General features: G+C 29.4%; 211 protein-coding genes, 4 tRNA genes, 1 pseudogene and 1 riboswitch (1 of these 217 only partly in view). Of the genes and pseudogenes, 128 read left to right on the forward strand and 88 right to left on the reverse strand.

The genetic code is table 11. The annotated features are described in order from the left end of the window. The 3 genes in view from DS884_RS09595 to DS884_RS09605 are tightly spaced (each overlapping or abutting the next) and all read right to left on the reverse strand, a layout consistent with a single transcriptional unit that may run on beyond the window. Nucleotides 1-705 carry the 5' portion of an ABC transporter substrate-binding protein gene (locus DS884_RS09595; protein WP_113786608.1) on the reverse strand. Its footprint begins 81 nt before the window's first position, so only the first 705 of its 786 coding nucleotides appear in the window; it begins with the start codon at nucleotides 703-705; the stop codon falls past the left edge of the window. Further along, nucleotides 689-1,789, reverse strand: coding sequence for a sensor histidine kinase (locus DS884_RS09600; protein WP_113786609.1), 1,101 nt, complete (start codon nucleotides 1,787-1,789; stop codon nucleotides 689-691). The genes DS884_RS09595 and DS884_RS09600 overlap by 17 nt, the downstream gene beginning before the upstream one ends. Continuing rightward, nucleotides 1,786-2,568 carry a LytR/AlgR family response regulator transcription factor gene (locus tag DS884_RS09605; RefSeq protein WP_233487143.1) on the reverse strand — a complete coding sequence of 261 codons (783 nt, stop codon included), beginning with the start codon at nucleotides 2,566-2,568 and terminating at the stop codon, nucleotides 1,786-1,788. Before DS884_RS09605 ends, DS884_RS09600 begins: the two co-directional genes overlap by 4 nt. Before the next feature lie 415 nt (nucleotides 2,569-2,983). On the opposite strand from DS884_RS09605, the gene DS884_RS09610 reads away from it, so the two are divergent. Both DS884_RS09610 and DS884_RS09615 read left to right on the forward strand, forming a co-directional pair. After that, entirely contained in the window at nucleotides 2,984-6,121 is a 3,138-nt protein-coding gene (locus DS884_RS09610) for a SusC/RagA family TonB-linked outer membrane protein (RefSeq protein WP_113786610.1), read from the forward strand. Between the two features lie 10 nt (nucleotides 6,122-6,131). Continuing rightward, entirely contained in the window at nucleotides 6,132-7,556 is a 1,425-nt protein-coding gene (locus tag DS884_RS09615) for a RagB/SusD family nutrient uptake outer membrane protein (protein WP_093868952.1), read from the forward strand. Between the two features lie 173 nt (nucleotides 7,557-7,729). Here DS884_RS09615 and pyrF read toward each other — a convergent pair whose 3' ends face one another. Beyond that, the gene (pyrF, locus tag DS884_RS09620) at nucleotides 7,730-8,557 is read right to left on the reverse strand and encodes an orotidine-5'-phosphate decarboxylase (protein ID WP_113786611.1); all 828 of its coding nucleotides are present in this window, start codon (nucleotides 8,555-8,557) and stop codon (nucleotides 7,730-7,732) included. Nucleotides 8,558-8,620: 63 nt separating this feature from the next. Between pyrF and DS884_RS09625 the strand changes: the two genes are divergently transcribed. From DS884_RS09625 to DS884_RS09655, 7 genes are read left to right on the forward strand one after another with little or no spacing between them, the layout of a single operon-like run. Further along, complete coding sequence (locus DS884_RS09625) at nucleotides 8,621-9,697, forward strand: ABC transporter permease (RefSeq protein ID WP_093868950.1); 1,077 nt, start codon at nucleotides 8,621-8,623, stop codon at nucleotides 9,695-9,697. Nucleotide 9,698: 1 nt separating this feature from the next. Continuing rightward, nucleotides 9,699-10,181 (forward strand): TlpA family protein disulfide reductase, encoded by a 483-nt coding sequence (locus DS884_RS09630; RefSeq protein ID WP_113786612.1) that lies wholly within the window; start codon nucleotides 9,699-9,701, stop codon nucleotides 10,179-10,181. Next, complete coding sequence (locus tag DS884_RS09635; protein ID WP_093868948.1) at nucleotides 10,178-10,663, forward strand: TlpA family protein disulfide reductase; 486 nt, start codon at nucleotides 10,178-10,180, stop codon at nucleotides 10,661-10,663. The genes DS884_RS09630 and DS884_RS09635 overlap by 4 nt, the downstream gene beginning before the upstream one ends. 59 nt (nucleotides 10,664-10,722) lie before the next feature. Then, complete coding sequence (gene tpiA / locus DS884_RS09640; protein ID WP_113786613.1) at nucleotides 10,723-11,481, forward strand: triose-phosphate isomerase; 759 nt, start codon at nucleotides 10,723-10,725, stop codon at nucleotides 11,479-11,481. Continuing rightward, nucleotides 11,481-12,314 (forward strand): 50S ribosomal protein L11 methyltransferase, encoded by an 834-nt coding sequence (gene prmA, locus DS884_RS09645; protein ID WP_093868946.1) that lies wholly within the window; start codon nucleotides 11,481-11,483, stop codon nucleotides 12,312-12,314. Before tpiA ends, prmA begins: the two co-directional genes overlap by 1 nt. A gap of 6 nt (nucleotides 12,315-12,320) precedes the next feature. Then, complete coding sequence (locus DS884_RS09650; RefSeq protein WP_093868945.1) at nucleotides 12,321-12,596, forward strand: ATP-dependent Clp protease adaptor ClpS; 276 nt, start codon at nucleotides 12,321-12,323, stop codon at nucleotides 12,594-12,596. A 1-nt stretch (nucleotide 12,597) separates the two neighbouring features. Next, a complete protein-coding gene (locus tag DS884_RS09655) occupies nucleotides 12,598-12,882 on the forward strand; it encodes a hypothetical protein (protein ID WP_113786614.1) in 285 nt (94 codons plus the stop codon). 349 nt (nucleotides 12,883-13,231) lie between these two features. Here DS884_RS09655 and DS884_RS09660 read toward each other — a convergent pair whose 3' ends face one another. From DS884_RS09660 to DS884_RS09680, 5 genes are all read right to left on the reverse strand, one after another. Further along, nucleotides 13,232-14,626 (reverse strand): TolC family protein, encoded by a 1,395-nt coding sequence (locus DS884_RS09660; RefSeq protein ID WP_113786615.1) that lies wholly within the window; start codon nucleotides 14,624-14,626, stop codon nucleotides 13,232-13,234. Beyond that, nucleotides 14,626-15,984, reverse strand: a complete 1,359-nt coding sequence (locus DS884_RS09665) for an HlyD family secretion protein (protein ID WP_113786616.1) — start codon at nucleotides 15,982-15,984, stop codon at nucleotides 14,626-14,628. Before DS884_RS09665 ends, DS884_RS09660 begins: the two co-directional genes overlap by 1 nt. Nucleotides 15,985-15,987: 3 nt before the next feature. Next, the gene (locus DS884_RS09670) at nucleotides 15,988-17,655 is read right to left on the reverse strand and encodes a peptidase domain-containing ABC transporter (RefSeq protein ID WP_093868941.1); all 1,668 of its coding nucleotides are present in this window, start codon (nucleotides 17,653-17,655) and stop codon (nucleotides 15,988-15,990) included. Next, a complete protein-coding gene (locus tag DS884_RS09675; RefSeq protein WP_113786617.1) occupies nucleotides 17,648-18,325 on the reverse strand; it encodes a TetR/AcrR family transcriptional regulator in 678 nt (225 codons plus the stop codon). Before DS884_RS09675 ends, DS884_RS09670 begins: the two co-directional genes overlap by 8 nt. A gap of 109 nt (nucleotides 18,326-18,434) precedes the next feature. Further along, entirely contained in the window at nucleotides 18,435-18,860 is a 426-nt protein-coding gene (locus DS884_RS09680) for a DUF6265 family protein (protein WP_113786618.1), read from the reverse strand. Nucleotides 18,861-18,939: 79 nt separating this feature from the next. On the opposite strand from DS884_RS09680, the gene prfA reads away from it, so the two are divergent. Continuing rightward, nucleotides 18,940-20,016, forward strand: a complete 1,077-nt coding sequence (gene prfA / locus DS884_RS09685) for a peptide chain release factor 1 (RefSeq protein ID WP_093868938.1) — start codon at nucleotides 18,940-18,942, stop codon at nucleotides 20,014-20,016. Nucleotides 20,017-20,350: 334 nt separating this feature from the next. Next, complete coding sequence (gene rpsU, locus DS884_RS09690) at nucleotides 20,351-20,539, forward strand: 30S ribosomal protein S21 (RefSeq protein ID WP_093868937.1); 189 nt, start codon at nucleotides 20,351-20,353, stop codon at nucleotides 20,537-20,539. Between the two features lie 72 nt (nucleotides 20,540-20,611). On the opposite strand, the gene DS884_RS09695 is transcribed toward rpsU, so the two are convergent. Further along, entirely contained in the window at nucleotides 20,612-21,382 is a 771-nt protein-coding gene (locus DS884_RS09695) for a zinc ribbon domain-containing protein (RefSeq protein ID WP_093868936.1), read from the reverse strand. 2 nt (nucleotides 21,383-21,384) lie between these two features. Beyond that, on the reverse strand, nucleotides 21,385-22,479 hold the full coding sequence (locus DS884_RS09700) for a Nif3-like dinuclear metal center hexameric protein (protein WP_113786619.1): 1,095 nt from the start codon (nucleotides 22,477-22,479) through the stop codon (nucleotides 21,385-21,387). 62 nt (nucleotides 22,480-22,541) lie between these two features. On the opposite strand from DS884_RS09700, the gene lpxK reads away from it, so the two are divergent. Together lpxK and DS884_RS09710 are read left to right on the forward strand one after the other, a co-directional pair. Then, entirely contained in the window at nucleotides 22,542-23,576 is a 1,035-nt protein-coding gene (lpxK, locus tag DS884_RS09705; RefSeq protein ID WP_113786620.1) for a tetraacyldisaccharide 4'-kinase, read from the forward strand. Between the two features lie 46 nt (nucleotides 23,577-23,622). Beyond that, entirely contained in the window at nucleotides 23,623-24,114 is a 492-nt protein-coding gene (locus tag DS884_RS09710; RefSeq protein WP_093868933.1) for a thioredoxin family protein, read from the forward strand. A 24-nt stretch (nucleotides 24,115-24,138) separates the two neighbouring features. On the opposite strand, the gene DS884_RS09715 is transcribed toward DS884_RS09710, so the two are convergent. The 5 genes from DS884_RS09715 to DS884_RS09735 are packed head-to-tail and all read right to left on the reverse strand — an operon-like array spanning nucleotide 24,139 to nucleotide 28,646. Further along, nucleotides 24,139-25,206 carry a mannose-1-phosphate guanylyltransferase gene (locus tag DS884_RS09715; protein ID WP_113786621.1) on the reverse strand — a complete coding sequence of 356 codons (1,068 nt, stop codon included), beginning with the start codon at nucleotides 25,204-25,206 and terminating at the stop codon, nucleotides 24,139-24,141. Nucleotides 25,207-25,223: 17 nt separating this feature from the next. Then, nucleotides 25,224-25,814 (reverse strand): SprT-like domain-containing protein, encoded by a 591-nt coding sequence (locus DS884_RS09720; protein ID WP_093868931.1) that lies wholly within the window; start codon nucleotides 25,812-25,814, stop codon nucleotides 25,224-25,226. Between the two features lie 47 nt (nucleotides 25,815-25,861). After that, a complete protein-coding gene (locus DS884_RS09725) occupies nucleotides 25,862-26,545 on the reverse strand; it encodes an SDR family NAD(P)-dependent oxidoreductase (protein ID WP_113786622.1) in 684 nt (227 codons plus the stop codon). Next, nucleotides 26,538-27,647 (reverse strand): M48 family metallopeptidase, encoded by a 1,110-nt coding sequence (locus tag DS884_RS09730; RefSeq protein WP_113786623.1) that lies wholly within the window; start codon nucleotides 27,645-27,647, stop codon nucleotides 26,538-26,540. The genes DS884_RS09725 and DS884_RS09730 overlap by 8 nt, the downstream gene beginning before the upstream one ends. Next, nucleotides 27,648-28,646: a YjgN family protein gene (locus DS884_RS09735; RefSeq protein ID WP_113786624.1), complete on the reverse strand. Its 999-nt coding sequence runs from the start codon at nucleotides 28,644-28,646 to the stop codon at nucleotides 27,648-27,650. A gap of 109 nt (nucleotides 28,647-28,755) precedes the next feature. On the opposite strand from DS884_RS09735, the gene DS884_RS09740 reads away from it, so the two are divergent. Further along, the gene (locus DS884_RS09740) at nucleotides 28,756-29,742 is read left to right on the forward strand and encodes a DUF3179 domain-containing (seleno)protein (protein ID WP_113786625.1); all 987 of its coding nucleotides are present in this window, start codon (nucleotides 28,756-28,758) and stop codon (nucleotides 29,740-29,742) included. On the opposite strand, the gene DS884_RS09745 is transcribed toward DS884_RS09740, so the two are convergent. The 5 genes from DS884_RS09745 to DS884_RS09765 all read right to left on the reverse strand — a co-directional run bounded on the left by DS884_RS09745 (nucleotide 29,739) and on the right by DS884_RS09765 (nucleotide 37,680). Beyond that, nucleotides 29,739-30,449 (reverse strand): hypothetical protein, encoded by a 711-nt coding sequence (locus tag DS884_RS09745; RefSeq protein WP_093868926.1) that lies wholly within the window; start codon nucleotides 30,447-30,449, stop codon nucleotides 29,739-29,741. The two genes, DS884_RS09740 and DS884_RS09745, sit on opposite strands and share 4 nt — an antisense overlap. 44 nt (nucleotides 30,450-30,493) lie before the next feature. Next, nucleotides 30,494-31,165, reverse strand: coding sequence for a hypothetical protein (locus DS884_RS09750; protein WP_113786626.1), 672 nt, complete (start codon nucleotides 31,163-31,165; stop codon nucleotides 30,494-30,496). An 89-nt stretch (nucleotides 31,166-31,254) separates the two neighbouring features. After that, entirely contained in the window at nucleotides 31,255-32,736 is a 1,482-nt protein-coding gene (locus tag DS884_RS09755; protein ID WP_093868924.1) for a SusD/RagB family nutrient-binding outer membrane lipoprotein, read from the reverse strand. Nucleotides 32,737-32,755: 19 nt separating this feature from the next. Continuing rightward, a complete protein-coding gene (locus tag DS884_RS09760; RefSeq protein WP_093868923.1) occupies nucleotides 32,756-35,899 on the reverse strand; it encodes a SusC/RagA family TonB-linked outer membrane protein in 3,144 nt (1,047 codons plus the stop codon). A gap of 146 nt (nucleotides 35,900-36,045) precedes the next feature. Beyond that, a complete protein-coding gene (locus DS884_RS09765; RefSeq protein WP_113786627.1) occupies nucleotides 36,046-37,680 on the reverse strand; it encodes a ShlB/FhaC/HecB family hemolysin secretion/activation protein in 1,635 nt (544 codons plus the stop codon). A 173-nt stretch (nucleotides 37,681-37,853) separates the two neighbouring features. On the opposite strand from DS884_RS09765, the gene rpsL reads away from it, so the two are divergent. The 48 genes from rpsL (at nucleotide 37,854) to DS884_RS10005 (ending at nucleotide 71,140) form a co-directional block, all read left to right on the forward strand. Then, complete coding sequence (gene rpsL / locus DS884_RS09770; protein WP_093868921.1) at nucleotides 37,854-38,228, forward strand: 30S ribosomal protein S12; 375 nt, start codon at nucleotides 37,854-37,856, stop codon at nucleotides 38,226-38,228. Between the two features lie 32 nt (nucleotides 38,229-38,260). Then, a complete protein-coding gene (gene rpsG, locus DS884_RS09775; RefSeq protein WP_093868920.1) occupies nucleotides 38,261-38,737 on the forward strand; it encodes a 30S ribosomal protein S7 in 477 nt (158 codons plus the stop codon). Nucleotides 38,738-38,742: 5 nt separating this feature from the next. Further along, nucleotides 38,743-40,860, forward strand: coding sequence for an elongation factor G (gene fusA, locus DS884_RS09780; RefSeq protein WP_093868919.1), 2,118 nt, complete (start codon nucleotides 38,743-38,745; stop codon nucleotides 40,858-40,860). A gap of 5 nt (nucleotides 40,861-40,865) precedes the next feature. Next, nucleotides 40,866-41,171, forward strand: a complete 306-nt coding sequence (gene rpsJ / locus DS884_RS09785; protein WP_075342599.1) for a 30S ribosomal protein S10 — start codon at nucleotides 40,866-40,868, stop codon at nucleotides 41,169-41,171. Nucleotides 41,172-41,467: 296 nt separating this feature from the next. After that, on the forward strand, nucleotides 41,468-42,085 hold the full coding sequence (gene rplC, locus DS884_RS09790; protein WP_093868918.1) for a 50S ribosomal protein L3: 618 nt from the start codon (nucleotides 41,468-41,470) through the stop codon (nucleotides 42,083-42,085). Then, the gene (gene rplD, locus DS884_RS09795; protein ID WP_093868917.1) at nucleotides 42,085-42,714 is read left to right on the forward strand and encodes a 50S ribosomal protein L4; all 630 of its coding nucleotides are present in this window, start codon (nucleotides 42,085-42,087) and stop codon (nucleotides 42,712-42,714) included. Before rplC ends, rplD begins: the two co-directional genes overlap by 1 nt. Nucleotides 42,715-42,721: 7 nt before the next feature. Next, nucleotides 42,722-43,012 (forward strand): 50S ribosomal protein L23, encoded by a 291-nt coding sequence (gene rplW / locus DS884_RS09800; protein ID WP_093868916.1) that lies wholly within the window; start codon nucleotides 42,722-42,724, stop codon nucleotides 43,010-43,012. Nucleotides 43,013-43,023: 11 nt separating this feature from the next. After that, nucleotides 43,024-43,848, forward strand: coding sequence for a 50S ribosomal protein L2 (rplB, locus tag DS884_RS09805; protein WP_093868915.1), 825 nt, complete (start codon nucleotides 43,024-43,026; stop codon nucleotides 43,846-43,848). Nucleotides 43,849-43,854: 6 nt separating this feature from the next. Beyond that, nucleotides 43,855-44,133, forward strand: coding sequence for a 30S ribosomal protein S19 (gene rpsS / locus DS884_RS09810; protein WP_093868914.1), 279 nt, complete (start codon nucleotides 43,855-43,857; stop codon nucleotides 44,131-44,133). Nucleotides 44,134-44,142: 9 nt separating this feature from the next. Next, the gene (gene rplV, locus DS884_RS09815; protein WP_093868913.1) at nucleotides 44,143-44,547 is read left to right on the forward strand and encodes a 50S ribosomal protein L22; all 405 of its coding nucleotides are present in this window, start codon (nucleotides 44,143-44,145) and stop codon (nucleotides 44,545-44,547) included. A gap of 11 nt (nucleotides 44,548-44,558) precedes the next feature. Next, nucleotides 44,559-45,275, forward strand: coding sequence for a 30S ribosomal protein S3 (gene rpsC / locus DS884_RS09820; protein ID WP_093868912.1), 717 nt, complete (start codon nucleotides 44,559-44,561; stop codon nucleotides 45,273-45,275). Between the two features lie 21 nt (nucleotides 45,276-45,296). Further along, nucleotides 45,297-45,728, forward strand: coding sequence for a 50S ribosomal protein L16 (rplP, locus tag DS884_RS09825; RefSeq protein ID WP_093868911.1), 432 nt, complete (start codon nucleotides 45,297-45,299; stop codon nucleotides 45,726-45,728). Between the two features lie 11 nt (nucleotides 45,729-45,739). After that, nucleotides 45,740-45,931, forward strand: coding sequence for a 50S ribosomal protein L29 (rpmC, locus tag DS884_RS09830; RefSeq protein WP_093868910.1), 192 nt, complete (start codon nucleotides 45,740-45,742; stop codon nucleotides 45,929-45,931). Between the two features lie 18 nt (nucleotides 45,932-45,949). After that, entirely contained in the window at nucleotides 45,950-46,207 is a 258-nt protein-coding gene (gene rpsQ / locus DS884_RS09835; protein WP_093868909.1) for a 30S ribosomal protein S17, read from the forward strand. A 1-nt stretch (nucleotide 46,208) separates the two neighbouring features. Then, nucleotides 46,209-46,577 (forward strand): 50S ribosomal protein L14, encoded by a 369-nt coding sequence (gene rplN / locus DS884_RS09840; protein ID WP_093868908.1) that lies wholly within the window; start codon nucleotides 46,209-46,211, stop codon nucleotides 46,575-46,577. 13 nt (nucleotides 46,578-46,590) lie between these two features. Next, entirely contained in the window at nucleotides 46,591-46,899 is a 309-nt protein-coding gene (gene rplX, locus DS884_RS09845; RefSeq protein ID WP_093868907.1) for a 50S ribosomal protein L24, read from the forward strand. 2 nt (nucleotides 46,900-46,901) lie between these two features. Next, nucleotides 46,902-47,453, forward strand: coding sequence for a 50S ribosomal protein L5 (gene rplE, locus DS884_RS09850; RefSeq protein WP_093868906.1), 552 nt, complete (start codon nucleotides 46,902-46,904; stop codon nucleotides 47,451-47,453). A gap of 3 nt (nucleotides 47,454-47,456) precedes the next feature. Further along, nucleotides 47,457-47,726 (forward strand): 30S ribosomal protein S14, encoded by a 270-nt coding sequence (gene rpsN / locus DS884_RS09855; RefSeq protein ID WP_093868905.1) that lies wholly within the window; start codon nucleotides 47,457-47,459, stop codon nucleotides 47,724-47,726. Between the two features lie 339 nt (nucleotides 47,727-48,065). Next, nucleotides 48,066-48,464, forward strand: a complete 399-nt coding sequence (rpsH, locus tag DS884_RS09860; RefSeq protein ID WP_093868904.1) for a 30S ribosomal protein S8 — start codon at nucleotides 48,066-48,068, stop codon at nucleotides 48,462-48,464. Nucleotides 48,465-48,479: 15 nt separating this feature from the next. Beyond that, nucleotides 48,480-49,025, forward strand: a complete 546-nt coding sequence (rplF, locus tag DS884_RS09865; RefSeq protein WP_093868903.1) for a 50S ribosomal protein L6 — start codon at nucleotides 48,480-48,482, stop codon at nucleotides 49,023-49,025. 18 nt (nucleotides 49,026-49,043) lie between these two features. Continuing rightward, entirely contained in the window at nucleotides 49,044-49,394 is a 351-nt protein-coding gene (gene rplR / locus DS884_RS09870; protein ID WP_093868902.1) for a 50S ribosomal protein L18, read from the forward strand. Between the two features lie 8 nt (nucleotides 49,395-49,402). Beyond that, on the forward strand, nucleotides 49,403-49,927 hold the full coding sequence (rpsE, locus tag DS884_RS09875) for a 30S ribosomal protein S5 (RefSeq protein WP_093868901.1): 525 nt from the start codon (nucleotides 49,403-49,405) through the stop codon (nucleotides 49,925-49,927). A gap of 11 nt (nucleotides 49,928-49,938) precedes the next feature. Further along, entirely contained in the window at nucleotides 49,939-50,121 is a 183-nt protein-coding gene (gene rpmD, locus DS884_RS09880) for a 50S ribosomal protein L30 (RefSeq protein WP_093868900.1), read from the forward strand. Between the two features lie 13 nt (nucleotides 50,122-50,134). Continuing rightward, nucleotides 50,135-50,584: a 50S ribosomal protein L15 gene (gene rplO, locus DS884_RS09885; RefSeq protein WP_093868899.1), complete on the forward strand. Its 450-nt coding sequence runs from the start codon at nucleotides 50,135-50,137 to the stop codon at nucleotides 50,582-50,584. Nucleotides 50,585-50,598: 14 nt separating this feature from the next. Beyond that, nucleotides 50,599-51,921: a preprotein translocase subunit SecY gene (gene secY, locus DS884_RS09890; protein ID WP_093868898.1), complete on the forward strand. Its 1,323-nt coding sequence runs from the start codon at nucleotides 50,599-50,601 to the stop codon at nucleotides 51,919-51,921. Between the two features lies 1 nt (nucleotide 51,922). Beyond that, on the forward strand, nucleotides 51,923-52,138 hold the full coding sequence (infA, locus tag DS884_RS09895; protein WP_024740627.1) for a translation initiation factor IF-1: 216 nt from the start codon (nucleotides 51,923-51,925) through the stop codon (nucleotides 52,136-52,138). 12 nt (nucleotides 52,139-52,150) lie between these two features. Next, nucleotides 52,151-52,267 carry a type B 50S ribosomal protein L36 gene (gene ykgO, locus DS884_RS09900; protein WP_010181906.1) on the forward strand — a complete coding sequence of 39 codons (117 nt, stop codon included), beginning with the start codon at nucleotides 52,151-52,153 and terminating at the stop codon, nucleotides 52,265-52,267. A gap of 2 nt (nucleotides 52,268-52,269) precedes the next feature. Further along, on the forward strand, nucleotides 52,270-52,635 hold the full coding sequence (gene rpsM, locus DS884_RS09905) for a 30S ribosomal protein S13 (RefSeq protein ID WP_093868897.1): 366 nt from the start codon (nucleotides 52,270-52,272) through the stop codon (nucleotides 52,633-52,635). 33 nt (nucleotides 52,636-52,668) lie between these two features. After that, nucleotides 52,669-53,055, forward strand: coding sequence for a 30S ribosomal protein S11 (gene rpsK / locus DS884_RS09910; RefSeq protein WP_093868896.1), 387 nt, complete (start codon nucleotides 52,669-52,671; stop codon nucleotides 53,053-53,055). Nucleotides 53,056-53,194: 139 nt separating this feature from the next. Continuing rightward, nucleotides 53,195-53,800 carry a 30S ribosomal protein S4 gene (gene rpsD / locus DS884_RS09915; protein ID WP_093868895.1) on the forward strand — a complete coding sequence of 202 codons (606 nt, stop codon included), beginning with the start codon at nucleotides 53,195-53,197 and terminating at the stop codon, nucleotides 53,798-53,800. Nucleotides 53,801-53,895: 95 nt separating this feature from the next. After that, the gene (locus DS884_RS09920) at nucleotides 53,896-54,888 is read left to right on the forward strand and encodes a DNA-directed RNA polymerase subunit alpha (RefSeq protein WP_093868894.1); all 993 of its coding nucleotides are present in this window, start codon (nucleotides 53,896-53,898) and stop codon (nucleotides 54,886-54,888) included. A gap of 60 nt (nucleotides 54,889-54,948) precedes the next feature. After that, nucleotides 54,949-55,428, forward strand: a complete 480-nt coding sequence (gene rplQ / locus DS884_RS09925; RefSeq protein ID WP_093868893.1) for a 50S ribosomal protein L17 — start codon at nucleotides 54,949-54,951, stop codon at nucleotides 55,426-55,428. A gap of 106 nt (nucleotides 55,429-55,534) precedes the next feature. After that, the gene (gene carA, locus DS884_RS09930; protein WP_113786628.1) at nucleotides 55,535-56,644 is read left to right on the forward strand and encodes a glutamine-hydrolyzing carbamoyl-phosphate synthase small subunit; all 1,110 of its coding nucleotides are present in this window, start codon (nucleotides 55,535-55,537) and stop codon (nucleotides 56,642-56,644) included. 131 nt (nucleotides 56,645-56,775) lie between these two features. Further along, entirely contained in the window at nucleotides 56,776-58,062 is a 1,287-nt protein-coding gene (gene eno / locus DS884_RS09935; protein WP_093868891.1) for a phosphopyruvate hydratase, read from the forward strand. A 189-nt stretch (nucleotides 58,063-58,251) separates the two neighbouring features. Then, complete coding sequence (locus DS884_RS09940; RefSeq protein ID WP_093868890.1) at nucleotides 58,252-59,538, forward strand: citrate synthase; 1,287 nt, start codon at nucleotides 58,252-58,254, stop codon at nucleotides 59,536-59,538. Nucleotides 59,539-59,594: 56 nt separating this feature from the next. Continuing rightward, entirely contained in the window at nucleotides 59,595-60,548 is a 954-nt protein-coding gene (locus DS884_RS09945; protein WP_233487144.1) for an arginase, read from the forward strand. A 109-nt stretch (nucleotides 60,549-60,657) separates the two neighbouring features. Next, nucleotides 60,658-60,752: riboswitch (TPP riboswitch) on the forward strand. A 64-nt stretch (nucleotides 60,753-60,816) separates the two neighbouring features. Continuing rightward, complete coding sequence (gene thiS / locus DS884_RS09950; RefSeq protein ID WP_093868888.1) at nucleotides 60,817-61,020, forward strand: sulfur carrier protein ThiS; 204 nt, start codon at nucleotides 60,817-60,819, stop codon at nucleotides 61,018-61,020. Between the two features lie 48 nt (nucleotides 61,021-61,068). Then, nucleotides 61,069-62,925 (forward strand): phosphomethylpyrimidine synthase ThiC, encoded by a 1,857-nt coding sequence (gene thiC, locus DS884_RS09955; RefSeq protein ID WP_113786629.1) that lies wholly within the window; start codon nucleotides 61,069-61,071, stop codon nucleotides 62,923-62,925. Nucleotides 62,926-62,999: 74 nt separating this feature from the next. Then, nucleotides 63,000-63,596, forward strand: a complete 597-nt coding sequence (locus DS884_RS09960) for a thiamine phosphate synthase (RefSeq protein ID WP_113786630.1) — start codon at nucleotides 63,000-63,002, stop codon at nucleotides 63,594-63,596. A gap of 3 nt (nucleotides 63,597-63,599) precedes the next feature. Beyond that, nucleotides 63,600-64,358 (forward strand): hydroxymethylpyrimidine/phosphomethylpyrimidine kinase, encoded by a 759-nt coding sequence (locus DS884_RS09965; RefSeq protein ID WP_113786631.1) that lies wholly within the window; start codon nucleotides 63,600-63,602, stop codon nucleotides 64,356-64,358. Nucleotides 64,359-64,407: 49 nt separating this feature from the next. Continuing rightward, a complete protein-coding gene (locus tag DS884_RS09970; RefSeq protein WP_113786632.1) occupies nucleotides 64,408-64,728 on the forward strand; it encodes a hypothetical protein in 321 nt (106 codons plus the stop codon). Further along, nucleotides 64,718-65,368 (forward strand): thiamine phosphate synthase, encoded by a 651-nt coding sequence (thiE, locus tag DS884_RS09975; protein ID WP_113786633.1) that lies wholly within the window; start codon nucleotides 64,718-64,720, stop codon nucleotides 65,366-65,368. The genes DS884_RS09970 and thiE overlap by 11 nt, the downstream gene beginning before the upstream one ends. A 2-nt stretch (nucleotides 65,369-65,370) precedes the next feature. Then, nucleotides 65,371-66,144 carry a thiazole synthase gene (locus DS884_RS09980; protein ID WP_199488200.1) on the forward strand — a complete coding sequence of 258 codons (774 nt, stop codon included), beginning with the start codon at nucleotides 65,371-65,373 and terminating at the stop codon, nucleotides 66,142-66,144. Between the two features lie 53 nt (nucleotides 66,145-66,197). After that, complete coding sequence (thiH, locus tag DS884_RS09985; RefSeq protein ID WP_113786634.1) at nucleotides 66,198-67,331, forward strand: 2-iminoacetate synthase ThiH; 1,134 nt, start codon at nucleotides 66,198-66,200, stop codon at nucleotides 67,329-67,331. A 63-nt stretch (nucleotides 67,332-67,394) separates the two neighbouring features. After that, entirely contained in the window at nucleotides 67,395-68,450 is a 1,056-nt protein-coding gene (gene moeB / locus DS884_RS09990; RefSeq protein ID WP_113786635.1) for a HesA/MoeB/ThiF family protein, read from the forward strand. Nucleotides 68,451-68,560: 110 nt separating this feature from the next. Continuing rightward, nucleotides 68,561-69,601, forward strand: a complete 1,041-nt coding sequence (locus tag DS884_RS09995) for a flavin-containing monooxygenase (protein ID WP_113786636.1) — start codon at nucleotides 68,561-68,563, stop codon at nucleotides 69,599-69,601. Between the two features lie 22 nt (nucleotides 69,602-69,623). After that, complete coding sequence (gene ctlX, locus DS884_RS10000) at nucleotides 69,624-70,556, forward strand: citrulline utilization hydrolase CtlX (RefSeq protein ID WP_113786637.1); 933 nt, start codon at nucleotides 69,624-69,626, stop codon at nucleotides 70,554-70,556. Between the two features lie 50 nt (nucleotides 70,557-70,606). Next, the gene (locus tag DS884_RS10005; RefSeq protein WP_147239389.1) at nucleotides 70,607-71,140 is read left to right on the forward strand and encodes an alpha/beta hydrolase; all 534 of its coding nucleotides are present in this window, start codon (nucleotides 70,607-70,609) and stop codon (nucleotides 71,138-71,140) included. Between the two features lie 33 nt (nucleotides 71,141-71,173). Here the strand turns inward: DS884_RS10005 and DS884_RS10010 are convergent, their stop codons facing one another. From DS884_RS10010 to DS884_RS10020, 3 genes are all read right to left on the reverse strand, one after another. Beyond that, on the reverse strand, nucleotides 71,174-71,626 hold the full coding sequence (locus DS884_RS10010; protein WP_093868877.1) for a hypothetical protein: 453 nt from the start codon (nucleotides 71,624-71,626) through the stop codon (nucleotides 71,174-71,176). A 136-nt stretch (nucleotides 71,627-71,762) separates the two neighbouring features. Continuing rightward, complete coding sequence (locus DS884_RS10015; protein WP_113786639.1) at nucleotides 71,763-74,660, reverse strand: FAD-binding and (Fe-S)-binding domain-containing protein; 2,898 nt, start codon at nucleotides 74,658-74,660, stop codon at nucleotides 71,763-71,765. Between the two features lie 3 nt (nucleotides 74,661-74,663). Further along, nucleotides 74,664-75,122: an Lrp/AsnC family transcriptional regulator gene (locus tag DS884_RS10020; protein WP_113786640.1), complete on the reverse strand. Its 459-nt coding sequence runs from the start codon at nucleotides 75,120-75,122 to the stop codon at nucleotides 74,664-74,666. A gap of 155 nt (nucleotides 75,123-75,277) precedes the next feature. Here DS884_RS10020 and DS884_RS10025 point away from each other — a divergent pair, with 155 nt between their 5' ends. Then, on the forward strand, nucleotides 75,278-76,705 hold the full coding sequence (locus DS884_RS10025; RefSeq protein WP_113786641.1) for a VOC family protein: 1,428 nt from the start codon (nucleotides 75,278-75,280) through the stop codon (nucleotides 76,703-76,705). A 193-nt stretch (nucleotides 76,706-76,898) separates the two neighbouring features. Here the strand turns inward: DS884_RS10025 and DS884_RS10030 are convergent, their stop codons facing one another. The 3 genes and pseudogenes from DS884_RS10030 to DS884_RS10040 form a co-directional block, all read right to left on the reverse strand. After that, entirely contained in the window at nucleotides 76,899-77,999 is a 1,101-nt protein-coding gene (locus DS884_RS10030) for a WD40/YVTN/BNR-like repeat-containing protein (RefSeq protein WP_113786642.1), read from the reverse strand. 372 nt (nucleotides 78,000-78,371) lie between these two features. After that, nucleotides 78,372-78,986 (reverse strand): annotated as a pseudogene (locus DS884_RS10035) (TylF/MycF/NovP-related O-methyltransferase); the annotation flags it as partial. A gap of 407 nt (nucleotides 78,987-79,393) precedes the next feature. Further along, nucleotides 79,394-80,485, reverse strand: coding sequence for a bestrophin family protein (locus DS884_RS10040; protein ID WP_113786644.1), 1,092 nt, complete (start codon nucleotides 80,483-80,485; stop codon nucleotides 79,394-79,396). A gap of 151 nt (nucleotides 80,486-80,636) precedes the next feature. Between DS884_RS10040 and DS884_RS10045 the strand changes: the two genes are divergently transcribed. The 3 genes from DS884_RS10045 to DS884_RS10055 all read left to right on the forward strand — a co-directional run bounded on the left by DS884_RS10045 (nucleotide 80,637) and on the right by DS884_RS10055 (nucleotide 83,926). Then, complete coding sequence (locus tag DS884_RS10045) at nucleotides 80,637-83,135, forward strand: M14 family metallopeptidase (protein ID WP_199488201.1); 2,499 nt, start codon at nucleotides 80,637-80,639, stop codon at nucleotides 83,133-83,135. A 112-nt stretch (nucleotides 83,136-83,247) separates the two neighbouring features. Continuing rightward, on the forward strand, nucleotides 83,248-83,664 hold the full coding sequence (locus DS884_RS10050) for a hypothetical protein (RefSeq protein ID WP_093868869.1): 417 nt from the start codon (nucleotides 83,248-83,250) through the stop codon (nucleotides 83,662-83,664). A gap of 106 nt (nucleotides 83,665-83,770) precedes the next feature. Beyond that, the gene (locus DS884_RS10055; protein WP_113786645.1) at nucleotides 83,771-83,926 is read left to right on the forward strand and encodes a YqaE/Pmp3 family membrane protein; all 156 of its coding nucleotides are present in this window, start codon (nucleotides 83,771-83,773) and stop codon (nucleotides 83,924-83,926) included. 40 nt (nucleotides 83,927-83,966) lie between these two features. Here the strand turns inward: DS884_RS10055 and pafA are convergent, their stop codons facing one another. After that, nucleotides 83,967-85,607: an alkaline phosphatase PafA gene (gene pafA / locus DS884_RS10060; RefSeq protein ID WP_113786646.1), complete on the reverse strand. Its 1,641-nt coding sequence runs from the start codon at nucleotides 85,605-85,607 to the stop codon at nucleotides 83,967-83,969. A gap of 116 nt (nucleotides 85,608-85,723) precedes the next feature. Between pafA and DS884_RS10065 the strand changes: the two genes are divergently transcribed. The 6 genes from DS884_RS10065 (at nucleotide 85,724) to DS884_RS10090 (ending at nucleotide 87,988) form a co-directional block, all read left to right on the forward strand. Next, nucleotides 85,724-86,464, forward strand: coding sequence for an MlaE family ABC transporter permease (locus DS884_RS10065; RefSeq protein WP_093868866.1), 741 nt, complete (start codon nucleotides 85,724-85,726; stop codon nucleotides 86,462-86,464). 1 nt (nucleotide 86,465) lies between these two features. Next, nucleotides 86,466-87,230 (forward strand): ABC transporter ATP-binding protein, encoded by a 765-nt coding sequence (locus DS884_RS10070; RefSeq protein ID WP_093868865.1) that lies wholly within the window; start codon nucleotides 86,466-86,468, stop codon nucleotides 87,228-87,230. A gap of 133 nt (nucleotides 87,231-87,363) precedes the next feature. Continuing rightward, nucleotides 87,364-87,436: transfer RNA gene (locus tag DS884_RS10075), tRNA-Lys, on the forward strand. Between the two features lie 40 nt (nucleotides 87,437-87,476). Then, nucleotides 87,477-87,559: transfer RNA gene (locus tag DS884_RS10080), tRNA-Tyr, on the forward strand. A 236-nt stretch (nucleotides 87,560-87,795) separates the two neighbouring features. After that, a tRNA-Lys gene (locus DS884_RS10085) sits at nucleotides 87,796-87,868 on the forward strand. A 37-nt stretch (nucleotides 87,869-87,905) separates the two neighbouring features. Next, a tRNA-Tyr gene (locus tag DS884_RS10090) sits at nucleotides 87,906-87,988 on the forward strand. Between the two features lie 121 nt (nucleotides 87,989-88,109). On the opposite strand, the gene DS884_RS10095 is transcribed toward DS884_RS10090, so the two are convergent. Further along, entirely contained in the window at nucleotides 88,110-90,257 is a 2,148-nt protein-coding gene (locus DS884_RS10095; RefSeq protein ID WP_113786647.1) for a C10 family peptidase, read from the reverse strand. Between the two features lie 406 nt (nucleotides 90,258-90,663). Between DS884_RS10095 and DS884_RS10100 the strand changes: the two genes are divergently transcribed. Then, a complete protein-coding gene (locus DS884_RS10100; protein ID WP_113786648.1) occupies nucleotides 90,664-93,069 on the forward strand; it encodes a TonB-dependent receptor in 2,406 nt (801 codons plus the stop codon). 90 nt (nucleotides 93,070-93,159) lie between these two features. Continuing rightward, a complete protein-coding gene (locus tag DS884_RS10105; RefSeq protein ID WP_113786649.1) occupies nucleotides 93,160-94,275 on the forward strand; it encodes a C1 family peptidase in 1,116 nt (371 codons plus the stop codon). A 91-nt stretch (nucleotides 94,276-94,366) separates the two neighbouring features. Here DS884_RS10105 and DS884_RS10110 read toward each other — a convergent pair whose 3' ends face one another. Beyond that, nucleotides 94,367-94,747: a MerC domain-containing protein gene (locus tag DS884_RS10110; RefSeq protein ID WP_113786650.1), complete on the reverse strand. Its 381-nt coding sequence runs from the start codon at nucleotides 94,745-94,747 to the stop codon at nucleotides 94,367-94,369. Nucleotides 94,748-94,947: 200 nt separating this feature from the next. Between DS884_RS10110 and DS884_RS10115 the strand changes: the two genes are divergently transcribed. From DS884_RS10115 to DS884_RS10125, 3 genes are all read left to right on the forward strand, one after another. Continuing rightward, a complete protein-coding gene (locus DS884_RS10115; protein ID WP_113786651.1) occupies nucleotides 94,948-96,396 on the forward strand; it encodes a DUF389 domain-containing protein in 1,449 nt (482 codons plus the stop codon). A gap of 116 nt (nucleotides 96,397-96,512) precedes the next feature. Next, complete coding sequence (locus DS884_RS10120; protein WP_093868859.1) at nucleotides 96,513-96,839, forward strand: winged helix-turn-helix transcriptional regulator; 327 nt, start codon at nucleotides 96,513-96,515, stop codon at nucleotides 96,837-96,839. A 9-nt stretch (nucleotides 96,840-96,848) separates the two neighbouring features. After that, nucleotides 96,849-97,136 (forward strand): YciI family protein, encoded by a 288-nt coding sequence (locus tag DS884_RS10125; protein WP_093868858.1) that lies wholly within the window; start codon nucleotides 96,849-96,851, stop codon nucleotides 97,134-97,136. A gap of 68 nt (nucleotides 97,137-97,204) precedes the next feature. Here the strand turns inward: DS884_RS10125 and DS884_RS18775 are convergent, their stop codons facing one another. The 4 genes from DS884_RS18775 to pdxH all read right to left on the reverse strand — a co-directional run bounded on the left by DS884_RS18775 (nucleotide 97,205) and on the right by pdxH (nucleotide 101,488). After that, nucleotides 97,205-99,292 carry an OmpA family protein gene (locus tag DS884_RS18775; protein WP_113786652.1) on the reverse strand — a complete coding sequence of 696 codons (2,088 nt, stop codon included), beginning with the start codon at nucleotides 99,290-99,292 and terminating at the stop codon, nucleotides 97,205-97,207. A gap of 122 nt (nucleotides 99,293-99,414) precedes the next feature. Continuing rightward, nucleotides 99,415-100,311 carry a Ppx/GppA phosphatase family protein gene (locus DS884_RS10135; protein WP_093868856.1) on the reverse strand — a complete coding sequence of 299 codons (897 nt, stop codon included), beginning with the start codon at nucleotides 100,309-100,311 and terminating at the stop codon, nucleotides 99,415-99,417. 9 nt (nucleotides 100,312-100,320) lie between these two features. Then, entirely contained in the window at nucleotides 100,321-100,809 is a 489-nt protein-coding gene (locus DS884_RS10140) for a SixA phosphatase family protein (protein ID WP_093868855.1), read from the reverse strand. A 31-nt stretch (nucleotides 100,810-100,840) separates the two neighbouring features. Next, nucleotides 100,841-101,488, reverse strand: coding sequence for a pyridoxamine 5'-phosphate oxidase (pdxH, locus tag DS884_RS10145; RefSeq protein WP_113786653.1), 648 nt, complete (start codon nucleotides 101,486-101,488; stop codon nucleotides 100,841-100,843). Between the two features lie 217 nt (nucleotides 101,489-101,705). Between pdxH and DS884_RS10150 the strand changes: the two genes are divergently transcribed. The 3 genes from DS884_RS10150 (at nucleotide 101,706) to DS884_RS10160 (ending at nucleotide 105,031) form a co-directional block, all read left to right on the forward strand. Further along, the gene (locus DS884_RS10150) at nucleotides 101,706-103,865 is read left to right on the forward strand and encodes a TonB-dependent receptor (protein ID WP_093869214.1); all 2,160 of its coding nucleotides are present in this window, start codon (nucleotides 101,706-101,708) and stop codon (nucleotides 103,863-103,865) included. 106 nt (nucleotides 103,866-103,971) lie between these two features. Beyond that, nucleotides 103,972-104,391: a DUF2141 domain-containing protein gene (locus tag DS884_RS10155; RefSeq protein WP_113786654.1), complete on the forward strand. Its 420-nt coding sequence runs from the start codon at nucleotides 103,972-103,974 to the stop codon at nucleotides 104,389-104,391. Between the two features lie 16 nt (nucleotides 104,392-104,407). After that, entirely contained in the window at nucleotides 104,408-105,031 is a 624-nt protein-coding gene (locus DS884_RS10160; protein WP_113786737.1) for a hypothetical protein, read from the forward strand. Between the two features lie 31 nt (nucleotides 105,032-105,062). Here the strand turns inward: DS884_RS10160 and speB are convergent, their stop codons facing one another. From speB to DS884_RS10195, 7 genes are all read right to left on the reverse strand, one after another. Continuing rightward, nucleotides 105,063-105,839 carry an agmatinase gene (speB, locus tag DS884_RS10165; RefSeq protein ID WP_113786655.1) on the reverse strand — a complete coding sequence of 259 codons (777 nt, stop codon included), beginning with the start codon at nucleotides 105,837-105,839 and terminating at the stop codon, nucleotides 105,063-105,065. Between the two features lie 101 nt (nucleotides 105,840-105,940). Continuing rightward, entirely contained in the window at nucleotides 105,941-106,543 is a 603-nt protein-coding gene (locus DS884_RS10170) for a short chain dehydrogenase (RefSeq protein WP_093868849.1), read from the reverse strand. A gap of 104 nt (nucleotides 106,544-106,647) precedes the next feature. After that, nucleotides 106,648-107,154, reverse strand: coding sequence for a cupin domain-containing protein (locus tag DS884_RS10175; protein ID WP_093868848.1), 507 nt, complete (start codon nucleotides 107,152-107,154; stop codon nucleotides 106,648-106,650). A 42-nt stretch (nucleotides 107,155-107,196) separates the two neighbouring features. After that, nucleotides 107,197-108,267: a phosphotransferase enzyme family protein gene (locus DS884_RS10180; protein WP_093868847.1), complete on the reverse strand. Its 1,071-nt coding sequence runs from the start codon at nucleotides 108,265-108,267 to the stop codon at nucleotides 107,197-107,199. 2 nt (nucleotides 108,268-108,269) lie between these two features. Continuing rightward, the gene (locus tag DS884_RS10185) at nucleotides 108,270-109,172 is read right to left on the reverse strand and encodes a sugar phosphate nucleotidyltransferase (RefSeq protein WP_113786656.1); all 903 of its coding nucleotides are present in this window, start codon (nucleotides 109,170-109,172) and stop codon (nucleotides 108,270-108,272) included. A 12-nt stretch (nucleotides 109,173-109,184) separates the two neighbouring features. Then, nucleotides 109,185-110,576, reverse strand: a complete 1,392-nt coding sequence (locus tag DS884_RS10190; protein WP_113786657.1) for a Gfo/Idh/MocA family protein — start codon at nucleotides 110,574-110,576, stop codon at nucleotides 109,185-109,187. A gap of 11 nt (nucleotides 110,577-110,587) precedes the next feature. Further along, nucleotides 110,588-112,231 carry a M1 family metallopeptidase gene (locus tag DS884_RS10195; protein WP_113786658.1) on the reverse strand — a complete coding sequence of 548 codons (1,644 nt, stop codon included), beginning with the start codon at nucleotides 112,229-112,231 and terminating at the stop codon, nucleotides 110,588-110,590. An 89-nt stretch (nucleotides 112,232-112,320) separates the two neighbouring features. Between DS884_RS10195 and DS884_RS10200 the strand changes: the two genes are divergently transcribed. The 5 genes from DS884_RS10200 to DS884_RS10220 all read left to right on the forward strand — a co-directional run bounded on the left by DS884_RS10200 (nucleotide 112,321) and on the right by DS884_RS10220 (nucleotide 116,890). Beyond that, a complete protein-coding gene (locus DS884_RS10200) occupies nucleotides 112,321-113,121 on the forward strand; it encodes an SDR family oxidoreductase (protein WP_113786659.1) in 801 nt (266 codons plus the stop codon). A 65-nt stretch (nucleotides 113,122-113,186) separates the two neighbouring features. Beyond that, on the forward strand, nucleotides 113,187-113,843 hold the full coding sequence (fsa, locus tag DS884_RS10205; RefSeq protein WP_093868842.1) for a fructose-6-phosphate aldolase: 657 nt from the start codon (nucleotides 113,187-113,189) through the stop codon (nucleotides 113,841-113,843). 127 nt (nucleotides 113,844-113,970) lie between these two features. After that, nucleotides 113,971-115,641, forward strand: coding sequence for a 2-succinyl-5-enolpyruvyl-6-hydroxy-3-cyclohexene-1-carboxylic-acid synthase (gene menD, locus DS884_RS10210; RefSeq protein WP_113786660.1), 1,671 nt, complete (start codon nucleotides 113,971-113,973; stop codon nucleotides 115,639-115,641). Then, a complete protein-coding gene (locus tag DS884_RS10215; RefSeq protein ID WP_113786661.1) occupies nucleotides 115,641-116,051 on the forward strand; it encodes a DNA-binding protein in 411 nt (136 codons plus the stop codon). Before menD ends, DS884_RS10215 begins: the two co-directional genes overlap by 1 nt. A 44-nt stretch (nucleotides 116,052-116,095) precedes the next feature. Continuing rightward, the gene (locus DS884_RS10220; protein ID WP_158530836.1) at nucleotides 116,096-116,890 is read left to right on the forward strand and encodes a transporter; all 795 of its coding nucleotides are present in this window, start codon (nucleotides 116,096-116,098) and stop codon (nucleotides 116,888-116,890) included. A gap of 36 nt (nucleotides 116,891-116,926) precedes the next feature. Here DS884_RS10220 and DS884_RS10225 read toward each other — a convergent pair whose 3' ends face one another. After that, on the reverse strand, nucleotides 116,927-118,162 hold the full coding sequence (locus tag DS884_RS10225) for an alpha/beta hydrolase-fold protein (RefSeq protein ID WP_093868839.1): 1,236 nt from the start codon (nucleotides 118,160-118,162) through the stop codon (nucleotides 116,927-116,929). 89 nt (nucleotides 118,163-118,251) lie between these two features. On the opposite strand from DS884_RS10225, the gene DS884_RS10230 reads away from it, so the two are divergent. From DS884_RS10230 to DS884_RS10240, 3 genes are all read left to right on the forward strand, one after another. After that, nucleotides 118,252-119,091, forward strand: coding sequence for a 1,4-dihydroxy-2-naphthoyl-CoA synthase (locus DS884_RS10230; RefSeq protein ID WP_093868838.1), 840 nt, complete (start codon nucleotides 118,252-118,254; stop codon nucleotides 119,089-119,091). Between the two features lie 95 nt (nucleotides 119,092-119,186). Further along, the gene (locus tag DS884_RS10235; RefSeq protein ID WP_113786663.1) at nucleotides 119,187-119,795 is read left to right on the forward strand and encodes a fumarylacetoacetate hydrolase family protein; all 609 of its coding nucleotides are present in this window, start codon (nucleotides 119,187-119,189) and stop codon (nucleotides 119,793-119,795) included. An 11-nt stretch (nucleotides 119,796-119,806) separates the two neighbouring features. Next, nucleotides 119,807-120,130 (forward strand): hypothetical protein, encoded by a 324-nt coding sequence (locus DS884_RS10240; RefSeq protein ID WP_113786664.1) that lies wholly within the window; start codon nucleotides 119,807-119,809, stop codon nucleotides 120,128-120,130. 4 nt (nucleotides 120,131-120,134) lie between these two features. Here DS884_RS10240 and DS884_RS10245 read toward each other — a convergent pair whose 3' ends face one another. Continuing rightward, entirely contained in the window at nucleotides 120,135-121,109 is a 975-nt protein-coding gene (locus tag DS884_RS10245) for an NAD-dependent epimerase/dehydratase family protein (RefSeq protein WP_113786665.1), read from the reverse strand. Beyond that, nucleotides 121,110-121,895 carry an SDR family NAD(P)-dependent oxidoreductase gene (locus tag DS884_RS10250; RefSeq protein ID WP_113786666.1) on the reverse strand — a complete coding sequence of 262 codons (786 nt, stop codon included), beginning with the start codon at nucleotides 121,893-121,895 and terminating at the stop codon, nucleotides 121,110-121,112. Nucleotides 121,896-121,995: 100 nt separating this feature from the next. Here DS884_RS10250 and DS884_RS10255 point away from each other — a divergent pair, with 100 nt between their 5' ends. From DS884_RS10255 to ftsY, 5 genes are all read left to right on the forward strand, one after another. Next, nucleotides 121,996-123,243, forward strand: coding sequence for a competence/damage-inducible protein A (locus tag DS884_RS10255; protein ID WP_113786667.1), 1,248 nt, complete (start codon nucleotides 121,996-121,998; stop codon nucleotides 123,241-123,243). A gap of 82 nt (nucleotides 123,244-123,325) precedes the next feature. Beyond that, nucleotides 123,326-123,565, forward strand: coding sequence for a 50S ribosomal protein L28 (gene rpmB / locus DS884_RS10260; protein ID WP_020082122.1), 240 nt, complete (start codon nucleotides 123,326-123,328; stop codon nucleotides 123,563-123,565). 28 nt (nucleotides 123,566-123,593) lie between these two features. Then, nucleotides 123,594-123,776, forward strand: a complete 183-nt coding sequence (rpmG, locus tag DS884_RS10265) for a 50S ribosomal protein L33 (RefSeq protein ID WP_093868832.1) — start codon at nucleotides 123,594-123,596, stop codon at nucleotides 123,774-123,776. Nucleotides 123,777-123,842: 66 nt separating this feature from the next. After that, nucleotides 123,843-123,995: a DUF4295 domain-containing protein gene (locus tag DS884_RS10270; RefSeq protein ID WP_093868831.1), complete on the forward strand. Its 153-nt coding sequence runs from the start codon at nucleotides 123,843-123,845 to the stop codon at nucleotides 123,993-123,995. Nucleotides 123,996-124,217: 222 nt separating this feature from the next. Beyond that, nucleotides 124,218-125,171, forward strand: coding sequence for a signal recognition particle-docking protein FtsY (gene ftsY, locus DS884_RS10275; RefSeq protein WP_093868830.1), 954 nt, complete (start codon nucleotides 124,218-124,220; stop codon nucleotides 125,169-125,171). Nucleotides 125,172-125,437: 266 nt separating this feature from the next. On the opposite strand, the gene DS884_RS10280 is transcribed toward ftsY, so the two are convergent. From DS884_RS10280 to DS884_RS10295, 4 genes are all read right to left on the reverse strand, one after another. Further along, complete coding sequence (locus tag DS884_RS10280; protein WP_147239390.1) at nucleotides 125,438-126,124, reverse strand: hypothetical protein; 687 nt, start codon at nucleotides 126,122-126,124, stop codon at nucleotides 125,438-125,440. A gap of 317 nt (nucleotides 126,125-126,441) precedes the next feature. After that, nucleotides 126,442-127,134, reverse strand: a complete 693-nt coding sequence (locus DS884_RS10285) for a glutamine amidotransferase-related protein (protein ID WP_113786669.1) — start codon at nucleotides 127,132-127,134, stop codon at nucleotides 126,442-126,444. 61 nt (nucleotides 127,135-127,195) lie between these two features. Continuing rightward, nucleotides 127,196-127,981 (reverse strand): AraC family transcriptional regulator, encoded by a 786-nt coding sequence (locus DS884_RS10290; protein ID WP_113786670.1) that lies wholly within the window; start codon nucleotides 127,979-127,981, stop codon nucleotides 127,196-127,198. Between the two features lie 324 nt (nucleotides 127,982-128,305). Continuing rightward, nucleotides 128,306-128,488 (reverse strand): hypothetical protein, encoded by a 183-nt coding sequence (locus tag DS884_RS10295; RefSeq protein WP_093868827.1) that lies wholly within the window; start codon nucleotides 128,486-128,488, stop codon nucleotides 128,306-128,308. A gap of 646 nt (nucleotides 128,489-129,134) precedes the next feature. On the opposite strand from DS884_RS10295, the gene DS884_RS10300 reads away from it, so the two are divergent. Further along, the gene (locus DS884_RS10300; RefSeq protein WP_113786671.1) at nucleotides 129,135-130,781 is read left to right on the forward strand and encodes an amidase family protein; all 1,647 of its coding nucleotides are present in this window, start codon (nucleotides 129,135-129,137) and stop codon (nucleotides 130,779-130,781) included. On the opposite strand, the gene DS884_RS10305 is transcribed toward DS884_RS10300, so the two are convergent. Further along, nucleotides 130,778-131,860: a serine hydrolase domain-containing protein gene (locus tag DS884_RS10305; RefSeq protein ID WP_113786672.1), complete on the reverse strand. Its 1,083-nt coding sequence runs from the start codon at nucleotides 131,858-131,860 to the stop codon at nucleotides 130,778-130,780. The two genes, DS884_RS10300 and DS884_RS10305, sit on opposite strands and share 4 nt — an antisense overlap. An 82-nt stretch (nucleotides 131,861-131,942) precedes the next feature. Here DS884_RS10305 and rimO point away from each other — a divergent pair, with 82 nt between their 5' ends. The 7 genes from rimO (at nucleotide 131,943) to DS884_RS10340 (ending at nucleotide 139,433) form a co-directional block, all read left to right on the forward strand. Next, nucleotides 131,943-133,298 (forward strand): 30S ribosomal protein S12 methylthiotransferase RimO, encoded by a 1,356-nt coding sequence (gene rimO / locus DS884_RS10310; RefSeq protein ID WP_093868824.1) that lies wholly within the window; start codon nucleotides 131,943-131,945, stop codon nucleotides 133,296-133,298. 33 nt (nucleotides 133,299-133,331) lie between these two features. Further along, nucleotides 133,332-133,907: a Crp/Fnr family transcriptional regulator gene (locus tag DS884_RS10315; protein WP_113786673.1), complete on the forward strand. Its 576-nt coding sequence runs from the start codon at nucleotides 133,332-133,334 to the stop codon at nucleotides 133,905-133,907. Nucleotides 133,908-134,038: 131 nt separating this feature from the next. Further along, nucleotides 134,039-134,953, forward strand: coding sequence for a DUF6268 family outer membrane beta-barrel protein (locus DS884_RS10320; protein WP_113786674.1), 915 nt, complete (start codon nucleotides 134,039-134,041; stop codon nucleotides 134,951-134,953). Between the two features lie 9 nt (nucleotides 134,954-134,962). Then, nucleotides 134,963-135,364, forward strand: coding sequence for a hypothetical protein (locus DS884_RS10325; protein ID WP_113786675.1), 402 nt, complete (start codon nucleotides 134,963-134,965; stop codon nucleotides 135,362-135,364). Then, the gene (locus DS884_RS10330) at nucleotides 135,361-136,269 is read left to right on the forward strand and encodes an NmrA family NAD(P)-binding protein (protein WP_113786676.1); all 909 of its coding nucleotides are present in this window, start codon (nucleotides 135,361-135,363) and stop codon (nucleotides 136,267-136,269) included. Before DS884_RS10325 ends, DS884_RS10330 begins: the two co-directional genes overlap by 4 nt. A 58-nt stretch (nucleotides 136,270-136,327) precedes the next feature. Further along, nucleotides 136,328-137,071 carry a diphthine--ammonia ligase gene (locus tag DS884_RS10335; RefSeq protein ID WP_093868819.1) on the forward strand — a complete coding sequence of 248 codons (744 nt, stop codon included), beginning with the start codon at nucleotides 136,328-136,330 and terminating at the stop codon, nucleotides 137,069-137,071. Nucleotides 137,072-137,219: 148 nt separating this feature from the next. Then, complete coding sequence (locus DS884_RS10340; protein ID WP_113786677.1) at nucleotides 137,220-139,433, forward strand: hypothetical protein; 2,214 nt, start codon at nucleotides 137,220-137,222, stop codon at nucleotides 139,431-139,433. Between the two features lie 55 nt (nucleotides 139,434-139,488). Here DS884_RS10340 and DS884_RS10345 read toward each other — a convergent pair whose 3' ends face one another. From DS884_RS10345 to DS884_RS10360, 4 genes are read right to left on the reverse strand one after another with little or no spacing between them, the layout of a single operon-like run. Further along, a complete protein-coding gene (locus DS884_RS10345) occupies nucleotides 139,489-140,055 on the reverse strand; it encodes a PAS domain-containing protein (protein WP_233487145.1) in 567 nt (188 codons plus the stop codon). A 2-nt stretch (nucleotides 140,056-140,057) separates the two neighbouring features. Continuing rightward, complete coding sequence (locus DS884_RS10350) at nucleotides 140,058-141,542, reverse strand: S10 family peptidase (protein WP_113786739.1); 1,485 nt, start codon at nucleotides 141,540-141,542, stop codon at nucleotides 140,058-140,060. Nucleotides 141,543-141,599: 57 nt separating this feature from the next. After that, nucleotides 141,600-142,364, reverse strand: a complete 765-nt coding sequence (locus DS884_RS10355) for a TIGR02757 family protein (RefSeq protein ID WP_113786678.1) — start codon at nucleotides 142,362-142,364, stop codon at nucleotides 141,600-141,602. 1 nt (nucleotide 142,365) lies between these two features. After that, on the reverse strand, nucleotides 142,366-142,917 hold the full coding sequence (locus DS884_RS10360) for a CPBP family intramembrane glutamic endopeptidase (protein ID WP_113786679.1): 552 nt from the start codon (nucleotides 142,915-142,917) through the stop codon (nucleotides 142,366-142,368). Nucleotides 142,918-143,285: 368 nt separating this feature from the next. Between DS884_RS10360 and DS884_RS10365 the strand changes: the two genes are divergently transcribed. From DS884_RS10365 to DS884_RS10380, 4 genes are all read left to right on the forward strand, one after another. Next, nucleotides 143,286-143,903 (forward strand): hypothetical protein, encoded by a 618-nt coding sequence (locus DS884_RS10365; protein ID WP_113786680.1) that lies wholly within the window; start codon nucleotides 143,286-143,288, stop codon nucleotides 143,901-143,903. Nucleotides 143,904-144,173: 270 nt separating this feature from the next. Then, nucleotides 144,174-145,733, forward strand: a complete 1,560-nt coding sequence (locus DS884_RS10370) for a tetratricopeptide repeat-containing sensor histidine kinase (RefSeq protein WP_233487146.1) — start codon at nucleotides 144,174-144,176, stop codon at nucleotides 145,731-145,733. After that, complete coding sequence (locus DS884_RS10375; RefSeq protein ID WP_093868813.1) at nucleotides 145,726-146,478, forward strand: LytR/AlgR family response regulator transcription factor; 753 nt, start codon at nucleotides 145,726-145,728, stop codon at nucleotides 146,476-146,478. The genes DS884_RS10370 and DS884_RS10375 overlap by 8 nt, the downstream gene beginning before the upstream one ends. Nucleotides 146,479-146,879: 401 nt before the next feature. Then, nucleotides 146,880-147,272, forward strand: coding sequence for a hypothetical protein (locus DS884_RS10380; protein WP_113786682.1), 393 nt, complete (start codon nucleotides 146,880-146,882; stop codon nucleotides 147,270-147,272). Between the two features lie 465 nt (nucleotides 147,273-147,737). Here DS884_RS10380 and DS884_RS10385 read toward each other — a convergent pair whose 3' ends face one another. Together DS884_RS10385 and DS884_RS10390 are read right to left on the reverse strand one after the other, a co-directional pair. Then, nucleotides 147,738-148,400, reverse strand: coding sequence for an ABC transporter ATP-binding protein (locus DS884_RS10385; RefSeq protein ID WP_113786683.1), 663 nt, complete (start codon nucleotides 148,398-148,400; stop codon nucleotides 147,738-147,740). Between the two features lie 92 nt (nucleotides 148,401-148,492). Beyond that, a complete protein-coding gene (locus DS884_RS10390) occupies nucleotides 148,493-150,976 on the reverse strand; it encodes a DUF5916 domain-containing protein (protein ID WP_113786684.1) in 2,484 nt (827 codons plus the stop codon). Between the two features lie 242 nt (nucleotides 150,977-151,218). On the opposite strand from DS884_RS10390, the gene sucC reads away from it, so the two are divergent. Continuing rightward, the gene (sucC, locus tag DS884_RS10395) at nucleotides 151,219-152,415 is read left to right on the forward strand and encodes an ADP-forming succinate--CoA ligase subunit beta (protein WP_093868809.1); all 1,197 of its coding nucleotides are present in this window, start codon (nucleotides 151,219-151,221) and stop codon (nucleotides 152,413-152,415) included. Between the two features lie 123 nt (nucleotides 152,416-152,538). On the opposite strand, the gene uvrB is transcribed toward sucC, so the two are convergent. From uvrB to DS884_RS10460, 13 genes are all read right to left on the reverse strand, one after another. Next, nucleotides 152,539-154,527, reverse strand: coding sequence for an excinuclease ABC subunit UvrB (gene uvrB, locus DS884_RS10400; protein WP_113786685.1), 1,989 nt, complete (start codon nucleotides 154,525-154,527; stop codon nucleotides 152,539-152,541). Between the two features lie 25 nt (nucleotides 154,528-154,552). Then, entirely contained in the window at nucleotides 154,553-157,174 is a 2,622-nt protein-coding gene (locus DS884_RS10405; protein WP_158530837.1) for a T9SS type B sorting domain-containing protein, read from the reverse strand. A 131-nt stretch (nucleotides 157,175-157,305) separates the two neighbouring features. Further along, a complete protein-coding gene (locus DS884_RS10410) occupies nucleotides 157,306-161,829 on the reverse strand; it encodes a T9SS type B sorting domain-containing protein (protein WP_113786687.1) in 4,524 nt (1,507 codons plus the stop codon). Between the two features lie 49 nt (nucleotides 161,830-161,878). Then, a complete protein-coding gene (locus tag DS884_RS10415; protein ID WP_093868805.1) occupies nucleotides 161,879-162,715 on the reverse strand; it encodes an ABC transporter permease in 837 nt (278 codons plus the stop codon). Between the two features lie 16 nt (nucleotides 162,716-162,731). After that, nucleotides 162,732-163,628 carry an ABC transporter ATP-binding protein gene (locus DS884_RS10420; RefSeq protein WP_093868804.1) on the reverse strand — a complete coding sequence of 299 codons (897 nt, stop codon included), beginning with the start codon at nucleotides 163,626-163,628 and terminating at the stop codon, nucleotides 162,732-162,734. Between the two features lie 110 nt (nucleotides 163,629-163,738). After that, nucleotides 163,739-164,437, reverse strand: a complete 699-nt coding sequence (locus tag DS884_RS10425; RefSeq protein WP_093868803.1) for a response regulator transcription factor — start codon at nucleotides 164,435-164,437, stop codon at nucleotides 163,739-163,741. 14 nt (nucleotides 164,438-164,451) lie between these two features. Beyond that, complete coding sequence (locus tag DS884_RS10430; protein ID WP_093868802.1) at nucleotides 164,452-166,014, reverse strand: sensor histidine kinase; 1,563 nt, start codon at nucleotides 166,012-166,014, stop codon at nucleotides 164,452-164,454. 112 nt (nucleotides 166,015-166,126) lie between these two features. Further along, nucleotides 166,127-166,714, reverse strand: coding sequence for a dephospho-CoA kinase (gene coaE / locus DS884_RS10435; protein WP_317047335.1), 588 nt, complete (start codon nucleotides 166,712-166,714; stop codon nucleotides 166,127-166,129). Continuing rightward, nucleotides 166,714-167,643: a YbbR-like domain-containing protein gene (locus tag DS884_RS10440; protein ID WP_113786689.1), complete on the reverse strand. Its 930-nt coding sequence runs from the start codon at nucleotides 167,641-167,643 to the stop codon at nucleotides 166,714-166,716. Before DS884_RS10440 ends, coaE begins: the two co-directional genes overlap by 1 nt. A 60-nt stretch (nucleotides 167,644-167,703) precedes the next feature. Continuing rightward, nucleotides 167,704-168,024, reverse strand: a complete 321-nt coding sequence (yajC, locus tag DS884_RS10445; RefSeq protein ID WP_093868799.1) for a preprotein translocase subunit YajC — start codon at nucleotides 168,022-168,024, stop codon at nucleotides 167,704-167,706. Between the two features lie 8 nt (nucleotides 168,025-168,032). Further along, nucleotides 168,033-168,494 carry a DUF1573 domain-containing protein gene (locus tag DS884_RS10450; protein ID WP_093868798.1) on the reverse strand — a complete coding sequence of 154 codons (462 nt, stop codon included), beginning with the start codon at nucleotides 168,492-168,494 and terminating at the stop codon, nucleotides 168,033-168,035. Nucleotides 168,495-168,529: 35 nt separating this feature from the next. Continuing rightward, nucleotides 168,530-169,468, reverse strand: a complete 939-nt coding sequence (nusB, locus tag DS884_RS10455) for a transcription antitermination factor NusB (protein WP_093868797.1) — start codon at nucleotides 169,466-169,468, stop codon at nucleotides 168,530-168,532. A gap of 76 nt (nucleotides 169,469-169,544) precedes the next feature. Then, nucleotides 169,545-170,645 carry a Glu/Leu/Phe/Val family dehydrogenase gene (locus DS884_RS10460; protein ID WP_093868796.1) on the reverse strand — a complete coding sequence of 367 codons (1,101 nt, stop codon included), beginning with the start codon at nucleotides 170,643-170,645 and terminating at the stop codon, nucleotides 169,545-169,547. Nucleotides 170,646-170,808: 163 nt separating this feature from the next. On the opposite strand from DS884_RS10460, the gene DS884_RS10465 reads away from it, so the two are divergent. Then, nucleotides 170,809-172,563, forward strand: a complete 1,755-nt coding sequence (locus tag DS884_RS10465; RefSeq protein ID WP_113786690.1) for an ABC transporter ATP-binding protein — start codon at nucleotides 170,809-170,811, stop codon at nucleotides 172,561-172,563. An 81-nt stretch (nucleotides 172,564-172,644) separates the two neighbouring features. Beyond that, entirely contained in the window at nucleotides 172,645-173,007 is a 363-nt protein-coding gene (locus DS884_RS10470) for a PUR family DNA/RNA-binding protein (protein ID WP_093868794.1), read from the forward strand. Between the two features lie 135 nt (nucleotides 173,008-173,142). Here DS884_RS10470 and DS884_RS10475 read toward each other — a convergent pair whose 3' ends face one another. The 3 genes from DS884_RS10475 to DS884_RS10485 are packed head-to-tail and all read right to left on the reverse strand — an operon-like array spanning nucleotide 173,143 to nucleotide 175,447. Then, a complete protein-coding gene (locus DS884_RS10475; protein ID WP_113786691.1) occupies nucleotides 173,143-174,180 on the reverse strand; it encodes a chorismate-binding protein in 1,038 nt (345 codons plus the stop codon). Next, nucleotides 174,177-175,028 (reverse strand): alpha/beta fold hydrolase, encoded by an 852-nt coding sequence (locus tag DS884_RS10480; RefSeq protein ID WP_113786692.1) that lies wholly within the window; start codon nucleotides 175,026-175,028, stop codon nucleotides 174,177-174,179. The genes DS884_RS10475 and DS884_RS10480 overlap by 4 nt, the downstream gene beginning before the upstream one ends. Then, nucleotides 175,028-175,447, reverse strand: coding sequence for a PaaI family thioesterase (locus DS884_RS10485; protein WP_113786693.1), 420 nt, complete (start codon nucleotides 175,445-175,447; stop codon nucleotides 175,028-175,030). The genes DS884_RS10480 and DS884_RS10485 overlap by 1 nt, the downstream gene beginning before the upstream one ends. A 62-nt stretch (nucleotides 175,448-175,509) precedes the next feature. Between DS884_RS10485 and DS884_RS10490 the strand changes: the two genes are divergently transcribed. Further along, on the forward strand, nucleotides 175,510-176,001 hold the full coding sequence (locus DS884_RS10490) for an IS1096 element passenger TnpR family protein (protein WP_093868790.1): 492 nt from the start codon (nucleotides 175,510-175,512) through the stop codon (nucleotides 175,999-176,001). A 141-nt stretch (nucleotides 176,002-176,142) separates the two neighbouring features. Continuing rightward, nucleotides 176,143-176,763, forward strand: a complete 621-nt coding sequence (locus DS884_RS10495; RefSeq protein ID WP_093868789.1) for an L-threonylcarbamoyladenylate synthase — start codon at nucleotides 176,143-176,145, stop codon at nucleotides 176,761-176,763. A 4-nt stretch (nucleotides 176,764-176,767) separates the two neighbouring features. On the opposite strand, the gene DS884_RS10500 is transcribed toward DS884_RS10495, so the two are convergent. From DS884_RS10500 to DS884_RS10510, 3 genes are all read right to left on the reverse strand, one after another. Beyond that, nucleotides 176,768-177,766, reverse strand: coding sequence for a glycosyltransferase family 2 protein (locus DS884_RS10500; RefSeq protein ID WP_113786694.1), 999 nt, complete (start codon nucleotides 177,764-177,766; stop codon nucleotides 176,768-176,770). Nucleotides 177,767-177,870: 104 nt separating this feature from the next. Then, nucleotides 177,871-178,428: a nucleotidyltransferase family protein gene (locus DS884_RS10505; protein WP_113786695.1), complete on the reverse strand. Its 558-nt coding sequence runs from the start codon at nucleotides 178,426-178,428 to the stop codon at nucleotides 177,871-177,873. 11 nt (nucleotides 178,429-178,439) lie between these two features. Next, nucleotides 178,440-178,883 carry a type I restriction enzyme HsdR N-terminal domain-containing protein gene (locus tag DS884_RS10510; RefSeq protein ID WP_093868786.1) on the reverse strand — a complete coding sequence of 148 codons (444 nt, stop codon included), beginning with the start codon at nucleotides 178,881-178,883 and terminating at the stop codon, nucleotides 178,440-178,442. Between the two features lie 56 nt (nucleotides 178,884-178,939). On the opposite strand from DS884_RS10510, the gene holA reads away from it, so the two are divergent. The 3 genes from holA (at nucleotide 178,940) to DS884_RS10525 (ending at nucleotide 181,288) form a co-directional block, all read left to right on the forward strand. After that, nucleotides 178,940-179,944 carry a DNA polymerase III subunit delta gene (gene holA, locus DS884_RS10515; RefSeq protein WP_113786696.1) on the forward strand — a complete coding sequence of 335 codons (1,005 nt, stop codon included), beginning with the start codon at nucleotides 178,940-178,942 and terminating at the stop codon, nucleotides 179,942-179,944. A 71-nt stretch (nucleotides 179,945-180,015) separates the two neighbouring features. After that, entirely contained in the window at nucleotides 180,016-180,525 is a 510-nt protein-coding gene (locus DS884_RS18730) for a Crp/Fnr family transcriptional regulator (protein WP_255414821.1), read from the forward strand. A 70-nt stretch (nucleotides 180,526-180,595) separates the two neighbouring features. Beyond that, complete coding sequence (locus tag DS884_RS10525) at nucleotides 180,596-181,288, forward strand: hypothetical protein (protein ID WP_113786698.1); 693 nt, start codon at nucleotides 180,596-180,598, stop codon at nucleotides 181,286-181,288. Between the two features lie 27 nt (nucleotides 181,289-181,315). Here DS884_RS10525 and DS884_RS10530 read toward each other — a convergent pair whose 3' ends face one another. Beyond that, nucleotides 181,316-182,017, reverse strand: coding sequence for a hypothetical protein (locus DS884_RS10530; RefSeq protein ID WP_113786699.1), 702 nt, complete (start codon nucleotides 182,015-182,017; stop codon nucleotides 181,316-181,318). Between the two features lie 260 nt (nucleotides 182,018-182,277). On the opposite strand from DS884_RS10530, the gene DS884_RS10535 reads away from it, so the two are divergent. Together DS884_RS10535 and DS884_RS10540 are read left to right on the forward strand one after the other, a co-directional pair. After that, nucleotides 182,278-183,084 carry a GLPGLI family protein gene (locus tag DS884_RS10535; protein WP_113786700.1) on the forward strand — a complete coding sequence of 269 codons (807 nt, stop codon included), beginning with the start codon at nucleotides 182,278-182,280 and terminating at the stop codon, nucleotides 183,082-183,084. A 41-nt stretch (nucleotides 183,085-183,125) separates the two neighbouring features. Further along, a complete protein-coding gene (locus tag DS884_RS10540; protein ID WP_113786701.1) occupies nucleotides 183,126-185,840 on the forward strand; it encodes a carboxypeptidase regulatory-like domain-containing protein in 2,715 nt (904 codons plus the stop codon). A 51-nt stretch (nucleotides 185,841-185,891) separates the two neighbouring features. On the opposite strand, the gene DS884_RS10545 is transcribed toward DS884_RS10540, so the two are convergent. Then, the gene (locus DS884_RS10545; protein WP_093868779.1) at nucleotides 185,892-186,143 is read right to left on the reverse strand and encodes a hypothetical protein; all 252 of its coding nucleotides are present in this window, start codon (nucleotides 186,141-186,143) and stop codon (nucleotides 185,892-185,894) included. Nucleotides 186,144-186,448: 305 nt separating this feature from the next. Here DS884_RS10545 and DS884_RS10550 point away from each other — a divergent pair, with 305 nt between their 5' ends. Then, nucleotides 186,449-188,080, forward strand: coding sequence for an ABC-F family ATP-binding cassette domain-containing protein (locus tag DS884_RS10550; protein ID WP_113786702.1), 1,632 nt, complete (start codon nucleotides 186,449-186,451; stop codon nucleotides 188,078-188,080). 16 nt (nucleotides 188,081-188,096) lie between these two features. Here DS884_RS10550 and DS884_RS10555 read toward each other — a convergent pair whose 3' ends face one another. Both DS884_RS10555 and DS884_RS10560 read right to left on the reverse strand, forming a co-directional pair. Further along, the gene (locus DS884_RS10555; protein ID WP_113786703.1) at nucleotides 188,097-188,636 is read right to left on the reverse strand and encodes a TPM domain-containing protein; all 540 of its coding nucleotides are present in this window, start codon (nucleotides 188,634-188,636) and stop codon (nucleotides 188,097-188,099) included. Between the two features lie 80 nt (nucleotides 188,637-188,716). Then, nucleotides 188,717-189,544 (reverse strand): FRG domain-containing protein, encoded by an 828-nt coding sequence (locus tag DS884_RS10560; RefSeq protein ID WP_113786704.1) that lies wholly within the window; start codon nucleotides 189,542-189,544, stop codon nucleotides 188,717-188,719. Nucleotides 189,545-189,851: 307 nt separating this feature from the next. On the opposite strand from DS884_RS10560, the gene DS884_RS10565 reads away from it, so the two are divergent. The 3 genes from DS884_RS10565 (at nucleotide 189,852) to DS884_RS10575 (ending at nucleotide 194,939) form a co-directional block, all read left to right on the forward strand. Beyond that, a complete protein-coding gene (locus DS884_RS10565; protein ID WP_113786705.1) occupies nucleotides 189,852-191,702 on the forward strand; it encodes a T9SS type A sorting domain-containing protein in 1,851 nt (616 codons plus the stop codon). A gap of 161 nt (nucleotides 191,703-191,863) precedes the next feature. Beyond that, complete coding sequence (locus tag DS884_RS10570; RefSeq protein ID WP_113786706.1) at nucleotides 191,864-193,603, forward strand: amidohydrolase family protein; 1,740 nt, start codon at nucleotides 191,864-191,866, stop codon at nucleotides 193,601-193,603. A gap of 460 nt (nucleotides 193,604-194,063) precedes the next feature. Beyond that, entirely contained in the window at nucleotides 194,064-194,939 is an 876-nt protein-coding gene (locus DS884_RS10575) for a hypothetical protein (protein ID WP_113786707.1), read from the forward strand. Between the two features lie 175 nt (nucleotides 194,940-195,114). Here the strand turns inward: DS884_RS10575 and DS884_RS10580 are convergent, their stop codons facing one another. The 8 genes from DS884_RS10580 to DS884_RS10615 form a co-directional block, all read right to left on the reverse strand. Then, nucleotides 195,115-196,254 carry a geranylgeranyl reductase family protein gene (locus DS884_RS10580; protein ID WP_113786708.1) on the reverse strand — a complete coding sequence of 380 codons (1,140 nt, stop codon included), beginning with the start codon at nucleotides 196,252-196,254 and terminating at the stop codon, nucleotides 195,115-195,117. Nucleotides 196,255-196,309: 55 nt separating this feature from the next. After that, on the reverse strand, nucleotides 196,310-197,323 hold the full coding sequence (locus DS884_RS10585) for an endonuclease/exonuclease/phosphatase family protein (RefSeq protein ID WP_113786709.1): 1,014 nt from the start codon (nucleotides 197,321-197,323) through the stop codon (nucleotides 196,310-196,312). 65 nt (nucleotides 197,324-197,388) lie between these two features. After that, nucleotides 197,389-198,249 carry a rhomboid family intramembrane serine protease gene (locus DS884_RS10590; RefSeq protein WP_113786710.1) on the reverse strand — a complete coding sequence of 287 codons (861 nt, stop codon included), beginning with the start codon at nucleotides 198,247-198,249 and terminating at the stop codon, nucleotides 197,389-197,391. A 29-nt stretch (nucleotides 198,250-198,278) separates the two neighbouring features. Further along, nucleotides 198,279-199,004, reverse strand: coding sequence for a rhomboid family intramembrane serine protease (locus DS884_RS10595; RefSeq protein WP_113786711.1), 726 nt, complete (start codon nucleotides 199,002-199,004; stop codon nucleotides 198,279-198,281). Nucleotides 199,005-199,088: 84 nt separating this feature from the next. Further along, the gene (gene mutL, locus DS884_RS10600) at nucleotides 199,089-200,957 is read right to left on the reverse strand and encodes a DNA mismatch repair endonuclease MutL (protein ID WP_113786712.1); all 1,869 of its coding nucleotides are present in this window, start codon (nucleotides 200,955-200,957) and stop codon (nucleotides 199,089-199,091) included. Then, nucleotides 200,957-201,241 carry a riboflavin synthase subunit beta gene (locus DS884_RS10605; protein ID WP_093868768.1) on the reverse strand — a complete coding sequence of 95 codons (285 nt, stop codon included), beginning with the start codon at nucleotides 201,239-201,241 and terminating at the stop codon, nucleotides 200,957-200,959. The genes mutL and DS884_RS10605 overlap by 1 nt, the downstream gene beginning before the upstream one ends. 204 nt (nucleotides 201,242-201,445) lie before the next feature. Beyond that, nucleotides 201,446-201,952: a 6,7-dimethyl-8-ribityllumazine synthase gene (gene ribH, locus DS884_RS10610; protein WP_093868767.1), complete on the reverse strand. Its 507-nt coding sequence runs from the start codon at nucleotides 201,950-201,952 to the stop codon at nucleotides 201,446-201,448. A 63-nt stretch (nucleotides 201,953-202,015) separates the two neighbouring features. Next, nucleotides 202,016-202,798, reverse strand: a complete 783-nt coding sequence (locus tag DS884_RS10615) for a tetratricopeptide repeat protein (RefSeq protein ID WP_093868766.1) — start codon at nucleotides 202,796-202,798, stop codon at nucleotides 202,016-202,018. Nucleotides 202,799-202,911: 113 nt separating this feature from the next. Between DS884_RS10615 and recF the strand changes: the two genes are divergently transcribed. Genes recF through DS884_RS10630 form a run of 3 tightly spaced genes read left to right on the forward strand, consistent with a single transcriptional unit; the run spans nucleotide 202,912 to nucleotide 204,812 of the window. Further along, nucleotides 202,912-203,991, forward strand: a complete 1,080-nt coding sequence (gene recF / locus DS884_RS10620) for a DNA replication/repair protein RecF (RefSeq protein ID WP_093868765.1) — start codon at nucleotides 202,912-202,914, stop codon at nucleotides 203,989-203,991. Between the two features lie 17 nt (nucleotides 203,992-204,008). Continuing rightward, the gene (locus DS884_RS10625; protein WP_093868764.1) at nucleotides 204,009-204,305 is read left to right on the forward strand and encodes a DUF721 domain-containing protein; all 297 of its coding nucleotides are present in this window, start codon (nucleotides 204,009-204,011) and stop codon (nucleotides 204,303-204,305) included. After that, on the forward strand, nucleotides 204,306-204,812 hold the full coding sequence (locus DS884_RS10630; protein ID WP_113786713.1) for a hypothetical protein: 507 nt from the start codon (nucleotides 204,306-204,308) through the stop codon (nucleotides 204,810-204,812). Nucleotides 204,813-204,873: 61 nt separating this feature from the next. Here the strand turns inward: DS884_RS10630 and DS884_RS10635 are convergent, their stop codons facing one another. Together DS884_RS10635 and DS884_RS10640 are read right to left on the reverse strand one after the other, a co-directional pair. Next, nucleotides 204,874-205,293 carry a nucleoside-diphosphate kinase gene (locus tag DS884_RS10635; RefSeq protein WP_093868762.1) on the reverse strand — a complete coding sequence of 140 codons (420 nt, stop codon included), beginning with the start codon at nucleotides 205,291-205,293 and terminating at the stop codon, nucleotides 204,874-204,876. A 61-nt stretch (nucleotides 205,294-205,354) separates the two neighbouring features. Continuing rightward, a complete protein-coding gene (locus tag DS884_RS10640) occupies nucleotides 205,355-206,359 on the reverse strand; it encodes an alkaline phosphatase D family protein (RefSeq protein ID WP_113786714.1) in 1,005 nt (334 codons plus the stop codon). Between the two features lie 79 nt (nucleotides 206,360-206,438). Between DS884_RS10640 and DS884_RS10645 the strand changes: the two genes are divergently transcribed. The 6 genes from DS884_RS10645 (at nucleotide 206,439) to DS884_RS10670 (ending at nucleotide 212,585) form a co-directional block, all read left to right on the forward strand. After that, nucleotides 206,439-207,467 (forward strand): DHH family phosphoesterase, encoded by a 1,029-nt coding sequence (locus DS884_RS10645; RefSeq protein WP_113786715.1) that lies wholly within the window; start codon nucleotides 206,439-206,441, stop codon nucleotides 207,465-207,467. Beyond that, entirely contained in the window at nucleotides 207,457-207,984 is a 528-nt protein-coding gene (gene gldI, locus DS884_RS10650; RefSeq protein WP_093868759.1) for a gliding motility-associated peptidyl-prolyl isomerase GldI, read from the forward strand. Before DS884_RS10645 ends, gldI begins: the two co-directional genes overlap by 11 nt. Nucleotides 207,985-207,990: 6 nt before the next feature. Further along, complete coding sequence (locus DS884_RS10655; protein WP_113786716.1) at nucleotides 207,991-208,722, forward strand: FKBP-type peptidyl-prolyl cis-trans isomerase; 732 nt, start codon at nucleotides 207,991-207,993, stop codon at nucleotides 208,720-208,722. A gap of 89 nt (nucleotides 208,723-208,811) precedes the next feature. Beyond that, the gene (locus DS884_RS10660; protein WP_093868757.1) at nucleotides 208,812-209,852 is read left to right on the forward strand and encodes a peptidylprolyl isomerase; all 1,041 of its coding nucleotides are present in this window, start codon (nucleotides 208,812-208,814) and stop codon (nucleotides 209,850-209,852) included. Between the two features lies 1 nt (nucleotide 209,853). Then, nucleotides 209,854-210,429, forward strand: a complete 576-nt coding sequence (locus DS884_RS10665; RefSeq protein ID WP_113786717.1) for a phosphatase PAP2 family protein — start codon at nucleotides 209,854-209,856, stop codon at nucleotides 210,427-210,429. Between the two features lie 128 nt (nucleotides 210,430-210,557). Then, complete coding sequence (locus DS884_RS10670; RefSeq protein ID WP_093868755.1) at nucleotides 210,558-212,585, forward strand: NADPH-dependent 2,4-dienoyl-CoA reductase; 2,028 nt, start codon at nucleotides 210,558-210,560, stop codon at nucleotides 212,583-212,585. The last annotated feature ends 15 nt before the right edge of the window (nucleotides 212,586-212,600 follow it).

Genomic DNA, 212,600 nt, shown 5'->3' on the forward strand with positions numbered 1-212,600 from the left:
TACAAATAGTATTTTTGCGTGTTGAATGTGTTCTTGTATTTCAAAAGCATGCTGTTCTTTAAAAGGGTAAGGTTCTGAGGATAATAAAATTAAATCAGGGTTTCCTTCTTCTTGAATTTTAGTGATATCAACCTCAGGGTAGCGATCTTTGTTTACGTAAATATTACTAAATTTATTAAGGGTTAGTAAATGATTAATGAAATTATTATTTCCAGAAACCATCCAAGGTTTTCTCCAAATAAAATATGCTACTTTTTTATAATCTTTATCTTTTATAAAACTACTGAAGCTCCAGATTTCAAAATTTAGTTTATCTAAAAGGCTAAGGGCTTCATTTTTTTTGTTAAAAATAGTGCCGTATTGTTTAATAAGCTCTTTACTGTCTTCTAAACTGAAAATATCAGAAACATGGGTTGGTGCTATTTTTTCACATTCTTGAACTATTTCTTTAGTATTCTCTTCCTTATTGCATAGAATAATATCTGGTTTGAGCTCTTTAATGGTGTCAATTTTAATATTCTTTGTGCCTCCAATAATAGTTTTGCTTTTTTTAAGGTGTTTAGGGTGAATACAAAATTTTGTAATGCCAACAATAAAATCTTCTAACCCTAAATCAACCAAAAGTTCTGTTTGACTTGGAACTAATGAGATAATTCTTTTAGGGGGAGTATTTAATGTAACTGTTCTATTAATTTGATCTATCAACTGTTTTTATGGCAATATACGGAAAACTGATACTTGTTATTACGCCTTTGTTTTTATTATTATTCATTTTAAAAGAATAGTTTTCATTAAAAGTACTTTTTAATCTTTCAATAGTACTTTCCAAACCAATATTCATTTTAACTTGACAAAAATCATCAGGAAGTGATTTTCCATCATTTTCAATAGTGATAAGAATACAGTCGTTTATTTTTTGAATTATTAAAATAATATTTAAATCGTCATGATCGTAAGAATAACCATGTTTTACTGAATTTTCAATAATTGGTTGTAGTAAAAGGTAAGGTATTTTAGCATTTAAAATAGATGTATCGTGTATGATGGTTTTAAAAGAAAAATTATCTGCAAATCGTACTTCAAGAATACTAATATATTTTTTTAGAGTAGATAATTCAAGTTCTATGCATGTTGTTAGCTTTTCTTTAGTATCTAACAGTTCTCTAAAAAGATCGCTTAAATCAGCAATAGTATCTTGCGCTTTTTTAGGAGATATATCTATCAATGAAGAAACACTATTTAAAGTGTTAAATAAAAAATGAGGTTGTAAGTTTGATCGTATTAGGTTTAACCTTGTTTTCATTAGTTGCCTTTCAAGAATAGATTTTTCTTTTTCTATTTTTTGATTTTTTTTTAAGTAATGATAAGAGTAAATAACTGAGATGATGAAGAAATAAATTAATACGTTAACATCTATTGTGGCTATTATATATCTAAGTACCTCTTTTAACATAAGGTTATTTAACTTGATATTTCCATTAGAAATATGAAATAAATAAATACATAAAACAATAATAAAACTCATTACAAAAGAGAGCATAATATGCAGTAATGCAATTTGCTTCCATGACTTCTTTTTGTTAAGTAACTTTTTTGTTGTTTTATTCACAACAATGAAAAAAAGTATAACCAAAAAATAGTCTAAAATAGAGTCAATTATTAATATAGACCATTTTTTTTGAGTATACCTGTAACCAATAGATTTAAAGTAATAAACTTTAATTAAATGAAGAATAGAAATAAAAGCATAGAGTATTGAGAAAAATAATGTTAGCCTACTTTTTTTCATTTAACTCCCATCATTTCTTGAAACTCCTTTTTATATCCTTTACTAACTCTAAAAGTTTTATTATCATTAATTTTTACATCTGTTTCACCATAGTTAGATGTAATAATTTCGTTTATAAAATTAGAATTTATAATTGTAGACCTGTGAATTCGCATAAAATTATTAGAATTAAGCCTATTAATTATACTAGATAATGATTCGCGAAGTAGATATTTTTTATTATCAATGGTGAAAATTTCTACATAGTAACCAGAAGCTGAAATGTATTTAATAGAATCAATATCTATAAATGAAATTTTATTACCAGATTTAATACTTATTTTTTTGTTATTTGTATGTTGGTCAATGATTTGTTTTTCTTTAACAATGTCAAGGATGTTTTCTAAACTATGTTGAAAACCAGAAATTTCTTCTTTTTGTTTTTGTTCTACTATTTTATTTATGGTAGTTATAAATCTATCTTCTTTAAAAGGTTTTAATAAATAATCAAAAGCAAAATAGTCAAAGGCTTTTAAAGCGAATTCATTATAGGCTGTTACGAAAATAAAAATAGGTTTTTTAGGAAGGTTTATTTTTTCAATAATATCAAAACCTGTCATGTCCTTAATTTTAATGTCAAGAAAAACGACATCAGGATTAAGACTGTTTATTTTTTCGATTGCGTTTTTTCCGTTAGAGCAATCTCCAATAACATTTAATAAACCATGTTGTTCAATAAGTTTTTTTATTCTAATTCTAGCAAGATTTTCATCATCAACTATTAAGGCAGAAATTTCCATTTACATTTTTTTTTATATACTTATAACAAATCGATAATAATTAACCCTAAATGCTTTTTGTTAAAAAATAAAAACTTTTTAGAAGGAAGATTAATTGGTTTTTTGTGGCTTTTTTAGAAGCCTAATAAAACTCAATGTTTTTATTTAGTGTAAACATAATATACAGGGAGAATTTGAATTTTAAGCTGTTTTTTTAACAAAACTAATAAAGAAAATTCATAGTAATGACAGTACTTTGAAAGTAATTTTAAACTTTAACATTATTAACATTTCATTGTGATTTACGAGTTTTTTCATTTACATCTAAAAAAGGTTTTTTTACATCAAATTACTATCTGTTTGCTTCAAATAAAGATTATTGATACGGTATTGCCTGTACTTTTATAAATGTTAATTAATAAAAATTTAATAATTTATGAAGCAAAGTTTCAAAAAGGCTTTAACATTTCTAGCGTTTTTTTGTTTTATTGTTAGCGTAAGTGCGCAGCAAAGAACAATAACAGGAACTGTTAGTGATGAAGCAGGACAATTACCGGGGGTAAGTGTTGTAATTAAAGGTACTGTTAAAGGAACAGAAACTGATATCGATGGTAATTATACTGTCAAAGCAAATACAGGAGATACTCTTGTATATATGTTTTTGGGATACGAAAACGTAGAAAAAGTAGTTGGTCAATCATCTATCATTAATGTGAAGATGACTGAAGATGCAAACGTTCTTGATGAAGTTGTTGTGTCTGTAGCATATGCTGCTAAAAGAAAGAAAGATATTATTGGAGCTGTAAGTGTAGTTACTGCAAAGGAAGTAGGTGACTTAAAAGTTACTACTGTAACTGAAGCTTTACAGGGAACTTCAGGATTATCATTAGTTAATACATCAGGGCAACCGGGGGCGAGTCCAACAATTAGAATTAGAGGTGTAGGTTCTTTACAAGGTAATGTTGATCCATTAATTATTGTTGATGGGGCTCAGTTTGCTGGGAACTTAAATTCAATTAACTTTAATGATGTAGAGTCATATTCAGTTTTAAAGGATGCTGATGCGGTTTCTTTATATGGTAATAGAGGAGCAAACGGAGTTATTATCATTAAAACAAAATCTGGAGCTGATACTAATGGAGAAGGTATTATTGAAGTTAGCACTAGTTATGGTTTTTCTGACAAAGCAACGAATGATTATAGTTATTTAAATTCTGAGCAAATTTTAACTACCTCTTGGCAATCTATTAGAAATGCAAGGTTAGATGCAGGTGATACACCAGCAGTTGCAAGTAATTTTGCAACTACAAATTTGATAAGTGATTTAAAAGCAAATCCATATAGTGTTAGCCAACCAGTTGGTACAGATGGAAATATCAAAAGTAATGCAAGATTGCTTTACAATACTAATTATTACGATATCTTAACTCAAAATGCAACAAGACAAGATGTGTCTTTAGTATTAAGAGGAGGTTCTGAAAAAACTAAATACTTTATTTCTGGAGCTTTTTTAGATAGTGATGGTTTTAGTTTAAATTCTACTTTTAGAAGATATAATGGAAGAATTAATCTTTCTTCAGATGTAAAGTCTTGGTTAAGTGTTGGAGCAAATGCTTTTGTAACAATAAGTGAATCTAATGTTCCTACTCAAAGTGGATCTTTATTTGCAAATAATATTCAATATGCAAGATCTATTTCTTCTATTTATCCATTATATAAAAGAAATGGAGATGGAACTTTTATTTTAGGAGCAAATGGCGAAAAGCAATATGATTTTGCTGAGAACAGAGGTTTTTTTGGTAATTATAACCCATTAGCTGAAACTTACGGAAGTACAAATTTATTCGAGAGAAATACATTTAATTTTTCACCATATGTTAATTTTAAGTTTTCTGATAATTTAAACTTTAAATCTCAATTAAATTATACAAACTATTTGTATGAAGAGAATACATTTAATAATCATTTTGTAGGGACTCCTCAAGATCAAGTTAATAATAGATCTAGTAGTAAACGTAGAAATACTACTAAAACTTGGAACATTATTAATACATTATCTTTTAACCAAACTTTTAATGAAAAGCATAGTGTAACAGCTTTATTAGGTCAAGAAATGTATGATAGAACATTTAATAGACTTAATGCTACTGCAACAGGGTATGTTTTTAGTGATTTAACTGAGTTAGATAATGGAGCTACACCTACTTCAGTAGGTTCAATAACTAACAAAAATAGGCTATATAGTTTCTTTGGAAGGTTAGATTATAATTTTAATGAAAAATATTATTTCGGAACAGGTGTTCGTAGAGATGCATCTTCAATTTTTCATAAAGATAATCGTTGGGGTACTTTTTGGTCTGTTGCTGCAGGGTGGAGTATCTATGATGAGTTCTTTAGAGGAAGCGAAACTGTTAGTTCTTTAAAATTAAGAGGTAGTTATGGTACTGTAGGTAACCAAAATATTAATCAACAGTTTACATACATAGATGAGTATGGACTAGGTTTTAACGTATTAGCAAGTGGAGGTTTAGCTCCAACAGCAATTGGTAATAAAGACTTAAAGTGGGAAACACATAATAAGTTAAATGTAGGATTAGATTTTGCTTTATTTAATAGTAGAATTTATGGTAGTGTAGAATATTATGATAATAGAGTAACTGATTTATTATATTTTGATACACCAGCACCATCATTAGGTTCAGGAGGTACGGGACCAGATGACGATGGAAATTCAAGAGCATTAGGTAAGTGGAAAAACTTTGGTGAAATGAGTAACAAAGGTTTTGAATTTAATGTTAACTCGATTAATATTGAAAACGATAACTTCAAATGGACAAGTTCTTTTACAATTTCTACAAACAAAAATAGAATTGAAGATCTTAAACAAAGTGAAAATAATGGTTCTTTCCGTTGGGAAGCAGGAAGAGATCGTTATGAGTTTTATATGAGAGAGTGGGCTGGTGTTAACACTAAAACTGGAGCACCTGAATGGTATAAAGATGTAAAAGATGCTTCTGGAAAAATAACAGGAAGAGAAAAAACATCTAAATACGATGAAGCAACTAGATACTTCACAGGAAAATCTGCATTACCTGATTTTGAAGGTAGATTAGGAACTAAATTTGAGTACAAAGGAATTGATTTATCATTAAATTTCAACTATAAATTTGGAAATTATATCTATAATACAGATTATGCTTCTTTAATGAAAGCTAGGAACTTAGGAGAGCAATTAAGTAGTAATGTTTTAAATGCTTGGCAAAAAGATGGAGACGTTACAGATGTACCTAAATTAACTACTGCAAGTGATAACTTCAATTCTAGATCAACTAGATGGTTACAAAGAGGAGATTTTATTCGTTTAAAGAATATTTCTATAGGTTATAATCTTGATCAAGAGATGTTAGAAAAGTTAAATATTAGAAGGTTAAGAGTTTACCTTTCTGCAGATAACTATTGGACATGGAAAAGAGAGAGCAACTTAGATGATCCAGAACAAAGTTTTAACGGTATTACTAATAATAGATCTACCGTATTAAAAACATTGTCTTTAGGAGTTAATATTTCACTATAAAAATTTTACGATGAAAAATATATTTAAATATACATTAATAGGAGCTTTATTCATAGGTTTTGCATCTTGTAGTGATGAGTTCCTAGATGAGCCAAAACCAACAGGATCTGTAACTGACGTTGTTGTTTATACTACTGAATCAGGAATAGATGCAGCTTTTACAGGGCTTTATGCTAATATAAGAGATTATAGATCAAGACACGATACTTGGGGAGCAAAAGCTTATTATTTAGGAGCTGAGGTTATGGGAACAGATTTAACAGTTCCAGATTTTAACTGGTACATTTTTGAACATAGATGGGATGTAACGGAAAACTCTAACGGTAGAAGAAACAACTGGGCTTGGGAGATTTTTTATTCAACGGCTAATATAGCAAGAACTCATATTGAGGGAATTAATAAATCGGCTTTGCCTGACGCTAAGAAAAAAACGTATGTAAGTGAATTAAAAGCTGTAGAAGCATATAGTTATTTTAATTTAGTAAGATATTTTTCTGGTTCTTATTTACTAGGAGAAGGAAAACCAGGTATACCTGTATATTCAGCATCATTAAGTTCTGGACAAGAACCAACAGGAAGAGGTACTATTAAAGAAACTTATGACAGAATTATTAAGTTGTTAGAAGAAGCAATTCCTGATATGGGAAGCGCAGTGTCTAAATATAGATTTAATAAATCTACTGCTGAAGGTATTTTGGCAAGAGTTTATTTAGAAATTGGAAATTGGACTAAGGCTGCTGAATATGCTGCTAAAGCAAAGGCACCATATGCTTTAATGAATCAAGCAACTTATAAAGAAGGTTTCAATACGATAAGTAATAATGAGTGGATGTGGGCTTTACCATTTAATGCTGATCAGCAAGATGGTTTTGCTAGATTTTATTCTTTTATTGACCATACAAGTCCTGGGTACAATCAAATATATGTAAGTAAAGATTTTCAAGCTTTATTTACAAGTGATACTGATGTTAGAAAATCTTTAATCAAAAAGCAAGCTACAACTAATCAAACTAAATTATTTACAACTGAGAAGTTTAGAGATTTAACTGATAGATCTGGTGATTTAGTATTCATGAGAGCTTCAGAAATGTATTTAATTGAAGCTGAGGCAAAAGCAGAAGCTGGAGATTTAAATGGAGCTAAACAAGTTTTATTAGAATTAGTGAAAGCTAGAGATGCAGTTGCTACTTTATCAACAGCTACTACTAAAGATGCATTAGTTAATGAGATTTTAATAGAAAGAAGAAAAGAATTATATGGAGAACTTGGTGTTTCTTGGTTTGACTTAAAAAGAAGAAACAAAGGGATTTCTAGAAAAGGAGATGCTTACAGATGGGAAGTTGAATTTCCAGCAGGAAATGCAAGATGGACTTTTAAGATTCCTCAAGATGAGATCGATAAAAACCCAAAAATATCACAAGCTGATCAAAACTAAATTTTGAAAAGGCTGTTTTTAAACAGCCTTTTTATTCTCTTAATTCAAAAACCAGTGAGTTCACATCAAAGACAGTAAACTAAGGAATTAATCCCCTTATTTTTGCCATAGTTATACCAACTTTGTTTTCATTGGTATCATTATTTGAATTAATCTATAAAGTCAAGGAGTCATTAACCTTGACTTTTTTTGTTTAATATAATTTCCATACTTTTTTGAAGCTCTTTAGCTTTCTCAGCAGCAGACTTTGCAAAATTAGTATCATTACTTGCATAAATAATTCCACGTGAAGAATTAATTAGTAAACCGATATTTTCATTCATTCCGTGCTCACAAACATCTTCTAAGTTACCACCTTGTGCACCAACACCAGGAACTAATAAAAAACTTTTAGGAATGATAGTACGAATTTCAGATAAGAATTCAGTTTTTGTAGCACCAACTACATACATTAAGTTATGAGAGTTGGTCCAGTTTTTTGAAGTTTCTAAAACTTGTTTATAAAGTTCCTTTCCATCAACTTCTTTAGTTTGAAAGTCAAAGGCACCTTGATTAGATGTTAAGGCTAATAAAATAGTATGTTTGTTTTCAAAAGCTAAAAAAGGTTCAACAGAATCTTTTCCCATGTATGGCGCAACAGTAACACTATCAAAAGCTAAATCATCAAAGAAAGCTTTAGCATACATTGTTGAAGTATTACCAATATCACCACGTTTTGCATCAGCTATTGTAAAAATTTCAGGGTGTTTTTCGTTAATGTAATTAATTGTTTTTTCAAGAGCTCTCCACCCTTTCAGTCCATACGCTTCATAAAAAGCAGTATTTGGTTTATAAGCAACACATAAATGATGAGTAGCATCAATTATTGCTTTATTAAAAGCAAAAATAGGATCTTCTTCTTTTAATAAATATTGAGGTATTTTGTTAAGATCTACATCTAAACCAATACATAGAAAAGATTTTTTCTTTTTAATTTCAGATACAAGTTGTTGTGTTGTCATGAGTTGTTATAAAAGTTAGGCAAAAGTAAACATTTTTATGAGTTTCTATTATCTTTGTTATCAATGTTCCGATATATTATAAACAAAATTTTTTATGGTTTCCTAACACTTTTTGGGGTGGTTACTGTCATTTTCTTTTTATTTAATATTTTACCAGGAGATCCCGCTAGAATGATGTTAGATCAGAGAGAGAATTCAGAACAATTACAAAATATTAGAAAAAAATATGGCTTTGATAAACCAGTTTTTACCCAGTATTTATATTATTTGAATGATGTTTCACCATTATCTTTTCATAGTGATAACAAAGACGATTATACATATTTGTTAGAAAAAAAGTATAAATATCAAAAATTAATATCAATAGGAAAAGTAACTATAGTTTTAAAATATCCATATTTACGTCAATCATTTCAAAAGAATGGTAAAAATGTTTCAGAAGTAATAAAAGAAACATTACCTAATACTGCTGTATTAGCAATATTTGCAATAACAATAGCCATGTTTTTAGGTATATTTTTAGGAGTGTTATCAGCTATTTATAAAGACACATTGTTTGACAGGCTAATAGCTGTTGTTAGTACCTTTGGTATGAGTGTGCCATCATTTTTTTCAGCAATAGTTTTTGCATGGTTGTTTGGGTTTGTTTTGCATAAATATACGAATCTTCAAATGACTGGAAGCTTGTACGTTGTAGATGATTTTGGCGAAAACATATACATTCAGTGGAAAAATTTAGTGTTACCAGCTTTAGTTTTAGGAATTCGTCCACTAGCTGTAATAATTCAATTAATGAGGAATTCATTATTAGAAACCTTAAATCAAGATTATATAAGAACCGCAAAGGCTAAAGGGTTAACTACGTTCCAAGTGATTAGAAAACATGCACTTAAAAACTCATTAAATCCTGTGATAACAGCAATTTCGGGTTGGTTTGCATCCATGCTTGCAGGAGCTGTTTTTGTTGAATATATTTTTAATTGGAATGGATTAGGTAAAGAAATAGTAAATTCATTGAACACTTTAGATTTACCTGTAATAATGGGGAGTGTATTAGTAATAGCAAGCTTGTTTATTTTTATTAATATTTTAGTAGATATTTTATATAGTTGGTTAGATCCACGTGTTAAATTAGAATAGTATGAGAATTGTTGTAATAGTTTTAGTAACACTTTTGTTTGGTAGTTGTGCAGTTTTTCAGCCTAAAAAAATATCTGTAAAGCCTTTAGAAGAAAAATTGATAACTATTAATAGGGAATCTATTACTCTAAAAGAGATATTGAAGAATGGCTTAAAAAGAGAAACTATTATACAGGTATACGCTAGTTATTGTCCTTTTAGTCAAGATAGTTTTAAAGATGTAGTGAAACTTCAGCAAAATAATAAAAAGATAAATTATATCTTTTTATCAGTAGATCATTCTTACCATGATTGGAAAAGAGGATTAGAAACTTTAAAAGTAAAAGGAAGTCACTATTATATACCTAAAAAGGGAAAAGGAGAAATAGCTAAATTTTTAAAGTTAAAAACAATTCCAAGATTTTTATTGATAGATAAAAACGGTAAGCTTAAAGTGTTTAATACGTCTAAGGTATCTAAAATAGAAAGTAAATTAAACAAATGAAAAGGTTTACAATAATTTTCCTTATCCTGTTAAGTAGTTGTATCGTAAAAAATGAGTCTGAATTTTCTGAAGCTGCATTAAATGATGTTTTTATTACATTAAAAGGAGATGAAATTACATTTCAAGAAATTTTAGATAAACATATTGAAAAGAAAATAGTTTTAAATATATGGGCTTCTTGGTGTGGTGATTGCATAAGAAGTTTACCAGGTATTATAGAGTTAAAAAGTAAATACCCTGATATTGTTTATATTAATTTATCATTAGATAAATCAATTACTAATTGGAAACTAGGAATAGAAAACCTACAACTTAAGGGAGAACAATATTATATGAAATCTGGATGGGAAGGCCCTTTTGGAGAGTTTTTGCATTTAAGTTGGATACCTAGATATTTAGTAGTAGATAAAAATAAAAAAATAATAGTTTTTAATGCTACAAAATCTACTGATGAACTAATTGAAAAAAGCTTAAAAAAATGATGTATTTTTGCACTCAAGCTTAAACCTTCTTAACTACACAATTTAAAAATAACAACACATTGAGAAAAAACATCGTAGCAGGTAACTGGAAAATGAACAAAAACCTTAAAGAAGCTAAAGAGCTTGTTAAAGGGATAAGAAAGGGATTGAAAAAAAATAGTTTTGAAAATAAGAGGGTAATTGTCGCTCCAAGTTTTATAAATCTTAATAGCATTGTAAAAAGAACTAAAAAATCTAATATTGAAGTAGCTGCACAGAATATGCATGAAGCTAAAAGTGGAGCTTATACAGGAGAGGTTGCTGCAGATATGTTAACAGACGTTGGAGTTAATGTAGTTATTTTAGGTCACTCTGAAAGAAGAATGTATTTTAATGAATCTAATGAATTGTTAGCAAAAAAAGTTGATGCAGCATTAGCTAATAATTTAGAGGTAATTTTTTGTTTTGGTGAGTTATTAGAAGATAGAAAAGCTGAAAAGCATTTTGAAGTAGTAGAAAACCAATTAAGTGAAGGATTGTTTCATTTATTGAAAGAAGATTTTTCAAAAGTTATATTAGCTTATGAGCCAGTTTGGGCAATTGGAACTGGAGAAACTGCATCACCTGAGCAAGCTCAAGAAATGCATGCCTTTATTAGAGAAGTATTAGCTAAAAAGTACGATGAAAAAACAGCAAATAGTATTTCTATATTATATGGAGGAAGTGTAAAACCAGCGAATGCTAAAGAGATTTTTTCAAAAGAAGATGTAGATGGAGGATTAATAGGTGGAGCATCATTAAAATCAGAAGATTTTTTAGCAATAATTGAAGCAATTTAATGGATAGTATTTATATAGAGTATAATTTTATTGTTGTTCCTAATGAACCAGCTACTGAAATTTTAATAGCTGAGTTAGGAACTGTAGGGTTTGAAAGTTTTGTAGAAAGCAATGAAGGAGTCACTGCATATATTCAAAAACAAGATTGGAGTGAAGATATTTTAAACGATATCTTCATTTTAAGTTCTACAGAATTTAAAATTACCTACACTAAACGAGAGGTAGAGCAAACGAATTGGAATGCAGAATGGGAGAAGAATTTTAATCCTATACAAGTTGAAGATAAAGTGAGTATAAGAGCTCCTTTTCATGAAAACCCAAATTTAAAATTTGATATAGTAATAGAACCAAAAATGAGTTTTGGAACAGGTCATCATGAAACAACTCATATGATGGTACAACACTTGTTAGCATTAGACTTAGAAGGTAAGAAAGTATTAGATATGGGATGTGGTACAGGAATTTTAGCTATTTTTGCTGAAATGAAAGGGGCAACACCAATAGATGCTATTGATATTGATGCTTGGTGTTATGAAAATTCTATTGAAAATGTTCAGAGGAATAACTGTAATCATATTAGTGTTTATGAAGGAAATTCATCGCTATTAGAAAATAAGCAGTATGATGTTATCATTGCAAATATTAATAGAAATATTTTGCTAAATGATATGGAAACATATACAAAATGTCTTAATGAAAATGGTGTTTTGTTGTTAAGCGGATTTTATCAAGAAGATATTTCTATCATTGATGAAGAAGTATCAAAATATAAATTATCTCTAGATAAAACTATACAAAGAAATAATTGGGTGTCATTACGATATCAAAAATAAAAACAGATGAGTACTATTGAGAAAATTCAAGAAGAGTTAGATGTTTTAACTGAGGAAACTAGAAAGCATGAAATTATTTTATATAATGATGATGTAAATACATTTGACTTTGTTATAGATAGTTTAGTTAGTGTATGCGAGCATACACCAGAACAAGCTGAACAATGTACTGTTTTAGTACATTATAAAGGAAAATGTGCAGTTAAAACTGGCGAATACAAAGATTTAGAATCTAAATGTTCAAAACTTTTACAGTTAGGACTTTCTGCTGAAATACTTTAATATGGAAAATGTTTTTAAGTATTATGAGTTCTCTGATTTTTATGTTGATAAATCAGATACTTTTTTAGGAGAAGAAATTTGTTACTCGGAATTAAATTCGCAACATTTTTTAATTTTTAAAAAAAATATTTCAGAAGAAAAAGTGACCTATGATTTGTATGTTTCAAAATATTCTTCAAAAAAAGAAATAGGCGTTAAACCTCCGGAAATACTAGAGATTTTGGTTAAGGATTATGATAAGTCCATACCTGAACATCGAGTAGTGTTAAGAAAATATTTATACTAAAAATCTCAAAAAAATAATTTTTTTGAGATTTTTTTTGTTTTTATGTGACCTATCGAAAAAAGAAGTGTCATAATAGTGTAACAAGAAACGAAATAACGTTTTAAGTTTTAAATAAGTTCATTAAACATTTCATTTATAATAGTTTGTTTTCCCTAAGTTTATAATTGTTATAAACCCCAAGTCTCTCTGAGTAAGATTCCCCTTGTATATGGTCTGAAATGACAACATGCTGAAAGGAGAGGTTTTTAAAAAAGATAAATATAGTTTTAAAGATAGTAGTAGTTAGTTTTTTATACTAAGTTTGGTTAGACGAAAAGGCCTTAAATGAGAATTTAAGGTCTTTTTTATTTTATAAACTAAATGAATTGAGTGTTTTTAATAGGGTAGATTTTGATTTAAAATAACTAAACTGATTTTTAATTAACTTTAATTCATTTTCTATCGATTTAACTTCTCTGTAGTTAACAAGGAACATAGATCCTTCACCTAAATAAAATTTTCGTTCTTCACTTTTTAAAAGTTGTTTGTAGTCTTTAGCTAGATCATTTAATATTCTATTTTGCTCTTTATATGAGTTAATTTGTTCTGTGTTACTTTTTATTTTATTGTCTATAGCTACTTTTGTTGATGAAATATCAAAGTCTATTTCTTTCAATTTTAAGTTGGCTAATTTTAAATCAGCACGTTCTTTTCTTAGAAATAGAGGTAGACTAACATTTAACCCTCCTTTGTAATTAGATGTTGAAAGTGCATTTATATTTTGATAATCAGTAGTTAAAAAATTATATTGAAGATCTATTTTTGGAAGGAGGTTATTCAGTTTAAGTTTTCTTGATACTTTAAACCCTTCTTTTTTTAATTGTAAAGCTTTTAATTTAGGATGATTATTAGTGTTAAAACTAGCGGCTTTTATAATTGAATTTCCAAGTACCAAATCAATATTATTTATAGTATTAAGATCAGGAGTTATTAAGTCACTTAATTCTAGTGGTAAATCATTATTTAACCACAAATAATTGGAAAGCTCTAACTTAGATTTAGTATGACTTATTTTAGATTTCTCAAGGTCTAATAGTCTGTTTTTTAAATTGATGTTAGCCTCTAGTGTATCAACTGCAGGTTTATCTCCTGCGATGAAACTTTTTCTAACATTATCTAGTCTAGTTTTTGCATTTGTTAGATAGTTATTGTAAACCAATTGTGTTTGGTAGTTTTTTAACCATTTAAAATAAGAGTTTATAGCGTTATATAATATTTCGTTTACTAATAGTTTTTGTTTTTCTATTGATTGTTTTCTGTAAAGCTTGGCTTGTTTTAAGAAAGCCATTCTTTGGTTAATTAATAATCCTTTAGCAAGAGATACTGAAACCCCAGCTGAATATAATCCTTTTTCAGGGGTTTTAAATTCTGGATTTAAATAGTATCCATCATTGTTTTCATAATTGGCTTTAAATTCTATACCATACCATGTTGGTATTTTGAATGTTGTATTCAGTTTGTTATAATATTCTGTGTTTTTAAAGTTTTTACGAGTGTAATCAACTTCTATTTTAGGATCAAAAGCACCTCTAGCCTTGAGTAATTTAGCTTCCCCATTGCTTGTTGTTAATTTAGCTTGCTTTAATAAAGGATGGTATTTTTTTACATATCCTAAATATTCTTCTAATGAAAGTGAGTTCTTTACTTCTTGAGAAAAACTAAAAGTATTGCAACAAAAAATTAAAATGATTAAAATTTTTTTCATTATTTTTTATTTTTAGTTTCTGCTTGTTTCTTGTTTTTAGGCTGATAAAAGTTAGGAGGGAAACTGTTAATTTGCCTCCATAGTTCATACCATATAGGTACATTTTCTAATAAGGCAATTGATCTTGCTCCTGAGCCTATTCTAACAGCTTTTGGCCATGGTTCATACTCTTTATCTTGTGTTAGTAGTACTCGGTATTTTCCATTGCTACTAATATAATTTTCGATTGCTATAACTTTTGCACCATAGGTACCGTAGGATACATTAGGCCATCCACTAAAAATGATTGCTGGCCAACCGTCAAATTGAACACGTACTTTTTCACCTATATGTATTAAAGGTAAATCTATAGGTTTAACATACATCTCAACTGCTAAATCATAATTAGCAGGCATTATACTAACTAGTTTTTCACCTTCTTTAAAGGTTTCTCCAATACCTGAAATAATGGCTTTGTTGATATATCCATCTTGAGGAGCAGTAACAAAAAGTAAACTTTCACGTTTTTTATAGTTAGCTAAACTAGACTCTAATTTTGAAACCTGCGCTTCACTATTAAAGGCACTCGATTGAGCAGTAAACACATTACTTTGTGCTTTTGCTAATTTATCATTGTAGGTTGCTTTAAGTGTAGATATAGTAAGCTTGGCATTTATAACATTATTTTCAGTAGTTAATAATTTGTTTTTTTGAGAAATCAATTTTGCATTAGCTTCCTGAAGTTTTGCTCTTTTCTCTTCAACATCTTTAGTGGCTTTTAAACCTTCTTTTTGTAAAGTAATAGCTCTTTCATATTGAGTTTTAGCAATAGTTGTTTTTATTTTCACAGCTTCTAAATCAATACTATCACTTTTTACTTTTAAATACGCTTGCATAAGTTTGTTTTGTGCTTGCGCAAGTTTTAGCTTTCGTTCTTGTTTTAATGCAATAATTTGATTTTTGTAAGCTTGAGTTTTATTTTGGTAGGCAATTACAGAAGAAGCTTTTGCGTTTAATTGATTACCGGTTCTTTCAGATAATTTTGCATCAAAATAATTGCTTTTTATTTCTGATATTCGAAGAATAGTATCTCCTTTTTTTACATAGTCTCCTTCCTGTATAAACCATTCTTCAATTCGCCCAGGAATTTGTGATTGTAAAGTTTGCGGACGATGATTAGGTTTAAGGGTAGTAACACTTCCTTTGCTAGTTATGTTCTGAGTCCATGGTAAAAATAAAATTACAATTAAGATGAAGGTAAAGAAAAGTAAGAATTTTTTAAATCGTTTATGATATTGTTTAGTGAAAATTTCTTTACCAGACTTAAAGGTGGTAATATCAATATATTTTGATATTTTATTGTTAGAGATATTTAACATAGCTTAGTGTTTAAGGTTTATAATAGCGCCTTTTTCAAGCGTAATATGCTTATTACATTTTTCTTTCCATGTATAATTACTACTAACTACAATTAAACTCCAAGGCTGAGAGCTATGTGTTAAGAAATCGATTATTTTCTGTGTTTCTTCTTTTTTAAATTGATCTAATGGGTCTTCTAGAATTAAAACTTTAGGTTTTTTTATTATAGCCCTTGCTAAAATTATTTTCTTAGCTATAGTATAGGCTATTTGTTTTCCATCAGGTTTTAAAATTGTACTTAAACCATTAGGTTGTTGTTTTATAAAATCTTTTAAGCCTACTTTTTCTAAGGTTAGGTATATTTGTTCATCCAATATGTCTTTATTTCCAAAAGTAATGTTCTCTCTTATGCTTCCTTCAAATGGGGTTTCTTCTGATAATGATAAACCTAGATTAGCTCTGTACTTATTTAAGTGTAAGCTGTTAATGGACTGATTATTAATAAAAATATGACCTGATGTTGGTTCTACTAAACCTGAAATTAGTTGTAGTAAACTTGATTTACCACTTCCGCTTTCTCCTTGAATTAATATCCTATCTGTTGGTTTTACAATTAGTGAAATATCATTTAATATAGGTATGTTTAAGGTGTTTACTTTATAAACAACACTTTGGAGTTCTATAGATAATTCTTGGTCTCCATTAATTAACTCTCCTTCTTGGGCTTCAATTGGCTTGTCAATTATTTGTCCAAGTTTTTCAATGGATGTTAACACATCGTAAAATGATTCTAAACCAATAATTAGTTTTTCAACCGATGTAATTATTAAAAGAATAATGATTTCTGCAGCAACAAATTGTCCAATATTCATTTTTTGATTCAATACTAAAAAACCTCCTATTAATAATAGTCCAGCAGTAACCAGTACTTTAAAACCGATCATTTGTATGTACTGTAGTATTAAAATTTTAAAATGTTTTTCTCTTGATTGTAAATAATCATCTACTAAATTATCAGTTTTATTAAGCGCCAAATTTGTTTTACCAGATAATTTAAAACTCATAACTGTTCTTGCAATTTCTTGTAGCCAATGAGCAACTTTGTATTTGTTTTTAGATTCTTTTAAACTTGTTTCTAATCCTTTTTGTGCAGTGTATTTAAATACTATGAAAATTAATAATAGTAATAAGAATCCAAAGAATATAAAGAAAGGATGGTAAAATGATAGTAATAATAAGGCGAAAATTATTTGTAAAAAAGCTGATGGAACATCAATAAGTATTTTTGATAGCCCTTTTTGAATAGTAAGTGTATCAAAAAAACGATTAGCTAGTTCAGGCAAGTAATAGTTTCGTAATTCACTCATTTTTATTTTGGGAAATCTATAGCTTAACTCTAAAGATGCTCTCGTGAAAATTCGTTGCTGTATAGTTTCGATGATTCGCATTTGCATTAATTTTAAGATACCTGCAAAGGCAACTCCACCAGTAACTAAAATAATTAAAACGATCCAAGAAGCAGAAACTTGAGCGCCTTGTAATAAATTAATGATAGCTTGTATTCCTAGTGGAAGAGACAAGGCAACTATACCTTCAAAAATAGCATAGTATGCTATTTGAAGTATGTCTTTTTGTTCTAGCTTAACAAGCCCTAAAAAACGTTGCCATGGAGAAAGTATTTTGTTATTCATTTAATAATGTCTTTAATACTAGTTCAATAAAAAAATCAGTTGGATTATCGTTGCTTTTAAAATTTGTAATTGAAGGAAAATGTTGCTTGGTAAAGTGTTGATGAAGTGAACTTTCTGTTATAGTACTAGCTAAACTCAAAGGATATTTATATTTAGGATTGTGCCCAGAAATCATTTCAGATAATCTTTTTACAACTCTTTTATAGGTCATAAAATATCCTTCTTTATTTTCAGCATCAACATCTATAGTTAAATAAGATTTAGAATTTTCGTTTATTACAATCTTATTTAATAAAATCTCATTAATATGCCCATAATTACTGTCTTGAACAGTGGTTCTCGTAACAACTTTTAGAGCGGTAATTAATTTATCTTTAGAATTATTAATACTATATGTTTCAATAACTAATTGATATTCTATCCATCCCCAATACCAAGAGGTTAAATAAATTAACAAGTTGTGTTTGCTTTCAAAATATCTATATATAGAACTTTCGTTTGATCCAATTTCTTTTCCGAGTTTTTTGAAATTGAAGCTTTCGAAGCCAAATTTTTCAATTAAAATAATACTATGTTCAACTATTCTTTTACCTAAATCGGATGATTCAGGGTTTTTTATATAGATCCCTTTTGGGGTTTCTATTTTAATATTTGACAGTAAATTTTTCATAATTAAAAATATTTACCGCAAAGTTAATAGTATTACTTTCAATAATGAGTAAAAGAATGTTAAATAAATATAAATATTTACTTACAGTTAATAAATAAAAATAATGTGATTAATTTAATTTTTTAAATGTAAAATCTATTTTAAAACTATCATTTGAAACTTGAGCATGTAGATTTGAGTTGTTTTTCCAATATTTTATTTTTTTGGGGAATTCATTTAATTTATTTTCACAAATAAATGATGAATCTGTTTGTTGTATGAATTTAAATAGAGTAGGTTTATTGTTAACACCTGTAACTTTAAGATGCAGAGTGTTGTTAATAGTTTCTATAGTTAGAATTTCTTTAAAAATAGTATCTCCTTTTTTTAGTGTAAAGCCTGATCCTTTATAACTTGAGTTCCAGTTTTCATATGTAATTTGATTAGGTTTATCATTTATGCGTTGCCATTTTCCAATAAGAAAAGTAGGTTTTAATGTGTTAGATTTGCAGGAAAGTATAAGAGTAACGCATAAAAAGAGAAAAAGAAATCTCATAATAAGTTTGTTTTAAGTTAGTTGTGTGTTGCTCAAATTTAAAGAAAAATCGTAAATTCGCAATCCAAGAAAAGATATAATGCTAGACAAATTACAGATAGTTAAACAACGCTTTGATGAAGTGTCAGATTTAATCATTCAACCTGACGTGATTTCTGATCAAAAACGTTACGTACAATTAAATAAAGAATATAAAGATTTAGGAAAAGTTGTAAAAAAAGCAAACGAATACGAAGGGCTTGTAAATACAATTGAAGAGGCTAAAGAAATTATAGCTGATGGAAGTGATGCGGAAATGGTAGAAATGGCTAAAATGGAAATGGAAGAGTCTAAAGCTCGTATCCCTGTTTTAGAAGATGAAATCAAGTTCTTATTAATACCTAAAGATCCTGAAGATGGTAAAAACGCTGTAGTAGAATTACGTGCAGGTACTGGTGGTGATGAAGCAAGTATTTTTGCTGGAGATTTATTTAGAATGTATACTAAGTATTGTGAAGGAAGAGGCTGGAAAGTTTCTACTGTAGATTTTTCTGAAGGAACCAATGGAGGGTTTAAAGAAATACAATTTGAAGTTAGTGGAGATGATGTGTATGGAACGTTAAAGTTTGAAGCTGGTGTACATCGTGTACAACGTGTGCCTCAAACGGAAACTCAGGGTAGGGTTCATACTTCGGCAGCTACTTGTATGGTTTTTCCAGAAGCTGAAGAATTTGACGTAGAAATTAATCCTAAAGACGTTCGTATTGACTTTTTCTGTTCATCTGGTCCTGGAGGTCAATCTGTAAATACAACTTATTCAGCTGTTCGTTTAACGCATATTCCAACTGGTTTAGTAGCACAATGTCAAGATCAAAAATCACAACATAAAAATAAAGAGAAAGCTTTTAAAGTATTACGTTCACGTTTGTATGATATGGAGTTAGCTAAGAAACAAGAAGCTGATGCTGCAAAACGTGGGTCAATGGTTACATCTGGTGATCGTTCTGCAAAGATTAGAACATACAACTACCCACAAGGACGTGTAACTGATCATCGTATTGGATTAACATTGTATGATCTACAAAATATTGTAAACGGTGATATTCAAAAAATTATTGATGAATTAATGTTAGCTGAAAATACGTCTAAGCTAAAAGAATTAGGAGAAACAATTTAATATAATATATAGAGCTCAATCGTTTAAGATTGAGCTTTTTTATTTACTGGCATTTATTTGTTTACTCATTAAATAAGTTATAAATTTGTACCTTCATTTTTGTTCTATCCTTAAAGGGGAAATATCTGAGATTTTAAAAACACTTTTTTAAGTGTTTAATCAAAACTTCAAAGTTACTTTTTATTAAGTTTTTCTTTTTTTTAATAGAATTATTTAACCTGTAAAGGTTAGGTATTTTCATGCTAAAAGTATTCAATATAAAATAGGTTTACTTATAGTATGTAAAATGAAGTTTAAATAGAGAGTAATTTAAGAATATTAAATATAATAATATATGTTAAAAATTATAGTAAAAGAAGGTGAGAACATAGATAGAGCCTTAAAACGTTACAAGCGTAAGTATAGAGACGTTAAAATTTTACAACAATTAAGAAATAGAAAACAATACGATAAGCCATCTGTAATTAGACGTGCTGAAGTTAAGAAAGCAGCTTATAAAGAGCAACTATTCAAAGAAGATTAGTATTTGTTTTTTAGAATAATAAAAAAGCTCAATCTATAGATTGAGCTTTTTTGTGTTTATATAAGTAGCTTTTTATGAAAATAAGCTATCAATTTTTTCACGTTCTTCAGCAGCTAAAGCAGAATCAACTAAAATACGACCACTATGCTCATCTATCGTAATTTTTTTACGATTAGCAATCTCTAATTGAATTTGAGGTGGAATAGTAAAGAAAGATCCTCCAGCAGCACCACGTTCAATAGAAACAACAGCTAATCCGTTTTTTACTTTATTACGAATTCTTGAATAAGCATTTAATAAATGAGTATCTATAGATTCAGAATACTCTTTAGACTTGTCTTTTAATAATTGCTCCTCTTTTTCTGTTTCTTTTAAAATGGCATCAAGTTCATTTTTCTTGTGAGTTAAATGGTTTTCTTGCTGAGTTAATTTGTCTTTTGTACCTGCAATTACCTCATTTTTCTGAGCTATTTTAGCTTTGTACTCTTTAATTCTTTTTTCTGATAATTGAATTTCTAATTCTTGATATTCAACTTCTTTTGTTAAAGAATCAAATTCACGATTGTTACGAACATTCTTTTGTTGTTCTTCGTACTTCTTTATAAGAGCTTTAGATTCAGTAATAGCTAACTTTTTACTATTAATATCAGATTCTAAACTAGCTAAATCGCTTGATAAATTAGAAAGTCTGGTATTTAATCCGGCAACTTCATCTTCTAAATCTTCAACTTCTAAAGGTAATTCACCACGAACATTTCTGATTTCATCTATTCTAGAGTCAATTAGCTGTAAATCATATAACGCTCTTAATTTTTCTTCTACCGTTACTTCTTTTTTTGCCATCTTTATATATAGTATATTGGATTTGTACTTTCTTCGCTTAAAATAATTGCAAAAGTACTAAATTTTTTGCTAAGATAATCAACCAAAATATTTTTTGTAAACTGCTCACTTTCATAATGGCCAACATCTGCTAATAAAATCTTTTTTTCTGCCTTAAAAAACTCATGGTATTTAAAATCAGAACTTATGTATGCATCAGCTTTAGCTCTTATAGCATTATTAATAGCAAAACTTCCTGAACCTCCTAATACAGCTACTTTTTTTATCGATTTATTTAATAATTCTGAATGACGAACACAATCAGTTTTAAATGTTTTTTTAACAAATCGAAGAAATTCATTTTCATTCATTTCAGAAGAAAACTCTCCAATCATTCCCATTCCAACATGTTGATTTTTATTATTAAGTGTTATTATTTCGTAAGCCACTTCTTCATATGGATGGTTGTTAAATAAGGTGTTTAGTATTTTTCCTTCTAAATAACTATCAAAGGTTATTGAAATACATGTTTCTTCTTCAAATGCTAATTCTCCTTTTTTACCAATTTTAGGATTTGAACTTTCATTTCCTTTATAACTCCCTTTTCCATCCATATTAAAGGAACAATTATCATAATTACCAATAGTACCAGCTCCAGCTTTAAATAATTGTTCTCGAAGAGAGTTAGCATGATTAATGGGTACGTATGTAGTTAGTTTTTTAATAATTCCTTTTTTAGGAATTAATGTTTTAATGTTTTGTAATCCTAAGACTTCACACATTTTAGCAGAAACTCCATTTTGAACATTATCTAAAGCCGTATGTGTAGCGTAAATAGCAATGTTGTTTTGAATAGCTTTTAATACAACTCGTTCAACATAGTTGTTTCCATTTAATTTTTTTAGGCCACTGAATATTATAGGATGAAAACTTATGATTAGATTACATTTTTTGGCTATTGCTTCATCAATAGTTTTTTCTAGAGTGTCTAAAGTTACTAAAACACCTTTAACTTTTGTTGAGTAACTACCTATAAGAAGTCCTACATTATCAAAATCTTCTGCATAAGAAAGAGGTGCTAATTGTTCAATATAATTTGTAATATCTCTTATTTGCATAGTTAAGTTTTACAAGTTTTAATTCAATATCAAAGTTAAGATTTTTAATTACTTTCGTTGTAATGAAAGTAATCCGTTTTTTATTATTTCCAATAGCCGTTATATATGATATTGTTACGAGTATTCGTAATTTATTGTTTGATAAAAATTTTTATAAAGAAAAATCTTTTGCTTTTCCAGTAATTGCTGTAGGTAATTTAAGTGTTGGAGGAACGGGAAAATCTCCTCAAATAGAATATTTAATACGTTTATTAAGTAAAAACTATAAGCTAGCTACATTAAGTAGGGGATATAAAAGAAAAACAAAAGGGTTTCAAATTGTAACTTCAAAACATTTAGCAGAAGATGTAGGCGATGAACCATTACAATTTTATAAGAAGTTTAATGATAAGATTACTGTAGCTGTTGATGCAAATAGAGTTAATGGTATCCAGGAGTTGATAAAGCAAACAAATAAGCCAGAAGTTATATTATTAGATGATGCTTTTCAGCATAGAAAAGTTAAGGCAAGTTTATATGTGTTATTAACTAAGTATGAAGATTTATATGTAAATGATTACATTTTACCAACTGGAAATTTAAGAGAAAGTAGGAGAGGAGCTAAAAGAGCAGATATTATAATTGTAACTAAATGTCCAGATGATTTATCAGATAAAGAGCAAAAAGATATAATTAAGAAAATTAATCCAAAAAGTTATCAAGAGCTGTTTTTTACAACAATTTCATATGATACAAAGTTGTATGGGAACCAAAATATACTTATTGATAAGTTAATAGGAGAAGAAATTATCGTGGTTACTGGAATTGCAAATCCAGCCCCTTTCTTACAATTTTTAAAATCTAAAAATATAAAAGTTAGACATTTGAAATTTCCAGATCATCATCACTTTACTAAAGGTGATATTGAAAAAATAAAGTTGGAATACAATAATATAGTATCCTTAGGGAAAGTAATACTTACAACTGAAAAAGATTTTGTTAGATTAGAAAATAGGGTAGATAATCTATTCTATTTACCAATAGAAAGTTCATTTTTAACAAATAAACAAAAGTTTGATACTATAATTGAGGGGCATGTAACAACTATGCTCAATTAATAATGGTATTATTTTTGATATTTTGGAATAGGTAAAATAAATATAGATGAAAAAAATAATAACCTTTTTAGTTTTGTTATTTGCAGTTAACATTGTTTTTTCACAAAATAAAGCAATTACTGATGAGTCAAATAAACAGATTAAAGTTACTTGGGAAACATCTTATGAGGAAGCTTTAAAAAAGTCGAAAAAAGAGAAAAAACCTGTGTTAATCTATTTCACAGGATCTGATTGGTGTGGACCTTGCATAAAATTAGATAGAGAATTATTTCATACTAGTAAATTTGTAGAGTATGCTAATGAAAATATGATTTTATACATGGCTAATTTTCCAAGAAATAAGGATTTAGTTACTAAAGAAGTTGCTGTTGTAAACAAAAGACTAAGTAAAAAATATAAAAATTCTTTTCCTATGGTATTGTTAATAGATAAAAGGGAAAAGGTTTTAGGAGAAAAAAGAGGAAGCTATATGACTGAATATTATTATCCTTTTTTTGAAGCTGTTATAAAAAAACATTATAAAAAAAATCCGAAGTAGTAGCTTCGGATTTTTTATTATTTTTTAGTTGTTAAATGTCTCTTTTGCTTGTGCGGCAATTTGTTTTATTTCTTGTTCATCATCTTTTGGGCATATTAAAAGTACATCATCTTTTTCAACTACTATAAAATTTGATAATCCTTGGATAATAACTTTTTTACGATTTTGAGTTCTTACCATATTACCACTTGAATCTCTAAAAATAGTTTTAGCTCCTACAATAGCATTTTTTTGCTCATCTTTAGGTAGTTTATTGTAAAGTGAACCCCAAGTTCCAAGATCATTCCATCCAAAGTTAACGGGCAAGACATGTACGTTTTTAGCACGCTCCATTACTCCAAAATCAATAGAAATATTTTCACATGATTTATAGTTATTGTTTATAAAGTCATCTTCAAAGTCAGTATTATATACATTATTTCCATCATCTAAAGTAGCAACCATTTCAGGTAAAAATTCACTAAAGGCTTTTAAAATACTTTTTGTTGACCAAACAAATATTCCAGCATTCCATAAATAATCACCACTTGCTAAAAACTCTTTAGCTTTATCTAAGTTTGGTTTTTCAGTGAAGTTTTTTACTTTTTTTATACTAGATTCATGCTCTTCGAATTGTATATATCCATAGCCAGTATTTGGAGAGTCTGGTTGGATTCCAAGGGTCATCAAAATATCTTGTTTTTCACAAGCATTAAATGAAGTTTTAATATTGTTTAAAAATTCATTTTCATTTTCAATCCAATGATCAGAAGGTGCTACTAGCATTACTGCATTTGGATTTTGTTGATGTATTTTTAATGCAGAATATAAAATGCATGGAGCTGTATTTCGCATGGTAGGTTCTAATAGTAACTGCTTGCTTTTTACTTTAGGTAATTGATCTAAAACTAATGATTCATAGCGTTTATTTGTTGCTATTAAAATATTGTCTGAAGGGATTAGTTGATTTATTCGACTAAAAGTTTTCTGAATCAAAGATTCCCCTGTTCCTAACATATCATGAAATTGTTTAGGATATTGTTGTGTGCTTACTGGCCAAAATCTTGACCCAACACCACCTGCCATGATAACTGCGTAATAATTATTGCTCATAATTTGTATTGTATTAACTACTGAATAAGTAGAACTTCTGCATTTTGATTAAAAAGGTATACACGTTTATTGGTTAAGTTCAAACATTCATATCGTGTTCTACGCTTGTTGCCTCTTTTATATAGCCTGTTTTTAAATTGAAAAACATTTCCATTAGGAACTTCAAAGATAAAAATCTTTCCTGGTTCTGCTTTACCATTACGCAAAGCTAATGATAAATTTACATCTGTATCTGTACTAGCTTTCGGGTTTTTTAAATAATTAGCTAAATAAGGAAGTATTTGAGTAGGGTAAATCTCAGGTTCTAAGAAGGGAAGCATTAAATGTTGAAAAACAGTTTTCCATTCTTTACCATGAGGTTGTACCCTTCCAAATTTTTGGTGTGTAACATGATGGGCAATCTCATGAATTAACGTTAATAAAAACTGATAATGATTCAAGTTGTTATTTACTGTTATTAGCATTCTTCCATCAGGCATACGACGAAAGTCGCCATGCTTTGTTTGTCGTTGACTAACTATTTTTAGGTTTACTTGATGTTTGTTTATCAAATATTCAACCAAAGGGATAGCTTTTTTAGGTATGTATTTAATTAAAGTTTCTTTCAATTTATTCTATACAATTGCTTTATTATCTTCAATATATTAAAGTTTTTCTATGGAGTAGAACTAGAAACTTGTAATACTTTTCCATTGTAGTACTTATTTCCAGTTAATGAGAATTCAAAAATATAATCAGCCATTTCTTTAGCTGAAAGAGGAGCTTCATAGCCAGGGAATGCTTCTTCAAGCATTTCAGTTTGTACTGCCCCTAGAGCTAAAACATTAAAAGCTATTTGTTGGTTTTTATACTCTTCTGCTAATAATTCAGATAAAGTAATAACAGCTCCTTTTGCAGAACTGTATGCTGCAAGACCAGGAAATTTCATGCTTCCTTGTATTCCTCCCATACTACTTACGGTAATTACGTGACTCCCTTTTTTCATAAAAGGTATTGCTTTTTTTGTTAGTTCGGCAACAGCAAAAACATTTACATTGTAAACTTCCTTAAAATCTTCAGTAGATAACTCTGAAAAAGGTTTATTTATTAGTTTTCCAGCATTATTAATTAAAATATCAACTCTAGTCCAGTTGTTTTTTATAAAGGCTTCAGCTTTTATCAAATCTTCATTAGAAGATAAGTCAACAGAAATAGTTGTAATGTTTTTATGATTTAAAGAATCAAGTGATTTTGTATTTCTTGATAAAGCCAAAACATTATGACCTTGATTAGCAAATTGTTTAGCCAGTTCATAACCTATTCCTCTACTTGTTCCAGTAATAATTATGTTCTTACTCATTTATAGTATTAGTATTTGTTTTTGAAATTAGTTGTTTTAAATTATTCCATCTATCTTTTAGAATTAGATTTCTCTTAAAGGAAGATTGTTTTTCTGCTATTTTTTTTGTGTATAGTATCCTGTCTCTAAGAACGGGATGATTGTTTAAGTATTTTGGTATTTCAATCTCATTTTCTTTTTTTAGAATTTGAAATAACTCTGGCATTCCAGATAAGTTTAAATTATTTTTTCGCATAATTTCCATACTATAGAAATCAGCTTCATTTTCTAAGTTACGAGAATATGACAATTGAGAAAATAAATGCGCATTCTTTGTTAAAACAGCGGAAATACTATTAAAATCATTAAATATAATAGAGAGAAATACTTTTCCGGACAAATTTCTGCTTAAATTTTTTAGTATATGTCTGTTTTCTATATGAGATATTTCATGACCTATTAAAGCAGTTAACTGGTGTTCATTCTCTATTTTATTAAGTAGTGAAGAGTAAATCACTATTTTTCCACCAGAAAGAGCATAAGCATTCAATTCTTTATTATTTACTACATACGCCTTTATTGGAAAGGTAGTATTTATATTCATATCATTAATGAAAAGTTGTAATTTATTTGACTTTTCTTTATCAATATCTAAATCTTTCAATAGTACATTAAAAGTGTAATTACCAAATTCAATTATTTGTGTTTTATTTAATTTTGAAACAAAATTTATAGCTACAGTTGGAATAACATAAAAATATATAGTGAAGAGTATCGTAAAAACTGCTAAAAGCAGGCTTATTATAGATCTCTTTTTGTGTTTATGTAAAAAAGTATTAACTCTATTATTTAAATTTTTGTGATTACTTTTATTTAGGTACTCTATAAAATTATTGTCTGAGCTTTCTATTTTTTGAAAAGGAAAGGTATTGCCATAAGTAAAAGAAATTAATCCTTTTGTGTGAACCTCTGACTTTTTGATATTCTGAATATTCCATGAAATTTGTATAGGGTTGTTTTCTTTTTTTTTGAAAGAAATTTTCCAAGCTAAGGAGCTTGGTGAAATATAAGCTTCATGTGTTTGAGATGACTTCCCATCAAAATAGTTTACTTTAAAAGGCATTTATAGTAAATCTAAATCTAAAAAATCTAATAAGTCATCTCCAGATGCATCATCATAATCATCATAAGATGTTTGTTGTATAACATTAGTATTTAAACCTTCTTCAATTTCTAAAAAACGGAAAATAAAATTAAATGTTCTAATAGTAACCCATGGTGTTGCTATTCCTAAAGTTAACACAATCAATAAAAAATTAACTATCATTAATTCAAAAATATCACCAGGTTTAATATTTAACTTGAAATTTACTTTTTTTCCATTTTGTGTTACTTCTGTATTCTCAGCATAAAAAGTCCATAGATTTTTTAAATACCAAAAAGAATATATACCTAATGTAAGATAAAATAAAAGAATAAATTTTAAGTTAATCCAAAACAAAGTTTCTCCTTTACCTTTGAAATCAAAAGATAAGTTTCCAAATCGTAAATGACTTAGGATATATTTTCTAATTTCAATTTGAAACCAAGCTCCATAAATCCCAAAAGTTAAGATAGTTAGAATCATTCCTGTAATAAACTTCCAAAAGAGCTCCATTCTTTTACCTAAATATTTAAAATGAATACCCTTCCAAGAACTTCTAGATGAGCGATAACGTATAGCACCATGAATAGCGAATGGAATGATAAGAATGAAAAATAAATAAAATATAGCAACAGTTAAAATAGTTGTAGTTTGATTTCCAGATTGTAAACCATAAATTAAAGTTCCGTATAATAGAATAAAAATTATATATATTTTAACGAAGCCTCTAAAAACTTCATTACCAGTACCATGAAAAGTAAAACGAGACTCATCTAATTCTGTAGATTGATAATGATATTTTAAAATTTCAACTTTAGCCCATGGATAGTATAGACCTAAGGTAAAAAGTGTTAATAATATATTTTTAAAAAATATAATGGCAAATTCAACTCCACTACCAAAATATTTAAAGCTTTTTTTTTCAGTTTTTAAACTAGAAATAATCTCCATTGTAATTTTTAATTTGTTTTTAATCAAAAATGCAATTTTATTTTAGAGTGTGCAAATATTATAAAATTCACATTTTTAAATATTTTATGTAATTATTTACTATCTTTTTAGACTATACAAGAAACCTTATAAAGTTATGAAGTATATATTTTTGCTTTTTATTTTCGCCTTTATGTTTTCATGCTCAGATGGTATTGATAAGAATATAGATGATAATGTAAATGAAGAAAAATGGCTTGTAGACGAAACCTATATAAAAGAAGGAGCTCCGTTTACTTTTATAGATAACCCTAGTTTCAAGAAAGTAAATGAAATTGAAAATGTATCTGATGATGATCTTGTAATAATGTTTAATTATAAAGGGAGGGTTAAGGTTTTTCCTTATGTTTATTTAAATTATTCTGAAGTTGTAAATGATAAAATAGATGATTTAGAATACATAGCTAGTTATTGTCCACAAACAAAAAGTGGTATTTGTTTTAATAAAGTTATAGGTGGTAAAAGTTTGAACATGTTTGCCTCAGGTTTTTTATTTAAAGATAATTTGGTTTTAACATCACAAGAGGAAGATGTTTTTTGGTCGCAAATGTTACTTACTGGTATTAAAGGGAGTCAAAAATATATGGAGATAAATGATTTATTTTCAATAGAAACAACTTGGAAAACCATTAAAGACTATTTTCCTATGGCTCAAGTGTATTATCATAATTTACTTAGTAGAGGACAAGTGAATAAGTACAATAGTGTAAAGAAAGCTAAGTCAACTAAGTTTTTTGGTATTGTTAATGGTGGAATTGAAAATTCGGTTGAAGTTTTTCCTTATTCTAGCTTTAGTAAGTTAAAGTTAAATAAGTTAATAGTTAATGGAAGACAAACTATTGTAATAGGTGATGAAAGTAAAAATATTTTTACTTCATTTTATGAACCTACTGGAGAAAATTTAGAACTGGATACTAGTTTTCCTTTAGTATTGAAAGATAATAAAGGAAATAGATGGAATATATTTGGTGAAGCTATTGAAGGACCTAAAAAAGGCACAAAATTAGCTTCACCTAGTTTTTTTCATGCTGAACTATGGGCATGGAATTTTTTCTATAAAAATAATGTTACTATGCATAACTAAAATAATGAATTATAATAATTAATTATTTTAACAATATCCCCTTCTTCTTTATATGTTAATTTGTTTTTTTTGATATAAATTTTTACTTGATCTTTTTTTTCGGTAATTAATTTAGTAACATTAGATTTTTTTAATTTAATTTTTTCTAATTTTTTATTTTGAATGTAACTATAGTAATTAACTATTTTAACATATTCAGCAGGTTTTACTTGTTGATTTGTCATTTTGTTAATGATAGGTTTTTTTAATTTCCCTGAATATTTCTTTAATAAGCTAATTTTACCATCAGTTATTTTTTCATAAAATTGCTCATTAATATTTATAAAAAATCTATTTTCTACATTAATACTTTCTACATTTTGATAAATGTAAACGCTGTCTCTTGAGATTTTTGACAAAAAAGCTTTTTCATCCAAATCATAATTCATGTTATTGATTTGATATTTTTTTCCAGTCTTAGAAGTAATTGTTGAATTGTTTTTCCAAGTATTAAATAAATAAAATGACCCTTTAACACCTTTAAATTGATCATTTTTATTAAAGGCTCTAGCATCATTACGTTGAAAAGTACCTCCAAGTGTTTGAGTATTAAAGTTAACTTTCATTTTAGGAGCTTCACTTGAGTTAGTTGGCCAAAAAGTTCTCTTTCCTTGTGAATACAATTGATTTGTAATAATAATTACAAAAAATAAAATTATTTTTTTCATATCAGATTTTGTTGGTTATAGTTTTTCTTTTTGAGTTAATTTTTTTAAAAGTTGTTTAGTAGCTTGTTGTAATATTGTAATATTTTAATTACGTCATTCTCTTTTTTGTAAGACAATTTATTTGTTTTAGAGTATTTCTTTATTTCTTCTTTTTTAGAAGAAAGTAATTTAAGAATACTTGATTTCTTTAGTTTTATTTTTTTTATAGTATTGTTTTGCCTTGAATATAAAGTTTCAACTTTGATGTATTGGGGTTTCTTAACTATTTGATTTGTCATTTTATTTATAACAGCTTTTTTATACTTACCAGTATACTCTTTTAATAGTTGAAGTTTACCACTAACCAATATTTCATAAAATGTACCATCAATATTTTCAAACAAAGACAATGGAGTTTTAACGTTTTTAAGATTATTGAAAATGTATATACTATCATTGCTAATTTTTGCAACGAATTGCTTATTTTCTATATCATAATTTAAGTTATCAATTTTCAGCTTTTTGTTTGAAAAAGAAGTTAATGTAGATAGATTATTCCAAGCTTTAAACAAATATATAGAGCCTTTCATATTATCATTAAAATTATTTCCCGAATTTAAATTTAAGTTTTGAAATGTTCCTCCAATTTTTTGAGGATTAAAATTCATTCCATCAACTTGAGAGTTTACTAATAATGTTATAAAAGATAAACAAAGAAAGAATATTAACTTTTTCATAGTAAGGTGTTTGGGTTTAGGTAAATATAAAAAAAAACTACCTTTAAATTAATAAAGGTAGTCTTAAAAATTATATAATTTTTATACTTTTATTTATCCCACCATAATTTAGTGAATAAACCATCAGCACCTTGTGCAGCAACTGCAGCATCATAACTAGCTTTGTTTTGACTAGGCTCAGTTGAAGGATATGCATGTCTTGTAGGAATTTGATTAGTTCCATTTAAAGCATCAACAGCAGCTGTTAATACAGGGAAATCTAATCTTCTCCATTCAGCCCAAGCTTCATAAGGTTGGTAGAATAAAGAAATCCATTTTTGCTCAGCAATTTGATTCATATCAGTTGCAGCGTTATAAGCAACACCAGCAACACCTAAATAAGTTGTTGCATCAGCAGCTGAAACTCCCCATTGTTCTAAAGAAGCTTTAACTCCAGCTTCATAATAAGACTGAACAGTTCCAGAAATCCAGTTTAACTTGGCAGCTTCTGCTTTGTTAAATGAAACCTGAGCAAATGTGAATATAGGTAAAGATTTTGTTCCATTTTTGATTAAATCATCATTCATGAAAGACACATCAGCATTAGGAACAGATCCTGCTCCTGCCCATCCGTAACGTAAACCAACATAGTTTCCTGAAGAAGCAGCTGGAGCACCGAATTTAGGTAAACGAGGATCGTTTAAAGCTTGTAATCTGTTAACTAAAACATCACTTAAACATTCGTCAGTTCTACCAGAATCAACATAATCATCTTGGTAAGGGTTGTCATACTGGTCATCAGCGATACAAGCAAACATTATGTTTTCACTTGAAGATGTAATTGCACCAGCCATAGCTTGATTAAACATTGTAGCTGCGTAATCACCTGCATTAGGATAAACTTTAGCTAAACGAATAGCCATGTTCATTTTTAAAGTATTAGCAAACTTTTTCCATTTAGCCATGTCTCCTCCGAAAAAACTATCTCCAGAAGGACCTGCACCACCATCAATTTGAGCAAGAGCTTCGTCTATTTCTTTAAATAAATCTTTATAAATAAACTCTTGAGTATCATATTTTGGATTAGGAGTATTTACACCACCTAAAGCTTCAGTATATGGTAACATTCCCCATCTGTCAGTCATCCATTGGAAGTAGTAAGCTTTTAAAATTCTTGCTACAGCTATTTGGTTGTTGTTAGACCCATAAGCAGCCATTTCAGCAGGACTATTTGTATTAGCATCTATAATTGTTTTAAGAGCTAAAACAGGTTTGTTATAAATCCCTACATTTCCTTGTTGTCCAGTACCACTACCATTAATATTCCAACCAAAGTTGATTGTTTGATATCTAGACTCCTCAGTATATTGAGTCTGTGATAAATGTTGAACGTATAATGAAGGTGTAGCAGTTCCTGATAAACTCAAGGCACCTACTAATTTTGCTTGACTTGCAGTAAGTAAAGATGATGGTATAACCGCAGAAGGATTATTTAAGTTGTCATCAGTATTACCAAAGTCGTATGATTCACAGCTGTAGCCAACTACCAAAAAGGTAGCTAATGCTAAAGCTCTATATACATTTTTTCTCATTTTTTCTTAAAATTTTTAATTAAAATTTAACTTTAATATTCATACCAAATGTTCTACTACTTGGTAACTGTCCACCTTCTTCCCATCTTAAACCTGCATTGTTTACATTTTCAATCTCAGAAGGATCAACACCATCAACACTAGAATAAATTAACCATAAGTTGTTAGCGTAAGCATTAACTGTAATAGTTTCTATTGGAGTGTTTTCAAATATTTTCTTTGGGAAAGTATATCCTAAAGATAATTGTCTTAACTTAACGTAAGAAGCATCATAGATCCATCTTTCATGTAAAGCAAATAATCTTTTCCAATAAGTTTGGCTATCTACGAAGTAAGAAGCTGCACTTCCTGAAGTAGCGTCAACACCTTCTACTAAAACACCACCAGTTGTATTAGATACATTATTAGCATTTATTGAAGTTCCTGATGCAACAGCACCACTAGCATCTACTAATGGGTCTCTTACTGGGTTACCCTTAGCATTGTCTCCAACTGTAGCGATACCTAAACCAGCATAGTTGTTAAACATTTGAGTAACTGAGAAGTATTTTCCACCTTTTTGGAAATCAAGACTAAAAGATAAGTTAATTCCTTTATAGTTAAATGAGTTTGTTAAACCTCCAGTAAAATCAGGTAATAAGTTACCTAAATATTGGTTTTGATCAAATTGAATACTACCGGTACTACTTAATAGCATGTTTCCGTTAGCATCTCTTCTTATTTTTCTACCGTAAATAGCACCATATTCTTCACCTACTCTAGCTTCTATAGTTAAACCTCTCCATGAAGTATCAATTACGTCAGTTGTAATTGCTTCACCAGTTGTAGGGTTAACGTATAATTCATCAACTTGTCTTTTTAATGTAGCAAAGTTTAATCCAACATCCCAAGTAAAGTTTTCGTTTTTAATAGGAGTACCATTTATAGCAACCTCTATACCATTAGAAGAAAATTTTCCAGAGTTTACTGTAGATGCATTAAATCCTGTAGCTCCTGATAAAGGAATATCAATAGGTAAGTTAATATCTTTTCTATCAAAATATGTAATGTCTAAACCTAATCTGTTTCTGAAGAATTTTAATTCAGTACCAATTTCAAACTCTTGTCTTATACCTCCTTGAATACCAGCATTAGCTTGGGTAGCTGAAGGGAAAAATGGTACAACACCATTTAAAGAATTTCCAGTTTGGAATACGTTTTTAGTAGCATTGATGTTAGGGAAACTTGGAGCTTCAGCATAACCAACACGTAATTTACCAAAGCTTAACTCTTCTAAGTTAATTACTTTGTTAAATAAGAAACTTAAAGAACCTCCATAAGTTAATACTCTATTATCATTAGGGTTTGCAGTTGAGTTCCAGTCAGATCTTACTGTACCATCTAAGAATAACATATCATTATATCCAAGAGAAGCAGTTGCAAATAAACCTCTATTCTTTCTATTCCACTCTCTATTTGTATAAGTAGGTCTGTCTTTAGAAGAAGCTACTGTATATACACCAGGAATAGTTAAACCTCCACTAGTAGCACCGTCAATATATCTATCTTGCCATTGTCTTAATTCAGTACCAACAGAAGCAGTTAAATCTAAATTATCTGTAAGATCTTTGTTGTAAGTTGCCATTGCAAAAAATTCAGTTGAACTAATTGTACGGTCTCTTTCAGTAAAAGATGTTTGGTTTAATCCTCCAAAAGCAACTCTTGCATCAGATTTGTAAGTGTTTACAGTTCTTCTGATTTCAGTGTTTAATGTAATGTTATCAGTAATTTTATAGTTGATACCTACGTTACCATAAACAGCATTTTTAGTTTGGTTCTTAATATTTTGATCAGTTTCAAAATATGGAGAATCCCAATATAAAGGGTTAACATTAGAAGTACTTCTAATATTCCATGTGTAAAATTTACCTCCTTGGAAATATGAATCTCTTAATCTGTTCATATCCAATTGTCTTTGGAACCATTGGTTAAAGTTAGAAGCAATACTTCCATAACCACCAGTTGGGTCATTTAAAGTAGTTCTGTATTGGTAGTTGATGTTTGTGTAAACTTCAAGTTTGTCTGATACATCAAAACTAGCACTAGCACTTACTTGCTTTAAATTTCTTTTAGAGTTAGGTAAAACACCTTCAATGTCAACATTTCTTAATATAGTTTTAACACTATAACCATCTCCTCCTTTAGAAAAAGATAAAGTAGTATTATTTGTAATACCAGTGTTAAAGAAGTTTCTTACGTTATCTGGGTTAGCAGACCAAGGTCTTAAGTTACCAAATTCAGAAGAACCAGGTATCCAACTATCCCAATGCCTAACCATTCTTCCATCTAATTTAGGACCCCAAGATTCATCAGCTGCATAGTTAGGTATGTTTTGACCATTTAAAGTAGAAAAAGTTTGAGAATATCCACCACCATATTCATTTTGATATTCTGGTAAGATGTATACATTTGAAACTTGTAAAGCTTGGTCAATAACGAAAGATGTTTTTCCGTTTTTAGCTCTTTTAGTTGTAATTACAACAACCCCATTTTTACCAATAGGACCATATAATGCAGTAGCACCACTACCTTTAAGAACGTTAAGACTTTCAACATCATCAACATTAATATCTCCAGAATTGTCGATTTTTACACCATCAACAACATAAAGTAAATCACTTTCACCTCTTAAACGAATTAAAGCGTTTCCAAATCCAGAACTTGGAGCACCTAACATTTGTACACCGGCAACTTTACCAGCGATAGAGTTGTTAATGTCTACTTCTCTAGTTTGAGTAAGTTGTTCACCTTTTACAGTTTGTTGAGCAAAACCTAAACTTTTTGCTTCTCTCTTAATACCTAATGCTGTAACTACTACTTCGTTTAACACGTTATCATTTTCTAGTGTTACGTTAATAGTACTTGAAGCACCTACAATTTTTTCAGTAGTTTTCATACCAACAAAACTATAAACAAGAATATCCCCTTCTTTAGCTTTGATTGAGTATTTACCGTCAAAATCTGTTTCAGTACCTTGGGTAGACCCTTTTTTAAGTACAGACACCCCAGGTAAAGGTCCAGATTCATCGGAAACAGTACCTGAAATTGTTTTTTCTTGTGCAAAAGAAATTTGCACAACCAACGCTAATAGTAGCGTTAAAATTCCATTAAACTTTGTTTTCATTGCGTAATTGTTTGAATTAATTGCGTCAAAAGTCTTAAATAAAACTTAAAAAAACAACTAAATTGTTAACTAATTATTAAATAAGTTAACGAATTGTGAAATTTATTAATGCTATCGGGGCTTTGTGAGGTTTTTTTTAAAGATTATTAAAAATAATTAGATAATTTTAATGAAAGAAAAGAATTGTTGAGATTAAAGCTATTGTTATTTGATTTTCCTATAGAATATTCAATGTTTATTAAAGTGTTTTTCAATAGCTGTTTATAGCCTATTCCTAAGCTTGTTAAGTGATTGGTTTTGTTGTTTATATTTTTTAAGTAAGCATAGTCAAATAAGATGTACAATTGTGAGTTTTTTGATGTAATGTAACGGTATTCTGTATTTATGAATGTGTATTTTTTTGTAAAAAAACTTTGCTCATTAAATCCTCTAACACTATTAGCTCCTCCAATTCTAAATAATTCGTTGATCAAATATTTCTTTGATTCTAAGTAACCAATTTCATTTTTTATATATAGAGAATTACGATTGTTTAGTGTAAAGCTTTTTTCTATTTCTGATTTAATTTTTAATTGTTTATGTGTTTGTTTGTTTGAGCTTCTGTTTCCGAATAAAGGAGTTACTTTAAATAGGAGATGTTTATCAGTGAATAAAGTTTTATTGTTTTTGATATTGTAAATGTATGAGATACCTATAAAGTAATTTGAATAGTCATTAATGTTAGGTGAATTTTGTAATTGCAATGTGTTAGTAGAGTTGGTTGAATTGTATGTAATTGCCACGGTTGATTTATGGTTTATTGTATATGCTATTTTTGAGTTGAATTTAGAATTTAAAAATGTAGAATCTTGTTTGTGTAGCTTAAATGACATACTTGGAGTTAGTGGAGTGTTAAATATATAAGGTAGCTCAGAAAATAATTCTATAGATTCGTTTTGTTTGTTGAATGATTTCCATGAGATCTTAAAAGTCTCTCCTGAGTTTAGTGTGTTGTTTAACAGTAGGTTAATGTGTCCATTTAGTTTAAAACCTTTTTTTTCTCCTTCAGATGTAAAGTTTATGATACCATCAAAATTACTCTTACTTTCTTTTTTTAGGTATAAAAATAGAATGGTTGAGTCCTTACTGAATAATAATTCTGGTTTTTTTATAGATTTAATGAAGTTTATTGATTTAAGTTTATCATCTATTTTTGATAATTTCTCTTTGCTTATTGTTGTTCTGTTATTAATGTTAAGGTAGTTTTTTATGTATGTATTTGGGAAACTGGTGTAGCCTTTAATAACGGTTTTGTCAATAAAACGTTTTTTTAGAAATGTGGTTTTTACATTAGCAAATAAAGTATCTCCCTTTAAATGTATGCTGTCAAGTTTTATCGAAGAAAAAGAATTTCCAAGATTGTCAAGTTCTTTTGTTTCATTTAGTAAAAACTCTTTTAGCTCTTTTGTTTTTATAAAGATGTTTTTATTCTTATAGTGAAGAGCAACTGTGTTTGTTTTATTGTTAAGCTTAAATAGGTAATTGAATTTTTTATTTTTAATATTTAAATGATAGTTGTGATTGAAATATCCAATTGATTTTAAGTTGTTAGAAATTTTACTGATTTCTTGGAGTAGATTTTTTTTTGATAAGTGCTTTTGTTTAAACTTAATTTTTTTTAACACTTTATCTTCAATAGAATCTTTTGAAAATACATTTAAATTAAATTCTTGAGCAGATGTTGTTTCAAAGATAATAAACAGAAAAGTGAATAGAATATATGTTCTTGTGTGTCTTTTCAATGTAAAGTTTTTTTAGCTAAAGTACATTTAATATTAAGTATTTAAGGAAATACTGGGTTGTTGTTTAAAAATAACTGGCTGATATTTGAATAATTAGAAATTAATCGTACATTTGCGCACTCTTAGAAATTAAGAGAAATTTTAGTACAAACGAAAAATAGTAATTAATTAGTATGCCAACTATTCAACAATTAGTTCGTAAAGGAAGAACCAAAATAACTAAGAAGAGTAAATCGGCTGCTTTATCGGCATGTCCTCAAAGACGTGGAGTTTGTACGCGTGTTTACACTACCACACCAAAAAAACCTAACTCAGCAATGCGTAAAGTAGCGCGTGTTAGATTAACAAATGGTAATGAAATCAATGCGTATATCCCAGGAGAAGGACATAACCTACAAGAGCACTCGATAGTATTAGTTAGAGGTGGAAGGGTAAAAGATTTGCCAGGTGTTAAGTATCACATTGTTCGTGGAGCATTAGATACAGCTGGAGTTGAGGGAAGAACTCAACGAAGATCAAAATACGGAGCAAAACGCCCAAAAAAGTAAATTTAAGATAGTAACTTTTTTAATGTAAAGACATGAGGAAAAGAAGAGCTAAAAAAAGAGTTTTATTACCAGATCCAAGGTTTAACGACCAGTTAGTAACACGTTTTGTGAACAACTTAATGTGGGATGGTAAGAAATCTGTAGCATTCAAAGTTTTTTACGATGCAATTGATATCGTAAATGAAAAGAAAACTGACGAGGAGAAGTCAGCTTTAGAAATTTGGAAAGATGGTTTGTCAAATGTGATGCCACACGTAGAAGTTCGTTCTCGTCGTGTAGGTGGAGCTACATTCCAGATTCCTATGCAAATTCGTCCAGACCGTAAAGTATCTATGGCTATTAAATGGATGGTTTCTTATGCGCGTAAGCGTAATGAAAAAACTATGGCACAACGTTTAGCTTCTGAGATTTTAGCAGCTGCTAAAGAAGAAGGTGCTGCAGTTAAAAAACGTACTGATACTCACAAAATGGCTGAGGCAAACAAAGCGTTCTCACACTTCAGATTTTAATAGAAATGGCTAGAGATTTAAAATATACTAGAAATATTGGTATTGCTGCGCATATTGATGCAGGTAAGACTACTACGACTGAGCGTGTATTATATTATACAGGTGTTAGTCATAAGATAGGTGAGGTACATGATGGTGCTGCAACTATGGACTGGATGGAGCAAGAGCAAGAAAGAGGTATTACAATTACTTCTGCTGCTACCACTTGTGAGTGGAAGTTCCCAGTTGAAAATGGAGAACCTACAAAAGATACTAAAGGATATCACTTTAATATAATTGATACTCCTGGTCACGTTGATTTTACAGTAGAGGTAAACCGTTCATTAAGAGTTCTTGATGGATTAGTTTTCTTATTTAGTGCGGTTGATGGTGTTGAGCCTCAATCTGAAACTAACTGGAGATTAGCAGATAACTATAAAGTTCCACGTATTGGGTTCGTTAATAAAATGGATCGTCAAGGTGCTAATTTTATGGCTGTTTGTCAACAAGTAAAAGACATGTTAAAGTCTAATGCTGTGCCAATTGTAATGAATATTGGAGATGAGGCAGATTTTAAAGGTATAGTAGATTTAGTAAAGAACCGTGCTATTGTATGGCATGATGCTACTCAAGGATCTACTTTTGATATTGTTGATATTCCAGAAGAATTAAAAGAAGAAGCTTCAGAATTACGTGGTAAACTTATTGAAGAAGTTGCTGCTTATGATGAAAATCTTTTAGAAAAATATATGGAAGATGAAGACTCTATTACTGAAGAAGAAGTGCATGCTGCTCTTCGTGCTGCTGTAATGGATATGTCAATCATTCCTATGATTTGTGGATCAGCGTTTAAAAATAAAGGTGTTCAGTTCTTATTAGATGCTGTATGTCGTTATTTACCTTCTCCATTAGATAAAGATGCAATTGTTGGAACTAATCCTGATAATGGTGAAGAGCTTACTCGTAAGCCAGATGTAAAAGAGCCTTTTGCTGCTTTAGCATTTAAAATTGCTACTGATCCTTTCGTAGGACGTTTAGCTTTCTTTAGATCTTACTCTGGTCGTTTAGATGCTGGGTCTTATGTTTTAAATAACCGTTCAGGGAAAAAAGAACGTATTTCTCGTATCTATCAAATGCACGCTAATAAGCAAAATGCAATCGATTTTATCGAAGCAGGTGATATTGGTGCTGCTGTAGGATTTAAGTCAATTAAAACTGGTGATACTTTATCAGATGAAAAACACCCTATAGTGTTAGAGTCTATGGATTTTCCAGATCCAGTAATTGGTATTGCTGTTGAACCTAAAACTAAAGCGGATGTTGATAAATTAGGTATGTCTTTAGCTAAGTTAGCAGAAGAAGATCCTACTTTTACCGTTAGAACTGATGAAGCGTCAGGGCAAACTATTATCTCAGGAATGGGAGAGTTACACCTTGATATCATTGTTGATCGTTTAAAGCGTGAGTTTAAAGTAGAGGTTAACGAAGGTCAACCTCAAGTAGAGTACAAAGAAGCTATTACTGCAGTTGCTGATCATAGAGAAGTTTATAAAAAACAATCTGGTGGACGTGGTAAATTTGCTGATATTGTATTTACTATGGAACCTGCAGATGAAGGTGTTCAAGGGTTGCAATTTGAATCTATAATTAAAGGTGGTAACGTTCCTAAGGAATTTGTACCGTCAGTAGAAAAAGGATTCAAAGAAGCAATGAAGAATGGTCCTTTAGCTGGTTACGAAATGGATTCTATGAAAGTTACTTTAAAAGATGGATCTTTCCACCCTGTGGATTCTGATCAGTTATCTTTTGAATTGGCTGCAAAAATGGGATATAAAGCTGCTGCAAAAGCTGCAAGAGCTAAAATCATGGAGCCATTAATGAAATTAGAAGTATTGACTCCTGAAGAAAACATGGGAGACATTGTAGGAGATTTAAATAGAAGACGTGGTCAAGTGTCTGACATGAGTGATCGTGCAGGTTCAAAAGTTGTTAAAGCTTTAGTTCCATTATCAGAAATGTTTGGTTATGTTACAGCATTAAGAACAATGTCTTCAGGTAGAGCAACTTCAACTATGGAATTTTCTCATTATGCAGAAACTCCAAATAATATTTCAGAAGAAGTAATTGCAAACGCAAAAGGTTAATTAAGATGAGTCAAAAAATTAGAATAAAATTAAAATCTTACGATTATAATTTAGTAGATAAGTCTGCTGAGAAAATCGTAAAGACAGTGAAAAGTACTGGAGCGGTTGTAAATGGACCAATTCCATTACCAACTCATAAAAAGATTTTTACAGTATTACGTTCACCACACGTAAATAAAAAATCAAGAGAACAATTTCAATTATCTGCTTACAAGCGTTTGTTAGATATTTATAGTTCTTCTTCAAAAACTATTGATGCTTTAATGAAACTTGAGTTACCAAGTGGAGTAGAAGTTGAGATTAAAGTATAAGTAAATCAATAACTTTCGGTTTAATTTTGTTAAGCCGAAAGTTTTTTTTACTTTTGCACACCGAAATTTAAGTATTTCGATATTTTTTCTATTTGTTTTAATAGAAAAAAGACATGTCCTGAGGGTTTCGCAAGGGAAAAACGGTAAAACACAAAATAGTTAGAGCTAAAAGTGTTTACGCTCTTTTTTTTTACGTAAAACTTGAAAGTAATGTCAAACTGAAACATTTGTTTCAAACAATTTATATTAATAGACGCGCTGGATAAAATAAATCTATCGTCTGAAAATTAACAAATATGTCTGGGTTAATAGGAAGAAAAGTAGGAATGACCAGCTTATTCGATGAGAACGGGAAAAATATTCCTTGTACTGTAATCGAAGCGGGTCCTTGCGTCGTTACCCAAGTCAGAACCGAAGAGGTTGACGGCTATAACGCGTTACAACTTGGTTTCGATGACAAAAAAGCAAAAAGCTCAAATAAAGCTTTAGATGGTCACTTTAAAAAAGCTGGCACAACTGCTAAAAGAAAAGTCATTGAATTTCAAGGATTCGAAGGAGAGTACAAATTAGGAGATTCAGTTACTGTTGAGTATTTTGCAGAAGGAGAGTTTGTAGATGTATCAGGAGTTTCAAAAGGTAAAGGTTTTCAAGGTGTTGTAAAACGTCATGGATTTGCTGGAGTTGGACAAGCAACTCACGGTCAGCACAATCGTTTAAGAGCGCCAGGTTCTATTGGTGCTGCTTCATACCCTGCAAGAGTATTTAAAGGAATGCGTATGGCAGGACGTATGGGAGGAGATAATGTAAAAGTTCAAAATTTAAGAGTATTGAAAGTGGTTCCAGAAAAGAACCTTATCGTTGTTAAAGGAGCAATTCCAGGACACAAGAACTCTTACGTAACTATTGAGAAATAATGAAAGTAGCAGTATTAGATATTACAGGAAAAGATACTGGTAGAAAAGTTGAACTTTCTAGCGAAGTATTCGGAATTGAACCAAACGATCACGCGATTTATTTAGATGTTAAACAGTACTTGGCTAACCAAAGACAAGGTACTCATAAGTCTAAAGAAAGAGCTGAAATAGCAGGTAGTACAAGAAAGATTAAAAAACAAAAAGGAACTGGTACTGCAAGAGCAGGATCTATCAAGTCTGGTGTTTTTAGAGGTGGAGGACGTATGTTCGGGCCAAGACCAAGAAACTATTCTTTCAAATTAAATAAAAACTTAAAGCGTTTAGCTCGTAAATCAGCTTTAAGTATTCAAGCAAAAGATAATAATTTAGTAGTTGTTGAAGATTTCAATTTTGAAGCTCCAAGAACTAAAGAATTTATTAATGTATTAAAAGCTTTAGAATTAGATTCAAAGAAATCTTTATTTGTTTTAACTGAAGAAAGTAAAAATGTTTACTTATCATCAAGAAACTTAAAAAAGTCTAAAGTTGTAAATGCTACAGGTATTAATACTTACAATGTTTTAAACGCAAGTAAAGTAGTTATAGCTGAAAGCTCATTAGAAGGAATTGAATCTAATTTAAGTAAATAGGGAAGAAATGAGTATTTTAATTAAACCTATTATTACGGAAAAAGCTACAAATGATAGCGAGGTATTTAACCGTTATACATTTGTTGTAAATAAGAAAGCTAACAAAGTTGAAATCAAAGGTGCTATTGAAGCTACCTATGGTGTAGCAGTATCTGCTGTTAGAACTATGAACCATCCTGCTGAAAGAAAAACTAAATACACTAAAAAAGGTTTAGTATCTGGATTAACAAGTGGTTATAAAAAAGCAGTTGTACAGTTAGCAGAAGGAGAAACTATTGATTTTTATAACAATCTTTAAGAAAAGACAGAATGTCAGTTAGAAAATTAAAACCAATAACACCAGGTCAGCGTTTTAGAGTAGTGAATGGGTTCGACACCATTACTACTGATAAGCCGGAGAAATCTTTATTAGCTCCGAAAAAACGATCTGGAGGTCGAAACAATCAGGGAAGAATGACTACACGTAATATCGGTGGTGGTCATAAGCAAAAATACCGTATTATCGATTTCAAAAGAGATAAAGAAGGTATCCCTGCAACAGTAAAAACTATTGAGTACGATCCAAATCGTACTGCATTTATTGCCTTAGTTAGTTATGCTGATGGAGAAAAGCGTTATGTAATTGCACAAAACGGATTAAAAGTAGGTCAAACTATCGTTTCAGGTAAAGAATCTACTCCAGATGTGGGTAATGCTATGTACTTAAGTGATATTCCTTTAGGAACAACTATTTCATGTATTGAATTACATCCAGGTCAAGGAGCTGTTATGGCTCGTTCTGCTGGTTCTTTTGCTCAATTAATGGCAAGAGATGGTAAGTACGCTACTGTTAAGTTACCTTCAGGAGAAACAAGATTAATCTTATTAACTTGTAAAGCTGTTATAGGAGTTGTATCTAATTCAGATCATCAATTATTAGTATCTGGTAAAGCAGGTAGAAGTAGATGGTTAGGTAAGCGTCCTAGAACTAATGCTGTAAGAATGAATCCAGTTGATCACCCAATGGGAGGTGGTGAAGGACGTTCATCAGGAGGTCATCCAAGATCTAGAAATGGTATACCAGCTAAAGGATACAAAACTAGATCTAAGACTAAAGCTAGTAACAAGTATATCATAGAACGTAGAAAGAAATAATAAATCATGGCAAGATCATTAAAAAAAGGACCTTACGTTCACTACAAGTTAGAGAAAAAAGTGATGGCTAATGTTGAAGCAGGAAGTAAATCAGTTATTAAAACTTGGTCAAGAGCAAGTATGATTACACCTGACTTTGTTGGACAAACAATTGCAGTTCATAACGGACGTCAATTTGTTCCAGTATATGTTACTGAAAACATGGTAGGTCATAAATTAGGAGAATTTTCACCAACTCGTTCTTTTAGAGGACATGCAGGTGCAAAAAATAAAGGTAAAAAATAGTAGGAAATTATGGGAAGTCGTAAACATAACATGGCAACACAGTTAAAAGAAGCGAGAAAGCAAAGAGCTTTTGCAAAGCTTACTAACTGTCCTACATCACCAAGGAAAATGCGCTTGGTGGCTGATTTGGTAAGAGGAGTAGAGGTTGAAAAAGCTTTACAAATCTTGAAGTTTAGTCCTAAAGAAGCATCTAGAAATTTAGAGAAATTGTTAATGTCTGCAATTGCAAACTGGCAAGCTAAAAATGAAGATGCAAGTATTGAAGAGGCTGGATTATTCGTGAAATCTATTTGTGTAGATAGCGCAGGAATGTTAAAAAGATTAAGACCAGCTCCACAAGGGCGTGCACATAGAATAAGAAAACGTTCTAATCACGTAACTTTAGAGTTAGGAGCTAAAAATAAAAGTAATTAATCAAAGTAGAAATGGGACAAAAAACAAATCCAATAGGAAATCGTTTAGGAATTATCAGAGGATGGGAATCTAACTGGTATGGTGGAAATGACTACGGAGATAAAATTGCTGAAGATGACAAGATAAGAAAGTATATTTATGCTAGATTATCTAAAGCAAGTGTTTCTCGTGTAATAATAGAGCGTACTTTAAAACTTGTAACCGTTACTATCACTACTGCACGTCCAGGTATCATTATTGGTAAAGGAGGTCAAGAGGTAGACAAGTTAAAAGAAGAGCTTAAAAAAATTACTGGGAAAGAAGTTCAAATTAATATTTTTGAAATTAAGCGTCCTGAATTAGATGCTAAATTAGTTGCAGCTAGTGTTGCACGTCAAATTGAAAATAGAATTTCTTACAAGAGAGCTACGAAAATGGCTATTGCTGCTGCAATTAGAATGAATGCTGAAGGGATTAAAATCCAATTATCAGGTCGTTTAAATGGAGCTGAAATGGCACGTTCTGAACATTATAAAGAAGGAAGAATTCCTCTTTCTACTTTTAGAGCAGATATCGATTATGCACTTGTTGAATCGCATACTACATACGGAAGAATTGGTGTGAAAGTATGGATAATGAAAGGTGAGGTTTATGGTAAACGTGAACTATCTCCATTAGTAGGATTATCTAAGCAAAAAGGAAATTCTAATAAAGGAGGAGGAAAACGTCAACCTCGCAGAAGAAAATAATTTTTTTAAAAGAAATTACACATGTTACAGCCAAAAAGAGTAAAATTCCGTAAAGTCCAGAAGGGTAAGGGAAATATGAGCGGTAACTCTGGTAGAGGTACTCAACTTTCTAATGGAATGTTTGGGATCAAATCTTTAGACCAGAATTTACTTACATCTCGTCAGATTGAAGCAGCACGTATTGCAGCAACTCGTCATATGAAAAGAGAAGGGCAGCTTTGGATTAAAATATTTCCAGACAAGCCAATAACTAAAAAGCCTTTAGAGGTACGTATGGGTAAGGGTAAAGGAGCACCTGATCATTTCGTGTCAGTAGTTAAACCAGGTAGAATTTTGTTCGAAGTTGGTGGAGTACCAATGGATGTTGCAAAAGAAGCTTTACGTTTAGCAGCTCAGAAACTTCCAGTAAAAACGAAGTTTGTTATCGCAAGAGATTTTGATTTTAACGCTTAATTCTATATAAAATGAAACAATCAGAAATTAAAGAATTATCTATCGCAGACTTACAAGAACAGTTAGTAGCGTTAAAGAAAAATTATACGGATCTTAAGATGGCTCATGCCATAACTCCATTGGAAAACCCATTGCAGTTAAGAAGCTTAAGAAAAACTGTAGCAAGAATTGCTACAGAATTAACTAAAAGAGAATTACAATAATTCTAGTCAGTTTTAAAGATGGAAAAAAGAAATCTTAGAAAAGAGAGAATAGGTGTTGTATCTAGTAGCAAAATGGAGAAATCTATCGTTGTTAATGAGGTAAAAAGAGTAAAGCACCCAATGTACGGTAAGTTCGTTTTAAAAACGAAGAAGTATGTTGCACATGACGAGAATAACGATTGCAACGAAGGTGATACTGTTAAAATAATGGAAACTCGTCCATTAAGTAAATCTAAACGTTGGAGATTAGTAGAAATCCTAGAAAGAGCTAAATAATATGTTACAAACAGAATCAAGATTAAAAGTAGCAGATAACACTGGAGCAAAAGAAGTTTTAGTGATTAGAGTTTTAGGTGGAACAAAAAAGCGTTACGCTAGCGTTGGAGATAAAATCGTTGTTACGGTAAAATCTGCAACTCCAAACGGAACTGTAAAGAAGGGTCAAGTATCTCGTGCAGTTGTTGTTCGTACTAAGAAAGAAGTTAGACGTAAAGACGGATCTTATATTAGATTTGACGATAATGCTTGTGTACTTTTAAATCCTACTGAGGAAATGAGAGGTACTCGTGTATTTGGACCTGTTGCTCGTGAATTACGTGAGAAGCAGTTTATGAAGATTGTATCATTAGCACCTGAAGTGCTTTAATATCGTATTTAAGATGAAGAAGTTCAAAATCAAATCAGGAGATACTGTTAAAGTAATAGCAGGAGATCACAAAGGATCAGAAGGTAAAGTTTTACAAATCCTTAAAGATAAAGATAGAGTTGTAGTAGAGGGAGTAAATATGGTTTCTAAACATACTAAACCTAGCGCAACAAATCCACAAGGAGGAATTGTAAAAAAGGAAGCTTCTTTACACATATCTAATGTAGCATTAGTTGAAAACAACGAAGCTGTAAGAGTTGGATATAAAGTAGAAGGAGATAAAAAAGTAAGATTTTCAAAAAAATCAGATAAAGCAATATAACCATGAGTTACGTACCAAGATTAAAAGAAGAGTACAAGAGCAGAGTTATCAAGGCTCTTACTGATGAATTTGGTTATAGCAATGTAATGCAAGTTCCTAAATTACAGAAAATTGTAGTAAGTAAAGGAGTAGGTGCAGCTATAGCAGATAAGAAATTAATTGAATATGCTATTGATGAGTTAACAAGAATAACTGGTCAAAAAGCAGTTCCAACAATTTCTAAAAAGGATGTTGCAAACTTTAAATTACGTAAAGGTATGCCAATTGGTGCAAAAGTTACGTTAAGAGGAGTTGTAATGTATGAATTTTTAGACCGTTTAGTAACAGCCTCTTTACCACGTGTAAGAGACTTTAACGGAATTAAAGCAAATGGTTTTGATGGTAGAGGTAATTACAATTTAGGAATTACTGAACAAATCATCTACCCAGAGATTAATATTGACCAAGTTAAAAAAATCAGTGGAATGGATATTACTTTTGTAACATCTGCAAATACTGATAAAGAAGCAAAGTCATTATTAGGAGAATTAGGTTTACCATTTAAAAAGAATTAAAAGATGGCTAAAGAATCAATGAAAGCGCGTGAGCGCAAAAGAGCTAAAATGGTTGAAAAGTATGCTGAAAAGAGAAAAGCTTTAAAAGAAGCTGGAGACTACGAAGCATTACAAAAATTACCAAAGAATGCATCACCAATTAGAAAGCACAACCGTTGTAAATTAACTGGTCGTCCAAAAGGGTATATGCGTCAGTTCGGAATTTCACGTGTAACTTTCCGTGAAATGGCTAATCAAGGGTTAATCCCAGGAGTAAAAAAAGCAAGCTGGTAACAGTGTTTTACTATAGAAACAAGGTGTATAATTTTAAATTATGCACCTTTTTTTTGTTTTTAATATTATTTTTATACTTAAATGACCAAAAAAGTATTCAAATATTAGCCAATAAATTCAAAGTCAAAACGATAATTGACTAAAACATTTTTTTTTCAAAAAGTTTATGTATATTTGCACTCTGTTTTTTATAGGGTAAATTCCGTCTTGTAAGTAACTGTTAGTAAAATAGCAAAGCCTTGTAAGTAATTTATTTCTGAAAAGCAAAAAATGAATATTAACTGGTTTCAGGTTCAATAGCCATAATTATTGAAAACCAAAACCGAAAATTAATTAATTATGTACACAGATCCAATCGCGGATTTTCTTACTCGTGTCAGAAATGCTATCGCAGCTGGTCATAGAGTAGTAGAGATTCCTGCTTCAAAATTGAAGAAGGAAATGACGAAAATTTTGTTCGATCAAGGTTACGTTTTAAGTTATCAGTTCAATGAAGATAAAGTTCAAGGAACTATCAAGATAGCTTTAAAATATGACAGAGAGACAAAAGAATCAGTAATCAGAAAAATTCAGAGAATTTCAACACCAGGTTTACGTAAATACGTTGGCGCTAAAGAAATGCCAAGAGTATTAAACGGATTAGGTATTGCTATTGTTTCTACATCTAGAGGTGTAATGACAAACAAAAAAGCAAGACTTGAAAATGTTGGTGGAGAAGTTTTATGTTACGTTTACTAAAATACATTTTGTAAAATGAGTAGAATAGGAAAAAATCCAATCGCATTACCACAAGGTGTTGAAGTTAAAGTAGACGGGAACGTGGTTACAGTTAAAGGTAAATTAGGTGAATTAACTCAAGAGTTAAAATCTGGTATTACTGCAAAAATCGAAGATGGTATTTTAACAGTTGAAAGATCATCAGAAAGTAAAGACGATAGATCAGCACATGGTTTATATCGTGCTTTAATCAATAATATGATTGAGGGAGTTTCTAAAGGTTATACCAAAGAACTAGAATTAGTTGGTGTAGGTTATAGAGCATCTAATCAAGGTCAAAAATTAGAATTGGCTTTAGGTTTCTCTCATAGTATTACTTTAAATTTAGCTCCAGAAGTTAAGGTTGAGACAGTATCTGAAAAAGGTAAAAATCCAATCATTAAATTATCTTCATTTGACAAGCAATTAGTTGGTCAAGTAGCAGCAAAAATTCGTTCTTTCCGTAAGCCAGAGCCTTATAAAGGAAAAGGAATTAAGTTTGTAGGAGAAGTATTAAGAAGAAAAGCAGGTAAATCTGCATAATAAATAAGAGAAATTATTATGGCATTATCAAAGCTTGAAAGAAGACAACGTATTAAGCATAGAATTAGAAAAATTGTTACAGGAACTGCTGAAAAACCAAGATTATCGGTTTTTAGAAGTAACAAAGAAATTTATGCTCAATTAGTTGACGATGTAGCGGGTGTTACTTTAGCATCTGTATCATCAAGAGATAAAGAAATAGCATCAAGTTCTAAAGCAGAAGCTGCAACTGCAGTAGGTAAATCTATAGCTGAAAAAGCTAACAAAGCTGGCGTACAAATGGTTGCTTTTGATCGTAATGGGTATTTATACCACGGTAGAGTAAAAGTATTAGCAGACGCTGCTAGAGAAGCTGGTTTAAAATTTTAAGAAATTATATTATGTTAGGATATAAAAACATAGAAAGAGTAAAACCAAGCGGTTTAGAGCTTGTAGATAAATTAGTAGGTGTACAACGTGTTACTAAAGTAACTAAGGGGGGTAGAGCATTTGGTTTCTCTGCAATCGTAGTAGTTGGTGATGGTAGCGGAGTTGTAGGTCATGGATTAGGAAAGTCTAAAGATGTTGCCTCAGCTATTGCAAAAGCAGTAGAAGATGCAAAGAAAAATTTAGTACGTATTCCTATTTTAGACGGAACTTTACCTCACGAACAAAAAGGTAAGTTTGGTGGTGCGAAAGTATTCATTAAGCCAGCTTCACATGGTACCGGGGTTATCGCCGGTGGTGCTGTTCGTTCGGTATTAGAATCTGTTGGTATTAAAGACGTATTATCAAAATCTCAAGGATCATCTAACCCTCACAATGTTGTAAAAGCTACTTTTGACGCTTTATTACAATTACGTAGTGCGGCAACTATAGCTAAACAAAGAGGTATATCTTTAGAGAAAGTTTTTAACGGTTAAAATTTAAGACGATGAGTAAAATTAGAGTTACACAAGTAAAAAGTCAAATCGGTCGCCTTAAAAATCAAAAAAGAACGTTAGAGGCACTAGGTTTACGTAAAATGAACCAAACTGTAGAACATGAGGCAACTCCTTCTATAGTTGGTATGGTAAATACAATTAAACACTTAGTTTCCGTAGAGGAAATTAAATAAGACATAAATAATCATGAGTTTACACAACTTAAAACCGGCAGAGGGATCTGTTAAAAAAGTTAAGAGAATTGCACGTGGTGAAGGTTCTGGTAAAGGTGGTACCGCTACAAGAGGTCACAATGGGCAAAAGTCTCGTTCAGGATATTCTCGTAAAATTGGATTTGAAGGTGGTCAAATGCCACTTCAAAGACGTGTGCCTAAATTTGGTTTTACTAACATAAATCGTAAAGAATATGTTGGTGTTAATTTAGATAAATTACAAAATTTAGTAGATAGCGGAAAAATTACTGACACTGTTAGTTTAGATGTTTTAGTAGAAAACCGTTTAGCTCGTAAAAACGACTTAGTTAAAATATTAGGTGGAGGAGAGTTAAAAGCTAAATTAAATATTACTGTACATAAATTTACTGCTACAGCTAAAGCTGCTATTGAAGCTGCTGGAGGCGAAGCGGTTACCTTATAAGAAAACTGTAAATGATGAATTTTATAAATACTTTAAAAGATATTTTCAAAATTGAAGAGTTAAAAGAAAAAATAATTTTAACTATTGGTTTAATTGCTGTATACAGGTTTATGTCGGCTGTTCCATTACCTGGGATAGATCCTACACAGCTTGCAGCATTAAAAGATCAAGCTGGAGGAGGTCTTTTAGGTTTATTAAACGCATTTACAGGAGGAGCATTTGCTAGAGCGTCAGTAATGGCACTTGGTATAATGCCTTATATTTCTGCATCTATTGTAGTTCAATTAATGGGTATTGCTGTACCTTATTTACAGAAATTACAGAAAGATGGAGAAAGTGGAAGAAAAAAGATTACACAAATTACTCGATGGTTAACTATCTTAATTACTTTGGTTCAAGGACCAACGTATATTACAGCTATTAAAACCCAATTTGGATTACCAGAATCAGCTTTCTTAGTTGGTGGTGCTACATTTTGGATTTCATCAATGATTTTATTAACAGCAGGAACCATATTTGCTATGTGGTTAGGAGAGCGTATCACTGACAAAGGAGTTGGTAACGGAATATCGTTATTAATTACAGTTGGTATTATAGCTAATTTCCCTGTTGCTTTCTTACAAGAAGTAGTTTCTAAAACAGAAAATGCTGGCGGTGGAGGAATCATGATGATTTTAATAGAGTTAATAGTTTGGTTTGTTGTAATTTTATTAACCGTATTATTAGTTACCGCAGTTCGTAAAGTAGCAGTACAATATGCTCGCCGTACCGCAGTTACAAACATTAAAGATGTTGACGGAGCAAGACAATACATTCCGTTAAAGTTAAATGCTGCAGGTGTAATGCCAATTATATTTGCACAAGCTATAATGTTTTTACCTGTTGCATTAGGTCAAAAATATCCAGCTTTAAATAGTTTAGCTGATAATTTCGGTTTATGGTATAATGTAATATTTGCTGTTTTAATTATCGTATTTAGTTATTTTTATACGGCAATTACAATACCTACTAATAAAATGGCTGAAGATCTTAAAAGAAGTAATGGTTTCGTACCAGGTTATAAACCAGGTGAAGAAACTGCTAATTATTTAGATTCTGTGTTATCAAAAATAACATTCCCAGGATCATTATTTTTAGCAGCATTATCTATTTTACCTGCAATCATTGTTAAATTTGGAGTTACTCAAAATTGGGCAATGTTTTATGGAGGAACATCTTTAATCATTATGGTAGGAGTTGCTATAGATACTATTCAGCAAATTAATTCATATTTATTAAACAGTCGATATGACGGTTTAATGAAAACAGGTAACAGTAACAGAAAATCATTAAAATAATATGGCTAAGCAACCAGCAATTCAACAAGACGGAACAATAACAGAAGCATTATCAAATGCAATGTTTCGTGTAGAATTAGAAAACGGACATATTGTAACGGCTCACATTTCAGGAAAAATGCGTATGCATTATATCAAATTATTACCTGGAGATAAGGTGAAATTAGAAATGAGTCCGTATGATTTATCAAAGGCAAGAATTACTTACAGATATTAAAAAACAAAACTGATGAAAGTAAGAGCATCATTAAAGAAAAGAAGTGCCGACTGCAAAATAGTACGCAGAAAGGGCAGATTATATGTAATTAACAAAAAGAATCCTAGATTTAAACAAAGACAAGGGTAGTTATGGCAAGAATCGCAGGTATTGACATTCCAAAGAATAAAAGAGGAGTTATCGCTTTAACTTACATCTTTGGTATAGGAAGAAGCAGAGCTAAAAATATATTAGCAGAAGCAAAAATAGATGAGAGTATCAAAGTTCAAGATTGGACTGATGATCAAATTGCAGCAATTCGTGAGCAAGTTGGAACTTTCACTATCGAGGGAGAGTTACGTTCTGAAGTTCAATTAAACATTAAGCGTTTAATGGATATCGGATGTCAAAGAGGTATTCGTCACAGACTTGGATTACCATTAAGAGGTCAAAGAACTAAGAATAACTCTCGTACAAGAAAAGGTAAGAGAAAAACTGTAGCTAACAAGAAAAAATAATCGTTAGATTATTTTTACTAATTGTAAACAATCATGGCAAAGTCTAAAGTAACAAAGAAACGTAAAGTTGTAATTGAGTCAGTGGGAGAAGCTCACGTAACGGCATCATTTAACAACATAATTATATCTTTAACAAACAAAAAGGGAGATGTTATCTCTTGGTCTTCAGCAGGAAAAATGGGTTTTAGAGGTTCTAAAAAGAATACTCCATATGCAGCTCAATTAGCAGCAGAAGATTGCGTAGGTGTGGCTAAAGAAGCTGGATTACGTAAAGTTAAGGTATATGTAAAAGGACCAGGAAATGGTAGAGAATCTGCTATTAGATCAATTCATAATGCTGGGATAGAAGTAACTGAAATCATTGATGTTACTCCAATTCCTCATAATGGATGTCGTCCACCAAAAAGAAGAAGAGTATAAGCTGAACTAGTTTCAGTTTATATTTTTTCTATTGATATTATTAGTATATCAATAAAAATTATAAATTTTAAACCAAGTAGGATCAAAGATTATCGAAGGAGTAAGCCTTAATTCATAATCCCTACTAAATTAATTAGAAATGGCAAGATATACAGGACCAAAAACTAAGATTGCTCGTAAATTTGGTGAAGCAATATTCGGAGATGATAAAAACTTCGAAAAAAGAAATTACCCTCCAGGACAACATGGAGTTGGTAAAAGAAGAGGTAAAAAATCTGAATATGCTATCCAGTTAATGGAAAAGCAAAAAGCTAAATATACATACGGTATTTTAGAGCGTCAATTTAGTAACTTATTTAAAAGCGCTTCTGCTTCTAAAGGAATTACTGGTGAGGTTTTATTACAATTATGTGAATCTCGTTTAGATAACGTTGTTTTCCGTTTAGGAGTTGCTAACTCAAGAAGAGGAGCACGTCAATTAGTATCTCACCGTCACATTACTGTTAATGGAGAGATAGTAAACATACCATCTTACAGATTAAGAGAAGGAGATGTTGTAGCTGTTAGAGAAAAATCTAAATCTTTAGAAGCTATTGAAAATGCATTAGCTTCTAATAGTAGTGTTTACGAATGGTTATCTTGGAATTCTGATCAAAAATCAGGTATTTTTATTAAAGCACCTGAAAGATTACAAATTCCTGAGAACATCAAAGAGCAGTTAATCGTAGAATTATATTCTAAGTAATAAATTAATCATATTGAAGTTCAGCCAAAGGGTTTGTCAGTATTTCTTCAAACTTATGAACCGCGCAACTGAATTACAATTAAAATGAAGAAAATATGGCAATTTTAAATTTTCAAAAGCCTGATAAAGTAATAATGATTGAATCTACAGATTTTTCTGGAAGATTCGAATTCAGACCTCTTGAACCAGGTTTTGGATTAACTATTGGAAATGCTTTGAGAAGAGTATTATTATCTTCTTTAGAAGGTTTTGCAATAACATCATTACGAGTAGATGGCGTTGATCACGAATTCTCAACGATAGAAGGAGTTGTAGAAGATGTTACAGAAATCATTTTAAATTTAAAACAAGTACGTTTTAAAAAGCAAATTGAAGAATCTGACAGAGAAACAGTTTCTATAGCTGTATCAGGACAAGAGCAATTAACAGCAGGTGATTTACAAAAATTTATTTCAGGATTTCAAGTATTAAATCCAGAATTAGTTTTATGTAACATGGATAAGTCTGTTAGCTTTAGTGCTGAAATAAGCATAGAAAAAGGTAGAGGATTTGTGCCAGCAGAAGAAAACAAAAGAGCTGGAGCACCTTTAGGAACAATTTTTACTGATTCTATTTACACTCCAATTAAGAATGTAAAGTATGCAGTAGAAAACTTTCGTGTTGAACAAAAAACAGATTACGAAAAATTAGTTTTTGATATTGACACAGATGGATCTATTAATCCTAAAGATGCATTAACTGAAGCAGCTAAAATTTTAATTCACCACTTCATGTTATTCTCGGATGAAAGAATAACTTTAGAGGCTGATGAAATAGCTCAAACTGAAACATATGATGAGGAATCATTACATATGCGTCAATTATTGAAAACGAAACTAGTAGATATGGATTTATCAGTTCGTGCTTTAAATTGTTTGAAAGCTGCAGAGGTAGATACTTTAGGAGACTTAGTATCTTTCAACAAAAGTGACTTAATGAAGTTTAGAAACTTTGGTAAAAAATCATTAACTGAATTAGAAGAGTTAGTGATTAATAAAGGACTAAATTTTGGAATGGATTTAGGTAAATATAAATTAGATAGAGATTAATCTTTCATATTTTGCTCCTCATAAAGAGTTGAAGCAAGATGAAAGCAAAACCCAAATGTCATGAGACACGGAAAGAAATTTAACCACTTAGGAAGAAAAACAGCGCATAGAAAAGCAATGTTATCAAACATGGCTTGTTCTTTAGTAGAGCATAAGCGTATTAATACTACTGTTGCTAAAGCGAAAGCTTTACGTAAGTTTATTGAGCCTTTAATTACAAAATCTAAGGCTGATACAACTCACAACAGACGTACAGTATTTAGATATTTACGTGATAAAAATGCTGTTACAGAATTATTTAAAGAAATTTCTGTAAAAGTTGCTGATAGACCAGGAGGGTATGTTCGTATTATCAAATTAGGAAATCGTCAAGGGGATAATGCTCCAATGGCAATGATTGAATTAGTTGATTATAATGAATTATACAACCCTAAAGGAAACCAAGCTAAAAAATCTACACGTCGTAGCCGTCGTGGAGGTGCTAAAAAAGCTGAAGCTGTTGCTCCTGTTGAAACTAAAACTTCACAAGAGGAAGAATAAAAATGAAAATTTTTATCAATCATATAAAAGGGATGAACATTTAATGTTTATCCCTTTTTTTATATATTTTTGCAACTCAATTACACAATACAATACACTAAACTAAATGAAATATCAATCACGTAAAAAAGCTTTAGTATTATTAGCTGATGGTACAATTTTCTATGGTAAATCAGTAGGGATAGAAGGTACGTCTACAGGAGAAATCTGTTTTAATACCGGTATGACTGGGTACCAAGAAGTATTTACTGATCCTTCTTATTTTGGACAATTAATGGTTACTACAAATGCTCACATAGGTAATTATGGTGTTAATAATGAAGAAATAGAGTCTGAAGGAATTAAAATTTCAGGATTAATTTGTAGAAACTTTAGTTTTACACATTCAAGAGTTGATTCTGATGGAAATTTAAAAGATTGGTTTGAAAAACATAATCTTGTAGCAATTTCTGATGTAGATACAAGAGCATTAGTATCTTATATTAGAGATAATGGTGCTATGAATGCTATTATTTCAACAGAAGTTGATAATATTGAAAATTTAAAGAAACAGTTATCTGAAATCCCTAATATGGAAGGTTTAGAACTTGCTTCTAAAGTATCTACAAAAGAACCTTATTTTATAGGAGATGAAAATGCACCAATTAAAATTTCAGCATTAGATATAGGAATAAAAAAGAATATACTTAGAAATTTTGTTAAGAGAGATGCGTATGTAAAGGTGTATCCTTATAATGCTACTTTTAAGGAAATGAGTGAATTTAATCCTGATGGCTATTTTATATCAAATGGACCTGGTGATCCTGAACCTTTAATAGATGCTCAAAATACAGCAAAAGATATTATAGCAAATGATTTACCTTTATTTGGTATTTGTTTAGGACATCAAGTAATAGCATTGGCTAATGGTATTTCTACTTATAAAATGCATAATGGTCATAGAGGAATTAATCACCCAGTGAAAAATTTACTTACAGGAAAAGGTGAAATTACATCTCAAAATCATGGATTTGCAATTAATAGAGAAGAAACTGAAGCACATAATGATGTAGAAATTACTCATGTTCATCTAAATGATAATACTGTAGCTGGTATTAGAATGAAAGATAAAAATGTTTTTTCTGTACAATATCACCCTGAAGCTAGCCCTGGACCACATGATGCAGAATATTTATTCGATCAATTTATAGAAAATATAAAAAAGGCGAAAGCTTAATATAAATTCCCGCAGAAAAGCGGGAATTTATATTTGATAACGTTTTCGTAAAATCACAATAATATAAGATAATAAAAAGGCAGTATTTTGTAAATTTACTACCTTAAACATACTAATAAACAAAAACAACTATGAGTATTATAATCAATATCCATGCACGTCAAATTTTTGATTCTAGAGGTAATCCTACAGTAGAAGTAGATGTAACTACTGAAAATGGTTTTACAGGTAGAGCGGCTGTACCATCAGGAGCTTCTACCGGAGAACATGAAGCAGTAGAGTTACGTGACGGAGGTGCCGCATATATGGGTAAAGGTGTTTTAAAAGCAGTTGAAAATGTTAATACATTAATAGCTCAAGAATTATTAGGAGTATCAGTTTTTGAACAAAACATGATTGACAAAATAATGATTGACTTAGATGGTACTCCAAATAAATCTAAACTAGGAGCTAACGCAATACTAGGTGTTTCATTAGCAGCAGCAAAAGCAGCGGCAAATGAATTAGGGTTGTCATTATATCGTTACATAGGCGGTGTTTCAGCAAATACATTACCTGTGCCAATGATGAATATAATTAATGGAGGATCACATTCTGATGCTCCGATTGCATTTCAAGAGTTTATGGTAATGCCAGTAAAAGCTGAAAACTTTACCGAAGCAATGCAAATAGGTTCAGAAATTTTCCATCACTTAAAGAAAGTTTTACATGATAGAAATTTATCTACTGCTGTAGGTGATGAAGGTGGTTTTGCACCAACTTTAGAAGGAACCGAAGACGCAATTGAAACTATTGAATTAGCAACTAAAAATGCTGGGTATAAGTTTGGTGAAGAAGTAATGATTGCTTTAGATTGTGCTGCAGCTGAATTTTTTGTTGATGGAAAATATGATTATACCAAGTTTGAAGGTAGTAAAGGTAAAGTAAGAACTAGTCAAGAACAAGCTGATTATTTAGCAGAATTAGCATCTAAATATCCTATAATTTCTATTGAGGATGGAATGGATGAAAATGACTGGGACGGTTGGAAATATTTAACTGAAAAAATAGGAGACAAGGTTCAATTAGTAGGAGATGATTTATTTGTAACTAATGTAGATCGATTATCTAGAGGAATAGAAAACGGAATTGCTAACTCTATTTTAATTAAAGTAAATCAAATTGGTACTTTAACAGAAACCATTGCTGCTGTTAATATGGCTCATAATGCAGGTTATACATCAGTAATGAGTCATAGATCAGGAGAAACTGAAGATAATACTATTGCAGATTTAGCCGTAGCATTAAATACAGGACAAATAAAAACGGGATCAGCATCTAGATCTGATCGTATGGCAAAATATAATCAGTTATTACGTATAGAAGAAGAATTAGCTGATGTAGCTTTTTTTCCACAGGAAAAAGCATTTAAAATATAATAAGATAATTCTTATTTAAAAGAAAAATAAAGCTTGTAAGGTTGTCTTACAAGCTTTGTTTTTTATAAAATCTTTAGATAAAGAAATTTTATTTTTTTATGTTAAAAATCTATGACTATCAATTTTTTAAATTTATAAAAAATGGTATCTTCGCAACTCACTTCAATTATAAAAATTTTTAGATAAAAAATGGCAGATATAGCAAAGTTACAAGTTGGCGAAAATACGTATGAATTTCCTTTGATAACAGGAACGGAAAATGAAACTGCAATTGATATTAAAACGTTGAGAGGCGCTACTGGTGGACTTATAACAATTGATCCTGGATATAAGAATACAGGTTCTTGTCAAAGTGCTATTACATTTTTAAATGGAGAAGAAGGAATTTTAAGATATAGAGGTTACTCAATTGAAGAACTTGCTGAAAAAGCAGATTTCTTAGAAGTAGCATATTTGTTGATTTTTGGTGAATTACCAACAAAAGAACAATTACAGAAATTCCATGATGATGTAAGATCTAAAGCTATCGTTGATGAAGATATAAAGAAAATTATTGATGCTTTTCCTAAAAATGCTCACCCTATGGGAGTGTTGTCATCATTAACTAGTGCGTTAGTATCATTTAATCCAACTTCTGTAAATGTTGATTCAGAAGAAGATATGTACAATGCTATAGTTAAAATTTTAGGAAAATTTCCTGTTTTAGTAGCTTGGACAATGCGTAAAAAACAAGGATTACCTTTAAATTATGGTTCTAAGAATTTAGGGTATGTAGAAAACATTATGAAAATGATGTTTGAGCAACCTAATGAAGAGTATGCAATAAACCCAATAATTAAAGATGCATTAGATAAATTATTAATATTACATGCAGATCACGAACAAAACTGTTCTACATCAACTGTAAGAATTGTTGGTTCATCACATGCAGGATTGTTTGCTTCATTATCAGCTGGAATCTCAGCTTTATGGGGTCCATTACATGGAGGTGCAAATCAAGCTGTATTGGAAATGTTGGAAGCTATTAGACAGGATGGTGGAGATACTAAGAAGTACATGGCAAAAGCTAAAGACAAGAATGATCCTTTCCGTTTAATGGGATTTGGACATAGAGTATATAAAAACTTTGACCCTAGAGCTAAAATTATTAAAGTAGCAGCTGATGAAGTTTTAGCAGATTTAGGTATTGATGACCCAATTTTAGATATTGCTAAAGCATTAGAACAAGAAGCTCTTAACGATGAATATTTCGTTAAAAGAAAATTATACCCAAATGTTGATTTCTATTCAGGAATTATATATAGAGCTATGGGCATACCAGTTGAAATGTTTACAGTAATGTTTGCATTAGGTCGTTTACCTGGTTGGATTGCACAATGGAGAGAAATGCGTTTAGGAAAAGAACCAATTGGACGTCCTCGTCAAGTTTATACAGGTGAAAATCATAGAGATTTTGTAAAGATTAGTAAAAGATAAAATATACTAAAAATGTCATTTAATATTTAGATGACATTTTTTATTGAATTCATATTATGAAAGAAATAAAAATTATAAAAAACAGATCTGATATTGGCGCAGGTACTAGAGGATCTGACATGGGAATTGATGCTATTGAAATTGCAGCAATAAACAAAGGAAGTAATTATTTTGAGCAATTTGAATTTGAAGACGTAATTACTAAAAATGAATCTGTTTACAGTAAAGAGAATAATTCATTTGCTAAGAGAATAGAAAATGTATTTAATCAGTGTAAAAGATTATCTAATCATGTAAAAGTAAACTTACAGGAAGATAAATTTCCAATTGTTATTTCTGGAGATCACTCGTCTGCATTAGGAACTATTAGTGGTGTTAAAGCTGCTAACTCAACAAAAAGAGTAGGAGTAGTGTGGATTGATGCTCACGGTGATTTACATTCGCCATATACATCACCTTCAGGTAATATCCATGGTATGCCTTTAGCAGCAGCAATAAGTGATGATAATTTAGATTGTCAAGTAAATGATATTGATAGAGAAACTGCTGAGTTATGGGATAGAATGAAAAACATAGGCGTTCCAGGACAAAAAGTACAAGCAGAAGATGTTATTTTCTTTGGAGTAAGAGATACTGAAGAGCCAGAGGATAAACAAATGGAAAAACATGGAATTAAAAACTACAAAGTTGCTGAAGTTAGGTACCGTGGATTAGAAGTTTGTGTAAGTGAAGCACTTGAAAAGTTAAGTAATTGTGATGTAATCTACGTTTCTTTTGATGTTGATGCTATGGATTGTGATATGGTTTCGTATGGTACGGGAACTCCAGTACCAAAGGGATTTGATCAATATGAGATAATAGATATTATAAATCAATTATTAGAAAGTAAGAAAGTAGCTTGCTTAGAATTTGTTGAAGTAAATCCGTTATTAGATTTCAAAGGAAATAAAATGGCAGAAACTGCTTTTGATGTTCTTGAAAAGGTAACAGAAACTATTAAAAAAATATAATACAGTTATATTTAAGTATAATGAAACTAGCCTATAAGGCTAGTTTTTTTGTTTTCAATAAATTTTGAAAAGAGTATTGCTAGTTTAAATAAACTATTATATTTGTCATTGTAAACTTTAGGAGTAGCTAGGAAACTAGTTTGAGAAATATCCTTGGAACCTGATATGGTTAACACCAACGTAGGAAAAAGTTATTATTTTTAGTTTAGTATTTAGCTTAATAAGCAATACTAAAAACTTCTTCTATAGTTTACTTAAACATGTTAATATGATAAACATAAAAGTAAACGACATTAATCAACAATTTTCGAGCTCACTAACCATAGAACAATTAGTTTTCAAACTTCAAATTGTAACTAACGGTATTGCTATTGCCATTAATGATAGTGTGATTAAAAAAGAGAGTTGGGAAACAAAAGAACTTAAAAATAACGATAAAGTTTTAATTATAAAATCTACTCAAGGAGGATAAAATTTTCAAAACAAACTAACAATATTCTATAATTTACCTTACACAATTATGAAGAAAAAAGATACTGCACCAAGTAATGGAATAACTAGACATCCATTTCCAAATTCAAACAAAATTTATGTTCAAGGAGAAATACATCCTGATATTAAAGTTGCTATGAGAGAAATAGAATTGAGTGATACTGTTGATTCTATGACAAAAAAAAGAACTCCTAATGAACCAGTAACGATTTATGACACCTCAGGACCTTATACCGACCCTACTAAAGAAATTAATATTCATAACGGTATTGAACGTATTAGAGAATCATGGATTTTAGAAAGAGAAGATGTAGATGAATTAGCTACTTTTTCATCAGAATATTGTAATGAGCGTTTAAATGATAAAAGTTTAGATCATTTACGTTTTAACTTAAAACATAAGCCAAAGCGAGCTAAAAAAGGACAAAATGTAACTCAGTTACATTATGCTAAAAAAGGAATTATAACTCCAGAGATGGAATATATTGCAATTCGTGAGAATCAACGAATTGATGAAGTAACACGTTTGTCAAAGCAACATCCAGGACAAGATTTTGGAGCAAGTATTCCAGCAAAAATAACCCCAGAGTTTGTTAGAGAAGAAGTAGCAAGAGGTCGTGCAGTAATACCTTCAAATATAAATCATCCTGAAGCTGAACCTATGATTTTAGGACGTAACTTCTTAGTGAAAATTAATGCAAATATTGGTAATTCAGCAACAACATCTTCAATTGAAGAAGAAGTAGAAAAAGCTGTTTGGGCTTGTCGTTGGGGAGCAGATAATATAATGGATTTATCTACAGGAAAAAACATTCATGAAACGCGTGAATGGATTATTCGTAATTCACCTGTTCCAGTTGGTACTGTACCAATTTACCAAGCTTTGGAAAAGGTAAATGGAATAGCTGAAGATTTAACATGGGAAATTTTTAGAGATACTTTAATAGAGCAAGCTGAACAAGGAGTAGATTATTTTACAATACATGCAGGAGTTCGTTTACGTTATGTGCCTATGACAGCTAAGCGTATTACAGGAATAGTATCTCGTGGTGGTTCAATCATGGCTAAATGGTGTTTAGCACATCATAAGGAGAGTTTTTTATATACACATTTTGAAGAGATTTGTGAAATAATGAAAGCGTATGATGTTGCTTTTTCGTTAGGAGACGGTTTACGTCCAGGTTCTATTGCTGACGCTAACGATGAGGCACAATTTGCTGAACTAGAAACTTTAGGAGAATTAACTAAAATAGCAAGGAAACACGAAGTTCAATGCTTTATTGAAGGACCTGGTCATGTACCAATGCACATGATAAAAGCGAATATGGACAAGCAATTAGAAGCTTGTGATGAAGCACCTTTTTATACACTAGGGCCGTTAACAACTGATATTGCTCCTGGTTATGATCATATTACGTCTGGTATTGGAGCTGCCATGATTGGTTGGTTTGGATGTGCTATGTTGTGTTATGTAACACCAAAAGAACATTTAGGATTACCTAATAAAGAAGATGTACGAACAGGAGTAGTTACCTACAAGTTAGCTGCACATGCTGCTGATTTAGCTAAAGGTCATCCAGGGGCACAACATAGAGATGATGCTTTAAGTAAAGCTCGATTTGAGTTCCGTTGGGAAGATCAGTTTAATTTAGGGTTAGATCCTGAATTAGCTCGTGAATACCATGATGAAACTTTACCAGCTGAAGGTGCAAAAATTGCTCATTTCTGTTCTATGTGCGGACCAAAATTTTGTTCTATGAAAATATCACAAGAGGTTCGTGATTTTGCAGCAGTTAATAAAGTTGAAGGTGATGAAGTATTTGCAAAAGGAATGGAAGAAAAATCTAAAGAGTTTAAAGATAAAGGTTCAGAAGTATATCTATAATCTATTGTTAATTATGAGTTGCAAATTAATATATAGTTAGATATTTGTAACTCATAATTCTTAATTTAAATTTAATGATTGTTTTAATAGCTCCAGAGAACGATATAGAAAATGAAATTAAAATCTTACATCAATTATTTGAAAAGGGTTTAGAGTTTTATCATTTTAGGAAGCCATATAAGAATTATGAAGACCATGTTTTGTATTTAAATCAAATAGATAAAAAATACCATGATAGAATAGTAGTTCATTATTTTCATGAATTAATTAATGAATTCAATTTAAAAGGTATTCATTTTCAAGAGCAAAAAAGGAGAGATGTCTTAGAGAATGGGAGTCAGTATTTTATTAGCTTAAATATGATAGGTAAAACAATGAGTAGTTCTTTTCACGAGCCTGAAGAATTAGATAGCTGTGATATAGAATTTGATTACCATTTATTGAGTCCAGTATTTTCGTCAATATCTAAAAAAGGATATGAAGGTAAAGGTTTTGATGTAAATCATATTGATAAAATGATTATAGGTATTGGAGGTATAAATGATAATACCATAAAAGAAACCATTCAACTGGGGTTTCAAGGTATTGGAGTTTTAGGCGGTGTTTGGAATACTGAAAACCCTATTGAGAGTTTTAAAAATATTAAGGAAGAATACGAAAAGTCAATATAAAAATTGAATACTAAAACTTACATATTAACCATAGCTGGTATTGATCCATCAAGCGGAGCAGGAATCACATCAGATATTAAAACATTTGAAGCCCACGGGTTGTATGGCCTATCTGTTTGTACTGCAGTTACCGTTCAAAATGATATTGCCTTTAAAGATTGTATTTGGATTGAAAAAGAAACAATTGTTAATCAAATAACAACACTTTTTGAACGATTTTCAATATCAGTAGTTAAAATAGGAATTATTCAGTCATGGAAAATTTTATTAGAAGTACTTCAAGTATTAAAAAAAATAAATCCATCAATAAAGATAGTATTAGATCCTGTTTTAAAAGCAAGTGCGGGTTTTGATTTTCATTCGAAACAAGACCTGAAAGTATTTGAGAAAGTTTTAAATCATTGCGACTTTTTAACACCAAATTATAATGAAATAAAAGAATTATTTCCTGATAAAACTGTTGAAGAAACAATTGAATTTATTTCAGAAAGAACAAATATTTATTTGAAAGGAGGTCATAGAGAAGATAAAAAAGGTTGGGATGAAGTTTATTATAGTAAAATAGTAAAAATGAACATTCCACCTATAGCCACTACTGTTTATCAAAAACATGGAAGTGGTTGTGTATTATCATCAGCATTAGCGTCAAATTTAATGAAAGAAATTCCTTTAGAAGATGTTTGTAAAAATGTAAAAAGATATACAGAAGAGTTTTTAAACTCAAATGAATCTTTGTTAGGTAAACACAAGTATAAGAAATAAATAAAGTAAGATAAAAAAAACGGGATATAAATATCAAATAGAGAAAGAATTGATTAATCGAAATTGGGAGATAATCGAAATTAATTCAAATATAGAATGGTGGGATGATGAAAATTGGAAAATTCAATTTAAATTTAATCATAGAATTTTACTGTATATATGTTTTATAGTTGACCCACAGTTTTCTAGAAATAGAAAGAAAGGTAAAGAAATTTATGAAATAAAAGCTACATCTAGATTTCCAATGAATTGGAATGATAATTTAAATGTAATTGGTTCAATTAGTTTAACAAAAAGAAAGTTTGATGTAAAATTTGATAAATTTATTGAAGACATAGAAATATTCAAAAAAAACAAGAATGATAAGTAAATTACACTATATAACTCAGGGGAAAACAGCTGAAGAGCATTTAGAAAATATTCAAAGAGCATGTTCATCAGGAGTAGAATGGGTGCAGTTACGCTTAAAAAACGTTGACCCTAAAACAATTTTAGAAACTGCTAAAAAGGCAAGAGAAATTACTGCACATTATCAAACTAGATTAATTATAAATGATTACTATAAAGTAGCAAAAGAAGTGAATGCAGATGGAGTACATCTTGGAAAAAAAGATGCTTGTCCATTAAAAGTTCGTGATTATTTAGGTAAATTTTATAGTATTGGAGGAACGGCAAATACTTTAGAAGAATGTAAAGAGTTGTTAACTAAAAAAGTTGATTATATTGGTTTAGGGCCTTTTCAATTTACTGAAACTAAAAAGAATTTAAGTCCTGTAATAGGGGAAGCTGGATATAAAGTATTGATTGAAGAATTAAATTCGGAAACCCCTATAATAGCTGTAGGAGGCATTACTTTAGATACAGTTACAAGTATAATAAAAACGGGTGTTTTTGGAGTAGCTGTTTCTGGAGCAATAACTAACGATTTTACTAGTATTCCTGTTTTCCATCAATTATTAAAAGCTCCAAGTACTAATGAACAAGTTTATAAACTAGATGATAACAAATAAAAATGATAAATACCAAACTAACAATAGCAGATAAAACTTTTTCATCTAGGTTATTTACAGGAACAGGAAAATTTAGTTCATCTCAGTTAATGAAAGAATCTTTAATAGCATCAGAAAGTGAACTAATAACTGTTGCATTAAAAAGAGTAGATGTTCAAAATGAAGAGGATGATATATTATCACACTTAAATCATTCAAGAATTAATTTGTTACCTAATACTTCAGGAGTTAGAACAGCAAAAGAGGCAGTTTTTGCAGCTGAATTATCTAGAGAAGCATTAGAAACTAATTGGGTTAAATTAGAAATTCATCCAGATCCAAGATATTTATTACCAGACCCTATTGAAACTTTAAAAGCAGCTGAAGAGTTGGTAAAACAGGGATTTGTTGTAATGCCTTATATTCATGCAGATCCAGTTTTATGCAAACGTTTAGAAGAGGTAGGAACACAATGTGTAATGCCATTAGGCGCACCAATTGGAAGTAATAAAGGATTAAAAACGATAGAGTTTTTAGAAATAATAATTGAACAATCTATTGTTCCTGTTATTGTTGATGCTGGTATTGGAGCACCATCGCATGCTGCATACGCAATGGAAATTGGCGCCGATGCAGTATTAGTGAATACTGCAATTGCTGTATCTAAAAATCCAGTGGCTATGGCAACGGCTTTTAAAATGGCAGTAGAATCTGGGAGAATGGCTTATGAAGCAAAATTAGCTCCCGTTAGAAATAAAGCGGAAGCTAGTAGTCCATTAACAAGTTTTTTGAATTAATAAAGTTATACTTTCTTTTATGTTAATTATAAAGAAAGAATAAAAAATGTAGAATGAATTCGATAGAAAACGAAAATTCAAAAAGTTTCATAGATACTTTTGGTCAATATAATTGGGATGTAGAATTAGAAAGTATTTTTAGTAAAACTACATCTGATGTTGAACAAGCACTGGTAAAAAGTAAAAGAAGTTTAGAAGATTTTAAAGCTTTAATTTCACCTGCAGCAAAACCGTTTTTAGAAGAAATGGCACATATGAGTAGTGCGCTAACAAAAAAGCGTTTTGGAAATACTATACAAATGTATGCTCCAATGTACTTAAGTAATGAGTGCCAAAACATATGTACTTATTGTGGGTTTAGTTTAACAAATAAAATACCTAGACGTACTTTAACAGATGAAGAGATATTAAAGGAAGTTACTTTTCTAAAAAATAAAGGGTATGACCATATTTTATTAGTAACAGGAGAAGCAAATAAAACAGTTGGTGTAAATTATATAAATAATGCAATCAAATTAATCCGTTCTCAGTTTTCAAATATAACGATTGAAGTTCAACCATTAGATCAAAATGAGTATGAGCTACTTATAGAAAATGGTTTATATGCGGTTTTAGTATATCAAGAAACATATCATAAAGAGGAATATAAAAAACATCATCCTAAAGGAAAGAAATCTAATTTTAAGTATCGTTTAGAAACTCCAGATAGGTTAGGAAAAGCTGGTGTTCATAAAATAGGATTAGGAGCTTTATTTGGTTTGGAAGATTGGCGTGCAGATAGTTTTTTTACAGCGTTGCATTTAAAATATTTACAAAAAACCTATTGGAAAACTAAGTATTCTATTTCATTTCCTCGATTGCGCCCGCATTCAGGTGGATTAGAACCAAAAGTTGAAATGACTGATGCAGATTTAGTACAATTAATATGTGCATTTCGTTTGCTTGATGAAGATGTTGAATTATCAATGTCTACTAGAGAAAGTGAAGTTTTTAGAAATAATATTGTTAATTTAGGAGCAACATCTATTAGTGCAGAATCAAAAACAAATCCAGGAGGATATTCAGTAGAACCACAATCCTTAGAACAATTTGAAATATCTGATGAACGTAGTACCGAAGAAATAGTACTAATGTTAAAAGAAAAAGGGTTGGAAGTAGTTTGGAAAGATTGGGAAGTTTTTAGTTAATTTAACATAGCTAGAAGTTCTCTTTGATTGTCTTTTATTAATAGAAAAGAATAATTAGTTAAAATGAGTTTAACTCCAGAAGAAAAAAAGCAGTATAACCGTCACCTTATTTTAGATAAAATAGGAGAAGAAGGTCAATTGAAATTAAAGAAGGCTAAAGTTTTGGTTATTGGAGCAGGAGGACTAGGATGTCCTGTGTTACAATACTTAACTGCTGCAGGAGTTGGTAATATTGGAATTATAGATGATGACGAAATAGATCAAAGTAATTTACAACGTCAAATTTTATATACCATAGATGATATAGGCTCATCCAAAGCAGAAACGGCATCAAAACGATTGTCTAAATTAAATCCATTTGTAACCTTTACGGTATATAAAGAAAAGCTAACTCGAGCGAATGCAATTCAGTTATTTGAAAACTACGATGTTATTGTAGATGGAAGTGATAATTTTTCAACACGATATTTGACTAATGATGCTTCTCTATTAACGAATAAACCTTTAGTTTATGGGGCCATTTTTAAGTTTGAAGGGCAGGTAAGTGTTTTTAATTACAAAAAGAGTGCAACTTATAGGTGTTTATATCCTTCACCTCCAAAACCAGATGAATCTCCAAATTGTTCCGAAATTGGAGTTTTGGGTGTGTTGCCAGGAATTATAGGAAGTCTTCAAGCAAATGAAACAATTAAAATAATTTGTGAAACGGGTGAGGTGTTAGCAAATAAATTATTGATGTATGATACACTAAGTATGCGTCAAATGATATTGAAATTCGAAAGAACAGAAAAAGCTGAGGTTACCGAATTAGAAGAAGACTATGATTTTTTCTGTGGGATAAAATCAATGAATAATGAAATTTCATTGGGTGAATTACAAAATAATTTAGAGATATATAATTTGTTGGATGTTCGAGAATACTGGGAACGTGAAGAACACCATATAGGAGGACAGCACATTCCGTTAGGAGAAATTCCACAAAGATATTTAGAACTAGATACTTCAAAACCGATAGTAGTATATTGTAAATCAGGAATGCGAAGCAAAAAAGCGATTAATGTATTAGAGGGTGAGTTGAATAATACTGTTTTTGTGAATTTAAAAAATGGCATCAAATAAAAAATTAGATATTTAACTAATTTTAATCACTTAAAAGTATACTAAGAACTTAGTGTTTATGCGTTTATTTGTATTTACCTTTGTAGCGTAAATCAATAAAAGGGCATTAGATGTTAGATTATGTAGTAATTGGAGGAGCGCAAGCAGGATTGTCTATGGCTTACCATTTAGGAAAAATGGATAAAAAGTTTATAGTTCTTGATGGAGAAAATGAAATTGGTGCTTCTTGGTTGAATAGATGGGATTCTTTAAAACTTTTTACCCCCACAGAGTATAATCATTTACCGGGATTAAAATTTAATGCCCCTAAAGGGTATTACCCTTCAAAAGTTGAAGTTAGTAATTATTTTAAATCTTATGTTGAAAAAAATAGTATTCCAATACAGCTAAATACTCTAGTAACTTCTGTTAGTAAAACTAAAGAAGGTTTTTTTATTAAGTATAAAGATGGGAGTATTGAGGCAAAAAACGTAGTAGTTGCAACAGGTCCTTTTCATATTCCTTATACACCTCCTTGTCATACTAAAATATCTGATAGTATACTTCAAATGCATAGTAACTATTATAAAAATGAAAATCAGTTACAAAACGGTGATACATTAGTTGTAGGCGGGGGAGATTCTGGGTATCAAATTTTAAATGAAATATCTGAGAACTCTTCAAGAACTGTTTATTTTTCTGGAGATACTTCTGTAAAATCGTTACCCCAACAGTTTTTAGGTAAAACATTATGGTGGTGGTTTACTTTAATCGGTTTTTTAAGTTATAGTAAGTATAGTTGGATTGGGAAAAAAATTAGTTCTTCTTCTCAACCAGTTATAGGAACAGATGTAAAGGGAATACTTTCTCGAAAAAATGTAGTTTGCGTTGGAAGAACAAAGGATGCATTTAAAAACGATATCCATTTTGAAAAGAATAAAATTTCTACTATTAAAAATATTGTTTGGGCAACTGGGTATCGTCCGAACTTTAAATGGATTGAAGGACTAGAGTTAGATGAAGGAAATTACCCTAAAAACTATAGAGGTGTAAGTAATATAGAAGGTTTATACTTTATAGGGTTACCTTGGATGTTTACTAGAGGATCAGCAACATTGGGAGGAGTTTCAAAAGATGCTAGTTATTTAGCTGATATAATGCGCAAAAAATAAGAAATATTTTTACCTTCGTAGTATGAAGCAAACTACCAATACTATCTTAATGGTTCGCCCTTCTAGTTTTAGAATGAACGAACAAACTGCTGTTAATAATTATTACCAACAGGAATTAGCTGGAATGTTACCCGTAACTATTAATGCTAAAGCACAGGAAGAATTTGATGATTTTGTTGGTAAATTAGAAGGAGTAGGAGTAGAGGTGGTAGTAATTGAAGATACTAAAACACCAGATACACCAGATGCTTTGTTTCCTAATAACTGGATTTCTTTTCATGAAAATGGTGATGTTGCTGTATATCCAATGTTTGCTGAAAACAGAAGACTTGAAAAAAGAGATGATGTCTTAGAGGTTCTAGAAAATAAAGGATTTATAATAGAAAATGTTATTGATTATTCTGAAGCTGAACAAGAAGGTGTTTTTTTGGAAGGAACAGGAAGTATGATTTTAGATCGTACTAACCGAAAAGCTTATTGCGCTTTATCCCCAAGGGCAGATGAAGAGTTATTTATTGAGTTTTGTGAAGATTTTGAATATACACCTGTAGTTTTTGTTGCAAATCAAACGGTAGGAAGTAACAGAGAAGCTATTTATCATACTAATGTTATGATGTGCGTAGCAGAAACTTTTGTAGTAGTTTGTTTAGATGCTATTGATGATAAAAAAGAAAAAAAAGAGTTAGTAAAACATTTTAAGTCTGATGGAAAAGAGGTTATTGCCATAACTGAAAAACAAGTAACTCAGTTTGCAGGAAATATGTTACAGCTTATAGGAAATGATGATGAACGTTTTTTAGTAATGAGTTCTTCTGCCTACAATTCATTAACTAAAAATCAGGTAGCTATAATTGAAAAGCATTGTAAAATAGTACACAGTTCACTTGAAACTATTGAAACTTGTGGAGGTGGTAGTGCTCGTTGTATGATGGCGGAAGTGTTTTTAAAAAAATAAATTTGTTGATTATTCTCTGCCCTTTTTATAGTTATATCTAATAATTTATTATGATGAAAAGATTAATTATTCTATCAGATTTATGGGGAGAAAAGAAAGCAACATGGTTAACAAATTATACTGATGCATTAAAAAGTGATTTTGAAATTGTTTTTTATGATAGTTGTGAGTTAGCTGAAGTTGATACAACTGTTTATAAAGAAGAAAATTTACATAAGCAATTTGTAAATGGAGGTATTGAAAAAGCAGTTTCTAAACTTTGCAAAGCTGAAAAGCAAAATGATACCATAATACTTGCCTTTAGTATAGGAGGAACCATAGCTTGGAACTATGCAATGAAAAGCAATAAAAAACTTTTCATGTATTGTATTTCGTCAACTAGACTAAGATATGAGTCTAGAAAACCTCTAGGTAATATTTTCTTGTATTTTTCAGAAAATGATAAGTTTGTACCTAAAGATAATTGGTTTCATAAAATGAATTTACCTATGAAAAAAGTAAAGGGTAATCATGATATATATGTAGATAAAAACTTTGCAGCATTTGTTTGTAAAGAAATTATAAATAAAAAGGATTTCAATTAAATTGAAATCCTTTTTATTTAATTCAAGTTTTTTTTAAGCTATAGAAGTATTGGTTATTTTATAATTCTTATAGTATTGCATTAAAATAAAAGAACAAATAACTGATGAAGCAATTCCTTCAATAGCTAAAGCAAAAACAATTAAAGATAAATTTAAGTTTTTACCCCAAAAAGAAGAGTTTCCTAATACGGTAATTAGTTCAGGATCAATAAATCCAACATAAATTATTAAGCCTAAAATGGTAAGGCCTACGGCTAAAATTGAAGTTCCTACTCCTATTGAAAAATTTGAAAAGTATAATGATTCTTGATTTAGTTTAATGTTTGTTTTTATAGCCTTGTTTATTCCCCAAAGCACAAAAACAAAATTTAATAAACGTAATTCAGAAACATTATTTAAACCCAATATTTTCATTAAAAAAAAGAACCCGACAATACCTCCAAAAATAAGTAAGGCATTGTTAATGATTATTTTATTTTTTGACATAATTGTATATTTAAAATTACATATCTCTTAAATATACGAAATATATTCGTTAAAGTATTGTTTTTTAGATGAGTGAACACATAAGTTCAATGAATTGTTAATGAACTTATGTGTATTTGTAAATAATTAACTAATATTAAATTAATGATTCTTTTAATATTGTTATAGGATGCTTAGCAATACGTTTGGTACCGTCATAAATTTGATGTCGACAACTTGTTCCTGCAGCAACAATTTCTGTTTGCTTAGAACAGTTTCTAATTTTAGGAAATAAAGTATCTTCCCCCACTTGCATACTTACTTTATAGTGCTCTTTTTCATATCCAAAAGAACCAGCCATTCCACAACAACCAGTATTCATAATTGTTACTTTGTAATTTTCAGGTATGTTTAATATACTAAATGAAGCATGAGTACTAGATAATGCTTTTTGATGACAGTGACCATGAATTTTTAGTTCTTTAGCATCACTCGTGAAAATAGAAATATCAATATTATTTTTTTTGTGTTCGTTAGCTAAAAACTCTTCAATAGTAAATGTGTTTTTTGCAATTTCTTTTGCTCCTAGTTTATCATCTGCTAAACGAATATATTCATCTCTAAAAGTTAAAATAGCAGAAGGCTCTATACCTATTAAAGGGGTTTCATTAGAAATTAAATTTTTAAAAACAGCAATGTTCTTATTGGTTATTTCTTTAGCTTCCTTTAAAAAACCTTTTGAAATATAACTACGTCCGCTTTCTTCATGTTTTATTGATTTTACTTCATAACCTAGTTTTTCTAAAACAATTACTGTATCTTTCCCTATTTCAGTATCATAATAATTGGTAAATTCATCATTAAATAGATAAACAGTTTTATTTGTAGTTTTTGAGGTGTGCTTTTTTAACCAAGCTTCTAAAGGTTGTTTATCTAATTTAGGAACACTTCGTTCGGTAGCTACACCCATTACTTTTTTAGCAATCGTTGTATTGGTAAAAAAGTTTGTTAATGCAGGGAGCTTACTTCCTAATTTGTTGTATTTTGAATTGTTTGCAAATAATTTACTGCGGAAAGAATAGCCATTAGTTTCTTGATATTGATATAAAAACTCTGCTTTCATAGAGGCAATATCAACATTACTTGGGCATTCTGTAGCACAAGCTTTACAGCTTAAGCATAAATCTAAAATATCTTTTAATTCTTTAGAATCAAATTTGTTTTTTGCTGTGTTATTTGTCAATACTTCACGTAAAGTATTTGCTCTTGCACGGGTGGATTCTTTTTCATTTCGTGTAGCTCTATAGCTTGGGCATAAAGTTCCTCCAGCTTCAGGTGATTTTCTACAATCTCCAGAACCATTACATTTTTCTGCTAACTTTAATATTCCTTCACTATCCGAAAAATCTTGTATTGTTTCAATTTTAGGTTCAACCCTATCAATTTCATAACGTAAACTTTTATCCATAGGAAGAGCATCAGTAATTTTTCCTTTATTAAAAACGTTATTAGGATCAAAGGCTTTTTTGATTCTACGTAATAATTGATAATTATTCTCACCAATCATTAAAGGAATAAATTCAGCACGAACAATTCCATCTCCATGTTCACCACTAAATGAACCTTGGTATTTTTTTACTAATTCAGCAGTTTCAGTAGTTATTTTTCTGAAAAGAGAAACATCTTCCTGCTTTTTTAAATTTAAAATTGGACGTAAGTGTAATTCACCTGCACCAGCATGCGCATAATAAACTGCGTCTTGCTGATATTTATCCATAATTTGAGTAAATTCTTCGATATATTCTGGTAAATCGTTTAAGGCAACGGCAGTGTCTTCGATACAAGCAACTGCTTTCATGTCACCAACAATATTTCCTAACAATCCTAAACCAGCTTTTCTTAAGTGATGAACTTTAGCAATATCTTTTCCGTAAACTTTTGGATAATGATAACCAAAATTATTAGTTTCTAAATCTTTAATAAGTTTATCAGCTAAAACTTCTGCTTGTTCTATTGTGTTAGCAGAAACTTCTAGCATTAATACAGCTTCAGGATCTCCTTGTAAAAAGAAACGATTTTTAGTTTGTTCACGGTTATTCTTAGTACAGTCTAAAATCACTTTATCCATAAGTTCACAAGCATATAAATTATGATTCATAGCTGTAACTGTGGCTTTTAAACTTTCATTTACACTTGTAAAATGAGGACATACCATAATGCTTTGAGTAGGTGGTAAATCGTCAAGTTGTATGGTAATTGAAGTAGAAAAAACTAAAGTACCTTCACTACCAGATAAAAATTTAGCAGGGTTTATAGTTGGTTCATTACCTCCAAATAAATCTGAGGTTAAAAATTCATCAACAGCATACCCAGTATTTCTTCTATGAATACTTTCTTTAGGGAACTCTTTTTTTATTTCTTGTTGAATAATTTTTTGTGAAAGCTCATTATAAATTGAACTATAAATTTTTCCTTCAAGTGAATTACTTGATTTTTTTTGTTGGAATTCTATAGAGTTAATTTCAGAAAAAGTAACATCACTACCATCACTTAAAATACCTTCAATACTTAGCACTTTGTCACGAGTAACACCGTAACGAATTGATGTACTACCAGATGAATTGTTTCCTACCATTCCTCCAATCATACATCGATTTGAAGTTGAGGTATTTGGTCCAAAAAATAAACCAAAAGGTTTTAGAAAACGATTTAAATCATCACGAATAATCCCTGGTTCAACTGTAATAGTTTTTGCTTTTTCATCAAACGCAAGCATGTTAGTGAAGTATTTAGATACATCAACTACAATACCATCTCCAACACACTGTCCTGCTAAAGAAGTTCCAGCTGTACGCGGAATTAAAGTAATGCTATTTTCAGTAGCAAAAGAAATTAACTTTTTTATATCCTCATTATTTTTAGGATATGCAACAGCTAATGGTATTTTACGGTATACAGAAGCATCAGTAGCATAAATATTTTTATGTAAATTATCGTATAATAATTCTCCATGTAAAGAATTTTCTAACTTTGTTAAAACGGTAGTATTCATCATCTTCTATTGAATAGGGATATTTCTTTTAAAACCTGCATCAAAACAAATAAATGTATCTGTTCCAGCAACACCATTAATTAAATGAACTTGTTCGTATAAAACTTCACGTAAATGTTCATTGTCTCGTGCAAATATCAGAATAAAAATAGCATAATTTCCAGAAACATAATTGGATTCAACAATTTCATCAACTTTTTTAAGTTCTTCCATTACTGATTTAGCAAAGCGAGCTTCTCGTAATCTGATTCCTGTATATGATTTAGTTTTATAGCCTAATTTTTTTTCGTCAAGTAAAAATTCAGCATTTTTTATGACACAAGATTCTGTTAGTTTTTTTATTCGTTGATGTACTAATGAATTAGAAATTTTTAATTCTTCTGCTATTTGAGAAAAAGCTTTTCTAGCATCAGATTGTAAGTGAATTAGTATTTGTTTATCAATATAATCAAATTGATTATTCATATAGTAATTTTCAAGTTGTTAAAAATTAAATTTACTTTTACAGGTTGTTTAAAAGTCAATTTAATATAAAATGATTATTTAAAGTGTAAATTTACTTATAATTATATGTTTTTGAAAGAAATACGATTTATTTTTGCTTAAAATTTTAATAAAATATGTCATCAAAAAGTATAGTAGAAGAATGTCATACTGTTAAGGCATTTGTTTCTCCAGAATATATTCGTAGTCGTTTTTCAAAGGTTATGTCTGATATGTATAAGGATGAGGTTCCTCTTTATGGAGAACTATTGGATTTGGTTCATGATATTAATGAAAAAGTACTTTCAGATTCGAACGAGATTAAGGAGCAACTATCACGTACAGGAGAAGTGTCTAGATTAAATATGGAGCGACATGGAGCAATTCGTTTAGGGAAACCTGAAGAACTATTTACCATGAGACGTTTGTTTAAAGTAATGGGTATGTACCCTGTTGGGTATTATGATCTAGCAACGGCTGGAGTTCCTGTGCATGCTACTGCATTTAGAGCTATTGATAATACAGCTCTTAATCAGGCACCTTTTAGAGTTTTTACATCTTTATTGCGTTTAGATCTAATTGATGATGATCAGCTTCGAAGTAATGTTGAATCCATTCTTGAAAATCGTCAGATATTCACAGAAAAAGCATTAAAGTTTATAGATAAGTTTGAAAAAGAAGGAGGTTTAACTATAGAGGATACTGAAACTTTTGTTAGAGAAGCGTCGGAAACTTTCCGATGGCATGAATCAGCAACAGTAGATTATAATATGTACCAAACGCTGTTAAACCAACATAGGTTAATTGCTGATGTAGTTGCATTTAAAGGTCCGCATATAAATCATTTAACACCTAGAACTTTAGATATAGATACGGTGCAAGCTAGTATGGAGGCTCGGAATATTCCTGCAAAAGATACTATAGAAGGACCACCAGCAAGAAAATGCCCTATTTTATTACGCCAAACTAGTTTTAAAGCATTGACAGAAAAAGTGGCTTTTAAGAATAGTACAGGAAATGAAGAGATGGGGGAGCACAAAGCTCGTTTTGGAGAGATTGAACAGCGTGGTGTGGCGTTAACACAAAAAGGACAAGATTTATATAATGAATTACTAAGTAAGACACGTAGGGAGATAGGCGGATCACCAACAGCAGAAAACTCTACTGAATATAACAAATTACTGAAAGATAATTTTAAAGTTTTTCCTGATAATTATGATGAACTTCATTCTCAAGAATTAGCTTATTTTCACTATTTCATTACTGAAAAAGCGAATAGTTTACCAAAAGATAAATTGTATACAAAATTAGATGTTAATCAATTATTAGAGAAAGGATATTTGATTATTGAACCAATGGTTTACGAAGATTTTCTTCCAGTAAGTGCAGCAGGTATTTTTGCTTCTAATTTAGGAACAGATGATGCTAAACGTAAATATGAAGGAACTTCTAATCAATCGTTATTTGAAAAAGATTTAGGAGAGCCAGTTTACAGGTTGATGCAGTGGTATGAAGATATGCAAGAGGAAACTATTGAAAAATGCTTAGCACTAATAAATGCTTAAAGTATTATTGATTGATAAAAATTATACGTAATATCAAATTTAAATTTTGCTTTAAATAGCGTTAATGGGGAGAGTCTTCTATTGAGGTTTATAGGAAGCATTATATATGTTAAATAATCACATAGAAAAACAATTTTCTATGTGATTATTCTTTACCTAAAAAATAAGAGGTAATACTGAAATGATTATGTTATTATTTCAATGTTATTTTAACCAATAATCCTTTGTAACCAATTGCAAAAAATGATTTAGCGTTTATAGCATGTAAGTCATTCCATTCTGCAACTACATGTTTATGTGGTATTCTACTCCATGTTTTACCGTTATCTATTGAGATTGCTAGATATTCACCATTTGTTAGGTTGTTAGATTTATTTCTACCAGCTATAAGAATAGTGTTTTCAACCATAGCTACGTTGGTTAGTTTGTTATCAGAATTATAATCGATACTTTTCCATACTTTGGTATTAGAATTATATGAATGTATTGCTCCTTTTTCTGTGCTAGCATTTGTTTGTCCATTGTTACCTACTGCTATTAAAAAACCATTTTTAATAGCCATATCTGTAAATTTAACAGGCTCATTTATTGTATTTACATCCCAAAAATCATTGTTTTTTATAGAAATTTTACCATTATTCCAAGTACCACCGCTAAATATTAAGGCATTAGTTGGTGCAAAATAAGTTATAGAAGTTAAATGGTTCTTTTCAAGTAGTTGTTCGTAGTTATAATTTGGATTAGTATTTTCCTTTTCAAGATCAGTCCATGTTAAACCATTATCTATAGTTTTTAAAATAAAGCCATGAGCCTTAGCTCCCTTTTGCCCAACTATGTATGCTTCATTATTGCTCGTAAATTTAATTGAGCTCATGTAGTAGCCTTTAGCTTTAAGTCTAGAGTCTATATTCCAGGTAGTTCCTCCGTTACTTGAAGAAAGAATAGTTCCGTTGTCAGTAACACAAAAGACTTCATTGTTATTTTTTATAGAGATGCTGTTTATTGAAAAGTCAGAAGAAGAATATACTTTTTTCCAAGTAAGACCTCCATCAGTTGTTTTTAAAATTTCACTTTCTTTATTAGGGTATACACTCCCTGCTGCAATAAAACCGTTAAGAGCATCTGTAAATTCAATACAATTAAGAGTGAGTTTAGTTGGTGTTTTAATAGTTGTTAATTCAATAGAATTAGATAATGGAGGAGAAGTGTTTTGATCGGGGATAGGTGTGTTTTCAGAGCAATTAACTAATAAAGCTAATGCTAAAATTGAAAATAGTACTTTTAATAATTTCATAGATTGTTTTGTGTGTTTGTGAATGTATTAAGATTTAAAAATGTTTAATTAAAATGATTTATATAAAAAAGAGAAGAGAGAAAATGATTAAAATCAGTTCTTAAAAAGTAAGTAGCGTATACCATAATTTACCTAGTATTTTTAGGTAGATAAAAGTAAAGTTATAGCATTATTCAATATTAATATTAACGTTAAATATATTATAATATTTAAGTCTGTAAGTGCACCAATAAAGGGAAATATGATTAAATTTTTAATATTTGGCTATTTAATAGCTTTTAAATGAAAAAGGATGAGTTTAAGATTTACGTTTATAAAATAAAATACCTCATACTTTTTTGTATGAGGTATTTTATTTTTTTTAGTAAAAGACTAAAAAGATTTTCTCCAATAAGCACCAGTCCAGTCAATAGTTTTTATTTCTTCAGTGATATTATTAGTTTTCCTATAATCTATAACAGCTTTTTTACAGGCTTCTACAGCTCCCCAGTCGTCAATAATTATGAACCCTCCTTTTGAAAGTTTAGGATATAAATTAACTAACCCATCCATAGTAGATTCATACATATCTCCATCTAGTCTAATAATAGATAGCTTTTCAATTGGAGCAGTAGGTAGTGTGTCTTTAAACCAGCCTTTTAAAAATTTAACACTGTCATCTAATAAATCGTATTTCTGAAAATTATATTTTACAGTTTCTAAAGATATTGCTAGGTGGTCAGATTTAGCATCGTGTAAATCTCCTTTGTCCTCAGGGTATAAGGTTTCATTGGGAGGAGGTAATCCTTCGAAAGAATCAGCAACCCAAACATTTCTATCTTTGATTTTTAAATCATTTAAAAGAGCTTTCATAAAAATGGTAGCTCCACCTCTCCATACGCCTGTTTCAATAAAATCTCCAGGAATATTGTCCTTTATTATTTCATTAAAACAAAATTGAATATTTTCTAACCTTTTTAAACCAATCATTGTATCTGCATAAGAAGGTCAATCTCTACCTTCCTCTCTAGTTTCTGCATTACTTAATCTACATATGGCAATATCTCTTTTTCTAATAAACTTGTCAATCTTACGAATAATTTTAAGTTTCCAATTAAAGTTATTATCATCTAAAGGAATATATTAACCATAAGCTAAACGTTCTTTGTTTACAGTATCTAGTAATAAGTTTTTAAGGTGTTCTATTTATATAGGGTTATTTATTATCGCATTAATTTGTATGTCAAAAGAATGCTAATTTACTAGAATTAGGTTAATATTCAAATTTGAGAGAATTTAATTACATAATAATAAAGGGAATCAGTTTTTAATTTTATTACCTTTTTCTTTTTTCTTCATTCTTAAATTTAGAAATTTTAAACTCTTTGAGTTTTTTTATAAGACTAAATTAAAAACTATAGTATAATATCGTTTTTCCATTCATAAGATTCTGGGATATCAATATCGTCTATTAATTGGCGTATGTCAATCTCTATGCCTCTTGATAAGTCGCTTATAGGTACGTCATTAGGGCCGCCTTCAAAAGGGTTTTCAGAATTCTCTCCAATAGCTTCCATAGAATAAAATATCCAAGCTAATAGAGTACTGAACGGGATAGAAAACCACTCAAAATGTATGGCAATGAATTCTTGAATTTTATGCATGATAACTGTTTTAAATTCATGGTTTGCTAATGAAGCAAGAATTCTATCACCCAAAGCTTCAAATTCTTGCATCATTCCATAGGGTAAAAGAATGATAAAGATCCAAATAAAAATAAAGTTTAAAGTAGCAAATTGTCTAGGATAAGGAAAATTTTTAATACGTTCACTTTTTCCTTGAAGTGTATACAATTCAACCAATATTTTTTCAAGTTCCATATGACGAAAATCATCAATTAACCCTTCACTTTGTAATTCTTTTATACGTCTAGACTGAATTCCTAATAATTGAGATGCTTGATTTCCTTTAGCAAAAATCTCTTTATATTCATTATTAGAAATATATGGATTTATAGCTTTTTCAATGGGTATTGTTTGTTCTAAAACCACAAAGTTTTTTTCTCTAAACTCTTTATTCGATTTACTAGGTTTAATATGGTTTTCCCATGGTTTATGTTTTCTTAGTTGATAACGTAAAGCTGTTAACCAAGCGATATGACGATGCACTAATTCACGATGAATTTTTTTCAGATCACTATTAGAAACGTTATCGTTTTTTATGAAATCTTTTATCATGATAGTAAAAGATCGAGAAGTATTTACAATGCCTCCCCAAATTTTACGGGCCTCCCATAAACGATCATATGAAGCATTGTTTTTAAAACTAACAATAAAAGAAACTGCTGTACCTAATACACCTAAAGGAAGCCATGGTATGTAAAGCCATTTCCATCGCAAAATGTCAAATAAAAAAACAGGAATAGTACTTAAAAGTAAAAATACATAAGTATACCTCCTTGTCCATTTTAGCATTCCCTTTAAGGGATACGTTTTTTTTATGTACATGATTTTTTAAATTAATTGATAACTAAAATATGAAAAAGCATACAGAAACTCTTTAGTGATAAAAGTTTTCTTAAAAAATCGTTAAAAACTATAGTAGGATTTGTTAAAATCTAAGAATGAGTATCTTTATGGTTTAATCAAATTTAAACTAATGAAAAAATTACTCCTATGCTTATTTTTTATAAGTATACATATAAAAGCACAAGAAATAGATTTATCCTACTATTTGCCTAAAGATGTTTCTTATAATAAAAATATACCAACGCCTAAATCTGTTATAGGACATGAAGTAGGAGAATGGCATATAACGCATGATAAGTTAGTGGAGTATATGAAGGCTTTGGCAAAAGCATCAGATAGAATTAGTATAGAAGATAGAGGAAATACTTATGAAGGACGACCATTATTATTACTAAAAATAACATCACCAAAAAATCATAGTAATATAGAAGAGATTAGATTAAAGCATATTCAAGCAACCGATGATAAAACAGTAAATGTTACTAATTTACCAATTGTAGTATATCAAGGATTCTCTATACATGGTAATGAGGCAAGTGGGTCTAATGCATCATTAGCTGCGGCCTATTATTTAGCCGCTGCTGAGGGGAATAAGATAAATGAACTATTAAATAATACGATAATATTATTTGATCCATCATTAAATCCTGATGGATTACAACGTTTTGCTTATTGGGCCAACACAAATAAAGCTAATAACATTAATCCTGATCCAAATGATAGAGAATATCATGAAGTGTGGCCAGGAGGAAGAACGAATCATTATTGGTTCGATATGAATCGTGATTGGTTGCCTGTACAATTACCTGAAAGTAAAGTGAGAATTAAAACATTTCACGAGTGGTTGCCAAATATTTTAACCGATCATCATGAAATGGGAACTAATTCTACTTTTTTCTTTCAACCTGGAATACCTGAAAGAACAAATCCTTTAACTCCCCAGTTAAATCAAGAGTTAACTAAAGAAATAGGTACTTACCATGCAAAAGCATTTGATAAAATTGGATCATTATATTACTCTGAAGAAGATTTTGATGATTTTTATTACGGAAAAGGTTCTACATTTCCAGACATAAATGGAAGTATCGGTATTTTATTTGAGCAAGGTAGTTCAAGAGGGCATGCACAAGAAAGTGATAATGGAGTTTTAACCTTTCCGTTTACAATTAGAAATCAATTTACAGCTACTTTATCAACATTAGAAGCTGCAAAAAGTATGCGCGTAAAGATTTTGAAATACCAACAAGATTTTTATGAAAAAGCTAGGAACGAAAAACAAAATAAAGCACTTGTTTTTGGAGATGAAAAAGATGCTGGAAAAGTGTATCATTTAGCTGAAGTGTTAAAAAGACATCATATAAATATACATGAGTTAAAATCAGACATAACTAGTGAAGGGAAAAAATTTAAAAAAGGGTTTAGTTATGTAGTTCCAATGAATCAAAAGAATAAAAGGTTAATAGAAGCAATGTTTGATGTGCGTAAAACATTTAAAGATAGCTTATTTTATGATGTTTCTGCTTGGACATTTAATCATGCTTTTGGGGTTGATATGATTAAAAATCAATCGCTTTCAGTAGCTGGGAAGAAAATTGAAAATTTGCAGAAGAATAAAGGAAGTGTTACAGTAAAAAGTAGCGTTGGTTACTTAATGCCTTGGAATGAATACTATGCTCCTAAAGCTTTGAATGCAATTTTAGATAAAGGAATTAGAGCTAAAGTAGGAATGAAAAAGTTTAATAATGATGGTATAGCCTACGATTACGGAACTATTTTTATACCAGTACAAAATCAAAAACTTAATAATAATCAATTATTTAATTTTTTAGGAGAAGTAGCTGAAAAAAGTAATGTAAAAATTAAAGGAGTTACAACTGGATTAAATAATGGAGCTGATTTAGGAAGTAGAAATTTTAGAGCAATTAAAAAGCCTAAAGTGGCTATGCTTGTAGGAAAAGGAATTACTAGTTATGATGCAGGTGAAATATGGCATTTATTTGACCAACGATTTAATATTAAGTTAACTAAATTAGATACTGACTATATAGAAAGAGTAGATTTAAGTAAATATACAACCTTAATACTACCAAATAGTTATTCTTTAAATGGAGCTATAATTAATAAAATAAAAACTTGGGTTCGTAATGGAGGTGTTTTAGTTGGGTATAGAAATGCTGTAAAATTATTAGCTAATCAGAAACTTATTAAAGTAGAATTTAATAAGCCAAAAATAGATGTAGTAAATAATGTGTCATTTGAAAACAGAAGATTACAATCAGGTGCTCAGGTAATTGGAGGGGCTATTTTTGAAGCTGATATAGATAAATCACATCCTATAAATTTTGGATATAAAAATCAAAAAATAGCATTGTTTAGAAATACAAAGTTATTCTTAAAGGCTGATAAAAAAAGTTATAATAATCCAATTCAATACACTAAAAAACCTTTATTAAGTGGTTATATTTCAAAAGAAAATTTGAAGGAATTGAAAAATTCAGTGCCTTTTAAAGTTCAAAGATTTGGTAGTGGGAAAGTAATTGTTTTTACTGATAATACTAACTTTAGAGGTTTTTGGTTCGGAACCAATAAACTATTAATGAATGCTGTTTTCTTTGGGATAATAATGTAGTCATAGTTAAATAAAGTTAATAAGGTAGGGTGAATAAAAAGTTATATGTTTAACTGTAAAATTGATTGTAGTACTATAAAAGGTGTTACAGATACAATTAATAATTAAATATATGAAGTTAGTTAGTTTTTTACATAAGTTAACATTTGTAATCTTTTGTATATTGTTTTTATCATGTAGTAAAAGCAATGATTTACCTGAAGAAAATGAGTATGAAGTTACATATGAAGTTATCGTAAAAAGTAAAAGTGAGAATAATGTAAAAATTGAATTCCGAAATGTAAATGGAGAATTAGAGTATACTTCTAAAGGAATTATGGCCTATGAAAACTTTTCTATGCAAGAAAAATTTAATGTTAAAAGAGGTTTTGAAACTTTTTTAAAAGTAAAAGATAGTGTTTTTGGAGAAGGAGAGATTCAAATTAGAGTAATGATTAAAAAGTTACAAAATATTGTTTTTGAAGATATAAGGGTACATAATAGAAATGGGTATGGTTATGATTTATGCATAACAAAAAAAGCACAGTAATTTAGATTAAAATATAAAAAGCAATGAATTAAATATTTAATTCATTGCTCTTTTGTGTAACAAAATTTAATAAAAGACGTCTTTATAATAAAGAATTAGATTAACTATGAGTTTATTAAGAGTCTTACTGGCAATATTTTTTCCGCCTTTGTCAGTACTAGGAAAAGGATGTGGTTCTGTTGTTATTGTATTTTTACTAACCCTTTGTGGTTGGGTTCCTGGCGTAATTGGAGCATTGGTAATTTTGAACAACCCGAATTAATTAAAAATAAAAAAGGCGCTAATTAGCGCCTTTTTTATTTTTAATTTAAAACTTCATGAATCACTTTACCTGTATTTCCATTCGGAAATTCTATCTGTAATAAATTAGATAGAGTAGGTGCAATATCTATAATTTCATATTTTCTTTTTGAACTACCCTGTTTAATCCCTTTTCCGTAAAAAATAATAGGTACGTGAGTATCATATGAATATCCCGACCCATGAGTAGTTCCTTTTTTAGGATATACAATAGTTGAAGGGTTTGGTACTAATAATACATCACCTGAATATTTTTGATTATACCCATTTTGTAAAGAATTTAAAATCCCATTAGTAAAATTAGTATTCTGCATAGTTTTAGCAGTTACAGCTTTATAAATCCCTTTATAATTTATAGCTTCATTTGCTATTGTCTGAGCTACTTTTTCATAATCTAATTTTAGTTCATTGATTTTTTCTTTATTTAAGAAAATTTGAAAATTTGAAATATTTTCAATTAACTCATCAGACTTAAAATAGTTGTTAGTTACTTTCTTTAGAAAATTTAAAAATTTAACAGGTTTTATGTAGCCTGCAGGAATTTTTACAGATTTTAAATAAGAAGGAACTTCTGTTGCAGCATGATCAGCAGTTAAAAAAAGAGTGTAATTCCCTTTTCCTACCTCAGTATCTAAAAATTTAAATAAACTTGCTAAGTCTTTATCCAAACGTAAATAAGTGTCTTCTATTTCTTTTGAAGCAACGCCAAATTGATGGCCAACATAATCGGTTGAAGAATAACTAACTGCTAAGAAATTTGTATAATTAGATTTTCCTAAATTTTCTCCAATAATTGCAGCTTTAGCAAAATCTGTAGTAAAAGAGTTTCCCGCAGGAATTGCTTTTAAAATACTATAATTATTGTTCTTAGCTCTTAAGTTAGGAATGTCATGAGGAAAAACAGGTTTATCTTCACCTTTAAAAGTAGCTTCAAAGTTATTATCGTCAGCTATACTTTCAGTGTAGGTTTTAATATCATATAGCGTATTCCATGGCTTACTTAAATACTCATCAGCTTTTTTTAAATTATTAAAACGTTTTACCCATTTAGGTAAATTATCCATGTAAAAAGAAGAAGATATCCATTGTCCATTTTTACCACCATCAAACCAATAAGCAGCATTAGCTGTATGACCAGCAGGTAAAATAGCTGAACGATCTTTAATTGCTATACCAATGGTTTTTCCATTCATGTTTTGAGCTAAACGTAATTGATCTGTAATAGTAGAAGTGACCATTCTGTATGGAGATTTTTCTCCGTCCATACCATTGTTACCAACTGTTTTATAATTCTTGTCAGTAACACAATAAATAGATTTTTTTAAATATTTATCATACCAGTGGTTACCAATAATACCATGATTTATAGGAGTAGTACCTGTGTAAATAGAAGTATGTCCTACGGCAGTATAAGTAGGAATGTAGTTATAATGAGCATTTTCAAGTGAAAACCCTTCACGTAATAAGCGTTTAAAACCATCATTACCATATTTTTTTGAAAATCGGATAAGGTAATCATACCTCATTTGATCAATAACAACACCAACTACAAGTTTTGGTTTTTTATCATTTTTTTTTGTTGCTGGTTTAAAGGCCATTATAGTCAATAAAAAAGCAAATAAGAGAATAAGATTTTTTTTCATTTTAAAAAATAATTATGAAGAACCAAAGGTAATTAAAAAAGAAAGCTTAAGCATATAAGTAGGGATAGAGTTAATGGTTTTTTATACTTTAGCAAAAGAAAAATTAATATCAATTAATGAATTATATAGAGCATGTAGGAAAGTATTTTATAATGCTAAAACAAGTTTTTAAAAGACCTCAAAGAGCTAGAGTATTTAAAGAAGCTTTATTTAGAGAGATAGAAGAACTTGGGCATAAATCAATTGGGATTATAGCGTTTATTTCATTTTTTATAGGAGGAGTTATAGCATTACAAACAGCATTAAATTTAGAAAACCCATTTATACCAAAGAGTTTAATTGGTTTTGCGGCAAAAAGATCGGTGATTTTAGAATTTGCACCTACATTTTGTTCTATCATTTTAGCTGGAAAAGTAGGTTCATATATAACTTCTAGTATAGGAACTATGAGAGTGACAGAGCAAATAGATGCGCTTGAAGTAATGGGAATAAATTCCCTTAACTATTTAGTACTGCCTAAAATTATAGCAACTGTATTTTTTTACCCTTTTCTTATAGTGTTAGGAATGTTTTTAGGCATTTTCGGTGGATGGGTAACAGGAGTTTTATCAGGATTATTCTCTGGAGCAGATTTTATTGAGGGAATACAAATGGAATTTGACCCTTTTTTAATAACGTACGCTTTAATAAAAACAGTGATTTTTGCTTTTTTAATAGCTACAATACCTTCATATCAGGGGTATTTTGTTAAAGGAGGTTCACTAGAGGTAGGAAAAGCAAGTACACAATCAGTAGTTTGGACTATAGTTGTTATAGTAATAGCTAATTATTTTTTAACTCAAATGCTATTGACTTAATATGATAGAAGTAAAAGATTTACATAAAGGATTTAAGGAAGTTAAAGTTTTAAAAGGTATTTCAGCAACTTTTCATCCTGGAGAAACAAGTTTGATTATTGGACAAAGTGGATCAGGAAAAACGGTGTTTTTAAAGTCGCTTGTAGGTTTACATACACCTGAAAAAGGAAGTATTTTATATGATGGTAGAATAAATACAGAAATGACCATTGAAGATAAAAGGCAATTTCGACAAGAAGTAGGAATGGTTTTTCAAGGGAGTGCTTTGTTCGATTCACAAACTGTAGAAGAAAATATAATGTTTCCTTTAAAAATGTTTACAAAGCAACCTGATTCAGAAATGTTAGATAGGGTAAATTTCGTACTTAAAAGGGTTGATCTAGAAAACTCAAATAAAAAATTCCCTGCTGAGTTATCTGGAGGAATGCAAAAAAGGGTTGCTATTGCGAGAGCAATTGTTATGAACCCTAAATATTTGTTTTGCGATGAACCTAATTCAGGTTTAGATCCTAAAACGGCTATTGTAATTGATAATCTTATTCAAGAGATTACAGATGAATATATGATAACAACAGTTATTAATACGCATGATATGAATTCGGTTATGGAGATTGGTGAAAAGATAGTTTTTCTTAAAGATGGAAGAAAAGCATGGGAAGGAACCAGTAAAGAAATATTTAAAACAGATAATGAAGCTGTAGTAAACTTCGTGTATTCGTCTGAGTTATTCAAAAAAGTAAGGAAAGCTTATTTAAATGATTTGTAGGTAACTCCTTCTTCTTTAGGTTTATGTGAATTTGTTTTGTTTTTTATTAAAAATAAACAGTAAAAAAACTTGCAGAACAAATAGAAGGTTGTATATTTGCATCCGCAAACACGGAAAAGTGAAAAGCAAAAATGACCTGGTAGCTCAGTTGGTAGAGCATCTCCCTTTTAAGGAGAGGGTCCTGGGTTCGAGCCCCAGCCCGGTCACAAAAGCTTCTTGTTTATAAACGAGAAGCTTTTTTTATGAGGGGAGATTCCAGAGCGGCCAAATGGGACGGACTGTAACTCCGTTGTCTTACGACTTCGCAGGTTCGAATCCTGCTCTCCCCACAAACCTCAATCGGTATGATTGAGGTTTTTTTTGTTTGTCAAAAAATTATCGAATGGCTTTTAATATTTCTTAATGTTTGATTATAAGTGTTTTATTTTTGATGTTATCTAGTATCGTAAGAAGGTATTTTCCTAGTTGTTTTTTTTTGGAAATAATTGATAAAAAAAAGTTTGTATAATTAATAAAACATTCTATATTTGCACCCGCAATCGCAGACATGCAAATGCGGAATAATGACCTGGTAGCTCAGTTGGTAGAGCATCTCCCTTTTAAGGAGAGGGTCCTGGGTTCGAGCCCCAGCCCGGTCACAAAACTTTCTTATATAGGAGTGTTTTTTTTACATGAGGGGAGATTCCAGAGCGGCCAAATGGGACGGACTGTAACTCCGTTGTCTTACGACTTCGCAGGTTCGAATCCTGCTCTCCCCACAAACCTCAATCATATCGATTGAGGTTTTTTTTGTTAATTATTTTAATAATAAAAACCCCTTAGATTTTAAAATCTAAAGGGGCTAAGCATTTAATTAATTATAACAATAAACTAGAAATACTATTCTCTAGATTTTATAAACGATTTCGAGTATTTAATATTTTTATCAAACACTTTAATAAAGTATACTCCTGTTTTTAAATTTCCAATATTGATTGATGGAGAAAATGAATTTTCATCAACAGTTTTTCCATTAGCATCAATAATTTTATAATGTGCGTTTTTAAGAACCTTATCAGTTCTAATGTTTAAAGTTTTACTAGTTGGGTTTGGGTACAGTTGTAAATCTATTAAAACGCTATTGCTTGCTGTATTTTTGTTGCTTTTACGAGCTGAAGTTTGAACTATGTTAACAGTATAGTCTTCAACTTCACCATCATCAAAAGATTCGCAAGGAGTTTGAGTGTATTTATATTTCATAGAAACTCGCATTCTAGTTGATCCAAGTTTTACATCACCAGGTACTTTAATACCAGTAACTATATTTGTGTTACTTGTAGTAGATGTATTTACAACTCTTTCGTTGTCTTCAAAACTTCCGTTTTGATTATAATCTATCCAAACACTAAAATACTCCTTGTATGAGCTTCCGCTAAAAGCAGCACTAATAGTTAGGTCATTTGTGCTTCCAGCTGTAATAGTTGCAACTTGATTAGTGAAATCTGCATACCCACCATTTGCACCAGTAGTATTTGTTAAGTCTCCAAAAGAAACAAGATCTATCCATTCGTATTTTATTCGGTTACCTTTTGATTCACAATAGCTTTTGTTTTTTCCTACAGTAATTGTAAAAATTTGTGTTGTAGTATTAGTACCGTCTGTAGCTTCTAATGTAATTTTAGCTTCTCCTGAGTTTGCATTTGAAGGAGTTCCTTCTAATGTATACACATTGTTTTTTAATGTAAGATTCAACCAAGAAGGAGCATTTTTTAAAGATATTTTAATGATGTCTTTCTTATTTTCATCGATGGTGGTAATTTCATACTGATATGGTTTATCAATATCAATGAATGTAATTGGTTCAGATTTAAATACTGGAGCAAGGTTTGTTGGGTATAAATTAACCATAACTGCATTATTATCTATCCAGTTGTATTTGCCTCCATGTGTAACCATTTCTGTTAAGTAAAAATAACCGTTACTTCTACCAGCCCATCCCCAGTTAATATGAAAAAAATCACCTTGATCAGTTGTGTCGTATCCATCTAAAGCAAATAAATGTCCAGCTCCACCAGCATTAGGATCTTGAAGGTTTTTGCTTCTACCTGAATATAAAACTGGTCTTTTTTCGTTAAGTTGTTCTTTTATCAGAGTATTCCATTCTTGGTCAGAATAACGATATCTATATACCATTGAAGCTCCACTATTGTACTTGAAGTTTCTTTTCAAAGCACTTAAAGCATTTGAAGTATATGCACCCGAACCTCCGTTAGCAGATGTTCCATAATTCATTTTAACTGCAACTCCAGCATGATATGATAACTTAGCGTTTTCATTATCTGCTCTAGTTTTAGACATGTTACTCCAATCGTAAGTTTGCTCTTCAAAGTTTACACTTAAATTACCATATTTTCTATGGTTATAAGATGTTTGCCCTCTTCCTGTGCTTGGAAACTCCCAATACCTCATTACTTGAGACATAGCGGTAGCAACACAACCAACTATGGCTTGTCCGTCGTTGTCACTTGGACAAAATCTTTCAAAACCACTAGATTGTGTGTATAAAATATCATCCATAAAAGGAGCAATGGTTGTAGTTCTTTTTTGGCTTTTATTTTTAGATGGATTTAATATTTTATTCCATGCAGATTTAGTAACTTTTTTTCTATTTACTTTTTGTGCTTTGGCACTTTCGTAAACAAAAGATTTATATGCATTTAGTAAATCTTTCATTTGTGGTGTATTCAAAGATGTATCAAATGTTCCTTTATCTGAATAGCCTAAAATAGGTTTAGTAGCATCATCAGCAGAAACAATAACAAATCCACCACTATTAAAGTTTATTAAGTAATACACTAAGCTATTTTCATAATACACTTCCTTAATTGAAGCTACATTTTCTTGTGCTGATTTAGCGTTTTTTTGTTGGTTTTTGTTAATCCATTTATTGGCAACAAGTAGTGCTGTCTTTTTATTAATAGGATCAGCAAAAGCACTCTTAAAGCAAAAGAGTAGCACCATAGTAAACAATGTAATTTTTTTAATCATTATATATTATTTTTAATTGTCAGGCAAAATAAGATGATGAAAGACTGTTATGAAATAAGGGTTTTTCCCATTTAAAGAATAGGGTTTATGTGTAGGTGTGGTAAGGGTTTATGGGTAGGGGTAATTGAATATTGCAAAATAGTATTCTAGTTATTGGATATGTGTTAAAAAAAATGATAGTAAATTACTGTTTTACTATTTTTTGTTTAAGCAAGTTCCGAGGTGAATTTTTTTAAAAAAGAATATTTTCAAAGATCTTGGTTATAAGGAGAGAAATTGTAGTACCATTTTTATTGGTTGAATGATTTTTTATGGGCTTTATATGTAGTTAACAACTTAATAATGTTTAATGTTTTTTTAAAATAGATAAACAATATGTATATTTGCATACATTAAACATTTACACATGAAGAAGTTTTTAGTATTTATTGCAATTTTTCAATTAGTTATTATTCAGGCTCAAGACTTAGGTGTTATAAAGGGTAAAGTAATAGATTCTAAAACGAGGGAGTTAATTCCTTTTGTAAATGTTGTAATAGCTGGAACTCAAAAAGGAGGAACAACAAACGAATCTGGAGAGTTTATTATAAAAGAATCACCGTTGGGGTATCAACAAGTTCAGGTTTCATTTGTTGGTTACAAAACAGTAGTTTCTGAAGATTATTTAGTTACCAAAGAGAAAATACCATACATAGTTATTGAAATGATTGAAGACGCTACACAGTTGGCTGAGGTAGAAGTTAAAACTAAGTTATTTAAAAAAACATTAGAAAGTCCACTATCATTACAATCATTAGGGGTAGCAGAAATTGAAAAAAATCCTGGAGGAAATAGAGATGTGTTACGAGTAATACAATCTTTTCCAGGTGTAGCTTCTAATCCAGGATTTAGAAATGATATAATAATTAGAGGTGGAGCAACTTCTGAAAACAAATTTTATGTTGATGGAATAGAAGTTCCCGTTATAAATCACTTTCAAACTCAAGGAGCAACTGGTGGTCCAGTTGGTATAATGAATACTGATTTAATAAGGAAGGTAGATTTTTATTCAAGTGCATTTCCTGCTAACAGAGGGAATACGTTAAGTTCTATTATTGAATTTACACAAAAAACAGGAAATCCAAATGAGTTAAATGCAAGAGCAAGTTTAGGTACTTCAGATGCAGGAATTACGTTAGACGGCCCTTTAGGAGAAAATACAACGTTTATAGTTTCATTGCGTCAATCATATTTACAGTTTTTATTCAAATTGATTAAACTTCCGTTTTTACCAACCTATAATGACTTTCAATTTAATATAAAAACTAAGCTAAATGATAATAGTGAGTTAGCTATAATAGGTTTAGGAGCAATTGATGATTTTAAAATAAACACAGAGGTAAACGATGGTGTTACAGATGTTGAAACGTTAAAAAGAAATAAAGTTATTTTAAATACTGTTCCAGTAAATAGTCAATGGAATTATACGGTTGGTGTTAATTATAAAAGATTTGGTGAAAATTCAACACAACAATTTGTATTCAGTAGAAATGAATGGAAAAATAAAGCAGTCAAGTATTTTTTGAATGACGAACAAGAAAGACCAGAAAATCTATTATTAGATTATAATTCTAAAGAAATAGAAAATAAGTTTCGTTTCGAAAATACGGTAAAGAAAGATAACTACTCTTTTAATATAGGAGCGAATTTAGAGTTAGCGAATTATTCGAACAATACATTTCAAAAAATAGTAAACACACAAAATGTTGCAGAAAAAAAATTCTCATCAAGTGTTGATTTCTTCAAATATGGAATTTTTGGCCAGTTTTCTAAATCTTTTTTTAATAATAAACTTGGAATTTCTCTTGGTTTTAGATTTGATGGTATAGATTATAATTCTGAAATGAAAAATTTACTGAATCAATTTTCACCAAGAATAGCTGCAACGTATAACTTTAATGAAAAATGGTCATGGAACTCTTCTTTAGGTATTTATAATCAATTACCATCCTACACGGTACTAGGTTTTAGGAATCAAGCGAATGAATTAGTAAATAAGAGAGGGTTAAAATATATTGAATCTCAACATGCAGTAACTGGTATTGAGTTTAGGCCAAATACAACCTCAAAATTAACCTTTGAAGGTTTTTATAAGAGGTACTCAGATTACCCTTTCTCGGTTAGAGACCAAATAAGTTTAGCCAATCTTGGAGCAGATTTTGGAGTAGTTGGTAACGAAGAAGTAGTTTCTAACTCTAAAGGTAGAGCTTACGGATTTGAAATTTTAGCTCAAAAAAAATCATATAAAGGACTATATGGTATCGCTGCTTATACTTTTGTAAGGAGTGAGTTTAAAAATAATTTAGGAAGATATATTCCGTCAACTTGGGATAATAAACATTTATTAACGATTACAGCAGGAAAGAAGTTGGCTAAGAATTGGGAAGTAGGAACCAAGTTTAGGTTAGTTGGGGGAAGACCATATACTCCTTATGATTATAATAAATCTGCTGTTAAAGCGAATTATGATGTTAGTAATGGAGGTATTTTAGATTTTTCACGTTTAAATGAAGAGCGTTATGCTACTTATACACAGTTAGATATTCGTGTTGATAAGACTTGGTATTTAAAAAGATATTCTATCAATTTATACATGGATGTACAAAATGTATATGCTAGTTCTTCAGACAGACAACCTTTTTTACTACCTCAGGAAGATGGAAATGGTCAGCGATTAACAGATCCAAGTGATTCTTCAAGATACTTATTAGAAGAAGTAGAAAGTTCATCAGGAAGAGCTATTCCAAGAATAGGTGTTATTGTAGATTTTTAATTTTTAAATATATTATTGTTTTAATTATTACAGTTCTTTTTAGAAAAACATTAAATTGCCAAACAAACCAACTAAAAAGAATTTTTTAAAATGAAAAAATTATTAATTGGAGCTTCTTTTTGCTTGCTAGCTATTAGCTCTATTACAGCTCAAAAGTATCAATTCACAACAGTGAAAGATATTGAAAATACAGAAGTAAAAAGTCAAGGTAGAACTGGAACTTGTTGGAGTTTTTCTACTACTTCATTTTTAGAATCAGAAATTATAAGATTAACAGGTAAGCAAATCGATTTATCTGAAATGTATACTGTTCGTAATACCTATTCAGCAAAAGCAGTTAATTATCTATATCGTCAGGGTAAGGCTCAATTTAGTGAGGGAGGTTTAGCTCATGATGTTATTAATTCGGTTGCAGATAAAGGATTAGTGCCTGAACAAACATTTACAGGTTTAGATTTAGGACAAGATAAGCATAACCATGCAGAGTTAATTGCTGTGCTTAAAAGTATGTTAGATGCATATATTAAAAATCCAGCAAGAAAATTAAGTCCTAGGTGGAAGCAAGCTGTTGAAGGAGTTTTAAATGTTTACTTAGGGAAAAATAAGGAAGAATTTTCTTTTGAAGGGAAAAATTATACTCCTAAAACGTTTGCAGAGTATGTAAAAATAGATCCAGCAAATTATGTTACTTTGAGTTCTTTTGAACATGCTAAAAAATATGATAAATTTATATTAAATATTCCTGATAACTTTTCAAATGGAGCGTTTTATAATGTCTCTCTAAATGAATTAGTGTCTGTAACTGAAGAAGCTATCAAAAATGGTTATACAGTTGCTTTAGATTGTGATGTTTCTGAAAAAACATTTTCGTCTAAAGCGGGTGTTGCTGTTGTACCAGCTATAAGTGGAGAGAGCAAAAAGGCATTGAAAGAAATAGTTGAGGAAAAAAATATAACAGCTTCATATCGTCAGTCTGAGTTTGAAAATTTTAATACTACAGACGATCACTTAATGCATATTGTAGGTATTGTAAAAGATCAAAAAGGAAATACCTATTTTAAAGTTAAAAACTCTTGGGGAAATAAACAAGGAAATCAAGGGTATGTATATATGTCAATCTCTTATTTTAAATTGAAAACAATTTCAGTTTTATTACATAAAGATGGAATTTCATCTAGTTTGAAAAATAAATTAAATATAAAATAAATTCTTATTTATTTTAATAGTAAACGCACCTTAAAATCTATGGTTTTTAAGGTGCGTTTTGTTTTTAAGTTGCTAATTAATAAGTATAGATTTAAGATTTTTTATGGTGGATTTCACATAACTTCCAATTTATTAAATGAGCTAAAGCAATTGTAGATGCACCAGTAACCATTAATACTGTTTCTAGTTGTTCATTTGCCCATATTTGACAAATAAAAATAATTGTGAATCCAGTAATAGCTGTAATTAATGGTGTTTTTTTCTTATGAAGCTTAGTAAACCCTTGTGATAAAGATAGTATTGCAATAAATAAGCTAACTAGTACTATTAGGGCTTCTACAATCGGTGATTCCATAAATGCTAAACCACTAAATGGGGCTAAAGTTAATAATATTGGAAGTATTCCACAATGAATAGCACACAGTAATGATATTAAAAATCCGATAAGATCTATTTTCTTTGATATGGTCATTGGTGTTGAATTTGATTGTTAATTAAATGAAAGGCAAATGTAATAAAAAAACACTAACGCAACTTAGTTGCGTTAGTGTTTTTTTATTACATTTATGAAGTCATGTGAAGGACATGAGAATTAGAAAGCAAGTAACGATGAATGCTATGGTATATCATTGAATTTTGTATCTTTCGACAGTTAACAAAAATTAAAAATATATGGAAGAAAAACTGAATAGTGAAGAGTCAGTTGAGCAATCAAAACAAGCGGTTCAGGATGATGCAAAAGGATTGTGGGTGAGTTCGAAGAAATTTATTGTTGAATTATTAGATTTTCGTCATGATACAGATCAAGAAGCTACTATTGAAGCCATAAAAGGAGATATTCCTTTTAAGGGAGCTACAGCTTGGATTTTAATATGTTCCATATTTGTTGCGTCAATTGGATTAAATGCAAATTCAACAGCTGTAGTAATTGGAGCCATGTTAATATCTCCGTTAATGGGACCAATATTAGGAATTGGAATGTCAATTGCTATTAATGATATTGATACTCTTAAAAAATCAATGATAAACTTAGCAACTATGATTGTTCTAAGTTTGTTAACAGCATTTTTGTTTTTTGCTATTTTTCCCTTAAAAGAAGAAACTTCTGAATTGTTAGGAAGGGTAAAACCTGATATACGTGATGTGTTAATAGCATTTTTTGGTGGATTAGCATTAATTATTGCACGTACTAAAAAAGGAACAATAGCTTCAGTAATATTTGGTGTAGCAATTGCTACAGCATTAATGCCACCTTTATGTACAGCTGGTTGGGGATTGGCTACAGGAAAATACCATTTCTTTTTAGGGGCTATGTATCTCTTTACTATCAATACTATTTTTATAGCCTTAGCAACTTTTGTTGTTTTAAAGCTTCTTGGGTTTACAATGATACGTTATGTGAATTCAGTAAAAAGAAAAAGAATAGCTCGATTAGCATCTTTTATAGCTGTTTTGGTAATGGTACCTGCGGTTTTTACATTCATTAATGTATACCAAGACAGTATTATAAATGCAAATTATAAAAAGTTTTTAAAAGAAAAAATTGATGATAATAAGGATTTATGGTTGCAACGTCAGACTATAGATAGAGACGCAAAAACTATCAGTTTATTTTTTAATGGTGATATAACAGATGCAACGGAAACTTTTTTAAGAAATGAATTAAAAACATATCCCAAAATTGATTCATACTTGCTTTTAATAAATGAAAACAAAGCTCGAAGTGTTGATAGAGTAGTGGATGCTTATGATAGAGCTATTGCTGATTTAGATGAAAAGGATAATGTGATAAAAGGATTACATAAAGAAATAGACGATCTTAAGTCAACAATTTCTAATTTAAATCAAAGAATAGAGCAAGATGCGACTAATAGGGATAAAAATACAGTTCCATTTAGTTCTATTATAAAAGAAGCTAAGATTAGGTATAATGGAATTACAGGAATGAGTTTTTCAAAGAAACTTGTGTCAAAAGATTTTATTAAGATAGATACAATTCCTGAAATATCAATTTCATGGAATAAAAAATTAGCAGATTCAATAGTTACTAAAAAAGAAAAAGAACTTAAAGGATGGTTACAAAAAGAGTTATCAATTAAGAATCTTATAATTAAAAAATAGAAAAAATAAACTTTATAATGAAAGGGAAGAAATATTCATTTCTTCCCTTTTTTATTAATTAAAAAATATTACTACAAATTTTGTAGTAAGCTACAGAATTTGTAGTTTTGAAAAATATGAAAACACCGAAACCAGGAAAATCAGTAAGAGGCTCAAAGTCAGGAAAACCAATTATGGCACTTTTTGATTTATTAGGAAGGAATTGGACAATGGGTATTATTTGGCATTTAAATGATTCGTCAAAATCATTTAGTGATTTAGAGAAGTTATGTACCGATATTTCTCCTACAACTTTAAATACAAGGTTGAAAGAATTGCAAAGCACATTTATTATAGAAAAAATAGTAGGAGGTTACAAATTAACTACTATTGGGGAAGAGTTGTTTGTTTTGTTTGAGCCTCTAAGAGAGTGGTCAAATCAATGGTCAAAAAAATTTAAATAACAAAAGAACATGTTTATAATTAATTTCAATTTTATAAAACCTTTAGAAGAGGTTAACAAATATACTGAATTACACAGGGCTTATGTGGCTAAGCAGTATGAAAAAGAAAAGTTTATAATTGGAGGGCCAAAAACTCCACGTAATGGAGGGGTTGTAGTATCAAATGAGTGCTCAAAAGAAGAGCTTGTAATGATTTTAGAAAATGATCCATTAATATTAGAAAGAGTAGCCGAATACGATTTAATTGAGTTTTCACCATTAATGAGTAGCCAGAATTTAAATTCATTTATAAAGTAAAAAACCGAGCTAAATGCTCGGTTTTCATTTTTGATTACTTTGTTAGAGTATTCGTAGTAAGCTAGAGTTTATTTTTGGTTAATAACTCTAAATGTTGTTCTTCGGTTTGAAGCATGTTCTCTTTCTGTACAAGAAACACCATCAGAACATCTATTGGTTAATCTATTTTCGCCATAACCATTTGCTGTTAATTGACTAGGATTAGTTCCTTTAGCTATAAGGTAATTAACTACTGCTTGTGCTCTTCTTTCAGATAATGATTGATTACTCTTTTTTGTACCTCTAGAATCTGTGTGTGATTCAATAGCTACAGCAACACCATCTTTTAAAATAGGTAGTAATCTTGCATCAATAATACGTTTAGCTCCTGAAGTTAAAGTAGCACTACCTAAGTTCCAGTTTATTGGTAAAGGAGTGTTTTCAACTAATTTACATTCTACTTCTTTCCATGATGTTAATCCACCTTTTGAAACTAAAACTTCTTTAGTGATAGTTTTGTATTTAGCAGCTACTTGTACTTCTTCTTCCCAAGCATCTTTAACTAAAACAGTTTTCTTAATTGTTTTATAAATTGCATCACCTTTAATTAATCTTGTAGATGGGGCAGAAGTCATTACAGTTTTTCTCATTGTAGTTGTTACTTCTGGTATTTCAATTGTATTTGTTGTAGTAACAGCTGGTATACTTCTTTTTACAGTAGTTGTAACTTCAGGTATTTTAATTGTTCTTGTGGTTGGAGGAGTAGTCATTACTCTCTTTTTAATTATTTTAGTAACCGCAGGAATTTCAATTGTTGTTGTGCTAGGAGGAGTAGTCATTACTCTTTTCTTAATAATTTTTGTTTTAGCTGGTATTTCAATTACTCTTGTTGTTTCTGGAGTAATAACAGTTCTTTTAATAATTTGAGTAACTTCAGGAATTTCAATTGTTCTCGTAGAAGGTGGAGTTACCATTACTCTTTTTTTGATGATTTTTGTAACTGCTGGAATTTCAATAGTTCTTGTAGAAGGTGGAGTTACCATTACTCTTTTCTTTACTATTTTAGTAACTGCAGGAATATCAATAGTTCTAGTACTAGGCGGTGTGGTAACTACTCTTTTAGAATAAGTTGCTACTCCACATCCATTAGGTCCTGCATTATTATCGTTACAAGTAGGTGTTTTAACGGTAGATGCATCTTTTTCTAATACAGTTTTGCTTATTGTTTGATATTGAGCAGGTACTTCTTTATAACACCAGTAACGACAATCATTAGGGTCTGAAGATTCACAATCTGGAGCTTTTTCACTCATTTGCCATCTGGCAGATTTTGCTCTTAGCTCTATAACTTCACTATCTTGATTAAAGGCAGCAGGAATAACTCTTAATTTAGATCCGTATTCTCTTCTCTGATATTTTAGAATTTCTGATCCGTAAACAGCAGGAATAACTTCTAAACGTTTAGAAGCTTCTTTTATAGTAACTACTACGTCTCTCATTTCGTATTTAGCAGGAACGATTTCTACTCGTTTTCCGGCTTCTTTTACAGTAACAACAACGTCACGCATTTCATATTTAGCAGGAACAACTTCTAAGCGTTTTGATGCTTCTTTTACAACAATGGTTTCTTCTACTATATTAGTTTTTGCGGGTATTTTTACTAAGCGTTGACTAGCCTCTTCAACGGTAACAACTACATCACGCATTTCATATTTAGCAGGAATAATTTTTAATCGCTTGCTAGCTTCTTTAACTGTAACAACTACGTCACGCATTTCATATTTAGCAGGTATTACTTCTAAACGACTAGAAGCTTCTTTGGTAACTACGGTTTCTGAAGCAACAGAAGGTCTAGATAAAGATTTTTCTATACGTTTACTAGCTTCTTTCGTAACAACTGAAAAGTTTTTAGTTTCGTATTTAGCAGGAACAATTGTTAATTTTTGACTTCCAACATTAACTAAAACTCTTTCAGTTATAGTTTTGTATTCTGCAGGGTGCGTAATAATTCTTTTATATGCAGGTGCTATTTCAATAGTAACATCTTCATTTTTCCATACTTCTGGAGTTTTACATCGAACATAGCATTTCCCCGGTTCGGCGTTGGTTGGTAAATCTTGCGAAAAAGCAGATAACCCAAAAGCAAATAAAGCTCCAGATAACAATAATTTTTTCATAATTAATAAAAATTTGTTAATGATTATTTAGTTTCATTTAATATGACACGCCAAGGGGTTAGAGGTCACATAATTACAAATATAACAAATTCTATCAAATGTTAAAGAAATGTTAAAAAACTTTACAATTTATTGAAGTATAAGCTTTTAATTATCCCGTCTGAAAGCCCTATTTTAGGAACAAATATTTTTCTAGCTCCACTCCATTTCATTGCAGAAAGGTAGATTTTTGTAGCAGGAACAATTACATCAGCTCTATCTGGATTAAGACCTAATTCAGAAATTCGTTCTTTATAGGTCATTTTTTTTAAAAACTGATATTGAGCATTAAGATAAATATAAGAAATCGGTTTTCCTTGCTCTCTTCCAGACATTTTGAATATTTTATTAATATTACCTCCAGAACCTATTAAAGTAATTCTTTTGTAGTTTTTTGTGTTTTCTTCGATCCAGTATTGAACCTTTTTAAAGATAATTTTATTGTCAGATTTTTTATTGTTTATTAATCTAACTGTACCAATTTTAAAAGATTTAGAGTTAACTATTTTACCTCTTGAGAATAAGGTAAATTCAGTACTACCTCCACCTACATCAACATATAAATAAGTACTGTCTGATTCAATTAATTGATTTAAGTCAGTAGAAGATATTATGGCCGCTTCTTTTTTACCATCAATGATGTCTATTTCAACATCAGTTTCTTTTAAAACCATTTTAGCAACATCTTTACCATTTGTTGCTTCTCGCATGGCAGAAGTAGCACAAGCTTTATATTTTTCAACACCATGAACTTTCATAATAAGCTTAAAAGCTTTCATGGCATCTACTATTCTATTAGTATTTTCGGTTGAAATGGTTCCAGATACAAAAGCATCAGCTCCTAAACGTATTGGAACACGAACCAAAGATGATTTTTTAAATTGAGGATCTTTATCATTCTCTTCAATTACATTGGCAACTAGTAGTCTTACGGCATTTGAGCCTATATCAATAGCTCCGTATTTTGTTATTTTCAAAATCAGTAAGTTTTATCTATGATTTTTAGGAAACTCTGCTAATATAGTATTCCCTTTTTTTATGTTTTTCCAGTGCTTTTCATTGAATTCAATTCCTATAACACCGCAAGTAGCTACATGTGCAATAGGTTTACTTCCGAATTTATTTACAAAAGTATTTATACCATGATCATGACTAAATATAATGGCGCTATTAAAACTATCATCTAAAGCTTTCACAGTTTTTACTAAATAACCATCACTAAAACTATAAAGCTGACGTTTTATTTGCAAGTTAGATAATGGATAACTAAAGTTTTCACAAAAAATAACAGCTGTGTGTAACGCCCTGTTAGCACTACTTGAAACAAAAACATCTGGCTTTTGTATTTCTTTGGCTAAATATTTCGATAGCAAATGTGCATCATTAATACCACGTTCTTTTAGTGGTCTGTCAATATCTTTAACGCTATCATACTTCCATGAAGATTTAGCGTGACGAACGATGTAAATTGTCTTCATTTAATTTTTTAAACAATATGTAAATATAAAACTATGGAGCTAAACGTTCAAGTTTCCAAGAAAAATCTTTTTGTAAAGAATATCTAATTCTGTCATGCATCCTGTTAGGACGACCTTGCCAAAATTCAATAGAAATAGGTTTAACAATAAAACCACCCCAATGTTTTGGCCTTGGAATTTCTTGATTTTTAAATTTTGCTTCATAAGAAGTTAAGTTATTGTCTAACTCTTTCCTAGAAGTAACTACTTCACTTTGGTTTGATGCCCAAGCACCTAATTTACTACCATCTGGCCTAGATTCAAAATAGCCATCAGATAAATTAGAAGCTAACTTATTAGCAGTACCTTTTATTATTATCTGCTGTTCTAAACCTGACCAAAAAAAAGACAAGCAAACATGATTGTTATTTATAATAGCTTTCCCTTTTTCAGAATTATAATTAGTATAAAAGATAAAGCCTTCCCAAGTATATTTTTTTAACAAAACAATTCTACTTTTTGGAAAACCATCTTGCCCTATAGATGAAATAGTCATAGCGTTTGCTTCATCAACCATTTCAGAATTATCAGCTGATAAAAACCAATTTCTAAAAAGTTCAATTGGGTTTTCAGGACAATTTATTTCAAGGAGTTCTTGTTTTTCGTAAGACTTTCTATGATTACTTAAATCGTGTGCCATTGTTAGCTTTAATTGTTGGAGTAAAGGTACAATTTTTAGCAAGATTTGTAAACTTGATAGCAAGAAATGTTAAATGAATAATGAAGGGTCAAGTCTATTTTTGCAGAGTTACAATTCATCATAAAAAAAATACAGTTGAGTAGCTCTTTTTAGAAAAGGATATAAATCAATTGCATTTTTGAACCGTGAAAATCAATTAATAATAGCAATATATAAAATGAAACAAGTTTTAATAATTATAGTTTTTGTGTTAGTACATTTATCAATGAATGCACAAACAGTTATTTCAGGTAAAGTAACTGACACAAAAGGTGAACCTATTTTAGGAGCGAATATATATTTAGAAGGAACCTATGATGGTACTTCGTCAGATGAAAATGGAGAGTTTAAATTTAGAACTTCAGAAAAAGGCGTAAAGAAATTATTAGTATCATTTATCTCTTTTGAATCTTTTTCAAAAATAGGAGATGTATCTTCATTTAAAAATTTGCATATAAAATTAAAAGATGATGTTAATACATTAGATGCTGTATCCATCAATGCAGGTACTTTTGAAGCAGGTGATAATGCAAAAGTAACAGCATTAAAGCCATTAGATGTAGTTACTACTGCTAGTGCTTTGGGTGATTTTGTAGGTGCTATTCAAACATTACCTGGTACTTCAACAGTAGATGAAGATGGACGTTTGTTTGTTAGAGGTGGAGATGCTGGGGAAACACAAATTTTTGTTGATGGTATTCGAGTGTTTACACCTTATGCGCCATCAGCAAGAAATATACCTACTAGGGGAAGATTTTCTCCATTTTTGTTTAAAGGATTTTCTTTTTCAACTGGTGGATATTCTGCTGAGTATGGACAAGCTTTATCTAGTGTTTTGACAATGAGTACTATTGATGAGCCTACTCAAGAAAAAACAGATATATCTATTATGACAGTTGGAGGAGGTATAGGAAACACTCAAATATGGGGTAAGAATTCATTAAGTATAAACGCATCTTATATAAACTTAGCACCGTATCAAAAATTATTTCCAGACAGAAATACATGGAATAAACCAGTGCAAGCAGCAAGTGGAGAAATGGTGTATCGTTATAAACCTAATGAAGATGGAATATTGAAGTTATATGGAGCTTTTAGTTACACTGATTTCGATATGATTCAGGAAGATATTAATTATGTTGATGGATTTCATTTTGGACTTAGAAATAGAAATTTATATTTTAATGGTTCTTATAAAGAAAGGTTAGATAATAATTGGAAAATTTCTGGAGGATTCAGTTTTACTAATGATTTTTCAAATTTAGGAATACTAGATGATGTTGTAAAAGATGAAGAAAACTCTATTCATGCTAAAATAAAACTACAAAAAAAAGTATCAAATAGATTTAAATTAAATTTCGGAGCTGAATATTTATTTACACACTTTAATGAAAATTATATAGGAAATAACACAGGGAACTATAAGTATAAATTTAAAAATGATATAGCTAGTGTTTTTGCAGAAACTGATATTTTCTTTTCAAAAAAATTAGCCTCGAAAATTGGTGTTCGTTTTGAGAATTCTGAGTTTTTAAATCAATTTACTGTTTCACCTAGAGTTTCATTAGCATACAAAACAGGTAAGGATGCTCAAGTTTCACTTGCCTATGGACAATTTTATCAAAATCCTAATAATGATTATTTAAAGTTTTCTGATAATTTAAAAGCTCAAGAAGCTTCGCACCTTATTGCAAATTATCAATATGTTAAGGATAAGAAAATATTTAGAATTGAAGGTTATTATAAAGAGTATGATAATTTAGTGAAATATGATACACAAATAGCATTACCAATGTCTAAATTTAATAATGAAGGAAGTGGATACGCTAAAGGAATAGATGTGTTTTGGAGAGATGGGAAAACCATAAAAAATACAGAGTATTGGGTGTCGTACTCATATTTAGATACGGAAAGAGATTATAAAAACTATCCTACAAAGGCTACTCCGGGTTTTGCTTCTTCACATAACATGTCTATTGTAGCTAAGCATTTTGTAAAAGATTGGAAAAGTCAATTAGGCTTGAGTTACAATTTTGCTTCTGGAAGAAACTACACTAACCCAAATAAAAGTGGCTTTTTAAATGATAAAACAATTAACTATAATTCAGTAAGTTTTAATTGGGCATATTTAATTAGCCAGCAAAAAATAGTATACTTTTCTGTAAATAACGTTTTAGGTACTCAAAACATATTTGGCTATAATTATAAAAATACGCCTAATGTAAATGGAGTTTTTGATAGGCAGGCTATTATTCCTTCGGTAGATAGGTTTTTCTTTGTCGGTTTTTTCTGGACAATAAGTGACAATAAGAAAGATAACCAGTTAAATAATCTATAATCTTACAATTCAGTCATATAATATAACAACTCAGTTTGTTTTTTAATGATATGAATAAGTTACTATAGATATTTGAATAGAAATTAAGAACTAAAACTAATTAATCATGCAAAAAATAGTAATAATCATAGTAGTTTTCTTAAGCGGAATGCTAACCTCATTAGCACAAGAGAAATATACCATAACAGTTGAGTTTACGGGAATGAAATCTAATAAAGGAAGTTTGTTTGTTGCTTTGTATAATGAAGAAACTAATTTTTTAAAAAGACCTTACAAAAGAAAAATAGGGGAAATTAATAACAAAAAAGCGAAAGTTGTTTTTGAAGGGGTTTTACCAGGAGTTTATGCAATTTCATCATTTCATGATGAGAATGATAATAAAAAAATGGATACCAGAATATTTGGAATTCCAAAAGAACCAACAGGAACTTCAAATAACGCAAAAGGTTTTATGGGACCACCTAAATATAAAGATGCAAAATTTGAAATTAAAGAAAATAGTACAATCCAAATTAAAATTAATTAAAACCACAGATATAAAAATGAAAAAAATTATAGCAATAGTAGCAGTTTTATTTTCAATGAATATGATAGCTCAAAGTCAGTATGAAAAAGGAATGGTAAAAGCTTTTGAATTATGGGAAGCCAAAAAAAACACTGAAGCATCTCAATTGTTTGAACGAATTTCAAAAGTAGAAAAAGAAAATTGGTTACCTCCTTTTTATGTTGCTACTATAGAAATATTAGGGAGTTTTGGGTTAAAGGACGAAGCAAAATTAGAAGCAAAATTAAAAAAAGCACAAGAGTTTTTAGATGAAGCAAAATCTTTATCAGAAAAGAATCCAGAAATTATGATAACACAAGCTTTATTAAATACAGCTTATATAGCTTTTGATGGACAAAAATATGGGATGACATTATCAATGAAGAATACAAAATTATATGCTGAGGCAGAAAAATTAGCGCCTAATAATCCTAGAGTAATTTTAGGAAAAGCTGAATGGAATATGGGAAGCGCACAGTTTTTTGGAACATCGATTGAGCCATATTGTAAAGACGTAGAAAAATCACTTACACTATTTAAAACGGATAATCCAGAAAAATTTCATCCACGATGGGGAGAAAAAAGAGCCAAACAAGTAATGAAAAAGTGTAAAGTAAAATAAAAAAAAGAGGCGGGATAGCCTCTTTTTTGTTTTATAACATTTTAGTTACTATTTCTTTCATCATTTTAGCAGCTAAAAAAGCAGTCATGTTTTTTAAATCTTGTTTTGGGTTGTATTCTACAATATCAGCACCAATGATTTCTGTATCTATGCTTTGAATTAAATTTATAACCTGTCTTGAAGTCAATCCTCCAGGTTCATGATGAGAAACACCAGGAGCGTAAGCAGGGTCAAATCCGTCCATATCTAAAGAAATATATAAGGGATTTTTAAACTCAGGAATAGATGCTAAGTCTAAATCTTTCATTTGATGAATTTCTACGTTATATTTTTCTGCTTGTTCAGCTTGATGTGGATTTAAGGTTCTAATTCCAACCTGTACCAGTCTGTTAACAAGTCCGTGTTCCATAATTCTAGCAAAAGGCGAAGCATGAGAATATAAATCACCTTCATAATTATCGTATAAGTCACAGTGGGCATCTATATGTAGTATATCAAATTTAGAATACTTTTTACTATGCGCTTTGATAATAGGAAAAGTTATAGAGTGATCTCCTCCTAGGGTAAAAATTTTAGCACCAGTATCTATATGCTTTTTTGTTATTTTTTCAATGTCAAAATATTCTTTAATTTCAAAATCTCCCGCATCACTTATAGCTGGGTTTTCAATTGAAATTAAGTTTTCAGAATACATATTAGCGGAGCCACAGTTTAAAGCGTCTCTTATTAAAGAAGGAGCAAGACTTGGCCCTCTTAAGTAGGAGGATTTTTCATCGTACTTAATTCCTTGAATAGTTATTTTACTCATTGTTAGTTAGATGTTAGGGGTGATTTATACTTGAAACACCAATTTAGTAAAATTTTCGATGAAAACAGGAAAGTTTTTCTGTCTTTATAAATGTGAAGATTTTAATCATAATATCGTATGATTTGACCTCTATTTTTTCCCTCTATACTTTTAATATAAGAATTGATTACTTTGTCAGTTGGAATTGGATTATGGCCAGGAAAATAATCTTTGTATTTCTCATAAGCATCTTGAACAACACCAAGTGATACAACATTTACACGTATTTCATTTTCTATTTCTAAATCTACAGCTTTTACAAAACTATGTATAGCTCCATTAACCATAGCAGCACTTGTTGTTTTTTCAACAGGATAATCAGCTAAAATACCTGTAGATAGAGTAATAGATCCTTTAGGGTTTAGATATTTACTACCTATTCTAACTACATTAACTTGCCCCATTAATTTGCTTTTTAAACCAATGTAATAATCTTCTTCAGTCAGGTTTTTAAAAGCATCCCATTTTGCTTCACCAGCAATACAAACAATAGCATCTAATTTACCAATTTGAGAGAAGCAATTTTCAATCGATTCACTTTTTGAAATGTCAATTTTAACGTCACCACTTAATCTACCTCCAATTATAACTTCGTGTTTGGTCATTAAATAATTAGATACTTTTTTGCCTATAGTTCCATTACCACCAATAACTAATATTTTCATTTATTTTAAACTTAATTTTCTTAAAAATACAAACAAAATATGGTTTAAGAGTATTTATGTTAAGAAATAGAGATGATAATTAAATAAAGAATAAAAAAAGGTGATTAATGATGTGTTAATTTTGAAATAATCTCTTTTTGATTAGGGAACAAAGAAGTAAGCTCTTTTTCAGATTTAAGTTCAAAATCTTCAAAACTAAATCCAGGAGAAACTGTACAGCCAACTAAAGAATAAGAATTTTGATCAATGACTTCAGCTCCAAACCAATAACCTCCAGGGACAACAAATTGTGGAATTTCTCCTTTACTTAAATTATTTCCTATAATATGTGTTTCATGTACTCCAGATTCTGAAATAGTATGTAGTTTAATAGGTGATCCGTCATAAAAATGCCAAATTTCATCTTGTTTTATCCTATGTAATGCAGAGAAATTATCTGAAGTTAGTAAAAAGTAAATACAAGTAGAATAATTTCTATTTCCTGTGTAGTTTTTTTCTAAACTATTATTATTTATTTTTCCCTCACTACGGTATGTTTCCCTAAAATAACCACCTTCTGGATGTGGTTCTAGTTTTAACTCTTTTATTATTTTATCAATTTTTGTCTCCATGTTTGGTGTAGTGTTAAAAGTCAAGTTATGTTTTAAAAAGTATTATTGATAAGAGGCTATTACAAAATCATTCATTTGATTAAAATTTTTAAGAATATCTTTTAATAAGGAAATTTGAACTTTGGTTCTTACTAGATTATGTTCTTGATATTCGATCTTATAATAAATATCATTATTTAAATAATCAGCTAAAAAACGAATGGCTTGTTCGTAAGTGATAATTTTTACCCCAAGCATTAAAGATTTTATTTCTTCATGTGTTATAAAATTTCTAGAAGCTTTAGCATATCCTTTCGTGAAAGCTTTAAATAAGTTTATATCTAAAGAAACTTTAGCTATGTTTTTTTCTCCTTCTGAAGCTGTATTCATACCTGTTCTTACAGCATCACCAAAATCGTAGGCTAAATAACCAGACATTGTTGTGTCTAAATCAATAATACAAATAATTTCATTATTTTGGTTAAATAGAATGTTTGCTACTTTGGCATCTTGATGAATTGTACGTAAAGGTATTTTTTCTTGGTTTCCAAGTAAAATAATTTCATGCATTTCAGGGGCTAAACTTAACAAGTATTCTATTTCATCTTTAACTTTTGAAAGTTTATTATTTTGATTTTGTTGAATAGCTTTTTTTAGCTGCTCAATTCTGTTTGGGGTATTGTGAAAATTAGGTAATACTTCAAATAATTTAGGCTGGGGTAAGTCTGACAAAACTTGATGGTAGTTTCCAAAAGCTTTTCCTAAACTTTCAGCCTGTTTTTCATTATTTAGTGTTTCAATAGTTTTTGAATTGTTTATATAATTAAACATTCTCCAAAATGAACCATCTTTATTTTTGTAATATCTCTTATTCTTTTTTGTTAGAATAATAGTTAATATTCTATCTGATTTATCTTTTGGTGTTCTAGATTGAATATGTGTTGTTATTCTAAATATATTTTCTGAAAGTTTATCAATATCTTTAAAAATATGATTATTTATTTTTTGGAGAATATAACAATCCTTTGAAGTAATAATTTTGTAAGTGGTGTTTATATAGCCTGAATTGATTATTTCATGAGTTATAAAATCCCCCTTTATTTTAAAAGCTTGAATAATTGAAGTAATATCCATTATTAATTCCAAAGTTGTTTAGGATATTCTCCAGAAGAAGTTAATTTTTTAATATTGTTTTCAACTACTTCTTTATCTTCTTTATATGTCATTCCAAACCATTTAGAACTGGTTGGTAAAATTTTTACAGAGCTTTTACTTTTGACTACTAAGTTATTTAAAACAAAAGGAAGATAGAATTCACTTTTTAACTCATGAATATTTTCTCTAAGAAAAGAGATAAAATCTTCTTCAAAAGAGGAGAATATGGCAGGAGTTAAACCAAACATATTCATAGAAGCAATTTCATTTGATTTTAAAACTGTTTCCGTATTGTTCTCTAGATAAACAATTGTGTGATCTTCTTTTTTTATAATATTGGTACGCTCAGTAATAGAGGTAAGGTTGTTGTTGTCAACTTCACAAATTCCTCTTGAAACACTTCCGTTAGTTGATAAGGTGTTTTCAATACGGTAACCTACCATGCATTGTTTTGAAAGATCGTTTTCTTTTAAAGATGAAAGATGTTTAGCCATAATTATGAAAGAATCACTACCATAAAAATCATCAGCATTTATTACTGCAAAATTAGTGGTAACAACGTTTCTTGCAGACCAAATTGCGTGGCCAGTACCCCATGGTTTTGTTCTTTTAGAAGAAGTAAAATCAAGAGGTAAATTTTGAGTGTCTTGAAAAACAAAATCTACATCAATTTGATTATTATATTTTGCAGTGACTTGTTTTTTAAACTCTTTTTCAAATTCTTTACGAATAACAAAAACAACCTTAGAAAATCCAGCTCTTTTTGCATCAAAAACGGAATAATCAATAATGGTTTCTTTGAAAGAATTAATAGGGCTTAATTGTTTTAATCCACCAAAACGGCTACCCATACCAGCAGCCATTACTAAAAGAGTTAAACTCATAGGATAGTGTTTTTAAATATCTCTCATAATTTCTAAAGGCGTATCTTTTTTCCACAGACCATTTGTAAAGTCAGGTATAGGAATAGACAAACTTTTACTAGCTACTGAAATTTCAGAAAGAGGTGTAATAGCACTCCACATAACACTGTCATAAGCATTAATATCTAACGGTAAACCAAGGTTCAAACATCTGATAAGTCGATACATCATTACAAAGTCCATTCCTCCATGCCCTTGTTTGAAACTTTGACTTATGGTTTTTAACTTTTTAATTATTGGGTGCGTATATTTTTTTGAATAGGATTGATAATCGTCTTTAGAAAGCCATTGATGCCCCCAATAAGCTAGCTCTTCTTTGTCAATATATAACCTACTAGGATAACCATCATGAGTTGCTTTAGTTCCTACTACTTTATTTATTCTTGAGTATGGACGACCAGTATGAACATCAAATTGAAGTAAAATACTTTTACCTTTAGCTGTTTTAATCATGGTTGAATTCATATCACCACATTTAAAATTTGTGTATGGAGAATTTAGTCTTTTAGCAGTTTCACTTAAGTTAAGTTCTCTAGAACTCATAGATGTTAGATGGTCAAAAGTATCTCCACGACCAATATTTAAATAAAAACTAATAGGGCCTAAACCATGAGTTGTGTAAAAATTACCATCTCTTTCAATGTGATGCTTTAATCGCCATTGATCTTCATAATAATCTGAACTCAACATGTGAGCTCTTAAATCGTGTAAATAAGCACCTTCAGTATGAGTGATATCTCCAAAAACTCCGTTTTCAATCATATTAAGAACAAATAATTCCTCTTCATTATAACAGCAGTTTTCAATCATAATACAGTGTTTCTGATTTCTTTCTGCAGCTTCTATTAGTTCCCAACATTCACTTAAAGTATAAGCAATTGGTACTTCACATGCTACATGCTTTCCTTGATTCATACCATATATACACATAGGTGTATGTAGTTCCCATGGAGTAGTAATTAATAATAAATCTATATCATCTTGCTTTGCAAGTTTTTGCCATTCGTTTTTATCTCCAAAGTATAAGTTTGGCTTTTTCTTTTGCCATTTACTTAAGCTATCAGCAGCCTTTTGAACTTTTTTCTCTTGTAAATCAGAAAGAGCTACTATTTCACAATATCCTTGTTTAGCAAGCCATTCATACATTTGTAATAGAGTGGTACCTCTATTACCAAGTCCTATAATTCCAACTTTAACTTTTTTTATAGGTGAAGCTTTAAACCCAAACAAATTCCCTTTAGTGGGTTTAGAGGTTGTTTTAATTGCACCTAATAGAGCATCATTATCATTAGCATAAGATGAAAAAGGCATTGAAATAAATGCAGAAGCACCTAAGAGTGATTGAATAAAGTTTTTTCTGTTCATGAGAATAGGAATTATATCTTGTTTACAGTTACATAGAAGTTGTTGTCTACAACAAGAGTTTTAGTGTTTGTTTTTAGTGTTTGCCATTTTTCAGTTGGCTTTAATGTACAAGCTTTATTGTTGGCTGTAACTTTAATAGCCATGTTAAAGCCTTTTACAACATTATTCCAACGGTATTTTAATTTATTATCAGTAATTTGATACTCAAAAACAGGAATTTTAACGGTACGTAAATATTGATCAAAAACTTTGGTTAAATCAATACCAGATTTATCAATCATATACTTTTCAACTTCTTGAGTAGTTACTGTTTTGTGATAAAACTTTTTATTTAAGCCACGTAAAATTTTACGCCATTTTTTATCATTATCTATTAATTGACGAATTGTATGAAGCATATTTGCTCCTTTGTAGTACATATCACCTGAACCTTCACTATTTACATTATATTGTCCTATAATTGGGATATCGTTTCTTATAGATCGTCGAGTACCAATAACATATTCAGCTGATGCTTTTTTTCCATAATAATAATCTAAGAATAAGTTTTCAGAATACGCGGTAAAGCTTTCGTGTACCCACATGTCAGCAATATCTTTATTAGTAATATTGTTAGCAAACCATTCATGACCAGCTTCATGAATAATAATAAAGTCGAATTTTAATCCCCATCCAGTACCAGATAAGTCATTTCCTAGGTATCCTTGTTTATATTGATTTCCGTAAGTAACTGAACTTTGATGTTCCATGCCTAAATAAGGAACTTCTACGAGTTTAAAACTATCTTCGTAAAAAGGATATTTACCAAACCAATGTTCAAAAGCCTTCATCATTTTTGAAGCGTCTCTAAACTGTTTTTTTGCTTTTTCTAGATTATCACGTAAAACGTAATAGTTCATATCTAATACACCATCTTCACCGTCATATTTTTCTGAAAAATTCACATAATCACCAATATTTACATTAACACCGTAATTATTAATAGGATTCTTAACAAACCAATGAAAAGTAGTAGTGTTGTCATTGTGCTTTTCAACTTTTCTAAGTCTACCATTAGAAACGTTTGTTAAATTTTTAGGAACACGAACACTTATAGCCATACTATCAACTTCATCATACATATGATCTTTATTAGGCCACCAAACACTAGCCCCTAATCCTTGGCATGAAGTTGCTACAAAGTGATTTCCATTCATGTCTTTTTTCCAAGAAAAACCACCATCCCAAGGAGCTCTTATAGCTTCTTTGGGGGTTCCTTCATAATAAACTATAATAGAGTTTGTAGTACCTATTTGTTGTTTTTCTTTTAATTGAATGAAATGAGCATTACCTTCTGAAGTAATCATAAGGCTTTTTCCATTTTGGGTAGCTTTTGTAATTTTTAAAGGAGCTTGTAAATCTATTTGTAGCCTAGAAGCAGGTTTTAAAACTTTATAAGTTACTTTGTTGTGGCCTTTAATGAATTTTTTATCAGGATCCACTGAAATATTTAAATGGTAATAAGATAAGTCCCACCAAACTCTTTCAGGAGTAATAGAACCTCTTAGTGTATCTTGACGAGTAAATGTATTTGTGTGTTTAAATAAAGATGTTTGCGCAAAACTTAAAAAGCTTGCAAATATTAAGAAACTACTAAAAATAATTTTTTTGCACATAATTTTTACTGAAATTGAGTTGCTAATATAAGTTTTTAAAGTTTTTTTATTGACTTTAACTTTTGGATATTTGTCTAAAATTATATAGAATGTCAAAAGTTGTATTTATTACTGGAGCTTCTTCAGGAATAGGAAAATCTATAGGATTGTATTTGCATGGTAAAAATTATAAGGTGTACGGTACTAGTAGAAATCCGAGTAAAGTAAATGTTCCTTTTTCAATGGTAGCTTTAGATGTTACTCAGAAAGAATCTATTAAAAGAGCTATCGGCGAAGTGATTGGGATAGAAGGAAAGATTGATGTTTTGATAAATAATGCAGGTAAAGGAATCACTGGGCCAATTGAGGATACGCCAACTGAAGAAATGAAATCTAATTTTGATACTAATTTTTTTGGAGTTATTGATGTAATTAAAGAGGTGTTACCTTCTATGCGGTTAGAGAAGAGTGGACTCATTATTAATACAACTTCAATAGCAGGTTATATGGGATTGCCATTTAGAGGAGTATATTCTGCAAGCAAAGGGGCTTTAGAATTGGTAACTGAGGCGTTAAGTATGGAAGTTAAGAGTTTTGGTGTACGAGTGGTGAATGTAGCTCCGGGTGATTTTGCTACAAATATTGCTGCTGGTAGATATCATACGCCGGTATTTGAAAATTCAGCGTATAAAGAAAAATATGCTGAGAATTTAGCATTAATGGATAGTCATGTGAGTTCAGGGGAAGATCCAATGATGATGGCAAAAGCTATTTATGAAATAATAAAAAGCAAGTCACCTAAAATACATTATAAAGTAGGAGGGTTTATGGAGAAATTTTCAATTATTTTAAAAAGAGTTTTACCTGATAAAATTTATGAAAAACTATTAATGAACCATTATAAATTGTAAATTTGTAGCGTATTAGAAGAAATATTTTTTTAGAAATAGAACACAACTTTTTAAATTATAAATAGATGAAATTTTTTATTGACACAGCTAATCTTGATCAAATTAAAGAAGCACAAGCTTTAGGTATTTTAGATGGAGTAACTACTAATCCGTCATTAATGGCAAAAGAGGGGATTACTGGAGAAGAAAATATTATTAACCATTATAAAGCGATATGTGATATTGTTGAGGGAGATGTTTCTGCTGAAGTAATTTCAACTGATTATGAAGGAATGGTAAGAGAAGGTGAGGCATTAGCAGCTCTTAATCCACAAATAGTAGTAAAATTACCAATGATTAAAGATGGTATAAAGGCATGTAAATATTTTTCTGATAAAGGTATTAAAACAAATGTAACATTAGTTTTTTCTGCTGGGCAAGCATTATTAGCAGCAAAAGCAGGAGCAACATATGTATCTCCTTTTATAGGTCGTTTAGATGATATATCTACAGATGGTTTAAACTTAATAGCCGAAATTCGTCAAATTTATGATAACTATATGTTTGAAACAGAAATTTTAGCTGCTTCTGTTCGTCATACAATGCATATCATTGATTGTGCTAAATTAGGATCTGATGTTATGACTGGACCTTTAAGTGCTATTTCTGGATTATTAAAACACCCTTTAACTGATATAGGTTTAGAAAAGTTTTTAGCTGATTATAAAAAAGGACAACAGTAATTGTTAGCTGAATTCTTTGAAAATGAAATATAAAGAAATCATATAAAAAATAGATTTCTAGATTAACAAATAAGAATTCCACACTATTAGTGTGGAATTTCTTTTTTAGTAATACTTTTGCACTCTGATGTATCCAAAAAAACAATTAGCACAATTAGTAATTTCAGCATGTCAATTTTATAATATTGATACTGTTGTAATATCACCTGGTTCAAGAAATGCACCTTTAACAATAGGTTTTACTAATCATCCTGATATGGAAACTTATAGTATTGTTGATGAGCGTTGCGCTGCGTTTTTTGCTATGGGAATAGCTCAACAAAAACGAAAGCCAGTGGCGATAGTATGTACTTCAGGCTCAGCATTACTTAATTATTATCCAGCAATAGCTGAGGCTTTTTATAGTAAAATACCTTTGTTAGTTATATCTGCTGATAGGCCAAGACACTTAATTGATGTAGGGGATGGACAGGCTATTAGACAAGAAAATGTTTTTGCAAATCATATTTTATATTCAGCAAATTTGGTAGAAGATACAAATGAACTGGGTCGTAATGCGGAAATGTTAAATGAAGCTATAAGCACAGCAATACAAAAAAAAGGCCCGATACATGTAAATGTTCCTTTTGAGGAGCCTTTATATGAAGTTGTTGATGAGATGGGAGAGGTAATTAAGGATGAGGTATTGAAGATATCTAAAGAAGAATTAACATCAACTGCAAGTAATATCAACTATGAGTATTTTGCTGATATATGGAATTCAGCAGAACGTAAATTGATTTTAATTGGAGTAAATTACCCTTCTGATGAGTTGCAAAGTATTTTAAGTAAGTATGCAAATGATGAGTCTGTTTTAATAATGACTGAAACAACGTCTAATTTATATGGTTCAAATTTTGTAAATAATATAGATGTATTAATTACTCCACTTAACGAAAAATCTTTTGAAGCTTTACAGCCAGATGTTTTAATTACATTAGGTGGAATGGTTGTGTCAAAAAGAATAAAACAATTCTTAAGGAAGTATCAACCAAAGCATCATTGGCATATTGATAAACTTGAGAAATTAGATACTTATTTTTGTTTAAGTGAGTTTGTTCAAGAAGTGCCGGAGATGTTTTTTTTAGAGTTAATTAATTACAAGAAAAAGATATCAAGCAGTTATAAAGAACACTGGTTAGAGATAGAAAATAAGAGAATAGATAGTCATGAAAATTTTGTAAAAACTATTTCTTATTCTGATTTAGAGGTGTTCAATGTATTGTTAAAATCTATTCCAAATAATTGCCAATTACAATTAAGTAATAGTTCAGTTATTAGATACACACAATTGTTTAAATTGAATCCAACATTACGAGTTTTTTGTAATAGAGGAACTAGTGGGATTGATGGAAGTACTAGTACCGCAATTGGAGCTGCATTAGCAAGTAAAGAACAAACCGTATTTATTTCTGGAGATATTAGTTTTTATTATGATAGTAATGCTTTATGGAATAGTTATGTGCCTAGTAATTTTAGAATCATTATAGTAAATAACTCAGGAGGAGGAATTTTCAAAATAATACCAGGGCCTCAAACAACGAATGCGTTAAATTATTTTGAAACACCTCACAGTTTAAATGCTGAATATTTGGCAAAAACATATGGTTTTGAATATGAGTCAGTAACGAATGTAAAAGAGCTAGAAAATAAGCTATCTGGATTTTACAGTGATTCACTAAAACCGAAAATTTTAGAGATATTTACACCTTCAAGTGTAAATGATAGTATATTAAAAAAATATTTTAAAAATTTATAATGGATTTAAAAATAGGAGATAAGGTAGATTTAGTAATTGGTACTGAAAGTCATTTAGGATATACAGTATTAATAAATGAAGAGTTTGAAGGATTACTTTACAGAAATGAAGTTTTTACTGAATTAGAAGAAGGGTTTAAAACTGTAGGTTACATAAAAAAGATTCGTGAAGATGAAAGAATTGATGTTTCATTACAACCTCAAGGTTTTAGAAATGTAATAGATGCTGATGTTGAAAAAATTCTGAATAAATTAGAAGAAAAAAAGTTTCTTTTATTGACAGATAAAAGCTCTCCTGAATCAATTAAATTTCATTTACAAATGAGTAAAAAAGCATTCAAAAAAGCTATTGGTAGTTTATATAAGAATAAAAAAATTGTTTTAAAAGAAGATAGAATAGAATTAAGTTAAAATAAATAATTAGTATGAAAAAAAGAGGTATGAAAAAAAGAGGTATGAAAAAAAGAATATTTTTAAGTGTTGTATTATTGTTTTCAATTTTTAGTTTGAAAGCACAATATCAAGAAGAAATAGATTCTGGTAGACCAGGAAATGCGATTAGTGTATTTTCTGTTGGGAAAAACGTTTTTCAGTTGGAGACTGGGATGGATTATTTAGAGGAACACAATTCGTTTAAATTAAACTCTATTTTGCGTTATGGTATATCGGAAAGAATTGATCTTATTGCAGGTATGCTTTATGATTTCTCAAATAAAAAAGAAAAAATTGAAATGATTTCATTTGGTGGTAAAGCTAATATTTTTGAAGGAGATGGAATACTTCCTTCAACTGGTTTTCAGCTTACGTTTAATTTATCAAATTCAATAAATCAAATTGATTATTCTTCTATACTCTTTATTATGGGGTATTCGTTTAATGAAAATTTAAGTTATACATTTAATTTTGGAGCAAATATTGATTTAAAATCTAGTGTTTTGGTAGAAGAAGTAAAAGAAATAAAGGGTGTAAGAAATGGAGTTAAAGAAGAAAGAGGTGTTTTTGTAGAGGGGGTGTATGCATTTAATTTATCATATAAATTAACTGATAAAATTTCTGTGTTTGTTGAGCCTTATGGTTCGATTGATAAGTATACAACACCTAAGATTAAAATTAATTTTAATTCAGGAATCTCATATTTAATAAATAAAGATTTGAAAATCGATTTATTAAGTGGTAAAGGTATAAATGTAAATAATGATTGGGGAGTAAGTGGAGGAATATCTTGGAGAATTGGCGAAAAAAGAGGATAATATTATATAAATAAAAANNTTTTTATTTATATAATATTATTTATCCTCCTCTTTTTCTTCTTCTTCATTATCTTCTTCAGGAAGAATTTCTTCATCTGGTTTTTGACTACCCATTAAATCATTAACTCGCTTTATGTTTTCATAAAAAGAGTCAGTGTTAGGATCTGAGGGGTTCATTTTTCCATAAGCGGCTTTGTAATAAAAATCTGCTTTTTCATAATCTTTACCAAGTTCATGAAATTTTCCTACATAATAATCACCTAAATGTAGGTCTGGATATTTAATCATAACAAAATCACCTAAAACTCTTAAGTAATCTCCATCCATTTTGTCCATAACAATACCTTCAATAGCATAAATGTCATCTAATCTTACATTTAAATTAGCGCCATATAAATATTGAATGTCTAAATATTTTTTCTCTAAATATTTTATTGCATCAAGAGGATCTAAGTCTTTTACGTTTTTTTCATACTCACCTTTAGATATTTTGGAGTATAAAGAAAACATATTTGTAAAAGCCCTAGGTATAGTTTCACTAATGGTGGCTAAAAAACTAGGAGAGCTTTCAAATTTATCAAAGTTTACATGAAAGTTTTCAGCATTAAAAGAAGATAGGAAAGTTCCGATTTCGCTATACCTATCATATAACTCTTCTGTTGTTTGTTTTTTAGAGTTACTAGCATATATGTAGTAGGTATTGTCTATTTTTCCAAGTCTGCTAAGTGTATATGAATTGATGATTTGAGGAGCATATTTTGCAAATTCAGGGGTAGCACATATGTAGGCATTAAAAATAGGTTCAGGTTCTTTTAAAAAATGAGTTAAAAAATTAGCTCCTTTTCCTTCACCTGTAATAGACATAAAAGGTGATGTTTTAAAATTGGCTTCCATATAAGGAATTAATTCATGCTTAATAAAGTTATAAAAATGAGAAGATCTACTAGTTAGCATATTAGTAGCTTCTACTATGGAAATATCTTTAGCGTACGTTTTTTCCATATCAATACCAACAACTATTTGTCTTGGAGCTTTGTCAACATTGGCAAACAATTTCGCGTTTCCAACATATAAATCAAATAAATATTGATTACCCAATACAATAGCTAGTGGGTAATTAGCAGTTAAATCTTTTTTGTAGTTTTTTGGAAGGTAAATTTTAAAACTTCTTTTTCGTTTCAATTCTTTAGAATCGATAGATTTAGTAATGACTTCCTGGGAAAAAGAAGAAAATGAAATGCAAAAAGCAAATACAAGAGACAGATATTTCATAGGGATTGGTTTATTAATACTCAAATATAAAAAAGAAAATAAAGTTATTATGCTATTTTTGCTTTATATAACGATAATAGTTTGAAATTATGATACAACCTCAATGGGAAACCGCCAAAGAGTACGAAGATATTACGTATAAGAAATCACACAATGTTGCAAGGATAGCATTTAACAGACCTAATGTGCGTAATGCATTTCGTCCACATACAACATCTGAATTGTTAGATGCATTTAATGATGCACATGAAGATACTAATATTGGAGTTGTATTATTGTCAGCTGAAGGGCCATCAACTAAAGATGGTGTTTGGAGTTTTTGTTCAGGAGGAGATCAAAATGCACGTGGCCATCAGGGGTATGTTGGAAAAGATGGGTATCATCGATTAAATATTTTAGAAGTTCAACGATTAATTCGTTTTATGCCTAAAGCTGTAATTTGTGTAGTTCCAGGTTGGGCAGTAGGTGGTGGACATAGTTTACATGTTACTTGCGATTTAACTTTAGCAAGTAAAGAGCATGCTATTTTTAAACAAACAGATGCCGACGTAACTTCATTTGATGCAGGATATGGTTCTGCATATTTAGCTAAAATGGTAGGGCAAAAGAGAGCTAGAGAGATATTCTTTTTGGGTAGAAATTATTCTGCGCAAGAAGCTTATGAAATGGGGATGGTGAATGCTGTTGTACCTCATGATGAGTTGGAACAAACAGCATTTGATTGGGCTCAAGAAATATTAGAAAAATCGCCAACATCAATTAAAATGTTAAAGTTTGCAATGAATTTAACTGATGATGGAATGGTAGGACAACAAGTGTTTGCAGGTGAAGTTACACGTTTAGCATACATGACAGATGAAGCTAAAGAAGGACGTGATGCTTTTTTGGAAAAGAGAAAGCCGAACTTCCCTAAAACATGGATCCCTTAAAATTAAATTAACTTGTTGTTATAAATAAAAATGATGAAGTAATCTCATTTTAAAGGTTACTTCATTTTGTTTGTAATGACGTTTTGTTTTATAGAATGAAAATAATTTGTATAGGGCGTAATTACGCTAAACACATAGAAGAATTAGAGAATGAGAAGCCTGAAAGTCCAGTGGTCTTTTTAAAACCTGATTCTGCAATTTTACCTAAAAAAATGCCTTTTTTTATACCGCCTTTTTCAAATGATATTCATTATGAAGTTGAGGTGTTGGTAAAAATAAATAAAGTAGGGAAGCATATTTCACCAAAGTTTTCACCTAAATACTATGATGAAATAGGTTTAGGTATCGATTTTACTGCTCGTGACGTGCAGGCTAAATGTAAGGAAAAAGGATTACCTTGGGAAAAAGCAAAGGCATTTGATGGAAGTGCTGTTATAGGAAACTTTTTTCCAAAAGAAGAATTTGATATAAATAAGTTATCTTTTCAGCTTAAAAAGAACAATGAAGTAGTTCAAGATGGAAATACACAATCTATGTTATGGAAGATTGATGAGTTAGTAAGTTATGTTTCTCAATATTTCACATTAAAAAAAGGAGATGTAATTTTTACTGGTACACCAGCTGGTGTTGGTAAAGTTGAAGAAAATGATGTATTAACAGGAATTATTGAAAATAAAGAAGCATTTCAAATAAAAATTAAATAAAAAAGAAAGTTATGTTATGGTTAGTGTTGCTCTATTTTATAGGAAAAAAGTTTTATGAATTAGCAGATGATTACAAGAAAAATAAATGGGGTTTTGGAGTATTGGGTGTAGTTACCTATTTTATCGGTTTTTTTATTTCTGCCGCTATAATAGGCGTTACTGTTGTAATAGCGGGGTCAGATTTTTTAGAAACAATAAATGATTTTGTGCTAGAATTAATATTAATGCCTTTTGGTCTTTTGAGTTGCTATGGATTGTATTATTATTTAGAGAAAACTTGGAAAAAGCAAAAACCATTAGAAGATAAACTGATAGATCAAATAGGGAATAGCTAATTTCTTATTTCAATTTAAACCACTTTATAGCTTCAGCAATACCTACTTCAATAGGTGTTTGTTGAAGCTTTATTTTTTGTGTAGCTTTTTGGTTTGAGTAATAATTATGTACACATAATGTTTTTACATTAATGCTTGATAAATCTGTTTTCACCTTAAAAAAACGAAGTAGATCACCTAAATAACCAATAGAGAATAATAGTAATTTAGGAATTTTAATAAAATAAGATTTTTGATTTAGTTGTTGAGTAACTTTTTTATAAAAGCTTAAATATGATAAATTTTCACCAGATAGAATATAGGCTTCCTTATGTTTTCCATGAGTTATTGAATTAATAACAGCTTTAGCTGCATCAACTACATTAATAAAACTTTTTCCTCCTGGAGGATAAAAAATAATTTTCTTTTTATAAGCACTTAAAACTAACCTTCCAGAACTAGGTTTTGTGTCATAAGGGCCAATCATAAAAGTAGGGTTTAAAATTACAAGTTTTGTATGCTGATTTTCTTCAGATAATTTTAAAAGCGCATCTTGTCCTTCTAATTTACTTTTAGCATACAAAGATTTTGTAAAAGGGAAAGAAATAGCTTTCGTTTCGTTTCCTAGATTGTTTAATGAACCATAACCAAAACAATTAGCAGTACTAACGTAAATAAAAGTTTTGATATTATTTTTAATTGCATTTTTATATAGGATTTCAGTGGCTGTAGCATTTACTTTCTTGTATACATTATAATCAATAATGTTTTGATTAGTTAATGCAGCAACATGAATAATACAATCTGTGTTTTTAAGAAGTTCAGTATAAGATTCAACGTGGGTAATATCACCAATTTGTAATTGAAGATTTTTGTTTGGTTCTAATGTAAAACTGTTTGGGTTTCTTAAAAAGCCAATAACTTCATTGTTTTGTTGAAGTAGTTGTTGTATAATATTTGTAGCTAATAAACCATTAGCACCAGTAACTAAAATTCTCATTTAAACCTCAATTTCTTTTTTTATAGCTTTACTCAATAATTTTATTTTGGTATTTAAGGGTAAAATTTTTAAGATTACCTTGCTTAGTTTATTTAGTTTGCCAGGTATAACTCTTTTTTTACTTTGAAGCATTTTCTCAATACTTTGAAATGCCATTTCATGTAAACTTACTACTCCAGATTTTACAAAACCACTTTGTTTTTCTATCCTACTACTCACCTCATTATTTGTTTTCATTGGTCCAGGATATACAACAGAAACAGAGATATTGAATTCTTTTAATTCTTCTCTTAAACCTAAAGAAAAATAATCAATAAATTTTTTCGAAGCAGGATATACGGTTTTATAACCAATAGGGCTAAAAGCAGCCATACTAGATACATTTAAAATGTAACTCTTAGTATTAGATGCTAAATTAGGAATAATTAATTTGGTAATGAAAGAAGTAGAAATGATGTTTAATTGAATAATTTTCTCAATATAATCTAACGAGGCTTCTGTTATTTTTTTTGAACCTCCACAACCTGCATTATTAATTAGAATTGAAATTTTATAATTATTAGCCCAATCACAAAGATTTATAATATTGTTTTTAACAGTTAAATCTGTTTCATAAAACTTAACAATAACGTTAAATTCATTTTCTATGTTTTTTGAACTAGAAGCTAAATTTTCATTTGGTAATGAAACTAATAGTAAATTATAACCACGGCTAGCAAGCTCCTTAGATAAGTACAATCCTAAACCTTGACTTGCACCCGTAATCAAAGCAAAACTATTTTTCATAAGTAAGTTTTTTTTAAAGACATAAAAGTAAAAACTTTGTTACACTTTATGGCATAAATATTAGTTATATCTTTGTGAAACAAAAGTTAAATAGATTTATTTGAACGCAGAAATAATTACCATTGGAGATGAAATTCTCATCGGGCAAATAGTTGATACTAATTCACAATGGATAGGTCAAGAATTAAATAAAATAGGAGTTTCAGTATATCAAATATCTTCTATACAAGACGAAAAGCAACATATTTTAAACGCTTTAAAAGAGGCAGAAGAAAGAGCCGATATTGTTATTATTACAGGAGGACTTGGGCCAACAAAAGATGATATAACTAAAAAAACAATTGCAGAATATTTTAAAGATACCAAGGTTGTTGAATATTCAGAAGTTGTAGATAATATAAAGAGGATTTTTAAAAAGGTTAACCATCCATTTAATGAGGTGCAGAAATATCAGGCACAATTACCTTCAAAGGCAACATTATTAATGAATCAATTAGGAACAGCTCCAGGTATGTGGTTTTATGAAAACAACACAGTTTTTGTCTCGTTGCCAGGAGTGCCTTATGAAATGAAAGGATTAATGACTAATGAAGTGTTACCTAAATTGCAAAAAGAATTTAGCTTGCCTTTTATTTTTCATAAAACAATTATGACTTACGGAACTGGTGAAAGTGTGATTGCTGAAAGAATAGAAGAATGGGAAGAGAATCTACCTTCATTTATAAAATTAGCTTACTTACCTTCATTTGGTAGAGTGCGTTTAAGGTTGTCTGCTAAGGGAGAAAACAAAGCGCTTTTAGAAGAAACGATGTCAAAAAAAATTCAAGAACTTAAAAAATTAATACCAGACATTATTGCAGGGATTGAAGATGGAGCTTCTATAGAAAAAAGAATAGGAGATTTATTAAAAGAAAGAAAACAAACACTTTGTACAGCAGAAAGCTTAACAGGAGGAAAGATTGCTTCAACAATTGTTTCTGTAGCTGGTTCTTCTGCTTATTATTTGGGGAGTTTTATTACCTATACTGCTAAATTAAAAGAACAATTATTAGATGTATCGAAAGAAGTCATTGAAAATCATTCTGTAGTAAGTGAAGAGGTGGCAAAACAAATGGCTTTAGCAGCAAAAAATAAATTAGAAACTGATTATGCTATTGCTGTAACAGGGAATGCAGGACCGACTACTGATAATAATGATAAAAGTGTAGGGGTAGTGTATATAGCAATTGCGAATAATAAAGGTGTTGATGTTCAGGAGTTTAATTTTGGTCAGCCGAGAGAAAAGGTAATAAATAGAACGGTAACTAAAGCGTTAGAATTATTGCAAAAAAATATTATGAAAAAATAACCTGTAATATTTTGTTTAATTCTGTTAAAAGTTCGTATATTTGCACCTCGTTTAGAAATAACACTATAAAACTGTCAAGAAGATGTCTAGAGTTTGTGAATTAACAGGAAAAAAAGCGATGGTTGGTAACAATGTATCACACGCTTTAAATAGAACTAAAAGAAAGTTTAACGCTAATTTAATGACTAAGCGTTTCTATATTCCAGAAGAAGATAAGTGGGTTACCTTAAAAGTATCTGCTTCTGCATTAAAAAATATTAATAAAAAAGGAATCTCTGCTGTGATTAAAGAAGCTAGAGAAAAAGGTTTCTTAACTAAATAATTCCTTACTTAGATAAAATTTTACAGAGATGGCAAAAAAAGGAAACAGAGTTCAAGTAATTTTAGAATGTACTGAGCATAAAGGTACTGGTCAACCAGGAACTTCACGTTATATTACTACAAAGAACAAAAAGAACACTCCTGATAGAATGGAATTAAAGAAATTTAATCCAATCTTAAAGAAGATGACAGTTCATAAAGAAATTAAATAATTAGAGATTTAAAATATCAAGTATTCGTATTTGAAGTTTTAAAAAACAACCAATAACCTATAGGACATGGCAAAGAAATCAGTAGCAACTTTACAAACAGGTTCAAAAAGATTAACCAAAGCTATCAAAATGGTAAAGTCTCCTAAAACTGGAGCTTACACATTTGTTGAAGCTATTATGGATCCTACACAAGTAAATGACTTTATAGCTAAAAAGTAATTCTTGTTTACAGTTTATAAAAAAGCTACTTTCAAATTTTGAAGGTAGCTTTTTTTATGTATTAAAAAACTGTACTTTTGAGCATTACCCTTCGAGTTAAGTTTTATTATATCAAAATATCTTACTCTTAACACGAAAAGTAATCGTATAAAATGACAATTTGACCATATACTATGTTTGGTATGGTTTTTAACCTAGTATAAGCGATTATAAAATTTAACTATGAGTTTTTTTAAGAAAATTTTTTCAAAAGAGAAAAAAGAAACATTAGATAAGGGCTTAGAAAAAACAAAAACAAGTTTTTTTTCTAAGTTATCAAAGGCTGTTGCTGGTAAAGCAAAAGTTGATGATGATGTATTAGATAATTTAGAAGAAGTTTTAGTTTCATCTGATGTTGGTGTAGATACTACATTAAAAATTATAGAAAGAATAGAAGAACGTGTAGCTCGTGATAAATATTTAGGTACTGAGGAATTAAACCAAATTTTACGAGACGAAATAGCAGGTTTGCTTTCTGAAACGAATACAGGTGATGAAACTGATTTTACAATTCCCGAAAATAAAAAGCCATATGTATTGATGGTTGTAGGGGTAAATGGAGTTGGGAAAACAACAACGATTGGTAAATTAGCTTCACAGTTTAAAAAGAAAGGTTTAAAAGTTGTATTAGGAGCAGCTGATACTTTTAGAGCAGCAGCAATTGATCAGTTACAAGTATGGGCTGATAGAACAGATGTACCTATTATTCGCCAAGAAATGGGGTCAGATCCTGCTTCTGTAGCATTTGATACGGTAAAGTCAGGGGTTAATCAAGACGCTGATGTTATTATTATTGATACAGCAGGACGTTTACACAACAAAGTTAATTTAATGAATGAATTAACTAAAATTAAACGTGTTATGCAAAAGGTAATTCCAGATGCACCACATGATGTATTATTAGTATTAGACGGTTCTACTGGTCAAAACGCTTTTGAACAAGCAAAACAGTTCACTAAAGCTACAGAAGTAACATCATTAGCTGTAACTAAATTAGATGGTACCGCAAAAGGTGGGGTAGTTATAGGGATATCTGATCAATTTAAAATACCTGTTAAATATATTGGAGTTGGAGAAGGTATAGATGACTTACAAGTTTTTAACAAGCATGAATTTGTAGATAGTTTTTTTAAGTAAGAAGACTAAAATATAAAAATAAAAAACTCCCAATTGGGAGTTTTTTTACTTTTATACAATATTGATATGTTGTTAAATACTTTGCCATACACTAAATTCAACCATTTTTTATTTCCAAAACGGCTTCTATTTGATTTTTATTGGTGATTGAATTTTATGTTTGACCTCGTCTTTTTTTTAATTACTAATATTAAAAGTTGATTTAGTTTTTTCAATAGAGAAAAAAATAGTTGTAAATAAATCAACAATTATATATGATGTTAACTTTAGTTATCACTAATCACAAATGTTTTTTTATCTTCATTAGTATCTAAGAAAATTAACCCTAAATCATTCTGTAGTTGATTTTTTAAATGATCAAATGTCATTTTTTTCCAGTTATAATCGATTTTTTTTGAATCACCATCAAAAACAATTTTTTCCGAGAATTCAGAATTTAATACTTCAGTTATTCTTTTTAAATTACAATTACTTAATTTTATAGAATCAGGTAAATTATATACGTAGTTAACAGAATTTTTTTTAATGGACTTAAAATTGTTATACTTTACTGAATCTTGAATTTCAATAATATATGATTTATGGTTGCTTATTTTTAACTTTAAATTCCATTTATCTAAAATTGTATTTAAAACAACTTTATTAACTTTTGAATCATTATTTTTCGGTTCTATAAAAACATTAAAAAATTGATTTTTCAATTCCTTATTCTCTATTTTTATATCGCTTGTATCTACTTTTAATAATAAGCCTAAAACTTCTTTTAAGCCAATCTTATCTGCGTCAATTAAAATAGGTGAACTTCTTAATTTATTTGTGAAGTTTCCATGTTCTTTATAAACTGAACTTATTTCTAATTTTAAGTTTTTAGTTTCTAAATTAATAGACTTTTTTTTACAAGAAGTTAGATTAACAATCATAATTAAGATTATCGTATGTCTAATTACGTTCATTTTTAGTTGCTTTTTAGTTAAAGTTAGCAGTTTTCACACTTCCAAATATAACTTTTATCCATTAAGTATTATAGAGTAAAAGTATATTTTGGGGAAGGAATGTTTTAGTTATAATTATACAAGTAAATTAAAATGATGTAATAAAGTAAAAGAACTTTATGTTAATCTTTCTTTTGTTTTATAGAGGTAGCTCTTATAATTAAGTTTTCATAAATAGATTGTTACTCAGAATAATACTTGATTTAAGCTAATGCCTTTATTCATGTGAATGTAAATTTGACTTATATTTTTTCTGTTTATAAAGAGAAGACTATTCTCTATTTTAAAATAGTTCTGATGAATTCTGTAACCAGTTTATGAGGTGAGTTAAAAGTAGAGTTATCTTGTGGGACAAATAAAGTAGCAATGAAAAATGGATGTTTTTCAAGTTCTACAATTCTTGCTTCATTATGTTTATCGCTTCCCACAATTTTAAAACCATTTTTATCAAATGAATTTTGATAATCTGGGTTCAAACCGAAATTACAATAATACTTTTCTTTAATAACACGTTTTTGATAGATAGAAAACACCTTTGATTTTTCATCTATAATTTCTATTTCTAATGGATCGCCTTTTAAGTTACAAGAAAGAGGGTCTATAACTAATCGAGAAGCATATGGATCATATTCTGCATGCTCTGCATCTTTTAAATCAAGAACATTTCGAGCATATTCGATTATCATATGTTGAAACCCCCCACAAGTTCCAAATGTTGGTATATTATTTTTTCTGGTGTATTCAATTAAGTCAATTGCTCCTTTCATACTCTTATACGGACTTCCTGGTGCAATCCAAAAGCCTTGAAATTCTTTTAAAATTAGCTCCATATTTTTTTCAACAGTTTCAGTAGAAACCCATTTTGATTCAAAATCTTGATCAATAATTGAACGTGAGTGTTCAATAGCTTGATTTGTGGCTACATGTGGTCTGAAGTTTTCATCGAATTCTCCAATGATTGCGATTTTCATTTTTTTAAATGTTTTAATATTTTAATAGTCATGAGACTTTCTAAGTACAAAGCTAGCCTTGTTATTTATTAAAGTCTTGTAAAATATTGCAACTTTTAAAATATGAAATTGGAGTTACACCTACGTAATTTTTAAAATATTTAGAAAAATGACTCTGATCATAAAAGCCAGATTCGAGAGCAACATGACTAAGTTTTACATTTTGAGATATTAATATTTTTGACTTCTCTATTCGTTTTTGCAATACATAAGAAAAAGGAGTCATTCCTGTAGATTTTTTAAATGCTCGAATAGTTTTGAACTTGTTTATTCCCAAAGATTTTGAGATATTATCTAGGTTTAATTTAGTGTCAAATTTTTCATCTAGAATATGTTTTAATTCGTTAATGGAATTCTGGTGTACTTGCTCTTGTTCTTCTGTATTGGTAGCATAGTTTGTAATAAGATGGGAGAGGATTCTCTTAAGTTGATGTTCTAAATTTTCAAAAGAAGTGTTTTCAAAAGAGTTAAAAAATGATTTGATTAGATTAAAGATAAAGTCATCTTGCAAAGTATAATATTTAAAACGAATGTTTTTGCATTTTGATATCCAATATAAAGAATAAATATATTTTACAACATCTGAATTTACGTACATCATTTTATATTTCCATCCATTTTCATCCAGTGCATAGTTTGCGTGAACTTCATTTGGATTAATCATAATAATAGAGTTAGAAGGTACGATTAAATTATTTTTAGCGAAGGATAATATTTGTGATCCTTCCTCAAGTATACCTATACAATAAGCATTGTGAGAATGCATAGGGAATTTTTGATTTACATATGAGGCTGATAATAATTCCATATTATCAAAGCTATTGAGTTTGTATATATTGGCTATATCTTGTTTCTTGTTTTTAATAATCTGTATTTTTATTTTTTAATAGTAAAGAATGTTTTCGTATATTAATAATAGGTTATTATTCAAATTAAAAACAAAGATAGAAGAAAAGAACAGAATGTTAAGTTTAGTTCTCCTCAGCTCTTTTATAGGCTAATAACTTTTTATCATAATAGGATTGATTAAGTATTAAAACTAAGATATACCATTAACCTGTATAGAAATTCATAACCATGGTTTTTATACAAGTCTATTGAAAATGATGTAATAAAGTAAAAGAACTTTATGTTAATCTCCTTTTTGTTTTTGTTCAGTATGATTTTGATTCCCATAAATCATTTTATCGTCATCATAAACAGCGTTAGACATTCCAAGCATAAATGCAGTAATTATTAAAAGGAATTTTCTTTTTATCCAATGAGTTAGCCGCTTAGATTTACCCAAGTGAGTTTTATTTTTTTGTTTATACATTATAGTTATGATAAATAATTAGACACTTGTTTTATCATTTTATGCACTTAAGCATAAATTATCATAGAAAAGTAAATCAGTTCTATGCTATGTATAAATTTGAATAATGATTACTTGATGTAATTATTTTCCTTAAAAAAACGTGTAGAGCACTTCTTGAGCTTGTTTTTTGGTAAATATCAGTTTGTAATTTAAAAATAAGTTTAACTTGAATATTAAAAGTATATTTTAAAGTACAGTATGTAGTGTGTACAAAGGATAATATTCTTCTAGATAGAATATGCGCAGAGTAAAGATATAATTTCGTTCGCTTATAGTTAAACTTCTTTCTTGTGTTAAGAAATAAAGCCTGAGGATTTGAAGAATTTGTTTGAGAATATATAGAACACTCATTAACCGTCAGTCCAAAAATAAGGAGAAAGGAAATTAGGTATTTTATATATTTAGTCATTATATTTTAACTGTAAACTTTTTTAAACTTATTTTAGATAACTAATTTAGAATATTTTACCTTAAGTATCAAGCTACTTTTTTTGATTGGAAATAGACTATATAAGTTTCATTAATTGTTATAACTTATGGGTGTTCAAAAAATATTAATTGGTCTTTATAAAATAATTATATTTGATTATCAAATAGATAAACAATGAAAAAGCTTTTCTTTATTTTCGTATTTATAGTAATTTTAGTTGCTTGTAAAAAAGAATCAATAAAAATATCTTTTAAAAAATATAACGAAACTTCAGAAATAAAGGAACAGCAAAGTCACGAAAACCCAAGAATGAAGTTTAAACTAATTCAATCTAAATATTTAGATTTAGGTAAGGTATTTAAACCTTTTGAAAAAGAATTAGCTAGTTTTTCTGAAAAAGAATATCAACGGTTGAAGCCATTTATATTGGAACAGAATATTCCGTCAATTCAAAAAAGTATTTCTGAAAATATTTTTAATTACGAGAAGCTAACATTATTTTATTTATATAGAATAAGAAAGTTTGAAATGGATAGTAGCAGATCGTTAAATGCAATAATTTCATTGAACCCTAAAGTTTTAGATGAGGCAAGGACTAGAGATAAAAATAAGGTAAAAGATTTTTCTTCAGTTTATGGAATGCCTATTTTATTAAAAGATAATATTAACACAAAAGAAATGCCAACAACTGCGGGAGCTTCAATTTTAAAAAACAACATAACTAAAGATGCTTTTATTGTAGAAAGATTGAAAGAATCTGGAGCTTTAATTTTAGGAAAAGCTAATTTAAGTGAATGGGCATATTTCTTTTGTAATGGATGTCCGTTAGGCTATAGTGCAATTGGAGGCCAAACATTAAACCCTTATGGAAGAAAGAAATTTGAAACTGGAGGTTCTAGTTCTGGTAGCGGAGTTTCAATAGCAGCTAATTATGCAGTTGCTGCAATTGGAACAGAAACATCAGGCTCAATTACCTCTCCATCAAGTCAAAATTCGGTAGTAGGCTTAAAACCAACAGTGGGATTGTTAAGTAGATCAGGAATTATACCTATTTCTAGTACTCTAGATACTCCAGGGCCTATGACTAAAAGCGTAATTGATAACGCGCTTATTTTAGAAGCAATGGTAGGTTATGATAAATTGGATACCATTACAAATATGGTTAAGTCAATGAAGAATGACTATAATACAATTGAGTGGAATAGTGATTATTTAAAGGGAAAGAAAATTGGAGTTTTAACAGCATTATTATCTGATTCTATTTATAAAGAAGCTATAAGTAAGTTAAAATTAGCAGAAGTTGAACTTCTAGAACTAGCTCCTGAAGAAATGAATTATGAAGGCTTTTTAAATTTACTAACCACTGAGATGAAACACGATTTACCTAATTATTTTAAATCTCTAAATAATAGTTCAAACACAATTACTTCAGTAGAAAAAATTGTAAATTTTAATAAAAAAGATTCTTTATTAAGAATTCCATATGGACAAGAACTGTTTATGGGAATAGTTAAAGATACAACTTCAAAAGAAGAATTAAAAACTATTAAGTTGAAGTTAAGAAAAGAAGGTGAAAAGTATTTTGAAGCTTTAAAGCAGGATAAAGTAGAAGTAATAGTTTCTATAAATAATTATCATTCAGGAATTGCTGCGGTATCTAATTACCCTACTTTAACAGTGCCAATGGGGTATAAAGTAACAGGAGAACCTATTAGTTTAACTTTTATAGCTAAACCAAAATCAGAAAAAAAACTGTTAGCTTTTGGATATGCTTTTGAACAGTTAACTAAAGTGAGAAAAAATCCTGAAGTATATAATTAGTTTATCAGACTATTAATTTTTGACCAAAGTTCATTGTCAAAGCTTGAGAGTGCTAAATTTGTAGTATTAGCTTCTTCTCCCATACGTATTATTACAATGTTCTTACTAGGAACTATGTATATTTTTTGGTCATTTTTACCTAAAGCAGCATACATATCATTTGGAGCATTAGGTATTAAACTTCCTGAGAGTTGTGTTTGGATTTTAGGCAAGAGATAGTTGTTTTTTCCATTTAGCCACCACAAATATCCGTAAGATTCATTAATGTTTTGAGAAGAATTGGTAGCCTCATTTAAAAAGCTTTCAGAAACAATTTGTGAATCATTCCATTTCCCTTTTGCACCAATTAATATCCCAAAACGAGCCATACTCCTGGTTGTACTCCAGTATACATTTGAACTATTTAATTTTATCCAAGATCCAGTCATCCCAATTCTGTCTTTTAATTTTGAGTTGAAGTATGAATTCCATGTAGTACTATTAGCTTGTGCAATTACATCTTGTAGTTTTACATATACATTGTGGTAAGCCCATCTATTTCCTGCATCAGTAAAATAATGTAGATTAGAAGGTAAAACTTCATCTCCTAAGCGATCATCTAATCCTGAATTCATAGATAGTAAATTTTTACAAGTAATTAAGTTTTCTTTTTCTAAGGAAGAACTTGTCCATTTAGTTCCGATGTATTTTGAAACTTTATTATTTAAAGAAATAATACCTTCATCAATAGCAATCCCTGTTAATGTTGAAGTAAGAGTTTTGCCAGCACTAGCCCAATACCAAACTTTAGAAGCATCATGACCATTCATGTATTCTTCTACTACAATTTTTCCATTATGAAGTATCATAAAGCTTTTAGTATTTTTTTCTTTTAAATAATCTAAAAGTGGTTGTAGTTGGTTTTCATTCCATTCTAATTCAGAAATTGTTTTAGTTTCCCAAGTGGTTGCATTCAAAGGAGGGAAATAAAATTTTTCCTCATTTGGTGTTTCAGGTAAAGAGTTTTCATTAGTGTTTGAAGAACAACTAACTACTAGTAATAATAAAAAACATAAAAATAAATGGAATGTGTTTTTCATGACCTATGATTTTATATTTTTAAGACTATAATATAATAAAAAGGTTTAATTAAAATGTATCTTTGCAGTCCAAAATTTTGATATGCGTACTAAATCACCAAAGCAAAATAAAATCAACGTAGTTACTTTAGGATGTTCTAAAAACGTTTACGATAGTGAAGTGTTAATGGGACAATTAAAAGCAAATGGAAAAAATGTTGTACATGAAGATGAAAATGATGATGGAAACATTGTGGTTATTAACACATGTGGATTTATAGGTAAAGCAAAAGAAGAAAGTGTAGATACTATTTTGCACTATGCACAACGTAAGCAGGCAGGTGAAGTTGACAAAGTATTTGTTACAGGTTGTTTAAGCGAACGTTATAAGCCAGATTTAGAAAAAGAAATAACGAATGTAGATCAATATTTTGGAACACATGATTTGCCTAATTTACTAAAAGTATTAGAAGCAGATTATAAGCATGAGTTAATAGGAGAACGTTTAACTACCACGCCACAGCATTATGCATATTTAAAAATAGCAGAAGGTTGTGATCGTCCATGCTCTTTTTGTGCAATTCCTTTAATGAGAGGAAAGCATAAATCTACGCCAATAGAAAACTTGGTTACTGAAGCTACAAAGCTAGCTGAAAAAGGAATCAAAGAAATTATGCTGATAGCACAAGATTTAACATATTACGGGTTAGATATTTATAAAAAACGTGCTTTAGCTGATTTGTTAAGAGAGTTAGTAAAGGTTGAAGGAATTGAATGGATTCGTTTACATTATGCATTCCCTTCTGGTTTTCCTTTAGATGTACTTGAAGTAATGAAAAATGAGCCAAAAGTTTGTAATTACTTAGATATTCCGTTGCAACATATCAATACAGAGATATTGAAATCGATGAAACGTGGTACGACTCATGAAAAAACAACTTCGTTAATTCATAAGTTTAGAGAGTTTGTGCCTAATATGGCTATTAGAACAACTTTAATAGTTGGATACCCAGGAGAAACAGAAGAACAATTTCAAGAATTGAAAGATTGGGTTGAAGAAATGCGTTTTGAGCGATTAGGTGCTTTTGAATATTCACATGAAGAAAATACTGGAGCATACGTTTTAGAAGATAATGTTCCTGATGATGTGAAGTTTAGAAGAGTAAATGAAATAATGGAAGTTCAATCTCAAATTTCCTGGGAATTAAACCAAGAGAAAATAGGTAAAACTTTTCGTTGTTTATTTGATAGAAAGGATGGAGGGTATTATTATGGAAGAACTGAGTTTGATTCTCCTGATGTAGATAATGATGTAATAGTTGATGCCAAAGATCATTATATAAAGCTAGGTGAATTTATAGATATAGAAATTCATGAAGCTGGAGATTTTGATTTATATGGAACTCCATTAGTTAAGCAAGAAAAACCAATTCCTTTAAATCAAAAGAGAAAACAGTAGTAAGAAAATTAATGTATTTAATAAATTAAGCTCATGGAAAAGTTAATAAAATACATTAATAACTATGTTTCTATGGAAAAAGAAGAACTAGAAATAGTTTTATCTTTTTTTAAAGAGAAAAAAGTTTCAAAAGATAAATTTGTAATAAAGAAAGAACAAGTAGTAACAGATTATTATTTTGTTGCTTCTGGAGGGCTAATTATATATGATATAATAGAAGAAATTCAATATACTCGTTACTTTGCTTTTGAAAATGAATTTATTGCCGATGTTGCTAAAATTAAGAAAAGAGAACGTTCAGATTCCTATATTAGAGCAATAGAAGATACCGAGTTATTCAGTATTTCGTTTCAAGATATGGAAGCGTTATATGACAAATTCCCACTATGGCAAAAGTTTGGTAGGTTGCTTTGGGAAGATGCTTTTGCAAGTGTTTTATACGGTATTCATAATTTTCAAACTTTAACAGCTAAAGAGCGTTACCTAGATTTATTAAAGCGATCAGATTTAATTTTTAGAGTTCCTTTAAAAGATTTGTCGTTATTTTTAGGAATTACTCCACAATCTCTTAGTAGAATACGTAAAGAAATTAGTGCTTCAAAAGGCTAATAGTAGCATCATTATTTAAGATGTTTATACTAAAATCAATTAATTTTTTTAAAATGATGTTAATTACCATTTGGTAATTTCATGAAGCTTAATTCGAGCAATATTTGTATTGAATTTAATCAATATAAATTATGTTTAGAAACAAAATAGTAATTCTAGCAATATTTCTTTTAGGTAAAGCTTATGGCCAAGTAACAGGTGATGTATTTGTTTTAAATAAAGATAGAGATATGTTCTATCTTCATTATACCCCAGAAATAAATAATACTGCATTATACGATTACGAAAGAGTAAGTGGTAAGTTAGGATTTAAACCAATATTCTTTAAAAAATTAGCACTGTTTAATACTTTAGGAATGGACTATCATTCTATTTCATTTGGACAAAACAAGCCTTCATTTTTAAGTAATAAAGAACATTATTACAATGTAAATTATAGCTTATTAGCTAAATATAGAATTTCAAGAAATTGGTCAATTAATACATTAATAATGCCTCATTTGGTTGGAGATTTTAATCAAAAAATTAAAACTGATGATTTTAAAATAAACGGAATTTTATTTGCAGAAAAACGATTTAACACAAAAAACAAAAACACCTATTTTATTTTAAGCTTTGGTGTGGGGTATTTAACATTATCTGGAGAGAATACAGTTAATCCAGTAGTAAACATAATGGGAAATATTAATAATAAAATATCTTTTGCCGTTGGCTTACCAAATACCTATGTAAAATATAACTTTAATAAAAAACACTCACTAAAAGTCTTGGGAGATTTAAATGATTTTACAGCTAGAATAAATACTAAAACTATAGTTAACCAACCTAATAGTCAAAAGATTAAACGATCAGTTTTCACTACAGTATCAGTAGGGGCAGAGTACAATTATTGGTTGAGTAGAAGTATTGGAATTATGCTAAGAGGTACTTATTCAGTATTTGAAAAGTATGAATTCCAAAATATAGATGATTCTGTTTTGTTTGATTTTTCTTCCCCATCAAAAGCATATTTATCTGTAGGTATAAAAATAAATCCATTTAGATAATCATAAGATATGCAAGAAAATAATACGAATAAGAATAACTTTTCAGTAAAGAAGTTTCTTTTAGCAATTATTCCATCTTATTTTTTTCCAGCTATAATGTCTTGGACACCTGGTTGGATAATGAAAGATCAGGAGCTTATGAATTCAAGTTATACAAGTATTGCTACACCATCTTTGCTAGCTACGATTCTAGTTTATTTAATATTATGGAAAGTACAAATAGATCAAAATTCACTTAAAAACAGATATACTCGAATTACTTTAATGTTATTAGTAACTTTAAGTATTGCTTGTTTGTTTATTCTTCTTTTCAATTTTCAAGAATTTGTATTTAATATAATTCTGTCTACAATTTTAGGAACAGTAATAACTGCATGGAATCATTCTGCAAAATCAAAAGAGTTAATATGAATATTGTAAAACCAACCATAGTTGTATTTGGAGTTACAGGTACTGTGGGTTCTGAAATTTTAAGATTATTAAATTTAGAAAATTGTTTTGTAAGAGGAGTTTTAAGAAGTCCGAAAAGAAAGGTGCCTATTAGTCTTAGTAGTGAAAACAATACTATTAGTTATATATCGGTTGATTTAACTTCAAAAGAAGAGATTAAAAGAGCTTGTTTTAATGTTGATGCAATTTTTTTATTAACTGGTACTTCTCCCAATCAAGTAGTTTTTGAAACTAATATTGTTGAAGTAGCTCAACTTTTAAATATTAAACGAATTGTAAAACTCTCAGCACCAATTGTGCCTGAAAATATATATGTTGAAGTTAGTGATTGGCATCGAAAGATAGAACAAACTATAGCTTCAACAGGAATAGATCATTGTTTTTTACAGCCACATTCATTTATGCAAAATTGGGAGAGAAATACGTTTACTATAAAATATTTTGGTAAAATATATGGAGTAATGGAAGACGCAAAAAGAAATTATGTTGATGCAAGAGATGTTGCTGAAGTTGCTGTGAAATATTTATTACAAACTGAAACTTTAAATGGAGAATCAGTAATAATTTCAGGACCAGAAGCTATATCACATGAAACTATGGCTCAACGAATATCACATGTTACAGGTAAAAAAATAATATATGAAAATATAACCAGAGATGAGTTTTTAAATAAATTAACTAAACAGGCAAAATTACCAGGATGGTTAGCTCGTCATATTGTAGAAATAGATGTTTTAGCTGTTAAAAATGAAGAGCCAAATACCGATACTATCAATACCTTGTTAAAAAGAAAACCTAGAATAATGGATACATACTTACAAGAATCAAGAGACTTATTTTCACGTAAGTCATGGAGGTTTTTATAAATTGTAGATATTCCTAACAAAACCCTAACTCTTTAGGGTTTTGTTTTATTTTTACAAAATGAAAAAATCCTACTTTAATTGGAGTTCTGGAAAAGATTCTTCCTTAGCATTGTATAAAGTTCTTCAAGAAAAAAAATATAGCGTAGAAAAACTAATAACTAATGTAAATAAAGACTATCAGCGTGTTTCTATGCATGGTTTACATGAAAGTTTACTTATAGCACAAGCTGATAGTATTGGCATTCCTTTAGAAAAAATTGAATTTCCTGCTAATGTTACTATGGATTTATATAATCAGAAAATGAAAGAAAAAACAGCTGAGTTAAAATCATTAGGATTAGAGACGGCTATTTTTGGAGACATTTTTTTAGAGGATTTAAGGAATTATAGAGATACAAAATTACAAGAAGTAGGAATAACTGGGGTATATCCTTTATGGAAAAATAATACCAAAGAGTTGTTAAGAGAGTTTTTAAATTTAGGATTTAAAACAATTACTGTTTGTGTAAATGCTAAAAAGCTAGGTGAAGAATTTGTAGGTAGAATTATTGATGAAAATTTTATAAATGATTTACCTAATGATGTTGATGTATGCGGAGAGAATGGAGAGTTTCATACATTTTGTTATGATGGACCTATTTTTAAAAAGCCTATTAAGTTTTCAATAGGAGAGAAGGTTTTAAAATCATATACATTAAATGATGATGATTCTGATAACTGTCATCAAAATAAAGAAGAAGAAAATAATAAAAATTATGATACTAGTTTTTGGTATTGTGATTTAAAATTAATCAACGAATAGCATATTCTTTTTTACATAAAACCTTTATTTCAATAAGTGTTTTTCCTATTTAAAAAGAAGAAAACCCTTTTGTTAGAAACAAGATAAATCATGTAGCCTACTGTTTTTTGGGTAATAGCTTTGTGAAGCAAACTTAAAAAAACGAATCATGGCAAAAAAAAGGGAAGAAAATAGGCTAAAAATATCCATTAAATCAGGTGAAAAAACAGTGCCAATTGATTTAGTAGGATTGTTATTTGATAGAGATAAAAACTTTATTGAAAGAGTAGACATTAAAAAAGATTCAATTCACTTTGAAGCGAGTATAGATAAATTAAGAACCTTTAATTTATTAATAGCACCAAAAACAACAGCAGTTTTAAACGAGAAAAATTACAATATTTTACTATCTAAGCATAAGGCATATAAGCCTAAACTTTTCAAAAAAGCAAATAAAGAGTTAGAAATTTTATCTATTCCTGAATTGTATATCCCATTTTGGAATTATAAAAAATGCAGGGTTTTTGGAAACGTGTTTAAAGAATTTAATATCAATAATTTTTCTGAGAAAAAAGGTTTATGCAATATGCGTGTTCATATTTGCGAGGTAGATAAAATTCAATGGTTAATACCAAGAATTCCAGATGATATTATCTTAAGAATTCCCGATTTGATATTACGACCAGAAATACCAGTTCCAGTCCCTACGTTACCAGATCCACCAGTACCAAATCCGCCTTTTGAAATAAGAGATTTTAATTCTGTTTTTAGTGGAATTAATAGGCCAAAATTTAAAAAAAACATCTCTATAAATAAGAAGATCTTATTGTCAGATAAAATAAATCCAGTTTTATCTGATCGTAATATAATGACTACTTTAAAAAGTAAAAATCCAAGAATAATTAGAAATACAATCGTAGAAAATTTTAAACTATTTCATCCGTATTTCTGTCATATATCTTGGTTGTGGCCTTATTTTTATAAGTGTGATGAATTAAGAACAGTTTACACAGATACTAATGGAGATTTTGATACTGAAATTTATTATTCAATTTTCGGAGACCACCCAGATTTGTATTTCTGGGTAGAGGCTTTTATAGATGATCAATGGGAAACAGTTTACAAACCTCAATTACCATGTAATACGTATTGGAATTATAAATGTGGTACTGAAGTACATATTAATGTTACAGATCCAAGAGTAAGATGGGAATGTTCTAATGATATTGATGGTGAGTTAATCTGGATCAAAACAATTAATTGGGGAACAAGTGTTTCACATATAGAACAAAAAAATGTTACTGGGAATGCTATACAAGGAAGGTTTTTGAATAGACAAGGTTTAACTGATAAGCATGAAAATAAAGGTAATTTTAGAAGACCTTTTGGTAAAGGATTATCATTTGTAGTACAATTTAGTAATGATTTACCTAGTTCAAAATATACATATTATCGTTGGTCATATAAAAAGTTAAAACATGCTGATTTATCAAATGCCTTTGGTGCTACAGAAAAATTAAATAATTTAGTTCAAAAAACGTACTCGTATGTTTTTCAAGATTCAAGCGGGCACTTTCACTTTAATTATAATAAAGTAAAATTAGGACCTTTTGATAAAGGAGTAGAAAGAGGTCTATATTTAATACCTACAACATCACCAACAGATGCTCCATTTAATGCAACAGAGCAAGATGCAAACTGGGATCAAAATACCAGAACAATATCGTTTGATTCTTCATTGGAAGGAGACGGTTTGTATGAGTTTAGTTTAGAGCTTTTTGATAGAAATGGAAATAAAATAACGAATATCCCAAATGAATTGTTTCAGGTTCCTAACTATGATACTTTCACTCCTTCAATTAACGCACCATCGGTAAATATGGAAAGTAGTGGAAGAGGTACGTGTAGCGCTTTTAAAATGGTAATGCGAATTGATAATAGCCCTACTAAAGCAGATATTTATAAAATAAAAGTTGATGGAAAAGAAGTAAATCCAACATGTTGTGGTTTCGTTCCATACAAGGACAATAATTCTATAATTGAAATAAAATTTAGAGCGTATCATCCTCATAATTTTGCAGACCTAAATTTTAGAGTTCAAAAAGGTACCTGTACAGATACAAATCAAGCTAATAAAACAAATACTAAAGGAATGGTAATTGGAAATGTCCCAACAAACGATGGAGGTTTATATGCTAGGAATAGTTTTAGTGAATATACCAAAACGTTTTCACCAGCCGACTTATTAGGTACTTGTTTAGGAGAAGAAAGAGCTGCTTTTGCTGAACATTTATATGTTAATGCTTTAGCTACAAATGGGAATCATGAAATTGACGCCTATGATTCATCAAAATTAGTAGCTTTTGCTTTAGATAAAAAGTAATGTGTTTATATATGTAAAGTTAAAAAGGAGATTGACTATTCAATCTCCTTTTTTATTAAACAACTTTTTTTTCTAATGCTAAAAAATGAGTTGTCTCTTTATTGTAAAGAGGAAATATTTGAACTTCACACTTATAAGAAGTACGATCTTTTTTATGATTAATAATGATTTCTTTAAAAGGTTCATTATTCTGAAGCTTCTTTCTAATTCTTTTTTTTGTTGCTTCAGAGGTTTCTGATCCTTGTAAAAAATTAGGAGTTTTATTTAAAGCAAAGTTTTTTGCATACCCAGTCATATCTGTAAAACCATTATTAACCCATACAATTTTTCTTGATAAGTCAGTAATAACAATTGCTTCAAAACTATTGTTATTAATAATCGAGTCAATATTGTTTTCCCAATTATATTTTTTAGCAAGGTTTTTTATGTATGCTAAATCTTTATCTATCTCTAAATTAGAGGTGATTTGATGGTAGTTTTGTAAATGAATATCCCAACTAACTAAGTTAGCTACGTTATAGTCAGTTTTTTGTATGTGTTTTTGAAATGTTAATTGCTCATTAAAGTTTAATGAAGACATATACATATCTAAACACATCATATTTGTTATGTTATTTTTCATAATCAATATTTAGCTGGTCCTATATTTTTTGAACTCTGTTTGATAAATTCACGTAAATCATCATTAGCTTTTTCTAGATCTACTTTACGAAGATACATCATATGTCCACTTCTATACCCTTTGAATGTAAGTCTATTTTTAAAAGTACCACTAGGATCAATTTTTCCCATTGTATATTTTGCAGCAAAATAGGTCGTTGCTCCATCATAGTACCCAGATTGTACCAGTACTTTTAAATAAGGGTTTTGAGCCATTGCTTTTCGTAAATTTTCACGTGCATTGTTATTGCTAAAATCCCATGGATGTACTGAGCCAAACATATTGTATTTAACGTCGGTTTTAAACTTTAATATATTTTGAATATAATAATTAATTGCTGGAGTAAAAGAGTGAAGCCATGAAGTAAGTTCTGGACTGTAATCTGGACTTGATCCTGTTAGTTTCCTATCAATACCTAAATATCTACTATCTAAACGTCCAATTGTTTTTCCTGAAGAATTGCGCAATAACTCTTTCCAAAAATAATTGTTTGGAACTTCAAGGTTTTGTTGCAAAATTACTTCTTCTTTTATGCCAGAGTAATAAGCCATTTTTTTAGCGATACTTTGCCTTTCAGTATCAGAAATATAACCACCTTTAGCAATTGCAGGAAGAAGTTCATTGATGGCAAATTTTTCTGATTTAGGCAAAATTTCTAATAAATCTTGTTCTTGTAGTTTCTTTGGTAGCATATTATGATACCAAGCAGCAGCTGTAAAATATGGAAAGTTAACAGCGTAATCTTCTGAGTTTTTAGTGCGTAATAATTGATAGTCAGCAGGAGAAACCATAATCACACCGTTTAAGTACATCCACTGTTTACTTTGTAATTCATGAGCTAATTGCATTACGCGTGTGCCTCCATAACTTTCACCAATAATATATTTGGGTGATTGCCATCTATTGGTTCGGGTAATGAAAGTGGTTAGCCAATCAGCTAAATATTTGGCATCCGCATTGATGCCAAAAAAGTATTCCTTATCAACTTTTTTATCTTCTTTTACTACAGGTCTAGAATAAGCAGTATTAACTGGGTTAACAAAAACGATGTCAGCTACATCTAAAACAGAATACGGATTATCCTTAATTCCGTATGGTTGAATTGGATTTCCTTCATCATCTATGTTTAAAATTTTAGGGCCAGTGTATGCAATATGCATCCATACAGAAGCTGATCCAGGTCCACCATTGAAAGACATGATTAAAGGTTTTTTTTTTCTGTTTTGTGTTCCAGTACGGTAATAGTATGTATAAAATAAGGTAGCTTTTATGTTTCCATTGGCATCAAAAACAGGTTGAGTACCTGTTTGAGCCTTATAGTTTACTTTTTTACCTTTTATTGTAACTGTGTTCGATGTAATAATAGTAGTATCAATAGGAACTCGAGAGTCTTGAGAATATATAGCTACACTAAAAAATAGTGTAGTTAATAAAATAATATTTTTCATTATAGAAAGAAGTTTTAGCTTTTGTATTAACATATTTAGTTAATTAAGCTAAAAGTATTAAAACTTCTCAAAAACACCTAATCCAAATAAAGCAAAATCGTATTTTACAGGATCTTTAGGATCAAAAAGCCTTAGAGTATCGTCAAGTTCAATAAGTGCCTTCCAGTCATTTTGTTTACGAGTTAAAAGGCCTAATTTTCTTGCAACATTTCCGGAATGAACATCTAAAGGACAATGTAAATTTTGTGATAAATGAGATTTCCAAATGCCAAAATCTACCCCAGAATTATCATTACGAACCATCCAACGTAAAAACATATTAATACGTTTTGATGCTGAATTTTTTAAAGGATCAGATACATGTTTTAAAGTTCTGGTTTGATGAGGTGTTTCAAAAAACACTTTTTTAAAATTATGAATAGCTAATTGATAATTATTTGAATTACTTTCAGGTTTTAAAACATTTTCTAACCCCCCATAATTTTGATAAATGTTTTTAAGTGATTGTATAAAAAAAGTAAAATCATCTGAATTAAAGGTTCTGTGAACAAAACCATCAAAACTAACAAGATCATCTTCAGAATGATTCATAACGAAATCATAAGGAGAATTACCTAATAAGTCCATCATTCGATGTGCATTTTTAATAATCATTTTACGATTTCCCCAAGCAATAGTCGCAGCTAAAAAACCAGCTATTTCTATATCTTCTTTTTGCATAAAAAGATGAGGGATTTGAATAGGGTCACTTTCAATAAAGTTTAAAGTGTTGTACTTGATAACCTTTTCATCAAGAAATTCCTTAAGCTCTTGTTTTTTCATTTTAAACAGTTTCTCCAGCAAATGCCATTATCATAAAAAATGCATTATAGCAAGCATGTAACAACATACTCCACTGTAGGCCAAAACGAACTCTAATAAATCCTAAATAGCCACCTAAAATAGTTTGAGGAGCTATTAAAAAAGGTATTAATAAAAGTACATTTGTAGTTATGTTATAATTAGTTATATGAACTAATCCAAATATAATGGCAAAAGAATAAAAAGCTATTTTAAATGAATTTCTATCCTTGAATAAAGTGATTGGACCTCTAAAAATTAACTCTTCCACAACCGGAGCAACTATAACAGCAAAGAAAAATACCATAGGTTTAGATAATGTTTTCATCATATCTTCCATAGCATGTTTTTCCATATCAACTAAGCCTAAATATTCAATTAAATAAAATAAAGGCATAATAAGTCCACTTGTAATAATACAAATAATAAGCAGGTGTATAAACTTTGTAAATTTATAGTTAAGGTTCGTGTTATTATCTTTCTCTAAAACGGGATTCTTTAAATAGGTAATGAGTTCTTGAAATGTTTGCTTCATGAATGTTGATTTGTAAGTATAAGTAGGTGAAAAAATAACAATGTTACATAAAATAAAGAAAATTACTATTCAACATGATATTTTGATGCTTTTTGAAATATAATCAAAAAATGTTTTTTTATAAAGTTAACTAATGTTTTGAGAAAATAAAGATATACTTATAAATATAAATATAAATATAAATAAAAGTATAACTGTTGCTAGTTTTTATGTTGGTGCAAAGAAATAGTTTGTTTTGTACTTAAAAATATATCCCTTATAACATTGTATATTTTTTAAAAAAAATCTTCTTGTTTCTTTGTTATAGAATTAATTTTTTAAAAGTAGTAATTCTATAACATTAATTAATAATTTAAAATCAAACGATTATGACAGTAAAACAAGAAGTAGAAGAAATAAAGGCAAAAAGGAAGCTAAAAAAAAGAAACAAGATGTTAAAAAATATGTATAAGATAAAAGAAATAAAGGATAGTAATTTTTCTGTAGAACTGGAAACTGGTGTTACATATTGTTTGGGAAATACAGTTGATTTTCCTGATTTTAAATTTAAAAATAATAATCCAAAACCTAAATCAGATGAATATAGATATTTAGGATTGCACGAACCTATTGTAAAAGCAACAATGGTAAATAATCAAATAGATGTAATTGTAGCTTGTTTAATTCCTGAGAAATATCAATTAAAAGAAAATGAATTTACTATTTGGTATAATTTTGAATTTGGACAATCAGGTGATTTTAAGATTAATATTTTTATCACATTTAATTCAAAAGAAGATAATTTAGGAGAGTTAGTTGAATATAAATTATATCCTTTTAATATTAATATCAATAATATGGCTTTGTGCTCAAGACACTTAAAACTTTCCTCTTTTACAGGAAAAAAAGGATTAAAAAGCATATCTGATGTTGAAGTTTTTGTAATAAATGGAGATCCAAAGCTGTCTAGAGGCACAGTAACTACAGTTAAGTCTCCTACAGGATAGTAATTTAGCATTTAAATTTTTATTTAAAGCAGAGAAATTTCTCTGCTTTTTGTATTTTGAGTGAGTTTAATTCTAAAGTTTATTGTATTGTTTATTTATAGGAATTTTCTCATTTGCTTATTACTGATATCGTGTTCTGTTTTCTCACAAAAAAAAGAGAATTTAAATCTTTTCCAAAAAGAGATAAAGCTAAAAACGGCTAAATTAAAAAAACAAATACTTTTTAATAAAGCAAGGTATTTCTTTTTACAGAAAGAGTGGGATTCTACCTTGTTTTTCGCTTCAAAGCAATTAGATATTAATTTAGAAAATAAAAAGATTAATAACTATTGTTATTTTTTTAGAGGTTTTAGTTTTAAAGAGAAGAAAAATTTTAAAGGAGCTAAATATGAGTTTTTACGTATTCCTCAATCCTTTGAATTGTATAAATATACAAAACTTTACTTGGGGCAAATAGCATTAGAAGAAAATCAATTTTTAAAAGCTTTAATTATTTTTGAAGAATTAGAACGAAATAATTGGAAAACGAATGTAAAGGGGTTTAAAGTTAGTAATATTAAGCATAATATAGGGTTATGTTATTTGCATCTAAAAAAATTTGAAAAAGCAGAAAAATATCTAAAAAATAGCGTAATTCTTTATGAGAAGAATAAGGATACGATAGAATTAGTTGGAGCTTATGGTGATTTAGCTGGTTTATATTATGAACAGTATAAAGATGGTTTAGCTATACCTTTTTATATAAAGGCATATAACTTATCTAAGTTTACCAATGATTTTACCTCGAAACAAAATACAGCTAAAAATATGGCTGTAGTAGAAGAAAATAGAAAAAACTTAACAGCTGCATTAAAATATAGAAAGGAATACGAAAAATGGAAAGATTCTTTAAATAATCAAAATAGAATATGGGAAACGGCTCAATTAGAAAAAAAACATGCTGTACAACAAAAACAACAAGAAGTAAATGTTTTACAAATAGAAAATAGAGCTAAAACTGCAGAAATAAGTAGAATTTTATACACTGTTATATCGTTAGTAGTATTACTATCTATTATAATTTATTTTTTTAGAAAAAATATTAAATCTAAAAAAATTATAGGAGAACAAAATAAACGGTTAAATGACTTGAATGCAACAAAAGATAAATTATTTTCTATTGTAAGTCATGATTTACGTTCTTCCGTAAACACACTGAAACTTAGTAATAAAAAGTTAATTAATAATTTAAAGGCACAAAATATAAACGTTGTATATGAGTTACTGCAAAAAAACAGTGCTATAGTAGGTAGTGCTTATAATTTGTTAGATAATTTACTGAATTGGGCATTACTACAAACCAAACAGTCATATTTTGAAATTAAAGAAATGCATTTGTTTTTTGCTGTAGAGCATTTGGTGTATAACTACTTACCATTCATAAAGGAAAAGGAGTTGCACTTTGAAAGTACAATTTCTAAATCGGCTAAAGTTCTTGCAGATCAAGAATCTCTGAAAATTATTTTGAGAAACTTATTAGATAATGCTATTAAGTTTTCTGAACCTAATGATAAGATTAAGATCTACATAGAAACATCAAAAGAAGGTTTTTTAGATATAGTTGTGGAAGATTCAGGAATAGGAATGAGTGAAAAAACTGTATTGCAACTTCAAAAAGATACTATTGCTATAAGTGAAAAAGAGAATAAAGAAATTATAGGTTCAGGATTAGGTTTTCAACTTTGTAAATCTATGATTAAAAAAAATAATGGTAGAATTTTAGTAGAAAGTGAATTAGGAAAAGGAACAAAAATGATTGTATCTTTACCTAAACCTTTTATTAATGAATAGTTTAAATGTACTTATTGTAGAAGATAATCCGATAGAAAGTGAAGCACTCGTAGATGTGTTAGAAGCTAATGATTATAATATAGTTGATGTTGCTAAAAATTTTAAAGAAGCATTGGCTATATATCTAAACAGAAAAGACATTGATTTGGTAATTATAGATGTTTTTTTAGGGGAAGATCCTGAAGGTATTTTATTTGCAGAAACTATTAATGAGCTTCATCATACAAATAAAAGACCTTTTTTATTTTTAACTAGTTCTACAGATAAAGAAATTTTTGAAAGAGCAAAATTAACTATGCCATTCAATTATATGATAAAACCGTTTAATGAGTTAGAAATTTTGTTTTCTATTCATTTGGCTGTTGAGAAGTTTTATGAACAGAAAAATGTATTTACAGACGAAAAGCAAGATACAGTTGTAACTAAAGAACACTTGTATATACAAAAAGGTAGATCGTTAAAAAAAATACTCATTTCTGAAATTATTTTTATTGAAGTAGAGGGACGTTATTGTAATATTATTACAGAAAAAGGAAAATTTGTGATTTTAATTTCATTAACCAAAATATTAGAGTTACTAGACAAAACTATGTTTAGTAGAGTTAGTAGAAATTTTGTAGCTAACATTCAAAAAATAGAAGAGATTTTTCCAAATGATAACTTAATTGTATTATCAGGTAATCATAAAATTACTCTAAGCGAAAAATATAAAGGAATTATTAAAAAAGAGAGTATTTTAAAATAAATTCTAAAGTTCTTTAACCATTATATCCTCAAACCATTACGTATACAATACATAAAAAGAGTTAGCCTTTCTCGTTAATTAACAAATTAGTTTGTTTCTCATTTATTTTACAGAGGTATCTATTCTTTTTAAAACATAGTAGAATACTATTTCATGTAGTATATTCTTTACTTCATGTCAATACTTCGTTTTTTCGTGCTTATTCAAAGTAGTTTTACATCAGAAATAAAACGCTAGCAAACCTATTTCTAAAAATAAATTTATTATTCAAAAGTAAAAACTCAACTGTGTGTAGAGTTTATAAAATTAAAGTTGTCTTTTGAATTAGTAAAAATTAAAAGGCGGAACCCGAAAAGCCTAGTTATAAATAGAGTAGGTAGAATAATTTAATTTTAAATATTATGGAAGTACCAGTTGAAGCGAAAGGAAATAGTGCTACAGGAGGAGTAGGTAAATTAGTTGATTTAGAAATTAAGGCAGGAGATATATTATTATTTAGGTCAGATAAGGAAGATCAATGGTCAATACTTGAAGGTAATAACTCTTATAGTATAAATGCTAACGGGTTAGGAAATCATCTTGTAAATATTGGTGAAGCTAATCAGTCATTTTTAGCAGGGGCTTTAGTGGGAAGTTTTGACGATGGAAAAACATTTTTTTCAATAGGGTTGTTTTCACAGTTAACAGTTTTAGTAGGAGGTAATAATCCTAGCTTAAAATTATACTGTGCAGACTCCGATAAAGATAATAACTCCGGTTTTATAAGAGTATCTATTGATAAATTTAGTAGCTAATTTGAATAAAGATAACCGTTATTAATTGATGGTTTGTTAAAAGTCTGAAAAGAAAAAAACTTAGTTGCAAGTGGATTAGGTGAAAGTTAATCAAATTTAAAAAATGGAATCACCTAAAAATTTAATAGATTAACAAATACATGTACAGTAAAAGCAATTGGACTTATTGAGAATAATGGAGTATATGTAATGTTAACCGATAGAAATGGAAAGTTTAAAGACACTTAGTTTTACAGACTACCTGCGATTAGTACATTATTGAACCAGAGGGGTTTATTATCAAGAAGGGGAGAAAGTTTACATAGAATTAACAAGTTCTACAGTAGCTAGTAGTGTATTAAGGTTTCATTTGTTAGCCTAAATAACAAATTGAAGTTTTTACTACAATGTGGGGTTATTATAAAATAATTCCACATTGTATATTAAACTAAAATAATTATTTTTTTAAAAAGATTAGAGGTTGTATTATTCAGCAATAACCCCATCTTTCATTACTAATTTTCTGTCTGCCATTTCAGCGAGTTCCTGATTATGTGTAACTAAAACAAAAGTTTGCCCAAATTTATCACGAAGCTTGAAAAAAAGATCATGTAAGTTTTTTGCAGAAGTAGAATCAAGGTTTCCACTTGGTTCATCAGCAAAAATCACTGAAGGATTATTTATTAACGCTCTTGCAACTGCAACTCGTTGTTGTTCACCTCCAGATAACTCATTTGGTTTGTGATTCTCTCTATGTGATAACCCTAAAAAAGATAGTAACTCTTTAGCTCTTTTTTCCGTTTCAATTTTATTTTTTTTAGCTATAAATGCTGGGATACAGACATTTTCTAAAGCAGTGAATTCAGGTAATAACTGATGAAATTGGAATATAAACCCAATATGTTGGTTCCGAAATACTGAAATTTCTTTATCACTCAATGTTTTTATAGAAGTCTCGTTAATTTCTAATTGAAAATCAACTTCTTTCTGTGGTTTATCTAATGTGCCTAAAATTTGTAAAAGTGTTGTTTTTCCTGCTCCTGATGGACCAACAATAGCAATAATTTCTCCTTTTTTTATATGAAGATTTACTCCCTTTAAAATTTCAACATCTCCATATTTTTTATGGACATTTTTAGCAATAATCATAGATAGTATGTTAGATAAACGAATGTATAAAAAAGAAATCAGATAAACCTATTAATAAAGTTTATCTGATTTTATAAATTTTAAAAATACTGTTATAAAATATTTTTCAAATTGTTATAATCTATAAAGTATACCAATCGTAATGAAAATGTATGTTGCATATCTTCTTTAAAAAGGCGGTTTATGTTGTCAGAAAAATCAATATCAGCAGGTGCAAAATCATTATCAGGATTAATTGAATTTCTATAAAATGCTATTAATTGACTACCTGGAGCAAATTGCCAAACATAATTTAAATCTAGATTCCAACTATTAAAGTTTTTATCGTTATTACTTTTGTAATTATTAGTAATTAATGTTCCATCATTTTTATTTAAACTATAATATTGATCATGATAAGGAACCTTACTCCAGTTGTGTCTGAAAGTAAGTGATAAAGCTGATTTTGTACTAAAACTATATTTTCCAGTTAAAGAGTTGTCATAAGTAGTCCAATCACGTTCTCCAAAAATAATTTCATCTAAAAGTGGAGCTAATGCAGGATCACTAGAAACATTATCAGCATCAATTTTTGTAACATAACCTTGTTCTCTGTTTGTTTTGTTATAACGTATACCATAGATTAATGAAAATTGATTGCTAAAACGATATCTAGGAGAAAAACGGAAACCATAACTTTCTTTAGGATTGTCTTTAAAGAAAGTGTAATACCAACTGTAATCTACAGCAAATTTTTTCCTGTAATCAGTAGATCCCCAGTGATTAAGGTTTAAGCGCATAGGAGTTTTAAAATAAATACCACTAGTTGAGCCTTCTCTTGGTTCAAAGAAATTTTTTCCTACAGTATTATAATTTATATTACCACCAAATCCAAAACGTTTTCTTGTTTGCGACCCAAAAGATAACCTAACACTTGAGCCAGTATAGGTTCCTGGCGTATGTAAAAAGTTAACATTATAATACATACTAATGTTATAGCTATTAAACATTCCTTTAGGTTGTAAAATTCTATATCTAGCAAAGCCGTATATACCTTGTTCATTGTTGCTAAATAAAATACCCATATCATTAGGGTTGTAATCTTTGTTTTCAAATTGATAACCTATTTCACCAATCCAATTTCCTGATTGTTTTCCTATACTTGTATCAAAAGCATATCCATTGTTTGGGCTATTTATATCATCAGAAATAGCACTCATTTTAAAAGAACCATCAATGTTATACCTACTTTTCTTATCTTCTACATGCCATAATAAACCAGTTACATTCGCATCTCTAAATCTACCATCACGTGTTACGTTAGTGTTTATAAGTGTAATTGCAGAGTTTTGATTAAATTGTTGATCTAAAACTAGAATGTTATAGTTTGAAAAAGGATTTGTAACTACTTTTCTTGTTTCTTGAGTATTCTTATTTAAAATAGTAGCTTCTGTTTTATCTGTAATAGCATTAAAAAAACCAATACCTAAGCCATTTTTAGTTCTACCAGAAATCTTAATAGCATTAAGCATATCAACTTTGTTTGGCTTATCAGTTATTTCTTCATTACTTTTTAATTGACTACTAACATTAAATTGATCAATTGGTCTAGATCCAATTCTTCTAGAATAGAATAAACGGCCTTTTGTAAATAACTCAGTCCCTTCTGTGAAAAATTGACGTTGTTCTGAAAATTGTTGCTCAAAAGGACCAAGGTTCAATGATACATTATCAAAGGCAGTTTGGCCAAAATCAGGAATTAAAGTAGCATCAAGAGTAAAGTTTTCGGTAATACCATATTTAATATCCATTCCAACACTCCAATCAGCATTTGTTTCATTTTTAGTTGAAGTAACAGTTCCTGAAGCATATGGGTAAAAACTTAATCGAGTAGGAGGTTTAATATTCTTAAAATTCTCTACTAATCCATCATATTGCGTCCATTTACCAATAGTATTATCTATATGATTCCAAGTGTACCGTGCATTTAAATTTCTCGTTTCTCTATGGAAGTTCATTCCCCAAGATTGAACATTTTCATTAGAGAAACGTAATGCTCTGTATGGTATTTTCATTTCTACCGTCCAGTTTGTATCATTAATTTTAATTTCACTACTCCAAACAGCACTCCAATTATAGTCTTCATTATTTCCATTTGATACTTTCGAGTCTATTTGAACACCAGAAGCAGTTACAATAAACATAGAAGAATTTTGACCATCATCATTAGGGTTAATCATAGCCATAAAAAAATCTGAATTCCCAAAGTTATCTCTGTTGGTAAATTCAGCAGGAATTTTTGTAGGATCTGGAGTAAACATTACAGCACTTATATAGATAGCTTCATTATCATATAATAGTCGTACTTCTGTTTTGTGTGTATCTTTCTCTGCTTCTCCATTATTTGGGCGCATCATCACAAAATCTTTAGCGATTTCTGCACTTTTCCAAGCTTCATCATCAATAACTCCATCAATTTTTGGAGGAGTTGTTGTTCTTACGGCTTCAAGTTTCTTCCGGTTACTATTTAAACTTTGTGAACTTGATTTATGGGGAATAATCAAAAACACTAATGAGAGTAAGGCTATTCTATGCATATGTTTAACGTATGTAATATTTTGCTAAATTATTTATGTTTAAGGCTCAGAAATCATAAATTCCTGTTAATTACTGTAAAGACCTGTTAAAAAAATGATCGTTACAGATATACTGTTAAAAAAATGTGAAAGTGAAACCCAATATAGGTGTCTTTAATAATTAGATTAAAATAAAAAATAAATTGTAATATATTATGAATTGAATTTGTATTTTTGTTCGACTTTAAAAACATTCTTATCTAATGAACTTACACGAATATCAAGGTAAAGAAATTTTAAACAGTTTTGGCGTTCGTATACAACGCGGAATTGTAGCAAATACACCAGAAGAAGCTGTTGAAGCAGCAAAAAAACTAACTGAGGAAACAGGAACTGGTTGGCATGTAATAAAAGCACAAGTACACGCAGGTGGTCGTGGAAAAGGAGGTGGAGTTAAGTTGGCTAAGAACTTAGATGAGGTAAAAAGTATTTCTGACGATATCTTAGGAATGATGTTAATCACTCCTCAAACTTCAGCAGAAGGAAAATTGGTAAATCAAGTTTTAATTGCTGAGGATGTATATTATCCTGGTGATAGCGAACCAAATGAATTCTACATGTCGGTTTTATTAAACCGTGCGACTGGTAGAAATATGATCATGTATTCTACCGAAGGTGGTATGGATATAGAAACTGTAGCAGAGGAAACTCCGCACTTAATTTTTACAGAAGAAATTGATCCAGCATTAGGATTGATGCCTTTTCAAGCTCGTAAAGTAGCCTTTAACTTAGGGTTATCAGGAGGAGCTTTAAAAGAAATGGTGAAGTTTGTAACAGCATTATATACTGCTTACATCAAATCAGATTCTTCAATGTTTGAAATTAACCCAGTGTTAAAAACTTCTGATGATAAAATTATGGCAGTTGATGCTAAGGTTACCTTAGACGAAAACGCATTATATCGTCATAAAGATTATGCAGCAATGCGTGATTTACGTGAAGAAAATCCAATTGAAGTTGAAGCTAAAGCTGCAGGTTTAAACTATGTAGATTTAGACGGTAACGTTGGATGTATGGTTAACGGAGCTGGATTAGCAATGGGTACTATGGATTTAATTAAGCAAGCAGGTGGAGAGCCAGCAAACTTTTTAGATGTTGGAGGTACAGCTGATGCACAACGTGTTGAAACTGCTTTTGGTATTATTTTAAAAGATCCTAATGTAAAAGCTATTTTAGTAAACATTTTTGGAGGAATCGTTCGTTGTGATCGTGTTGCTCAAGGGGTTGTAGATGCGTACCAAAGTATGGGAGACAAAATTAATGTTCCAATTATTTGTCGTTTACAAGGAACAAATGCTAAAGAAGCAAAAGAATTAATTGATAATAGTGGAATGGAAATTATCTCAGCAACTGAGTTCCAAGAAGCAGCTGATAAAGTTGGTGATGTTTTAAACGCTTAATCAACCAGATTAATTTTTAGTTAAATATAAAAAAACGTTTCACAATTAATTGTGAAACGTTTTTTGTTTGATTAATCTATTAATAGTTTTTAACCACTTTTTTTGTTATAACTTTTTATAAAACTATAAATTTTCTTTTAAAACAGTAATTTCATCACGTAATTGAGCAGCAACTAAAAAATCTAAATTTTTAGCAGCCTCTTCCATTTGTTTTCGTTTTTCACGAATACGTTTTTCTATTTCTTGTTTAGGTAAATACTCTAAGTCTTGTTCAGCAGCTTTTTGAATGGCATTATCATACTGATAAGTTGTAATTGTATCTTTTGAAAGAGTATTGTCTAATTTTTTATTAATTTGAGTTGGTGTTATTCCGTTTTTAGTATTGTAATTAACTTGTTTCTCTCTCCTTCTAGCAGTTTCATCAATTGTTAATTGCATACTATTTGTTACTTTATCAGCATACATAATAGCTTTTCCATTAACATTTCGAGCAGCTCTTCCAACGGTTTGAGTTATTGAACGGTGACTTCTTAAAAAACCTTCTTTGTCAGCATCTAAAATGGCAACAAGAGAAACTTCTGGTAAATCTAAACCTTCACGTAGTAAGTTAACTCCAATTAAAACATCAAAAATTCCTTTTCGTAAATCTTGCATTATTTGAACACGTTCCAAAGTGTCAACATCTGAATGTATGTATCTACATCTAACTTGGATTCGGGTTAAATATTTAGCTAATTCTTCAGCCATACGTTTTGTTAATGTAGTAACTAGTGTACGTTCATCTTTCTCAACTCGTATTTGAATTTCCTCAATTAAATCATCTATTTGATTTAAACTAGGGCGTATCTCTATTTCTGGATCTAATAATCCAGTGGGTCTAATTACTTGTTCAACAAAAATCCCTTCTGTTTTCTGTAATTCATAGTCAGCTGGTGTAGCAGAAACATAAATTACTTGATTTTGTAAAGCTTCTAATTCGTCAAATTTTAATGGTCGATTGTCCATAGCTGCAGGTAATCGAAAGCCATATTCAACTAAGTTTTCTTTTCTACTTCTATCTCCACCATACATTGCATGAGTTTGTGGAATCGTAACGTGACTTTCGTCAATAACCATCAAATAATCTTCAGGGAAATAATCTAATAAACAGAATGGTCGAGTTCCTGGATCTCTTCCATCTAAGTAACGAGAATAGTTTTCAATACCAGAACAGTATCCTAATTCACGAATCATCTCTAAATCAAATTCAGTTCTTTCTTTTAACCGTTTAGCTTCTAAATGTTTTCCTATTTCTTTGAAATAATCTACTTGTTTTACCATATCATCTTGTATTTTATGAATGGCATTTTGTAAAACATCAGGAGAGGTAACAAATAAATTAGCTGGGTAAATAGTTAGTTCTTCTAATTTATCAATTACTTGATTGCTTTCTATATCGAAGGTTTCTATTTCTTCTATTTCATCTCCAAAAAAGTGTACACGGTATCCACTATCACCATAAGAAGGATAAATTGTAACAACATCTCCTTTAACTTTAAAAGTTCCACTTTTTATTTCTATTTCGGTACGAGCGTATAAACTGGTGACCAATTGATGTAAGAATTTTGTTCTAGAAATTTGCTGATCTACCTTAATAGGAATAACATTTTTCTTAAACTCATTAGGATTACCGATACCATATAAACAAGAAACTGATGCAACAACAAGAACATCTCTACGACCTGAAAGAAGTGAAGAAGAAGTACTTATTCTTAAACGTTCAATTTCATCATTAATAGAGAGGTCTTTTTCTATATAAGTTCCAGTTACAGGAATGTAAGCTTCAGGTTGATAATAATCGTAATAAGAAACAAAATATTCTACAGCGTTGTTAGGGAAAAATTGCTTAAACTCTGAATATAACTGAGCAGCCAATGTTTTATTATGTGCTAAAACAAGAGTTGGTCTATTTACTTCAGCAACAACATTGGCTATAGAAAATGTTTTACCGGAACCAGTAACACCTAATAAGGTTTGGTATTTTTCATTAGTAATAATTCCGTTTACTAACTGCTTAATTGCTTGAGGTTGATCGCCAGTAGGCTTAAATTCAGATTTTAAATCAAAGTTCATACAGCAAAAATACGGATTGTTTACTCTATTTTCTTATAAGACTTATGTTTCCTGTTTTTTCAATAACTTTATCTTTATAATCAATAAGTTTTGCTTTATACCAGTATCCATCTGAAGGTAATATTTTTCCATTATAAGTACCTTCCCATCCTAATTCAGCATTATTGTTATTCATTTTATGAAGAATTTTTCCAAACCTATTAAAAATGGTTATATCTATAGTTTTAAAGAAATTATTGTTAGCTCCATAAATAATCCAGACATCATTTTCACCATCATTATTTGGAGTTAAAAATTTAGGAAAACCTATAATAGAAACTTCTTTTTGAATTGAAGGTTCACAATTATTAATATCTCTTACATATATGGTTTTAATACCTGGAGAAACATTATTAAAAGTATAATTTGTGTTGTTGCCAAAGTAGTTTTGCCCATCAATAGAATATTCATAAGAACTAGTTCCTTCAACTTCTATATTAATAAAATTATTAAGACTATTTTCAGTATTAATTTCTAGATTTTTTATAATTGGTTTTTTAGGATTGACAACCATAAAACTTTTTGAGTTCGAACATTCTATACCATTTTCTGTTTTATATACAGTTAAGGAGAATTTCCCTACTCTGTTTAAAGTAAATAGTCTATTAGTTGAAATAATATTGTTATTTGCGTTTTTCCATTCAAATTTATCATTCGTTGAATTTGCACTCAAAATTATTGGAGTGTGTTTTTTAGGGTCTATACACAATGTATATTCATTTTGTAAATTGATTTGTGGTGTAGAATTAACGATTAAATCAATAAAATTTATACCACCACATCCAATTGAATTGTCTATTCTTAACCATATTTTAGTTGAAGTAGTGTTTATAGAATCATCAAGCTTATTTGTAGTTGTTTGCGCATCTTTTAGCGTTGGAAATAAATCTAAACTTGAAGAGCTAGGTAAGCTTAAAAGCTTTCTGATTTCATCTTTTTTAGCTTTAATATTAAATAATCCTATGTTATTATTAATTATTCCATCTGAATCTTCACAAACTATCATAGGGTTTATAGCTGGTATATTTACAAATGAAGATTCAATACTAAAAGTTTCAATTGAATAACAGTCGTTTTTATTTATAGCTCTAGTGAATATTAACTGTGGATTTGTTTTGTTTTGATAGCTTTCAGGAGTAGTGATTCTATTAGTATCTTTTTCTGCATCGGCTTTAGTTTCATAAAAATGATATATTAAATCACTACCTGGTTGAGAAATTTTATGATCAATATTATATAAATTGAAATAATCAACACCATCATTATTTACATCGCACTGTATTAGTTTTTGATTTTTTAGTAGTGTTGGGTTAGGGTGGATTACAATGTCTTTGAATGTCGTTATTTGTCTACTATTAATTGTAATAGTAACCTTTACATTATAGTTTCCAGGAGATGAATATGCATATTGAGGTAATATATTATTAGAAGTATTTCCGTCCCCAAAATCCCAAATAGCTGCTGTAATTTTTGAATAAGTATCAACTTCAAAATCAATTAATTGATTCACACAACTTTGCTCATTTAAAATTCGAGTTCTAAAATAAGATTGTATGAAATTAGGCAATCCTGTTCCAGATTTACCCTTTATATGTATAACATTTGTTTTAAAATTAGAGTCAAACCCAACTTTATTAGGAGTATTAATAACATCTAAATAATCACCTGATTTATTATTTAAAAATGTTTGAGTTTTATATATTTTGGAATTATTGCTAAGTTGTAAACTGGTATAGCCGTTTTGTTCTTTAACGTAAATTTTTTTTATACTCTCTGTAGGGTGAAAATTATTTAAATCATATTGAAATAGTGTTTCAGTACTTGTATTTTCATTGAAAGAAGTAGTATATAAAATTTCTGAATTATTTGAAAATTCTAACCCATAAACGCTTGGCTGGTCAAAGAAAACTGTAGATTTAATTAAATTTTGTTTATTGCTAATTATTCCTGTCTTATTATCAAAGTCAAAAAGAACTAGTTCTTTTTCTAAGTTACTTGATGCTAATTTTTTTCCATTTGGAGAGAATTTTAAAGTACCGTTAAAGTCACCTTCATGCCTTAATTCTTTTGAAATTACAGGTGTTTTAATAATTCCCGATTTATCTATTTTAAAACTGTAAAAAGATAAAAACTTATCAGTTCCTTTCTCTCTTCCGGAGGTGGTAAACCATATGGATTCCCCATCTTTATGATGTACTGCAGATATTTTACCAACTTCAAAAGATAAAAGGGTTTGATTTTTAACTATTACGGTACCATTGTTTTTTGAGATATCTATTACTGTATAGTATAATCCAGGATCAATTCTTGGAATAGGAATATCTGGTGGACCAACATCTAAAAATGATTTTACTGATATTAAATAAAATATAGAATCATTACCTGGTTTAGGGATAATAATAGTTGGTTGAGCCATTTCGTTATCACCAAATAAAAGGTCGTTGGTAGGAACGGTTTTATTTTCTTTATTCCAAACGACAACTCCATCAGAATATAGTACTAATTCTCCTTTTTTATTTGATATACTTGAGCTACCAGCAATTGCTATTAAGTCACTATCAAAAGATACTGTTGGTGATACATTTGGTAAGGTTGGAAAGTTCAACATTACTTTTTTACCAAATACCCAATTGTTTGTTTCTTTTTGAGCATAGCAAAAAGAACATATAAAAAAAAATAATATACTTATACCCCTCATAACAAATTAGCTGGTGAAAACTCCACCAGCTAATTTAATAATTATTTTCTTAGTAAAGAAAAATGCCCGTTATGTAAGTGTGTTTTTCCTTTTCTATCAACGAGTTGTATTTTAAACCAGTAATCATTTGAAGGAAGAACTTTACCATTGTATGTTCCATCCCATCCTTCTCCATCTATAGGAATAATAGCTACAGATTTACCATATCTATCAAAAACATAAATGTTACTAGATGGATAGAAACTAGAATTAGCTCCTTTAATTTTCCAAGTGTCATTATACCCATCATTATTTGGAGTTAAGAATTTTGGGTATTGAATAACAGAAACGTCTAATGTAGCATCAGGAACACATCCATTTTTATCATTAACAAGAACTGTATATATACCTCCAGTAATATTCTTAAAAATAGCTTCATCTTGAAAAGCAGTTTGATCTCCTTTTTCATTTACTAAAGCAAATTGATAATCACCTATACCTAGATTATTATTTTCAGTAATTATTTTAATAGAGTAGGTATCTAACCCATTATTATTGGTGTCATCAACTATTACAATATCTTCTTCTTTTAAAGTTGGATTGATTGATTCATTTACAATAATTTCTCTACTTCTTTTACATCCAGTACCATCTTTCATAGTTGCAGTAACAACATAAGTACCTCCTTTTGTAACATCTAGAAAGGCTACACTACTTAAAACAGTACTGCTTCCTTTTACTACCCATTCATAATCATAGGTGGCAACTGGGTTTATTGGCTCTAAACGAGTTTGTGGAGCGTTTAAACAAACAATTACAGGTGAATCAACAGTGAAGAAAGGTAAAGGATTAATAATTATATTAAACGTTAAATCATCATGTACACATTTAGTTTGATTATTGACTACACGAACATAAATTGTTTGATTGTTCGAGGTGTTTTGATATTTATTTTCATTTAAAGAATTACTTCCTGATTGAGCGTCAGCTAAACTTTCATGGAAAGTTATTGAGAATTTATTATGGTCAGCAATAGGGTAGTTAGTTAAAATTTCTGAAGTTTTATTTTTTAATGTAATATCTCCATTAATTCCATTAGTATCATCATTAGCTACATCTGAATTATTATCACAGTCTACATAATTATTAATACTAACAGGAATATTAGGTTCAGGATGAATAACCAATTGAAGAGTTGCTATTCCGTATCTACATCCAGTAGTTTTGTTTAGAATGCTAATAAAAACTATTTCTGTAGCTGGATCATCACTTGCAAGGTTAGCAGGGAAGCTAGTAGTTGCTGGATCATTTGCATAATTAGTTTTAGATAAAGGTCTAATACCATCTATTGCATCTTGTCTTGTTTTATGGTAGCTAACATCGTATTGACTGGCAGCTCTTCCATTTAAAACATCTACATCTCTATCTCCTAAAGATATATTTTGTGCTATTCTATTTCTAGAATCACTATCGCTAGCTGTTGGTACATCACAAACTTCTAGATTAGGTATAGCATTAGAAATTGTAGGTAAAGGGTGTATTATAATATCAAACTTAGTATGATCATTAAAACAGTTAGCTGCATTGTTTCGAACTCTAACATAAATAGTTTGTTTATCTCTAGTTGTATTAGTGTAACTAGTATCATTTAAAATAGGATTCGCTCCAGAATTAGCATCTGCTACAGTTGTATGAAAAGTAACTGTATAATTTAATGGAGATTGTGTTCCTAATATTGCACTAACTTTATTTCTAAGGTTAATATTAATATTTACACCATCATCAAAAGCACCACTTACAAAATCGTCACATAGTTCTATGTCACTAACAATATTGGCAGTAGGAGTAGGGTTTACATTTAATGTTATATGATGCCCAAAGCCTAAACAATCATTATCTAGATCACTATCTACACGGACATATATGTTTTGAGTATTAGCATAGCCTATATTTCTATAATTAGAAATATCTGGGATTGCATTTTTTTCTGCAGCAGCATCTGCTTCATTTCTATAATAAGTAACATTAATTTTTTGACCAGTAGCGGTAAATAAATTTCTTATTTCAGTATCTACAGAACTGAAATTAAAAGAAGAAACACCATCAGTATCATTATTATTAATATTGTTATTTCCATTAATATCTAAGAAATCATCACACGTGTTGAAAGCTCTTTGAAATGTTGTAGGAATACCAGTTGTAGATACAGTTAAGTTTACTTCAGAAATTCTTCTACAGCCATTAGTATTTGTTATTGTTGCCCAAACTTTATCAGAAGTAACTGTTTTGTTTCTATAAACAGTAGGAGTGGTTATAGGATTATTATTGTTTTGAGCATCATTTAATGATTCATAAAAAACAAAAACTTCATTATTGAAATTACTTGATATATCACTTCGAGCTTCTTCTAAATTAAAATCAGCAAAAGCATCAGTATCATTATCACATTGTTTTAATTCAACAACATTATTAATTGTAGGTAATGCATTAACAACAAGATTAAAGGTAACTGAAGAATCATTACATAAACTATTACTGTTGTTTTCTACTCTTACATAAATAGTTTGATTATTTATTGTTTCATTTCTGTAAGGAGTATTTTTATTAATAACATCTGTTGTGTTATCAGTTTGAGCTCCAATTAGTGTTTTATGGTAAGAAACAGAATATGTTAAAGGATTTAAACTACCTAATACCTCAGTGTCTTTTGTGTTTAAAATAAAATTATTATAAAAACCATCAATGTCACCACCACTAACAGTATCATCACAAGCTTGGTAGTTTACAGGTGTTTGTGGTGTTGGTTTACCTGTTACATTAAGAGCAAAAGTTTTTACATCATAACATGCATTTGGCGCCGATTTGTTATGCATTCTAGCATATATAGTTTGGCTACTATATGGAGTAGGGTTTGTATAAGGGTTAGTAAGTGCATTAGCATTATTATCTGCATCAGCTTGAGATAAAAAATAAGCGACTTCAAAAGTAGTTGCGCTTTGACCATTAAGAACTTGAGGTGTTACGTCTTTTTGTAAATCAAAAGAATTTAAACCATCTTTATCTACATCACAAAAATTAATATCACTAGGTTTAGTCGCAGATGTAGCTTCATAAACTTCAACTTTAAAAATACCTTCTTGCTCTACTTTATTTCCACATTTATCAATTAATGTAACAATAAGTTTATATTCACCAGCATCTGTAAGGGCGATATTAGTTAAGTTTAAAGAAATAGCACTTGATACATTTGTGGTAGTTGTACCGTTATTAAAAGTCCAAGCATACGTTATACCACTTCCTGTTACTGGATCAGGAGCTATAGTTTTAGTATCTCCAATACAAAACTGTAATGTTTTGTCATTTACAGGAGTACCTGTTACTTGGTCTTTAATTTCTATAGGTAAAAGTAATGATGAAATGAAAGGAGGTAAACCTTGAGTAGATTTTTTCCCTTTTAAATCAATTGCATCTTTTGTGAAAGTTACATCAGTTGCAGCAGCATCTGGATTTTCAATAACATCTAAATGAGTAGCAAAACCTAAAGGATTACTATAGGTTTGCGGTATAGTGGCATATATTTTACCATTTCCGGCTAATTGAAGAGCTCCTCTAAAACCATTTTGTTGACGTATTGTTTGTTTAGATCCAGGTATATTAGTTTGAGTTAAATCAAATTGAAAAAGAGTATAAATACTTGGAGATGATAAATTATCAGTAAAAGCACTTGTTGTTGATATGTATAGTTTTTTAGAACTTCTTGAAAATTCAACACCATAAGGCTGACCATCAAAATTGGTAGTAAGGATAACCCCATCATTTGAAACTTGTCCAGTAGTATTATTAAAAGAATATAATAAAGCTTGTCTGTTACCTTGATTAGCAATAGCTAATTTAGTTCCGTCAGGAGATAGTTTAAGGTAACCTCTTCTTGTTAAGTTATTACTTATATTAGATATTACAGGTGCAGCTCCAATACCATTTTTATCAATTTTATAAGCGTAAAACTGATTGTCGGTTGTTGAAACAATCCAAAAGGTATTACATTCACTTCCTCTTACAGCAGCAACTTTCTCGGTAAAATCATTAAATTTACCAACAGACAAATCCCTTCCAGGACCAGTTACTTCCCCATTACCACCGTTTAATGACATATCAATCGTATATACATTAAACCCTTTTCCTGGGTCAATAACAGAACCAGTTGTGAAATCAATAACAGGGCCATCATCAACAGTAAATAAATAATAAATATTTGTTGAATTTGGTTTGGGTATAATCATACCTGATTGGCTACTAGATGGGTTACCTTTTAAATCATTAGCAAGGTTACCAGTACTATATTTCATAATAGCATGATTTTTATCCCACACGGTTATCCCGTCAGAATAAAATAATAATTTTCCGCTTGCATCAGCAAAAGAAGAACATCCTTCTAATGTACTCAAAGCACCGTTAGTAACAGCAGTAGGTGGTGTAGTATTAAAATCTAATCCGGCGTTTTCACCAAAATACCAAATATTAGCTTCTTTTTGTGAATATGTTAAAAAAGTAGTTAAAAATGTAAATAGGATAAGTAGTTTTTTCATTCTAAATAATTTCTTGCTAATATATAACAACTAAGTTACTTAAAACCCTCTATAAATCCCGTTTTTTTAACAAAATGAACGAAGCATAGATAAAAATACCACTCCATGCCAGTACAATTAAAATATTTGTGAAGCTAACAGAGTAATCTTTTGTGAAGTTTTGCCCTATTTGACTTGCGATAGATTTTACAGCACCTAATCTTGAACCTGGTTCAATTATAAGATTTTGCATAGACTCTAGTGGTAAGAAATTCTTAATACTTTGAGCTGTATCCCAGTTAGAAACAACTTTCCAGCCTAAAACACCATAAATTAACCATTCTGTTAAATACCAAACAATCATAGCTCCGACTGCAAAAGCGGATCTTTTTATCAAAATCCCCAAGAATAATCCAAAAGAGAAAAAACCAACCAATTTAACAAAGAAAGCAACCAAGTATTCTAAATCTGAAAAAATGATAGAAAGTTCATTGAAATCAGAATAAATTAATCCTAAAACAATAGAAACAATAAAAACAAAAATAGTAGAAATAAAGGCAAAAGTTACAACAGCATAGAATTTTGAAAGAATAAACTCTTTTTTGCTTAAACCATCTATAAGATTTTGTTTTAGCGTTTTATAGCTATATTCATTAGCCATCATTGAAACGATAACGAGTAATAGAAAAAATTTGAATATTGAAGCAGTAAAAGTATTAAAGTGCCAGATATATGGGAAGTTAAAAATTCCTTGCTCAGCTAAATGAAGCTTGAAAGTACCGATATTAAATTTTATAGCAGCTATTAGAGCAATAGAGGTTAGTAAGCCAAAATAAATAATAGATAATACTCTACTGGCTTTGTTATGTTTTAATTTATGAAATTCAATGTTTAAAAGACGAAACATATGTAGATTGTTTATTTTAGTTGTTGGTTAAATCTAGAAACTGTTGTTCTAAGCTAGGCTTGCGTTTTACAAGGTGAGATATAGTTATGTTATTCTCAAATAAATATTTATTAAGAGTCGCTGAAGAAATATCATTCTCTAGTTGAACAATAATCAAATCTCCATCTACATTAACACTTGCAGTTTCATGGTAGTTTTTAAGAACATTTATAGTGTTTTCAATATTTTCTTCTGTTTTAATTTCTATAATACCATTAGAGGCAACCATTGTTTCAACTCTTCCGCTATATAATTTTTCTCCTTTCTGCAAAACAATAACGTGCGTGCATACTTTTTCTACTTCATCAAGTAGGTGAGATGCTAGTAATATGGTGGTTCCGTTTTCGGCTATTTTTTTTATTATTTGGCGAATTTCATGAATTCCTTGAGGATCCAGCCCGTTAGTAGGTTCGTCTAAAATTAATATTTCAGGATCATTTAATAAGGCTGATGCTATAGCTAAACGTTGCTTCATACCTAATGAATATGTCCTAAATTTATCATCTTTTCTCTCAAATAAATTTACAGTTTCTAAGGTGTCATTTATTTTATCATAGGAAACACCCTTTATTTGGCAAATCAATTGTAAATTTTGACGGGCAGTCATATATGGGTAAAAATTAGGGCGCTCTATAATAGCTCCAACTTTTTTTAATGCTTTGTGTGTAGATATGTTGCCATTAAACCAGCTAAATGATCCTGAAGTTCTATTTACTACATTTAGTATAATACCTAAAGTTGTTGATTTTCCACTTCCGTTAGGACCTAAAATACCATAAATGTTACCTTTTATAATATCAAAAGATAAATTTTTAACGGCTTGTATTTTTCCGTAATTTTTGTTTAAATCTTTAATAGATAAGATGGTTTCCAAATTGTTTGGTTTTTGTTAGTTATAATTATATGACGATTATTTTTGTTTTTTGTTACAAATAAAAAAGCTTCCTAATATAAGGAAGCTTTTTTTATTTTCTTTGTGAAAAGTTATGATTTATCTATTAACCTAAAACCTTCACCATGAATATTTAATATTTCAACATGTTCATCACTTTTTAGATACTTTCTAAGTTTAGCAATATATACATCCATACTTCGTGATGTAAAATAATTATCATCTCTCCATATTTTTGTTAATGCTAATTCTCTAGGCATTAAATCATTTTTATGAATAGCTAACATTCTAAGAAGTTTACTTTCTTTAGGCGATAGTTTCTGTGCTTCACCCTGATTGAAAATTAAATGACGAAGTTTTGAGTTAAAGTCAAATTTACCAATCTTAAATTCAAATTCTTCACTTTCTGTTGACTTTTCATTTTCTTTACGTTGTAATATTGCCTTTATTTTATGCAATAAAACTTCTGAATCAAAAGGTTTATTTAAGTAATCATCAGCCCCCACTTGATAACCTCTTAAAACATCTTCTTTTAATGTTTTTGCTGTTAAAAAAATAATAGGAATTTCTTTATTCGTTGTACGAATGTCTTCTGCTAAAGAAAATCCATCTTTTCTAGGCATCATAACATCTAAAATACACAAATCATACTCTGCATTTTTAAACATTATTAATCCGTCAATTCCATCCTTAGCGTGAGTTACATTGTAATCGTTAAGGGCTAAATAATCTTTAAGAACGGTTCCAAAATTTGGATCGTCTTCTACTAATAGAATTTTTTTACTTCCCATTGTATCCTTTCATTTTATATTAATGGTAATTTTACTGTAAACGTACTTCCTTTACTTTTTTCACTCTCAACATAAACGGTACCTTGGTGGCTATCAATTATCTCTTTAACATAAGCTAACCCTAAACCATGACCTTTTACATTATGAATATTTCCTTTATGCTCTCTATAAAATTTATCGAAAACATATTTTTGAGCATTTTTACTCATTCCAATTCCTTCGTCTTTTATCTTTAAAATAAAATTTTTATTTGTGCTTTCAGTAAAAACATCAATTTTTGGTGAATTTTCTGAATACTTAACTGCATTTTCAAGTATGTTAACCAATACATTTGTTAAATGAAATTGATTTCCTAGAACTTCAGTTGATATAGCTTTATAATGAGTTTTTACAACACCATTTTTACTATTAACTAATAATTGTATATGTTCAATAGCTTCGTCTACAATGTCGTGAATGTCAACAGCATCCTTACTAATATCTAGCTGATTTTTTTCTAGCCTCGAAATTCGTAATACATTTTCAACTTGTCCATGCATGCGTTTATTTTCGTCACGAATCATTTGTACATACCTTTTAACCTTGCTTTCATCATTAATGATTTTTGGGTTTTTAATGGCGTCTAAAGCTAAATTAATAGTAGCAATAGGTGTTTTAAATTCGTGAGTCATATTATTTATAAAATCAGTCTTTATTTCTGAAATCTTTTTTTGTCTTACCAATTGATATAACGAAGTTGAAAACGCTGCAATAATTATACCAATAAACAATAATGACAATAATAAAATTTTCATCATGCCTGATAACATGTTTTTTTCTTTATCAGGAAATTTTATATATAATTTATATTTACTGTTTCCGTTTTCATCTTCTAAAAGGGGATAGTAAAAGTTATCATTTGGTTGAATGTTAAAATAACCTGATTTTAAAGGGGTTGCAAATCCGTCTTCATATACTCCATATTTGAAATTCTGAGTTATATTTCGTTTACTTAGCTCTTCTTTTAATGTGTTATTTAGTTCTTTATTACTAACTCTTTTGTGTATGGGATAAAAACGTTTTCTTTGTTTAAACATTTCAGAATATTGTAATTTATCCCAATTATCATATCTTTTGTATGAAGAAAAACGTTTTTCATTATAATTAGCTGAAAAATCATTTTTAGAGTTTATAGATTGAACAAATAAAAAATCTTGTTTCCCAGTTATTTTTTTTATAAAAGTTGAATCATTTACAGAAAACCCAGTAGGTATTTTGTAATTCTCTTCAACGTAAGTTCCGAAAATAAAACTTTTATTACCCGTTGTATCTATTTGTTTAAATAGGAAATTCTTTACTTCCGCATCTGTTCTGTATCTATCAGTTTCTAAAAATTTACTATACTCATTGTAAGCTTCATTTTCTTCTCGTTCTTTAATCCGTTCAGATGTTCTCGCTAGAGAAATTGTTACATCGTTTTCAAATTGTTGTCGTTTATTTTTAATAGCGTCTTTTATCCAGTATACTTGTACGGATATAATTCCTATTAATGAGATGCTCATTAAAACAACAATAAGAATAAAAATTTTTTTACCCATTAGTCAAAAATAAATTAATAAAATGAGGTGTAATTTCCTTTTAACTTAGATTAACAAACATTTCTTAAATTTAAGAAAAATTTAAGAAAAAACCCTAAAAAAAGCTAAGTAATTACTTCGTGTTTGTTAAAAAATTATGAATTCTTGAAATTTCCTTTTCAGTTTCATTTAAAGATAAGTTGTGAATTACGTAGTGAGATTGTATTATTTTTTTTGAATCTTTCCATTGGTTGTTGATTCTTTTTTCTACATCTTCATAGGTGCTGTTATCTCTCTTTATAACTCGTTGAATTCTAGTTTTTATAGGAGCCGTAACTGTAATTATTTTGTCGCAAAATAGATTACTTTTATTCTCGAATAAGATAGCATTTTCGTAAAGAATATATTCTTTGTTATTGTTGATTTTTATAAAATTATTCAGGTGGTTATGTACAACTGGGTGAACAATACTGTTTAGTGAATTTAATTTCTCATTGTTATTAAAAACAATATTAGCCAGAAAAGGTCTGTTTAATTGATTGCTTTTGTAAACTTCATTAGAAAATTCTTTGATGAGTTTGTTTTTTATTTCAGAAGAAGTATTCATCAGTTTCTTAGCTTCTAAATCTGCATTGTATATGGCAATATTATTGAATTTAGAAAATAATTTTGCAACAGTTGATTTACCGCTTCCTATGCCTCCTGTAAGTCCTATAACCATTATTTATGTATTAAAAAATCTATTTTATTTGGAATCATTCTCACTGAAGAAACTAAGTTAGTTTTTACATTCAAATGCGGCACTAAATATGTCAAGTTATTTTTTTTGGTAAGCTTGTAATCACAAGAAACATCAAAAGAATTAGTGTTGATTCGGTTAAAGTTCTTTAAGCCAACTTTGTATGTAATAATTACAGTTTTTGGAAAAATATTAATGCTTTCTTTTTCTGGTGAATTTTTTATGGTAATAGGCACTTCTATTTCACCTTCAGTGAATTTGTCAACATCAAAACTTACAGTTGCATTGTTGTTTTTTACTCTAATTTTTTCAGGAATAACTAAATTTAATTTTTTAGTGGTACTTTCAGAAATATTAATCAAATCTTTCTTTTCTGTGTAAATAACATTAATAGTTTCTAAGCTTTTTTTTGTTCCAGAAAGAAGAATAGAGTCTGGAGTTATTTTTAATGGAGTATTTAAATCAAATCCTTTTTTGAAAGTAATATTCAAGTTTGCTTTAATAGGGACTTTTTTAGAGTTCAATTGGTTTATTTTAAATTGAATAGAGTCTTTTTGGATTGAAATTAGTTTGATTCCAGATTTTAATTGTTTTTGAATTTCAGCGTTGTGGTTTTTAGTTAGAAGAAAATAATTCTCTCCTAATTTTTTTTGAAGTTTTTTTAAATCTAGTGTAATTATCTTTTTAGAGAAGCGAGTTGTTATTAGTTTAAAACCACTGCCTTTTATATTGATAATAATATTTTCTTCTGGAGAATTAAGCATTATTTTGTTTAATTCTAAATTTTTGTAATTAACAAGAAAAGAAGCTTCAGTAGTATATTCTTTAGAAAGATTTATTAATAGCCAAAAAAATAAGGAAGCTATTAGAAATCCTATAAATGATTTGGGTATGTTAAAAGCTTTTTTCACTATAATAAAATAGGTTAATAAAGAAAAAGTGAGCTAAAAAGCTCACTTGGATATTGGTTGTTATTTTTTTACTTCCGTATTGTACTTTTTACTAAGTTCTAAAGATATAGCTGATCGTTCAAATTTTATTTTACCAGCACCTGTTTCAATGGACACCGTATTGTCATTATCATTAATTTCAACAATCTTACCATGAATTCCACTAGAAGTAACAACTTTAGTTCCTTTTTGAATTGAAACTTGGAATTTTTTCTCTTTCTTTTGACGTGCCATTTGAGGGCGAATCATAAAAAAATATAAAACTCCAATCATTAAAATAAAAGGAAGCATGCTCATTATTCCGCCACCACTAGCTTGTAAAAAAAATGTTTGTGTTAACATAGTTGTTTTTATTTTTCTTTAGGAGTTACCATCCCAGATATTTTAATTACTTCTCTACCATTTTCTGTATTAGTAGATAAAGTAACAGATTTTGATTGTTTATTTGGTTTTCCATTTGTATTAAAACTAACTTTTATATCAGCAGTTTTACCTGGGGCAATAGGATCTTTTGGCCATACAGGAACAGTACACCCACAAGTAGCTTTAGCGTCTGTAATAACTAAATCAGATTTACCTGTATTTGTAATAACAAAAGTTGTTTCAACAATGTCTCCTTCTGCTACTTTTCCAAAGTCATAAACTTCTTTGTCAAATTTAGCAATTGGAGCTCCCTTACTAATATCGTTATCTCTTTTTAGGGCGCTAGCTATATTTTCTTTTTTAATTTTTGATTTTGCATTTCCCTCTGCACATGAAATTAAAAAACATGAAGAGATTGCAACAGCCAAGGTTAATATTGTTTTTTTCATTTTTAAAAATTATTTAGTGTAAAAATACTAATTTATTATAATAAACCTCTACCAATTTTTACCATTGCATTTGAAGCAAGATAATCTTTCGCTAGTTTATCTAAAACACCATTAATGAAATAACCACTTTTATTTGTAGAATAGTCTTTAGCTAGCTCTATAAATTCATTAATTGTAACCCTACTAGGTATTGAAGGGAAATGTAAAAATTCAGTGATAGCCATTTTGATTAATATCATATCAATATCTGCTATTCTATCTGTTTCCCAATTAGGAGTCTTTTCCTTAATTTGGTCTTCATATTTATGATGATTCAGCATTGTTTTGTTAAATAAATCTGATACAAATTGCTTGTCGTCATTATCTTTATAAAGGCTTCCTAGTATAAAAGGATTTTTAGGGCTCTGTTTATTAAGTGTTTTTAATACCCAAGTATTAACAAATGGCATATCATCTACCCAAGAAATCATTTTATCTTCAAAATAATCTGCTATTTTTTCATTTGGAGCTATTATTTCTCTAAAAAAACTGATAACAAAACTACGATCAACATTATATGAATCTTCAACTGTGTCCATATATTTTGAATACAATTCACTAGCTAGTAACTCATCAAAAATTATTTGAACATATTTGTCATCTAAATCCCAGTAATTTAAATTATTTAATTCAACATAACTATCTAAACTAACGCTTTCTGAAAGCAAGTTTATAAGTCTATTATTAATAAATTTTTGGTTGGGGTTTAAATCTTCTTTAGTAGCTAAGATTTTCTTTTTTGAAAGTTCAATTCTTTTACGAGCTAACTTCTGTATTTCAATAAGTAATTGAAGGTTTAAAACATACAAGTCAAACATTTTTTGAATGCTATGTTTTAAAAACTTTTCTTCTCTAATTAAATCATCGCTGTTTGATTGCTGCATAGCATAAACAGATTGCATTACTTTAACTCGAATATGTCTCCTATTTATCATTTTAAAGAACTTTAAAAAAAAGAGCGATAGATTAATTTCTAACGCTCTGCAAAAGTAAAACTTTTATTTTTTCTATTTAACTATTTTGTTCTTTTTTACGTGCATTAATTCTTGCTTGAGCAATATTTAAAGCAGCTCTATGAGTAGTAATGTTTTCTTTTTGTGCTAAATCAAAGATTTCTAAAGTAGTATTGTAAATATTTTCAGTTCTTTTTTTACTTTCATCTTTACCGTATCCAGCTACTTCTGCATAAACATTTATAATACCTCCAGCATTAATTAAAAAATCAGGGGCATAAGCAATCCCTTTTTCTTGTAGTAACTTACCATGCTTAATTTCATTAGCTAGTTGGTTATTTGCAGCACCAGCAACAACTTTTGCTTGTAATTGATTAATGGTTGTGTCGTTTAAAGTGGCACCTAATGCACAAGGAGCATAAATATCAACATCTAAACCATAAATATCATTACCTAGTACTACATTAGCATTGTATTTTTTACTTAACTCTTCTAGGCGAGCTTCACTAATGTCGTTTAATATTACTTTTGCTCCTTCATCAGTTATGTGCTTAACCAAAGTTTCACCAACATGACCAACTCCTTGAACTAATATTTTTTTACCTGCTAAGTTATCAGATCCAAACTTGTATTTAGCAGCAGCTTTCATACCCATGTATACACCATAAGCAGTTACAGGAGATGGATTACCTGATCCACCTATAGATTCTGATACACCAGTTACATGAGGAGTAACTTCACGAATAATATCCATATCGCGAGTTTCCATTCCTACATCTTCTGCAGTGATATATTTTCCACTTAAAGAATTAACAAACTCACCAAACTTGCGCATCAAGTTATCGTTCTTTTGTGTTTTAGCATCACCAATTATAACAGCCTTACCACCACCAAGGTTTAATCCTGTTATGGCAGATTTAAAAGTCATACCACGAGATAAACGTAATACATCATTTAAAGCTTCCCATTCACTTTTGTATTGCCACATTCTAGTACCTCCTAAAGCAGGTCCTAAAGTTGTATTATGAATACCAATTATTGCTTTTAAACCTGTATCTTCGTCGTTGCAAAAAACGATTTGTTCATGGTTGTCAAAAGATAATTGACCAAATACAGGGTCGTTTTTAAGGTCCTTAGAATCAATGATTTCTGATGTCATTTAATGTTTTTTAGTTTTGAGCTTATTTTATTAATCTCAAAAAATTAGAAGGCAAAAGTATGAAATCGTTAAAACATAATCAAAAAAACACTCCATAATTGTATTATCTTTAACAATTAACAGGGTTTTAGATTGAATTTTTATTTTAAAATTAAAAGTAACTTTGAAAGCATTAAAATACTTAAACAAATATTTTATAAAATACAAATGGAGATTATTAGCTGGTATCGTTATAACGGTGTTATCTAAACTTCTAGCATTAAGAATACCTGCAATAATTAGAGATTCATTAAACGTTGTAGAGAATTATATAAATGGAGATATTAAAGATTTAGCGGTTGTAAAGAAAGAATTATTGTATAATGTATTCTTTATAATTATAGTTACATTAATTGCTGGTTTTTTTACATTTTTAATGAGGCAAACGATTATCGTTATGTCTAGATTAATTGAGTTTGATTTGAAAAATGAGATATATAAACAATATCAACATTTATCAATTAATTTTTATAAAAAAAATAGGACAGGTGATTTAATGAATAGGATAAGTGAAGATGTTTCTAAAGTGCGTATGTATTTTGGTCCAGCTATTATGTATTCTATAAATATGATTGTATTGTTTATAGTGGGCTTTACACAAATGATACAAATTGATGCTACATTAACAATGTACACTTTAATACCTTTTCCAGTTTTATCAATTTCAATTTTTGTATTAAGTAGACAGATAAATAAAAAAAGTGCTATTGTACAAAAGTATTTATCTAAACTAACAACGTTTAATCAAGAGTTTTTTTCAGGAATTAATGTAGTTAAATCCTATGCAATTGAGAAAGCTGTAATTACTAATTTTGATGCTTTAGCAGATGTTAGTAAAGAAAAAAATATTGAATTACATAAAATCCAAGCATTGTTTTTCCCTTTAATGATTTTGCTAATTGGTATAAGTAATATCATTGTATTATATGTAGGTGGACAGCAATATATAAATGGGGAAGTTCAAATAGGAGTTATAGCAGAGTTCTTTTTATATGTAAATATACTTACCTGGCCCGTCGCAATAGTAGGTTGGGTTACCTCAATAGTTCAACAGGCCGAAACTTCTCAGCAAAGAATAAATGAATTTTTAGAGCAAGTTCCAGAAATTAAGAATAATGTAAAAACGAATACTGAGGTTAATGGAAAGGTTGTGTTTAATAATGTAACACTCACGTATGATGATACTAATATTACTGCATTAAAAAATATAAGTTTTACTGTTGAACAAGGTGAAACAATAGCTATTTTAGGGAAAACTGGTAGTGGTAAATCTACTATAGTAAACTTGATATCTAGATTGTATGATACTTCAACAGGTGAGGTGTTAATAGATGATGTTAATATACTAGACAGCAATTTGTACGACATAAGAAATCAAATAGGCTTTGTACCACAAGATCCTTTTTTATTTTCTGATACAATAGAGAATAATATAAAATTCGGAAAAGAAGATGCCAGTAAAGAAGAAATAATAGCTGCTGCAAGAAATGCCGTAATTCATGATAATATAGCAGAATTTAAAAATGGTTATGAAACTATTTTAGGAGAGCGTGGTGTTACTTTATCGGGAGGTCAAAAGCAAAGAACTTCAATTGCAAGAGCTATTATAAAGAATCCGAAAATTTTAATTTTCGATGATTGTTTATCAGCTGTAGACACAGAAACAGAGGAAAAAATATTATCAAATTTAGAAAGAGTCTCAAAAAACAAGACAACTTTCATAATCAGTCATAGAGTTTCTTCAGCCAAAAATGCTGATAAAATTATTGTATTAGACGAAGGAGAAATAGTGCAACAAGGGGTTCATAATCAGTTAATAGAAGAAGATGGTTACTATAAAGAATTGTATAACCAACAACTTTTAGAAAAAGAAATCTAAGGTTTCGTATTGTTACCTAAAATATTTTGTTAGATTTGTTGAGCAAATTTAAACAAACAACTATTACTTAAGACAAGAATTATGAGCGAGAGAGTTGAACAAGAAGAAATTTTTTCACAGGTTTTAAGAGCTGGAAGAAGAACCTATTTTTTTGATGTTAGGTCTACAAAAGCAGATGATTACTATTTAACTATTACAGAAAGTAAGAAATTTACTCATGATGATGGTTCTTTTCATTACCAAAAACATAAAATTTACTTATACAAAGAAGATTTTTCTGACTTTAGAGAAATGTTAGATAAAGCTACTGATTATATAGTAAAAGAAAAAGGTGAAGAAGTTATTAGTGAACGTCACCAAAAAGATTACAAAAAGGAAGAAACTGAAGCTGTAGCTGAAGCATCAACTGATAGTTTTACAGATGTTTCTTTTGATGATATATAAGTACTGAAGTTACTTTAGTTTAAAGATTTGACAGAGACTTTTATTCTGTGTTGTATTTAGACTTTAAAATTTCAATTCAAATTCAATTTACACAATAAAACCACCAATAACTTATGTTTAATTTGGTGGTTTTTTTTATAGAACTTTCTTCATAACTAAAGCTTTTGCTACAGTTTCTTCCCATTCTTTTTCAGGAATACTATCTTTAGTAATTCCTCCTCCTATATAAATAATAGCATTGTTACTTATAATTTGCATACAACGTAAATTAACAAAAAGCTGAGTTTGTTTTTCGTTGTTATTTAATTCTCCAAGAAAACCTGTGTAATATGATCGTTTATAGAGCTCATTTTTAAGAATAAAATTTTTAGATTCTTCTTTTGGTAACCCACAAACCGCAGGAGTTGGATGTAAAGCAGCTATGAGTTTAGAGTTTTTAACTTTAAAAGTTCCTGTTATTTTAGTTTTTAAATGTAAAATACTCCCTGCCTTTATGGTTTCTGTTTTACCTGTATGTATGCTTTCACTTATTGGAGTTAATTTTTCAACTATATAATCAGTAACAAATTGTTGTTCATCAATTTCTTTCTGATTCCAAATTGCATTTTCATTTTCTTGGTAGGGTTGTGTACCAGCAAGTGACATTGTTTCAAATGAATTTCCATCTATTTTAACAAGTGTTTCAGGAGTAGCGCCAAGCCATAAACCTACCTTTGGATGAAACCAAACATATACCATTGCATTGGCGTAAATAGACAGCAGGTTTTTAAAAACAACTAAACAATCAAAATTTGCTAATTCAACAAGTTCCTTTCTTGATAAAACAACTTTTTGAAAGTCATTGTTATTAATAGCGTCAATTCCTTTTTTTACTAAGTCAATATGATTTTCTTTAGATAAATAGTTAATTGAAGTATTTTTAGAATGTAGTTTAAAATCAAATATAGGTTGTTCTTCTTCTATATAGATAGATGATTCTTTTGGAATAAAAACAGCATCATCAGTATTATTAAATGGGGCAAAAACAAATCCACTATTTGAATATTCATCAATAATATTTAAAGAAGTATCTTTTTGAAAAAACGCGCTAATCTTTTTACTATTAGGTTTTCTATATGAAACAAAAGGAAGTCCTTCTTTAAAGGATTTTTCAATATGGATAAAAATGCTCAATTTGATAAATTTAAAAGTTGTTGTTTAATAATTGGAAATTCACTCCAAACTAAATCATGACCAGCGTTTTGAATTGTGATTAATTCAAATTGTTCCTTAGGGAACTGATTTTGTAAAAATTCAGAATTACTATAAGGAACAATCCAATCAGAATTACCATGAATACTAGTAATTGTATTAGCTGTAGATTTCCAGTTTTGTTCAAAATTCTGTAAGTCTCTAATATGAGAAATCTTTTCTTTAGAAGCTTCCTTCCATATTTTAGGAACTAACCACCTAGTTAATTTCCATTTATAAAAATTTAAAGCCCAAGGCATAGGTTCTACCTTACTATGTACCGCAGGAGCTAATAGTATAATTTTATTAAGTTTCTTTTTTACAGCTAAGGCTATAGGACCTCCATAGGAATAGCCAACGAGTATTATTTTTTCTGAAGGAATGTTTTTAACTAAATCTTCAACCAAGTCTTTTTCAAAAGAAATACTTTCTTGAACATGATATTTATCGTTGTAATTATACCCAATTCGATCATAAGAAATCATATTGAACTTTTCTAGTAGTTCGTTATCAGACATATATTTAACAAAATTACTACATGACCCAATAGTCCCATGAATAAATACTAACGTAGGCAAACTAGTGTCTTTAATAATTTTTAGAGTTCTGTAATTAAAGTTTTTATATTTTTGATGTTGTATAATTGGTTTTTGAGGAAACTTATCAAACTTTTCTAGTAAATCTTTATCTGAATCAGGAGAAGAAAAATAAACAAAAAGTGTATAGACTCCTATTAGAAGAAAACAAAAAATGATACTTGTTATTTTAAGAAATTTTTTGAGTTTTCTCATTATTTTTTTGATAATATAATATTAGTGATTTTACAAATAGAAATTAGGTTATGATATTCATCAACAATTTTAACTTCCCATAAATGAGTAGTTTTACCCCTGTGAATTGGTTTTGCAGTGGCAAAAACAATTCCTTCTTTTTTGCTTTTAATATGGTTAATACTAAGTTCTAGTCCTTTGGCAATTTGAGTTTTAGTATCAATAAATAAAAAGCCAGAGGCACAACTACCAACAGTTTCAGCTAATGCAGCAGTAGCTCCTCCATGTAAAATACCATAGGGTTGGTGAACTTTAGAATTAACAGGCATTTTTGCGGTTAAAAAATCATCACCTACGTCTGTAAACTCAATATTTAAAGTCTCCATTAGGGTGTTTTTATTAAAACTATTAAGTTTATCAAGAGTCTGTTGCTTATCCATAATAAATGCTAGAGTAAAATCACCCAAAAATACGTATTTTTGTACCCATAAAAAACAAGAGAATGTATAAAGTACGTGCAATATTAGATACACAAGAAGATGTAATAAGAACTTTGTTGATTGATGAAAAGAAATCTTTGGAAGAATTACATTTTTCAGTAGCTAAAGCATTTGGTTTTGATGGGCAAGAAATGGCTTCTTTTTATCGTACAGATGAAGAGTGGAACCAAGGAGAGGAAATTCCATTGTTTAATATGGCAGAGGCAGGAGAAGGTTTGTCAATGGCAATTTGTATGGTGCACGAAACGTTGCGTAATACAAATGATAAGCTTATTTATGTATATGACTTTTTACATATGTGGACTTTCTATATTGAATTAATAGATCAAACTGATGAAAATATTTCTGAAAACAAAGTAATATTATCTGTAGGTGAAGTTCCAACTGAAGCTCCTGACAAAGAATTTAAAGCTGAAGATATACATTCAGGTCTTAATGATGATTTTAAAGACGAATTTGAAAGCTTAGATGATTTTGATTTTGATAACTATTAATATGTAATCTAAAATTTAAAAATGACAAATCCCTTATTTTATATAAAATAAGGGATTTGTCATTTTTTTAGACATTAATTAATAGTATTTTATTTAAATGAAAAATATTGAGTTTTATGTATAATATAGTACCTTTATAGTATGGCACAGTTTATTAAGTTATATAATGAAAACCCTAATCCAAAAGAAATAAGTAAGGTTGTAAAGGTTTTACAAAATGGAGGGATAATAATTTATCCTACCGATACCGTTTATGGATTAGGATGTGATATAACAAACACAAAAGCTTTAGAAAAAATAGCTAAAATTAAAGGTGTAAAATTAGAAAAGGCTAATTTTTCATTTATATGTAATGATTTGAGTCACTTATCTGATTATGTAAAGCAAATTAACACACCTACATATAAAATATTAAAAAGAGCATTACCAGGACCTTATACTTTTATTTTACCGGGAAGTAATTCATTACCAAAAGTATTTAAAAAACGAAAAACGGTAGGTATTCGAGTTCCAGATAATACAATAGCAAGGGCTATTGTAGAAGCTCTTGGAAACCCAATTGTTTCTACTTCAATTCATGATGAAGATGAAATTATAGAATATACAACTGATCCTGAGTTAATTTTTGAAAAATGGCAAAATATTGTAGATGTTGTAGTTGATGGAGGTTATGGAGATAATTACGCTTCAACAGTGATTGATTTAACTGATGATTATCCTGAAGTAATAAGAGAAGGTAAAGGAAGTTTAGATATTTTGTAATAGTTTAATGTAAGTCTTTAAACTTTTTTCTACCTAAACCAAAATACTGCCAAACAATAGAAGTATGTAGGTTGTAATTTGATTTTTTTTGTAGAGTACGTCGCTTTCCTAAAAACTTAAAAAAATTAGCGTAGAAACTAAAATGAGCTTTTAAAATTGCCAAGGTATGTATTGGCCTTAATTCTAAAAGAAATTTAAGTCCTGCTATACCATCTAAAACTAAACGAGAAAAAACAACAAATAAAAACCATTGCTTTGGTACATTCTTAACAACGTTTAGTAAACTATTTCTGAAGTTTAAAAATGTTTTATGTGGATTGCTCTCTTGCAAAGTAGCTCCACCAACATGGTAAACTGTAGAAAGACCAACATATTTAATTTGATAACCTTCATTTTGAGCACGCCAGCATAAGTCAATTTCTTCTTGATGCGCAAAATAATCTTCGTCAAAACCGTCTAAGTTATGGTATACTTCAGAACGAATAAACATACATGCTCCAGAAGCCCAGAATATTGAAGTAGTATCGTTAAATTGACCAGTATCAGTTTCTAAATTATTAAAAACACGTCCGCGACAATAAGGATATCCAAATAAATCAATAAAACCACCACCAGCTCCTGCATATTCAAATTTGGTTTTATCTTTGAAATCTAGCAGTTTAGGTTGAATAATAGCAGTATTTTTATCATTCTTAAAAACCTCTAAAATAGGAGTTAGCCAGTTTTGAGTAACCTCAATGTCTGAATTTAATAAACAATAAATATCAGCATCTATAAAATTTAAGGCATCGTTATAGCCTTTTGCATAACCACCATTAGTTGTGTTTTTAACAATTTTCACTGATGGATAATAAGTTTTGATATATTGAATAGAATCATCTGTAGAAGCATTATCGGCTACATATACTTCAGCTTCATTTTCACTAAAATTTACGACAGATGGTAAAAACTGTTCTAAAAGCTTTTTACCGTTCCAATTTAATATGACTATTGCAGTTTTCAAGTTCGCAAACTTACACTTTTAAAGTGGTTTTAAAAGGTAATAATTTGTTAATTTGAATCTATCATTGTTGAATCAAATACAGTTATTGAAAAGAAGAATAAAAACTATTCTATATAATTATAAAAAGATAATAGAGGCCATTTTTTTCTCCAAGACTTTTCATTTATTCTTTTTCTATAAACTGTTAAATTAAAATTTGGAGTTGGTTTAACTATAAGGTTAAATAAATCACTTAAACCATAAGGTGCAATAAATTCAATTTTATTATTAGTGTTTATGCGTATAGCAATTGAGGTTGCAGTTTCAGGCCAAAATGAAATTGCATGTTCACAGTTTTTATAAGGAGGATGCCCATTTCTAGTATGCATTCTAAATTGATTTTTTACTGACCAATTTATTGTTGAGTTTATGTTTGTTAATTTAGCTTCAATTATGAAATCACCATTTTTAGTAAATGAATTATTATCAAAATAAATAACATCAATGTCATTTAATAAAGACCTTTCTTTGTTGTGCTTATAATCCCATATTTTATTTCTTACAAAACCAGCACCAATCCAGCAGTCAGTTAAATTTAAATCTCTTACTATTTTTAAAATGTTAAGCATCCAAGAATCATTCTCTACTATTGATGTTAATTCAGTTGTTAAGTTAAAAGCCATGGAGAACAATATTAATTATATGAAGGAATATCTTTTAAAAAGATATAACGTTCATTTTCGGTATCTAACATGCAATAAAAATGCTCCAAACCATTGGTAACTATTAAAAATTGAGCATTTAGCTTTAGGTTATAACGAGCAATTTGATCAAAAGTAGCTTGTGTTATTTTTACTTTTGGAGCCTTACACTCTACAATTATATTAGGGGTTCCGTTAGGGGAAAAAATAACAATGTCCGTACGTTTTTTTAAATTGTTAATGGTAAGTTGTTTTTCAATTGCAATTAAAGTTGTTGGATATTTTTTTTCATTAATTAAAAACTGAACAAAATGTTGACGAACCCATTCTTCAGGAGTTAGTACCATGTATTTTTTTCGTAAACTATCAAAAATAAGCGTCTTATTTTCGTTACTTTTGAGCTTGAAAGGATATGTAGGTAAATTCAGTTTTTGCATTAGTCAAAAATATAAAAACTTTCAATATTTAATTTTCAATTGTTTACTTATTTTAAATGAACGACGTAACACATATAGTTAATGATATAAAGAACGGAGCTCTTAAGCCTATTTATTTTTTAATGGGTGAAGAACCGTATTATATTGATAAAATTTCTGAATACATTGAAAAAAATGTTTTGGACGAATCTGAAAAAGGGTTTAATCAAGTAGTAATGTATGGAAGAGATGTTTCTATAGATGAAATAGTATCATCAGCTAAACGATATCCTATGATGGCAGATCGCCAAGTAATTATCGTAAAAGAAGCACAAGATTTAAGTAGGACTATAGATAAAATTGAAAGTTATGCCAGTAATCCACAGCCAACTACTGTATTAGTTTTTAATTACAAATACAAAAAACTTGATAAACGTAAAAAGGCATACAAAGCAATTGCTAAAAATGGCCTGATTTACGAGAGCAAGAAGTTGTATGATAACCAAGTTGCAGATTGGATACGTAAGGTTTTAGGAGGAAAAAAATACAATATTGAACCTAAAGCATCGCAGATGTTGGTTGAGTTTTTAGGAACAGATTTAAGTAAAATAAGTAACGAATTAGATAAGTTAATCTCTGTATTACCAGCTGAAACAATTATTAATCCTTCTCATATAGAAGAGAATATAGGGATATCTAAAGACTTTAATAACTTTGAGTTAAGAAAAGCTGTAGGTCAAAAAGATGTGGTTAAAGCAAATAGAATTATTAATTATTTTGCTCAAAACCCTAAGAATAATCCTTTAGTAATGACTATTTCATTATTGAATAGTTTTTTTACACAAATGCTTATGTATCATGGTTTAAAAGATAAATCTAAAGGGTCAGTAGCTAAAACTTTGGGTGTGAATCCTTATTTTGTTGATGATTATGCTACTGCAGGACGAAATTACCCCATGCGAAAAGTGTCTCAAATAATAGGGTTATTAAGAGATGCAGATGTTAAAAGTAAGGGGGTTGGAGCTAATGCTATGCCACAATCAGACATTTTAAAAGAGTTGTTATTTAAAATTCTACATTAATAACGAATGATAATGATCTTTTATTAAAAGAGTTTGAAGGGATAGGTTTTACAAAAAACGAGTTAGAAAGTATTGCTTCAGGGTATAAAAAAACTACTGTAAAAAAAGGAGATTTTCTCTTAAAAGCAGGTCAAATTTCTGATGCATATTATTTTATAACTGATGGGTTTATTCGTTCATTTGTTATAAATTATGAAGGAGAAGAGGTTACTACTAACTTTTTTTCAAAGAACAGTTTAATCATAGAAGAAAGTTCATTTTTTTTAAAATTACCATCTAAGGAATATATTCAAGCATTGTCAGATTGTATTTTGTGGAGTAAACACGTTACTGTTTTTAATGAGCACTTTAATGAGTTTGAAAAATATAGAGAGTGGGGTAGAGAACATTTGGTTAAAAATTTCTTTGCCTTAAAAGAAAGAAGTTTGGCAATGATAACAGATACTGCTACTGATAGATATCAAAACTTATTAAAAAACAGACCAGAAGTTATCCAAAAAGCACCTTTAAAGCAGATTGCTTCTTTTTTAGGAATAACAGATACATCGTTAAGTAGAATTAGAAAAGAGTTAGCTAACTAGTATTTCTTGTCATATGACAAGATTTTTTTTTACGTAGTAGATTATTTTTGGATATCTAATTTTATGAATTATGATTCCTAATTTACCAATATATATTTCTGTATCTTTTTTAATAATAACTTTTTATGCTTTTTTCTTATTCGAAAAATCAAATCAATTAAAAAATAGTACTAAAGCTTTAATCATTTTTTGGATAGTATTTATTTCTGTAATGGCATACAATGGAGTATATCATTTTAAAGAAGGAGATGTTTTTTCTAGATTTTTATTTGTGCTTTTGCCTGTAATTTTTTTTATCATTTTTCTGGTTAATAGAAGTGTTGTTTATCAAAAGAGAGATTTACGATGGAGTACGGCTGTTCATATTCTTCGATTTCCTGTAGAACTTTTATTGTTTCAGTTAGCAATGCATAAATGGATTCCTATTGAAATGACTTATGAAGGATGGAACTATGATATTATTCCTGGTGTTACTTCAATTGTATTAGTTATTTTATTAAATTTTAAAAAAGTAAGTGATAAATTATTGCTGTATTGGAATATAATAGGGTTGGTTTTTATACTATTTATATTGACTAATGGGTTTTTATCACAAGAGTTATTTTATACAAAGTTTGGATATTCAGTACCCAACAGAGGAATAGCGTACTTTCCAATTATATTGTTGGCTGGGGTAATTGTACCAATAGTTATTTACACCCATATTACTGACATTATAGTGTTAAGAAATAAAATAAAAGATGATTTAAAAAAACACCATTAAAATAATGGTGTTTAAAAAAATGAAATTTTATTTCCAATTACTTCCGTTAGAATTTACTTTATTATTTGGATGTTGTTCATTCCAAAGTCTTGATAAGTAGCGTTTATCAGCTAAATCTTTTTGCCAAAAATTTAACCACCTTAAGTGTTTGTCTTGAGCATTTTCAGAGTTTAATGGATCACCAGGATCTAAGGTTAATATTTTACCTGTAGCGTTATCAAATCGTACTTGAAAATCTGGAACATCAGCTTTTTTAATTTGCGGAATTAAAAGCTCAATACTTTTAATGGCATTTTCTCTTTTTATTTCAGCATCTTCTATAGTAGGTTGAGTTGCTATAAATTTAAGAATTTGAATACTGAATTTTTTAACTTCATCTTCTGAAAAAGCGGTGCCAGCTCTAGGTATTTCAAATCCATCAATTTTTTCTTCAATAAAAGCAATTTTTTTCTCAGTATTTTCTTGAACCTCAAAAATAGCTTCATCAGTAGTTGAAACTCCTAAGTCAGGTGTGTAAACACCATTTTTCTTAAGGGATAAAATTTGATCAATTTCTGCTTTAATTAAACGCTCTTTTGATTTAGGAGCACTCAATACAATCCAAGGAGAATTGTTAATTCCGTATGCTTTCTTATTTACCCCACCTCCAAATGGAGTAAAATAAGTTTTATCAGTTAAATTTTTAGTTGATGCTAGTTCTTTTGCTTCTCTAAAAGATAATTTACCCATATAATTAGATTTTTTTAATGCTTTTGGTTTGTGATTTTAAGCTGAGGAAGCATCAAAATTTAAGCCAAATGAACAAATTTTAACATAATTGTTTTATTGATTTCTCTATGTTTTAACTCTAAGACCTTCACTAAACATGCATAAAATATTGGTTTTTAGTATCTTTAAATCCTGAGTAAATGTTAAATTTTTTTAAAGAAATATTGTTTTGTTTAATGTTTATGTATATTTGTTAAACAAAAATTAAATCAACTCTCATTATGAAACCAATTTTTTATAAATTAAGTTTTCTTATTTTTTTCATTCTTGTATCTTTTAAACCAACAGCAAAAGAGTTTACTGGTCAAGCAGTATATTTTTCTAAATCTAAAATGGAGTTAGGCCGATGGGGAGCAAGAATGAGCGAAGCTCAGAAAAAGCAAATTCAAGCACGTTTAAAAAATAGATTAGAAAAAACATATGTATTAAATTTTAATAAAAAAGAATCTTATTTTAAGGAAGAAGATAAGTTAGATGCTATTTCTGGAGCAACAGATTCTTGGGGAAAAAATTTTACACAAGGAGAACAATACAAAAATGTAAAAGAAAATACATTGGTACAAAGTCAAGAGTTTTATGGGAAAAAATTTTTAGTGAAAGACAAGTTGCAAGTAATTAAGTGGAAACTTGGAAAAGAATCTAAAAAAATAGGAAAGTATTTGTGTTTTAAGGCTACTGCGTCTATACCAACATTAGAGTTAACGTGGTATAATTTTTCATGGAGCGATTTAAGGCCAAGTAAAGATAAAGAAGAAACTGTGAAAATGACAGATGTCGAAGCTTGGTATACACCACAGATACCCGTTAGCCATGGTCCTGCAGAATATTGGGGATTACCTGGACTTATACTTGAGGTAGGAGCTGGAAATACCATTATGTTGTGTTCTAAAGTAGTTTTAAATCCTAAAGAAGAAATAATTATAGAGGCTCCTGAAAAAGGAAAAGAAATAACAAAGAGTGAATACCAAAAAACTATTAAAGGAAAAATGATTGAAATGAGAAATAACAGAGGAAGAAGAAGGAGATAGTTAAAATAAAACTTTTTATAAACCATAAGTCATTTCACATCATGAAAAAAACAGTTAGTTTTTTGTTTTTATTTATAATAATCAATTCCTACGCACAAATAAGTTTTCAAGGAATTGTAAAAGATAGTTTGAATACTCCTTTAGAATTAGCAAATGTTATAGCTATAAATAAAGCAACAGATTTATTAGAATCATATGGAATTACCAATTCTGATGGTACATACAAGTTAGAACTTAAAAAGAATCAAACATATAAAGTTCAAATAAGCTATGTGGGAATGAAAACGTTAGAAGAAGTTTTGGTTACTAAAGAAAATAAAATTATTAAAAACTTTACACTGCAGTTAGATAATACTTTAGATGAAGTAGAAGTTACTTATGAAATGCCAGTGACTATAAAAGGAGACACTTTAATTTATAATGCAGATTCTTTTAAAAATGGAACAGAAAGAAAGTTAGAGGACGTTTTAGAAAAGCTACCAGGAGTAGAGATAAATGAAGAAGGACAAATAGAGGTAGAAGGTAAGGTAGTTAATAAGTTAATGGTAAATGGAAAAGATTTTTTTGATGGAGACACCAAATTAGCAACGAAAAATATTCCTTCAAAAGCAGTAGATAAAATTCAAGTTCTACGTAATTATTCAGAAGTAGGTCAACTAAGTAGTGTAAGAAATAATCAAGATAATGTTGCTTTAAATATCAAGTTAAAAAAAGGAAAAGAGAGTTTTTGGTTTGGTAATGTAACGGTAGGAGCAGGAACAGCACCACAGGAAGAACTTTATTTAGTGCAACCGAAGTTGTTTTATTACACACCTAAGTACAGTGTAAATTTTATAGGAGATGTTAATAATATTGGAGAAGTAGCTTTAAACCGTAGAGATGTTAGAGGTTTCGGAGGAGGTTTTAGAGCTCCAAGTAGAAGAAGTGGAACAAGTATAAATTTAGGAGATAACAGCCTTAATTTTTTAACTAGCCAAGGGAATGCTTTAGAGATTGAAAATCAACTAGCAATAGCAAACTTTAGTTATTCTCCTAAAAAATCATTAGATTTAAGTGGTTTCCTTATTTACAATAGTAGTCAAATACTTTCTAAAGAAACAAGTTTTGTTCAATATACAAATAAAGATTTGGGAATTCCAGATGAAGCTACTGAACAAACTAGTAATGAACGTTCAAATCAAGGATTGTTAAAACTAAGTGCTTCTTACAAACCTAATGTAAATAATCAAGTAGATTACGATGTGATTGGAAGAATATCAAATGATAGACAAAATCAAAACATATTTTCTACAGTAGTTGGTAATACGAATCAAATAGATGAAGTTACACCATATAGTATCAATCAAAATATAAACTACTATTACACTTTAAATGAAACAAATATTTTTGCTTTAGAGGCTCAGCATTTAATCAAAAATGAAGATCCATTTTATAATGCTGTGTTAGTAAATGATCCTAATGCCAATGATCCATTTGATACAACAGCAAATGCTTTAGGTTTAGATACATCTTTAAATACATACAACTTTGCTCAAAACAGGCGCATTAAATCCAATCAATTAGATGCTAAATTAGATTACTATAATATTATTAATACTAAAAGTAATTTAAATCTAACATTAGGAACTATTTTAAGTAAGCAAGAATTTAATTCAACTATTTTTCAGTTTCTTGATAATGGATCAAGGTTTAATCCTACTCCTACAATCAATAATGGGAAGGCAAGCAATGATATTGAATATAATTTTAGTGATATATATTTAGGAGTTCACTATCGCTTTAAAAAAGGAAAGTTTACTGTTACACCTGGTTTTTCGGTTCATGCTTACGGAAATAAGAATATTCAATTTGGAAAAGTATATGAAGATAATTTTTTTAGAATTTTACCAGACTTTGAAACCAGAATACAATTTAAAAAAAGCGAGGCTTTAACATTACGCTATGAAATGCGAAATCAATTTACTGATGTAACACGTTTAGCTGAAGGCTTGATGTTGAATAATTACAATAGTATTCAATTTGGTGCCCCAGAACTTCAAAATGCATTATCACATAATATTAGTCTTTTTTACAGTAGTTTTAATTTGTTTAATTATACTAATGTATTTGCAAGGGCAGCATATTCAAGTAATATTGATCAAGTAAGAAGTGTAACAAACTTTGAAAATGTAATTAGAACCAGTACTTTTTTTAATTCTAATTTTGCAGATGAAAATGTGAATGTGTTTGGCCGTGTACAAAGAACATTTGGTAAAATAAGAGCAAGTTTAAGTACAAGTTTTAATTATAGTAAAATTAATCAATTTATTCAGGGAGTACAATCATTAAATGAAAGGTACACTCAAAGCTATACGCCTGGTATTCGTACAAATTATTTAAAGGCACCTAATATAAATTTAAGATATCGTTATAGTGTATCTACAAACAATCAAGGAAGTCGTAAAACAACTTTTGTAACCAATACACCTTCAATTGAGTTTGATGCCTATATATGGAAAACAGTTTCTTTTCGTACTAATTATTCATATACTAATCAAGATCTTGGAAATGGAGAATCACAGTCTTTTCAAAACTGGAATGCAACTCTTTCGTATAGAAAAAACAGAGATGCAAAATGGGAATATGAAATTAAAGCAACCAATTTATTAAATATAGATTCTCAAATAAGAGGTAGTGCTAATAATTTTTCAGTATTTAGTTCTGAAACATTTATTCAGCCTCGTTTTGTTACTTTTAGGTTTGTTTATACCTTATAAGTATAAAATAGTTTTTTTAATGCATTATAATATTAAAGAAGGAAAACTTAGTTAATAAAACCGGAACCTATCATGGCTTTCAAAATGAGTAACAATCTGGTGTTTTACTTTTCCGCTTAGTTTGTCGTTTTTTATAACAAAATAAACAAGAGAGTTTTTAGCAGATAGAGGTTCAGAACGTATAACAGAAATTTCCAATACTAATCGTAAACTTGAAAGACTAGAAATGGAATTAATTTCAAGAGATAATTCATCTGAATAAAGAAGACCAGCTGCGGCGTTTTGGAAAAATAAATTGATCATTTAAAGAAATAATTTGCAAGTATTAAAAACACTGATTTTGAGTATGTATAACTAAAAACAGATAAAAATATTTCTTTATAAGAGAGTTATATGTGTTACAAGGTACAACTAATATAAAAATAAATAGATATAAATAACATTTATTAAGTAAGTGATCGAATTAGTTTTGCTTATATATTTAAATAGCAGTATAAACGGAACTCAAAATTTTATTAGCTAGTAATTAAGTTAATAAAAAACCTATTTAAATAATCAAAATAGACACCAACAAAATTAGTATTTTCGCGATTCAAAATGAATAATTTATGATTACTGTAGATCAATTAACAGTTGAATTTAGTGGAAAGGCTTTGTTTAGTGATGTGTCTTTTGTTATTAATGAAAATGACAAAATTGCCTTAATGGGTAAAAATGGGGCAGGAAAATCTACTATGATGAAAATTATAGCAGGAGTTTCTAAAGCTACTAAAGGAGCCGTAAGAAGTCCTAAAGATACAGTAATTGCCTATTTACCCCAGCATTTATTAATGGAAGATAAATGTACAGTACGTGAGGAAGCATCCAAAGCTTTTGAAGCAATTTTTGCAATGAAAAATGAAATGGAATCGCTAAATAAACAGTTAGAAACACGTACTGATTATGAATCGGAAGAGTACATGAAAATTATTGAGCGTGTTTCTGATTTAGGAGAAAGTTATTATGCGTTAGAAGAAGTTAACTACGAGGCTGAGGTTGAAAAAGCGTTAAAAGGATTAGGTTTTAAGCAAAATGATTTTGAAAGATTAACTTCTGAATTTAGTGGAGGTTGGAGAATGCGTATTGAATTAGCTAAAATACTATTGCAAAAACCTGATTTAATTTTATTAGATGAGCCTACTAACCATGTGGATATTGAGTCTGTAATTTGGTTGGAAAACTTTTTATTGAATAAAGCGAAAGCAGTTGTAGTAATATCACATGATAAAGCATTTATTGATAATATTACTAATAGAACTATTGAGGTTACTATGGGGACAGTTCATGACTATAAAGCTAATTATTCCCATTATTTAGAGTTACGGAAAGAACGTAGATCACATCAGTTAAAAGCGTATCAAGAGCAACAAAAAACAATTGCTGATATTAAAGGGTTCATAGAACGTTTTAAAGGAACCTATTCAAAAACGAATCAAGTAGCATCACGTGAGCGAATGTTAGAAAAAATTGTTCCTATTGAAATAGATGAGGTAGATACAACTTCTTTAAAATTACGCTTTCCACCATCTCCTCGTTCTGGAGATTATCCAGTAAAGGTTGAGAACTTAACTAAAAAATACGGTGATTTAATAGTATTTAAAGAAGCAAGTTTTTCAATTGCACGTGGAGAGAAAGTATCTTTTGTTGGAAGAAATGGAGAAGGGAAGTCAACCATGATAAAAGCTATTATGGGAGAAATTGATTTTGAAGGAGAATGTGGATTAGGACATAACGCTAAAGTAGGATATTTTGCGCAAAATCAAGCTTCGTTATTAGATCCTGAGTTAACTGTTTTTCAAACGGTAGATGAGGTTGCAGAAGGAGATGTTCGTACACAAATAAAAAATATTCTTGGTCGTTTTATGTTTGGTGGCGAGGATATTGATAAAAAAGTAAAAGTACTTTCTGGAGGAGAAAAAACACGTTTGGCGATGGTTAAGTTATTGTTAGAGCCTGTAAACGTATTGATTTTAGATGAACCTACAAATCATTTAGATTTACGTTCAAAAGATGTAATTAAAGAAGCATTGTTGCATTTTGATGGAACATTAATACTAGTATCTCACGACCGTGATTTCTTACAAGGATTATCACAAAAAGTATTTGAATTTAAAGACCAACGTGTTATTGAGCACTTTGAAACTATTGATGCTTTCTTGGAACGTAATAATATCAAGGCGTTAAAAGAAATAGATTTGTAGTAGTATAATTATTTATCTACCACTTATCAATTAATTCAAGTAGTCCATTTTTTACACCAGTATAATAATTTCCTTGTTTAAATTCAGGGATTATTTTTTCATCGATTACTTTTTTACAAATTTCATCAGTTAAAATCAATTGAGTACCGGTACCAGTTACAATGGTGATTTTTTTACAAGATTTACATAGTAAGATTGTAAGGCCATTATTTTTTTCAGAAGTTCCAACACCCCAATAGTTTGATAAATCGGTAGCGTATTTTTGAATATCAGTATATGGGGTAATATTGTCAATGGTTACAAGTACTATTTGTCGTGTTGTTTTTAAATTATAGTTATAAATAATATCTGAAAGTTCGTTTATTTGAACAGTAGTAAATAGGTTATCGTAATCGTTAATAAATAATCCTTTAGATTTAGAATTCCTAAATTTCTCAATGGTTGAGAAATCAAACACAGTCGTTAATTGTTGATTTTTAGTATTTTGAACTAGATTTTTACAAGACTGTAAGTTGAAAATTAATAAAAGGGCGCATATTTTAATAACTGCTTTCATGGTATAGCATTTTGTGCTAATTTATATAAAAAGATATTAGAACTTGAAAATTGTAATAGTTAGTTTCGTTTATTAATTGTTTACCCATAGTACTTCTTAAGGTATTTTGCTTGATTTTCAAGTTCAGGGAACAAGGTAGACTCATTAATTCCTAATACATTTAATTCGTTGATTATATTTTCTTTACTATCGTTGTTAATGTTGAAATCTACACCTGTTGAATCAAGATTTAATATCCATTCATTGGGTATTTTAGCTGGTTTGGTTTTATGTCCGTCAATACCAAATATTAAAAAAGCACCACTTTGTTTAATTATCCTATTATTACTCTGTTTTACTTTCACAGCAACAACTCGTTCAATGTCTTCAGGATTGATTATTGATTGAAAGTAAGATTTCTCTTCTTTAATTTCGTGAATCAAGTATCCTATTTCATCGTTAAACTCTTTAGTACTTAAATTCCTTATTTTCTCAACTGAAAAAGAGCTAGGTCTTTTAGCAATGTTAGCAATAACACTTACGGTATCACTGTCGTAATATTTGATATCTTTCTTAGGTACTTTAAAAGCAACTACTTTTCCATCTCTTTTTCCTTTACTGCTGCTTGCAAAGTATAAAGCAACAAGCGGGTTAGTTGTAATATCTAACAGTCGTGTGGGTAAACCATAGTGTTGCATTTTTACTAGTTTTTCTAAAGCACTTTTCTCATTTAAAAAATCTGAAGGGGTTCTTATAATAAATTCTTTGAACAGTTTATTTTCATTAGATATTAATCTTTTATTTCTATAAATGCTTGGTTCTAAACCATAATTCAAATCAGAGTGCCCTCTGAAAAAGAGCTCATAGTTCTTCATTTTTGGAATATTCTGTAATTCCTTTACAAAATCTGCTATATTTCCTATTGCCATTTAGTTTAGGTATTTATAAATAATTTACATCGAAGTTTAAGCATCTAATTTAAGCAATTACAAATCGAATGAGAAACTTAAGAGTACAGTTTCATCAAGTAATAAATTATCACTTTTAAGTTTAGTAAGAAGGCCTATTGTAAAAATATTGAAAAGTGTAAGAAATTTTAACTTTGTAATAGTTGCAAAGAATGTCTTCATCTTATATAAAAGAAGAAAGTTACTTAATAACTTCAAAAGCTAATTTAGGTAATTTGTAAACAATGAATATTTTATTAATTTTGCTCAAAATTTTTTAAAAAAAACTATGAAACAGTATTACTTTTTAGTACTAGTATTTTGCTATGCTTCTTTTTTAACTGCTCAAAACGTTTCTATTCCTGATGCTAATTTTAAAGCATATTTGGTAGGAAATAGAACTATAAACACTAATGGAGATAATGAGATACAAGTGAGTGAAGCGAAAGCCCATAATGGACTTATTTGGTGTATGAATAAAAATATTTCTAACCTAACCGGTATTGAAGCATTTACTTCATTAACAGAATTAAACTGTTCAAATAATCAATTAACAAGTTTAGATGTTTCAAAAAATGTAGCTTTAAAAAACTTGTATTGTGATAACAATAAACTTACGAGTTTAAATGTTTCTGGAGCTACTGAATTAAATAGGTTAAAATGCCCTATAAATAAATTAGGAAGTTTAGATATTTCAAAAAACACAAAACTTACTTGGCTAGATTGTAATACAAATCAACTTGCAAACCTAGATGTTTCAAAAAACACCTTATTAGAAGGATTAAGTTTTTGGAGAAATGAGCTTACTGATATTGACGTTTCAAAAAATATTGCAGTGTATTTTTTAAGATGTTCAGATAATAAGTTAACTAGTTTAAATTTAAAAAATGGGAACAATAGCAACATGATTATGTGGGCTGATATTAATCCAAATTTAACCTGTATTCAGGTAGATGATAAAAATACAACAAAACCTAGTTGTAATAAAAATGGGAATGCTGGCTGGTGTATAGATAGTACAGCTAGTTATAGTGAAGATTGTAATACTGCATCTCAAAATGTAAGTATTTCTGATGCTAATTTTAAAAAATACTTATTAAGTAATACTAGTATTAATATAAATGGCGATTCCGAAATTCAAATAACCGAAGCAGAGAGGTTTACAGAAACAATTGATTGTTCTTTTAGAAGTATTAGATCATTAAAAGGGATTGAAGCTTTTATTAATTTAACGGGGTTAACTTGTTGGGGAAATCAATTAAGAAGTATAGATATTTCTAAGAATATAAAATTAACCAATTTACAATGCTTTCGAAATTTAATAACAAATTTAGATGTTTCAAAAAATAAGTTACTAACAAAGTTAGTATGTTCTGATAATTATTTAAGCAGCTTAAATGTTGCAAATAATACTGCTTTGACTGAACTATTTTGCTATAATAACCAATTAAGAAGTATAGATGTTTCTAATAATAAAGAATTAATAAATTTATACTGTTATAAAAACAGGCTGAAAACTCTTAATGTTTCTAGTAATAAAAAATTAAAAGCATTATCTTGTTATGAAAATCAATTAACAGCTCTAGAGGTAAAAGGTGCTACAAGTTTAGTTAGTTTATATTGTATGGAAAATCAACTAACCAGTTTAGATGTTTCTAATAATAAATTAATTCAAAATTTAAATTGTGGAGATAACAAATTAGTGAATTTAAATGTTAAGAATGGTAATAATGGTAGGATAAGAACAATGTTTGCTAATAATAATTCAAACTTAACATGTATTGAAGTAGATAATAAACAGGCTACTTATCCTACATGTTATACAGGAACAAATTACAGAGGTTGGTGTAAAGATACTACGGCTAGTTATAGTGAAACTTGTACTGCTACAGCTAGTATTGATGATGTTTTTACTCAAAGAATTTCAATAGCTCCTAATCCCGTAAATAACAAGTTGTCCATTAATCTTTCTAAGGTAGATAAAATTAAAAGTATTAGTGTATTTAACATCTTAGGAGAAGAGCTCATAAAAAGTAAAGAAGTGATTATTGATTTTACAAATTTACCTAGTGGAGTCTATTTATTAAAAATAGAAAACACCAATAGTAAAGTGGCTTTAAAAAAAGTATTAAAAGAATAAGTTCGATTCAAAATAACATAAAAAACTCCAATTGGAGTTTTTTGTGTTTATAGAAGAAATGAATTTTCTTGAACTTTAATATTTATATTCGTTAACTGTAACACATTACAAAAAAAGCAGTATTTATAAAAGTATGTAACCCTAATCAAACAAAATATAATATGAAAAATAAGTTTTTAAGAGTGTTAGCTCTAGTAATTTCATCTGTGCCACTGTGTGCACAAACCTATATTACAAATGTTACAGTAGCTGATGTAGAAAAACAAAGATTAGTATCTAATCAAACTGTAGAAATTACAGATGATATAATAACCTCGATTAAACCTAGTAAAAAAATAAAAATACCTTCTAAAGGGAAAATAATAGACGGAACAGGAAAATTTTTATTTCCTGGATTAACTGATGCTCATATCCACTTTTTTCAAAGTGGAGGACTCTATACACGACCAGATGTAATAGACTTGCGAAAAGACATGCCTTATCATAAAGAAATAAAAAATTCTCACACTAAAATGGAGAATAAAATGCAACGATATTTACAGAATGGGATTACAAATGTAATAGATGTTGGAGCAACTTATAATTTATTAAAAGCAAGAGATAAGTATAAAGAAAATAAGAAGAGTCCTTCTGTTTATATGACAGGACCTTTGTTAACAACATATTTACCTAAAGCCTATAAAAACTTAAAAAACGATGCTCCTTTTAATTTAGTGAAAACTAAAGAAGATGGAGTAAAAATGGTAGAAGAACAATTAGCATACAAGCCTGATTTTATTAAAATTTGGTATATAGTTGGTACTGATGGACTTTCAAAAGAAGAGAGTGCACGAAAAAATTTACCAATAGTAAAAGTAATTATAGATAAAGCTCATGAAAATAATTTGAAAGTTGCAGTTCACGCTTCTCAAAGAATTACGGCTCAGTTGGCGGTAGAAAACGGATGTGATTTTTTAGTGCATAGTGTGGATGATGAAGAATTAAAAGATGATTTTGTTCAGTTATTGTTAAAAAAGAAAACAGTTCTTTGTCCAACATTAGTAGTTTATGATGGTTATATGAATACATTAGGACAAAAGATAAAAATGAGTCATCATGAGTTAGAAAAAGCAGATCCTGATCAATTAGGGTCGTTACTTGATTTAAAACACTTACCAGATACTCTACTTATAAAACGTTATAAGAAAAGTGTTAATTCCAAAGCAAGTATTGCTCGCTCTAAAAAAAGTAGGTCAATAATGATGACTAATCTTAAAAAGTTGTCTGATGCAGGAGTTTTAATAGCTACAGGAACTGATGCAGGAAATATTGGAACGTTACATGCTTCTTCCTATTTAGCAGAATTAAAAGCGATGCATAAAAGTGGAATGAATAATTGGCAATTAATAACTGCGTCTACTATAAATGGTGCTAAAGTTCTTAATAAAGAAAAAGAATTCGGAACCGTTAGTGTTGGAAAAAAAGCAAACCTTATTTTGTTAGATGCGAATCCAATTGAAAATATAGAGAATATAACCAAGATTAATAAAGTGATAAACAAAGGAGAGGTTTTTACACCTTCTAAAATACTTCAAACCACTCCTGCTGATTTAGCACAAAGGCAATTAAATGCTTATAACTTAAGAGATATTGATGCCTTTTTAGAACCATATGCAGATGATGTTGAGGTATATAATTATCCAAATAAATTACAATATAAAGGTAAAGAAACAATGAGAAAAGGATATGCTCAAATGTTTAAAAACACACCGAACTTACATTGTGAATTAGTTAGTAGAATTAGTCAAGGAAATATTGTAATAGATAAGGAGCGTGTTCAGTTTGGAAATAGGATATTAGAAGCAGTTGCTATATATCACATAGAAAATAATAAAATTAAAAAAGTTTACTTTATTCAATAACTTTAGAGTAGTTATTTATAAAAGATAAAAGCAAGCCTTATTTATGGCTTGTTTTTTTTGTTATTTGAATTGCTAGAACCCTTTTTTAATGATTAATCAAATGTGTTTTTTATCATTAAAGTAAAAATATCAACTCTAAATATATTACAATAGACTAAAATACAGTAATTAAAAAAAATAGTAAGATAATCAATAAGAAATACTAGGAGTTAAAACGAAATAAAAAGACTAAAAAAGTGTTAAATTTTGAAGGTTTTTAGTTTGTGTTTCATTTATAGCTTCATTAACTAAATAGATGTATAACAGATTGTTGATTGTTTTTTTTGGTGTTAAAATAATTAGGAATTGTAAAATAATATTATTTCATTTGTGCCCACAAAAGTTAAATGAAAAAATGTGACTAAAATTGCTAATATGTGTCGCATTTCAAGTAAATGTTATTTAAATTAAATTTAATAAAATGAGAATATTAAAGTTCATTATCCCTTTAATTGCTTTTTTGAGTTTCGTAAATGTACAACAAGCAACTGCTCAAGAAACATCAAAAGAAATTAGAAAAAAAATTGGAAATTTAGAAGAAGAGATTCGCGTTAACGAAGAAATGTTAGTAAGTGGAATTGATGGTTTAGAAAGAATCAAGAAAAGATTTTCAAATACAGAAAAAACTAAAAAATCTACACGAAAAGAAATTGAAAGAAAACGTAAAATTTTTGCTAATGTTCAAAGTAGATTAAACACTTTAGATAAAAAAATAAAGAAGCAAAAAAGAACTTTAGTTAATTATAAAGAAGATTTAGGGAAAAAAACGGCTAAAAAAGGAGTAACAAAAGTAGCTAAAGTTAAAACTAAAGTTGAGAAAACTGCATTTCTGAATAACGAAAAAGAATTAGCTGAACGTCAAGAAAGGTTAAAAATAGCAAGAGAAAAGTTAGAAAGAGAAAGAAAAGAAAGAGAAGAGAAGTACCGTAAAGAACAAGAAGAACTTTTAAAAGAAGCTGAAAAGTTAAATAAACTTGATAGTGAGATAAAAGTAGAGAAAGAAAAAATAATCAAGCAAAAAGAAGCAATTAGAAATCAGAGAATTGAGGCGAACCGTGATAAAATCAACGAGTTAGAAGATGATATTATAGTTAATGAAGAGATTTTAATAAGTGGTCAAGAAGGTTTAAAAAGAGCACAGGCTAAATTAGCTAAAGTTAAAGCTGATGATAATGCTACTCAAAAAGAAATAAATAGAAAAGCATCTATAGTTTCTAAAATAAACCAAAGATTAGATAAAATAAAAGCTGAAATTCAAGAGAAAAAGGCAGCAATTGAAAAATTGAAGAACCCTTAAGAATTTAATAGGTTTCATATAATAAAACACCATCAACATTTTGATGGTGTTTTTTGTTTTATGTAAGTAATATTAATTAGAGTAAACTTATGTTTATATGAGTTTTAGTATTTAATAAAAAAACGCTCTAAATATTCATTTAGAGCGTTTTTTTAAAGGTATTATTTTTTGGTACTTAGAATACTAAATCCTTAATTCGTTGTTTAATTGTTTTTTTAATGTCTTTAGGATAACTTCTGTCACCATGAAACACATCAGCCATTGCTTCACTAAATTGTTGACCGAATTTTTTTAGTAAAATATTTCTAACTGTTTTTTGTTCGTAAAACCATTTAGAAAGCCATAAACCAGTTTTAATTTCTGGTAATAAGTTTTCTTCTATTTTTTCTATATATAATTTACCAGCAAGCTCATTATCTTTATTACTTTCAAAAATAGCTTCAGCAGCTAATTTCCCACTGTAAATTGCATTAGAAATACCTTCAGCGGTTATAGGGTCAGCAAAACCTGCAGCATCTCCAATTAAAAAGACATTGTTTTTAACAAAACCATCAGTACGAGGAGATACAGGAATTTGAAACCCGTGTTGAGATTCACTAATTACATTTGTAATACCAAGTGTTTCCATATATTCTTGGTAAAACTTTTTTAAATTAATCTTAGTTCTTCTAGCAGAAGCAACTCCTATAGATAAATGATTTTTTTTAGGGAAACTCCATGCGTATCCATAAGGAATAGCATCAATATCAAAACGAACTTCTTTTGATAAACGTTCAAAATCTTCATCAGAAACTTCAACCTCATACTCTAAAGCTGGAATTAATTTTCGAGTATCTTCTTTCCAACCAGCCATTTTAGCTGTAGGGCTTAAAGCACCATCAGCAGCAATTACAAAATTAGCAGTAATATTACCTTGTGATGTTTCTAAAGTGATTAGATTACCTTCAAAAGATAATCCTTTTAACTTGTGGTTTTCTAATAAAGTAGCTCCAAATTCTTTTGCTTTTTGAGTAATAAGATTATCAAAAGAGTCACGCATAATCATAGAAATAGTTGGATCTTCTCTATGAGTTTTAAAATGTAGTTTGTCACCTAAATAAATATCAACAGTATGAAATTCTTTTTCAACTACTTCGTCAATCTCAAAAGGTAAATTTTTACGTCCTCTAAAAACAAAACCACCACCACAAGTTTTATAACGTGGTAAGGTTTCTTTTTCTATAATAACAGTTGAAATTCCTTTTTTAGCTAAATGAAAAGCTGTTGAAGCGCCTGAAGGGCCACTACCAATTACAGCTACATCGTAATGTTTCATATGTTTTTATTTGGTGCAGGCAAAAATACATTATTTTTAAAAATAAGAACTAAAATTACCAATTTAAACGACTCATAATAGGGTAGTGGTCAGAAAGTTTATTGTCATTGTATGTTTTAAACTGATTTATAACAGCACTTTTGTCTGTTAAAATAAAGTCAATTCGCATAGGGTATATATAACGAAAGGTTTTTCCAGTACCCAAACCTCCTTCAATAAAAGCATCTTTTTTGTTTTTTGATAATTTTCGATATACCCATGAGTAAGAAGTATTATTAAAATCACCGCACATAATTTTTTTACCTTTCCAGCTATATTCGTGTTTAATAATACTTTCGGTTTGACTTACCTGTTTTTTAAATCCGTTAGATAAACGTTTGAATAAACGTTCAGAACTCTTTTCTCCAAAATTTTCTTTATTAGGATTAATTTTTAAAGATTCGAGGTGTGCATTATATATACGTATGGTATCCATATTTTTTACAATATCAATAAAAATTGTATTGTTAGCGCTATTTTTAAAATTTAAAGAACCCGAATTTACAATTGGATGTTTTGAATAAATAGCAAGACCAAATTTATTAGTAGCAGATTTTGTTTTTATATATTTATAAGGAAGTTTAATATCTAATAAATCTGATTGATAAAACTCTTGTAGTGAAATAACATCTGGAGATTCATTATTTATAAACTCATAAATTTTTTGTTCAGTAGTAACATCATCATTCCACTTGTAATAATTAAACATCCTTACATTATAACTCATTACTTTTAAATCATTAGTAAGAACTATCTCCTTGTTAGAAAATTTAAGAAGAGGCGGAGCTACAAACCAGCCTATAAGTAAAACAAAAGCTGATAAAAGTGTGTTTTTATGAAGCTTAATTAACCAGTAAATAAGGAATCCTAAATTAGTTAGTACAAGGAAAGGTACAAATAAGCTAAAAATGGTTAATGCGGGTACTGTTTTTGGTGAAATGTAAGGCAGTAAATAAGATAATAGCAAAGCGGTTGCTAATATCGAATTAATAAAAAGTAAAAGAGGGTTTATAATTGAAAGCTTTTTCACACAAATAAATTTTAAAAGTTATGGTCTTATAGTATTTCTTTGGGGAATTCTTAATAAAGAGTTATTTAGTTCTTTCCTTGTTTAAACAAAAACTCTTTTTCTTCTTTAGAAAGTGTTTCGTATCCTGATTTACTTATTTTTTCTAAAATCAGATCAACTTCTTGTTGTGTTTTAGATTTACGTTTTGTTGCAGTAGAGTACGTTGGTTTTTTACCAGATTTATATACAGTTTTTAAAGGTTTTTCTTTTCTTTTAAATAAATCGGTAAAAGGCTTAAAGATATTAAATTGTTTATTACTAGCATATTTTACATACATAAAACCAAACAAAGATCCACCTAAATGAGCAAAATGACCACCTGCATTATTTCCTGATAATTGTATTAAGTCTAATAATACCCATATAAGGGCTAGTTTCCACAAATGTATGAATCCAATAAATCTAATTTTTAATTGATAATTTGGTATATAACTAGCTATTCCTATAAAAATAGCTGAAATACCTGCCGATGCTCCAACAAGAGGTACTAATTGATTTTTAAAAAGAGGGATATAATTATATCCTAATAAAAACAATATACCTCCAGAAACTGTCCCTAGTAGATAGAAATTAAGAAGTTGTTTTGAAGTGAAGTATTGTTTAAATAAATGACCTATATAAAACAGGGCAATTAAATTAAATAAAATATGAATGAAGTTAGCATGTAAAAAGCCGTAAGTAAAAATAGTCCAAGGTTGTGAAACAAATACATCAAAACTCGAATTAAGAGAAAACCATTTTACAATAATATTTTCACCAGTTTTAAACCATTTACTAAAAACATCGAACATCAATGTAACAAAATAGATTATAAGGTTTACGTAAATTAGTTTTTCAACTATGCCTGCGTGTTTAAATCTATGCTTTATGTTTTCTAATACATCCATCTTTAATAAACGAAAATTAATAGGTAAATTTAAAGAATTTTAAATTGATTTTTTTTCCAATACCAAGCGATTATAAAACCAATAATAGCACCTCCTATATGTGCAAAGTGAGCAATGTTTCCAACAGAGTATTTAGTTAATCCAAAAAATAAATCACTTAAAATAATTAATGGAATAAAGTATTTAGCAGCTATTGGTACAGGAAAAAAGATCATTGCTAGCTTAGCATCAGGAAAAGAGATAGCAAAAGCAACTAAAACTCCATAAATAGCTCCAGAGGCACCTACTGCGGGTGTATGATATAAAGAATAAAATTCACTCATTGTTTTATTAGACAATGTTATTATGTCATCATTGTATTTACCAAATTCTAAAATTTGTTGAATATCAGAAGAAGAAAGACCAAGACTAATTAATTGCTCATAAATATCATTAAATTGATAATAATTAACAAAAGTATATATTAAGCCTGCTCCAAGTCCTGCTGAAAAATAAAAGAATAAAAACTTGTTTTTTCCCCACATTTGCTCTAGCGGAGTTCCGAAAGCCCATAAAGCATACATGTTGAATATTAAATGCATTGATCCACCATGCATAAACATACTAGAAATATATTGCCAAAAACCAAAGTGTTCATTTGTTGGTAGATGTAGTGCAAAAATATTTGTTAAATCCATTTTTAATAGCAATGGAGTTGCAAACATGATTACATTTATAATAATTAAATGCTTAATAGCATCTGTTAATTTAGGCATCTTAAAAAAGTTTTAAAGTGTTCTGAATCATTTAAATAAAGAACGCATATAAAATTAACTATTCTTTTTAATTTTAAAAATTATTTATTTGTTAAAAATAGCATCAATTTCATGTAAGGTTAATGTTTTAAAAATTGGTTTACCAAAAGGAGAAACTGAAGGTTCTTTACAAGAAAATAAATCGTTTACTAAGTTTTCTTGCTCCTTTGTTGATAATAAAGTTCCTGTTTTTATAGCCAATGATTTAGCAAATGACTTAGCCATAACATCAAAATGACTAAAACTTGCGTCTGGAACTTCTAACTTAATATCGTCAAGTAATTGTTCCAATATAAGTGTAATTTGACTTTCTGTAATAGAGGTTGGTATTCCTCCAATTACAACACTCTCCTTGGTGAATTCATCAAACATAAAACCAGCACTTTCTAAATCTGATTTTATGGTATATATCATTTCAATATCAGAAGTAGAAAAAGAAATACTAACTGGGAATAATAGTTGTTGACTACTAGCTTCTTTAACGGTAATGTTTTCTAAAAACTCTTCATACAATATTCGTTGATGTGCTAAAGATTGATGTATTAAAACAACTCCAGATTTTATTGAACTTAACAAATATTTTTTTTGAATTTGAAATGTTTTACCTGTTTCAGTTTCTTGATAAGATTCAAAAAGTTGTTCTTGAGGTACAGGATCTAGAGGTTGAATATTACTAGTGTATAAGGCCTCCCAATTACCTGGGTCTTTTTTAAAGTTAGCCTGATAACTTTGGGTAGAGCTTGAAGAAGTATTACTTGAAGAACCAGAATTAATAGTTGGAGTTGATTCGTACTGAGTCTCTGTTTTAAAAGGATTAAAATTAGGGTCTACAGTTATTGGAGGAACAGAAGGAGTTCCTTTTTTACTGTAATCATAAGGTGTGTCTAAATTAGCATCTCTTTCAAAATCTAATACAGGAGCAACATTATATTGACCTAAACTATGTTTTATAGTAGCTCGTAAAATTGCATATAAAGCTTTTTCATTATCAAACTTTATTTCTGTTTTAGTTGGGTGAATGTTAATATCAATGCTGTTTGGAGGTACATCTAAATATAAAAAATAAGAAGGATGTGATCCATTTTCTAAAAGCCCTTCAAAAGCATTTACTACAGCGTGATTCAAGTAAGAACTTTTAATAAACCTATCATTAACAAAAAAGAATTGTTCTCCTCTTTTTTTCTTAGAAAATTCAGGTTTAGCTACAAAACCAGTAATAGTAATGATGTCTGTTTGTTCTTGGATAGGAACCAGTTTTTCATTCATCTTTGGACTAAAAATAGCAACAATACGTTTGCGTAGGTTACTTTTTTTAAGATGATATACTTCATTATTATTATGATGTAATAAAAAAGTAATATCAGGATGTGCTAAAGCTACACGTTGAAATTCGTCAACAATATGTCGAGTTTCAATAGTGTCAGATTTCAAAAAATTACGTCGAGCTGGAATGTTATAAAATAAATTTTTAACAGCTAAACTAGTACCTTTTGCTGTTGAAATAGTGTCTTGAGAAGTAATTTTACTTCCTTCAATTTTTATTTGTGTGCCTAACTCTTCATCCTCTTGTTTTGTTTTTAACTCTACATGAGCAATTGCGGCAATAGAAGCTAAGGCTTCTCCTCGAAATCCCTTGGTGTTTAAGTTAAATAAATCTTGAGCATCTTTTATTTTAGAGGTGGCATGGCGTTCAAACGATAAACGAGCATCAGTAGTACTCATGCCTTTTCCGTCATCAATTACTTGAATAAGCGTTTTACCAGCGTCTTTTAAAAGCAACTTTATAGAAGTAGCACCAGCATCAATAGCATTTTCTAATAATTCTTTAACAACAGAAGCAGGTCGTTGTACCACTTCGCCTGCAGCAATTTGATTTGCTACATGATCGGGTAATAGTTGTATTATATCAGACATTAATTATCTTTTGATAAAAATATGGATAAGTCAAAATCAATTATAAATAAAAAGAACAACACAAGAACAGCTATAATAATAATTATAGTACTGTTAAGTCCTCCGTTCTTAGAATTTTTAAATTCATCAATAGCTGAATTTAACTTTCCTTTTAAACTTTTTCTCTTTCCTACCGTAGTACGAAATTCATCAAATTTATGTTTAACTTCATACGGATTTCCATCTCCTTTGTAATAACGAGGCGTATAATCGAATTTTTTATTTTCTCTTTTAATAAATCCCATAAAAATTGTTGTTTTTTAGATGAGTTTCTGCAAAAATCACACCATAAAAAGTAAAAAATCAAAGTTACTGAATTAAAGATTGGTGTTCAAACAATGTTGATAAAATAGTATGTGATAAGCAATGGTATTTATCGGTCATGAAAAAGCCAAAAGAAAAATAATTATTTTTCTTTTGGCTTGTAAATACTTTTTGCGCTTGTAAAATTAAAAACCTAATGAACTAGATTTTCTTTCTTGATTTTTAATAGCTGCCATTTTAATAGCCGCAACTGCACATTCAATACCTTTGTTTCCTAGTTTTCCTCCAGATCTTTCAATAGATTGCTGTCTGGTATTATCTGTCAAAACACAGAATATTACAGGAACATCGTATTTAATGTTTAAATCTACTATTCCTTGAGTTACACCTTCACAAACAAAATCAAAATGTTTAGTTTCTCCTTGAATTACATTTCCAATAGCTATGATTGCATCAAGTTTTTGAGATTCAATCATTTTTTTACAACCATATACTAATTCAAAACTTCCTGGAACTTCCCAAGAAATAATATTTTCTTTTTCTGCTCCACAATCAAGAAAAGTTTCAATTGCTCCTTGATGCATGCTGCCTGTTATTTCTGGATTCCATTCAGAAACAACAATCCCAAACCGAAATGATTTCGCGTTTGGGATTGAAGCTTTATCGTAATGTGATAAATTTGTTGTTGCCATATTTTATTTTTTGCTATTACTAATTAAAAGTAATATTAATTGGTAATGGCAGATTTTTTTTAATTATTGTGCGTATTTAGCACTGTTAATGTATTTTTCAATATCTCTTCCTTGATCAGTATTAGAATACTTTTCTTTAATAAGAGAAAAATGTTTTTCAGCCACACTATACTTTTTTAAACTCATAGCAGTTTGACCTGCTTTGAATAAAAATAAAGGTGCTGTGAATTCATTATCTTTTTTAGTAGCAGCTTTTTCATAGTATTCTAAAGCGTCTTCAGCTTGGTTGATATCTGCAAAAGCATCTCCAATAGCTCCTAAAGCAGTAGGGCCTAATAATTCATCATCAGAAGAAAAATTACTTAAATACTCGATAGCCTCTTCGTATTTTTTCATTTTTAAATATGAAATACCAGCATAATAATTTGCTACATTTCCAGCTTTAGTACCACTAAATGTTTCTGCAATATCAGGAAAACCATATTTTCCATCACCACCAGTTAACGCTAAGTTGTATAAAGAATCTGCAACTTTTCCACTAGAAGTAGCAGCCTTATCAAAAAATGTTCTAGGGTATGCTAATTCATTTGAAGCCTCTTTTTCAGTAGGTTCAGCAATAAATTTATTATATCCTAAGTATATTAAAATTAAAGCAGCAACTGCTACTAAACCATAAAACAAAGGTTTGCTGTTGTTTTCAATCCATTGCTCAGATTTATTAGCGGCTTCATCTAAATTATTAAAGACTTCAGCAGTAGTACTTTGTGTTTCGTCAAAAGTTTCTTCTACTTCCTTTACAATCTTTTCTTTTTTAGGTTTATAACCTCTTTTCTTATATGTAGCCATAATTGCTTAAAAATTAGTGCCGACAAAAATAGTTTTTTTAATTGGATTTTAAAAATCGATTTTTCGTAAATTTTCAATAATTTGCGCTACCTTTTTAGAAACACCTTTTTTACATGTATTTGCAGAAAATTTCATTGGTTAATTTTAAAAATATTGAAGTACAAACATTTAATTTTCAAAAGAAGATAAATTGTTTTGTAGGTAACAATGGTATTGGTAAAACAAATGTGTTAGATGCTATATACTATTTATCTTTTGCTAAAAGTTATTTCAATTCTGTAGCTGGGCAAAATATTAGACATGGTGAAGATTTTTTTATGATTGAAGGAGATTATTTATTAAATGAAAGAGTTGAAAAAATTATTTGCTCATTAAAAAGAGGTCAAAAAAAAGTTTTAAAGAGGAATGGAAAGGCGTACGATAAATTTTCTGAACACATTGGTCAATTACCATTGGTAATAATATCACCAGCAGATAGAGATTTGATTACTGAAGGAAGTGATACAAGAAGAAAGTTTATTGATGGTGTTATCTCTCAACAAGACAAAGAATATTTACACAACTTAATATCTTATAATAAAGTACTTGTACAGCGTAATGCGCTATTAAAATATTTTGCTGCGAATAGAACATTTGACGCATTAAATTTGAAAGTATATGATGAACAGTTAATACAGTATGGATCTGTGATTCATAAAAAAAGAAAATTGTTTTTAGAAGAATTTGTACCTATCTTTAATGCAAAGCACTTAATAATTTCTGGAGCTAATGAAAAAGTAGATTTATTTTATAAAAGTCAGTTGAATGATACTTCTTTTGAAGACTTATTAGCACAAAGTTTGGAAAAAGATAGAATGATACAGTACACAACAGTTGGAATTCATAAAGATGATTTAAGTTTTGTAATAGAAGAGTATCCAATTAAAAAATTTGGATCTCAAGGGCAACAAAAATCATATTTAATAGCATTAAAATTAGCACAGTTTGAATTTATAAAACAACAAGCCAATGTGGTACCAATTTTATTATTAGATGATATTTTTGATAAGTTGGATGAAAATAGAGTTGGTCAAATTGTTGATTTAGTTAATGATGATGAGTTTGGTCAGATTTTTATTACTGATACTCATGCTGATAGAACTGAAAATGTAATTAAAAAAAGTAATAAAGAATACCAAATATTTAAACTTTAATATTAAAAAATTAAGAGATGGCAAAAAGAGAGAATGATAGTTTTTCAGTAAAAGACTTAATGGGAAGTTTTATTAAAGAAAATAATTTAAATAAAGGGTTTCAAAAAATTCATATTGAAGAAGCATGGGCAAAGTTAATGGGAACTGGTGTAGCTTCTTATACAGATGGCGTGAAATTACAGAATGGAACGTTAATTGTACGTTTAAAATCTTCGGTATTAAGAGAAGAATTGAGTTACGGTAAAGACAAAATAATAAGAATGATTAATGAAGAAATGGGAGAAGATTTAGTAAAGAAGTTGATGTTGGTTTAAATGAATAAAATAGTAACATTTTTAATACTAATATTGATTTTTTATGTAGGTGTTATTAATTATACAATTTTTTCTTTAACAGGTTTTTATAGTGATGTTTTCTTTGCAATTTTAGTATCAGTAATCATAATAATTTTAACCATAATAAATTGGAAGAAATCATCATTAGTTAATAGAATTTTAAAGTGTTTTTCAATAATAATTTCTTTTGGTGTTATGATATTAACTTTCTTGGTAGAAGGTATGGTTGAAGAAGAGTTTATTGTTCTTGATACTATTGAAATTAATAAAATAAAATATAGAGTTCACTATTTTCCACCACAAGGAGTATGGGGATTTGAAAATGGAAAAATTTATATTACTAAATTGAATGAGACGCTCCCGTTTATAGAGAAACATTATTTTTATGGGATTCCTAAATTTATATTAGAAGATGATTTTCAAAAGAAAAGTAAAAAAACACAACATAAAAAGGTAAAGAAATTTATACAAAATGAATTAATTTAACACTAAATAAAAAACTCGCTACAAATATGTAGCGAGTTTTTATATTTTTTAATGCTTTTAATTAAAACATTTCTCTACCAGAAAAATGGAAAGCACCTTCAATAGCTGCGTTTTCATCAGAATCTGAACCGTGAACAGCGTTTTCACCAATTGAAGTAGCAAACATTTTACGTATTGTTCCTTCAGCAGCTTCAGCTGGGTTTGTAGCACCAATTAATGTTCTAAAGTCTTCTACTGCATTTTCTTTTTCTAAAATTGCAGAAACAATAGGACCACGAGTCATAAATTCAACTAATTCACCAAAAAATGGACGCTCATTATGAACAGCATAAAATGCTTCAGCATCACTTTTTGTCATTTGTGTTTTTTTAAGAGCTACAATTCTAAATCCTGCAGCATTAATTTTTTCTAAAATTGCACCAGTATGTCCGTTTTCAACTGCATCTGGTTTAATCATTGTAAAAGTTCTATTTGTTGCCATCTTAATAATCTTCTTGTTTTTTAATCGGCGCAAAAATACACTTTTTAATGTTATTAACAAGTTAAGGATACGTTTGACTGATTTCTTGAAGGATAGTATTGTTTCTACCTCGCATTTGAAAAACAACTTTATTACTTGTTAAATCAATAGATAACACACCAAAAGATAATGAACTTACAACTTTTCCGATTCTGAATTTATTTTCTTCCGATTTAAAAGAAGTGTAAGAATGTGTTAATCCACTAGAAGTAAAATCGATAATTGGATACGGAACTTCCTTTATTGTAGTTTTAGAAAATTCAGAAATATGTCTGTCTCCTGAAAGAAAAATAACATTTTTTGCTTTTGAAGTTTTAATAAGCTTAAAAAGTTTAGTTACTTCATTTGGGAAGTTTCCCCATTTTTCAAAACCATGTTCTTTTGATAATACTTGAATACTACTTACAATTATATTAAAGTTAGCATTTGAGTTTTTTAATTCATTTTCTAACCATTTCCATTGCTGAGTTCCTAAAATAGAACCATCTTCATGAGTGTTAGGTTGGAATCGTTTACTTCCAGTGCCTTTTGTTAGTTTAGTTCTAAAGTATCGAGAATCTAATACTATTATTTTAACACTATTGTTTTTTGTTTTAAAGGTTTTAGTATGATAAATTCCTTCTTGTTGTCTTCTAGGAGAGTTTTCAGGAACATCTAAAAAATCTAAAAATAATTGTTGGCTTTCTTTCTTCTTTTTGTATTCGAATCCTCCGTCATTTTTTCCGTAATCATGATCGTCCCAAGTTCCTAAAATAGGAGTTGTTTTAGTTAATTTATTATAAAAGAAGCGATTTTTTTGTTGAGTGTATAATCTTTTCATTTTACGCATGCTATTAGTATCGGCATAAATATTATCACCGCCCCATATCCATACATTAGGTTGTAAAGAAGTGATGTCTTGCCAAAAAGGATTTGGCAAATTTTGATTATTACAAGAACCAAAAACAATGGTGAATTTCTCTTGACAGAAAGAGTTAGTAGTAAATAATAAAACTAGAAATGGTAAAATAAATTTATAACGAATCATGTGTTTAATTTTTTCTGAAAGAAACAAAAAGAAAAGGACAAAAAGATTAATAAAACATTAATTTGTATCTTCGCCACTTATGATTTTGAAACAATTTAAGGAATTAAAAGAATTCTTATCACGGCCTCAAGAAGTGGTAATAATAGGGCATAGAAATCCTGATGGAGATGCAGTTGGATCTACATTAGGTTTAAAACATTATTTAGATAAAAAAGGGCATAAAGCACAAGTGTTAATGCCTAATGAATATCCTGATTTTTTACATTGGATTCCTGGCTCTGAAACTGTATATAGATTTGACAGACAGAATAACCAAAGTGTAAAAGCATTAAAAAAATCTACCATTATATTTTTATTAGATTTTAATGCATTGCATAGAGTTGGTAATGACATGCAAAATACTTTAGAAAAGTATGAAAACGATTTCGCATTAATTGATCATCATCAACAGCCTGATGATTTTACGTATATGTATTCTGATACGTCAATGTCTTCAACTTGTCAAATGGTATATAATTTTATTGAGATGATGGAAGATGTGGATATGATAGATAAACACATTGCTACCTGTTTATATACCGGTATAATGACAGATACAGGCTCATTTCGTTTTCGTTCTACAACAAGTAGAACACATAGAATTATTGCTGATTTAATAGATAAGGGAGCGGAAAATGATAAAATTCATAGCAATGTTAATGATTCGAACACGTATAGCAGATTGTTGTTATTAGGACAATCGTTGAGTAATTTGGAAATTTTACCAGAATATAAAACAGCTTTTATAACACTTTCACAAGAAGAAAAAAAGAAGTTTAATTATGAGAAAGGAGATACTGAAGGTGTTGTAAATTATGCTTTATCATTAAAAGGAATTGTATTTGGAGTTATTTTTATAGAAGATGAAGAGCAGGGGATTATAAAAATATCTTTTAGGTCTAAAGGAAAGTTTTCTGTAAATCAATTTGCAAGAAATTATTTTAATGGAGGAGGACATGATAATGCGTCAGGAGGAAAAAGTGAATTAAATATGGAAGATACGATTGCTAAATTTAAATCGTTATTACCTCAATATATTGACGAATTACAAACATCTTATGAAGTATAAAAGTGTATTTTTTTTAGTAGTAATTATACTGTTTTCTTGTAACGAACCCAAAGCAAGAAGACCTAAGAAGCATGGCACACAAAACTTTTATAAAGAAGTATTAAAAGAGAATAAAAAAATAAACGACCTGCAAAAAAAGCGTATAGAGTTATGGATATCTAAAGATACAATTCATGATTTTATTGAAAGTACCAAAGGGTATTGGTACTATTATGTAAAAAAAGATACGCTTCAAAGTAATACTCCTAAATTTGAGCAATTTGTTGATATAGAGTATAATGTAAAGAGTATGGTTGGTGATATTATATACGAAAAACAACAAAGAACATACAAAATAGATAAAGAAGATTTTATTCCTGCTTTACAAGATGGAATAAAGTTGATGAAAATAGGAGAAACCATTACATTTGTGATCCCTTCATACAGAGCTTATGGTATTACTGGTGATGGAAATAAAATAGGTGTAAATCAGCCTATACAAAGTACAGTAACATTAATCGACATTAAAAACAAATAAATAAAAATGAAATTAACTAAAATTTTAGCAGCTTCAATTATAGGCTTATCAATAGCTTCTTGTAGTAATGGCAGCGGTCAAACAAAAACTAAAAGTTCATTAACATCTGAGGTAGATTCAGTAAGTTACGCTATTGGTTTAGATATGGCAACAAAGATAAGGGCTAACTTTAAAGACATGGATAATGATTTATTTATTCAAGGTTTTAAAAACGGAATGGATTCTACTAATATGTTAATGGAAAATAAAGATGTAAACGTTGTTTTACGTAACTATTTCCAAAAGCAACAGCAAGAGAGAATGAAAAAAATGCAGGAGGAGCAAACTAAGAAAGCTGAAAAAGAATTTGGAGAGTATAAAAAAGAAAACGAAAAGTTTATAGCTGATAATAAAACTAAAAGTGGAGTAGTTACTACTGCTAGTGGATTACAATACGTAGTTTTAAAAGAAGGTAATGGAGATACTCCTAAGGCTAACTCTAGAGTTAAAGTACATTATCACGGAACTTTAATTGACGGTACTGTTTTTGATAGTTCTGTAGAAAGAAAAGAGCCATCTGAATTTGGAGTAGGGCAAGTAATTAAAGGTTGGACTGAAGGTTTACAGTTAATGAAACCAGGAGCTAAATACAAATTCTTTATACCACAAGAATTGGCTTACGGACCACAACAAAGAGGTAAATTATTAAAACCATTTTCTGCATTAATTTTTGAAGTAGAATTATTAGAAATTAAGTAATTTATCACAACATATTTAAAAACAATTAGGCTAGTGAATTCACTAGCCTAATTGTTTTTTAGTACTTTAGCTAAACTAAAAATAGAGAAATGAAATTAGTAAAATATTTATTAATTATTACAGTTGTATTAACTGCTTGTAAAACAATAAAATATCCAGATTTAGAAAACGGTTTGTATGCTGATATACAGACGAATAGAGGTGATATATTAATTAAACTTCATGATAAAGAAGTTCCAATGACAGTTGCTAATTTTGTGTCTTTAGCAGAAGGTGACAATCCTAAAGTAACCGATTCATTAAAAGGAAAGCTTTATTTTGATGGAACAAAATTTCATAGAGTTATTAAAGATTTTATGATACAAGGAGGTGATATTACAGGAACTGGTGGTGGTAATGCTGGGTATAAATTTGGAGATGAGTTTCCGATGGATGCCGAAGGAAAATTAATTTATAAACATGAGAAAGCAGGTGTTTTATCTATGGCTAACTCAGGTAAAAATACAAATTCAAGTCAGTTTTTTATTACGCACAAAGCTACACCTTGGTTAGATGGAATGCATTCTATATTTGGAATGGTGCAAAAAGGACAGTCTATTGTTGATACTATTCAGAAAAATGATTATATAAATCATATTGAAATTATTAGAGTAGGTAAAGAGGCAAAGAAATTTGATGCCCCAATAGTATTCAAAAATGAATTAGCAAATGCAGCTCAAAAAGAAGAGGAACGCAAAAGAATATTAGAAGAATTAAAAAAGAAGTATCTAGAAAAAATGGGAATAGATAAAGCTATTTCTACTGAGTCTGGATTGAAAATATTATCATTACAAAAAGGTAAAGGTAAGAAAGTGAATCCTGCTATTCCAACTACAGTTCATTACACACTTTATTTAATAGATGGGAAAAAAATAGATTCGAGTATAGATAAAGGCAGGCCATTTACTTTTATAATAGATGAAATGGATTTAATTGCCGGGTGGAAAGAAGGTGTTAAAACGATGAGGGAAGGTGATAAGTCTAGGTTTTTTATTCCTTATTATCTAGGATATGGTGAAGATGGATTAGGGCCAATAATTGGGAAATCTGATTTGATTTTTGAAGTTGAAGTTTTAAAAGTAGGTAAATAGTTTGGTAGAGAGTATTTTACAAAAAGATAGAGAGCTGTTAATCTTTTTAAATAATTTAGGAAGTGAGCAATATGATGGTTTTTGGTTAACAATAACTAATCAATTTACTTGGGCTCCTTTATTTGCTTTTATTTTATTTTTAATATTTAAATATCTAGGATTCAAAAAAGGGATTTTTACTTTTTTATTCCTAGTTTTATTAGTTGCTTTTTCTGATCAGTTTACAAATTTAGTTAAAAACTATTCAGAGAGATTAAGACCTTGTAATACTGAAAGCTTACAACAGTTATTAAGAACATTTTCATATAAGCCTGGAGGGTATAGTTTTTGGTCTGGACATGCATCACTGTCTTCAGCATTTACTGTATTTATAGTGTTCCTGCTTAGAAACAGAACTAAATTAATATACTTGTTATTTATATTTCCAGTAATTTTTGGGTATAGTAGAATATATTTAGGGGTTCATTATCCAGTAGATGTAACGTCAGGTTACATAACAGGTGCACTTATTGGAACTGTTTTTTATCTGTTATACAAGCTATTGTTTAAGGCTGTTTTTACGGAGAAATATAGTTAGTAAATAGTAGAATTAGAATAAATAGAGCATTTTCATTTGAAAATGCTCTATTTATTTATAAGATATTTAAAATATTAGTATCTTGCATTTATTATGCATGCATAGTAAAAATAATAAAAAATTATATCATGACTAAGTACAAACATATTTTTGAGCCATTAGATTTAGGATTTACAACTTTGAAAAATAGAGTTTTAATGGGGTCGATGCATACAGGTTTAGAAGAAGAGAAGAATGGAATTGAAAAGATAGCGACTTACTATGCTGAAAGGGCTAAAGGAGGAGTTGGATTGATAGTTACTGGTGGAATAGCGCCAAACATTCAAGGATGGACAGCACCTTTTTCAGCAAGAATGAGTACAAAAAAACATGCTAAAGAACATAAAGTAATAACTGAAGCTGTACATAAAGAAGGAGGGAAAATTTGTATGCAAATTTTACATTCTGGTCGTTATGGGTACCATCCATTTACAGTAGCTCCTTCGAAAATAAAAGCACCAATTAATCCTTTTAAACCATTTGCTTTAAAGCAATCTGGAATACGAAGAACAGTGAAAGATTTTGTTAATTGTGCTAAATTATCTCAAGAAGCTGGTTACGATGGAGTAGAAATTATGGGTTCCGAAGGGTATTTAATCAATCAATTTATAGTAAAAAGAACAAATAAGAGAGAGGATACCTATGGAGGTGTTTATGAAAATCGTATTCGTTTGGCCGTTGAATTGGTAAGTAAAATAAGAGAAGAAGTAGGAGAGAATTTTATTATCATTTATCGCTTGTCAATGTTAGATTTAGTAGAAAATGGTAGTTCATGGGAAGAAGTAGTTCAATTAGGAAAAGAAATTGAGAAGGCAGGAGCTACAATCATAAATACAGGAATTGGATGGCATGAATCAAGAATTCCTACAATAGCAACTTCAGTGCCTAGAGCAGCTTTTACATGGGTTACTCAAAAAATGAAAGAAGAGCTTTCTATTCCTTTAATAACATCTAATCGTATTAATATGCCAGATGTAGCTGAAAAGGTATTGGCAGAAGGGCATGCAGATATGATTTCTATGGCTCGTCCGTTTTTAGCTGATCCTGAATGGGTGAATAAGGCTAAAGAAGAAAAAGATGATGAAATTAATACCTGTATAGCTTGTAATCAGGCTTGTTTAGATCATGTTTTTGAAAAGAAAATAGCAAGTTGTTTAGTAAATCCTAGAGCGTGTCATGAAACAGAATTAAATTATACTGCTACAAATAATAAAAAACGTATAGCGGTTGTTGGTGCTGGACCTGCAGGTTTAGCAGCGTCTACTGTTGCAGCTCAAAGAGGTCATGAAGTAACACTTTTTGATGCCGATAAAGAAGTAGGAGGTCAGTTTAATATCGCTAAACAAATTCCAGGAAAAGAAGAGTTTTACGAAACAATTAGATATTTTAAAAAACAGCTTGAAATACATAATGTAAACATTCAATTAAATACAAGGGTTTCAGCTGAAGATTTAGCAAAAGGTAATTTTGATGAAGTAATTTTAGCAACAGGTATTACTCCAAGAACACCAAGAATAGAAGGTGTCGATCATGAAAAAGTATTAAATTATATCGATGTTTTAAAATTGAAAAAAACAGTAGGTAAAAGAGTTGCTGTTATAGGAGCTGGAGGTATTGGTTTTGATGTTTCTGAATATTTAACTCACGAAGGTGAAAGCACAAGTCAAAATATAGATGCTTGGTTAAAAGAGTGGGGAGTTGATAAAACAATGGGAGCACGAAGTGGTATTGAAGGTGTTAAGCCTGAGTTTCATCCTTCACCAAGGGAAATATTTATGTTTAAACGAAGTAAAGGTAAATTCGGAAAAAATCTAGGGAAAACTACTGGCTGGATTCATAGAGCTAATTTAAAAAAGAAGAATGTACAGTTTATAAATGAAGTTCAGTATACGAAAATAGATGATCAAGGATTACATTATACTCAAAATGAAGAAGAAAAGATATTAGAGGTCGATCATGTAATTATTTGTGCTGGTCAAGTTCCTTTTAAAGAGTTGTTCGAGCCTTTAGAAGCAAAAGGAGTAAATGTTCATTTAATTGGAGGAGCTGACGTCGCTGCTGAGTTAGATGCCAAACGAGCTATAAATCAAGGTAGCAGATTAGCTGCTAAATTATAAAAAAGAAATCCTGCA

It is taken from the genome of Tenacibaculum sp. E3R01, assembly GCF_003318185.1.
Classification (GTDB): Bacteria; Bacteroidota; Bacteroidia; order Flavobacteriales; family Flavobacteriaceae; genus Polaribacter; species Polaribacter halocynthiae.

Coding starts and splice junctions, on each gene's coding strand:
- DS884_RS09600 (WP_113786609.1), bottom strand. CDS start 1,789: ATGAAAAAAAGTAGGCTAACATTATTTTTCTCAATACTCTATGCTTTT.
- DS884_RS09605 (WP_233487143.1), bottom strand. CDS start 2,568: ATGGAAATTTCTGCCTTAATAGTTGATGATGAAAATCTTGCTAGAATT.
- DS884_RS09610 (WP_113786610.1), top strand. CDS start 2,984: ATGAAGCAAAGTTTCAAAAAGGCTTTAACATTTCTAGCGTTTTTTTGT.
- DS884_RS09615 (WP_093868952.1), top strand. CDS start 6,132: ATGAAAAATATATTTAAATATACATTAATAGGAGCTTTATTCATAGGT.
- pyrF (WP_113786611.1), bottom strand. CDS start 8,557: ATGACAACACAACAACTTGTATCTGAAATTAAAAAGAAAAAATCTTTT.
- DS884_RS09625 (WP_093868950.1), top strand. CDS start 8,621: ATGTTCCGATATATTATAAACAAAATTTTTTATGGTTTCCTAACACTT.
- DS884_RS09630 (WP_113786612.1), top strand. CDS start 9,699: ATGAGAATTGTTGTAATAGTTTTAGTAACACTTTTGTTTGGTAGTTGT.
- DS884_RS09635 (WP_093868948.1), top strand. CDS start 10,178: ATGAAAAGGTTTACAATAATTTTCCTTATCCTGTTAAGTAGTTGTATC.
- prmA (WP_093868946.1), top strand. CDS start 11,481: ATGGATAGTATTTATATAGAGTATAATTTTATTGTTGTTCCTAATGAA.
- DS884_RS09650 (WP_093868945.1), top strand. CDS start 12,321: ATGAGTACTATTGAGAAAATTCAAGAAGAGTTAGATGTTTTAACTGAG.
- DS884_RS09655 (WP_113786614.1), top strand. CDS start 12,598: ATGGAAAATGTTTTTAAGTATTATGAGTTCTCTGATTTTTATGTTGAT.
- DS884_RS09660 (WP_113786615.1), bottom strand. CDS start 14,626: ATGAAAAAAATTTTAATCATTTTAATTTTTTGTTGCAATACTTTTAGT.
- DS884_RS09665 (WP_113786616.1), bottom strand. CDS start 15,984: ATGTTAAATATCTCTAACAATAAAATATCAAAATATATTGATATTACC.
- DS884_RS09670 (WP_093868941.1), bottom strand. CDS start 17,655: ATGAATAACAAAATACTTTCTCCATGGCAACGTTTTTTAGGGCTTGTT.
- DS884_RS09675 (WP_113786617.1), bottom strand. CDS start 18,325: ATGAAAAATTTACTGTCAAATATTAAAATAGAAACCCCAAAAGGGATC.
- DS884_RS09680 (WP_113786618.1), bottom strand. CDS start 18,860: ATGAGATTTCTTTTTCTCTTTTTATGCGTTACTCTTATACTTTCCTGC.
- prfA (WP_093868938.1), top strand. CDS start 18,940: ATGCTAGACAAATTACAGATAGTTAAACAACGCTTTGATGAAGTGTCA.
- rpsU (WP_093868937.1), top strand. CDS start 20,351: ATGTTAAAAATTATAGTAAAAGAAGGTGAGAACATAGATAGAGCCTTA.
- DS884_RS09695 (WP_093868936.1), bottom strand. CDS start 21,382: ATGGCAAAAAAAGAAGTAACGGTAGAAGAAAAATTAAGAGCGTTATAT.
- DS884_RS09700 (WP_113786619.1), bottom strand. CDS start 22,479: ATGCAAATAAGAGATATTACAAATTATATTGAACAATTAGCACCTCTT.
- lpxK (WP_113786620.1), top strand. CDS start 22,542: ATGAAAGTAATCCGTTTTTTATTATTTCCAATAGCCGTTATATATGAT.
- DS884_RS09710 (WP_093868933.1), top strand. CDS start 23,623: ATGAAAAAAATAATAACCTTTTTAGTTTTGTTATTTGCAGTTAACATT.
- DS884_RS09715 (WP_113786621.1), bottom strand. CDS start 25,206: ATGAGCAATAATTATTACGCAGTTATCATGGCAGGTGGTGTTGGGTCA.
- DS884_RS09725 (WP_113786622.1), bottom strand. CDS start 26,545: ATGAGTAAGAACATAATTATTACTGGAACAAGTAGAGGAATAGGTTAT.
- DS884_RS09730 (WP_113786623.1), bottom strand. CDS start 27,647: ATGCCTTTTAAAGTAAACTATTTTGATGGGAAGTCATCTCAAACACAT.
- DS884_RS09740 (WP_113786625.1), top strand. CDS start 28,756: ATGAAGTATATATTTTTGCTTTTTATTTTCGCCTTTATGTTTTCATGC.
- DS884_RS09745 (WP_093868926.1), bottom strand. CDS start 30,449: ATGAAAAAAATAATTTTATTTTTTGTAATTATTATTACAAATCAATTG.
- DS884_RS09750 (WP_113786626.1), bottom strand. CDS start 31,165: ATGAAAAAGTTAATATTCTTTCTTTGTTTATCTTTTATAACATTATTA.
- DS884_RS09755 (WP_093868924.1), bottom strand. CDS start 32,736: ATGAGAAAAAATGTATATAGAGCTTTAGCATTAGCTACCTTTTTGGTA.
- DS884_RS09760 (WP_093868923.1), bottom strand. CDS start 35,899: ATGAAAACAAAGTTTAATGGAATTTTAACGCTACTATTAGCGTTGGTT.
- rpsL (WP_093868921.1), top strand. CDS start 37,854: ATGCCAACTATTCAACAATTAGTTCGTAAAGGAAGAACCAAAATAACT.
- rpsG (WP_093868920.1), top strand. CDS start 38,261: ATGAGGAAAAGAAGAGCTAAAAAAAGAGTTTTATTACCAGATCCAAGG.
- fusA (WP_093868919.1), top strand. CDS start 38,743: ATGGCTAGAGATTTAAAATATACTAGAAATATTGGTATTGCTGCGCAT.
- rpsJ (WP_075342599.1), top strand. CDS start 40,866: ATGAGTCAAAAAATTAGAATAAAATTAAAATCTTACGATTATAATTTA.
- rplC (WP_093868918.1), top strand. CDS start 41,468: ATGTCTGGGTTAATAGGAAGAAAAGTAGGAATGACCAGCTTATTCGAT.
- rplD (WP_093868917.1), top strand. CDS start 42,085: ATGAAAGTAGCAGTATTAGATATTACAGGAAAAGATACTGGTAGAAAA.
- rplW (WP_093868916.1), top strand. CDS start 42,722: ATGAGTATTTTAATTAAACCTATTATTACGGAAAAAGCTACAAATGAT.
- rplB (WP_093868915.1), top strand. CDS start 43,024: ATGTCAGTTAGAAAATTAAAACCAATAACACCAGGTCAGCGTTTTAGA.
- rpsS (WP_093868914.1), top strand. CDS start 43,855: ATGGCAAGATCATTAAAAAAAGGACCTTACGTTCACTACAAGTTAGAG.
- rplV (WP_093868913.1), top strand. CDS start 44,143: ATGGGAAGTCGTAAACATAACATGGCAACACAGTTAAAAGAAGCGAGA.
- rpsC (WP_093868912.1), top strand. CDS start 44,559: ATGGGACAAAAAACAAATCCAATAGGAAATCGTTTAGGAATTATCAGA.
- rplP (WP_093868911.1), top strand. CDS start 45,297: ATGTTACAGCCAAAAAGAGTAAAATTCCGTAAAGTCCAGAAGGGTAAG.
- rpmC (WP_093868910.1), top strand. CDS start 45,740: ATGAAACAATCAGAAATTAAAGAATTATCTATCGCAGACTTACAAGAA.
- rpsQ (WP_093868909.1), top strand. CDS start 45,950: ATGGAAAAAAGAAATCTTAGAAAAGAGAGAATAGGTGTTGTATCTAGT.
- rplN (WP_093868908.1), top strand. CDS start 46,209: ATGTTACAAACAGAATCAAGATTAAAAGTAGCAGATAACACTGGAGCA.
- rplX (WP_093868907.1), top strand. CDS start 46,591: ATGAAGAAGTTCAAAATCAAATCAGGAGATACTGTTAAAGTAATAGCA.
- rplE (WP_093868906.1), top strand. CDS start 46,902: ATGAGTTACGTACCAAGATTAAAAGAAGAGTACAAGAGCAGAGTTATC.
- rpsN (WP_093868905.1), top strand. CDS start 47,457: ATGGCTAAAGAATCAATGAAAGCGCGTGAGCGCAAAAGAGCTAAAATG.
- rpsH (WP_093868904.1), top strand. CDS start 48,066: ATGTACACAGATCCAATCGCGGATTTTCTTACTCGTGTCAGAAATGCT.
- rplF (WP_093868903.1), top strand. CDS start 48,480: ATGAGTAGAATAGGAAAAAATCCAATCGCATTACCACAAGGTGTTGAA.
- rplR (WP_093868902.1), top strand. CDS start 49,044: ATGGCATTATCAAAGCTTGAAAGAAGACAACGTATTAAGCATAGAATT.
- rpmD (WP_093868900.1), top strand. CDS start 49,939: ATGAGTAAAATTAGAGTTACACAAGTAAAAAGTCAAATCGGTCGCCTT.
- rplO (WP_093868899.1), top strand. CDS start 50,135: ATGAGTTTACACAACTTAAAACCGGCAGAGGGATCTGTTAAAAAAGTT.
- secY (WP_093868898.1), top strand. CDS start 50,599: ATGAATTTTATAAATACTTTAAAAGATATTTTCAAAATTGAAGAGTTA.
- infA (WP_024740627.1), top strand. CDS start 51,923: ATGGCTAAGCAACCAGCAATTCAACAAGACGGAACAATAACAGAAGCA.
- ykgO (WP_010181906.1), top strand. CDS start 52,151: ATGAAAGTAAGAGCATCATTAAAGAAAAGAAGTGCCGACTGCAAAATA.
- rpsM (WP_093868897.1), top strand. CDS start 52,270: ATGGCAAGAATCGCAGGTATTGACATTCCAAAGAATAAAAGAGGAGTT.
- rpsK (WP_093868896.1), top strand. CDS start 52,669: ATGGCAAAGTCTAAAGTAACAAAGAAACGTAAAGTTGTAATTGAGTCA.
- rpsD (WP_093868895.1), top strand. CDS start 53,195: ATGGCAAGATATACAGGACCAAAAACTAAGATTGCTCGTAAATTTGGT.
- DS884_RS09920 (WP_093868894.1), top strand. CDS start 53,896: ATGGCAATTTTAAATTTTCAAAAGCCTGATAAAGTAATAATGATTGAA.
- rplQ (WP_093868893.1), top strand. CDS start 54,949: ATGAGACACGGAAAGAAATTTAACCACTTAGGAAGAAAAACAGCGCAT.
- carA (WP_113786628.1), top strand. CDS start 55,535: ATGAAATATCAATCACGTAAAAAAGCTTTAGTATTATTAGCTGATGGT.
- eno (WP_093868891.1), top strand. CDS start 56,776: ATGAGTATTATAATCAATATCCATGCACGTCAAATTTTTGATTCTAGA.
- DS884_RS09940 (WP_093868890.1), top strand. CDS start 58,252: ATGGCAGATATAGCAAAGTTACAAGTTGGCGAAAATACGTATGAATTT.
- DS884_RS09945 (WP_233487144.1), top strand. CDS start 59,595: ATGAAAGAAATAAAAATTATAAAAAACAGATCTGATATTGGCGCAGGT.
- thiS (WP_093868888.1), top strand. CDS start 60,817: ATGATAAACATAAAAGTAAACGACATTAATCAACAATTTTCGAGCTCA.
- thiC (WP_113786629.1), top strand. CDS start 61,069: ATGAAGAAAAAAGATACTGCACCAAGTAATGGAATAACTAGACATCCA.
- DS884_RS09960 (WP_113786630.1), top strand. CDS start 63,000: ATGATTGTTTTAATAGCTCCAGAGAACGATATAGAAAATGAAATTAAA.
- thiE (WP_113786633.1), top strand. CDS start 64,718: ATGATAAGTAAATTACACTATATAACTCAGGGGAAAACAGCTGAAGAG.
- DS884_RS09980 (WP_199488200.1), top strand. CDS start 65,371: ATGATAAATACCAAACTAACAATAGCAGATAAAACTTTTTCATCTAGG.
- thiH (WP_113786634.1), top strand. CDS start 66,198: ATGAATTCGATAGAAAACGAAAATTCAAAAAGTTTCATAGATACTTTT.
- moeB (WP_113786635.1), top strand. CDS start 67,395: ATGAGTTTAACTCCAGAAGAAAAAAAGCAGTATAACCGTCACCTTATT.
- DS884_RS09995 (WP_113786636.1), top strand. CDS start 68,561: ATGTTAGATTATGTAGTAATTGGAGGAGCGCAAGCAGGATTGTCTATG.
- ctlX (WP_113786637.1), top strand. CDS start 69,624: ATGAAGCAAACTACCAATACTATCTTAATGGTTCGCCCTTCTAGTTTT.
- DS884_RS10005 (WP_147239389.1), top strand. CDS start 70,607: ATGATGAAAAGATTAATTATTCTATCAGATTTATGGGGAGAAAAGAAA.
- DS884_RS10010 (WP_093868877.1), bottom strand. CDS start 71,626: ATGTCAAAAAATAAAATAATCATTAACAATGCCTTACTTATTTTTGGA.
- DS884_RS10015 (WP_113786639.1), bottom strand. CDS start 74,660: ATGATGAATACTACCGTTTTAACAAAGTTAGAAAATTCTTTACATGGA.
- DS884_RS10020 (WP_113786640.1), bottom strand. CDS start 75,122: ATGAATAATCAATTTGATTATATTGATAAACAAATACTAATTCACTTA.
- DS884_RS10025 (WP_113786641.1), top strand. CDS start 75,278: ATGTCATCAAAAAGTATAGTAGAAGAATGTCATACTGTTAAGGCATTT.
- DS884_RS10030 (WP_113786642.1), bottom strand. CDS start 77,999: ATGAAATTATTAAAAGTACTATTTTCAATTTTAGCATTAGCTTTATTA.
- DS884_RS10040 (WP_113786644.1), bottom strand. CDS start 80,485: ATGTACATAAAAAAAACGTATCCCTTAAAGGGAATGCTAAAATGGACA.
- DS884_RS10045 (WP_199488201.1), top strand. CDS start 80,637: ATGAAAAAATTACTCCTATGCTTATTTTTTATAAGTATACATATAAAA.
- DS884_RS10050 (WP_093868869.1), top strand. CDS start 83,248: ATGAAGTTAGTTAGTTTTTTACATAAGTTAACATTTGTAATCTTTTGT.
- DS884_RS10055 (WP_113786645.1), top strand. CDS start 83,771: ATGAGTTTATTAAGAGTCTTACTGGCAATATTTTTTCCGCCTTTGTCA.
- pafA (WP_113786646.1), bottom strand. CDS start 85,607: ATGAAAAAAAATCTTATTCTCTTATTTGCTTTTTTATTGACTATAATG.
- DS884_RS10065 (WP_093868866.1), top strand. CDS start 85,724: ATGAATTATATAGAGCATGTAGGAAAGTATTTTATAATGCTAAAACAA.
- DS884_RS10070 (WP_093868865.1), top strand. CDS start 86,466: ATGATAGAAGTAAAAGATTTACATAAAGGATTTAAGGAAGTTAAAGTT.
- DS884_RS10095 (WP_113786647.1), bottom strand. CDS start 90,257: ATGATTAAAAAAATTACATTGTTTACTATGGTGCTACTCTTTTGCTTT.
- DS884_RS10100 (WP_113786648.1), top strand. CDS start 90,664: ATGAAGAAGTTTTTAGTATTTATTGCAATTTTTCAATTAGTTATTATT.
- DS884_RS10105 (WP_113786649.1), top strand. CDS start 93,160: ATGAAAAAATTATTAATTGGAGCTTCTTTTTGCTTGCTAGCTATTAGC.
- DS884_RS10110 (WP_113786650.1), bottom strand. CDS start 94,747: ATGACCATATCAAAGAAAATAGATCTTATCGGATTTTTAATATCATTA.
- DS884_RS10115 (WP_113786651.1), top strand. CDS start 94,948: ATGGAAGAAAAACTGAATAGTGAAGAGTCAGTTGAGCAATCAAAACAA.
- DS884_RS10120 (WP_093868859.1), top strand. CDS start 96,513: ATGAAAACACCGAAACCAGGAAAATCAGTAAGAGGCTCAAAGTCAGGA.
- DS884_RS10125 (WP_093868858.1), top strand. CDS start 96,849: ATGTTTATAATTAATTTCAATTTTATAAAACCTTTAGAAGAGGTTAAC.
- DS884_RS18775 (WP_113786652.1), bottom strand. CDS start 99,292: ATGAAAAAATTATTGTTATCTGGAGCTTTATTTGCTTTTGGGTTATCT.
- DS884_RS10140 (WP_093868855.1), bottom strand. CDS start 100,809: ATGAAGACAATTTACATCGTTCGTCACGCTAAATCTTCATGGAAGTAT.
- pdxH (WP_113786653.1), bottom strand. CDS start 101,488: ATGGCACACGATTTAAGTAATCATAGAAAGTCTTACGAAAAACAAGAA.
- DS884_RS10150 (WP_093869214.1), top strand. CDS start 101,706: ATGAAACAAGTTTTAATAATTATAGTTTTTGTGTTAGTACATTTATCA.
- DS884_RS10155 (WP_113786654.1), top strand. CDS start 103,972: ATGCAAAAAATAGTAATAATCATAGTAGTTTTCTTAAGCGGAATGCTA.
- DS884_RS10160 (WP_113786737.1), top strand. CDS start 104,408: ATGAAAAAAATTATAGCAATAGTAGCAGTTTTATTTTCAATGAATATG.
- speB (WP_113786655.1), bottom strand. CDS start 105,839: ATGAGTAAAATAACTATTCAAGGAATTAAGTACGATGAAAAATCCTCC.
- DS884_RS10170 (WP_093868849.1), bottom strand. CDS start 106,543: ATGAAAATATTAGTTATTGGTGGTAATGGAACTATAGGCAAAAAAGTA.
- DS884_RS10175 (WP_093868848.1), bottom strand. CDS start 107,154: ATGGAGACAAAAATTGATAAAATAATAAAAGAGTTAAAACTAGAACCA.
- DS884_RS10180 (WP_093868847.1), bottom strand. CDS start 108,267: ATGGATATTACTTCAATTATTCAAGCTTTTAAAATAAAGGGGGATTTT.
- DS884_RS10185 (WP_113786656.1), bottom strand. CDS start 109,172: ATGAGTTTAACTCTTTTAGTAATGGCTGCTGGTATGGGTAGCCGTTTT.
- DS884_RS10190 (WP_113786657.1), bottom strand. CDS start 110,576: ATGAACAGAAAAAACTTTATTCAATCACTCTTAGGTGCTTCTGCATTT.
- DS884_RS10195 (WP_113786658.1), bottom strand. CDS start 112,231: ATGTGCAAAAAAATTATTTTTAGTAGTTTCTTAATATTTGCAAGCTTT.
- DS884_RS10200 (WP_113786659.1), top strand. CDS start 112,321: ATGTCAAAAGTTGTATTTATTACTGGAGCTTCTTCAGGAATAGGAAAA.
- fsa (WP_093868842.1), top strand. CDS start 113,187: ATGAAATTTTTTATTGACACAGCTAATCTTGATCAAATTAAAGAAGCA.
- menD (WP_113786660.1), top strand. CDS start 113,971: ATGTATCCAAAAAAACAATTAGCACAATTAGTAATTTCAGCATGTCAA.
- DS884_RS10215 (WP_113786661.1), top strand. CDS start 115,641: ATGGATTTAAAAATAGGAGATAAGGTAGATTTAGTAATTGGTACTGAA.
- DS884_RS10220 (WP_158530836.1), top strand. CDS start 116,096: ATGAAAAAAAGAATATTTTTAAGTGTTGTATTATTGTTTTCAATTTTT.
- DS884_RS10225 (WP_093868839.1), bottom strand. CDS start 118,162: ATGAAATATCTGTCTCTTGTATTTGCTTTTTGCATTTCATTTTCTTCT.
- DS884_RS10230 (WP_093868838.1), top strand. CDS start 118,252: ATGATACAACCTCAATGGGAAACCGCCAAAGAGTACGAAGATATTACG.
- DS884_RS10235 (WP_113786663.1), top strand. CDS start 119,187: ATGAAAATAATTTGTATAGGGCGTAATTACGCTAAACACATAGAAGAA.
- DS884_RS10240 (WP_113786664.1), top strand. CDS start 119,807: ATGTTATGGTTAGTGTTGCTCTATTTTATAGGAAAAAAGTTTTATGAA.
- DS884_RS10245 (WP_113786665.1), bottom strand. CDS start 121,109: ATGAGAATTTTAGTTACTGGTGCTAATGGTTTATTAGCTACAAATATT.
- DS884_RS10250 (WP_113786666.1), bottom strand. CDS start 121,895: ATGAAAAATAGTTTTGCTTTGATTACGGGTGCAAGTCAAGGTTTAGGA.
- rpmB (WP_020082122.1), top strand. CDS start 123,326: ATGTCTAGAGTTTGTGAATTAACAGGAAAAAAAGCGATGGTTGGTAAC.
- rpmG (WP_093868832.1), top strand. CDS start 123,594: ATGGCAAAAAAAGGAAACAGAGTTCAAGTAATTTTAGAATGTACTGAG.
- DS884_RS10270 (WP_093868831.1), top strand. CDS start 123,843: ATGGCAAAGAAATCAGTAGCAACTTTACAAACAGGTTCAAAAAGATTA.
- ftsY (WP_093868830.1), top strand. CDS start 124,218: ATGAGTTTTTTTAAGAAAATTTTTTCAAAAGAGAAAAAAGAAACATTA.
- DS884_RS10280 (WP_147239390.1), bottom strand. CDS start 126,124: ATGAACGTAATTAGACATACGATAATCTTAATTATGATTGTTAATCTA.
- DS884_RS10285 (WP_113786669.1), bottom strand. CDS start 127,134: ATGAAAATCGCAATCATTGGAGAATTCGATGAAAACTTCAGACCACAT.
- DS884_RS10290 (WP_113786670.1), bottom strand. CDS start 127,981: ATGGAATTATTATCAGCCTCATATGTAAATCAAAAATTCCCTATGCAT.
- DS884_RS10295 (WP_093868827.1), bottom strand. CDS start 128,488: ATGTATAAACAAAAAAATAAAACTCACTTGGGTAAATCTAAGCGGCTA.
- DS884_RS10300 (WP_113786671.1), top strand. CDS start 129,135: ATGAAAAAGCTTTTCTTTATTTTCGTATTTATAGTAATTTTAGTTGCT.
- DS884_RS10305 (WP_113786672.1), bottom strand. CDS start 131,860: ATGAAAAACACATTCCATTTATTTTTATGTTTTTTATTATTACTAGTA.
- rimO (WP_093868824.1), top strand. CDS start 131,943: ATGCGTACTAAATCACCAAAGCAAAATAAAATCAACGTAGTTACTTTA.
- DS884_RS10315 (WP_113786673.1), top strand. CDS start 133,332: ATGGAAAAGTTAATAAAATACATTAATAACTATGTTTCTATGGAAAAA.
- DS884_RS10320 (WP_113786674.1), top strand. CDS start 134,039: ATGTTTAGAAACAAAATAGTAATTCTAGCAATATTTCTTTTAGGTAAA.
- DS884_RS10325 (WP_113786675.1), top strand. CDS start 134,963: ATGCAAGAAAATAATACGAATAAGAATAACTTTTCAGTAAAGAAGTTT.
- DS884_RS10330 (WP_113786676.1), top strand. CDS start 135,361: ATGAATATTGTAAAACCAACCATAGTTGTATTTGGAGTTACAGGTACT.
- DS884_RS10335 (WP_093868819.1), top strand. CDS start 136,328: ATGAAAAAATCCTACTTTAATTGGAGTTCTGGAAAAGATTCTTCCTTA.
- DS884_RS10340 (WP_113786677.1), top strand. CDS start 137,220: ATGGCAAAAAAAAGGGAAGAAAATAGGCTAAAAATATCCATTAAATCA.
- DS884_RS10345 (WP_233487145.1), bottom strand. CDS start 140,055: ATGAAAAATAACATAACAAATATGATGTGTTTAGATATGTATATGTCT.
- DS884_RS10350 (WP_113786739.1), bottom strand. CDS start 141,542: ATGAAAAATATTATTTTATTAACTACACTATTTTTTAGTGTAGCTATA.
- DS884_RS10355 (WP_113786678.1), bottom strand. CDS start 142,364: ATGAAAAAACAAGAGCTTAAGGAATTTCTTGATGAAAAGGTTATCAAG.
- DS884_RS10360 (WP_113786679.1), bottom strand. CDS start 142,917: ATGAAGCAAACATTTCAAGAACTCATTACCTATTTAAAGAATCCCGTT.
- DS884_RS10365 (WP_113786680.1), top strand. CDS start 143,286: ATGACAGTAAAACAAGAAGTAGAAGAAATAAAGGCAAAAAGGAAGCTA.
- DS884_RS10375 (WP_093868813.1), top strand. CDS start 145,726: ATGAATAGTTTAAATGTACTTATTGTAGAAGATAATCCGATAGAAAGT.
- DS884_RS10380 (WP_113786682.1), top strand. CDS start 146,880: ATGGAAGTACCAGTTGAAGCGAAAGGAAATAGTGCTACAGGAGGAGTA.
- DS884_RS10385 (WP_113786683.1), bottom strand. CDS start 148,400: ATGATTATTGCTAAAAATGTCCATAAAAAATATGGAGATGTTGAAATT.
- DS884_RS10390 (WP_113786684.1), bottom strand. CDS start 150,976: ATGCATAGAATAGCCTTACTCTCATTAGTGTTTTTGATTATTCCCCAT.
- sucC (WP_093868809.1), top strand. CDS start 151,219: ATGAACTTACACGAATATCAAGGTAAAGAAATTTTAAACAGTTTTGGC.
- uvrB (WP_113786685.1), bottom strand. CDS start 154,527: ATGAACTTTGATTTAAAATCTGAATTTAAGCCTACTGGCGATCAACCT.
- DS884_RS10405 (WP_158530837.1), bottom strand. CDS start 157,174: ATGTTGAACTTTCCAACCTTACCAAATGTATCACCAACAGTATCTTTT.
- DS884_RS10410 (WP_113786687.1), bottom strand. CDS start 161,829: ATGAAAAAACTACTTATCCTATTTACATTTTTAACTACTTTTTTAACA.
- DS884_RS10415 (WP_093868805.1), bottom strand. CDS start 162,715: ATGTTTCGTCTTTTAAACATTGAATTTCATAAATTAAAACATAACAAA.
- DS884_RS10425 (WP_093868803.1), bottom strand. CDS start 164,437: ATGGGAAGTAAAAAAATTCTATTAGTAGAAGACGATCCAAATTTTGGA.
- DS884_RS10430 (WP_093868802.1), bottom strand. CDS start 166,014: ATGGGTAAAAAAATTTTTATTCTTATTGTTGTTTTAATGAGCATCTCA.
- coaE (WP_317047335.1), bottom strand. CDS start 166,714: ATGGTTATAGGACTTACAGGAGGCATAGGAAGCGGTAAATCAACTGTT.
- yajC (WP_093868799.1), bottom strand. CDS start 168,024: ATGTTAACACAAACATTTTTTTTACAAGCTAGTGGTGGCGGAATAATG.
- DS884_RS10450 (WP_093868798.1), bottom strand. CDS start 168,494: ATGAAAAAAACAATATTAACCTTGGCTGTTGCAATCTCTTCATGTTTT.
- nusB (WP_093868797.1), bottom strand. CDS start 169,468: ATGATAAATAGGAGACATATTCGAGTTAAAGTAATGCAATCTGTTTAT.
- DS884_RS10460 (WP_093868796.1), bottom strand. CDS start 170,645: ATGACATCAGAAATCATTGATTCTAAGGACCTTAAAAACGACCCTGTA.
- DS884_RS10470 (WP_093868794.1), top strand. CDS start 172,645: ATGAGCGAGAGAGTTGAACAAGAAGAAATTTTTTCACAGGTTTTAAGA.
- DS884_RS10480 (WP_113786692.1), bottom strand. CDS start 175,028: ATGAGAAAACTCAAAAAATTTCTTAAAATAACAAGTATCATTTTTTGT.
- DS884_RS10485 (WP_113786693.1), bottom strand. CDS start 175,447: ATGGATAAGCAACAGACTCTTGATAAACTTAATAGTTTTAATAAAAAC.
- DS884_RS10490 (WP_093868790.1), top strand. CDS start 175,510: ATGTATAAAGTACGTGCAATATTAGATACACAAGAAGATGTAATAAGA.
- DS884_RS10495 (WP_093868789.1), top strand. CDS start 176,143: ATGGCACAGTTTATTAAGTTATATAATGAAAACCCTAATCCAAAAGAA.
- DS884_RS10505 (WP_113786695.1), bottom strand. CDS start 178,428: ATGGCTTTTAACTTAACAACTGAATTAACATCAATAGTAGAGAATGAT.
- DS884_RS10510 (WP_093868786.1), bottom strand. CDS start 178,883: ATGCAAAAACTGAATTTACCTACATATCCTTTCAAGCTCAAAAGTAAC.
- holA (WP_113786696.1), top strand. CDS start 178,940: ATGAACGACGTAACACATATAGTTAATGATATAAAGAACGGAGCTCTT.
- DS884_RS10525 (WP_113786698.1), top strand. CDS start 180,596: ATGATTCCTAATTTACCAATATATATTTCTGTATCTTTTTTAATAATA.
- DS884_RS10530 (WP_113786699.1), bottom strand. CDS start 182,017: ATGGGTAAATTATCTTTTAGAGAAGCAAAAGAACTAGCATCAACTAAA.
- DS884_RS10535 (WP_113786700.1), top strand. CDS start 182,278: ATGAAACCAATTTTTTATAAATTAAGTTTTCTTATTTTTTTCATTCTT.
- DS884_RS10540 (WP_113786701.1), top strand. CDS start 183,126: ATGAAAAAAACAGTTAGTTTTTTGTTTTTATTTATAATAATCAATTCC.
- DS884_RS10545 (WP_093868779.1), bottom strand. CDS start 186,143: ATGATCAATTTATTTTTCCAAAACGCCGCAGCTGGTCTTCTTTATTCA.
- DS884_RS10550 (WP_113786702.1), top strand. CDS start 186,449: ATGATTACTGTAGATCAATTAACAGTTGAATTTAGTGGAAAGGCTTTG.
- DS884_RS10555 (WP_113786703.1), bottom strand. CDS start 188,636: ATGAAAGCAGTTATTAAAATATGCGCCCTTTTATTAATTTTCAACTTA.
- DS884_RS10560 (WP_113786704.1), bottom strand. CDS start 189,544: ATGGCAATAGGAAATATAGCAGATTTTGTAAAGGAATTACAGAATATT.
- DS884_RS10565 (WP_113786705.1), top strand. CDS start 189,852: ATGAAACAGTATTACTTTTTAGTACTAGTATTTTGCTATGCTTCTTTT.
- DS884_RS10570 (WP_113786706.1), top strand. CDS start 191,864: ATGAAAAATAAGTTTTTAAGAGTGTTAGCTCTAGTAATTTCATCTGTG.
- DS884_RS10575 (WP_113786707.1), top strand. CDS start 194,064: ATGAGAATATTAAAGTTCATTATCCCTTTAATTGCTTTTTTGAGTTTC.
- DS884_RS10580 (WP_113786708.1), bottom strand. CDS start 196,254: ATGAAACATTACGATGTAGCTGTAATTGGTAGTGGCCCTTCAGGCGCT.
- DS884_RS10590 (WP_113786710.1), bottom strand. CDS start 198,249: ATGGATGTATTAGAAAACATAAAGCATAGATTTAAACACGCAGGCATA.
- DS884_RS10595 (WP_113786711.1), bottom strand. CDS start 199,004: ATGCCTAAATTAACAGATGCTATTAAGCATTTAATTATTATAAATGTA.
- mutL (WP_113786712.1), bottom strand. CDS start 200,957: ATGTCTGATATAATACAACTATTACCCGATCATGTAGCAAATCAAATT.
- DS884_RS10605 (WP_093868768.1), bottom strand. CDS start 201,241: ATGGGATTTATTAAAAGAGAAAATAAAAAATTCGATTATACGCCTCGT.
- ribH (WP_093868767.1), bottom strand. CDS start 201,952: ATGGCAACAACAAATTTATCACATTACGATAAAGCTTCAATCCCAAAC.
- DS884_RS10615 (WP_093868766.1), bottom strand. CDS start 202,798: ATGGCTACATATAAGAAAAGAGGTTATAAACCTAAAAAAGAAAAGATT.
- recF (WP_093868765.1), top strand. CDS start 202,912: ATGTATTTGCAGAAAATTTCATTGGTTAATTTTAAAAATATTGAAGTA.
- DS884_RS10625 (WP_093868764.1), top strand. CDS start 204,009: ATGGCAAAAAGAGAGAATGATAGTTTTTCAGTAAAAGACTTAATGGGA.
- DS884_RS10630 (WP_113786713.1), top strand. CDS start 204,306: ATGAATAAAATAGTAACATTTTTAATACTAATATTGATTTTTTATGTA.
- DS884_RS10635 (WP_093868762.1), bottom strand. CDS start 205,293: ATGGCAACAAATAGAACTTTTACAATGATTAAACCAGATGCAGTTGAA.
- DS884_RS10640 (WP_113786714.1), bottom strand. CDS start 206,359: ATGATTCGTTATAAATTTATTTTACCATTTCTAGTTTTATTATTTACT.
- DS884_RS10645 (WP_113786715.1), top strand. CDS start 206,439: ATGATTTTGAAACAATTTAAGGAATTAAAAGAATTCTTATCACGGCCT.
- gldI (WP_093868759.1), top strand. CDS start 207,457: ATGAAGTATAAAAGTGTATTTTTTTTAGTAGTAATTATACTGTTTTCT.
- DS884_RS10655 (WP_113786716.1), top strand. CDS start 207,991: ATGAAATTAACTAAAATTTTAGCAGCTTCAATTATAGGCTTATCAATA.
- DS884_RS10660 (WP_093868757.1), top strand. CDS start 208,812: ATGAAATTAGTAAAATATTTATTAATTATTACAGTTGTATTAACTGCT.
- DS884_RS10670 (WP_093868755.1), top strand. CDS start 210,558: ATGACTAAGTACAAACATATTTTTGAGCCATTAGATTTAGGATTTACA.